Source organism: Streptomyces sp. LHD-70 (genome assembly GCF_031157275.1).
Lineage (GTDB): Bacteria > Actinomycetota > Actinomycetes > Streptomycetales > Streptomycetaceae > Streptomyces.
Genome location: NZ_JAVIFW010000011.1, coordinates 55,868 through 279,878 on the forward strand (window position 1 = coordinate 55,868; position 224,011 = coordinate 279,878).

Annotated in this window: 211 protein-coding genes, 4 pseudogenes and 1 riboswitch (1 of these 216 only partly in view); of the genes and pseudogenes, 98 read left to right on the plus strand and 117 right to left on the minus strand. The window is 71.6% G+C overall.

Annotation, left to right across the window (positions count from 1 at the left end; genetic code table 11):
- Together RCO28_RS22300 and RCO28_RS22305 are read right to left on the minus strand one after the other, a co-directional pair.
- A protein-coding gene (locus RCO28_RS22300) for a lipase family protein (protein WP_308942973.1) crosses the window boundary here: on the minus strand, positions 1-539 show its start. It extends 673 nt beyond the left edge of the window; the window shows 539 of its 1,212 coding nt (coding positions 1-539); the start codon lies at positions 537-539; the stop codon falls past the left edge of the window.
- 126 nt (positions 540-665) lie between these two features.
- Positions 666-1,766 carry a C45 family peptidase gene (locus RCO28_RS22305; protein WP_308942974.1) on the minus strand — a complete coding sequence of 367 codons (1,101 nt, stop codon included), beginning with the start codon at positions 1,764-1,766 and terminating at the stop codon, positions 666-668.
- Positions 1,767-2,015: 249 nt separating this feature from the next.
- Between RCO28_RS22305 and RCO28_RS22310 the strand changes: the two genes are divergently transcribed.
- Positions 2,016-2,411 carry an SMI1/KNR4 family protein gene (locus RCO28_RS22310; protein ID WP_308942975.1) on the plus strand — a complete coding sequence of 132 codons (396 nt, stop codon included), beginning with the start codon at positions 2,016-2,018 and terminating at the stop codon, positions 2,409-2,411.
- 19 nt (positions 2,412-2,430) lie between these two features.
- On the plus strand, positions 2,431-2,583 hold the full coding sequence (locus RCO28_RS22315) for a hypothetical protein (RefSeq protein WP_308942976.1): 153 nt from the start codon (positions 2,431-2,433) through the stop codon (positions 2,581-2,583).
- 14 nt (positions 2,584-2,597) lie between these two features.
- Here the strand turns inward: RCO28_RS22315 and RCO28_RS22320 are convergent, their stop codons facing one another.
- The 7 genes and pseudogenes from RCO28_RS22320 to RCO28_RS22350 all read right to left on the minus strand — a co-directional run.
- Complete coding sequence (locus RCO28_RS22320; RefSeq protein WP_308942977.1) at positions 2,598-3,845, minus strand: hypothetical protein; 1,248 nt, start codon at positions 3,843-3,845, stop codon at positions 2,598-2,600.
- A gap of 85 nt (positions 3,846-3,930) precedes the next feature.
- On the minus strand, positions 3,931-4,227 hold the full coding sequence (locus tag RCO28_RS22325) for a hypothetical protein (protein ID WP_308942978.1): 297 nt from the start codon (positions 4,225-4,227) through the stop codon (positions 3,931-3,933).
- Positions 4,228-4,366: 139 nt separating this feature from the next.
- A complete protein-coding gene (locus RCO28_RS22330) occupies positions 4,367-4,615 on the minus strand; it encodes an SCO4226 family nickel-binding protein (protein ID WP_308942979.1) in 249 nt (82 codons plus the stop codon).
- Between the two features lie 97 nt (positions 4,616-4,712).
- Positions 4,713-5,327: a hypothetical protein gene (locus RCO28_RS22335; protein ID WP_308942980.1), complete on the minus strand. Its 615-nt coding sequence runs from the start codon at positions 5,325-5,327 to the stop codon at positions 4,713-4,715.
- 145 nt (positions 5,328-5,472) lie between these two features.
- Positions 5,473-7,134 (minus strand): amidohydrolase, encoded by a 1,662-nt coding sequence (locus RCO28_RS22340; RefSeq protein ID WP_308942981.1) that lies wholly within the window; start codon positions 7,132-7,134, stop codon positions 5,473-5,475.
- 53 nt (positions 7,135-7,187) lie between these two features.
- Positions 7,188-8,126, minus strand: a complete 939-nt coding sequence (locus RCO28_RS22345; protein WP_308942982.1) for a cytosine permease — start codon at positions 8,124-8,126, stop codon at positions 7,188-7,190.
- Positions 8,127-8,232: 106 nt separating this feature from the next.
- Positions 8,233-8,646, minus strand: a pseudogene (locus RCO28_RS22350) (cytosine permease); the annotation flags it as partial.
- Between the two features lie 156 nt (positions 8,647-8,802).
- Here RCO28_RS22350 and RCO28_RS22355 point away from each other — a divergent pair.
- Entirely contained in the window at positions 8,803-9,405 is a 603-nt protein-coding gene (locus RCO28_RS22355) for a TetR/AcrR family transcriptional regulator (protein WP_308942983.1), read from the plus strand.
- Positions 9,406-9,440: 35 nt separating this feature from the next.
- Here the strand turns inward: RCO28_RS22355 and RCO28_RS22360 are convergent, their stop codons facing one another.
- From RCO28_RS22360 to RCO28_RS22370, 3 genes are read right to left on the minus strand one after another with little or no spacing between them, the layout of a single operon-like run.
- Positions 9,441-10,133: a DUF899 family protein gene (locus RCO28_RS22360; RefSeq protein WP_308942984.1), complete on the minus strand. Its 693-nt coding sequence runs from the start codon at positions 10,131-10,133 to the stop codon at positions 9,441-9,443.
- Positions 10,134-10,162: 29 nt separating this feature from the next.
- Positions 10,163-10,768, minus strand: coding sequence for a S1 RNA-binding domain-containing protein (locus tag RCO28_RS22365; RefSeq protein ID WP_308942985.1), 606 nt, complete (start codon positions 10,766-10,768; stop codon positions 10,163-10,165).
- A gap of 46 nt (positions 10,769-10,814) precedes the next feature.
- A complete protein-coding gene (locus RCO28_RS22370) occupies positions 10,815-11,153 on the minus strand; it encodes a hypothetical protein (protein ID WP_308942986.1) in 339 nt (112 codons plus the stop codon).
- A 289-nt stretch (positions 11,154-11,442) separates the two neighbouring features.
- Here RCO28_RS22370 and RCO28_RS22375 point away from each other — a divergent pair, with 289 nt between their 5' ends.
- The gene (locus RCO28_RS22375) at positions 11,443-12,033 is read left to right on the plus strand and encodes a TetR/AcrR family transcriptional regulator (RefSeq protein WP_308942987.1); all 591 of its coding nucleotides are present in this window, start codon (positions 11,443-11,445) and stop codon (positions 12,031-12,033) included.
- 78 nt (positions 12,034-12,111) lie between these two features.
- On the opposite strand, the gene RCO28_RS39380 is transcribed toward RCO28_RS22375, so the two are convergent.
- Complete coding sequence (locus RCO28_RS39380; RefSeq protein ID WP_374991218.1) at positions 12,112-12,420, minus strand: hypothetical protein; 309 nt, start codon at positions 12,418-12,420, stop codon at positions 12,112-12,114.
- A 415-nt stretch (positions 12,421-12,835) separates the two neighbouring features.
- Between RCO28_RS39380 and RCO28_RS22385 the strand changes: the two genes are divergently transcribed.
- On the plus strand, positions 12,836-14,200 hold the full coding sequence (locus RCO28_RS22385; protein WP_308942988.1) for an FAD-dependent oxidoreductase: 1,365 nt from the start codon (positions 12,836-12,838) through the stop codon (positions 14,198-14,200).
- A 250-nt stretch (positions 14,201-14,450) separates the two neighbouring features.
- A complete protein-coding gene (gene helR / locus RCO28_RS22390) occupies positions 14,451-16,610 on the plus strand; it encodes an RNA polymerase recycling motor ATPase HelR (protein WP_308942989.1) in 2,160 nt (719 codons plus the stop codon).
- On the opposite strand, the gene RCO28_RS22395 is transcribed toward helR, so the two are convergent.
- Positions 16,579-17,208 carry a hypothetical protein gene (locus RCO28_RS22395; RefSeq protein ID WP_308943188.1) on the minus strand — a complete coding sequence of 210 codons (630 nt, stop codon included), beginning with the start codon at positions 17,206-17,208 and terminating at the stop codon, positions 16,579-16,581. The two genes, helR and RCO28_RS22395, sit on opposite strands and share 32 nt — an antisense overlap.
- Before the next feature lie 168 nt (positions 17,209-17,376).
- Between RCO28_RS22395 and RCO28_RS22400 the strand changes: the two genes are divergently transcribed.
- Entirely contained in the window at positions 17,377-17,919 is a 543-nt protein-coding gene (locus tag RCO28_RS22400; protein WP_308942990.1) for an MOSC domain-containing protein, read from the plus strand.
- A 36-nt stretch (positions 17,920-17,955) separates the two neighbouring features.
- Here RCO28_RS22400 and RCO28_RS22405 read toward each other — a convergent pair whose 3' ends face one another.
- From RCO28_RS22405 to RCO28_RS22420, 4 genes are all read right to left on the minus strand, one after another.
- Complete coding sequence (locus RCO28_RS22405) at positions 17,956-18,996, minus strand: NAD(P)-dependent alcohol dehydrogenase (protein WP_308942991.1); 1,041 nt, start codon at positions 18,994-18,996, stop codon at positions 17,956-17,958.
- A gap of 165 nt (positions 18,997-19,161) precedes the next feature.
- Positions 19,162-19,452 carry a hypothetical protein gene (locus tag RCO28_RS22410; protein ID WP_308942992.1) on the minus strand — a complete coding sequence of 97 codons (291 nt, stop codon included), beginning with the start codon at positions 19,450-19,452 and terminating at the stop codon, positions 19,162-19,164.
- 52 nt (positions 19,453-19,504) lie between these two features.
- Positions 19,505-20,116 carry a dihydrofolate reductase family protein gene (locus tag RCO28_RS22415; RefSeq protein ID WP_308943189.1) on the minus strand — a complete coding sequence of 204 codons (612 nt, stop codon included), beginning with the start codon at positions 20,114-20,116 and terminating at the stop codon, positions 19,505-19,507.
- Between the two features lie 119 nt (positions 20,117-20,235).
- Positions 20,236-21,063 carry a metalloregulator ArsR/SmtB family transcription factor gene (locus RCO28_RS22420; RefSeq protein ID WP_308942993.1) on the minus strand — a complete coding sequence of 276 codons (828 nt, stop codon included), beginning with the start codon at positions 21,061-21,063 and terminating at the stop codon, positions 20,236-20,238.
- Between the two features lie 262 nt (positions 21,064-21,325).
- Between RCO28_RS22420 and RCO28_RS22425 the strand changes: the two genes are divergently transcribed.
- The 4 genes from RCO28_RS22425 to RCO28_RS22440 all read left to right on the plus strand — a co-directional run bounded on the left by RCO28_RS22425 (position 21,326) and on the right by RCO28_RS22440 (position 25,768).
- Entirely contained in the window at positions 21,326-22,333 is a 1,008-nt protein-coding gene (locus RCO28_RS22425; RefSeq protein ID WP_308942994.1) for a mechanosensitive ion channel family protein, read from the plus strand.
- 104 nt (positions 22,334-22,437) lie between these two features.
- On the plus strand, positions 22,438-22,758 hold the full coding sequence (locus RCO28_RS22430; protein WP_308942995.1) for a hypothetical protein: 321 nt from the start codon (positions 22,438-22,440) through the stop codon (positions 22,756-22,758).
- Positions 22,759-22,897: 139 nt separating this feature from the next.
- Positions 22,898-24,463, plus strand: a complete 1,566-nt coding sequence (locus RCO28_RS22435; protein ID WP_308942996.1) for a serine/threonine-protein kinase — start codon at positions 22,898-22,900, stop codon at positions 24,461-24,463.
- Positions 24,464-24,634: 171 nt separating this feature from the next.
- Positions 24,635-25,768 carry a substrate-binding domain-containing protein gene (locus RCO28_RS22440; RefSeq protein ID WP_374991219.1) on the plus strand — a complete coding sequence of 378 codons (1,134 nt, stop codon included), beginning with the start codon at positions 24,635-24,637 and terminating at the stop codon, positions 25,766-25,768.
- 32 nt (positions 25,769-25,800) lie between these two features.
- Here RCO28_RS22440 and RCO28_RS22445 read toward each other — a convergent pair whose 3' ends face one another.
- Entirely contained in the window at positions 25,801-27,066 is a 1,266-nt protein-coding gene (locus tag RCO28_RS22445) for an erythromycin esterase family protein (RefSeq protein ID WP_308942998.1), read from the minus strand.
- 69 nt (positions 27,067-27,135) lie between these two features.
- On the opposite strand from RCO28_RS22445, the gene RCO28_RS22450 reads away from it, so the two are divergent.
- Positions 27,136-27,867, plus strand: coding sequence for a TioE family transcriptional regulator (locus RCO28_RS22450; protein WP_308942999.1), 732 nt, complete (start codon positions 27,136-27,138; stop codon positions 27,865-27,867).
- 257 nt (positions 27,868-28,124) lie between these two features.
- Positions 28,125-29,009: a DUF2993 domain-containing protein gene (locus RCO28_RS22455; protein ID WP_308943000.1), complete on the plus strand. Its 885-nt coding sequence runs from the start codon at positions 28,125-28,127 to the stop codon at positions 29,007-29,009.
- Here the strand turns inward: RCO28_RS22455 and RCO28_RS22460 are convergent.
- On the minus strand, positions 29,006-29,605 hold the full coding sequence (locus RCO28_RS22460) for a TetR family transcriptional regulator (protein WP_308943001.1): 600 nt from the start codon (positions 29,603-29,605) through the stop codon (positions 29,006-29,008). The two genes, RCO28_RS22455 and RCO28_RS22460, sit on opposite strands and share 4 nt — an antisense overlap.
- Positions 29,606-29,623: 18 nt before the next feature.
- Positions 29,624-30,205: a sugar O-acetyltransferase gene (locus RCO28_RS22465; RefSeq protein ID WP_308943002.1), complete on the minus strand. Its 582-nt coding sequence runs from the start codon at positions 30,203-30,205 to the stop codon at positions 29,624-29,626.
- Positions 30,206-30,433: 228 nt separating this feature from the next.
- Between RCO28_RS22465 and RCO28_RS22470 the strand changes: the two genes are divergently transcribed.
- The gene (locus RCO28_RS22470; RefSeq protein ID WP_308943003.1) at positions 30,434-31,027 is read left to right on the plus strand and encodes a 3'-5' exonuclease; all 594 of its coding nucleotides are present in this window, start codon (positions 30,434-30,436) and stop codon (positions 31,025-31,027) included.
- Between the two features lie 25 nt (positions 31,028-31,052).
- On the opposite strand, the gene RCO28_RS22475 is transcribed toward RCO28_RS22470, so the two are convergent.
- On the minus strand, positions 31,053-31,511 hold the full coding sequence (locus tag RCO28_RS22475) for an Lrp/AsnC family transcriptional regulator (RefSeq protein ID WP_308943004.1): 459 nt from the start codon (positions 31,509-31,511) through the stop codon (positions 31,053-31,055).
- Positions 31,512-31,573: 62 nt separating this feature from the next.
- Here RCO28_RS22475 and RCO28_RS22480 point away from each other — a divergent pair, with 62 nt between their 5' ends.
- The 4 genes from RCO28_RS22480 to alc all read left to right on the plus strand — a co-directional run bounded on the left by RCO28_RS22480 (position 31,574) and on the right by alc (position 35,767).
- Positions 31,574-32,431 carry an AzlC family ABC transporter permease gene (locus RCO28_RS22480; protein ID WP_308943005.1) on the plus strand — a complete coding sequence of 286 codons (858 nt, stop codon included), beginning with the start codon at positions 31,574-31,576 and terminating at the stop codon, positions 32,429-32,431.
- Positions 32,424-32,753, plus strand: a complete 330-nt coding sequence (locus RCO28_RS22485; protein WP_308943006.1) for an AzlD domain-containing protein — start codon at positions 32,424-32,426, stop codon at positions 32,751-32,753. Before RCO28_RS22480 ends, RCO28_RS22485 begins: the two co-directional genes overlap by 8 nt.
- Before the next feature lie 174 nt (positions 32,754-32,927).
- The gene (locus tag RCO28_RS22490) at positions 32,928-34,451 is read left to right on the plus strand and encodes a hypothetical protein (RefSeq protein WP_308943007.1); all 1,524 of its coding nucleotides are present in this window, start codon (positions 32,928-32,930) and stop codon (positions 34,449-34,451) included.
- A 200-nt stretch (positions 34,452-34,651) separates the two neighbouring features.
- Positions 34,652-35,767, plus strand: a complete 1,116-nt coding sequence (gene alc, locus RCO28_RS22495; RefSeq protein ID WP_308943008.1) for an allantoicase — start codon at positions 34,652-34,654, stop codon at positions 35,765-35,767.
- A gap of 63 nt (positions 35,768-35,830) precedes the next feature.
- Here alc and RCO28_RS22500 read toward each other — a convergent pair whose 3' ends face one another.
- From RCO28_RS22500 to RCO28_RS22510, 3 genes are all read right to left on the minus strand, one after another.
- Positions 35,831-36,685, minus strand: coding sequence for a pectate lyase (locus tag RCO28_RS22500; protein WP_308943009.1), 855 nt, complete (start codon positions 36,683-36,685; stop codon positions 35,831-35,833).
- A gap of 141 nt (positions 36,686-36,826) precedes the next feature.
- Positions 36,827-37,546: a hypothetical protein gene (locus tag RCO28_RS22505; protein ID WP_308943010.1), complete on the minus strand. Its 720-nt coding sequence runs from the start codon at positions 37,544-37,546 to the stop codon at positions 36,827-36,829.
- 59 nt (positions 37,547-37,605) lie between these two features.
- Positions 37,606-38,187: a SigE family RNA polymerase sigma factor gene (locus RCO28_RS22510; RefSeq protein WP_374991220.1), complete on the minus strand. Its 582-nt coding sequence runs from the start codon at positions 38,185-38,187 to the stop codon at positions 37,606-37,608.
- A 355-nt stretch (positions 38,188-38,542) separates the two neighbouring features.
- Between RCO28_RS22510 and RCO28_RS22515 the strand changes: the two genes are divergently transcribed.
- From RCO28_RS22515 to RCO28_RS22530, 4 genes are all read left to right on the plus strand, one after another.
- A complete protein-coding gene (locus tag RCO28_RS22515; RefSeq protein WP_308943011.1) occupies positions 38,543-39,331 on the plus strand; it encodes a thioesterase family protein in 789 nt (262 codons plus the stop codon).
- Between the two features lie 79 nt (positions 39,332-39,410).
- Complete coding sequence (locus tag RCO28_RS22520) at positions 39,411-40,493, plus strand: amidinotransferase (RefSeq protein WP_308943012.1); 1,083 nt, start codon at positions 39,411-39,413, stop codon at positions 40,491-40,493.
- A gap of 268 nt (positions 40,494-40,761) precedes the next feature.
- Entirely contained in the window at positions 40,762-42,258 is a 1,497-nt protein-coding gene (locus RCO28_RS22525) for a VCBS repeat-containing protein (RefSeq protein WP_308943013.1), read from the plus strand.
- A gap of 221 nt (positions 42,259-42,479) precedes the next feature.
- The gene (locus RCO28_RS22530) at positions 42,480-43,700 is read left to right on the plus strand and encodes an LLM class flavin-dependent oxidoreductase (protein WP_308943014.1); all 1,221 of its coding nucleotides are present in this window, start codon (positions 42,480-42,482) and stop codon (positions 43,698-43,700) included.
- Here the strand turns inward: RCO28_RS22530 and RCO28_RS22535 are convergent.
- On the minus strand, positions 43,663-44,832 hold the full coding sequence (locus RCO28_RS22535) for an alkene reductase (protein WP_308943015.1): 1,170 nt from the start codon (positions 44,830-44,832) through the stop codon (positions 43,663-43,665). The two genes, RCO28_RS22530 and RCO28_RS22535, sit on opposite strands and share 38 nt — an antisense overlap.
- Before the next feature lie 61 nt (positions 44,833-44,893).
- Here RCO28_RS22535 and RCO28_RS22540 point away from each other — a divergent pair, with 61 nt between their 5' ends.
- A complete protein-coding gene (locus RCO28_RS22540; protein ID WP_308943191.1) occupies positions 44,894-45,271 on the plus strand; it encodes a MerR family transcriptional regulator in 378 nt (125 codons plus the stop codon).
- Between the two features lie 81 nt (positions 45,272-45,352).
- On the opposite strand, the gene RCO28_RS22545 is transcribed toward RCO28_RS22540, so the two are convergent.
- Complete coding sequence (locus RCO28_RS22545) at positions 45,353-45,829, minus strand: carboxymuconolactone decarboxylase family protein (RefSeq protein WP_308943016.1); 477 nt, start codon at positions 45,827-45,829, stop codon at positions 45,353-45,355.
- A gap of 272 nt (positions 45,830-46,101) precedes the next feature.
- Here RCO28_RS22545 and RCO28_RS22550 point away from each other — a divergent pair, with 272 nt between their 5' ends.
- Positions 46,102-47,070, plus strand: a complete 969-nt coding sequence (locus RCO28_RS22550; RefSeq protein WP_308943017.1) for a zinc-binding dehydrogenase — start codon at positions 46,102-46,104, stop codon at positions 47,068-47,070.
- Between the two features lie 30 nt (positions 47,071-47,100).
- Here RCO28_RS22550 and RCO28_RS22555 read toward each other — a convergent pair whose 3' ends face one another.
- From RCO28_RS22555 to RCO28_RS22580, 6 genes are all read right to left on the minus strand, one after another.
- Positions 47,101-48,528, minus strand: coding sequence for a hypothetical protein (locus RCO28_RS22555; protein WP_308943018.1), 1,428 nt, complete (start codon positions 48,526-48,528; stop codon positions 47,101-47,103).
- A gap of 168 nt (positions 48,529-48,696) precedes the next feature.
- Positions 48,697-49,095 carry a S8 family serine peptidase gene (locus tag RCO28_RS22560; RefSeq protein WP_308943019.1) on the minus strand — a complete coding sequence of 133 codons (399 nt, stop codon included), beginning with the start codon at positions 49,093-49,095 and terminating at the stop codon, positions 48,697-48,699.
- Positions 49,047-49,277, minus strand: coding sequence for a hypothetical protein (locus RCO28_RS22565; protein WP_308943192.1), 231 nt, complete (start codon positions 49,275-49,277; stop codon positions 49,047-49,049). Before RCO28_RS22565 ends, RCO28_RS22560 begins: the two co-directional genes overlap by 49 nt.
- Positions 49,193-49,504 (minus strand): hypothetical protein, encoded by a 312-nt coding sequence (locus RCO28_RS22570; RefSeq protein WP_308943205.1) that lies wholly within the window; start codon positions 49,502-49,504, stop codon positions 49,193-49,195. Before RCO28_RS22570 ends, RCO28_RS22565 begins: the two co-directional genes overlap by 85 nt.
- 152 nt (positions 49,505-49,656) lie before the next feature.
- Entirely contained in the window at positions 49,657-49,857 is a 201-nt protein-coding gene (locus RCO28_RS22575) for a hypothetical protein (RefSeq protein WP_308943020.1), read from the minus strand.
- Positions 49,858-49,966: 109 nt separating this feature from the next.
- Positions 49,967-51,316 (minus strand): hypothetical protein, encoded by a 1,350-nt coding sequence (locus tag RCO28_RS22580; protein WP_308943021.1) that lies wholly within the window; start codon positions 51,314-51,316, stop codon positions 49,967-49,969.
- Between the two features lie 281 nt (positions 51,317-51,597).
- Between RCO28_RS22580 and RCO28_RS22585 the strand changes: the two genes are divergently transcribed.
- Positions 51,598-52,635: a DUF4436 family protein gene (locus RCO28_RS22585; RefSeq protein ID WP_308943022.1), complete on the plus strand. Its 1,038-nt coding sequence runs from the start codon at positions 51,598-51,600 to the stop codon at positions 52,633-52,635.
- A 54-nt stretch (positions 52,636-52,689) separates the two neighbouring features.
- Positions 52,690-53,217, plus strand: coding sequence for a hypothetical protein (locus RCO28_RS22590; protein ID WP_308943023.1), 528 nt, complete (start codon positions 52,690-52,692; stop codon positions 53,215-53,217).
- Positions 53,218-53,377: 160 nt separating this feature from the next.
- Here RCO28_RS22590 and RCO28_RS22595 read toward each other — a convergent pair whose 3' ends face one another.
- The 4 genes from RCO28_RS22595 to RCO28_RS22610 all read right to left on the minus strand — a co-directional run bounded on the left by RCO28_RS22595 (position 53,378) and on the right by RCO28_RS22610 (position 59,406).
- Entirely contained in the window at positions 53,378-54,601 is a 1,224-nt protein-coding gene (locus tag RCO28_RS22595) for a low temperature requirement protein A (RefSeq protein ID WP_374991226.1), read from the minus strand.
- Between the two features lie 127 nt (positions 54,602-54,728).
- Positions 54,729-57,167, minus strand: a complete 2,439-nt coding sequence (locus tag RCO28_RS22600) for a LuxR C-terminal-related transcriptional regulator (protein WP_308943025.1) — start codon at positions 57,165-57,167, stop codon at positions 54,729-54,731.
- Between the two features lie 30 nt (positions 57,168-57,197).
- Positions 57,198-58,835 (minus strand): transposase, encoded by a 1,638-nt coding sequence (locus RCO28_RS22605; protein WP_308943026.1) that lies wholly within the window; start codon positions 58,833-58,835, stop codon positions 57,198-57,200.
- Positions 58,828-59,406, minus strand: a complete 579-nt coding sequence (locus RCO28_RS22610) for an IS607 family transposase (protein ID WP_308943027.1) — start codon at positions 59,404-59,406, stop codon at positions 58,828-58,830. The genes RCO28_RS22605 and RCO28_RS22610 overlap by 8 nt, the downstream gene beginning before the upstream one ends.
- Positions 59,407-59,572: 166 nt before the next feature.
- On the opposite strand from RCO28_RS22610, the gene RCO28_RS22615 reads away from it, so the two are divergent.
- The 4 genes from RCO28_RS22615 (at position 59,573) to RCO28_RS39385 (ending at position 61,861) form a co-directional block, all read left to right on the plus strand.
- Entirely contained in the window at positions 59,573-59,989 is a 417-nt protein-coding gene (locus RCO28_RS22615; RefSeq protein WP_308943028.1) for a carboxymuconolactone decarboxylase family protein, read from the plus strand.
- Positions 59,904-60,842 carry a TetR/AcrR family transcriptional regulator gene (locus RCO28_RS22620; protein ID WP_308943029.1) on the plus strand — a complete coding sequence of 313 codons (939 nt, stop codon included), beginning with the start codon at positions 59,904-59,906 and terminating at the stop codon, positions 60,840-60,842. Before RCO28_RS22615 ends, RCO28_RS22620 begins: the two co-directional genes overlap by 86 nt.
- Before the next feature lie 56 nt (positions 60,843-60,898).
- Entirely contained in the window at positions 60,899-61,522 is a 624-nt protein-coding gene (locus RCO28_RS22625) for a maleylpyruvate isomerase family mycothiol-dependent enzyme (RefSeq protein ID WP_308943030.1), read from the plus strand.
- 213 nt (positions 61,523-61,735) lie between these two features.
- Positions 61,736-61,861: a hypothetical protein gene (locus RCO28_RS39385; protein ID WP_374991221.1), complete on the plus strand. Its 126-nt coding sequence runs from the start codon at positions 61,736-61,738 to the stop codon at positions 61,859-61,861.
- Positions 61,862-61,872: 11 nt separating this feature from the next.
- Here RCO28_RS39385 and RCO28_RS22635 read toward each other — a convergent pair whose 3' ends face one another.
- Together RCO28_RS22635 and RCO28_RS22640 are read right to left on the minus strand one after the other, a co-directional pair.
- Positions 61,873-62,781: a hypothetical protein gene (locus tag RCO28_RS22635; protein WP_308943031.1), complete on the minus strand. Its 909-nt coding sequence runs from the start codon at positions 62,779-62,781 to the stop codon at positions 61,873-61,875.
- Between the two features lie 241 nt (positions 62,782-63,022).
- On the minus strand, positions 63,023-63,832 hold the full coding sequence (locus tag RCO28_RS22640; protein ID WP_308943032.1) for a PepSY domain-containing protein: 810 nt from the start codon (positions 63,830-63,832) through the stop codon (positions 63,023-63,025).
- A gap of 151 nt (positions 63,833-63,983) precedes the next feature.
- Between RCO28_RS22640 and RCO28_RS22645 the strand changes: the two genes are divergently transcribed.
- Positions 63,984-65,003, plus strand: a complete 1,020-nt coding sequence (locus RCO28_RS22645; RefSeq protein ID WP_308943033.1) for a hypothetical protein — start codon at positions 63,984-63,986, stop codon at positions 65,001-65,003.
- 13 nt (positions 65,004-65,016) lie between these two features.
- On the plus strand, positions 65,017-65,550 hold the full coding sequence (locus RCO28_RS22650) for a GNAT family N-acetyltransferase (RefSeq protein ID WP_308943034.1): 534 nt from the start codon (positions 65,017-65,019) through the stop codon (positions 65,548-65,550).
- A gap of 46 nt (positions 65,551-65,596) precedes the next feature.
- Here RCO28_RS22650 and RCO28_RS22655 read toward each other — a convergent pair whose 3' ends face one another.
- Entirely contained in the window at positions 65,597-66,100 is a 504-nt protein-coding gene (locus tag RCO28_RS22655; RefSeq protein WP_308943035.1) for a DinB family protein, read from the minus strand.
- A gap of 95 nt (positions 66,101-66,195) precedes the next feature.
- Positions 66,196-67,005 carry an isocitrate lyase/phosphoenolpyruvate mutase family protein gene (locus RCO28_RS22660; RefSeq protein ID WP_374991222.1) on the minus strand — a complete coding sequence of 270 codons (810 nt, stop codon included), beginning with the start codon at positions 67,003-67,005 and terminating at the stop codon, positions 66,196-66,198.
- 65 nt (positions 67,006-67,070) lie between these two features.
- Between RCO28_RS22660 and RCO28_RS22665 the strand changes: the two genes are divergently transcribed.
- The 5 genes from RCO28_RS22665 to RCO28_RS22685 all read left to right on the plus strand — a co-directional run bounded on the left by RCO28_RS22665 (position 67,071) and on the right by RCO28_RS22685 (position 70,461).
- On the plus strand, positions 67,071-67,760 hold the full coding sequence (locus tag RCO28_RS22665; RefSeq protein WP_308943036.1) for a winged helix-turn-helix domain-containing protein: 690 nt from the start codon (positions 67,071-67,073) through the stop codon (positions 67,758-67,760).
- 112 nt (positions 67,761-67,872) lie between these two features.
- On the plus strand, positions 67,873-68,706 hold the full coding sequence (locus RCO28_RS22670; RefSeq protein WP_308943037.1) for an NAD(P)H-binding protein: 834 nt from the start codon (positions 67,873-67,875) through the stop codon (positions 68,704-68,706).
- A 451-nt stretch (positions 68,707-69,157) separates the two neighbouring features.
- Positions 69,158-69,715: a sigma-70 family RNA polymerase sigma factor gene (locus RCO28_RS22675; RefSeq protein WP_308943038.1), complete on the plus strand. Its 558-nt coding sequence runs from the start codon at positions 69,158-69,160 to the stop codon at positions 69,713-69,715.
- A 13-nt stretch (positions 69,716-69,728) separates the two neighbouring features.
- Positions 69,729-70,100 carry a hypothetical protein gene (locus RCO28_RS22680; protein ID WP_308943039.1) on the plus strand — a complete coding sequence of 124 codons (372 nt, stop codon included), beginning with the start codon at positions 69,729-69,731 and terminating at the stop codon, positions 70,098-70,100.
- Entirely contained in the window at positions 70,084-70,461 is a 378-nt protein-coding gene (locus tag RCO28_RS22685) for an SRPBCC family protein (RefSeq protein WP_308943040.1), read from the plus strand. The genes RCO28_RS22680 and RCO28_RS22685 overlap by 17 nt, the downstream gene beginning before the upstream one ends.
- A gap of 153 nt (positions 70,462-70,614) precedes the next feature.
- Here RCO28_RS22685 and RCO28_RS22690 read toward each other — a convergent pair whose 3' ends face one another.
- Both RCO28_RS22690 and RCO28_RS22695 read right to left on the minus strand, forming a co-directional pair.
- Positions 70,615-71,196 carry a TMEM165/GDT1 family protein gene (locus tag RCO28_RS22690; RefSeq protein ID WP_308943193.1) on the minus strand — a complete coding sequence of 194 codons (582 nt, stop codon included), beginning with the start codon at positions 71,194-71,196 and terminating at the stop codon, positions 70,615-70,617.
- Positions 71,197-71,496: 300 nt separating this feature from the next.
- Positions 71,497-71,967 (minus strand): DUF2000 domain-containing protein, encoded by a 471-nt coding sequence (locus tag RCO28_RS22695; protein ID WP_308943041.1) that lies wholly within the window; start codon positions 71,965-71,967, stop codon positions 71,497-71,499.
- 49 nt (positions 71,968-72,016) lie between these two features.
- Here RCO28_RS22695 and RCO28_RS22700 point away from each other — a divergent pair, with 49 nt between their 5' ends.
- On the plus strand, positions 72,017-72,877 hold the full coding sequence (locus tag RCO28_RS22700) for an AraC family transcriptional regulator (RefSeq protein WP_308943042.1): 861 nt from the start codon (positions 72,017-72,019) through the stop codon (positions 72,875-72,877).
- Here RCO28_RS22700 and RCO28_RS22705 read toward each other — a convergent pair.
- Positions 72,825-73,394 (minus strand): GNAT family N-acetyltransferase, encoded by a 570-nt coding sequence (locus RCO28_RS22705; protein WP_308943043.1) that lies wholly within the window; start codon positions 73,392-73,394, stop codon positions 72,825-72,827. The two genes, RCO28_RS22700 and RCO28_RS22705, sit on opposite strands and share 53 nt — an antisense overlap.
- Before the next feature lie 133 nt (positions 73,395-73,527).
- On the opposite strand from RCO28_RS22705, the pseudogene RCO28_RS22710 reads away from it, so the two are divergent.
- Together RCO28_RS22710 and RCO28_RS22720 are read left to right on the plus strand one after the other, a co-directional pair.
- Positions 73,528-73,713: pseudogene (locus RCO28_RS22710) on the plus strand (trehalase-like domain-containing protein); the annotation flags it as partial.
- Between the two features lie 433 nt (positions 73,714-74,146).
- On the plus strand, positions 74,147-74,722 hold the full coding sequence (locus tag RCO28_RS22720; RefSeq protein ID WP_308943044.1) for a GNAT family N-acetyltransferase: 576 nt from the start codon (positions 74,147-74,149) through the stop codon (positions 74,720-74,722).
- Between the two features lie 29 nt (positions 74,723-74,751).
- Here the strand turns inward: RCO28_RS22720 and RCO28_RS22725 are convergent, their stop codons facing one another.
- On the minus strand, positions 74,752-76,050 hold the full coding sequence (locus RCO28_RS22725; RefSeq protein WP_308943045.1) for an MFS transporter: 1,299 nt from the start codon (positions 76,048-76,050) through the stop codon (positions 74,752-74,754).
- A gap of 105 nt (positions 76,051-76,155) precedes the next feature.
- On the opposite strand from RCO28_RS22725, the gene RCO28_RS22730 reads away from it, so the two are divergent.
- From RCO28_RS22730 to pstS, 3 genes are all read left to right on the plus strand, one after another.
- Entirely contained in the window at positions 76,156-76,515 is a 360-nt protein-coding gene (locus RCO28_RS22730) for a metalloregulator ArsR/SmtB family transcription factor (protein ID WP_282533650.1), read from the plus strand.
- A 61-nt stretch (positions 76,516-76,576) separates the two neighbouring features.
- Positions 76,577-76,906 carry a hypothetical protein gene (locus RCO28_RS22735; RefSeq protein ID WP_308943046.1) on the plus strand — a complete coding sequence of 110 codons (330 nt, stop codon included), beginning with the start codon at positions 76,577-76,579 and terminating at the stop codon, positions 76,904-76,906.
- A 215-nt stretch (positions 76,907-77,121) separates the two neighbouring features.
- On the plus strand, positions 77,122-78,204 hold the full coding sequence (gene pstS / locus RCO28_RS22740; protein WP_308943047.1) for a phosphate ABC transporter substrate-binding protein PstS: 1,083 nt from the start codon (positions 77,122-77,124) through the stop codon (positions 78,202-78,204).
- 77 nt (positions 78,205-78,281) lie between these two features.
- Here the strand turns inward: pstS and RCO28_RS22745 are convergent, their stop codons facing one another.
- From RCO28_RS22745 to RCO28_RS22755, 3 genes are read right to left on the minus strand one after another with little or no spacing between them, the layout of a single operon-like run.
- A complete protein-coding gene (locus RCO28_RS22745; protein ID WP_308943048.1) occupies positions 78,282-78,719 on the minus strand; it encodes an SRPBCC family protein in 438 nt (145 codons plus the stop codon).
- A gap of 57 nt (positions 78,720-78,776) precedes the next feature.
- On the minus strand, positions 78,777-79,313 hold the full coding sequence (locus tag RCO28_RS22750; protein WP_308943049.1) for an SDR family oxidoreductase: 537 nt from the start codon (positions 79,311-79,313) through the stop codon (positions 78,777-78,779).
- Positions 79,310-79,552 (minus strand): SDR family NAD(P)-dependent oxidoreductase, encoded by a 243-nt coding sequence (locus RCO28_RS22755; RefSeq protein ID WP_308943050.1) that lies wholly within the window; start codon positions 79,550-79,552, stop codon positions 79,310-79,312. Before RCO28_RS22755 ends, RCO28_RS22750 begins: the two co-directional genes overlap by 4 nt.
- Before the next feature lie 127 nt (positions 79,553-79,679).
- Here RCO28_RS22755 and RCO28_RS22760 point away from each other — a divergent pair, with 127 nt between their 5' ends.
- Positions 79,680-80,312, plus strand: coding sequence for a TetR family transcriptional regulator (locus RCO28_RS22760; protein WP_308943051.1), 633 nt, complete (start codon positions 79,680-79,682; stop codon positions 80,310-80,312).
- Positions 80,313-80,372: 60 nt separating this feature from the next.
- Here the strand turns inward: RCO28_RS22760 and RCO28_RS22765 are convergent, their stop codons facing one another.
- The 4 genes from RCO28_RS22765 to RCO28_RS22780 form a co-directional block, all read right to left on the minus strand.
- A complete protein-coding gene (locus RCO28_RS22765; protein ID WP_374991227.1) occupies positions 80,373-82,013 on the minus strand; it encodes a glycoside hydrolase family 13 protein in 1,641 nt (546 codons plus the stop codon).
- An 86-nt stretch (positions 82,014-82,099) separates the two neighbouring features.
- A complete protein-coding gene (locus tag RCO28_RS22770) occupies positions 82,100-82,948 on the minus strand; it encodes a carbohydrate ABC transporter permease (RefSeq protein ID WP_308943053.1) in 849 nt (282 codons plus the stop codon).
- Positions 82,945-83,961, minus strand: coding sequence for a sugar ABC transporter permease (locus tag RCO28_RS22775; RefSeq protein WP_308943054.1), 1,017 nt, complete (start codon positions 83,959-83,961; stop codon positions 82,945-82,947). Before RCO28_RS22775 ends, RCO28_RS22770 begins: the two co-directional genes overlap by 4 nt.
- Positions 83,958-85,283, minus strand: a complete 1,326-nt coding sequence (locus RCO28_RS22780) for an extracellular solute-binding protein (protein ID WP_308943055.1) — start codon at positions 85,281-85,283, stop codon at positions 83,958-83,960. Before RCO28_RS22780 ends, RCO28_RS22775 begins: the two co-directional genes overlap by 4 nt.
- A 328-nt stretch (positions 85,284-85,611) precedes the next feature.
- On the opposite strand from RCO28_RS22780, the gene RCO28_RS22785 reads away from it, so the two are divergent.
- The 3 genes from RCO28_RS22785 to RCO28_RS22795 all read left to right on the plus strand — a co-directional run bounded on the left by RCO28_RS22785 (position 85,612) and on the right by RCO28_RS22795 (position 87,647).
- The gene (locus RCO28_RS22785; RefSeq protein ID WP_308943056.1) at positions 85,612-86,643 is read left to right on the plus strand and encodes a LacI family DNA-binding transcriptional regulator; all 1,032 of its coding nucleotides are present in this window, start codon (positions 85,612-85,614) and stop codon (positions 86,641-86,643) included.
- Positions 86,644-86,845: 202 nt separating this feature from the next.
- Entirely contained in the window at positions 86,846-87,205 is a 360-nt protein-coding gene (locus tag RCO28_RS22790; RefSeq protein WP_308943194.1) for a metalloregulator ArsR/SmtB family transcription factor, read from the plus strand.
- 106 nt (positions 87,206-87,311) lie between these two features.
- Positions 87,312-87,647 carry a YnfA family protein gene (locus RCO28_RS22795; protein WP_308943057.1) on the plus strand — a complete coding sequence of 112 codons (336 nt, stop codon included), beginning with the start codon at positions 87,312-87,314 and terminating at the stop codon, positions 87,645-87,647.
- Positions 87,648-87,694: 47 nt separating this feature from the next.
- Here RCO28_RS22795 and RCO28_RS22800 read toward each other — a convergent pair whose 3' ends face one another.
- The 3 genes and pseudogenes from RCO28_RS22800 to RCO28_RS22810 all read right to left on the minus strand — a co-directional run bounded on the left by RCO28_RS22800 (position 87,695) and on the right by RCO28_RS22810 (position 91,974).
- Positions 87,695-90,157: a DUF6333 family protein gene (locus RCO28_RS22800; protein WP_308943058.1), complete on the minus strand. Its 2,463-nt coding sequence runs from the start codon at positions 90,155-90,157 to the stop codon at positions 87,695-87,697.
- 508 nt (positions 90,158-90,665) lie between these two features.
- Positions 90,666-91,316 (minus strand): GntR family transcriptional regulator, encoded by a 651-nt coding sequence (locus tag RCO28_RS22805; protein ID WP_308943059.1) that lies wholly within the window; start codon positions 91,314-91,316, stop codon positions 90,666-90,668.
- 186 nt (positions 91,317-91,502) lie between these two features.
- A pseudogene (locus RCO28_RS22810) lies at positions 91,503-91,974 on the minus strand (Appr-1-p processing protein).
- A gap of 704 nt (positions 91,975-92,678) precedes the next feature.
- Between RCO28_RS22810 and RCO28_RS22815 the strand changes: the two are divergent.
- Complete coding sequence (locus RCO28_RS22815) at positions 92,679-93,254, plus strand: ankyrin repeat domain-containing protein (protein WP_308943195.1); 576 nt, start codon at positions 92,679-92,681, stop codon at positions 93,252-93,254.
- Positions 93,255-93,365: 111 nt separating this feature from the next.
- Here the strand turns inward: RCO28_RS22815 and katG are convergent, their stop codons facing one another.
- Positions 93,366-95,585: a catalase/peroxidase HPI gene (gene katG / locus RCO28_RS22820; RefSeq protein ID WP_308943060.1), complete on the minus strand. Its 2,220-nt coding sequence runs from the start codon at positions 95,583-95,585 to the stop codon at positions 93,366-93,368.
- A 250-nt stretch (positions 95,586-95,835) separates the two neighbouring features.
- On the opposite strand from katG, the gene RCO28_RS22825 reads away from it, so the two are divergent.
- The gene (locus RCO28_RS22825; RefSeq protein ID WP_308943061.1) at positions 95,836-96,252 is read left to right on the plus strand and encodes a transcriptional repressor; all 417 of its coding nucleotides are present in this window, start codon (positions 95,836-95,838) and stop codon (positions 96,250-96,252) included.
- A gap of 189 nt (positions 96,253-96,441) precedes the next feature.
- Here RCO28_RS22825 and cobN read toward each other — a convergent pair whose 3' ends face one another.
- The gene (cobN, locus tag RCO28_RS22830; RefSeq protein WP_308943062.1) at positions 96,442-100,035 is read right to left on the minus strand and encodes a cobaltochelatase subunit CobN; all 3,594 of its coding nucleotides are present in this window, start codon (positions 100,033-100,035) and stop codon (positions 96,442-96,444) included.
- A 94-nt stretch (positions 100,036-100,129) separates the two neighbouring features.
- Positions 100,130-100,276, minus strand: a riboswitch (cobalamin riboswitch).
- Between the two features lie 40 nt (positions 100,277-100,316).
- Here cobN and cobG point away from each other — a divergent pair.
- The 3 genes from cobG to RCO28_RS22845 are packed head-to-tail and all read left to right on the plus strand — an operon-like array spanning position 100,317 to position 103,821.
- Positions 100,317-101,675 carry a precorrin-3B synthase gene (gene cobG / locus RCO28_RS22835; protein ID WP_374991223.1) on the plus strand — a complete coding sequence of 453 codons (1,359 nt, stop codon included), beginning with the start codon at positions 100,317-100,319 and terminating at the stop codon, positions 101,673-101,675.
- Positions 101,672-102,334 carry a precorrin-8X methylmutase gene (locus RCO28_RS22840; RefSeq protein WP_308943063.1) on the plus strand — a complete coding sequence of 221 codons (663 nt, stop codon included), beginning with the start codon at positions 101,672-101,674 and terminating at the stop codon, positions 102,332-102,334. Before cobG ends, RCO28_RS22840 begins: the two co-directional genes overlap by 4 nt.
- Entirely contained in the window at positions 102,331-103,821 is a 1,491-nt protein-coding gene (locus RCO28_RS22845; RefSeq protein WP_308943064.1) for a precorrin-2 C(20)-methyltransferase, read from the plus strand. The genes RCO28_RS22840 and RCO28_RS22845 overlap by 4 nt, the downstream gene beginning before the upstream one ends.
- 85 nt (positions 103,822-103,906) lie before the next feature.
- On the opposite strand, the gene RCO28_RS22850 is transcribed toward RCO28_RS22845, so the two are convergent.
- Positions 103,907-104,650, minus strand: coding sequence for a cobalt-precorrin-6A reductase (locus tag RCO28_RS22850; protein WP_308943065.1), 744 nt, complete (start codon positions 104,648-104,650; stop codon positions 103,907-103,909).
- Between the two features lie 18 nt (positions 104,651-104,668).
- Between RCO28_RS22850 and RCO28_RS22855 the strand changes: the two genes are divergently transcribed.
- Entirely contained in the window at positions 104,669-105,847 is a 1,179-nt protein-coding gene (locus RCO28_RS22855; protein WP_308943066.1) for a cobalt-precorrin-5B (C(1))-methyltransferase, read from the plus strand.
- A gap of 18 nt (positions 105,848-105,865) precedes the next feature.
- Here RCO28_RS22855 and RCO28_RS22860 read toward each other — a convergent pair whose 3' ends face one another.
- From RCO28_RS22860 to RCO28_RS22880, 5 genes are all read right to left on the minus strand, one after another.
- Entirely contained in the window at positions 105,866-106,198 is a 333-nt protein-coding gene (locus RCO28_RS22860) for a glyoxalase superfamily protein (protein WP_308943067.1), read from the minus strand.
- Between the two features lie 26 nt (positions 106,199-106,224).
- On the minus strand, positions 106,225-106,974 hold the full coding sequence (gene cobM, locus RCO28_RS22865) for a precorrin-4 C(11)-methyltransferase (RefSeq protein ID WP_308943068.1): 750 nt from the start codon (positions 106,972-106,974) through the stop codon (positions 106,225-106,227).
- The gene (cbiE, locus tag RCO28_RS22870; RefSeq protein ID WP_308943069.1) at positions 106,971-108,272 is read right to left on the minus strand and encodes a precorrin-6y C5,15-methyltransferase (decarboxylating) subunit CbiE; all 1,302 of its coding nucleotides are present in this window, start codon (positions 108,270-108,272) and stop codon (positions 106,971-106,973) included. The genes cobM and cbiE overlap by 4 nt, the downstream gene beginning before the upstream one ends.
- A gap of 175 nt (positions 108,273-108,447) precedes the next feature.
- Complete coding sequence (locus RCO28_RS22875; protein ID WP_308943070.1) at positions 108,448-109,143, minus strand: hypothetical protein; 696 nt, start codon at positions 109,141-109,143, stop codon at positions 108,448-108,450.
- A complete protein-coding gene (locus RCO28_RS22880) occupies positions 109,140-109,487 on the minus strand; it encodes a helix-turn-helix transcriptional regulator (protein ID WP_282533678.1) in 348 nt (115 codons plus the stop codon). The genes RCO28_RS22875 and RCO28_RS22880 overlap by 4 nt, the downstream gene beginning before the upstream one ends.
- 105 nt (positions 109,488-109,592) lie before the next feature.
- On the opposite strand from RCO28_RS22880, the gene RCO28_RS22885 reads away from it, so the two are divergent.
- Complete coding sequence (locus RCO28_RS22885) at positions 109,593-110,081, plus strand: hypothetical protein (protein ID WP_308943071.1); 489 nt, start codon at positions 109,593-109,595, stop codon at positions 110,079-110,081.
- Positions 110,082-110,309: 228 nt separating this feature from the next.
- On the opposite strand, the gene RCO28_RS22890 is transcribed toward RCO28_RS22885, so the two are convergent.
- The 5 genes from RCO28_RS22890 to RCO28_RS22910 form a co-directional block, all read right to left on the minus strand.
- Entirely contained in the window at positions 110,310-110,957 is a 648-nt protein-coding gene (locus RCO28_RS22890) for an HAD family phosphatase (protein ID WP_308943072.1), read from the minus strand.
- A 34-nt stretch (positions 110,958-110,991) separates the two neighbouring features.
- The gene (locus RCO28_RS22895; protein WP_308943197.1) at positions 110,992-111,747 is read right to left on the minus strand and encodes an SDR family oxidoreductase; all 756 of its coding nucleotides are present in this window, start codon (positions 111,745-111,747) and stop codon (positions 110,992-110,994) included.
- A gap of 129 nt (positions 111,748-111,876) precedes the next feature.
- Positions 111,877-113,094, minus strand: a complete 1,218-nt coding sequence (locus RCO28_RS22900; protein ID WP_308943198.1) for an acetyl-CoA C-acetyltransferase — start codon at positions 113,092-113,094, stop codon at positions 111,877-111,879.
- Between the two features lie 167 nt (positions 113,095-113,261).
- Positions 113,262-114,965, minus strand: coding sequence for an AMP-binding protein (locus RCO28_RS22905; protein ID WP_308943073.1), 1,704 nt, complete (start codon positions 114,963-114,965; stop codon positions 113,262-113,264).
- Between the two features lie 37 nt (positions 114,966-115,002).
- The gene (locus RCO28_RS22910; RefSeq protein WP_308943074.1) at positions 115,003-118,200 is read right to left on the minus strand and encodes a carboxyl transferase domain-containing protein; all 3,198 of its coding nucleotides are present in this window, start codon (positions 118,198-118,200) and stop codon (positions 115,003-115,005) included.
- Between the two features lie 186 nt (positions 118,201-118,386).
- Between RCO28_RS22910 and RCO28_RS22915 the strand changes: the two genes are divergently transcribed.
- Positions 118,387-118,692 (plus strand): WhiB family transcriptional regulator, encoded by a 306-nt coding sequence (locus tag RCO28_RS22915; RefSeq protein ID WP_374991224.1) that lies wholly within the window; start codon positions 118,387-118,389, stop codon positions 118,690-118,692.
- A gap of 40 nt (positions 118,693-118,732) precedes the next feature.
- Here the strand turns inward: RCO28_RS22915 and RCO28_RS22920 are convergent, their stop codons facing one another.
- From RCO28_RS22920 to RCO28_RS22930, 3 genes are all read right to left on the minus strand, one after another.
- Positions 118,733-119,101, minus strand: coding sequence for a VOC family protein (locus RCO28_RS22920; protein WP_308943075.1), 369 nt, complete (start codon positions 119,099-119,101; stop codon positions 118,733-118,735).
- A gap of 156 nt (positions 119,102-119,257) precedes the next feature.
- Positions 119,258-120,199, minus strand: a complete 942-nt coding sequence (locus tag RCO28_RS22925) for a hypothetical protein (RefSeq protein WP_308943076.1) — start codon at positions 120,197-120,199, stop codon at positions 119,258-119,260.
- Positions 120,200-120,231: 32 nt separating this feature from the next.
- Positions 120,232-120,618: a hypothetical protein gene (locus RCO28_RS22930; protein WP_308943077.1), complete on the minus strand. Its 387-nt coding sequence runs from the start codon at positions 120,616-120,618 to the stop codon at positions 120,232-120,234.
- 81 nt (positions 120,619-120,699) lie between these two features.
- On the opposite strand from RCO28_RS22930, the gene RCO28_RS22935 reads away from it, so the two are divergent.
- Positions 120,700-124,857 carry a CHAT domain-containing protein gene (locus tag RCO28_RS22935; protein WP_308943078.1) on the plus strand — a complete coding sequence of 1,386 codons (4,158 nt, stop codon included), beginning with the start codon at positions 120,700-120,702 and terminating at the stop codon, positions 124,855-124,857.
- Positions 124,858-124,882: 25 nt separating this feature from the next.
- Here RCO28_RS22935 and RCO28_RS22940 read toward each other — a convergent pair whose 3' ends face one another.
- The 3 genes from RCO28_RS22940 to RCO28_RS22950 all read right to left on the minus strand — a co-directional run bounded on the left by RCO28_RS22940 (position 124,883) and on the right by RCO28_RS22950 (position 126,906).
- Positions 124,883-125,371, minus strand: a complete 489-nt coding sequence (locus RCO28_RS22940) for a VTT domain-containing protein (RefSeq protein ID WP_308943079.1) — start codon at positions 125,369-125,371, stop codon at positions 124,883-124,885.
- A 466-nt stretch (positions 125,372-125,837) separates the two neighbouring features.
- Positions 125,838-126,332 (minus strand): peptidylprolyl isomerase, encoded by a 495-nt coding sequence (locus tag RCO28_RS22945; RefSeq protein ID WP_308943080.1) that lies wholly within the window; start codon positions 126,330-126,332, stop codon positions 125,838-125,840.
- Positions 126,333-126,417: 85 nt separating this feature from the next.
- Positions 126,418-126,906 carry an HPP family protein gene (locus tag RCO28_RS22950; RefSeq protein ID WP_308943081.1) on the minus strand — a complete coding sequence of 163 codons (489 nt, stop codon included), beginning with the start codon at positions 126,904-126,906 and terminating at the stop codon, positions 126,418-126,420.
- A gap of 393 nt (positions 126,907-127,299) precedes the next feature.
- Between RCO28_RS22950 and RCO28_RS22955 the strand changes: the two genes are divergently transcribed.
- The 7 genes from RCO28_RS22955 (at position 127,300) to RCO28_RS22985 (ending at position 132,813) form a co-directional block, all read left to right on the plus strand.
- A complete protein-coding gene (locus tag RCO28_RS22955; protein WP_308943082.1) occupies positions 127,300-127,842 on the plus strand; it encodes a type 1 glutamine amidotransferase domain-containing protein in 543 nt (180 codons plus the stop codon).
- Positions 127,843-127,955: 113 nt separating this feature from the next.
- Positions 127,956-128,618, plus strand: coding sequence for an endonuclease (locus tag RCO28_RS22960; RefSeq protein ID WP_308943083.1), 663 nt, complete (start codon positions 127,956-127,958; stop codon positions 128,616-128,618).
- A gap of 62 nt (positions 128,619-128,680) precedes the next feature.
- Complete coding sequence (locus RCO28_RS22965; protein ID WP_308943084.1) at positions 128,681-128,839, plus strand: hypothetical protein; 159 nt, start codon at positions 128,681-128,683, stop codon at positions 128,837-128,839.
- A 148-nt stretch (positions 128,840-128,987) separates the two neighbouring features.
- Complete coding sequence (locus RCO28_RS22970) at positions 128,988-129,578, plus strand: sigma-70 family RNA polymerase sigma factor (protein WP_308943085.1); 591 nt, start codon at positions 128,988-128,990, stop codon at positions 129,576-129,578.
- A complete protein-coding gene (locus RCO28_RS22975; protein ID WP_308943086.1) occupies positions 129,575-130,321 on the plus strand; it encodes an anti-sigma factor in 747 nt (248 codons plus the stop codon). Before RCO28_RS22970 ends, RCO28_RS22975 begins: the two co-directional genes overlap by 4 nt.
- 215 nt (positions 130,322-130,536) lie before the next feature.
- The gene (locus RCO28_RS22980) at positions 130,537-132,114 is read left to right on the plus strand and encodes a molybdopterin-dependent oxidoreductase (RefSeq protein WP_308943087.1); all 1,578 of its coding nucleotides are present in this window, start codon (positions 130,537-130,539) and stop codon (positions 132,112-132,114) included.
- 60 nt (positions 132,115-132,174) lie between these two features.
- Positions 132,175-132,813, plus strand: a complete 639-nt coding sequence (locus RCO28_RS22985) for a fasciclin domain-containing protein (protein ID WP_308943088.1) — start codon at positions 132,175-132,177, stop codon at positions 132,811-132,813.
- 287 nt (positions 132,814-133,100) lie between these two features.
- On the opposite strand, the gene RCO28_RS22990 is transcribed toward RCO28_RS22985, so the two are convergent.
- Positions 133,101-134,402: a MalY/PatB family protein gene (locus RCO28_RS22990; RefSeq protein WP_308943089.1), complete on the minus strand. Its 1,302-nt coding sequence runs from the start codon at positions 134,400-134,402 to the stop codon at positions 133,101-133,103.
- Positions 134,403-134,556: 154 nt separating this feature from the next.
- Here RCO28_RS22990 and RCO28_RS22995 point away from each other — a divergent pair, with 154 nt between their 5' ends.
- Positions 134,557-135,768 carry an MFS transporter gene (locus RCO28_RS22995; RefSeq protein ID WP_308943090.1) on the plus strand — a complete coding sequence of 404 codons (1,212 nt, stop codon included), beginning with the start codon at positions 134,557-134,559 and terminating at the stop codon, positions 135,766-135,768.
- Positions 135,769-135,843: 75 nt separating this feature from the next.
- On the opposite strand, the gene RCO28_RS23000 is transcribed toward RCO28_RS22995, so the two are convergent.
- A complete protein-coding gene (locus RCO28_RS23000; RefSeq protein WP_308943091.1) occupies positions 135,844-136,284 on the minus strand; it encodes an SPW repeat protein in 441 nt (146 codons plus the stop codon).
- 192 nt (positions 136,285-136,476) lie between these two features.
- Here RCO28_RS23000 and RCO28_RS23005 point away from each other — a divergent pair, with 192 nt between their 5' ends.
- The 5 genes from RCO28_RS23005 to RCO28_RS23025 all read left to right on the plus strand — a co-directional run bounded on the left by RCO28_RS23005 (position 136,477) and on the right by RCO28_RS23025 (position 143,613).
- Entirely contained in the window at positions 136,477-137,091 is a 615-nt protein-coding gene (locus RCO28_RS23005; RefSeq protein ID WP_308943092.1) for a dihydrofolate reductase family protein, read from the plus strand.
- A 184-nt stretch (positions 137,092-137,275) separates the two neighbouring features.
- Positions 137,276-139,309: a hypothetical protein gene (locus RCO28_RS23010; protein WP_308943093.1), complete on the plus strand. Its 2,034-nt coding sequence runs from the start codon at positions 137,276-137,278 to the stop codon at positions 139,307-139,309.
- A gap of 147 nt (positions 139,310-139,456) precedes the next feature.
- The gene (locus RCO28_RS23015; protein WP_308943094.1) at positions 139,457-141,817 is read left to right on the plus strand and encodes an FHA domain-containing protein; all 2,361 of its coding nucleotides are present in this window, start codon (positions 139,457-139,459) and stop codon (positions 141,815-141,817) included.
- Positions 141,818-141,904: 87 nt separating this feature from the next.
- Positions 141,905-142,513, plus strand: coding sequence for a hypothetical protein (locus RCO28_RS23020; RefSeq protein ID WP_308943095.1), 609 nt, complete (start codon positions 141,905-141,907; stop codon positions 142,511-142,513).
- A gap of 110 nt (positions 142,514-142,623) precedes the next feature.
- Positions 142,624-143,613 (plus strand): serine/threonine-protein kinase, encoded by a 990-nt coding sequence (locus tag RCO28_RS23025; RefSeq protein ID WP_308943200.1) that lies wholly within the window; start codon positions 142,624-142,626, stop codon positions 143,611-143,613.
- Between the two features lie 222 nt (positions 143,614-143,835).
- Here RCO28_RS23025 and RCO28_RS23030 read toward each other — a convergent pair whose 3' ends face one another.
- Positions 143,836-145,125: a streptophobe family protein gene (locus RCO28_RS23030; RefSeq protein ID WP_308943096.1), complete on the minus strand. Its 1,290-nt coding sequence runs from the start codon at positions 145,123-145,125 to the stop codon at positions 143,836-143,838.
- Positions 145,126-145,764: 639 nt separating this feature from the next.
- On the opposite strand from RCO28_RS23030, the gene RCO28_RS23035 reads away from it, so the two are divergent.
- A complete protein-coding gene (locus tag RCO28_RS23035; RefSeq protein WP_308943097.1) occupies positions 145,765-146,691 on the plus strand; it encodes a DUF6777 domain-containing protein in 927 nt (308 codons plus the stop codon).
- Here RCO28_RS23035 and RCO28_RS23040 read toward each other — a convergent pair.
- Entirely contained in the window at positions 146,685-148,127 is a 1,443-nt protein-coding gene (locus RCO28_RS23040; RefSeq protein ID WP_308943098.1) for an MDR family MFS transporter, read from the minus strand. The genes RCO28_RS23035 and RCO28_RS23040 overlap by 7 nt on opposite strands.
- Positions 148,128-148,616: 489 nt before the next feature.
- Between RCO28_RS23040 and RCO28_RS23045 the strand changes: the two genes are divergently transcribed.
- On the plus strand, positions 148,617-149,939 hold the full coding sequence (locus RCO28_RS23045) for a chloride channel protein (protein ID WP_308943099.1): 1,323 nt from the start codon (positions 148,617-148,619) through the stop codon (positions 149,937-149,939).
- A 104-nt stretch (positions 149,940-150,043) separates the two neighbouring features.
- A complete protein-coding gene (locus RCO28_RS23050) occupies positions 150,044-150,532 on the plus strand; it encodes a potassium channel family protein (protein WP_308943201.1) in 489 nt (162 codons plus the stop codon).
- Between the two features lie 7 nt (positions 150,533-150,539).
- Here RCO28_RS23050 and RCO28_RS23055 read toward each other — a convergent pair whose 3' ends face one another.
- The 3 genes from RCO28_RS23055 to RCO28_RS23065 all read right to left on the minus strand — a co-directional run bounded on the left by RCO28_RS23055 (position 150,540) and on the right by RCO28_RS23065 (position 154,878).
- A complete protein-coding gene (locus RCO28_RS23055) occupies positions 150,540-151,241 on the minus strand; it encodes a DUF998 domain-containing protein (protein ID WP_308943100.1) in 702 nt (233 codons plus the stop codon).
- 83 nt (positions 151,242-151,324) lie between these two features.
- Entirely contained in the window at positions 151,325-154,393 is a 3,069-nt protein-coding gene (locus RCO28_RS23060) for a tetratricopeptide repeat protein (RefSeq protein ID WP_308943101.1), read from the minus strand.
- On the minus strand, positions 154,390-154,878 hold the full coding sequence (locus RCO28_RS23065) for a hypothetical protein (RefSeq protein WP_308943102.1): 489 nt from the start codon (positions 154,876-154,878) through the stop codon (positions 154,390-154,392). The genes RCO28_RS23060 and RCO28_RS23065 overlap by 4 nt, the downstream gene beginning before the upstream one ends.
- A 163-nt stretch (positions 154,879-155,041) precedes the next feature.
- On the opposite strand from RCO28_RS23065, the gene RCO28_RS23070 reads away from it, so the two are divergent.
- Positions 155,042-158,281, plus strand: coding sequence for a DEAD/DEAH box helicase (locus RCO28_RS23070; RefSeq protein ID WP_308943103.1), 3,240 nt, complete (start codon positions 155,042-155,044; stop codon positions 158,279-158,281).
- 61 nt (positions 158,282-158,342) lie between these two features.
- Here the strand turns inward: RCO28_RS23070 and RCO28_RS23075 are convergent, their stop codons facing one another.
- Positions 158,343-159,485: a Glu/Leu/Phe/Val dehydrogenase dimerization domain-containing protein gene (locus RCO28_RS23075; protein ID WP_308943104.1), complete on the minus strand. Its 1,143-nt coding sequence runs from the start codon at positions 159,483-159,485 to the stop codon at positions 158,343-158,345.
- Positions 159,486-159,709: 224 nt separating this feature from the next.
- Here RCO28_RS23075 and RCO28_RS23080 point away from each other — a divergent pair, with 224 nt between their 5' ends.
- Positions 159,710-160,618 carry a LysR substrate-binding domain-containing protein gene (locus RCO28_RS23080; protein WP_308943105.1) on the plus strand — a complete coding sequence of 303 codons (909 nt, stop codon included), beginning with the start codon at positions 159,710-159,712 and terminating at the stop codon, positions 160,616-160,618.
- An 87-nt stretch (positions 160,619-160,705) separates the two neighbouring features.
- Here RCO28_RS23080 and RCO28_RS23085 read toward each other — a convergent pair whose 3' ends face one another.
- Together RCO28_RS23085 and RCO28_RS23090 are read right to left on the minus strand one after the other, a co-directional pair.
- Positions 160,706-162,121, minus strand: a complete 1,416-nt coding sequence (locus RCO28_RS23085; RefSeq protein WP_308943202.1) for an amino acid permease — start codon at positions 162,119-162,121, stop codon at positions 160,706-160,708.
- 259 nt (positions 162,122-162,380) lie between these two features.
- Positions 162,381-163,313 carry a LysR family transcriptional regulator gene (locus RCO28_RS23090; RefSeq protein ID WP_308943106.1) on the minus strand — a complete coding sequence of 311 codons (933 nt, stop codon included), beginning with the start codon at positions 163,311-163,313 and terminating at the stop codon, positions 162,381-162,383.
- 266 nt (positions 163,314-163,579) lie between these two features.
- Here RCO28_RS23090 and RCO28_RS23095 point away from each other — a divergent pair, with 266 nt between their 5' ends.
- The 3 genes from RCO28_RS23095 to RCO28_RS23105 all read left to right on the plus strand — a co-directional run bounded on the left by RCO28_RS23095 (position 163,580) and on the right by RCO28_RS23105 (position 167,772).
- Entirely contained in the window at positions 163,580-164,755 is a 1,176-nt protein-coding gene (locus RCO28_RS23095; RefSeq protein WP_308943107.1) for an FAD-binding oxidoreductase, read from the plus strand.
- Positions 164,756-164,818: 63 nt separating this feature from the next.
- Complete coding sequence (locus tag RCO28_RS23100) at positions 164,819-166,219, plus strand: 2-oxoadipate dioxygenase/decarboxylase family protein (protein WP_308943108.1); 1,401 nt, start codon at positions 164,819-164,821, stop codon at positions 166,217-166,219.
- A gap of 20 nt (positions 166,220-166,239) precedes the next feature.
- A complete protein-coding gene (locus RCO28_RS23105) occupies positions 166,240-167,772 on the plus strand; it encodes an aldehyde dehydrogenase family protein (protein WP_308943109.1) in 1,533 nt (510 codons plus the stop codon).
- A 73-nt stretch (positions 167,773-167,845) separates the two neighbouring features.
- Here RCO28_RS23105 and RCO28_RS23110 read toward each other — a convergent pair whose 3' ends face one another.
- The 4 genes from RCO28_RS23110 to RCO28_RS23125 form a co-directional block, all read right to left on the minus strand.
- Positions 167,846-168,718, minus strand: a complete 873-nt coding sequence (locus RCO28_RS23110) for a hypothetical protein (protein ID WP_308943110.1) — start codon at positions 168,716-168,718, stop codon at positions 167,846-167,848.
- Positions 168,718-169,131, minus strand: coding sequence for a hypothetical protein (locus tag RCO28_RS23115; RefSeq protein WP_308943111.1), 414 nt, complete (start codon positions 169,129-169,131; stop codon positions 168,718-168,720). Before RCO28_RS23115 ends, RCO28_RS23110 begins: the two co-directional genes overlap by 1 nt.
- Positions 169,132-169,144: 13 nt before the next feature.
- The gene (locus RCO28_RS23120; protein WP_308943112.1) at positions 169,145-172,045 is read right to left on the minus strand and encodes a CHAT domain-containing protein; all 2,901 of its coding nucleotides are present in this window, start codon (positions 172,043-172,045) and stop codon (positions 169,145-169,147) included.
- A 63-nt stretch (positions 172,046-172,108) separates the two neighbouring features.
- On the minus strand, positions 172,109-172,900 hold the full coding sequence (locus tag RCO28_RS23125; RefSeq protein ID WP_308943113.1) for an acyl-CoA dehydrogenase family protein: 792 nt from the start codon (positions 172,898-172,900) through the stop codon (positions 172,109-172,111).
- Here RCO28_RS23125 and RCO28_RS23130 point away from each other — a divergent pair.
- Positions 172,878-173,708 (plus strand): hypothetical protein, encoded by an 831-nt coding sequence (locus tag RCO28_RS23130; RefSeq protein WP_308943114.1) that lies wholly within the window; start codon positions 172,878-172,880, stop codon positions 173,706-173,708. The two genes, RCO28_RS23125 and RCO28_RS23130, sit on opposite strands and share 23 nt — an antisense overlap.
- A 1,011-nt stretch (positions 173,709-174,719) precedes the next feature.
- Here the strand turns inward: RCO28_RS23130 and RCO28_RS39390 are convergent.
- Both RCO28_RS39390 and RCO28_RS23140 read right to left on the minus strand, forming a co-directional pair.
- Positions 174,720-175,253 carry an RNA polymerase sigma factor gene (locus RCO28_RS39390; RefSeq protein ID WP_374991225.1) on the minus strand — a complete coding sequence of 178 codons (534 nt, stop codon included), beginning with the start codon at positions 175,251-175,253 and terminating at the stop codon, positions 174,720-174,722.
- Positions 175,254-175,576: 323 nt separating this feature from the next.
- Positions 175,577-175,762 carry a hypothetical protein gene (locus tag RCO28_RS23140; protein WP_308943116.1) on the minus strand — a complete coding sequence of 62 codons (186 nt, stop codon included), beginning with the start codon at positions 175,760-175,762 and terminating at the stop codon, positions 175,577-175,579.
- Between the two features lie 515 nt (positions 175,763-176,277).
- On the opposite strand from RCO28_RS23140, the gene RCO28_RS23145 reads away from it, so the two are divergent.
- Entirely contained in the window at positions 176,278-177,879 is a 1,602-nt protein-coding gene (locus tag RCO28_RS23145; RefSeq protein WP_308943117.1) for an ISL3 family transposase, read from the plus strand.
- An 8-nt stretch (positions 177,880-177,887) separates the two neighbouring features.
- Here RCO28_RS23145 and RCO28_RS23150 read toward each other — a convergent pair whose 3' ends face one another.
- Complete coding sequence (locus tag RCO28_RS23150) at positions 177,888-178,355, minus strand: SUKH-3 domain-containing protein (RefSeq protein WP_308943118.1); 468 nt, start codon at positions 178,353-178,355, stop codon at positions 177,888-177,890.
- 259 nt (positions 178,356-178,614) lie between these two features.
- On the opposite strand from RCO28_RS23150, the gene RCO28_RS23155 reads away from it, so the two are divergent.
- Entirely contained in the window at positions 178,615-179,046 is a 432-nt protein-coding gene (locus RCO28_RS23155; RefSeq protein WP_308943119.1) for a transposase, read from the plus strand.
- A 116-nt stretch (positions 179,047-179,162) separates the two neighbouring features.
- Complete coding sequence (locus RCO28_RS23160; protein ID WP_308943120.1) at positions 179,163-180,329, plus strand: transposase; 1,167 nt, start codon at positions 179,163-179,165, stop codon at positions 180,327-180,329.
- A gap of 135 nt (positions 180,330-180,464) precedes the next feature.
- Here RCO28_RS23160 and RCO28_RS23165 read toward each other — a convergent pair whose 3' ends face one another.
- Together RCO28_RS23165 and RCO28_RS23170 are read right to left on the minus strand one after the other, a co-directional pair.
- A complete protein-coding gene (locus RCO28_RS23165; RefSeq protein ID WP_308943121.1) occupies positions 180,465-181,031 on the minus strand; it encodes a hypothetical protein in 567 nt (188 codons plus the stop codon).
- A 155-nt stretch (positions 181,032-181,186) separates the two neighbouring features.
- Positions 181,187-182,326, minus strand: a complete 1,140-nt coding sequence (locus RCO28_RS23170) for a helix-turn-helix domain-containing protein (RefSeq protein WP_308943122.1) — start codon at positions 182,324-182,326, stop codon at positions 181,187-181,189.
- 87 nt (positions 182,327-182,413) lie between these two features.
- Between RCO28_RS23170 and RCO28_RS23175 the strand changes: the two genes are divergently transcribed.
- The 3 genes from RCO28_RS23175 (at position 182,414) to RCO28_RS23185 (ending at position 186,268) form a co-directional block, all read left to right on the plus strand.
- Complete coding sequence (locus RCO28_RS23175) at positions 182,414-183,469, plus strand: ferredoxin reductase (RefSeq protein ID WP_308943123.1); 1,056 nt, start codon at positions 182,414-182,416, stop codon at positions 183,467-183,469.
- A gap of 8 nt (positions 183,470-183,477) precedes the next feature.
- Positions 183,478-184,596 (plus strand): acyl-CoA desaturase, encoded by a 1,119-nt coding sequence (locus RCO28_RS23180; protein ID WP_308943124.1) that lies wholly within the window; start codon positions 183,478-183,480, stop codon positions 184,594-184,596.
- A gap of 499 nt (positions 184,597-185,095) precedes the next feature.
- Complete coding sequence (locus RCO28_RS23185; protein ID WP_308943125.1) at positions 185,096-186,268, plus strand: hypothetical protein; 1,173 nt, start codon at positions 185,096-185,098, stop codon at positions 186,266-186,268.
- Positions 186,269-186,642: 374 nt separating this feature from the next.
- Here RCO28_RS23185 and RCO28_RS23190 read toward each other — a convergent pair whose 3' ends face one another.
- A complete protein-coding gene (locus RCO28_RS23190) occupies positions 186,643-187,443 on the minus strand; it encodes a LacI family DNA-binding transcriptional regulator (protein ID WP_308943126.1) in 801 nt (266 codons plus the stop codon).
- 46 nt (positions 187,444-187,489) lie between these two features.
- Here RCO28_RS23190 and RCO28_RS23195 point away from each other — a divergent pair, with 46 nt between their 5' ends.
- Positions 187,490-188,257 (plus strand): alpha/beta fold hydrolase, encoded by a 768-nt coding sequence (locus tag RCO28_RS23195; protein ID WP_308943127.1) that lies wholly within the window; start codon positions 187,490-187,492, stop codon positions 188,255-188,257.
- Positions 188,258-188,283: 26 nt separating this feature from the next.
- Here RCO28_RS23195 and RCO28_RS23200 read toward each other — a convergent pair whose 3' ends face one another.
- Positions 188,284-188,493, minus strand: coding sequence for a hypothetical protein (locus RCO28_RS23200; protein ID WP_308943128.1), 210 nt, complete (start codon positions 188,491-188,493; stop codon positions 188,284-188,286).
- 866 nt (positions 188,494-189,359) lie between these two features.
- Between RCO28_RS23200 and RCO28_RS23205 the strand changes: the two genes are divergently transcribed.
- The 3 genes from RCO28_RS23205 to RCO28_RS23215 all read left to right on the plus strand — a co-directional run bounded on the left by RCO28_RS23205 (position 189,360) and on the right by RCO28_RS23215 (position 191,470).
- Complete coding sequence (locus RCO28_RS23205) at positions 189,360-190,334, plus strand: ISL3 family transposase (protein WP_308943203.1); 975 nt, start codon at positions 189,360-189,362, stop codon at positions 190,332-190,334.
- A gap of 165 nt (positions 190,335-190,499) precedes the next feature.
- Entirely contained in the window at positions 190,500-191,147 is a 648-nt protein-coding gene (locus tag RCO28_RS23210) for a transposase (RefSeq protein ID WP_308943129.1), read from the plus strand.
- Positions 191,132-191,470 (plus strand): DUF4333 domain-containing protein, encoded by a 339-nt coding sequence (locus RCO28_RS23215; protein ID WP_308943130.1) that lies wholly within the window; start codon positions 191,132-191,134, stop codon positions 191,468-191,470. Before RCO28_RS23210 ends, RCO28_RS23215 begins: the two co-directional genes overlap by 16 nt.
- Positions 191,471-191,701: 231 nt before the next feature.
- On the opposite strand, the gene RCO28_RS23220 is transcribed toward RCO28_RS23215, so the two are convergent.
- The 7 genes from RCO28_RS23220 to RCO28_RS23250 all read right to left on the minus strand — a co-directional run bounded on the left by RCO28_RS23220 (position 191,702) and on the right by RCO28_RS23250 (position 197,524).
- Positions 191,702-192,214: a hypothetical protein gene (locus tag RCO28_RS23220; RefSeq protein WP_308943131.1), complete on the minus strand. Its 513-nt coding sequence runs from the start codon at positions 192,212-192,214 to the stop codon at positions 191,702-191,704.
- A 55-nt stretch (positions 192,215-192,269) separates the two neighbouring features.
- The gene (locus tag RCO28_RS23225; RefSeq protein WP_308943132.1) at positions 192,270-192,767 is read right to left on the minus strand and encodes a hypothetical protein; all 498 of its coding nucleotides are present in this window, start codon (positions 192,765-192,767) and stop codon (positions 192,270-192,272) included.
- A gap of 59 nt (positions 192,768-192,826) precedes the next feature.
- Positions 192,827-194,155 (minus strand): hypothetical protein, encoded by a 1,329-nt coding sequence (locus RCO28_RS23230; RefSeq protein WP_308943133.1) that lies wholly within the window; start codon positions 194,153-194,155, stop codon positions 192,827-192,829.
- A gap of 66 nt (positions 194,156-194,221) precedes the next feature.
- On the minus strand, positions 194,222-194,551 hold the full coding sequence (locus tag RCO28_RS23235; RefSeq protein ID WP_308943134.1) for a hypothetical protein: 330 nt from the start codon (positions 194,549-194,551) through the stop codon (positions 194,222-194,224).
- Positions 194,552-194,783: 232 nt separating this feature from the next.
- On the minus strand, positions 194,784-195,344 hold the full coding sequence (locus RCO28_RS23240) for a hypothetical protein (RefSeq protein WP_308943135.1): 561 nt from the start codon (positions 195,342-195,344) through the stop codon (positions 194,784-194,786).
- A gap of 498 nt (positions 195,345-195,842) precedes the next feature.
- Complete coding sequence (locus tag RCO28_RS23245) at positions 195,843-196,637, minus strand: carbon-nitrogen hydrolase family protein (protein ID WP_308943136.1); 795 nt, start codon at positions 196,635-196,637, stop codon at positions 195,843-195,845.
- A gap of 86 nt (positions 196,638-196,723) precedes the next feature.
- Positions 196,724-197,524 carry an aldolase/citrate lyase family protein gene (locus RCO28_RS23250; protein ID WP_308943137.1) on the minus strand — a complete coding sequence of 267 codons (801 nt, stop codon included), beginning with the start codon at positions 197,522-197,524 and terminating at the stop codon, positions 196,724-196,726.
- A 50-nt stretch (positions 197,525-197,574) separates the two neighbouring features.
- On the opposite strand from RCO28_RS23250, the gene RCO28_RS23255 reads away from it, so the two are divergent.
- Positions 197,575-198,249, plus strand: a complete 675-nt coding sequence (locus RCO28_RS23255; RefSeq protein WP_308943138.1) for a GntR family transcriptional regulator — start codon at positions 197,575-197,577, stop codon at positions 198,247-198,249.
- 59 nt (positions 198,250-198,308) lie between these two features.
- Here RCO28_RS23255 and RCO28_RS23260 read toward each other — a convergent pair whose 3' ends face one another.
- The 5 genes from RCO28_RS23260 to RCO28_RS23280 form a co-directional block, all read right to left on the minus strand.
- Positions 198,309-200,000 (minus strand): ABC transporter ATP-binding protein, encoded by a 1,692-nt coding sequence (locus tag RCO28_RS23260; protein WP_308943139.1) that lies wholly within the window; start codon positions 199,998-200,000, stop codon positions 198,309-198,311.
- On the minus strand, positions 199,997-200,821 hold the full coding sequence (locus tag RCO28_RS23265) for a creatininase family protein (protein WP_308943140.1): 825 nt from the start codon (positions 200,819-200,821) through the stop codon (positions 199,997-199,999). The genes RCO28_RS23260 and RCO28_RS23265 overlap by 4 nt, the downstream gene beginning before the upstream one ends.
- Before the next feature lie 49 nt (positions 200,822-200,870).
- Complete coding sequence (locus RCO28_RS23270) at positions 200,871-201,764, minus strand: ABC transporter permease (protein ID WP_308943141.1); 894 nt, start codon at positions 201,762-201,764, stop codon at positions 200,871-200,873.
- Position 201,765: 1 nt separating this feature from the next.
- Positions 201,766-202,710, minus strand: a complete 945-nt coding sequence (locus RCO28_RS23275; protein ID WP_308943142.1) for an ABC transporter permease — start codon at positions 202,708-202,710, stop codon at positions 201,766-201,768.
- Between the two features lie 61 nt (positions 202,711-202,771).
- Positions 202,772-204,367 carry an ABC transporter substrate-binding protein gene (locus tag RCO28_RS23280; RefSeq protein ID WP_308943143.1) on the minus strand — a complete coding sequence of 532 codons (1,596 nt, stop codon included), beginning with the start codon at positions 204,365-204,367 and terminating at the stop codon, positions 202,772-202,774.
- 200 nt (positions 204,368-204,567) lie between these two features.
- Here RCO28_RS23280 and RCO28_RS23285 point away from each other — a divergent pair, with 200 nt between their 5' ends.
- Positions 204,568-204,768: a hypothetical protein gene (locus RCO28_RS23285; protein ID WP_308943144.1), complete on the plus strand. Its 201-nt coding sequence runs from the start codon at positions 204,568-204,570 to the stop codon at positions 204,766-204,768.
- On the opposite strand, the gene RCO28_RS23290 is transcribed toward RCO28_RS23285, so the two are convergent.
- On the minus strand, positions 204,755-204,991 hold the full coding sequence (locus RCO28_RS23290; protein ID WP_308943145.1) for a recombinase: 237 nt from the start codon (positions 204,989-204,991) through the stop codon (positions 204,755-204,757). The genes RCO28_RS23285 and RCO28_RS23290 overlap by 14 nt on opposite strands.
- A 108-nt stretch (positions 204,992-205,099) precedes the next feature.
- On the opposite strand from RCO28_RS23290, the gene RCO28_RS23295 reads away from it, so the two are divergent.
- On the plus strand, positions 205,100-205,546 hold the full coding sequence (locus RCO28_RS23295; RefSeq protein WP_308943146.1) for a helicase associated domain-containing protein: 447 nt from the start codon (positions 205,100-205,102) through the stop codon (positions 205,544-205,546).
- An 87-nt stretch (positions 205,547-205,633) separates the two neighbouring features.
- Here RCO28_RS23295 and RCO28_RS23300 read toward each other — a convergent pair whose 3' ends face one another.
- From RCO28_RS23300 to RCO28_RS23310, 3 genes are all read right to left on the minus strand, one after another.
- A complete protein-coding gene (locus RCO28_RS23300) occupies positions 205,634-206,485 on the minus strand; it encodes a TIM barrel protein (RefSeq protein WP_308943147.1) in 852 nt (283 codons plus the stop codon).
- Positions 206,486-206,552: 67 nt separating this feature from the next.
- Positions 206,553-207,566 (minus strand): Gfo/Idh/MocA family oxidoreductase, encoded by a 1,014-nt coding sequence (locus RCO28_RS23305; protein WP_308943148.1) that lies wholly within the window; start codon positions 207,564-207,566, stop codon positions 206,553-206,555.
- A gap of 164 nt (positions 207,567-207,730) precedes the next feature.
- On the minus strand, positions 207,731-208,558 hold the full coding sequence (locus RCO28_RS23310) for a sugar phosphate isomerase/epimerase family protein (protein WP_308943149.1): 828 nt from the start codon (positions 208,556-208,558) through the stop codon (positions 207,731-207,733).
- Between the two features lie 230 nt (positions 208,559-208,788).
- Here RCO28_RS23310 and RCO28_RS23315 point away from each other — a divergent pair, with 230 nt between their 5' ends.
- The 3 genes from RCO28_RS23315 to RCO28_RS23325 all read left to right on the plus strand — a co-directional run bounded on the left by RCO28_RS23315 (position 208,789) and on the right by RCO28_RS23325 (position 212,136).
- Positions 208,789-209,970 (plus strand): Gfo/Idh/MocA family oxidoreductase, encoded by a 1,182-nt coding sequence (locus tag RCO28_RS23315; RefSeq protein ID WP_308943150.1) that lies wholly within the window; start codon positions 208,789-208,791, stop codon positions 209,968-209,970.
- A gap of 310 nt (positions 209,971-210,280) precedes the next feature.
- A complete protein-coding gene (locus tag RCO28_RS23320) occupies positions 210,281-211,633 on the plus strand; it encodes an MFS transporter (protein ID WP_308943151.1) in 1,353 nt (450 codons plus the stop codon).
- 269 nt (positions 211,634-211,902) lie between these two features.
- Positions 211,903-212,136 (plus strand): hypothetical protein, encoded by a 234-nt coding sequence (locus RCO28_RS23325; RefSeq protein ID WP_308943152.1) that lies wholly within the window; start codon positions 211,903-211,905, stop codon positions 212,134-212,136.
- 24 nt (positions 212,137-212,160) lie between these two features.
- On the opposite strand, the gene RCO28_RS23330 is transcribed toward RCO28_RS23325, so the two are convergent.
- Positions 212,161-212,763 carry a DUF6461 domain-containing protein gene (locus tag RCO28_RS23330; RefSeq protein ID WP_308943153.1) on the minus strand — a complete coding sequence of 201 codons (603 nt, stop codon included), beginning with the start codon at positions 212,761-212,763 and terminating at the stop codon, positions 212,161-212,163.
- Positions 212,764-213,501: 738 nt separating this feature from the next.
- On the opposite strand from RCO28_RS23330, the gene RCO28_RS23335 reads away from it, so the two are divergent.
- Entirely contained in the window at positions 213,502-214,629 is a 1,128-nt protein-coding gene (locus tag RCO28_RS23335) for an amidohydrolase family protein (RefSeq protein WP_308943154.1), read from the plus strand.
- 76 nt (positions 214,630-214,705) lie between these two features.
- Here the strand turns inward: RCO28_RS23335 and RCO28_RS23340 are convergent, their stop codons facing one another.
- The 3 genes from RCO28_RS23340 to RCO28_RS23350 are packed head-to-tail and all read right to left on the minus strand — an operon-like array spanning position 214,706 to position 218,218.
- Positions 214,706-215,722, minus strand: a complete 1,017-nt coding sequence (locus RCO28_RS23340; protein WP_308943155.1) for a VOC family protein — start codon at positions 215,720-215,722, stop codon at positions 214,706-214,708.
- The gene (locus RCO28_RS23345; protein ID WP_308943156.1) at positions 215,719-216,591 is read right to left on the minus strand and encodes an alpha/beta fold hydrolase; all 873 of its coding nucleotides are present in this window, start codon (positions 216,589-216,591) and stop codon (positions 215,719-215,721) included. Before RCO28_RS23345 ends, RCO28_RS23340 begins: the two co-directional genes overlap by 4 nt.
- A gap of 13 nt (positions 216,592-216,604) precedes the next feature.
- On the minus strand, positions 216,605-218,218 hold the full coding sequence (locus RCO28_RS23350) for a bifunctional 3-(3-hydroxy-phenyl)propionate/3-hydroxycinnamic acid hydroxylase (RefSeq protein WP_308943157.1): 1,614 nt from the start codon (positions 218,216-218,218) through the stop codon (positions 216,605-216,607).
- 147 nt (positions 218,219-218,365) lie between these two features.
- Between RCO28_RS23350 and RCO28_RS23355 the strand changes: the two genes are divergently transcribed.
- Entirely contained in the window at positions 218,366-218,998 is a 633-nt protein-coding gene (locus tag RCO28_RS23355) for a TetR/AcrR family transcriptional regulator (RefSeq protein WP_308943158.1), read from the plus strand.
- Between the two features lie 405 nt (positions 218,999-219,403).
- Positions 219,404-220,429, plus strand: a complete 1,026-nt coding sequence (locus RCO28_RS23360; protein WP_308943204.1) for a transposase — start codon at positions 219,404-219,406, stop codon at positions 220,427-220,429.
- A gap of 293 nt (positions 220,430-220,722) precedes the next feature.
- On the opposite strand, the pseudogene RCO28_RS23365 reads toward RCO28_RS23360, so the two are convergent.
- Both RCO28_RS23365 and RCO28_RS23370 read right to left on the minus strand, forming a co-directional pair.
- Positions 220,723-220,866, minus strand: a pseudogene (locus RCO28_RS23365) (DUF4442 domain-containing protein); the annotation flags it as partial.
- Between the two features lie 550 nt (positions 220,867-221,416).
- The gene (locus RCO28_RS23370; RefSeq protein ID WP_308943159.1) at positions 221,417-222,322 is read right to left on the minus strand and encodes an AsnC family transcriptional regulator; all 906 of its coding nucleotides are present in this window, start codon (positions 222,320-222,322) and stop codon (positions 221,417-221,419) included.
- 189 nt (positions 222,323-222,511) lie between these two features.
- Here RCO28_RS23370 and RCO28_RS23375 point away from each other — a divergent pair, with 189 nt between their 5' ends.
- Complete coding sequence (locus tag RCO28_RS23375) at positions 222,512-223,957, plus strand: MFS transporter (protein WP_308943160.1); 1,446 nt, start codon at positions 222,512-222,514, stop codon at positions 223,955-223,957.
- Positions 223,958-224,011 lie beyond the last annotated feature (54 nt).

Genomic DNA, 224,011 nt, shown 5'->3' on the forward strand with positions numbered 1-224,011 from the left:
GCCGCGCGGGCCGCGTCCAGGACGGCGCTGCCCTGGGCGGCGGCGACCATGTAGGTGTGGTCGCCGGGGGTGCCGAGGCCCTCGTAGTCGGTGACGACGACGGCGTAGCCGCGTACGAGAGCGGCGTTGACCAGGGGCGCCTCGGCCGTGGTGCCGCCGGGGAAGCCCGCGGAGGGGGCGCACTTGTCGCCGATGCCGACCGTGCCGACGGCGTAGGTGATCAGGGGGCGGGGTGTGGTCCTGCCGTCGTCGGGGACGATCACGGTGCCGGAGACGGCGTTGGGCTTGCCATCGGCGGAGGTCGAGCCGTAGGTGATCTTCCAGGCCTTGGTGGGGGTGGGCACGCCCGGGGTGTACTGGAAGGAGGACGGCTCCGAGGTGAGGATCTCGCCCGGGGCGGTCTTCCGGTCGACCGGGCTCGGGGTGGCGTCGGGTGCCTGGGGGGCGCTCTGCGCGGCGGCGGACCCGGGGATTCCGAGTACCGCCACCGCGAGGACGGCACCTGCGGCCAGTGGTCGCCTGCGTAACGCTGACGTCATGCGGCTCTCCCAACTCTCCTGTGGGAATGGGGGGTTGGCAGCACCGTACTGACGCGTCAGTAATACGGCCAGAGGCGTGCAGCAACAGCCGGAGGCGTGCAGCGGCCGCTTCGGTCGCCCGTGCGGCTACGCGGTGAGCCTGCGCCACGGCCGCGTGCCGCTGTCGACGGGGGTGCCGTCGAGGACGCGGGCCGCACGCTCCGCGGGTTCGAGGATGACCGTGGCGAGGCTCGCCCAGCGTTCCCCCTGGGGCAGGGACATGTCCGGGACGCAGGTCAGCGGCGCCTCGCCCGCGCCGGACCGGAGGAGGGCGACGAGCTCGTCGGGGCCGGCCGGCGGGGTGTTCGCGGTCACGCGCTTCCGGATCAGGTCGTGACGCCGGCCGGAATCGGGCTGGTAGAGCCAGGTCTTCTCCTGGGCCGCGGGGGTCGGGGTGAGGAAGTGGTTGGTGCGGACGAGGGTGCCGTGCTCGGGGTCGACGGGGAAGACGCCGTCCGGGCTGAGGTCGAGGAGGACCGCCTCGACCGGGTCGAAGAGGGCGAACGAGCCGGAGGACTTCAGCGGGGCGCTGCGGATGATCTCCAGCGCTTCCCGTACGCTGCCCGCCTCTGCCAGGACGACGGCGGCGAGGACGTGCATGGGGACGCCGCCGATGCCGTCGGCGCGGTGGCCGAGGATGTTGAAGTGCAGGGCGAGTCCCGCGCTGTTGACGCCGATCTTGCCGAGGATGCCGTGCTCGGTGATGCCGACGAAGGCGTGGGCGCCGCCGCGGGATTCGAGGGTGTGCCAGAACGGGTTGAGCTCGACGTGCCAGTCCCAGGTCTGGACGCCGAAGGTGCGCACCTCGCCGGTTTCGGGGTGTTCCAGGCGGCGCACGATCGTCGAGCACTCGCCGGGCGGGACGGTGGTGCTGCGGGCCAGGATCTCCGTACGTGCGTTGAGCGCGGCGATCCGCCAGGTGTCGACCCCGGCGCCGTGGGCGATGCCCTCGATCTCGGCGCGGGCCTGCGGGCGGAACGCCCCGACGGTGTCGAGGGCGCGTTCGGCGTCGTCGCGCACCTTCTGCGGGCTGATGCCGCCCAGCTCGAAGAAGCGGTCGTAGCCCGCGATGCCTCCCGGCAGGGTGTCGCGCAACTGCTCACCGCGGGCGGCGCCACGGGTGAAGGCGTCGGGGGCGTCGACGGCGACGTGGAGGCGGTGGGCGGGGCGGTCGATGGGGCTGGTCACAGGCGTCCTTCGTGGATGTGGTTGTGGATGTGGGTGTGGGTGTGGATGTCGGTGTGGTGCTGGAACTCGCCACTGGTCGCCAACAGTCCTCCCCAGGACGCCGGGCAGCGACAGGGCGTCACTGTTGGCCGCAGGACCAATAACGGCGATCCAATAGTGGGGCGCTGCTCGGCGTCAAGACTCTCCGGGCCATGATCGGCCCCGCGGACCGGTCGGTCGCGCTGCCGGGAGAGGGCGTACGTTCAGCGGATGACCGAATGGGATGCCGACGCGGTCCGGGCTCGGCTGCGCGAAGGGGCGGCACTGGACCCCGGATGTGAGCGGTTCGGGGCGGACACGCATCGGTACGCGCTGTCGGCTGCGCCGGGCGAGGCGGAGGTCCGGGCGTTCGAGGAGGCCCACGGGGTCCGACTCCCGCTGGAATACCGGTCGTTCGTGGTGGACGTGGGCGACGGCCCGGCCGGACCCGGGCACGGGTTGATGCCGTTGGCCCTCGCCCGCCCCGGGGCCGATGACGCGTACGGGTGGGCCGTGGACGACGAGTGGGCGACCGACCGGCTGCCCGGGACGGCTGGCCGCGCCGTTCCCGCTCGACGCACCCCTGCCGGGTGTGCTGGGCGGCCGTGGTGGCGTACCGGTCGATGAACTGGCCCTGGGAACCCTGGTGTTGAGCGAACAGGGCTGCGGGATCTTCGACCGGCTGGTCGTCACGGGTCCGCGTGCGGGTGAGGTGTGGCGGATCGACCCGGACTGGGGTGGCTTCGTACCCCTGGCGACCGGGTTTCGCGCCTGGTACGGGGCGTGGTTGTCGCCCTGACGGCAGGGCTGCCCTCAGGGCGTCGCCGTCCGGTCGGTGGCCGTCGGCGGGGTCGTGTGCAGGAGGTGCATGCGGTGCTCGACGGCGTCCCTCGCCCCGGCTCTGCGGCCGGGTACGTGACAGCGCAACGCGACCAGGAGAGCGCCGAGTTCACGGGCGCGCCGCGGATCGGTGAGCTGTTGCCACTGGTGGTGGGCGCGGTCGACGGCGGCCTCGACCACGGACGCGTCCGGTGCCTCCCCGCGGGCGAGGCGGGCGTCGGCCGCCGCCATCCAGAGTTCGCAGCTGCGGGCCGCGTCGCCGTCGAGCCGGGCCAGCTCGGCGCGGACCTCCAGCCAGTGCACCGCCTGAGCGGAACCCGCGCCGTGTTCGCGCAGCGCATGCCCCTCCCCCAGCGCGGCGAGCGCGGCGGCCTCGCTGTGCCGCCCGGCGTGGGCGGCGGCCAGGATGGCCGCCAGCGGGTCCTCGCCCCCGGTCGCCGACGGCGGTGGTACGGGGGCGGGTCGGGCCGGGACCTGCGGCGCCAATGGCGCGGGGGCTGTTGTGCCGCCGTCAACGGCGAGGAGCAGGGCGTCGGCGAAGTCGCCCTGGGCCACGATCTGTTCGTGGAATTGGCCGAGGGGCGCGCGACTGCCGCTGCGCCAAAGGGCCGTGAGGGCTTTCAGGTACGTGGGCTGGGCGAGGCGGCGCTTCGGCGGCGGCGGGGCGATCCGGCCGAACAGCCGGGTGCCGTGCAGATGGATGCCGTACGGGTGGATGGCCTGCGGGGAGGCGGCCTGCGGGTGGGCGGCCTGCGAGTGGGCGGCCTGCGGGTGGGTGGTGGTGGGGAGTTGCTGCCAGGCCTCGGCGGTCGCGACCAGGTCGAGGACGACCGTGGTGGTGCCGGGGAGGCGCACCCCGAGTTCCGTCTCCAGCCAGTGCCAGGGCAGGGCGGTGTAGCGCAGCGTGGCCGGGGTGGTGCGGGCGAGTGCCAGGTGGAGGCGGTGCTGTTTGCCGTCGAGGTGGAGTTGCCCCGCGATGAGGACGGTGAGCGGGCCGGGTGTCGCGGCGGCGCTGCGGATGCGGGTGAGGACGGTCTGCGGGTCTGCCGGATCGGCGAGTTCGACGACGGTCGCGCTCCGGGTGCCGGTGAGCGTGCTGGGCGGGACGGCGGCGAGGGCGGGCAGGACGCCCGCCGCGTCGACGAGCGCGCCCTTCCCGACGGGCGCCGCCGCGAGCAGCAGCGCGGTGCCCGGTGCGGTGTCCTCCCCTGTGATCGCCACATCAGCACCGTATCCCGTATTTCCGGTGCTAATGCCGGGATTTGGGAGTCCTGGTGAAACAGCTCTCCGCACCGCGCCCGTGCCCTCAGTCCGCCGCGACGTCGACATACAACGTGCCGGTCCACTCGACTTCGTCGTAGTGCGTGACGTCCGGACCGGGCTCGGTGGACGGGCGTTCGGTGAGGTCGAGGGAGATCGCGGTGGGGGTGTCCGTGCTGCGGTCGAGGTAGTCGGCCATGGCGCGGAGGACGACGCTCGCGTCCTCGTGGGCGAACTCGACCCAGAGGCGCGATCCCATACGGGCGCCCAGGCCACCGGCCGTGTGACGGTCGAGTGCGGCGGCGGCCGCCTTGGTCATGGACTGCGGTACGTCGGTCATCATGCCGTCACGCTGTCCAGGTACGTCACCCTTTATCCGTGCCCTCACCGATTCGGAGGATCGGCGCGGCCACCCGGGGTCCACCCCAGGTGGCCGTCAGTGAGGCTACTCAGCCCTGCTCGGGTGGTCGCACCCTCGGTGGTCACACGGTGAGCGGGACCGGGTGGATCTCGTCGGCCTTGTGCCCGGCGCGTTCGTGCACGCGCTGGACCGCGTCGGCCGAGGGGCCCTCGGAAAGGCAGTAGACCGTACCGGAGTTGGGGTCGGCCCAGGCCCTCTGGAAGTGGACGCCCTCTTCCTTCTCTATGGCCAGATCGGCCTGGTGGGCCTCTTTCAGCTGGTCTTTCGTCACGCCCTGCATCCCGTGGTGGACGTCCATGAACTGCGTCATGGATCAGCACCTCCCTTCGACGGCCGCGTCCCGGCACCGGTCGCGCCGGTCCGCCTGGCGCCGTCCCTTCCATCGTCCTCCCCCGCACCGGCGCCCGCTACGTCGCGGCCGGCTCCTGCGGTGGGCGTACGTCGAGGACGACCGCTGTGCCCGCGGTGCTGTTGTCCTCGTGCAGCGTGATCACCTGGCCGGGGCGCAGGTGGCGCCAGCGCGGCGGTACGAGCGGGGCGAGCCGCACCGTGGCCCGGCCGCCGGGCTCCAGGAACGGCACGGACTCGACCCACAGCGCGGCGATGTCGAGGACCGGCTCGCCCTGCGGGGTGCGGTGGCCGATGCGCCACATCGGGCGGAGGACTCCGGCTCCGGGCAGGGGCGTCCGGCGCCGGGACTCTCCTTCGGGTGCGAGCGTGAGGTCGGCCCGTACGATCCCGTGGACCGCCTCGTCCGCGCGCCAGCGGCACCACGCGGCGCTGCGCGGCAGATGCAGCTGACCTGCGGCGGTGGCGAGCTCCTGCCAGAACGACGGCGGCAGCGGCGGTGCGCCGCCGAGCTCCTCGAGGAGGGCGACGGCCACGTCCCACGCGTCGTCGCTCAGGTGCTCCCACACGTCGCTCACCGTGAGGTCGTCCGCTCCGGCCTGCGCCTCAGGGACCAGGAGGGAAGCGCCTTGCAGGATCTCGATCACGTCCACGGGCCGGTGCTGGTTGTCCACGTCCGGATTGTGGCCGAGAGGTCACACCTGCCGCCACGGTCAAGGGTGTTGATGCCGGGGAACGCGACCCCCTCGGGCTCCGTCAAGGCCGCCCCACACCCCCGTAACGCCGCACCCCCGTACCCCCGTAGCGCCGTCCTGGGCCTCAGCGGGTGGACACGAGCTCCCCGCCCACCACCACCGTCTCCGCGACGGTCCCCGGGATGTCCTCCGCGGGTACCCGCAGGATGTCCCGGGAGAGGACCACGAAGTCGGCCGCCTTGCCGACGGTGAGTGAACCCCGTTCGTCCTCAAGGAAGTTGGCGTACGCGGAGCCCATCGTGTAGCCGTGCACGGCCGTCTCCACGTCCACCGTCTCCTCCGCCATCCACGGCTCGCCGCCGGTGAGCGGACGCCGGGTGACCGCCGTGTAGATGCCGGTCATGGGGTCCATCTCCGCCACGTTCCAGTCGCTGGAGAACGCGAGCCGCGCGCCCGCCTCGTACAGGCTGCGCATCGGCCAGGCCTTCCCCCACCGCTCGGGTCCGACGTTCTCCGCCCAGTCCTTGCCGGGCCCGGCCACGTCCGGCGCGCAGTGCCGGGGCTGCATGCAGGCGACCACGCCGAGCTCCGCGAAGCGGGCGGTGTCGGCCGGGTCGAGGCATTCGACGTGCACGATCTGGTGGCGGGCGTCGCGCGGGCCGTTGACCCGGCGGGCGTGCTCGAACGCGTCGAGGGCGACGCGGATGCCCCGGTCGCCGGTGGCGTGCACGAAGCACTGGAAGCCGCGGGCGTCGAGCTTGGTGAGCAGCTCGGCGAACTCCTCGGGCGGGTAGTAGGTGTCCCCGCGGTGGTGGCCGCAGCCCACGTACGGTTCGAGGAGTGCCGCGGTGCGCGGTTCCACCACGTCGTCGATGTAGAGCTTGAGCGGTCCGACCCGCAGCCGGTCGTCCGCGTGCCGCCGGGCCGCCGCGCCGAAGTCGTCCAGATCGGCGTCGCTCGTGCCGCGCGGGTGGAACAGGGCGGCGACGAGGCGCGAGGCGAGCCGTCCCTCGCTGCGGGCGCGCTCGAAGAGGGCCAGGTCGTCGAGGGAGTTCTGCGGCTCGACCACCGTGGTGATGCCGTAGCCGATCGCGTCGTCGAGGGACTTGGCGAGGCGCCGGTACTGCCGCTCGGCGGAGGCCCACGGCACCCCGAGGTCCTGGAGTGCCCGGTGGCCGTCCCGGGACAGGCCCTTGACGGCGAAGTCCTTGACGAGTCCGGTGGGTTCGCCGGTCCCGGGGTCGGTGTGGGCGGTGCCGAAGGGCAGGTCGGTACGGTCGCGGCTGATGCCGAGGCGGTGCAGGGCGGCGGTGTTGAGCCAGGCGGTGTGGACGTCGTAGCTGAGGACGAAGGCGGGGGTGCTGCCGGTGACCGGGTCGAGGTCGGCGGCGGTGGGGAGCCTGCCGCCGCCGAGGGCCGCGTAGTCGAAGGCCTCGCCCTCGATCCACTCCGCGTCCGGGTGGTCCCTGCGCCAGGCCAGGATCCGCTCGTGCACCTCGGCGAGCGTAGCGGCCCCGGCGAGCTGGGCGCTGGCGTCGTCGGAGCCGAGGCGTACGTGGTTGTGGGCGTCGATGAAACCGGGCAGCACAAGCTTGCCTGCCGCGTCCAGTACCCGGGTGCCGGGCCCGGTCCACTCCGCCGCACCCGCGTCGTCGCCGAGCCAGACGATGCGCCCGCCGCTCACGGCCATGGCCTGCGCCTCGGGCAGGTCGGGGTCGACGGTGTGGATACGGGCACCGCGCACGACGAGGTCGGCGGGGGTGGCGGCGGGGTCGTGCGGGGACATGTGCTTTCAACTCCTGCTGAGGTGAGGGGTGTTGGGGTACGGAGGGGGAAGGTTCAGTCGGCGTTCGGCGCCGGGGCCGTGGCCGGGGCGACCGTGCGCGCGGCAAGGGCCCAGTAGACGAGGCCCGCCACCAGGGACGAGGCGAGGCTCAGGTCGGCTCCGCCGAGCGGGGCCACCAGGGGGCCGGTCCACAGCTCCGAGTCACAGGTCAGCGCGGCGAACACGATGCCGGTGAGGAGGGCGGTGACGCCTGCCGGGTGGTAGCCGCCGCGGTACCAGTACGAGCCCGCGCGTCCGGTGTGCAGCGCCGTGGTGTCGTACCGGCAGCGGCGCAGCAGCATGTCGGCGAGGAACACGCCGCCCCAGGGCGCGAACACGATGACGAGGAGGGAGAGGAAGGAGAGCAGCGCGGTGGTGAAGTCCGTGAGGAACAGCGCGTACAGGCAGCCCGCGGCGGTGACGGCGGCGCTGATCACGATGGTCTTCGCACGGCTCCAGGGGATGCCGAGGACTTGCAGGTTCAGGCTGGACGAGTAGAGCGTGATGATCGAGTTGGTGACGCAGCCGCCCAGGACCAGGGCAAGGAACAGCGGCTTGAACCAGCCGGGCAGCAGGCTCTCCGTCCCGGCCACGGCGTCGGTCAGATCGGCCTGGGTGGCCGCGGCCGCGCCCGCCGCGCCGAGCGCCACGGACGAGGTGAAGCCGCCGAGCGCACCGGCCCAGGTGAGCGAGCGCAGCGAGGTGCGGGCGGGCAGGTAGCGGGTGTAGTCGGCGGGCATCGGCAGGTACGAGAACGGCCCGGCGAGGGCGACGACGAAGGCGAGGCTCCACCCGGCGGCGCCGGGCGCGGGCCCGCTCGCCGCGGTGTCGGTGCCGGGCAGCAGCAGGACGAGGAGCGCGGCGAAGCCGATGGCCAGGACGTACGCCATCCAGCGCTCGGCGAACTGCACGGTGGCGTGGCCCCAGAGCGCGACGGCGAAGGTCAGCGCCATGGGTGACGACGAGGGCGAAGGCGCGGGCGGCGGTGCCGGTCCAGCCGAGGTGGGCGCAGAACGCCTCCAGGGCCAGGGCGCCGACCACGGTGTTGACGACCGTGTACCCGATCGAGACGACCCAGTTGAGCAGCCCTGCGGGCCAGTTGCCGCGTACGCCGAAGGCGGCACGGGAGATCACGAGGGTGGCGGTGCCGGTGCGTACGCCGCTGTAGCCCGCGGCGCTGATGGCGAAGAAGGCGAGGCCGCCGACGACGATCACGCCGACGGCCTGCCAGAAGCTGAGGCCGAAGGCGACGGCGAGGGCGCCGTTGATGACGTACGTGAAAGTCAGGTTGGAGCCGAACCAGAGCCAGAACAGGTCCTTGGCGCCGCCGTGGCGCGCGGCCTCGGGGATCGGTTCGATGCCGTGCGTCTCGATCCGGAAGACCTCGTCGGCATGGCCAAGGCCCGTGTCCGGCGCGGAACGGCCGGGGTGGTCCGTACCCGCTTCCGGCGGGGTCGTCGGCAGCTGTGTCATCGGCTGGCCCTCTCCAAACTCCTTGAATGCCGTTCAAATTTTTGGAACAGCATTCAAGATGAGGGGTGGAAGGGCCGAGGTCAAGACCTGGAGCTGCGCAGATAGGGTCTGGAGGCAGAAGGCACGTAGTGCACGTACGGGAGGAAGGACACCGCGGTGACGGTGCGAGCGCGGGAGCGCGGCGGGCGGCCCTCGCGGGAGCGGATCCTGGACGAGGTCATGACGGCGGTGGCCGAACACGGCCTGGCGGAGCTGACGATGGCGTCGCTTGGCCGCCGCCTGGGCATGAGCGGCGGCCACATCCTGTACTACTTCGGCAGCAAGGACCGGATCTTCCTGGAGGCGTTGCGCTGGAGCGAGGGCCGGCTCGCGGACGAGCGGCGCGCGCTGCTCGCCCGCCGGGTCACCGCCGACCGCAAACTCGACCAGTTCCTGGGCCTGTATCTACCGCTCGGCCCGCGCGATCCGCGGTGGACGCTGTGGATCGAGCTGTGGGCGCGCACCCCGGCCGACGAGGCGCTGCGCGAGCCGCAGGACGAACTCGACGCGGGCTGGCAGGACGACCTGGCGGCCCTGCTCGAACGCGGCGTCCGCCAGGGCCGCTTCGCACCGCACGACACGGCGGCCGCGGCCGCCCAACTCCTCGCGCTGCTCGACGGGTTGAGCACGCGCGTGGTGCTCGGCCTGCGCGGCGCCGACCGCGAGAGCGCGCTCGGGCACGCACGGGACGCGGCACGGTCACTCGTGCCGCGCGCCTGACGCCGGGCACCACGGGTGCTCCGCGTACTCCGGGCTCAGTCCTCGGAGCCGTACCAGGCGGCGAACTCCTCGGAGCTGGGCCAGCGGCTGTACGTCGGCGACTGCGGCCAGCCCTCCGGGACGTCCTGCCACTCCTCCTGACGGCCGTACGGGAGCGTGTCGATCAGGGGGAAGGTGTGGCTGAGCTGCTCGACGCCGCGGCTGGTGGTGTGCCAGGTGCGGTAGACGGTGTCGCTGTCACTGTCGCGCAGGAACACGTTGAGCGCGAAGCCCCCGCCGGGAGGCGCGCCCACGTCGGTGCCGAACGGGCTGTTCGCGGTGGAGTACCAGGTCATCCGGTTGCCGACCCGGCGCTTGTACGCGAGGGCCTCGTCGATCGGGCCCTGCGTGACGATCACGAACCTCGCGTCGTAGGCGTCGAGGAACTCCTGCCGGGTGAACTGGGCGGTGAAACCGGTGCACCCCGAGCACTGCCACTTCTCTCCGGGGAACCACATGTGGTTGTAGACGATCAGCTGGGACTTCCCGTCGAAGACGTCGACGAGCCGCACCGGCCCGTGCTCCCCCTCCAGGGTGTAGTCCGGCATCTCGACCATCGGCATACGGCGCCGCTGCGCGGCGATCGCGTCGAGCTCCCGGGTCGCGGCCTTCTCCCGAACCCGCAGGTCGTCGAGGTGCCGCTGCCAGGTCTCGGCATCGACGACTTCGGGCAACGCCTTGCGGCTCATGAATCCTCCAGCTTTCGCGACGTACGGTCTCAACGGGTAGACCGGGGGCGGGGGCGGAACTCATCGGCACTGGTACGGGATGAGGGCATCGAGAGGAACACCCTGCGTCGGCTGTGGTCGATCGCCGCGACGACGACCGACATCCTGTCGCCGGGCCGGAGGTCCTGCGCGGGCGCGACCTCACCGGGACCCCCGTCGACGTCCTGGTACGGCAGCAGCCCGAACACTCCGTCCCCGACCTCGACGAGCACACCGAAGGAGACCACTTTGTCGACCGTCCCGCACAGCGTCTGACCGACCGAGGTACGGAACGCGAAGGCCCGAAAAGGGTCCGGCAGAAGTGCGCGGAGAGACAGTCTGGCCTCGGCGTTGCGCTGGTCGAACTGGAGGAACGCGCAGGTGACGCGCTGCCCGACGGCGACGACGTCGCTGAGCGCTCCGAGGTGCCGCCAGGACAGTTCGGGGACCGTGATGAAGCCGACGCCGGGCAGGGTGGGGTGGCCGGGGGCGTCGTCCAGGGCGACGAACACCCCGTAGCGCTCGATCGCCGCGACCTCGCCGGTGAGGATCTCGCCGTACTGCAGGGACTCCAGGTACGCCCAGAGTTGAGGGCTCTCGGCCCGCCAGTGCACCATCCGGACACCCTGGCACACGGTGCCGCCCCTGAGGGCTTCGGGCGGCCTAGCTGTACCGCGGGTGGATGTGGTCCAGGACCGCGCCCAGGGCGTCGTTGATGTCGTGGAGGTGGGCGGCGACCTCCGGGCGGACGGGGCGGCGGGGGTCCGTGGAGGCGTGGGCGGCCCAGTGTTCGACGATGTGGCCCATGAGGCCGCGGCGGTAGCGGGTGCGCACCATGTGGCCGACGGGCAGGCCGTACGCGTCGACGCCGTCCTTCCAGCAGACCTGGATCACGGTCTGGTGGCGCGGGTCGGCCGGTGCGGGCTCGGACGCCCGGAGAAAGAGGTGGCGGCTCTCCAGCCTCCGCAGGAGGCGTGGGGCGACGTCGTTGAGGTCACTCATGTCGTCCTCCGCTGTCGGCGGAACGGGTCGTCGTCGACGTGTCAGCAACAGCAACCGCTTCCAGAAGTGTGCGGCGCCCCTGGCGGGAAGCCGTAGGCACCGGCCGACAACTGGCCAGTTCGGACACGGCAGTTGACCGGATTCCGTTCCGGACGCCCGTTCCTGCGCGAACCTCTCCGGAAGGGGTCCTCTAGGCTTCGGTTGCGGCGTACACCCTTGCGACGTACACCCTGTTCCGCGCCCTGCCCCGCCCCGCCCCAGCCGTGCCGACCCCGAGGACGCCCCTTCGATGAGCCCCAAGCAGAAGCGTGGACAAGCGACCGCCGAGCAGGTCCTTGACGCCGCACTGCGGATCTACGCCTCGTCGGGCGAGGCCGGCCTCACCGTGGAGGCCATCACCCGTACCAGCGGGGTGAGTTCGGGGAGCCTCTACCACCACTTCGGCAGCATGCACGGCGTCGTCCTCGCGCTCGCGGGGCGCTGGCTCGGGCGGCTGCTCGACGAGCTGGTCACGGCGCTCACGCAAGCCGCCGGGGCGCGTGCGGCCGTCGACGGGGTCGTCCACGCCTACCTCGGCTTCGTCCGCGACCACCCCGACGCCTCGCGGCTGCTGCACTCGGCCACCGTGGACCAGGACCAGATGGCGAACATCGAGACGGTCCGCGACTCCCAGGAGGCCCGCCTCTCGCCGGTCGCCGAGTGGATCGACGCCCGCGTCGCGGCCGGTGAACTGGCCGCGCTGCCCGCCCCGTTGATCGAGGCACTCGTCCTGGGCCCGGTCGTCGCGGTCGCCCGCCGCTGGCTCACGCTCGCGGACGTGGACCTGGACGCGGCCATGGCGTCCCTGCCGGACCGGATCTGGCAGTCCGTCAGGCCGTGACCACCGAGGCCGTCCCGCCCCGGCCTCCGCACCGGCCCCGCACCGGGCGGCCGCCGACGAGGTCCACGTCGAGGCCGATCACCGTGCCCGGAGCCTCCCGCGCGCGTCCCGGAGCAGGCCGGGGGCGAGGCGCCGGTGGATGCCGGACAGCAGGGCCCAGATCACGCGTCCCGGAAGCCGGTCGAAGCGCAGGAGGGTGACCAGGGACAGCGTCCCGTCGGTCACCCGGACGACGAGGTTGCCGGTCAGGAACCAGGAGGCCGCTTCGAGGCGGATCCAGTCGTCACCGCGCGCGCCGATGCGCCAGCCGGCCACGGTGTCCGCCGAGCGTCCCCGGTGGAGCCGCAGCCGCGCGAGCAGCAGCACACCGGCGACGAGTCCGAGCACGGTCGCCGCGAGCCCCTGCCGGAAGGACAGGCCGAAGAGGATGGGAAGGCGCCGAGCACGCAGGTCGCGAAGGTGTTGGCGCCGCCGAAGGCGAGCCGGAACAGGTCGAGGGGGCGGGCGCTGCGGTCCGCGTCGGGTAGGCGCTCGACGCCGATCGTCTCGACCTCGGTGATGCGACGGCCGGAGGCCGGTGCTTCTGAACCCAGTACTGCGTACCCCCGTCGGGCTGTTCCGGTGATGTGCGGCCGACCTGCGGCGACGGGGTACCGTAAGCCGTGGAGCGACCCAAAGTCATACTTGGCGAACCCATAACCCTGCCTTATGAGCTCATAAAGCGGACCCGCCTACCGACTTAGGCTTGCCTTACTTTAGGATTCCCCTTGAGCACCAGCCATCACTCGAAGGGAACCTGAACATGCCGCGCCCTCTGCGGGTAGCCATTGTCGGAGCCGGTCCCGCCGGCATCTACGCCGCCGACGCTCTGCTGAAGTCCGCGGCGGCTGCCGACCCGGGGGTGTCCATCGACCTCTTCGAGCGCATGCCGGCCCCCTTCGGCCTGATCCGCTACGGCGTCGCCCCCGACCATCCCCGGATCAAGGGAATCGTCAACGCCCTGCACCAGGTCCTGGACAAGCCGCAGGTCCGCCTCTTCGGCAACGTCGACTACCCGAACGACATCGACCTCGACGAGCTGCGCAGCTTCTACGACGCGGTGGTCTTCTCCACCGGTGCGATGGCCGACCGCGAACTCCGCATCCCCGGCGTGGAGCTCGACGGCTCCCTCGGCGCCGCGGACTTCGCCTCCTGGTACGACGGCCACCCGGACGTGCCGCGCGACTGGGACCTGTCCGCGGAGAAGGTCGCCGTACTCGGCGTCGGCAACGTGGCCCTCGACATCGCGCGTATCCTCGCCAAGACGGCGGAGGAGCTGCTGCCGACCGAGATACCGCCGAACGTCCACGAGGGGCTGAAGGCCAACCGCGCCAAGGAGATCCACGTCTTCGGCCGCCGCGGCCCGGCGCAGGCGAAGTTCAGCCCGATGGAGCTTCGGGAGCTGGACCACTCGCCGAACATCGAGGTCATCGTCAACCCCGAGGACATCGACTACGACGAGGGCTCGATCGCCGAGCGCCGCAAGAACAAGCAGACCGATATGGTCGCCAAGACCCTGGAGAACTGGGCGATCCGCGACGTCGGCGACCGCCCGCACAAACTCTTCCTGCACTTCTTCGAGTCGCCGCAGGAGATCCTCGGCGAGGACGGCAAGGTCGTCGGCCTGCGCACCGAGCGCACCGAACTGGACGGCACGGGCAACGTCAAGGGCACCGGCCAGACCACCGACTGGGACGTCCAGTCCGTCTACCGCGCCGTCGGCTACCTCTCCGACGAACTGGCCAAGCTCCCCTGGGACGTCACGTCCGGCACCGTCCCCGACGAGGGCGGCCGGGTGATCGAGGACGGCGGCACGCACATGTCGTCCACGTACGTCACCGGCTGGATCCGGCGCGGACCCGTCGGGCTGATCGGCCACACCAAGGGTGACGCCAACGAGACCGTCGCCAACCTCCTGGAGGACCACGCCGAGGGTCGGCTGCAGTCCCCGTCGGAGCCCGCCCCCGAGGCCGTCGCGGCGTTCCTCGGCGAGCGCGGCGTCCGCTACACGACGTGGGACGGCTGGTACAAGCTCGACGCCGCGGAGAAGGCGCTGGGCGAGCCGCAGGGCCGCGAGCGCGTCAAGATCGTGGAGCGCGAGGAGATGCTCGACGCGAGCGGTGCCTGATGCGTGCGCAGTTCGTACGTAATCCGTACGTACGAAGGTGAGTTGAGCCGTGTGCCCCGGCCCGGGAGTCGTTCCCGGGCCGGGGCACACGGCGTTCTCGTGCGTTCTCGTGGGCGAAAAAAGAAGTGGCAAGGGGGCGAACCCACTCCTTGCCACTTTCAACTTATAGCGCAGTGGGGGCCTTGCGGCAAGGCCCCCACCATGCCTCACAATCGCTCCCCTGATGCCACGACCTGCGGAAACGGGAGACATGACTCCACTGACCACCAGCGCCTTCGCCCTCCCGGAGAACCTCGCCGCCAAGGCCGACCCGATCCTGATCGCCGCCGACGAGAAGCACTTCGCGGCCGTCTCGGACGGCCTGGAGCAGTCGGTCGCCGAGCTGTCCGAGCAGCTCGACGCCCAGCTGCGGGCTCCGGGCGGGGTCGGGCGCGAGGCGATGGAGCGGGACCAGCAGGTGCGGCGCCTGACCGGCCGCCTGCGCACCCTGCGCCGCTTCGGTCTCGACCTGTGCCTCGGCCGCATCGTCACCGCCGACGACGCGGAGCCCGTGTACATCGGCCGGCTCGGCCTCACCGACCCCTCGGGGCGCCGACTGCTCGTCGACTGGCGCTCCCCCGCCGCCGAGCCGTTCTTCGCGGCGACACACGCCGGCCCGATGGGCCTGGTCAGCCGCCGCCGGTACCGCTGGTCGGGTGGGCGGATCGGCGACTACTGGGACGAGGTGTTCATCGCCGAGGGCCTTGAGGGGCATGCGGCGCTCGACGACCAGTCGGCGTTCGTGGCGAGCCTGGGCGGCGAGCGGTCGAGCCGGATGCGGGACGTGCTCGCCACCATCCAGTCCGACCAGGACGCCATCATCCGGGCCGGTTCGCGGGGCGCGCTCGTCGTCGACGGCGGGCCCGGCACCGGCAAGACCGTGGTCGCCCTGCACCGCACGGCCCACCTGCTCTACTCCGACCCGCGCCTCGGGCACCGCAAGGGCGGCGTCCTGTTCGTCGGTCCGCACCAGTCGTATCTCGCGTACGTGTCGGACGTGCTGCCCAGCCTCGGCGAGGAGGGGGTGCAGACGTGCACGGTGCGGGATCTCGTCGCGGAGGGCGCGAGCGCGGCGGAGGAGACGGATCCGGAGGTGGCGCGCCTGAAGTCGTCCGCGGACATGGTGCGGGCGGTCGAGACGGCCGTGCGGTTCTACGAGGAGCCGCCGACTGAGCCGATGACCGTCCCGACGCCGTGGGCCGAAGTACGGCTCACCGCCGACGACTGGGCGGAGGCGTTCCGCGCGGCCGGGCCGAGCACCCCGCACAACGAGGCGCGGGACGTGGTCTGGGAGGAGCTGGTGACGATCCTGCTCGAACAGGCCCGTCTCGCCGGGCGCGCCGAGGAGGTGACGGAGGAGCAGTTCGGGCGGGTGCTGCGACAGGACCGGGACCTGGTGCGGGCCCTGTCCGGGGCGTGGCCGCTGCTCGAACCCACCGATCTGGTGGGCGACTTGTGGTCGGTGCCCGCGTATCTGCGGATGTGCGCGCCCTGGCTGGAGCGCGAGGACGTACGGAGGCTGCAGCGGGCGGAGCCGCAGGCGTGGACCGTGTCCGACCTGCCGCTGCTCGACGCGGCCCGGCAGCGGCTCGGCGATCCGGAGGCGTCGCGGCGCAGGCGCCGGCACGAGGCCGCGGTGGCCGCCGAGCGGGAGCGGATGGCGGGGGTCATCGAGAACGTGATCGCGGCCGACGCGGACGGCGAGGGCGCGGTGACGATGCTGCGCGGCAAGGACCTGCAGGACAGCCTGGTCGACGAGAGCGCGCTGCCGGCCGTCGAACCGGACCTGCTCGCCGGGCCGTTCGCCCATGTCGTCGTGGACGAGGCGCAGGAGCTGACCGACGCGGAGTGGCAGATGCTGTTGCTGCGCTGCCCGTCGCAGAGCTTCACGATCGTCGGTGACCGGGCGCAGGCCAGGCGCGGTTTCCCGGAGTCGTGGCAGGAGCGGCTGGAACGGGTCGGCCTCGACCGGATCGAGGTCGCGTCGCTGAGCATCAACTACCGCACGCCGGAAGAGGTGATGACGGCGGCGGAGCCGGCGATCCGGGAGGTGCTGCCGGACGCGAACGTGCCGACGTCGATCCGCAGCAGCGGCATCCCCGTCACGTACGGAGCGGTCGGCGAGCTCGACCCGGTCCTGGACGCCTGGCTGGCGGAGCACGCGGAGGGCGTGGCGTGCGTCATCGGCGACGCGGCCTTCGAGGCGAGGCCGCGGGTGCGGTCGCTGACGCCGGAGCTGTCGAAGGGCCTGGAGTTCGACCTGGTGGTGCTGGTGGATCCGAAGTCGTTCGGTACGGGCGTCGAGGGTGCGGTCGACCGGTATGTGGCGATGACTCGGGCTACTCAGCGGATGGTGATTCTCGGGAGTTAGGGACGGCCAGGGCTCTGGCGAGCGCTTCGGTCAATTCCCCTGCCGCGTCGGGGAGTTGCGTGGCGCACCAGGCGGAGGCCAGGCCGTGGAACGCTTGCAGGTCGTGTTCCGCGGCCGCGAGGAGGCGCCGCAGGTCCGTCACCGGGAGGTCGATACGCGGGCTGTCCGCGGCCTCGGCGTCGACGGTCAGCCGGACGGTGTCGCCGAGCCGTTCGGCCAGCGGGGACGGGTCGTGACCGAAGCCCGCGCTGCCGCCGTCGACCACGAGCTGCCAGTCGCCGCGCTCGTCCATGCCGTTGCAGCATCCCGGCACGAGGGTCACGCCGGTCGCGGTGTCCGTGACGCGCAGCCCGCCGGCGGCGAAGAGCGGGTCCAGGGTGAGCAGTCCGTGCAGGAAGCCGCGGACGGGGTCGGTGGGGCGCGGCGGTTCGTCGGCGGCGGGCTCGATGTCGTTGCAGGCGGCGACGGCCATGACGGCGGTCCCGACCTCGGCGGGGGTGAGCGCTCCGCCGAGCGGCAGGAATCCGTACGGCGGCACTTCGGCCACGGGCCACAGGTCGAAGCCGGTGGGGCCGCGGATCTCCAGGACGGGCTGCATCACGATCACCCCGGCATGATGCGGCACGCGCTCGCGACGGCGCACCCGCATTCCCCTGCGGGACCCTGAGGGGGCTTTCCCCCGCAGAGGTCGGTGGCGGTTCTTCGAGGCGTCCGCCGCGGGGCGTTAGGCTCGTGCCCGCTCACCGGCAACGAGGGGGGACGGACCTTGAACGGCACGGTCACGGCGGTCAGCAGCAATGGGGTCCACTCGTTCACGAAGCCCGACCGGGACAGCATCACGTTGCTCGCCGGGCTCGGCGTGGAGGGTGACGTCCATGCCGGGGTGACGGTGAAGCACCGATCGCGGGTCGCCCAGGACCCGACCCAGCCGAATCTGCGTCAAGTGCACCTGATGCATGAGGAGTTGTTCGCCGAGGTCGGCGCGGAGGGGTTCGAGGTGAGGCCCGGTGCTCTCGGGGAGAACATCACCACGCGCGGCCTCGACCTGCTCGCCCTGCCGGTCGGCACGCTGCTGCGGATCGGCGGCGCGGCGGTCGTGGAGGTGACCGGGCTGCGCAATCCGTGTGTGCAGATCGACGCCTTCCAGCAGGGTTTGCTGAAGCAGGTCGTCGGGCGCGACGAGGCCGGGAACCTGGTCCGCAAGGCCGGGATCATGAGCGTCGTACGTACGGGCGGCACGGTGCGCCCCGGCGACCCGGTCACGGTGGAACTCCCCGCTCAGCCGCACCGGCCGCTCGACCGGGTCTGACGCACCGCGCGGCGGGAGCGAGTCCCCCTTCCCCCCTCAGCCGTGGGGCAGGATCACCGCGCGGCCGTCGACCTTCCCGTGGTGCAGCCGCTCGTACGCTTGAGGCGCTTCGTCCAGGCTGTACTTCTCCACGTGCACCTCGACCGCTCCCGCACGGGCCAGGTCGAGCACCTCGATCAGCTCGGCGCGGGTGCCCCAGTAGGGCGAGCAGACCTTGGCCTCGTACGGCACCACGCCGAAGCCGACCGGGAGGGCGCCGCCGCCCAGGCCGACCAGGGTCACGTCACCCTCGACGGCCACCATCGCGCCCGCGGATGCGACCGTCGGCGGGGCGCCCACGAAGTCCAGGACGACCTCCGCTCCCCTGCCCTCGGTCAGCTCGCGCACCACGGTGGCGGCGGCCGCGTCGGACAGGACCGCCTCGTGTGCGCCGACCTCGCGGGCGAGGGCGAGCTTCTCCTCGGTGACGTCCAGGGCGACGACCCGCGCCGCGGTCATGGCGCGCAGCAGCTGGACGGCGACATGGCCGAGCCCGCCCGTGCCGATGACGACGGCCGTACTGCCCGGCAGCAGCTTGGGCAGCGACAGCTTGATCGCGTGGTACGGGGTGAGCCCCGCGTCGGTCAGGGGCACGGCCTGCACCGGGTCGAGGTCGCCCAGCGGGACGAGATGCCGCGGGCTGTCGACGATCATGTGCTCGGCGATGGCGCCGGGGGCGCCGAGCCCGGGCGGTCTGATGCCGAGCTCGGCGGCCCGCAGGCAGTAGTTCTCCTTGCCCTGGGCGCACATGTGGCAGCTGCCGCAGCCCCAGGGGCCGTAGACCGCGACCGCGTCGCCGACCTGGAAGCCGGTGGCACCCGCGCCGAGTGCCTCGACCGTGCCGACGCCCTCGTGGCCGAGGGTCAGGGGCAGTGGGAAGGGCAGTTGCCCGGCGGACCAGCTCATCACGGCGATGTCGGAGTGGCAGACACCGGCCGCGGTGACCTTCAGCAGAACCTCGCCGGGCCCCGGCTCCGGATCGGCGACGGTGACGACCTCGGGGGCGGCGCCCACGGCGCGGTACTGCAGTGCCTTCATGACGCGTTCCTTCCGGCGGCCGGTTCCTAGGAGGGGGCGGGCAGAGGGGAGGGGCCGGGGCGGGCAGAGGGGACGGGCCAGGGCGGCGGGTTGCGCGCACCGGCCCTGTTCATGATGTTGCACCGCGACACCTGCCGCATGGCGAGGCGATGACCGCTCCTCGGCTCAGGGGGTGTCGGGGGTGTCCCCGGACCAGTCCCAGTGGGCGGGGTCGCCGGGGCGCGGGTCGTAGAGCGCCCGGCCGGCGGCGCCGAACCGTCCGAGTTCCGTTTCGAGCGCGACGCCGGTCGTGGCCTCCTGGGGCGTCAGGCCCGTGACGTCCAGAAGCAGGCCGTCGAGCGGGCCGCCGACCAACTGGGCGTAGGTCCGGCCGGGTTGGGGGCCTCTGCGCGGGTCGTCGTGGTCCTGGCCGTAGATGCGGCCGCGGAGCAGCTCCTCTTCCTTGTCCATGTCCATGCGTCCCAGCCTTGCAGCCACCACTGACAACGCGGCCCGTTCCGGCGGCTGGTTACCGTACGCGGTCGTAGACCATGGCCAACTCGCCCAGCTCACCGGTCTCCTGGTGCGCGAGCTTCCACTGCGTGGCGGGCAGGCCGTCGTCGAACAGGCGCTGCCCGCCTCCGGCGATCTCCGGGAAGATCATGAGGTAGAGCCGGTCGATCAGGTCTGCCTCGAGGAGCGGCTTGATCAGGCTCGGGCAGCTGTTGACGAGGATGTCGCCCTCGCCGCTCGCCTTGAGCTCGGCGACGACGTCGGCGGCCGGGGCGTTCACCACGCGGGCGCGCTCCCAGGGTGCTTCGCTCAGGGTGGTCGAGAAGACCACCTTCTCCGTGTCGACCAGCCACTTCGCGTAGCCGCGATCCCGCGGGTCGGCGTGCTCGTCGGCGGCGACCGCGGGCCAGTACCCGAGGAAGCCCTCGGCGTTGACGCGGCCGAGCAGTGCCGTCGTCGCGCCCTCCCAGATGCGGGTGAGCTGGCCCCGGGCGACTTCGCTGGTCACGTACGGGGCGAACATGCTGAAGTCGCCGGGCCCGGCGGGTCCGTGGTAGCGCCCGTCGAGGGAGAGGCTGAGGTTGGCGGTCACGCGGCGGCCGGTGCGCTCGGTCGTTTGCTCGGTCATTTCGTGCTCGGTCATTTCGTGCTCAGTCATCTCGTGCTCGGTCATCCCGTGCTCCTCGTGTCGGTGCTGCGTGCGAGCGTGATCAGGGTCAGGGTCAGGATCAGGGGCCGGTCGTGTCGTCAGTGCTCTGCGCCCTCGGCGGACAGAGCGGCTCCGAGCTTGTCGAGGCTCTGGCCGAAGCCGAGTTCGATGCCGGCGACGAAGTCCGCGGAGTCGACCGCGCTGTCGGTGATGCGGTAGCGGACGTCCAGGTCGGTGCCGGTGGCCGTGCGCCTGAGGGCGAAGTCGACGTGGGCGGTGAACGCGGTGCCGCCGTCGGGCAGGCGCGGGGAGAGCCGGTAGGTGAGGCCCTCGCCGGGGCGGGCCTCTTCGACGACGCCTTCTCCGCGTCCGGCGACCGCATCGGTGCCCGCCGCGTCCTCGACGTCGCGGTACTCCAGGACGATCCGCCCGCCTTGCCGCGCCTCGAAGACCAGCTCGGACACCTTCAGGTCGTCCGGGGTCCACCAGCGGCGGAGCAGGGCGGGCTCGGTCAGATGGCGCCAGACCTGCTCGGGGCCCCCTGCCAGCGGGCGGTGGAAGTCGAAGGTCCGGCCGTCCGCCCAGCCCTGCCGGTCGGCCGCGCCGCGTTCCGCGTCGACGCTGCGCCCGTGGCGCTCGTACGTTTCGTACGCGCCTCCGTCCTGGTCCACGGTGTCCGCGAGGCGGGTCAGTGCGGTGACCAACTCCCGGAGCGGGGCGGAGCGGAGGGTGTAGATGCGGCGCTGGCCGGTGCGCTCCGCCGTGACGAGGCCGGCCCGCTCCAGGGTCTGGAGGTGCTTGGTCGTCTGGGGTTGCCGTGCCTCGGCGAGCTGGGCGAGGACCCCGACGGAGCGGGGCCGCTCGGCCAGCAGGCTCACGAGCCGCCAGCGGACGGGGTCGGCCAGGGCGGAGAGGAGTGCGTCCATGACTATGAGTATTCTCGCACACGAATATTCCTGTCAAGGAATATTCGTGCTCACAAAATATTCGAGATTCCTCGACAGCGCTCCGCACCGGCACAGCCAAGCCCGCACCCCGGCCGCCGCCGCCCCGCCGGGCTCCTCATCCGTTCACCCCGCCTGTACGCGCTCTCCACACTTTTTGACCTCGGCGGAGCCCGGTAAATAGGTTCGGCCTCCTGGCGCCGGGCCCCTGGTGCCGCAGCCATCGATCGAACGGAGCCCTTCCGTGTCATCCGTCGACGCGACCGCGTCGTACCTCCTGAGCAGCCAAGACAACCCGGCCCTCGCCGCCCCGGCATGGCTGCAGGACAACCTCGGCACCCTGGTGGGTGTTCCGCTGCGCATCCTCCTGATCGTGCTGGGGGCGATGCTGGTACGTGTGCTCGCCAAGCGGGCCATCACTCGCGTCGTCGAGCGCGTGCTCCAGAACGGGGGCGACGAGCCCCGCCGGTCCACGCGCGGCCCCGCCGTGCTGCAGCGGGACACGAGCCGCGCGGACGAGCGCCGCGAGCAGCGGGCCCGCACGATCGGCTCGGTGCTCAGCAGCATCGTGACCATCGTGATCGCCGTGATGGGCCTGGCCATGGTCCTGGACCAGATCGGCATCGCGCTCGGCCCGCTCCTCGCCAGCGCGGGCGTGGTCGGTCTGGCGATCGGCTTCGGTGCGCAGAGCCTCGTCGCGGACTACCTCGCGGGCATGCTGATCATGGTCGAGGACCAGTACGGCGTGGGCGACTCGGTCGACCTGGGCGAGGCCGTCGGCGAGGTCGAGCACGTCGGGCTTCGCCTCACGCAGGTCCGCGACCTCAACGGCGGTCTGTGGCACATCCGCAACGGCGAGATCATGCGCGTCCGCAACGACAGCCAGGAGTGGGCCCGCGCGGTCCTCGACGTGTCCGTGGCCTACGACTCCAACCTGGAGACGGTCTTCGACGTCCTGGAGGAGACCGGGCTCGCCCTGCGGAAGAACCCGGACTTCAAGGACGTCCTGCTCGAGGACCCGTCGGTCTGGGGTGTGCAGTCGCTCAGCCCCGACGGCGTCGTCGTCCGCCTCGTCGTGAAGACCGCCCCGCTCAAGCAGTGGGCCATCACGCGCGAGCTGCGCCGCCGCGTCAAGGACGCCCTGGACGACGCCGGCATCGAGATGCCCTTCCCGCAGCGCACGGTCTGGGTACGCGGCGGCGAGAACGCCGACGCCGAGGGCGACCGCCCCTCCATCCCCGCCGGCCGCTGACCCCGCATTCCCTCCTCCCCGGTTCCCCCGCCCGCGCACGTCGCCGGGCGGGGGAATCTGCTTCGGGGGCCGGGTTGTTGGGGGGGGTGTTCGGGGGCCGGGAGTTGACCGAGGGCAACGTCCTCTTCCTGCACCGGAGTTGGACGGGACGCGGCATCTACGAGGCGACCTTCGCGCCCGCGCCCGACGGCGGCCGGCGGATCGTCGCCGCCGTGGTCGAGGGCGACCGGGCACACTACAAGCCGACGAGTGACGCCTACGACCGCCTGATGCTGGAACTCGTCGTCAGCGCAGTCATCCTGGGCGAACCCGCCGCTGAACTCCGAGCGCAGTTGCGCGAGTCGACCCTCGCGAAGTCCCCTCGCCCGGACGGCGACCGCGCGGCGGCCGCCCAGGAGCACAGCGCGCTGGGGCAGCAGCCCTGAGGCAGGCAAGGACCCGGCTCAGGCAGGACTCGTTCGCGTCGGCGCCGAGAATCAGCGGCCCCGCGCGGATCGCGTACGGCGGGTTCGGTAGCGTTCCTGCGTTCGGTGTGGGTGTACGGGGGCGAGGTACGGCAGGTCCATGAACGAGTCCGGCGCGCAGTTGGCGCGTGTGCAGGCGCTCACCCCGGACGATCCGGAGCGGGTCGGCGGCTTTTCGCTGCGGGGTCGGATCGGCAGTGGCGGGATGGGCCAGGTGTATCTCGCGTACACGCCGGGCGGCCGGGCGGTGGCCGTGAAGGTCGTACGGCAGGAGCTCAGCGAGGACGAGGGGTTCCGGCGGCGGTTCCGGCGGGAGGTGCGGGCGGCGGAGCGGGTGGACGGGCTGTTCACCGCGGCCGTCCTGGACAGTGACACGGAGGCGGCCCGGCCCTGGCTGGCGACCGCGTACGTGCCGGGTCCCTCGCTCGCCGAGGCCGTCGCACGGTTCGGTGCGCTGCCCGTGGACTCGGTGCTGCTGCTCGTCGCGGGTGTCGCCGAGGCGCTGCAGTCCGTGCACCGGGCGGGCCTCGTGCACCGGGACCTCAAGCCGTCCAACGTGCTGCTTGCCGCCGACGGGCCGCGCGTCATCGACTTCGGCATCGCCCGCGCCACCGAGGCCACGCTCCTGACCGCCGGTGGGTACGTGGTCGGCACGCCCGCGTACATGGCGCCCGAACAGGCCCTGGGCGGGCGTGACGTGGGACCGGCCACCGATGTGTTCGCGCTCGGACAGCTCGCGGTGTTCGCGGCGACGGGCACACCGGCGTTCGGCGACGGCAGCGCGCAGGCCCTGCTCTACCGCGTGGTGCACGAACCGCCCGAGCTGTCCGGCGTCCCGGCGCCGCTGTACGACCTCGTGGCCCGCTGCCTCGCCAAGGACCCGGCCGACAGGCCCGCGCTCGCGGAGGTCATGGCGGCCTGCGGTACGGCGGTCGAGGCGCGGGGTCTGCGCCGGCCCGAGCAGTGGCTGCCGCCCGCCCTCGCCGAGGCGTTCCCGGTCGCGGCTCCCGGGCCGGAGGGGACCCCGGTGGCGGTCGCGGGGTTCGATGAGGTGTCCACCACGCCTGCCAAGCCGTCCGGTGACCGACCCGCCCGGCGCCGCAGGCCGCTGCTCCTCGCGGCAGGCTGCGCGGCGCTGGTGCTCGCGGCCGGGGCGGGGTACGCGCTGGCGCCGGACGACGGGCGGCGGACCAACGCCGTGGACAACAGCCCTGCCACGGACGGCGACCCGGCGACCGCCCCGCCCGGCCCCGCCGAGCAGACCGAGCAACCCCGCCCCCGGCCGGAGCCCTCCGAGCCCACGGTCCAGGGCACCGTACGACTCCCCCACGGCTGGCATCTCCACCTGGACGGCGAGCCTCTGGAGCCGGTCCGTTCCGGCGCCTGGAACAAGGACGAGATCGACTTCCGCTACCACTCCGAGCGGCTGCGTACCCGCGACGGCAATCGCCTCGCGCTGCTCCCGGCCGATCGCAAGGGTTCCCTCGAGGTGTGCCGGAAGCAGGCGGCGTACACGAAGAACATCGACCTGGCCGACGCCGGAACGGGCCGCCAGATCTGCCTCTTCACGCAGGACGGCCACGCGGCACTCGTCACGATGCGCGCCCCGGCGCCCGCCGAGCAGGCCACGTTCGCCGTCTCCGTCTGGCGGAACGCCGTGAAGTGACCGTGGGGCCGGGCGGCCGCGTGCCCCTGTGCCGTGGACGCCGCTTCACCCGGCGAACGCCGGAACCCGGTTCGGTTGCGTTGTGGCTTCACCTCTTGACTCGGGTGGGGTGACCGAGTTGGCTGCCCTCCATTCGGCCGTAATGTCGCGGCCATCTCAGGGAGGCACCCCATGAACACGCGCATGCGATGCGCAGCCGCAACCTGCATCGCATCCGTCCAGCTGGTCACTCTCACAGCGTGCGGCGGCATGCTGCCCGGGAGCGAGAGCACCAGCAGCCCGGAAGCGACGAAGGGCGACGACGTGACGATCGGCCTGCTGCTCCCGGAGAAGGACACGGCCCGGTACGAGAAGTTCGACCGGCCCATCATCGAGCAGCAGGTCGAGGAGCTCACGAACGGCCAGGGCCGCCTCGTGTACGCGAACGCCGATCAGGACCCGAAGCGGCAGAGCCGGCAGATGCGCTCGATGATCGCCGACAGGGTGGACACGATCGTCGTGGACCCGGTCGACGCCCACGCCATCGCCCCTTCCGTACGGGCCGCCAAGAAGACGGGCGTCAACGTCATCGCGTACGACCGCCTCGCGGAGGGGCCGATCGACGCGTACATCGGCTTCGACAACCAGCTGGTCGGCGAGGTCCAGGGCAAGTCGATCCTGGACGCGCTCGGGGACGACGCGACGAAGAAGAGCAAGATCGTGATGATCAACGGCTCGCCGACCGACCCGAACAGCGCGCAGCTGGAGGCCGGTGCGACCAGCCGCCTCAAGCTCACGGTGACGATCGCCAAGTCGTACGACACGGCGGGCTGGAAGCCTTCGAACGCCAAGGAGCACATGGAGCGGGCGATCGCCGAGCTCGGTGCCGAGAACATCGCGGCGGTCTACTCGGCCAACGACGGCATGGCCGGTGGCATCATCGAAGCCCTGAAGGACTCCGGCGTCGGCACGCTGCCGCCGGTCACCGGCCAGGATGCCGAACTCGCCGCCGTCCGGCGGATCCTGACAGGTGATCAGTACATGAGTGTGTACAAGCCCTATACGGAGGAGGCCGCGACGGCCGCCGAGATGGCGGTGCGGATCTCGCAGGGGCGCGACATCGAGTTCGAGGCGATGACGGCCGACCGCGTGGACAGCCCGACCGCCAAGGACATCCGGGCGCACACAGTGGTGGTGGAGCCGCTGACCCGCAAGAACATCAAGAGCACGGTCATCAAGGACGGCATCTTCAAGGTGTCGGACATCTGCACGGCGAAGTACGCGGCGGCGTGCGCGGAGGCCGGGTTGACGAAGGGGACCGACTGAGGGACGACGCCCCCCAACGGGGGAGACGGGCCCTACCGCTGCGGTACGTCCTTGACGAAGACGACGCCGTCGATGCTCTCCAAGTGGGCCGGGTCCAGCGGGGCGTAGCCGAACCACGGGGAGACCCGGGGGTGGGGGCGCTGGTCGCCGAGGGCGGTGGCGAGGCGGGCGGTGTCCAGGAGGCACTGCTCCAGCGGGAGGCCTTCCCGGTCCGGGGGGCGGTGCTCCTCCGGGAGGGCGTACAGGAGTCCTTCGAGGGTGTCCGGCGGCGGGGCGTCCACTCCCTGGTGCCGGATGGTGCCGAGCGCCGTGGCCAGGAAGGCGTACTCCTCGCCGAGGCGTGCGCTGACCAGCGCACCGGCGCTCCACCACTCCACGAGCGGCTGATCCCACATGCGCATCGAGCTCTTCTCGCGCTGGAGATGGGAGTTCTGCGCGTGGACGAGCACCGTTCCGCGCTCGGCCAGGGCGAGGAGGTTGCCGGCCATCATGTGGTCCCGTACGCCGATGAGACGGGACATGCGGATCGGTGAGGTGTCGGCCATCCAGTGGTGGTAGCGCAGGAGGCCGGTCGCGGTGCGCGCGTGCAGGTGTGCCCGGTCCTGGTCGTCCGGGGTGGAGGTGGCGAGCAGGTGCGGGGCGTTCGCTTCGAGGAGGGTGGTCAAGTCGTCGGCGTACAGGCGTAGTTGGCGGGCCTCGGGCGACTGGCCCACGGAGCGTGCCGGGTCCCTCATCGCCGCGGGCTCGGTCCAGCGGTCGTCGGTGCCGAGCAGGTCGTCGAGGGTCTCCGCCGTGCAGGGCAGGAGGTTGGCGGGCAGGTGGGCCGCGAGGTGGCCGTGCAGGGCCAGGAGCGCCTGGCGGGGGCTCTCGGCGTGGGTGATCTCCAGCGGGCCGTCGAAGCCGGCGAAGCGGAGGCGGTCGGAGGCGGGGCGGCCGTCGCGGTCGGCCTGGACGTTGTACGCGCGCATCCAGCGCACGAGTGCGCGGTTGGCGGCCGACGCGCCCCAGCCGTGGCTGAAGCCGTGCGCCATGACCTCGTCGAGGGTGCCGGTTCCGGAGGTGACGTACGCGTCCACGGCCAGGCCCCGCAGGCAGTCGCTCTCCAGCGCGATCGTCCGGTAGCCCGCCTGCTCGACGAGCTGCCGGAACAGGTCGTTGCGCAGGTCGAGCAGCGAGTCCTCGCCGTGGGTGGGCTCGCCGAGGCCGAGGACGCGGGGCCGGGTGGGGAGCAGGTTCAGGACGGCGGCGGCGTCGAGGGCATGGGTTGCTTCGGTGATTTCCTGGATGTCGGTGGCCATGCCTTCAACGCTATCGTTGAACCTCCGGTGGAAACTTTTGCTGAGTGTGATGGAGGATCGGGCGGGTTCATGGCGGACAACCCTCAAACCCGGGTGCGGCTGCGGCCGGTGGATCTGGCGCGCGAGCACGGTCTGTCCACGCAGGCGGTGCGCAACTACGAGGAGTCCGGCATCCTCCCGCCCGCCGACCGCACCGCGTCCGGGTACCGCACGTACACCCCCGTGCACGCGAGTGCCCTGCGCGCTTTCCTCGCGCTGGCCCCCGGCCATGGTCACCCCACGGCCGCTTCGATCATGCGGGCCGTGAACGAGGGCGCCGACGAGGAGGCGTACCGACTGATCGACGAGAGTCACGCCCAACTCCTCGACGACCGGCGGACGTTGAGGGCGGTGGAGCACGCGCTGCGCGACCTCGAAGCCATGCGGCCGAGCGGCGACGGCGGCACTCCCCCGTCCGGCGACACCTTCATCGGCCCGCTGGCACACCGCCTTGGCATCCGTCCCGCGACGCTCCGCAAGTGGGAGCGCGCCGGACTGGTCAGCCCGCGCCGCGATCCGCGCACGGGGTATCGCGTGTACGACGAGGCCGACGTACGGGACGCCCGCCTCGCCCACCAACTCCGGCGCGGCGGCCACCTGTTGGAGCAGATCGCCCCGCTGATCGCCCAGGTGCGCGCGGCCGGCGGACTCGAGCCGTTGGAGGGCGCCCTGTCGGACTGGCACGGCCGTCTGTCCGCCCGCGGCCGGGCCATGCTGACGGGCGCCGCCGAGCTGGACACGTACCTGCGGGAACGCGGTTGAGGCCCGCGCGGGCGCGTTTGAACGCGAACGCCGCGCTGTGATCGCATGAGCCGGTGATTGCGAACGGACAAGGACAGCCCGAGGACGACGCCACCACCCGGATACCGGGGGCCCGGACCTCCCGGGAGAGCGCCGGTACGGACGGGGACGCCGGTACCGGGGAGGCGAAACGGGCGGCTGCGGACGGCAGTTCGGCGTCGGCCGCCACGGATCGCGTGAAGCGTCGGCGCAGGCTGCGCAGGATCCGGAAGACTGTGGTGTCACTGGTCGTTCTGCTCGCGTTCCTCGCGCTCGGGGACCGCTGGGCCGTGCTCTACGCGGAGAATCTCGCGGCGCAGGAGGTGCGGAACGCCCTGAAGTTGCGGGCCGAGCCCGAGGTGCACATCGACAGCTTCCCGTTCGTCGCGCAGGTGGCGACGGGCGGCCTGGACCGTGTCGAGGTCAACGTTCCCGATGTGGCCGCCGGTCCGGTCTCCGTGGCGCAGGTGAAGGTGGGCGTGGACGACATCCGGCTCGTCGGCAGCCTGCCCGGCTCGGTGAAGGGCGCCGTGCTCGGCCGGGTGCGCGGCGAGGTGTTCCTGGCGTTCGACGACCTGAACCGTGAAGTGGGCGCGTCCCAGGTGAAGTTGACGCCCGGTCGGCAGCAGAACGTGGTGTTCGCGCGCGGCGACATGCCGGTGGCCGGGAAGCAGGTCAAGGTGCGGGCACGTGCCGAGGTGCGGCGCACCGGCGACCGCGGCGTGACGATGAAGGTCGCCGACGCCCGTCTCGTCGTACCGGGCCTGCTGACGTACACCCCCGGCAAGGGCGGCGGTCTGCGGCTTGCGGCACCCGCGGCGGGCAAGGTGGACGAGGGTGCGCTGCGGGAGGCGACGGGCCGGCCGACGCGCGCCGACCAGCTCCTCAAGGGCCGGGCCCTGGACGCTCTCGTCGAGCATCCCTCGCTCCTGGAGCCCACGGGCATCGACCCGGCACTGGTCGCGGGGCTGCGGAAGGTGCGGGAGCCGAAGGTCGCGGAGGCGATGGAGTTCGACGCGCGGCTGCCGGACGACCTGCCGGTCGACCTTCGGCTGCGGGAGCTGTCGGTGGCCGAGGACGGTGTGGTGGCGAAGCTGTCCGGCCGGGACGTGTTGGTGGGTTAGCGGCCGGAGGCGGAGGCGGGGCCGGTCGTGGGGGGCGCGACGGTCGTGGGGGGCGTGACCGTCGTGATGCGCCGGATCGCCTGACGCGTCAGGGCGCGGTCGTGCGGGGCCGGGTCGAGGGCGCGGTGCAGGGTCAACCCCTCGATGAGCGCGTCGAGTTGGCGTGCGGTCTCCGGGTCGAAGTGCTGTTCCAGGCGTTGCCGGCTGCGGCGCATCCAGGACTGGGTGAGTTTGCGGTACTCGGGGCGGCGGGCGGCCAGGGTGTAGAGCTCCTGGGTGAGGACCAGGTCGCGGCGGGGCCCTTCGGACAGCGTGTGGACGAGGTCCGTGACGGCTTCGCAGGCCTCCTCCGCCGTGGTGGCGCGGCCGAGGTGCTCCTCGAAGACGGTCACGAAGTGGTCCGCGAAGCCGGTGAAGGCCTCGCGCAGCAGTTCGTCGATGCCGGAGAAGTGGTACGTCATCGAGCCGAGGGGCACCCCGGCGCGGGTGGCGATCTTGCGGTGGGAGACGCCCGCGACGCCTTCCTCGGCGATGTGGTCGAGGGCGGCGGCGAGGATGCGTGCGCGCCGCTGCGGGTCCGCGTGTCCGGTGGCCATGATGTGCTCCCGAGTTCCTCAGATACTGCGGATCGGACGGGCCGGGTTGCCCACGGCGACGACACCGGCGGGGATGTCCTTGGTGACCACCGCTCCGGCGCCGATGACGCTGTTGTCGCCGATGGTCACGCCGGGGCAGACGATGACTCCGCCGCCGAGCCAGACGTTGTCCCCGATGGTGATGGGCTGCGCCGCCTCCAGCTTGTCCCGCCTCGGTTCGGGCTCCACCGGGTGGGTGGGCGTGAGGAGTTGGACGTTCGGGCCGATCAGGCAGTCGTCGCCGATGGTGATCGCGGCGACGTCGAGGGCGGTCAGGTGGTAGTTGACGAAGGTGCGCGCGCCGATGGTGATGTTGCTGCCGAGGTCGACGTACAGCGGTGGCCGCAGGTCCACGTCCTCGCCCACCTCGGCGAGCAGCTCTTCGAGTACGGACCTGGCCTTGGGCGGGTCCTCCAGGTAGTGCTCCTGGTACTGGGCGGTGAGGCGCATCGCGCGCTGCACGCGGCGGCCGATCTCCGGGTCGTCGGCGATGTAGAGGTCGCCCGCGAGCATCCGCTCCAGGTTGGTCCGCGGGTCGTCGGCAAAGTGGTCCGTCGGCATGGGGACGACCGTACACCTTGGAAGGTACGACCGTACGCTCGCGTGGGGGCCCAAGTGCCGTCCTTCCCACCGGTTGCCTTGCGCGTACGGGCTCGGGCATTGACCGGAAGTGGACGGCAGGTGCCGGTGGGCCGTGCTTCCCTGGAACGGACGGTGTCCACGGGCGCCGATCCGGCGTCGGCCCCGGAGAATGCGTTCCGAGCCCTCCCACCAAGGAGCACGGAGACTGTGACGACATTCGTTCTGTTCGACCTGGAGTTCACGTCCTGGCCCGGCGCGCTGGAGCGGGACTGGGCGGAGCCCGGTCAGTTGCGGGAGATCGTGCAGATCGGGGCGCTGCGGCTGGACGAGCAGTACGCCGTGGTCGAGGAGTTCGAGACACTCGTCCGCCCGGTGACGAACCCTCGGCTCTCGCCCTACTTCACCGAACTCACGGGAATCCAGCAGGAGCAGGTGGACCTCGAAGGGGTCGCGCCGGCCCGGGCGTTGGGCGACTTCCTGGGGTTCTGCCAGGACCAGTCCGTGCTCTCGTACGGCAACGACATGGTCGTACTCGGCGAGAACGTCGGCTGGGTCCGGGCCCGCGGAGAAGAGCTGAAGCGCAGCTGGCTCGCGGCGCGATTCCTCAACGTACGGCCGTGGTTGAACCATGTCGCACCCCCGACGGCGACGGCGAACGTGGGCCGCCTGTGGCAGGTGCTCGGCCTGCCCAAGCCCGGCTCGGGCCAGGAGCATTCGGCCCTCTTCGACTGCTACTCGCTCGCGGCGGCCCTCAGGCATCTGCGTTCGGTCGGGGCGACTCTGCCGGACGGGTTTCTGTAGGGTCCAGGCTTGTGCGGCGAGGGGTTTACGGGCCGCCCTTGATCCGCTTCATGGTGAGGTGGGAGACCACCCGCAGTACGCACGCCTGAGCGCTCAACTTGTCGGTGAGGAAGACCTCGTAGGCCGCGTGGTCGGCGACGGCGACGCGGATGAAGTAGTCGGGGCGGCCGAACATCCGGCGGAACTCCACGACCTCCTCGAAGGACGTCACCGTCTCCTCGAACTCCAGGAACGTCCTGCGGTCGTTCGCGCTGACCTCGACGTCGATGAGCACGTCCAGGCCGCGGCCGAGCGCTGCGGGGTCGATGACGGCCCGGTATCCGGAGATCGCGCCGCTCTCCTCCAGGCGCTTCACACGGCGAAGGCAGGGCGGCGGAGTCAGCCCGACCCGCTTCGCCAGTTCGACATTGGTCAGACGCCCGTCCTGGCTGAGGTGAAACAAAATTTCGCTGTCGATCTCATCGATAGGAACTTCATTGCTCATGCAGAGATCATACGGCCATTATCAGCAACCAAATTAGGCGGAATCTTTCCTAAAATTGCGGCATGCCCATACGTACACCGGTCGTCGGCGAACCCGCCCGGCCCGTCGACCGTCAGCTGGTCGCCGAGCCGTCGACGGCCTCTGCAGCACCGCTGATACCCGCGCCCCGAACGACCGCGCCCGCTGCCCCTGCCCCCGTCCCGGCCCCGGCCGCGCCGCCCGCCGCGCTCGCGGCGCTCAAGGACTCGGCCACCGTGGGCCTGGCCCTCGTGCCGCTCGGGCTCGCCTTCGGCGTGCTCATCGCCCAGGCCGACCTGGACTGGTGGTGGGCGACCGCGTTCACCGCGTTCATCTACGCCGGGTCGTTCGAGTTCCTGCTCATCGGCCTGGTCACGGCCGTCGCGCCGTTGGCGACCGTGGCGCTGACCGCCTTCCTGGTCAACATCCGACATGTCTTCTATGCGCTGTCCTTCCCGCTGCACCGCGTCAACGGCCGGGCGGCGAAGGCGTACAGCACGTTCGCCCTCACCGACGAGGCGTTCGCGCTCGCCACCAGCGAGCGGGCCCGCTCCTGGTCGGGGCGGCGCACGGTGTTCCTGCAGCTGTACATGCACCTGTACTGGGTCGGCGGAGCCACCCTCGGCGGGCTGCTCGGCTCCCTCGTGCCCGAGGGGCTCACGGGGCTCGACTTCGCGCTCACCGCCCTGTTCACCGTCCTCGCCCTCGACGCGATCCGGGACCGGCTCGACGACCTGCCCACGCCCGCGCTCGCCCTGCTCAGCGCGGTGGCCGCCCGTGTCCTCCTGCCCTCCCAGATGATGCTCGCCGCCTGCTCGCTGTTCGCCGTCGCGCTGATGGCACGGCACTTCATGACCCGGCGTTCCGCCGGCCGCGCCCAGGGGACGGAGCGTCATGCCTGAGACGCCCTATCTGCTGGCCGCCGTCGCGGTCTCCGCCGTCATCACGTGGGGCCTGCGCGCCCTGCCGTTCGCCGCCCTCGCGCCACTGCGCGCGAGCAGCACCGTGCAGTACCTGAGTACGCGCATGCCGGCGGGGATCATGGTGATCCTGCTCGTGTACTGCCTGCGCGATCTGCCCGTGACCGAGACGCGGGTCCTCGCGCCGCTGATCGCCCTGGCGGTCACCGTCGGGCTGCATCTGTGGCGGCGCAACGCGCTCCTGAGCATCCTCGGCGGCACCGCCGTGCATGTGGTCCTGGCCAGCGTGGTCTTCGCGCACTGAGCTTTGCCGGTCTGCCGCCTTGCCGCCCTGGCGCCCTGGCGCCCTGTCGCCCTGTCGCCCTGTCGCCCTGTCGCCCTGCCGTCGAACGCCGTCCGCTTCGGCTGAACTACCTGTTCCGGTAAAGGGAGTTCGGCGGCGGGCGGCGTTGTCAGTGGTGGCGCCTAGTGTGGCCGCATGACCAGTGAGACGCATGCGGACGGGACCGGCGAGGCCCTGGATCCGGAGGAGTTGCTGCAGCGGTGGACGCGCGGCCTGCCGTACGAACTGCTGCTCCTGGACAAGGTGCTGCTGCCGCACGGGGAGTGGTTCGACTTCAGGCCCACCTCCCTGGGCACCCTGGAGGGAGAGCTGCTGAAGCGCTCGGCCTCCTGGTCCGCGGAGGACCGGGCCGAGTGGACGGACGCCGCCGCGGCGTACGTGGGTGAGGTGCTGCTCGGCGTCGCGGGCGGGGCCTGGGGGTGGAACACCCGGCCTGTGGACGGCGCACCGGGGCAGCCGGTGGTGTGCCCTGACGCCGAGTTGGGGCTCTCGCCCGTCGCGCCGAAGCTGCTGATCGCGCATGCGCTGCGGGTCGGTTCGGGCCGGGCGTTCGGCGAGGAGGTGGCCCGGCTGCGGGAGGCGGTCGGCGCGCTGGCGGAGCAGGTTCCGGGCTGGGCCCCGGTCAAGGCGCATACGCCGCAGGTCGATCCGGTCGCCCCGATCGCCGAGGACCCGTTCCTCAGGCGTTGGACAGCCGAGCGGCGCGAAGCCCTGCCGAAGTGGGCGGAGAAGGCGTTCAGCGGGGAGTGGCGGTGGAACTTCCACCCCCACACCCTCGACTGGCTGGAGAACGTCATACGTCAACGCTTCGCCACCGTCGAGGAGTTCGACGCGGCGCGGGACGACCCGTTCGTGCAGGGCGCCTGCTGGTATCTGGGCGAGGTGATCCGCCGCAACAAGGGCGCGATGTGGCAGTACGTCCCGCTGGACGAGTCCGCCGAACCGGGCACGCCGGGGTCACGGGAGCATCCCTGGACCGGGGTCCCGTTCGTGGACCAGCCCGGCAAACGGCTGCCTGGCGCGGCCCATCCGCTGGGCTGCCTGCGTGAGCTGCTCGAGGCCGAACCCGGGCGTCCGGCCGAGCCGTTGAGGGACGTCCTGTTCTGGTTCAGACCGCCGACGTACGCGTATGTGGGTGCGGTCCTTGCGGACATCGGCATGGTGTCGGCGGAGCGCGTCGCCGAGGTGCTCGACGAGATCTCCGAGTGGGCGCACGAACCACTGCACGAGCCGTCCTGGGTGCCCAGCGCCATGATGGCGTTCGGGGTGGGAGTGCAGGCGCACGGCGACGACGTCGACGACCTGGAGGAGAGCTACACGCACATCCTGGAGGAGGCCACCGCGCTCACCGCCGGGGCCGTCACGATCACGGACGTCCGGCTGGTCCGGGACGGCGAGGACTACGAGTCGTTGGAGTTCCGGCGCAACGGCGTCCTGGTCCGTGAGGCCGTCGAGCACCAGTCGGACGAGTATCTCGACCACGTGTCCGTCCCGAACATCGTCGGCCACGCGGACCCGGCCCCGGAGGTCGACGGGCGCAGATTCCGCGAGGTCGATTTCGTACGCCTGCGGAACGCGAACTACGAGACTTACCTGGTGTTCGCGACGGACGAGCAGGCGGAGGAGCTTGAGAAGGTGCTGGGGGTGGAGCTGCACTGAGGCCCGGGAGCGGGCGAGGGGCGGTGCGGGCGAAGGGCGGTGCGGGCGAGGGCAGGCCCGAGGTGCCGTCCGGGCGGCGCACCATTCACTTCTGCTGAATGTACTGTTCGTAAACTTTCGATGGACCTACCTGCTCGCGTTCTGTGACAGTCGAATCACCGCGACCGCGACCAGCGCGCGCACCGCACGGAAGGCAGGCCATGACCCTCGACCCGTCCCGCAAGAACGACGCGAACCCGTACGGCGGAGGCGACCCGTACGCCGACTTCCGCGGCGGGGACTTCGGCTTCACGCAGCTGCCCGACCTCGCCGACCGGCGGCTCGGCGGCGGAGTGATCGCCGCCAACGACGAGTTCTTCGCGCAGCGCGAGAACCTGCTGCTGCCGCACCGCGCCGTGTTCGACCCGGAGGCCTTCGGCCACAAGGGCAAGGTCATGGACGGCTGGGAGACCCGGCGCCGCCGCGGCGCGGGCGCCGACACCCCGCACCCGGAGGCGGACGAGCACGACTGGGCGGTGATCCGGCTCGGCGTTCCCGGCATCGTCCGCGGGATCATCGTCGACACCGCGCACTTCCGCGGCAACTACCCGCAGCAGATCAGCATCGAGGGCGCCTGCGCCCGGCCGGACGCCAGTCCGGAGGAGCTGCTGTCCGACGCGGTGAAGTGGGAGGAGATCGTGCCCCGCACGGCGGTGCGCGGTCACGCGGCCAACGGCTTCGAGGTCACGGTGGAGCGCCGCTTCACGCACCTGCGCCTCAACCAGCACCCCGACGGCGGCATCGCCCGCCTCCGGGTGCACGGCGAGGTCGTGCCCGACCCCACCTGGCTGGCGCTCCTGGGCAGCTTCGACCTGGCGTGCGTGGTCAACGGCGGTACGGTCACCGACGCCTCGGACGCGTTCTACTCCTCCCCCGGCAACACGATCCTGCCGGGCACGTCCCGCAAGATGGACGACGGCTGGGAGACCCGGCGCCGCCGCGACAAGGGCAACGACTGGATCGAGTACCGCCTTCCGGCGCAGGGCGAGATCCGCGCCGTCGAGGTCGACACGGCCTATCTGAAGGGCAACTCGGCGGGCTGGATCAGCCTGTCCGTGCGGGACGGCGACAGCGGCGAGTGGACCGAGATCGTCCCGCGCACGCGGTTGCAGCCCGACACCCTGCACCGGCTGCCGCTGGCCGCGCCGGCCACGGCCACCGAGGTGCGCCTGGACGTGTACCCCGACGGCGGCATCTCCCGGCTGCGCCTGCACGGCAGCCTGACCGAGCAGGGCGGCGCCGAACTGACCCGCCGCTTCGCCGAACTCACGCGCTGAGCAGCAGTCACCTCGTGTCGTCTCTCCTTGCCTCGCCGCGCGGCGAGGCAAGGAGAGGCCCGCTCACTGGTACGAGATGTCCTGGTCCGTGAAGAGGCAGAACTTTCCGTCGGGGCCGCTGCCGGTCTCGTCGGGCTCGTCGCCCGAGTCGTTGCCGGTGTAGCGGGCGCAGGTGTCGATCTTCCGGTCGTCGTCGCCGTGGATGCGGATGGTGCGCAGCGTCGCCGTGTCGCCGTAGTTGGTGTTGATGCCGACGATCGACTTTCCCGGCGCCGTGATGTCCACATCGTCGACAACGATGGTCCGTTTGTGCTGCTCGGAGCAGTTGCCGCAGGAGCGGACCAGCTTGCCGAAGTCGGATACCTGGAAGCCGCTGACGGTCAGGGTGCCGGTGCCGTTGAACTGGAACACCTTGTCGTGGGCCTTGCGGGCACCGCCGCCCACGACCGCGTACCGCGCCGACTCCGAGGTGCCCTTGAAGGTGGCCGCGTCCTCGCCGACGTCCTCCCACCAGACGTTCTCCAGGGTGCAACTGCCCATGCAGTGAATGCCGTCGGCGGCCGGGGCGCCCAGGACGACGTTCTTCAGGACGGCGCCGTCCGCCAGCTTGAAGACCGGGTCCTGGCCCTCTCCCTGGTCACCCCCGCCGAGGTCACCCTCGCCGTAGAAGCGCTTGAACCCGCCGTCGTACTCCCCCGAGACCTCGATCGTCTCGGCGACCGCCCGCTCGCCGGACGGATCCGGCCAGGCCGGGGCCGCGCCCGCGGGCGAGAGCATCACGTTGGTGACGACCGCGGCCGCCGTCAGGCCGATGGCGGCGGACAGCGCGCCCACGGCACGGCGCCGGGTCAGCCGCCGCTTGCGCCCCTTGCGGAGTTCGGCTCGCTGCTCGGTGAGGTGTCTCGTCTGTCGACTCATCGCGTCGGAATCCTTACGTGGGGGGGGGTGAGACCTTGCGTACATCGGTCGTCACCGCCCGGCGAAAGGTTGCCGCGCGCGGGCGACTTCTTTCAGCGGATTGGCAGTTGTGGGGAGGAGGAGGGACGGCGGGGGCGGGGGTCACGCGAAGTCGCCCTTCCACACGTGCTGTTCGGCCTTGCCGTCTGCCCTGCCGTCGGCCCCGTCGTCGGCCCCATCGTGCGTCTCGGCGCGGATCGCATAGGTGTCACCGTGTGCGTCGCGCCCACCTTCCGCATGGTCGTACTGTGCGGCGAAAACATGCGCGCCGACGGGGACCGTACGCCCCTCCTTGAGCGTCCAGCGGTAGAGCAGGCCTCCGCCCTCGGTCTTCCGTACCGTCACCGTGAAGTCCTCGGCCGGGAGAGTCCGCCAACTGCCCGTGTCCCTCGGCGCGTCTCGGGCGTCAAGGCGCACCTCGACGGTCAGGGCGGTGAGGGGCCGGCGCACCTTGACCGTGACATTGCTCTGACTCCAGTACGCGGAACTGCCCGGGTCGATCGAACCGTCCGCCCACACCGGCTCCCCCGCAGCTGCCCGGTCCGGCGCGGGGTCCGTCGCCACGGTCCGCTGCGGCGGCTCATCGGTACGGACGGCGCCCGCCACCCCGTAACCGCCCGCGGCGAGCACCGCGGCGACGGCGACGGTCGCCCCGGCCACGCGCAGCCACTGCGGCGCCGGGCGGCGCGGGCCGGGGGACGACGCGTCCCCCGGCGCCGACATCCCGCGGTCGACGCGGGCGCGCATCCGCTCACGGTCCGGGGTGTGCGTCCGAGCCGCCTCGCGCAGGCGCTCGCGCACCTCCCGCTCCCCCGCGTCCATCCCCGCATGCCCCTTCACTCGCCCCTGCGCCCCCTGCGCCCCGCGCCGTTCCGCGCTTCTCATCGGTCACCGCCTGTACCGGCCGCGGTCATCCGCACGCGTTCCAGGGCCTGTTGAGGTCCGAGCAGCCGCTGCAGTTCGGCCATGCCCTTGGACGTCTGGCTCTTCACCGTACCCACCGAGACACCCAGGGTGCGGGCGGTCTCCCGCTCCGAGAGGTCGAATGCGTGCCGCAGGACGACGCAGGCGCGTTTGCGGAACGGCAGCCTGCGCAGGGCCTCTCGTACGTCGACGACGGCCGGTACGTCGGGGTCGTCACGGGCGTCGGTGCCGCCGGACGGCCAGAACAGAGTGATGCGGCGGCGTTCGCGTACGGCGCTGCGGATGCGGCTGCGCGCCATGTTGGCCAGCACCCCGCGGGCGTACGCGGCGGGGTGCTCGGCGGCACGCACCCGGTCCCAGCGGCGCCAGAGTGCGAGGAGGGCGTCGGCGGCGAGGTCGTCGGCGCCGTCCGCGTCTCCGGTGAGCAGGTGGGCGAGCCGGGCGAGGGCGGCGTAGTGCTGCTCGAAGAAGGCGTGGAACTCCTCGGCCCGCTCGCCACCCCTGGCCTCGTCCATGCCCGTCGCCCGCCCCTTCCGCATGGCCCACCTCATCGCCGACCTCATCGCCGACCGCATCGATCTGCTCACGCCTAAACGCCTCAAAGCCCCAACGCCTCAATGGCTCAATGGCTCAACTGCGGCCCGACATTGGCACGTTCGACATTTCGTACGCCGTCTTCGATGACGAACGCGAAACGCTAAGGGGCTGTCGCGTACCGGTCAACCCGGCGCCGGAGAGGCCTCGGCACGGAGGCACCCCCGACCGGGGCTGGCGCGGAGACCCGTGTATGCAGCACTCTTTCGGCAGCAGCACCTCTGGGCTCCTGCGGCTCACCGGCCCGGTCCACGTGCGGCAGCGCGCCCGAACGTCCGCCAGCACGAGAAGGATCACCCGTTGAACACCGGCAGCTACTTCGAGCCCATCGACGAGTACCGCTACAAGCCCACCACGCACGCGAGCGGTGCCTGGGACGTGAACGAGCAGCACTTCAGCCCGCTCGGCGGACTGATCGTGCACGCCATGGACCGGCACCTCGCGGAGCGGGAGGGGCCGCGCGACGGGCTCGCGCTGTCCCGGATCAGCTTCGACATCCTGGGCCGGCTCGCCCTGGACGAGACCGAGATCCGCGTGGAGACGCTGCGGCCCGGCCGCACCATCGAGCTCATCGAGGCCGTGGCGCTGATCGCCGGCCGACCCGTGGTCCGGGCGCGGGCCTGGCGGCTCGCCGCCTCCGACACGGCCTCCGTCGCCGGGGGCGCGGCCGACCGCCTCACACCGCCCGGGGAGGTCGAGCCCTGGGCGATGAAGTCCGTGTGGCCCGGCGGCTACATCGCGTCCATCGACGTGCGCCCGCTCGCTCCCCCGCAGCCCGGCCGCACGACCGCGTGGATCGCGACGCCGCTCGACCTCGTCGCAGGCCAGGCGAGCAGTGCGCTGGCCTCGTACGTGGCCCTGGTCGACACGGCCAACGGCATCGCCGTACGGCAGTCGCCCACCGAGTGGATGTTCCCGAACGTCGACCTGACGCTGCACCTGCACCGGCAGCCGGTCGGCGGGTGGACGGGCCTCGACACCACGGTCACGTTCGGGCCGACGGGCCAGGGCGTCACCAGCACCGTCCTGCACGACGTCGAGGGGGCCGTCGGCCACGCGCAGCAGATCCTCACCGTCCGCCCGATGTGACCGAGCCTGCATGAGCGGTCCGCTCCGCTCGCCTATTCTCAAATAGGACCATGTCAGGGAACAGGCGCAGGGAGCAGATATGACGTCCTCCCCCGTGAACTCCCACAATGAATGGGACCCGTTGGAGGAAGTGATCGTCGGGCGGCTCGAAGGTGCGGCGATTCCGTCCAGCCACCCGGTGGTGACCTGCAATATTCCGCCCTGGGCCGCGCGCTTCCAGCGGCTGGCCGCCGGTATGCGGTATCCGCGGATGATGGTGGAGCGCGCGCAGGAGGAACTCGACGGATTCATCGCGCTCCTCGAATCTCTCGGTGTCACCGTGCGGCGGCCGGAGGCGATCGACCACCGCCGCCGGTTCGGCACTCCGGACTGGTCGTCGCGCGGATTCTGCAACACCTGTCCGCGCGACAGCCTGCTCGTGATCGGCGACGAGATCATCGAGACGCCGATGGCCTGGCCGTGCCGCCATTTCGAGACCCACAGTTATCGCCCGCTGCTCAAGGAGTACTTCCAGGGCGGTGCGCGCTGGACGTCGGCGCCGCGGCCGCAGCTCACCGACGCGTTGTTCGTGCCGGGATTCCGCACGCCGAAGGCGGGCGAGGCGATGCGGTACATCCTCACCGAATTCGAGCCGGTCTTCGACGCCGCGGACTTCGTGCGGGCCGGGCGCGATCTGTTCGTCACGCGGAGCAATGTCACCAACGCCATGGGAATCGAATGGCTGCGCCGCCACCTCGGTCCGGGATTCCGTATCCACGAGATCGAGAGCAGTTGCCGCGCACCGATGCACATCGACACGAGCTTCCTCGTCCTCGCTCCGGGAAAGGCCCTGATCAATCCGGAGTACGTGAACCCCGACCGGCTGCCCGCGGTTCTCGACTCCTGGGACATTCTCGTGGCCCCGGAGCCGGAGCCGATCGAGGGGAAACTCCTCAAACTCACGTCGCTGTGCGGAAAATGGCTCAGCCTGAATGTCCTGATGATCGACGAGAAACGCGTCATCGCCGACCGGCATCACACCGGCATGCTGCGCGCGCTGGAGAAGTGGGGATTCGAGCCGATCCCCTGCGACCTGCTGCATTACGCGCCGTTCGGCGGTTCCTTCCACTGCGCCACACTCGACGTCAGAAGGCGCGGCACGCTCCAGTCGTACTGCGAGTGAGCCGCGCGCCCGAGCCCGTACCCCCGAACGACAGCGGCTGCTGCGGCAGATCCGCGGACAAGCTGGACGCGGGACGTCATCGCCGAACTGGAACACCTCGCCGACGAACTCGCCCGTGCGCCAGGGGAGTTACCGGACCCCTCGGCAGCGGCCCGGAAACAGAAGCCGCCGCGCAGGCGGCCTGCGGGCGCGGCAAGGGCCAACGTACCGCGCCCACCAGCGCGTACAGGCTTGAGCAGCCGTACTCCGGGATGTGAGGGTGACCCGCATGACCTCTCGTACGCATGCTCGTTCCGTCTCGCGGGCCGCCCTGTCGGCGGCCGCGGTAGGTGCCGTGTCTCTGCTGCTCGTGCCGCTCGCCGGTTGCGGTGGGGCGGCGGGCGACGAGCCTGCGGCGGGCGGTGGGAAGCCCGCGGCGAAGGAGCCCGCCGTGCCGGGCGAGAGCCGCACGCCGGCCGCGGGCAAGGGCACGAAGGACCCCGACGACGTGAACGGGGACGGCCACCGCGACCTCCTCGTGCCGGTGTTGGCGGGTACGAAGGAACAGCCGGGCGCGGACCAGCGGGTGGCCGTGGTGTACGGCTCGGCGAAGGGCCTCGACCCGGCGACGCGCACCGTCTACGGGCGGAGCGACCTGGGCCTTCCGGCGCCCAATCCGGTGGCGCCCGGCGGCCGGGACTCGTTGCACGCCAGCGAGCTGCTCACGGCCGACCTGGACGGGGACGGGTTCCCGGACCTCGTGTCGTCCGTCGTGGGTGAGACCGCCTCGGACGGTCAGGTCTCCGCGTCCCGCAGGGTCCCACGCGTGACCTGGGGCGGTCCGAGCGGCCCGAAGGGCGGGGCGACGGAGATACGTCTGCCGCAGGGCATGACGGACCTCGGCGCGGAGCGCCTGGTGCGCGGCGACTTCGACGGGGACGGGCACCACGACCTCGCGGGGCTGGCGCGGAGCACGGGGACGCGCCTGGTGGTCCTGTACGGCCCGTTCACGGGTGCCGGTGCCCCGGCACGGACCGACACCGGCTTTCCGCCCGCCGACGGCACGCTGATCGCCGACGCCATCGACCCGTCCGGCGAGCCGCGCGCGACGTCTCTGCTCGTGCAGGCCGCGAACGACGGCGAGCAGTCGCAGAACACCCTGTACCGGGCCCGCGAGGGCGGCGGCCTGGAGACGCGCGGCCAGAAGTTGCGCGTCGGCAGCGCGCACGCCTTCGGCGACTTCGACGGCGACGGCGTACGGGATGTGGCGATCGGCGACGACGGTGGCCGCAACAACGAGCCCGGCTACGAGACGGAGGCTCCGGACGTCACCGGTTCGCTGGCGGTGTACCCGGGCAAAGGCGGCGCGCCCGTCACGCACCGGCTGCCGAAGGTGCCGAAGAGCGGGGGCACGGACTACGGCCCCGGCGGGTTCGTGGCGGCGGACCCGGACGGTGACGGGCGCGACGGCATCCTCGTCGCCACGTACGAGGGCGCCACGCTGATCGAAGGCGACCGGCGTACGCCCGTACTGCGCGAGGGCCCGGCCGTGAGCGGCGGCGAGAAGACGCCCGCGAAGTGGCGGCACGCGCGTCCGGCGGGCGCCGGGGACTTCGACGGCGACGGCAAGGACGAGCTGGTGCTGCACTGGGGCGCGGGCACGTTGTTCGCGCTGTACGGCGAGGACTCGACGCACTGGTGGATCACCGAGGGCGCGACAGTGAAGGACCAGTCGTCGTTCAGCACGGTGGGGCTCGCCGGGAGTGCGGAAAGGAAGGCTCGCTGACGGGTCATCAGCCCGACATCAGCCGGACATCAGCCCGACATCAGCCCCTGACCTGACACTTCGTCACTTCCTGCCCTGGTCAGGGGTTTTGGGCTCGCGAGAGCGGGCCGCCCGGGCACCCGGAAGACTTTGATCCAGATTCGCCGTAGTGCTGGCTCCTTCGCGTTCTCTGGTGCATCCTGCGCGCACCCAGACCTGCGTACGCATCACGGAGGCTCCTCATGGAGTTCGGCATCTTCCTGAACGGTTTCATCCCCGGTCCCGCCGCGCACGACCGGTCCTCCGAACACCTCGCCCTGAAGCGGGAGTTGGACCTCGCGATCAAGGCCGACCGGCACAACTGGAAGTACGCCTGGTTCGGCGAGCACCACTCGCTCACCGAGTACAGCCATATGTCGGCGCCCGAGGTTCTGATGGGCTACGTCGCCGGGAAGACCGAGCGCATCCACCTCGGCACCGGGATCAACAGCCTCTCCCCGCGCAAGGAGCACCCCGTCCGGTACGCGGAGCGGGCCGCGATGCTGGACCACATCACCGAGGGCCGCTTCGAGTGGGGCACCGGGCGGGGCGCGGGCAGCCACGAGGTGGCGTCGTTCAACATCATGGACACCGCCACGACCAAGGCCGAGTGGGACGAGGTCGCGCCGGAGATCGTGCGCATGTGGGAGCAGTACGACTACTCGTTCCACGGCGAGCACTTCACGGTGCCGACCCCGCACAACATCCTGCCGAAGCCGTACGGGCACTCGCACCCGCCGATCTGGATGGCGTGCGGCAACCCGCCGTCGTTCGCGAAGGCCGGCTCGCTCGGGATCGGCGCGATCGCCTTCAACTTCGAGCCGATCTTCGAGCTGAAGGGGCGGATCGACGCGTACAAGGAGGCGGCGGCCGACCCGGTCGAGATCCTGGGCGACTACCAGAACAACAACGTGATGATGACCAACACCGTCATCTGCCTGAACGACCGCAAGCGGGCCCGTGAGATCGCCATGAACGCGGGGCTCGGCTATCTGGTGACGCTGGTCAACCTGTACCACGACACGATGCCGAAGTCCCTGGACGCCATCACCTGGCCGCAAGCCCCCATCGCGCTCAGCCAGTTGGGCGGCGAGGAGATCCTCGACGAGGTCATCAAGGCGGGCCTGATGCTGTGCGGTACGCCCGAGGAGGTGTGCGAGCAGGTCGCCGCGTACCAGACCGTCGGCTGCGACCAGGTGGTGTTCGGGCTCACGGGCGGGATGACGTTCGAGGAGCACCTGGAGATGCTGGAGGTCTTCGGCGACAAGGTCATCCCCGAGTTCGACACCGACCCCGAGCACTCGACGGCCGTGTACCGGAGGAACGCACAGGGCCCCAAGTACCCCTCGCACAACGGTCCCGTCCCGGCGGACCTGAAGCACAGCGTCATCCCTGAGAGCGCGATCCTGCCGTTGCAGCAGTGAGCGCCGGGTAGTCCGTGTAGCCGGTCGGGCCCCCGGTGTACATGAGGTACTTGTCGCGTACGGGGTTCAGGGGTGCGCCGGTGCGGATGCGGGCGACGAGGTCGGGGTTGGCGAGGAAGGCCCGGCCGAGGGCGACCAGGTCGGCGCCCTCGGCGAGGAGGCGCTCCCCGGCCGCCCGGCCCCCGTCGGCGGGGAGTTCGGCGGGCAGGGCGGGGTTGGCGATGAGGGTGCCGGGCCAGGCGGCGCGCAGGCGGGCGTAGAGCGGCTGGTCGGGGTCGGCGAAGACGAGGTGCAGATAGGCGAGGTCCTTCCCGGCGTTGGCCTCGATCAGCGCCGGGTAGAGCAGCTCGGTGTCCGTCTCCGCGATGCCGTTGACGGTGTTGCCGGGTGAGATGCGCAGGCCGGTGCGCTCGGGACCGATGGCGTCCGCCACGGCGTCCAGGACCTCGGTGGTGAAGCGGATGCGGTTCTCGACGCTGCCGCCGTAGGCGTCGGTGCGCCGGTTGGTGTTGCCGGCGAGGAACTGGTGCAGCAGATACCCGTTGGCGCTGTGCACCTCGACCCCGGCGAAGCCCGCGTCGACGGCACGGCGGGCCGCGGCGGCGAAGCCGGCCACGGTGCGGCGGATGTCGGCGAGGTCCATCTCCCTTGGTACGACGGCCTGTTGGCGCCCCGTCGGGGTGTGGATCGTCTCGGGCAGCGGCACCGCCGAGGGGGCCATGGGCACGTACCCGCTGGTGTCGGGGTGGCCGACGCGGCCGCCGTGCTGGAGCTGCAGGAACATCGGGCCGCCGCCCGCCGCGTCCACGGCCTTGACGACCTGGCGCCAGCCCTCGGTGTGCCGGTCGGTGTGGAGGGCCGTGATGTTGGGGTACGTCTGGCCTTCGGCGTGGGGAGTGGACGCCTCGGCGATGATCAGTCCGGCGGTGGCACGCTGCGCGTAGTACTCGGCCATCAGCGGCGTCGCGGTGCCGTCGTGCTCGGCGCGGTTGCGGGTCAGGGGCGCCATCACGAGATGGTTGGCGAGCCGGTGGGCGCCGAGGCGGGCGGGCGCGAGGAGGGGGCTCGGGGCGGTGGTCTTTTTGGGGCTGGCCTCGGGGGTGGTCTCGGGGGTGGTCTCTGTGTGCGTCATGCAGGTACCGTAGAACCTGACATCAATGTGAGGTTCAAGGCTTCGGAGTGTGAGCTGCGTCATGCGCATCGGTGAGCTGGCCCGCCGGACGGGAGTGAGCGAGCGCTCCCTTCGCTACTACGAGCAGGAGGGCCTCCTGTCGGCCGAGCGCACCCCCGGCGGGCACCGCGCGTACGCCGAGGCGGCGGTGGACCGGGTCCGGCGGATCCAGGAGTTGTACGCGGCGGGGCTGTGCAGCGCGAAGATCGTGCAGTTGCTGCCCTGCATGCGGGACAGCGACGGCGGCCCTTCCGAGACCGCGGACGCCGGTCTCGTCAGGGAGTTGACGGTGGAGCGGGAGCGGATCGACCGGATGATCGAGGAACTGCGGCGGTCCCGGTCACTGCTCGACTCCGTGATCGAGGCGGCGTCGCATCCGCTGCCCGAGGCGGTCAAGTGAGGTTGGGGCGCCGGTGAGCGTTGCCCCCGGCCCCCCGGAACCCCCACCCTCCGGAACCCCCGCCCCTCCAGAAGCCGTAGCTCAGCCGAACTGGCCCGGCTCGTAGCCCCCCGCAGGGTTCCGCGCGATCACGTTGACGCGGTTGTAGGCGTTGATGAGTGCGATCAGGGCGACCAGGGCGGCGAGCTGTTCCTCGTCGTAGTGCTTGGCGGCCCGGGACCAGGCCTCGTCCGTGACGCCGCTCGCGCCGTCGGCGATGCGGGTGCCCTGTTCCGTGACCTCCAGGGCGGCGCGCTCGGGCTCGGTGAAGACGGTGGCGTCACGCCAGGCCGCGACGAGGTTGAGGCGCAGCTGGGTCTCGCCGGCGGCCGCGGCGTCCTTGGAGTGCATGTCGGTGCAGAAGCCGCAGCCGTTGATCTGGCTGGCCCTGAGCTTCACCAGGTTCTGCGTCGCGACCGGCAGGCCCGATTCGTCGATCGCCTTGTTCGCCGAGTTGAGATGCCGGAACACCTTGGGACCGACGGTGCCGCTGAAGAGCGGAAGACGCGCTTCTTCCATGATGAACTCCCGTGCTGTGGTGGGCGGGGCCTGTCAGCCACCCCTTTGACCCTCAAGACGGATCGGCCGGGCCCGGATGTGACATCGGCGCCAGACCATGCCCGAGACGACGGTATAGCGCTGTGGGACGTACGGCCCGTCGAAGAGCGGGACGCCCGAGCCGAGACCTCGGGCCGATGGCGGCCCCTTGACCTCAACCCTGCTTCAACTTCTAGGTTTCCCGCACGTCCCCGATGAAGGCGGACGCAACCGGCGACAGAGGTGTGATCACGATGCGTGCGATTCAGGTGCGGGAGTTCGGTGGTCCGGACGTGCTGCTGACGGCCGAGCTTCCCGATGCGGTGGCCGGGCCGGGGCAGGTCGTCGTGCGGCCCGCCGCGGTGGACGTCATCTACCTCGACACCCTGCTGCGCGGCGGCTGGGGCGGTGAGCTCTTCCCGATCGAGCCGCCTTACGTGCCGGGTGGCGGCGGTGCGGGGACCGTGCTGTCGGTGGGCGAGGGCGTGGATCCCGGCCTGGTGGGGCGGCAGTTCGTCGCCCGGGCGTCCGGTGCGTACGCCGAGCGGTTCGTCGCGTCCGCGGACGACCTCGTGGAGGTGCCCGACGGGGTGGCGGCCACCGATGCCGCGGCCCTCGTCCACGACGGGGTGACCGCCCTGCCCCTCGCCCGCACCGGGAAGATCGCGCCCGGCGAGTGGGTTCTGGTCGCGGCCGCCGCCGGGGGCGCGGGCTCCCTGCTCGTGCAGCTCGCGCGGGACGCGGGCGCGCACGTGGTGGCCGCCGCGCGCGGCGAACGCAAACTCGCCCTCGCTCGCGAGCTGGGCGCGGACGTGGTGCTCGACTACTCCGAGGACGGCTGGCAGCAACGAGCCCGCGAGGCCACCGGAGGGGCAGGCGTCGACCTGGCCTTCGACGGTGCGGGCGGCGCGCTCGGCCCGGCGGTGTTCGAGGCGGTCGCGGACGGCGGCAGGTTCCTCACGTACGGCGCCGCGGGCGGCGGTCTCACCGAGATCGACCCGGCGACGGCCGCGGCGCGCGACGTGACGGTGGTCCACACCCTGGAGGCCGGGCCGCCCGCCCGGTCCGTCGTACGCGAACTCCTCGGCGAGGCACTGCGGTTGACTGCGCGGGGGCGGATCCGCCCGGCCGTCGGGGCGACGTTCCCGCTGGAGCGCGCCGCGGACGCGCACCGGTCGCTCGAAGGGCGGGCGACGGTGGGCAAGTCGCTGCTCCTGCCCTGAACCCCCTCACGAACGGCCTCAGGAACGGCCTCAGGGGGCGATCCCCACCCCGTCGATCCGGCTCCACGCCCGCTCCTGCGCGGCCGTCATCGCGGGCCAGTCGTGGCCGCCCGGTCGCGGCCGGACGCGGGAGGCGTACGGGGCGGGCCGGAACGCCGGGTCGTAGAAGCAGCCGGTGCCGTACGTGGCGTCGAAGGCGGGGCAGGCGGCGGCCACGGAGCGGGGCGTGGGCTTGTGGCCGGTACGGGCCCAACGGTCCAGTGCGGCAAGGGAGTTGGCGTACTCGGAGGTGCTCAGGCCGCTGTGCTCGCTCTCCTTCGTGAAGGTCTGCACGAGATGCTCGTCCCGGCCCGCGCCCGCCAGCGTGGCCCGGTAGGCCGCCTCGTGCTCGACGAACGCCGTCGGGTCGTCGATCGCGTGCAGGGTGAGGACCGGCACCGACACCTTCCCGGTGAGGTCGCTGTCGTACGAGAGGTCGCGGCGCGCGGAGGGGTCGGCGGAGAAGCGTTCCACGCCCGCGTTGAGGGCCTTGTCGTCGTGCGAACCCTCGTACCGCACACCGCGGTTGGAGAACGGGTTCCGGCCGTCGAGGCGGGTGTGCACGATGTCGCGGAACGTGAACGTGGCGAAGCGCAGATGCGACTCCAGGGTGCGTTCGGGGATGCCGGTGACGGCGAGGATGTCGTCGAGGTTGCGCTGCTGCAGGGCGGTGCGGTCGGCGGGGTCCGAGGTGTGGCCCGTGCACTCCTGGAGGCGGGCGCGCAGTCCGGCGGAGGTCATCGTGGAGTCGGCGCGCAGGCCCTGCCACAGCGGGTACCGCGGTTCGCTCGGGCGGGGGTGGTTGCGGCAGTAGTACTGGTAGACGGCGCGCAGGTCGACCCGGTAGTCGTAGCCGCGCGAGCCGCCGCCGAGCACGCCGTTGGTGAGCAGCACTCCGTCGTACGGGCGCCCGTCCCGCGTCTCGGCGGCCTTCGCGGCGACGTTGCCGCCCCACGACTGGCCGTGCAGATAGGTCCGCTCGGGCGTGCCGAACACGTCGAGGAAGGCGCGGCGGGCGTGCTCGGTGTCCGCCACGGCCATGCGGGTGCCGTAGCCGCCGCGCCGGTAGGACGAGCCGACCCAGGCGTAGCCCTCGTCGACCATGACCGCCCAGCGGCTGAGGTCCTCGACGCTGCGCGCCGGGTCGGAGGCGTCACCGAGGTCAGGGCCGCCGTGTGCGTGCACGACCAGCGAGCCGTTCCAGTCCTGCGGGACCGCCATCGCGTAGTGGGCGCCGTTCGCGTCCTGGCCGGTCCGGCATTCGGTGCCGGCGGGGAGTCCGTCGGGGCAGGCGGCCTGCCGGGACGGTTCGGGGCGGGCGTGGGCCACGGGTGCGTTGCCGAGCGTGCCGAGAACGGCGGTCGCGAGGACGGCGGCCAGGACGGCTGGGCGGCGCCGGTGGGGGTGGTGTCGGTTCACGGGTACGGCTCCTGCGGTTCGGCTCGGGCGGCGCGAAGTCGCGTCGCGAGCCGGGATGTTAGGAACCGTCGGAGGGCTGGGCCAGAGCTTCGGGTGTTGCGTTCATAGTGTTCGGGGCCTCGGCGACCGGCGCCGGGCGCGGGCCCGCACGAGGTCGGGCCCGCCGCGCTACTTCTTCGCCTGCACCGCCGCCTCCGCGTCCACGATGCCGAGGCCGAGCTTGGCGTCCGCGTCCGGGTTCTTCGCGGTGGAGCGGATGGCCCGCATGATCTGGTCCGGGTCGCGGTCCTGCGCGTGCAGCACCGCGGCCACGGCGGCGACGTACGGGGAGGCCATCGAGGTGCCGTCGAGCTCGCCGGAGCCGGAGTCGTTCTTCAGGGTCTCCCGGGTCCTGTACGTCGGGAGGGTCGACAGGATGCCGACGCCGGGGGCCGAAACGGCGTTCTGCGCACCGCAGTTGGAGAACTCGGCGGGCCGGCCGTTCTGGTCGCTGGCGCCGACGACCAGGACCGGCGTGGTCACCTTGTACGGCTGGGTGTTCGCCCCGTCGATGCCCGCGGCGGCCACGACGACGGCGCCCCGTCGGCGCCGAGCACGCTCACGCTCACGCTCACGCTCACGCTCACGCTCACGCTCACGCTCACGCTCACGCTCACGCTCACGCTCACCGGCATGATCTTCGCACCCGGCGCCCCGCCCGCGACGCCGACGCCGACGCCGACGCCGTTGTCAGTGTGCGCCGCAGCGATCCCGGCGACGTGAGTGCCGTGGCCGTTGCGGTCCAGGGGGAGACGCCCCCTGGAGGCTCGTCGTCGCCGTCGACGAAGTCGTGTCCGTGGACCAACCGGCCCTTGAGGTCGGGGTGTTCGAGGTCGGCGCCGGAGTCGACCACGGCGATCACCGTGTCGTCGCCCTTCGCCGTCCCCCAGGCGCCCGGCAGCTCCAGCGTGTCCAGGGCCCACTGCTGTCCGCGCATGGGGTCCGGCTCGCTGTCGTCGCCGCAGCCGGTGGCGAGCGCTCCGACGAGCAGCAGCGTCGCCAGTCCCGCCGTCGTCGTACGCCTCGGAACTCACCTCCGCTGTCCGGGTTCCGTCTGCTGTGCCACGCCTTCCTCCGCGGGAACCTCCGTCACTTGTCCCCCGGCACCACAGCGGCTGCGCCGTCCGGGCGGCGGGCCGGAACGGGGCCGGTGGCCGGGGCCTTCGGGCGGGCTTCCGGGGCGCGTAACTCACTGGTCGGCCGGCCCTGGCAGCGATCAGCGGAAGGCCCGGCGGGAGCGGGCTCCGGCGGGGCGGGGATCAGGCGGCTGAACGCGAAGGGGTCGTTCATGGGCGGACTTCCTCTCGTATGCCGGGCGGGCCCACCGGGGCGGGCCGAACTCCATGGCATACGAACACAAGTCGGGGGCGCTCGCATGTGGGGCGGTGCGGGCGGGCTGCTACCCGAGCGAGCGCTCCCGTTCGAGCAGGGCCCGTACGGACGGGTGCCGGGCCAGGGGTTCGAGGTTGCCGCGCATCGTGCGTACGGCGGTGACGACGCTGTGCGAGCGCAGCCCGCCGCCCGCCTCCAGGAACTGGTGGCCCACCTCGCAGGCCTCGCCGATCCGGCCGCTGCGCAGCAGGAGTTCGGTGCGGCGGGCCAGGGTGAGGGCGAGGCCGCGGCGGTCGTGGGCGGGGCGTTCCCGGGTGGAGCGGTGCAGGGCCCGCGCGGCGGCGCGCAGATCGCCCAGCTCCCGGTGCACCTCGGCCTTCTGGAAGGACAGCGCGCCGGACGGGTAGTCCCCGAACGGGTCGCCGACGCCGGCTCTGCGCCCGTGGTCCTCGGCTCGGCCCAACACGGCGAGCGCGGCATCCCGGTCGCCGAGTGCGGCCTGCGTGACCGCCAACTGCGCGAGGGCGAACGCCCGTACGGCGTCGCCGACGTGTGCGGGCAGGGCGTCCACGGCGGCCTGGGCGTACTGCCGGGCGGTGCGCCGGTGTTCCAGGTGGAGCGCTTGGGCGGCCATCGCGCGCAGGGTGATGGCCCACGCGGCCCCGTCCTGGACCTCGTGGGCCAGGTCGAGGGCGAGGTGGAGGTAGCGCTGGGCGATGCCGTGGCAGCCCATGTCGCTGTGCATGCGAGCCAGGATGAACACCAAGTACGCGCTCTGGGTGCCGAGTTGGCGGTGGGTGCGTTCGTCGCCGGGGGCGTGCAGCCAGGTCGTGGCCGTGTCGGCGAGGTAGTGCGCGAGGGCGGGGCGGGCGTGGCCGCCGCCGTGCACGTCCATGGCCGCCGCGAAGTGCCGTACGGCCCCGCGCAGCAGGTCGACCTCGGCCCCGCCGACCCGCGCCAACTCCCGCCGCCCCGCGCCCTTTCGGCCCGTATCACCGGCTTCGGACCAGTGCGGTGGGGCGCCGAGCGCGCGGTAGGGCTCGCCCGCGAGTGCGGTCCGCTCGACGGGGTCGGCGTCGCGCCCGGTGAGCGAGCCGAGGGCGCGGACGGCGGAGCCGGGAGCCGCGCGCGGTCCGGCCCTGTCTGCCGGTTCGGCGCCCGCCGCGGACCGCGCGAAGCCGACGGCGACCGGTGTCATGACGCGGCCGAGCCGCCGCGAGAAGGTCTCCGCGACGAGGTGCGGCACGGGCGGCCTGGGCTGCGTACCGGAGAGCCAGTGGGCCACCGAGGTGCGGTCGTAGCGCAGGACGAGGCCTATCTCGGCCCCGACGGCGTTCACCGCGCGAGCGCACTGCTCATTGCTCCAGGCGGCTTCGGCGAGGAGGGCGCGCAACCGCGAGTTGGGTCGTCTCTCCACTGTTCACGGCTCTTTCCACGGTTCTTTCCAGGGCTCTGCCACGGCTCTTCCACGGTTTATCCGGCGTCCGCTGGATCCCCTGTTCAATGCCACCAGGTTCAATGCCGCCAGGTTCTATGCCGCCAGCATGCCCACGGGCGTTCCCGGCCAGACGGACGCTTCAGGCCATTTCGGCCCCGGTGCGGTTCCGGTGCGGTTCCGGTGCCGTCCCGGTCCCGGTTCCGTCTCCCGTACGGGGTCGTCGCCTGGCGCGGCCCGCCTCGCCGGTCGAGGATCGGCTCATGCCCGGTCCGTCCGCCCTCCGCCGACTGCTGATCGGCGTGGCCGCGCTGCTCGGCCTCTTCGGCCTCGGCATCGGCCTGTACGTGGACGAGCGCCAGACGCGGCAGAGGGTGGTGACCGCGGGTGCGCAGGACGCCCGCGACCGGATCGACGTGAACGCCGCCGTGCAGGCCGTCGACCCCGAGATGCGGCGCGCGACGGTGCAGTTGAAGGTCTTCCCGAAGGGCAGGTACGCCGACAAGTTCGGCTACGCCGCCGAGGACATCACGCTGCACACCAACGCCCCCGGCCAGGAGCGGCTGACGTTCCGGCAGCAGAGCGTGAACTGGGTGAAGGTCATCGACGTGGCGCTGTTCGAGGGCACGCCGTCGGACTATCCCTTCGACCGGTACGCCACCCGCATCGCGCTCTCCGCCGACTCCGGCGGGAAACGGGTGCCCGTGGCGCTGCTGTTCCAGGACCAGAACGCGCACTTCAGCTTCGAGCCGCGCGCCACCGGCGGGGACGGTGCGTGGGCGGCCTTCGACGGCACGGCCGGCCGGTCCCGGAGCACGTTCATCCTGGCCTGGTTCATGATCGGCTCGATGTGGGCGGTCGGCCTCTCCGTGGCGGTGGCGTGCTGGCTGGTGGTCGGTCAGCGGCGCGGCCTGCAGTGGGGCGCGCTCGGCTGGGCGGCCGCGAGCCTGTTCGCCCTGGTCGGCCTGCGCGACGCGGCCCCGGGCTCGCCACCCAACGGCTGCCTGCTCGACTACGCGGCGTTCTACTGGGCCGAGGCCCTGATCGCGCTCAGCCTGGTCCGCCTGGTCGCCCACGGCATCCGCCTCGAACACCACACGGGCGGCCCGGTCGCACTCGCGCCGACCGCTCCCCCGCCCCGGCACGGAGGCAGGGGGAGCCGGGCACGCGGGCGGGCGGCGGGCGGGCGCGTACGGGCGCGGGGGTCCGGGAGCATGCGGGCATCCGGGAGCATGCGGGCGTCCGGGAGCATGCGGGCGTCCGGGAGGGTGCGGCGGCGGGGAGTGCGGGGGCAAGCTTGAAGGGGACACGGGGGACACTCCTCGAGCCACGACAGGAAAGTCCAGGTTGAGCCCATGGGCCTCTTCGACCGGCTGACCGGCACCCGCCGCCCCGCAGCGGGCGTCACCCCGCTCCCGGCCGACGACGTACGGGCCGCCCTGCTCGCCCTCAACGGTCCGGAGGTGCCGTACGTCATCCATGGCGGCGCACCCGGCCAGGACCTGCCGGAACGGGCCGACCTCGTCGCGGAGTGGCGTATCTCCGACCCCGCCTGGTACGCGTTCTTCGCCCGCACGCACGTCAGCCGGACCTTTCAGGTGTGCCTGCGCCTGGTCACGGAGAAGCACGAGGTGCGCGCCGTCGACCGGCAGTGGGAGGTGACCTGGGCCGGCGGCACCCCCACGCTCTCCCTGTCCGCCGAGGCCACCCGGGGCCAGGTGCGGACGACCTCGCATCGCTGGACGTTCGGCGGGGGCGTGCACGGGTCCGGTACGGAGGTGACGTCACGCCGTTTCGACAGCGCGGCGCTCAAGGACCCGCTCCGTGAGGCCGTGCTCTCGGCGGGATGGACCTGGCGCGGCGTGGTGTCGGGGCGGCTCTGAACTCCCTTGGAGGGAGCGGCTCTTCGTGCCTGGAACTCCCTTGCGGGGGCGAGGCTCTTCGTACCTGGAGGGAGACACCCCTAGAGGGAGACAGCCCTGGAGGGAGACAGCCCTGGAGGGAGACAGCCCTGGAGGGAGACAGCCCTGGAGGGAGACGCCCCTACTCCGCCTTGCCAAGGCCCGCCAGCATGGCCCGCTGGTGCCGGTGCCCGATCGTCTCGAAGCCGATGACCGTGACGAACGGGGCGAGCATCACCACCACCAGGCAGACCGACAGCGCGACCCCGGCCACCGACAGGAGCACCGCCGCGGCGAGCACCAGCACGGTCAGGGCGATGAGGAGCGCGTGGAAGGGGTCGGTGGTGGAGAGCAGGAAGGTGTGCAGCAGGTAGACCATCAGGATGTAGAGGCCGACGGGGACGGCGAGGGAGAGGACCACCGCGGGCTCGCCGAGCTTCGAGTGGTGCTCCAGCTGCAGCCCCGCCACGTGCAGGCCCGCCCCGGCGCCCGCGATGCCGATGAACAGCGGGATGTGCCCGTATCCGAAGAGGTATCCGCGGCCTCGGCGGTGGATCAGGATGTCGCCGAAGGGGGTCGTGAAGTAGACCCACCACATGGCGAAGGTGAGGCCGACGCCCGCGACGACGACGGCGACGGCGTCCACGCCCCAGTGCTTGCCGTCCGGGCCGCCGAGCAGGTCGCCGGAGGAGGCGACGGTGCCGACGACGCCTTCGCCGAGGGTGATGATGGCGAACAGGGCGTACCGCTCGGCGATGTGGTGCGGGTGCCAGGGGGTGCCGCCCGCCCTGCCCTGGCTGAGGACGGGCAGGAGCAGCTCCAGGGCGCCGAGCAGGATGAACGCGACGAAGGCGAGGCCGAGCGGGAGTCCGGTGGCGAAGGCGAGCGCGATCCAGCCGATCTGCGCGATCACGGTCCAGCGGATGTTGGCGTGGCCGACGTGCCGGAACTCCGGTGACTCACGGGCCGCGCGCCACCACTGCGAGACCATCGCGACGCGCATGATCACGTACCCGATGACGATGCCCCGCAGTTCGAGGTGGTCGCCCTCCTCGATGGCGTGGAAGAACGCGGGCAGGCCGAGCGCGAACACGACGACGCCCATCATCTGGACCATCGTCAGGACCCGGTCGAGCCAGTCGTCGGTGCCGAACGCGGAGGCGAACCAGGTGAAGCTGATCCAGGCGACGCTGATGGCGAACATCGCCATGACGAACGCCGTGATCGCCTGCACCGCGTGGTCCTCGGCGAGCATCTCGGCGAAGTGGTGCGCGGCGGTGCCGATGGCGACGACGAAGGTCAGGTCGAAGAGCAGTTCAAGCGGGGTGGCGGCGCGGTGGTGCTCGGCGGGGTCGCGACCGGTCATGCGGATGCGGCGGTGTGCCACGCGGCGGCGCCCACCGCCGTCCGCATCCGCGGCGCTGTCATCGGGGGTGCCCATGTCCAGCATCGTTGCCGGATGTCCAGGGGGCTTCAACTCGAGAATTCCCGGGTCACGGCGGGGTTCGCCGCCCCTGCGCGTGCGCGAGGGCCGTGATCTGGGTCCGGGAGGCGTACGCGAGCTTGCCCAGGATGTGTTCCAGGTGCGAGTCGACCGTGCGCTTGGAGATGACGAGGCGCTCGGCGATCCGGCGGTTGGAGAGGCCCTCCGCGACGAGCAGGGCGATCTCGCGCTCGCGTGCGGTGAGCGCCTCCCAGTTGTTCGCCGTGGGCGCGCGCCGGGCCGCGGGGAGCGCGGGCCTGGCCGGTCCGACGGCCTGGGCGGCGGCCTCGTGCAGGGGCAGGGCGGCGCCCTCGTCGAGGAGGAGCCGGTGGCGTCGCGGGCCGAGTCGGCGTTCGGCCTGCGCCCAGGCCGCCTGGTGCGCCTCGTGCATGCTCCGGATGCCGAGGCGGGGCTCGTGGAACTTCTCCCACAGCTTCGCCGCGGCGCCGAGGCAGCGGGCGGCCTGCGCGTACCGCCTCTCGGCGGCGGCCACCCACGCGAGCGTGTCCAGGGAGAAGGCGAGCACCTGCGTGTGGTTGATCTCCAGGCAGAGCACGGCCGCTGTGCTGAGGGTCCGCTTGGCCTCGTCGAAGCGGCCGAGGCCCCACTGGGAGCAGCCCTTCTGCCAGTGCAGCCAGCCCTGCACCCAGCGCTCCCCGCGGTCCATGAGGGCGATCGCCTCGTCGTGCAGGGCGAGGCTCTTCTCCGGCTGCGCGGCGACGGTGTACGCGCCGCACAGGGTCGCCAACGCCCAGCCCTCCAGGGCACGTTCACCCTGGGCGGCGAACAGGGTACGGGCCTCGGTGACGTGCTTGAGCGCGCGTTCGGCGTCGCCGGTGAGGGTGGCGTACAGGCCGCGGTTCTTGGCGACGTAGCCGAGGGCGAGCCGGTCGTCGTACTTCTCGGCGAGGCCCGCCGCCTCGTCGGACAGGTCGAGGCCCTGCCGGTGGTGGCCGGTCATGAGGGTGAGGTCGCCGAGTGCGCAGAGGCCGCGCATGCGGACGGGGCTGGGCTCGGGGCAGAGCGGGAGGAGCCGGCCGAGCCAGTAGTGGCCCTCCACGATCCGGCCCATGCCGAGCCACAGCCCCCACAGGGCGGTCGCCATCTCCAGGCCGGCCGGGGCCTCCTGCGGGTTGGCGCAGCAGAACTCCAGGGCGCTGCGCAGGCTGGGCCGCTCCCGCCACATCGCGCGCATCCGCGGCACCTGCCCGCCGGTGAGCCAGCGGCGGCCGAACTCCCTTGCCAGGGCGAGGTGGTGGTCGCGGTGCCGGGCGGCGTACGGGTACTCCTCGCCGGCGGCCTGGAGGCGTTCGAGGCCGTACTCGCGGAGGGTGTCGAGCATCCGGTAGCGGGCCCGGCCGCAGGTGCCGTCCGGGGCGTCGGCGTGGTCCGGCTCGGCGCGGTCCGGCTCGGCCGCCTCGTCGTCGGATTCGACGCGCAGCACGATCGCCTTGTCGACGAGGCCGATGAGGCAGTCCAGGACGTCGTCCTCGGACAGGCCGGACCCCGCGCAGATCTCGTCGGCCGCGCTCAGCTCGAACTCCCCGGCGAAGACGGACAGGCGCCGCCAGAGGATCTGTTCCCGCTCTGAGCAGAGCTCGTGGCTCCAGTCGGTGGCGGTGCGCAGGGTCTGGTGCCGGGGCAGCGCGGCGCGGCTGCCGCCGGTCAGGAGGCTGAAGCGGTTGTCGAGTCGGCGCAGGATCTGTTCGAGGGGCAGGGCCCGTACGCGGACGGCGGCGAGTTCGATGGCGAGCGGGATGCCGTCGAGGCGGTGGCAGAGGCGGGCGATCTGGGTGCGGTTGGCGTCGGTGAGGCGGAAGCCGCCGGACACGGCCGCCGCCCGCTCGACGAACAGTTCCATGGCGTCGGTGGCGGGGCCGCAGGGCGGGCGCGCGTCGGCCCGTTCGTCGTCGGGGTCGGGGGCGTCGAGCGGGGCGATCTGCAGCAGCCGCTCGCCGGGCGCGTCGAGGGGCCGTCGGCTGGTGGCGAGAATCCGCACGCCGGGGCAGGACTGGAGCACCGCACGGCTGAACCGGGCGCAGGCGTCGGCCAGATGCTCGCAGGTGTCGAGGACGATGAGGAGCGGCTTGTCGGCGAAGTAGGAGATGAGCGTGCGGAGTTGGGAGGCGTCCGCCTCGTCCGCCTCGTCCGCCGCGGCGCTCTGCTCGGGCAGGTCGACGACGGCGGCCACCGCGTTGGGCAGCAGCTCGGGGTCGCGCAGGCCGGAGAGCTCCACGAAGTACACACCGGCCGGGAAGGATTCGCGCACCTGCCGGGCCACGCGCAGCCCGATCCGGGTCTTGCCGACGCCGCCCACGCCCATCAGCGTGACGAGCCGCTCCTGCCCCAATGCCTCGGCGACCTCGGTCAGTTCGGCCGCGCGGCCGACCAGGCGCGTGAGTTCGACCGGGAGGCCGCCGGTGAGGGCGGTGCGTGCACTGTCGGCCATCGTTCCCCTTGCGCCTGTTGCGTACCGTTCCTAGTCAGTGAGCAGGAGTGAGTCTTGGACCCATTCCTGGTCGCTGCGGACATCCCGAACGGTTTTGGATGTCCTGGTCTCCCGTGTTCGCTCCGCGTTCGGCGACACGGATCGTGTCCGTGGTCCGGGAGTGCGGGGGCGGGTTTCCTCGCGCCCTCGGATGCCGCGATCGGCCTGGACGTTCCGATGCTCGCGGCGATCACTCTGGTCGTCGTGGGGCGGTGTTGTCCGTCGCCGAATCGGGTGGCCGAGGGCGCGCCTGCCCATGGCCACCGAAGCGGCGTCATGGCGAGTCATGTTGCGAGTCTTGCTGGTCAGGGGCTTGCGCCAGTGCTCATCGCCCCACATGGAGGTGTAGGCCGGATCGACGGCGACGATCGCGATGCCGTGCTCGGCGGCCATCGAGACGATTCGGGCCTTGAGCTTGCCGGTCGGCATGCCGGAGATGAGCTGCCGGAACCGCTTCTTGCGGCCGTGCTTCTCCCTCGTCTTCTCGGCGGCGAAGTCCAGGTTCTCGATGCCGATCGCCTTTGCCCCGGCCTGGTTCGTCCAGTGCAGCAACTGGGTCAGGGCGTGCCGGACTTGGGCGTCTCGGTGGTCGGCCGACCCGGACAGGTCGTAGTAGAAGCGGCGTGGGTCGCTGATCGGGTTGCCGTGCTGGTCAAGGCGGTAGGCGGCGAAGTGGTCAGCGTTGGTGTCGACGCCGACCATGCCCTCAGCCCGGGCGGCGGCCAGCGGGATGGTCTGCACTACGGGCCTGGTCCACGACGCGGTGAGGTACCAGCGTCCCCGGGCCACGTCGAGGTGGATGCGGTAGGCGACGGCCCGATGAGCGTCGATCCGGTCGCGCCACTCATCTCCCCGGTGCTTGAAGGCGACCTTAGAGGCGAGGACGTACCGGCCGTGCTGGGCGTTCGCCCGGTGGGCGAGCGGGGCGGGCAGCTTGATGCTGACCTCGCCCTGGGGCGTGACGCGGATCGTCTCGTTACCGAACCTCTTCCCCGATTCGCCGTCAGCAGCGAGGAACCAGCGCGCGGCCTCCCACCGCTGGCGCCACTGCTGCTCGGTGAGCTGAGCGGCGGCGAGGTTGTGGCGGTTCTTGAGCAGTCGCCGACCGCCGCGCACCACGCGTACGCGGCCGGAAGTCCAGTCGTCGCGGGCCACCTCCAGGCGGTGTTCCAGCGTCGCGAGGCGGCGGGACTTGTGGAACCACTCGCCCTTGCTGCGGTATCCGCCCGGCGCCCGCTTGCTGCCTTTCTCCCCGATCGGCAAGGAGAGCCGGTGCCGCAGCGTGCGGATACCGGCTTCGAGGTTCTGGATGTGCGCCATGAGACAGCGCCTGGCCAAGCCGTATTGATCGTGGGTGGCTTTCGTGATCGCACCCGCGATACGCGACGAGGACTGCTCGGTCAGCTCCCGCTTACGGGCGGCCCAGGCGTCGTGGTCGTGGTCGTGCCCGGCCTGGCAGCGGGCCTTGAGGTCCAGACAGGCCAGGCGGCCCTGGTGTTCGCCGACCAGGCGCAACACCTTCTCGTCTTCGGGGGTGAGGCGCCCCAGGCGGTCGCGTATCGCCACACCGGACGGGCCGAGGGCTACAAACGGGGTATCGATGGTGCGGAGCTGCTTCTTGTCAGCCACCGGCCGCCGCCGCTTCAAGGGCCTTCTTGGCGCGGTTCTTCGCCGAGCGGCGCCCGTACAGGCGGGCGCAGAACGAGGTCAGTACCTCCATCATGTCGCGTACCAGGTCGTCCTCGACGTCGCCGTCATCCAGCACCACCAGGCGCCGACCGGACGCGGACAGGGCGGCTTCGACCAGCTCAACGTTCACGCGGCCGAGACGGTCCTTGTGCTCCACCACCACGGTGGTCACCGCCGGGTCGCCCAGCAGTCGGCGGGCCTTGGTGCGGCAGCCGTTCATGCCCGAGGCGATCTCGGACTCGATCCGCACGACCCGGTGCCCGGCCTTTGCAGCCCAGTCGGCCAACCGCGCTGTCTGACGGGCAAGGTCGTCCTTCTGGTCATGCGAGGAGACACGGGCGTACAGGCCCACGCCTTCGACCGCTGCCGTCGAGGAGTTCGCCTCGACGTTCACCAGGATCGTGCGCGGCCCCACTCGCTCAGCCGGCACCGGCAACGTGCCCTCACGGAACCAGCGATAGGCGGTGTGCGGGTGCACACCATTCGCGATCGCCCACTCCTTGAGGTTCATACACCGATCGTAACACCCACTCAGAGGCTTTAATGCGTACTAGAGTTGACTCAACCTTGAGAAGTTCCTGACCCCTACCGAATGCGCTGCTCAGTTTAAGTAAGTTTCGATCAGGCGGAGTTCGCGCGTCCTCGATGGAGATGAATCCAGCACGGGAACCGACGCGATGACGGGCTCACGACCGGGCCCGGCCGCCCGGATTCGGCCCGGTGGGCGACGTGAAGTGGGCCTGCGGATCTGGGTGTTCAGCCAGATCGCCGGGCGGGTCGCGGGGACCCGGGCGCCCGCGCTGTTCCTCACGCTCGGCAGGAACCGGCCGCTGTTCCGCGGCTGGCTGCGCTTCGCCGCCCGCCTCATGCCGCGCGGCACCCTGCCCCGCCGCGACACGGAGCTGATCATCCTGCGCGTGGCCCATCTGTGCGGCTGCGCCTACGAGTTCACGCATCACGAACGCCTCGGCCGGCGGGTTCGGCGTCGGGCGGAACGACGTACGACGGGTGACCGAAGGCCCGGACGCGAGCGGCTGGTCCGCGCGGGAGCGGGCGCTCCTTGCCGCCGTCGACCTGCTGCACGCGGACCGTGACCTGGACGACGAAGCGTGGGCCCGGCTCCGTACCCACCTCGACGAACCGGCCGCCGTGGAGTTCCTGCTCCTCGTCGGGCACTACGAGATGCTCGCCACCGCCCTCATTACACTGCGCCTTGAGCCGGACCCGGAGCGCGGAGGCGGAGGCAGACGTGGCGCACGCATCGACCGATCCCCCGCCGTCCCGCCCGCGCCCCGCCCTCTACCGAGCGGCCAGCACCACCTGGCTCGTGAGCAGGTGGTGGCCTCGCAGCGGGTGCGGATGCTGATGGCGATGGCCGAGGCGATGCAGGAGAAGGGGTACGTCGGCACACCGGTCGCGGAGATCATCCGCAGGGCCGGGGTGTCGCGGGAGACGTTCTACCAGCAGTTCCGCTCGAAGCAGGACTGTTTCATCCAGTCCCTGGACGCGGCGGCGGAGCTGTTGGTGCAGCTGATGGAGAGGCGGCGGGACGACACCCCCGATGCCGATGCCGATGCCGATTCCGCCAGTGCCAGTGCCAGTGCCAGTGCTGACGCCGACGCCGAACCGGTCGAAGCCTTCCGCACCCTCCTGCACATCTACCTCCGCACCCTCGCCAAACACCCCGCCCTGGCCCGGCTGTTCCTGGTGGAGATCTACGCGGTCGGCCCCGAGGCCATCGAGCGGCGCAACGCGATCCAGGGCCGCTTCCGCGACGCCATCGCCGACATCTTCGGCGCCCACTCGACGGAGCAGCGCTTCGCCTGCGAGGCCCTGGTCGCCGCCATCGCCCAGCTCGTGGACGTCCGCCTGGTCGCCGACGACCTCGACGGACTGCGCGCCCTGGAAGACCCGCTGGTCACCCTGGCGGCACGCATGCTCGCCTGAACGCCCTGACCGATGCGACCGATGCTACGAGCAAGCCGACGGGACACGTACCGCACATGACCGACCTCTGGCACCTGATCCACACCGAGCGCGCCGCACTCGCCGACGACCTCACCGGCCTGAGCGAAGAGCGGTGGGCGACGCCTTCGCTGTGCACCGGCCTCACGGTCCGCGAGGTGCTCGCCCACCTCACGGCCGCGGCCCGGCTGGGCGCGGTGCGCTGGCTGGCGGGCGTGATCCGCTGCCGGTTCGACTTCGACCGGCAAGTGGCCATGCGCCTCGCCGAACAGCTCGGGGCCGACCCGGCCGAGACGTTGGCCCGCTTCCGCGCGTCCGTGCCGAGCAGAACCAAGCCTCCGCTGCCGCTGCGGGCGATGCTGGGCGAGACGGTGGTCCACGGCGAGGACATCCGCCGTCCCCTGGGCATCCGGCGCACGTACCCGGTCGACGTGCTCACGCGTCTCGCCACGTACTACGCGTCCACGGACCAGGTCGTCCTCGCCAAGGGCCGGATCGGCGCCCTGCGCCTCGAGGCGAGCGACGGCCCGTTCACGGCCGGGGCGGGCGCGCTCGTGACCGGCCCGACCCTGGCCCTGATCATGGCGATGACGGGCCGTGGCGCGTACTGCGACGAACTGCGGGGCGAGGGCGCGGAGTTGCTGCGGGAGCGGTGCGCATGAGCCGGGCGTACGGGCGGCACACCGGCACGCCACTCACACCCGACTGAACCTTGCGCCCCGGGCCCACCGCGGCCGAGCTGAGCTGGAGCGCGCGCAGGCCCAGCTCGAACGCGAGCGGCTCGACCGATCGCGACCGTGGCCGCGCGCCGACGAACTCTGCCGCTTCGCCACGCTCTTCGGCGACCCCAGCTCGTCCGCAGCGCGCTCGGCAACATGCTGAGCAATACCGCCGACGAGCTCCGGGCGGTCGTGGGCCGGTTCCTGCACCGCGACAACCGCGCGGTCATCAGGTACGAGCCGTATGAGCCGTATGAGCCGTATGAGCCCAACGCGGAGTAGCGGCAGGCTGCTCAGCCGAGGTCGACGGGCGCCTGGTCCGGCTGCTGATCGGGAACCGGGACAGGCGGCGTCGTGTGGTCGTCAGGGACCGGGACAGGCGGTGTCGTGTCCTCGTCCGGGACCGGGGCGGGCGTGGGGTCCTCGTCCGGGACCGGGGTGGGCGGATTCGTGTCCTCGTCCGGGATCGGGGCGGGCGTGGGGTCCTCGTCCGGGACCGGGGCGGGCGGATTCGTGTCCTCATCCGGGACCGGGTCCGGGTCCGGGGCGGGAGTCGGGTCCGTGCGTACGGAACTGATGACGCCCGTATCGGTCAACTCCACGCGGATGCCGTTGTTCTCGGCCGAGTCGGTGAAGCCGTCGGCGTCCAGAAGACCGATCTGGAGGTCACCGCCGATCTCGGCCTGCCAGTGGTGTGCGGAGAGCTTGTAGATCTTCGCGGGGCTGCCGTCCACCAGAGTGTCGATGCGGACCAGCTCACGCTTGTTCACCGGCTTCGGCTTCGGCGTGGGCGTGGGCTTGGGCTTGGGCTTCGGCGCGGGCTTCGCGCGGTCGACCCAGGAGCTGACCATTCCGCCCGAAGTGAGCTTGACGTGCAGCCCGTTGAGGTTCGCCGACGCCGCCCTGCCCTTCGCCGTCAGCGTGCCGAACTTCTTGCCGTGGAACAGGACATCGGCCTGGTAGGAGCCCTTGCCGAGCTTGTACACCTTCGCGGTGTGGCCCTTCGAGGCGAGCTTCACGGTCTTCACGTAGACGCGCTTCTTCTTGCCGTGAGCCGCGTGGCCGTGCGCGGTGTTCTCGACGGAGACCGGCGCGGGCTGAGCGGTCGCGGCGACCGCTCCGGAGGCGGCGCCCAGGGATATGGCGGCGGCCGCGGTGGTGGCGATGATGCTGACGCGCAGGGCGCGGGGAGTCGTACGCATGGCGAAGAGGGCCCTTCCGGGTCTCGGTTCCAGAGAGTGCGCCGCCGTTCGTGGCGACATCCATGAAGGTACGCAGCCCATGTCAAAGCCATGCGTAAGGAATGTAACGGGACATAAGCGTGCACATTGCGAACTCGGCAGTAAAGGAGAGGAAGGTGAGGAAGGAGAGAAGAGAACGGCACGACGGGGCCCCGGCGCCGATGTCGACGCCGGGACCCGGGGCTGCGCGCGGTCCGTGGACTCAGTCGCGGTCCACTTCCTCCTTCAGCACCTTCTTGTTGGTCGCGTCGATGTCGTACGAGGTCTTGTTCCAGCTCTTCGGGTCGATCACGTCGACGGACCAGATGGTCGCGCCCTGGTCGGTGTCGTCGAGTTCGACGGAGCTGACCGTGCCCTTCGTCCTGCCGGTGGCGACGGCGGCCGCGTCCTCCGGCGTGATCTTGGCCTTGCCGAGGAGGTCGGCGAGCTGCCGCTTGTCGTCGGCGCCCTCATCGGTGTCGGCCCGCGGCTGGTCGGCCTTGCCGGAGACGGCGTCGACGCGCACCGTGGACACGCTGCCGTCCGCCTTGGCGACCTCCGCGTCCCACCACGGGGCGCCATTGGGGCCGCCCTGGAGCTCGATCGCCACCGGCTTGGAGTCCGGCACGGCGTCCACGGCGGTCGTGAGCGCCTTGTCGTAGGTCACCTTGACCTTGGGCACGAGGGCCTTCCGCTCGGCCTGGTCGTCAGTGAGGGTGCTGCCGGGGCTCGGCGACGCCGTGCCGGTCGGCGAAGCGGTCTCGCTCGGCGAGGCGGTACCGGTCGGTGAGGCGGTACCGGTCGGCGAAGCGGTCTCGCTCGGCGACGCCGTGCCGGTCGGTGACTCGGTCTGGGCAGCGGCCGCCGCGGCAGCTGCGGCCTTGGACGTCTTCTCGCCTCCCGCGCCGCTGTCGCTGCCGCAGCCGGTCAGCAGGCCGCCCGCCGCGGCGACCGCACAGAGAAGGCCGACAGTGCGCAGCCTGTGCGGCGCACGCATGCGTTCAGTAAGGGTGTAGCTACTTTCAGTTGCCATGGGGTCAAGGTAGCCAGCGGTACGGAAGCTCGCATTCCGGATTCCGCCTCGGGACGGCCCTGGTCCCGCACCCCGGAAACCCCGCGTGACCTGCGACGGAAACCCGCTACCATGCGGCGGGCTCGGCAGGATCGGACGACGGGGGAACGCCGTGAGCGCGTACGGAGGAAGTGGCCACGGCACGTGGCCGGGAGGATCGCAGGGGCCGTACCAGGGCCCTCAACAGCCCGGCCCCCACCCCGGACAGCACCCCAGCCCCCACCCCGGACCGCACCCCGCACCCCATCCCGTACCGCAGCAGGCGCCTCCGCCCGGTTGGGGTCAGCAGCCCGGCTGGGGTCCTCCGCCCGGCCCGGGTCAGCAGCCGCCGTACCCGTACGGCCGTCCGCCCCTGCCCGGGCCGCACCTGCCCTCGCCCCCGCCCACGCGCGGGCAGCGCTTCTGGCGCTGTGTCCGCAATCCGCTGTACGCCGCGCAGCGGGTGTTCCGCCCCTCGCGCGCCGACCGCGTCGAGGACCGCACCGTCGGCCGTCTGCAGCTCTGGCGCACGGCTCTCGGGCTCGGCATCTGGCTGTGGATGTCGATCGGTTACGGCATGCTCGACGGCGCCGCGGAGGCCGAGAAGACCCTCACCGACCGCGGCAACCAGAGCTGGCACAGCGCGCTGGTGCTGATCTGCACGTTCTGCGTGGTGTTCGGCGCGTTCGTGGCTGCGGCGCGCGGGCGGCTGCGGCGACTGTATCTACGGCGCGCACTGCGGTCGGCGGGGGCGATCGTGGCCCTGGTGGCGTCCATGGCGACGTTTCCGCTGGCCATCGCGCCGGACGCGGAGGGCTTCCGCGACCTGGTCGGCCTGCCCGGCAAGATCGTCATCGGTCTCGCCTGCCTGTGGTCGCTCGGCTTCGCGCTGTACGGGGTCGGCCTGTCGCTGGTGCATGTGTTCCGCACGGCCGACATCCACGAGTTCATGCCGCCCGTGCTCGCCACGCTGCTCGTCTGGGAGATGGCCCTGCTCGACCTCGTGAACGGCGCGTACGCCGACGTCCCCGGCCCGGTCCGCACCCTGTTCATCCTCGGCGCGCCCCTGACCGTGACCACCCTGTCCTGCTGGGAGGCCTACCGCCTCCGCCACCACCACGGCCTGAGCCTGCGCGCCGCGCTGCGCCCCTGAAAGAGGAGCCCTGATGTCCACCGGCCTCCGCCTGGAGCAGATCACCGAGTCCAACCTCGACGCGGCGCTCAGCATTCAAGTGCGCCCGGATCAGACGCACTTGGTCGCCCCGGTCGTGAAGTCCCTCGCCGAGGCGTACGTACACCCCGAGATCGCGTGGCCGCGGCTCATCGTCGACGGGGGCAGGCCCGTCGGCTTCCTGATGGCGTTCTTCGACGCCGACTTCGCGGCGGGCGGGTCCTCCGGTGACGGTGACCACGCAGCAGCGGACCTCCCTCGCCCCGAGTTGCGCCCCGGTCTGCGCCCCGATCTGCGCTCCGGACTGTGGCGGCTGAACATCTCGGCGGCCGAACAGGGCCGTGGATACGGCAGTTTCGCGGTCCGGTGCGTCTCCGACGAGATCCGCAGGCGCGGCGGCGACCGGCTGACCGTGACCTGGCATCCCGGCGAGGACGGTCCCGAGAAGTTCTACCTGAAGCTGGGTTTCCGGCGGACCGGCGAGTTCAGCGGGGGGCAGGTGGTGGGCGAGCGCGCGCTGTCGGCGTAGCGCAGGGCCTCGCGGCCTCGCCCCCCACGGGCGCGGCGCGGGCGGGTCAGTCGCCGGTGGTGCCGTCCGTCAGCTCGCGCAGGATGTCGAGGTGGCCGTTGTGCCGTGAGGTCTCCTCGATGAGGTGCATCAGGATCCAGCCGAGGGTCACGTGCGTGCCGCCCCGTACCGGGTTCTTCGCGAGGTCCCGCAGGTCGTGCGCGGCGACCAGCTCACGGAAGCGGGCGCTCTGCTCCTCGTACTCCTCGACGAGCCGCGCGAGGGGGAGTTCGGCGCCGATGCGCATCTCCCGGTCGGGGTCGTCGTCGGTCCAGGGACCGCGGTTCTCCGCGCCGAGGAAGACCACGTCCAGCCACCAGTGCTCCACCCACCGCAGATGGCTGAGCACCCCTCCGGGCGTCATCAACGGCGATCCGGGCAGCGGCGCGTTCCCGGACTCCTCGTCGGAGAGTCCGGCGCACTTCGCGACGGCGGTGGCGCGGGCGTAGTCGAGGAAGGTGCTCAGCATGGTGCGCTCGTCCCAGGCGGACGGCATATCGGTACGTGACATGCCCGGATGATGGCATGGACGCCTGGGATGCGAACCTCAATTACGGTCGGGGGAAAGGGACTTGGATGCGATGCCTCGGGCCGTCGTCCTCCCACTCACCCCCGGCCCAGCTCCTGGACCTCGCCGTACGACATGACCCGGGTGTCGACCGGCGGGCCGCCGTCCCGTACCGCTCGCGCCGTGTCCAGGGCCGCCGTGAGGGCGGTGCGGTAGAGCAGCGAGCCGAGGCTGACGCGGCGGACGCCGAGTGCGGCGAGTTCGGGGAGCGTGGGGCCGGTGGGGGTGGCGAGGACGTTCAGCGGGGTGCGCAGGACGGCCGTCAGGGCGGCGATGGCGCCGGGGGCGGAGAGGCCGGGCGCGAACACCCCGTCGGCGCCCGCCTGTTCGTAGCGGGCGAGGCGGGACGCGGTGGCGGCGTGGTCGCGGTTCAGCCAGTGGGTGTCGGTGCGGGCGTTCACGAACAGGTCCGGTACGGCCTGCTTGACCGCCGCGATCTTCGCCGCGTGCAGCCCGGCCGGGGCGAGCGTGCCGTCGGGGCGGCCGTCCTCCAGGTTGATGCCGACGGCACCCGCGTCCGCCAACTTCCGTGCATAGGCGGCCACTTGAGCGGGATCGTCGCTGAATCCGCCCTCCGCGTCGACGCTGAGGAGCACGCCTCCTGGGCTTTCGCCGATTCTGCGGGCGAGCGCCAGCGTCGCTTCGGCGGTCGCCGCCGCGCCGTCCGGCACACCGAGGCCCGCGGCCACCCCCAGGCTGGTGGTGCCGACGGCCTCGAACCCGGCCGCCGCGAGCCCCGCCGCCGAGGCGTGGTCCCAGGCGTTCGGCAGCAGCAGCGGCTCGTTCCCGTGGTGCAGCCGGGCGAAACGGTCCCGGGCCGTAGCGGTCTCATCCCTCTCGTACGTCATGGTCCTGACGCTAGGTCCGCAACAGTTCGGCGGGGGCCGAACCGTCGTTGCGGGACCATGGCGGTATGTCGTCCCTCGCCGATACCGCCCGGCTCCTCGCCGACCCCACCCGGGCCGCCTTCTGCCAGGCCCTGCTCGACGACCGCGCCTGGACCGCGGGCGAGCTCGCGCGCCACGCCGGCGTGCGGCCGTCCACGGCGAGCGAGCAGCTCTCGCGGCTCGTCAAGGGCGGGCTGCTCGCCGAGGAGCGCCAGGGCCGCCACCGGTACGTGCGGCTCGCGAGCCCCGAGGCCGCCGCGCTGATCGAGGCCCTCGCCTCGTACGCCCCGGACACCCCGCGTCCGCGCAACCTGCGCCAGTCGGTGCGCCTCAGCGCCGAGGCCAGGGCCCGGACCTGCTACGACCACCTCGCCGGGCAGTTGGGCGTGGCTCTGGCCGACGCGGTGATCGCCCGGAACCTGGTCGCCGACGACGCCGGACTCGCCGTCACACCCGAGGGCCGCGCCTGGCTGGCCGAGGCTCTGCACTACGAGCACCCCCAGGGCAGCCGCCGCCCCCTGGTCCGCAGCTGCCTCGACTGGACGGAGCGCCGCCCCCACCTGGCGGGCGCACTGGGCGCCGCGTTGTGCGCGGCCGCGCTCGATCGGTCCTGGGTACGGCGGGTGGGCTCGGGCCGGGCGGTACGGGTCACTCAGGCGGGGCGCGAGGCGTTCGCGGAGCTGCTCGGGGTCGTGGTCGAGCCGGTCGCTCCTTGACCTCAAGTGCCCTTCAGTTCGCTGCTTGACCTCAAGTGCCCTTCAGTTTCTAGCGTTGCGTCGAGTCGACCACCGGACGCCGTCGATCGCCTGACAAAGAAGGGACCCACACATGCTGCTCGTGACAGGAGCCACCGGGAACATCGGCCGGGCGCTGCTCGGGGAGATGCACGCACGAGAGCTCGGGCCGGTGCGCGGGCTCACGCGGGACGCCGCGCGGGCCGCGTTTCCCGCCGGAGTGGAAGCCGTCGAGGGGGACCTGGCGGATCCGGAGTCGTTGAAGCGCGCGCTGAACGGGGTGCGTTCACTGTTCCTCCCGTCCGGACTCGGGCCGGACGCCGAGATCCTCGCGGCGGCGCGCCTGGCCGGTGTGGAGCACGTGGTGCTCGTCTCGTCCATCACCGCCCTGACCCATCCGCACCTGGGTCCGGCCCGTGAGAACCTGCGGGTCGAGCGGCTGGTCAAGGGCAGCGGCCTGGCCTGGACGATCCTGCGGCCGACCCAGTTCGCCTCGAACTCCCTGATGTGGGCGGAGGCGGTCCGCGCCGGTGAGACGGTCCGCGCGCCGTACGCGGACACCGGGCTGCCGACGATCCACCCCGCGGACATCGCGTCCGTGGCGCGCGTGGCGCTGACCGAGCCCGGCCACCGGGGCCGGACGTACGCCCTGACCGGGCCGGAGCCGGTGACCGCCCGCCGGCAGGTCGAGGCCGTCGCGGCGGCCGTCGGACGGGAGGTGCCGTTCGCCGAGATCAGCCGGCAGGAGGCGTACGCGCAGATGGTGGCGGTCTTCGGGGACGAGGCGGCGGACGCGGTGCTCGACGTCACGGGCGGCGACGTGAACGGCGAACTCCTCGCGGTGCGCGACACGGTGGCCCGGATCACCGGGGCCCCCGCCAGGCCGTTCCGGCAGTGGGCGGCGGAGAACGCGGGGCTGTTCCGATGAACCCGAAGCTCTGCCGCTGAACCCGAAGCACTTCCGCTGAAGCCCGGGGTTCAACGCATTCAACGGATCACCGCCCCGACCGACGCTCCGTCCGCGATCTTCCGGGGCACCATCCGAGTGACCCATTCGAAGCGGTCCGCCGAGATCCCCCCGGCCACCGCGACGACCCCGGCGCCTGACCGTCTCCCCTCCCCGGGCGGCGCCGGGGTCTCCCCCTCGTACGCCAACTCCGCCCTCCCGCACGCCAGTTGACCCGCGAGGAGACCGGCCCTGAATGCTCCCACCCGGCGCGCACTCCTGCGCCTGGCGCTCGCCGCCGCCACCGCCCGAGCCGTGATGACCGTATGCGGACCCGCCGCGCGGCCCCGCACCCAACCCTCCTGCCTCGCCGACGCGTTGACCACTCCCCGCACACGGCCCTACGCGGAATAGCCCCCGCTCCCGTGCGCGGATGTCACGCTTTTCCCGCCCCACGTGTCCTCATGCCGACCGCCGACCGCCGAGTGCCGCACCCCGAAGACCGCACCCGCAGGAGAGCTATCTGCGCTGGAGCGCCGTCGACCAGGACGCTGTCGACCACCCGCGCCCCTACCTCGTACGCACCCTCACCCGGCAGGCCCTCAATCACCTGCGTGCGGTGAAGGCGCGGCGCGAGGAGTACGTGGGGGCGTGGCTGCCGGAGCCGATCCGTACGGCGCCGGAGGTGAGCGAGGACGTGATCCTCGCCGAGTCCGTGTCGATGGCGATGGCGATGGCGATGGCGATGGCGATGATGCTGGTCCTGGAGACGCTCGGGCCGACCGAGCGCGTGGTGTTCGTGCTGCACGACGTGTTCGGCTACACGCACGGCGAGATCGGCGAGTCGATCGGCAAGGCCGAGCCCACCGTGCGGCAGATCGCGCACCGCGCGCGCCGCCACGTACAGGCGCGGCGGCGGCGCTTCGAGCCCGACACGGCGACCGGCGGGCAGGTCGTCGAGCGGTTCCTGCGGGCCGGCGGCGACCGGTGAAGTGCAGGCGCTGATGGACCTGTTGGCGCCCGACGTGGTGGCGATCGCCGACGGCGGGGGCAGGGTGGTCGCGGCCCGCCGCCCCGTCCTCGGCCGTGCGGAGGTCGCCCGTTTCGTCCTCGGCGTGCACCGTACGAGCGTGGCGCCGGGAGCGGTCGATATCCGGCCCGCGCTCTACAACGGCATGCCCGCGGCGTGCTTCGGCACCGTGGACGGGGTCGACTGGCTGGTCGCGTTCCAGATCCACGCCGGCCGGGTCACCGGCCTGTACGCCATGCGCAACCCGGACAAGCTGCGGCGCGCGCACCCGCTCGCCCCTGGTCCTCCGCTGCCGCCTGACCCGGCACGGCGAGTCCGCCCCGTACGGTGTGGGCGCGGTGCGTGACCATCTGTGGCTGATCGGCCGGTTCCGGGAGCGCATCACGCGGTACGAGGCGCCGTACGTCACGGAGTACGTGGTGGAGCGGAGCCTGCCGCCGTCCCGGCACGAGTTGGGGCGGATGACGTGCACGGAGGCCGAGGGCGGCACACTCGTGCGCTGGAGGACACGTGCCGAGATTCCCGTGCCGCTGGTCGGCGGACTGCTCACACGGCGCCTCGCCCGGCCGGTGATCACCCGGACGTTCGGCGCGATCCTCGCCGCGGCGGACGCGGCGCTCCGCACCGACCCCCACGGCCTCTCCGCGGCCCCTGCCGTCTCCGACCGGAACCCGTGCCCGACTCCGGCCTCCGACCGGAACCCGTAATCCGACTCCGGCTGCGCGAGCCCGGCCGACCGCGACGACCGCGACGACCGCGACGACCGCGACGACCGCGACGACCGCGACGACCGATCGTCGCGGGCCCCCGGACCGCGGAGGTCCAGGGGCCCGTACGTACAACGTGGGCGGCGTGGGCGCTCAGCCGGTGAACGCCTCCACCAGGGTCCAGATGGCGAGGCCCGCCATGCAGACCGCGCCGATGCGCTGCACGGTCTTCAGCGGGACGCGCTGGGCGATGAACTTGCCGACGAGCAGGGCCAGGGCCGAGACGGACATCAGCGCGGCGGCGGAGCCGATGGCCGTGGGGAGCCAGCCGTTGGTGGCGGCGAGGTTGGCGGTGGTGATCTGGGTCAGGTCGCCCCACTCGCTGATGAAGACCGCCATGAAGGCCGTGGTGTAGACGGGCCAGAAGCCGGTGACGGTGCGGGCCGCGCCGTCCTCGTCCTCGTCGTCGCCGGTGCGCAGCAGTACGAACGCGCCGAAGGCGAACAGGGCCGCCGAGACGAGTTTGACCACCATGGTCGGCAGCAGGCCGAGGAGGCTTCCGGCGCCCACGGCGATGGCGACGTGCACGACGAACGCGGTGGACGTGCCGAACCACACGTACAGGGGCCGCATGCGGGTGCCCATGGCGAGTGACGCGAACATGGTCTTGTCGGGGAGTTCGGCGAGGAAGATCAGCCCGAAGGCGGTGAGGATCGCCAGGGGGTCGAGAGTCATCTCTGGCACGGGTGCTTTCTGCTGGGGCCGGGCCGAAGGACTCGTACGACACCCGGGCGGGCGACGGGGAGAACCCTTTCGGCCCGGCACGACGGATCCGCCCGCACGGTGGTGCGGGCAGGGTCATGCCTGGCCGAAGGTCTCGTCCGCCCCCGCACTCGGTGCGGGCGGCCCGGTGGCCGGGGCGTCCTCGGACGTCCAGTGTGTCGACCAGCGGTTCTCGGGACTACTCCCCTTCGCGAACACCCATGCTACACAGCCGCTGCGGGAGTCCTCCTGGGGCCCCGGCGTCCGTGCAGGTCAGGGGTGCATTCGGGCGCCCTTGAGGACTTTGTCGACCGCGTTCTTCGGCCCGTACACGGCGATCCCCACCAGGTCGAGGTCCTCCTTCGGCACGGCCCGGACGGCGGCGCGGTTGTCCCGGTCGTTGCCGGTGGCGAAGAGGTCGGACGTGAAGACGGACCGGGGCAGCGAGCGGGACAGGGCGCGGCCGTGCGCGGCGGTCAGCGTCTCCTTCCCGCCCTCGAAGACCAGGACGGGCTGGCGGAACATCGGCAGGTACGGGGTGCCGTCGGCGTCGGCGTAGGGCTCGCCGATCACCTCGGGCGCCTCGGTGCCGAGCCCGCTGACGAGGAAGGCGGTCACGTTGAGCCGCTGCCAGGACTCCAGGTCGTCGCGAAGCAGCACGGCGATCTTGGAGTCGAAGCGGACGGGGGCGGTGTCGGCGGAAGCGGGCTCGGGGGCGATTGCGGGAGTGTGCTCGGTCGTCATGGTCCAATCCTGCCGACCTGGCCCTTCGGGCATCTTGTACGTTCTTTGCATGGAGGCCGGTTCGAGCGGGGACGCGGCGGCGCCGGGGCAGCGGGTGGCGGCGTGGCGCCCGCGGGTGCCCGGGGTCGTGGAGGTCTTCCACGCGCGGTTCCTGGAGCACGCGTACCCGATGCATGTGCACGACGTGTGGACCCTGCTGATCGTCGACGACGGCGCGGTCCGCTACGACCTGGACCGGCGCGAGCACGGCACCCCGCACGACCGCGTGACGCTGCTGCCCCCGCACGTTCCGCACAACGGCTCGCCCGCGACCGTGCACGGCTTCCGCAAACGCGTCCTCTACCTGGATCTGCCCGCCCTGGACGACAGCCTGATCGGTGCCGCGGTCGACGGGCCCGATCTGGCCGATCCGCTGCTGCGGCGGCGGGTGGGGCAGGTGCACACGGCGCTCGCGTACCGGGGTGACGAGCTGGAGGCGGAGAGCCGGCTCGCCCTGATCGGGGAGCGGCTACGCGCGCACCTGCGTCCCCGGCTCGCCGACCGGCCGCCGCAGGGCGACCCCGGAGTCGCCGCTGAGCTGCGCGAACTCCTCGACGCGCGGGTGCCCAAGGGGCTGAGCCTGGACGAGGCCGCGGGTCTGCTGCATGCCCATCCGGCGCATCTGGTGCGGGCGTTCACCGCGGCGTACGGCATCGCCCCGCACCAGTACCTGACGTCCCGCAGACTCGACCGGGCCAGGCGGCTGCTGCTCGACGGCCTGCGCCCGGCGGAGGTGGCGGCCGAGGCGGGGTTCTACGACCAGTCGCATCTGAACCGGCACTTCAAGCGCCTCACGGGCACGACCCCGGGCAGCTACGTCAGGAGCGCCCCCGCGACCGCTCTCCGTCCCGGAGCCACTCCTCCCGCCTGAGCCGGTGGACGACGCTGCGCCGCCAGGGGCCTTCGGGGACGGTCGGGTCGTCGAAGTCCTCCGCCGGGTCGTGCGTCATGCCGAGGCGACGCATCACGGCCTGCGAGCGGACGTTGCCGACGGTGGTCACGGCGAGGATCTCCGGCAGGTCGAGCCCGTCGAAGCCGAACTCCACGACGGCGCGGGCCGCTTCGGTCGCGTACCCGTGCCCCCAGGCCGGCCGGGCGAGCCGCCAGCCGGCCTCGATGCCGCCGAACGGCATCCCGTCCTCGACCGGGTCGAGCCCCGCGAACCCCACGAACGTGCCCGTCTCCACCACTTCGACCGCCCACCAGCCCCAGCCGCGCTCGTCGAGGTCGGCCTGGAAGTGTGCCGCCGAGGCGGCGCTGCGCTCGGGCGTCTGGACGTCCGGGAAGTGCTCGCGTACCACCGGGTCGGCGTTCAGAGCGGCCCACGGCGCGAGGTCGGACTCCCGCCAACTGCGCAGCAGGAGACGGTCGGTGCGGATGTCTGGCATGGGGTGGACGGTAGCCGGGGGCGGTCGGGGAAGCGAGCGGATTCGGGGGTGTACGGGGCCGTGGGCGGGGGCATCCGGGGGCGGCCTCCGTACGCTGGAAGGGCGGCGAAGCGCATCACGGCGTATCCCGATCATGAGCAAGCACATCGAGGACTACGCCCTTATCGGCGACCTGGAAACGGCCGCGATGCTCGGCAGGGAGGGATCCGTCGACTGGCTGTGTCTGCCGCGCTTCGACTCCCCCGCCTGTTGCGCGGCGCTGCTCGGCGCCCGCGAGCACGGCTTCTGGCGCATCGCGCCGGTCGGGCGCCAGCCGAGCCTCTGCCCGGCCTGGGTGATGACGGGGCGGCGCCGGACCGGGTCGTCGACGGGCAGCGGCCGGTAGACGATGCCGGAGGGGGAACCGGTGAGCGTGAGGGCCGCCATGCCGAACCCCAGAGCGGACCAGCCCAGGCGCCGCGCCGCCGACTATGGCCGCTCCGCGAGGGCCGCCATGCCGAACCCCAGAGCGGACCAGCCCAGGCGCCGCGCCGCCGACCGTGGTCGCTACGGCCGGCTCAGCCGGGACCGGGTCTCGCCTCGGCGCTGGAGGTGGTCGACCGCGACGGCCTCTCCGGCCTGAGCCTGCGCAAGCCCGGCGCGGGGCGGCCCCGGGGAACTGGCCGAAGGGCTCGACGCCTTGCTCTCCCGGTTCCGCTGAGCCCCGCCCCGCTCCCCCGGCGGACGCGCCCGAACCGTGGCATCGTGGCGCCATGACCACCCTGACCGTCCGCCCTGCCTCCGTCTTCGCGGACGTAGGCGCCCTGGTCGGGCCCAAGTCGCCGCAGTCCACCGTGTGTTGGTGCCTCAGCTACCGCATCCCGTCGAAGCTCAACAACGAGCTGCGCGGCCCCGCTCGCGGTGAGTACGTGGCCGAGCTGTGCCGCGCCGAGACCGCGCCCGGGGTGCTCGCGTACGACGGGGACGAGCCGGTCGGCTGGGCGGCGGTGGCACCGCGCGCGGACACGGCGTTCGCGCACAGCCGCAAGATCCCGCACGTCGACGATCTGCCGGTGTGGTCGCTGTGGTGCATCCGCGTCCGCCCCGGCCACCGCAAGCAGGGCATCTCGCACGCCCTGATCGCCGGCGCCGTCGACTTCGCCCGCGCCCACGGCGCCCCGGCGATCGAGGCGTACCCCCTGGACAACGGCGACGCGAAGGTCGACCTGACGATGGCCTACCCGGGCCTCCGCAAGAACTTCGAACGCGCGGGCTTCACCCATGCCGCGGACACGACGTCCGTACTCGCGGGACACCCTCGGGTGATCATGCGGCTCGATCTCCGGTGAGGCCGGGGGCCTGGCATGTCCCCCGCTCCTCAAGCGCCGGAGAGGTGATGACTGTGCCCGGAGCCGGTCGACTCGGACAAGTGCGGGTGGTGGGGCGGTAGTTCGGGGTGGCGGTGGGTGAGTCGGGTGGCGTCCCGGGTCGGCCAGAGCAAGGTGGCCGTGAGCGCGCCCGCGAGGGCCAGCGCGCCGAGCGTCCACGCGGCGGCCGCCGGGCCCGCGGCCGCCGCGAGCCCGCCCGCCAAGGGATACGTGAGCAGCCAGCACGCGTGGCTCAGCGAGAACTGCGCCGCGAACGCCGCCGGCAGGTCGGCGGGTGCGGCCGAGCGGCGCAGCAGCCGCCCCGTCGGGGTCAGCAGCGCCGAACTGGCCGCACCGAACGCGCACCAGGCGCCGAGCAGCGCGGGCCAGGACGGCCCCGCGAGCGTGGCGAGCCCGTACGCGGTGAAGACGGCCGGCAGGGCGAACGCGGCGGGCAGCATCACCGTACGGTCGCCGACCCGGTCCAGGAGGCGCGGCAGCAGCAGGGCGGCAAGCATCGACCCGGCCCCGTACGCGGCGAGCGCCATCGACACCGCGCCGGCGGAGCGGCCCAGGTCGTGGCGGACCAGGACCACCGTGTTGACGATGACCATGGCACCGGCGGCCGCCACCGCCAGGTCGAGGGCGAGCAGCGCCCGCAGTCGGGGCGTGGCCCAGAACAGCCGGATGCCGAACGCGGCCCGTCCGGCGGCCCCGCGCGCACCGCTGCCCCGCGCGGAAGGCTTGGGCAGGACGCAGGAGACGACCAGGGCGCCGGAGGCGAGAAAGCCCGAAGTGGTGCCCGCGAACAGCCAGTTGTACGAGACGAGCGACAGCAGGCCCGCCGCCAGGGCTGGGCTGAACAGGCTCTCCAGGTCGTACGCGAGCCGGGACATCGACAGCGCGCGCGTGTAGTCCCGCTCGTCCGGCAGGACGGTGGGCAGCACGGCCTGGAAGGTCGGCGTGAACGCGGCGGAGGCGGCCTGGAGCAGCAGGATCAGGACGTAGACCTGCCAGACCTGCGTGACGAACGGCAGCGCGAGGGCGACCGCGGCGCGGGTCAGGTCGGCGGCGACGAGCAGGGTGCGCCGGGGCAGGCGGTGTGCGACCGCGTCGACCAGCGGCGCGACCGTCACGTACGCCACCATCTTGATCGCGAGGGCGGTGCCGAGGACCGCCGAGGCATCCTGCCCCGCGATGTCGTACGCGAGCAGCCCGAGCGCCACCGTGGCGAGTCCCGTGCCCACGAGCGCCACGACCTGCGCGGCGAAGAGGCGGCGGTAGGTGCGGTGGCGCAGCAGTTCCAGCACGGGAGTCCTCCAGTCCTGCGGGCGACGCGACACCCTCCACCCTAGCCATATGTGCGCAACTGCGCACGTATGCATATGACAGCGGGAGAGGTCTACGATGAACCCATGCCGGGACGCGAACAGACCCCACTTGCAAGCCGTGCGCACGAACGCGCGCCGGGGCCCGAACAGTTGCGGACCGCCTCGTCGGTCTTCGCGCTCCTCGCCGACCCGACCCGGCTGCATCTGCTGTGGCTCCTGGCGCAGGGCGAGCGGGACGTCACCGAGCTGACCACCGCCAGCGGCGCCGCCCGCACCGCCGTCAGCCAGCACCTCGCCAAGCTCCGCCTCGCGGGACTCGTCCACGCCCGCAAGGAGGGCAGGCGCGCGGTCTACGCCCTCACCGACGGCCACCTGCGCCGCCTGGTCGTCGAGGCCCTGAGCCACGCGGACCACCAGGTCACCGGGGAGCCCTGGCACGCCTGACCGCCGCCCTCCCGCGCCGTTCCCGGGCGGGCCCCAACTCCCCCGCGTACGTTGGCTGTCCATGAGCACCCACCTCGAGGCCGCGGCGGAGGCGGGGGTCGCCGGTCAGGTGGAGCTGCGCGAGGCCGATGGGGGCGCGGTGCTGCGGGAGTTACCGGACGGCTGCCTGGACGCGCTGTTCCTGGACTCGGAGCGGACCGAGTACGCGGGCTGGTGGCCGCACCCCCGGCGGGTGCTGCGCCCCGGCGGACTGCTGATCGTCGACAACGTCCTCTCGCACCCGGACGAGGTGGCGGAGTTCCTCGCGCTCGTCGAGGCCGACGCAGAGTTCACCTCGACGACGGCCGCGGTCGGCAAGGGCCTGCATCTCGCCGTACGCGCGACCGCGTGAACAAAAGCTCCGAACAGTGGGCTCGGTGGGCTCGGTGGGCGGCACCCGTCATTGAGGTCTACGTAACCCTGCGTTTGCCTGGATGCCGCCCTGCCGCTCCCCTGGTCCGCGATCATCCGTGATCGTTCGCAGGATCTGAGAGGAACAAGAGGACACAGGTGCAGCGCCGTCGCAGGGTACGCAGCAGCTCCAAGGCCGTTTCGAGCACGAGTGCCGTGGTGGTGGGCGGTCTGCTCCTCGCGGGCTGCGGGCTCACCGGTTCGTCCGAGGACACCGGGCAACGGCCGGCGGCGAAACCCGCCTCGGTGGTCGAGCTGGACTGCGCGGAGCGCGGGCAGGTCGCGGGCGCGGGGTCCAGCGCGCAGCAGAACGCGATGACGTACTGGATGAAGGAGTACCAACGGGCCTGCCCGGGCGTGGAGATCGCCTACAACCCGCTGGGCTCCGGGGCCGGCGTCGCGCAGTTCCTGCGCGGGGCCACCGCCTTCGGCGGCTCGGACAGCGCCCTCAGCGAGAAGGAGGTGCGGGTCTCCGAGCACACCTGCGTGGACGGGCGGGCCGTCAACCTGCCGATGGCCGGCGGGCCCGTCGCGATCGGCTTCAACCTGCCGGGCGTGGACGAGCTGGTGCTCGACGCCCCGACGCTCGCGGAGCTCTTCGACGGGCGCATCACCAGCTGGGACGACCCGCGGGTCAAGGCGCTCAACCCGGATGTCGACCTGCCCGCCACGCCGGTCCACCCGGTGCACCGCTCGGACGACTCGGGCACCACGCAGAACTTCCAGTCGTATCTGTCCGAGGCCGCCGGGGACTCCTGGCCGTACCCGGCGAAGAAGAACTGGCTGGGGCACGGCGGCAGTTCGGCCTCCGGGTCGAAGGGCGTGGCCACGGCAGTCACGTCGACCACCGGCGCGATCGGCTACCTCGATCTGTCCGTGGCCGTCCAGCGGCACGTCGACACGGTCAGCGTCGACACCGGCGCCTCGCGTCCCGTGGGCCCGACCCCCGAGAGCGCGTCGAAGGGCATCGCCGAGGCGCGGACCGTCGGCCGGGGCAAGGACCTGTCCCTGGAGTTCGACTACGGTACGTCGGCCGAAGGCGCGTACCCGATCGTCCTCGTCACGTACGAGATCGTCTGCGACCGGGGCAACATGCCCGACTCCCTGCCCGCCCTCAAGTCCTTCCTCACGTACACGGCGAGCACGGAGGGCCAGCAGGTGCTGCCGCGTCTGCACTACGCGCCGCTGCCGAAGGAGCTGGCGTCCGAGGTGCGGGACGTCATCCGGACGCTCGACTAGGACGTCTCTCCGGGCCCAGCTCCGGACCCAGCCGGGCCCAGCTTCGGACCCAGCTCCGGGACCCAGGGGCGCTCTTCCTAGGCGGGCAGGGTGAAGCGTTCTTTGAGGGCGTTCAGGCCGGCTGCGTAGAGGGTGTCGCCGAAGTGCTTCTCGATCTCGGGGACGAGTGCGTCGGTGGCCTCGTAGGTCGCGGCCCAGCGGATCTCGGCGCCCGTGTCGTTCGGGTGCACGGAGAGCGTGGAGACGTAGTCGGAGACGGGGACGGCGGATTCCTGGATGGCGTAGCGGAACATCCGGCGCGAGTCGTCCTTCTCCAGGAGCCGTTCCCGGATGACCACTTGGCCGTTGACGGCGAACGCCTGTATCGCCCCGGGCGTCTCGGGATCGGCGCCGTCCTCGATCACCGACGGCGGCAGCAGGGGGTGCCAGTCGGCGAGGCCGCCGAACCTGCCGATGACCTGCCAGACGTCATCGGGGTCGGCGGTGACGACGACGGTGCGGGTGAGCGTGTGCATGGATGGCCCTCCGGTGGCCGCGGGTTGTCTCTGGTCGGCCGCTTCCCTCTCGGCGGGTCACCAGGTGCCGTCGCCGCGCAGTACGGCGTCGGCGCCGCCGTCGATGAAGACGACCTGGCCGGTGACCAGTTCGTTCTCGGGTGAGGTGAGCCAGCTCAGAAGGGGGGCGATCTGGGCCGGCCGGGCGTGGCCGTGGAGCGGCATGGGGACGGCCCCGTCCACGATCTTGCGCAGATCGGGGCTGGCCAGCATGGGTTCGGTCATGGGGGTGACGACCGTTCCGGGGGCGATGGCGTTGAGGGGGATGCCGGCGCCCGCCCAGTCGGCGGTCACGGCGGTGCGGCGTATCCATCGGGCGATGGCGGCCTTGGTCGAGCCGTAGATCGCATAGCCCTCGCCCCGGTCGACCGCTGCCCGGGCGGCGGCCAGCGCCGCTTCCTCGTCACCGGCGAGGGCCGCGTCGGCGATGGCCGAGTCGTGGGGATGGACGGAGGCGACCGAGGCGATGACGACGGCGCGCGGGTCCGTACCGGCTGCCAGCAGGGAACGCAGCCCTTCCAAGGTGGCGACCGCGCCGAAGTAGTTGACGCTCACGCGCGCGGTTCGAAACCGGCGAGGCCGGCGCCCGCGATCACGGCGTCGAGCCGCCCACCGCTCAACTCGCCTGCGCGCTGGACGAGATGGGCCCGGCCTTCGGGGGTGGCGAGGTCCGTGACGATGTCGGCGTCCCCCAGGTCGGCGCCGATGACCGTGTGCCCCTGCGCCTTGAGCCGGGTCGCGGTGGCCTTGCCGATGCCGGAGGCGGCTCCGGTGATGAGGTACGTGCGGGACATGGTCGGCTCCTTCGCTGACGCTGTGCGTTCACCGGTCGCCGATCAACATACGCTTTTTTGGCATGGCGTGCCACAAATTCTGTCTGTGACAATGAGGGCCGAGTCGAAGCACGGCAAGGAGCACACCATGGCGGCAGCGCGGGGCCGTCCGTCCCTGACGGAACAGCGGCGCCTTCAGACTCGGCTGGAGATCGCGGAGGCCGCGGCGACCCTGTTCGCGGACCGCGGTTACGACACGACGACGGTCGAGGACATCGCCTCGGCCGCGGGCATCTCCCTGCGCACCTTCTACCGCTACTGCCCGGCGAAGGAGGACACCCTCGCCCCCCTCTTCGCCTCCAGCGTCGGCCAACTCGTGGACGTCCTCGCGGCACATCCGGCCGAAGAGCCGCTCAGTGCCGCCATCGAGGCGTCCTTCGGGACCGCGACGGCCGAGCGGCGCCTGGAAGACGCCGCCCGCGCCCGTCGACTGGTCCGTGTCCTGGGGACCGTCCCCGTCCTCAAGATGCGTTGGCTCGCCGCGGGGCGGGAGATGCAGGAACGGCTCGCACCGGCACTGGCGTCGCGCACGGGCGCCCCTGCCGACAGTCTCGAAGTGCGTCTGCTGACCACCGCGGTGCTGGATGCGTTCACGGTCACCATGGAGCACTGGGCCTGGCAGGAGGAGCCCGAGGAACTCCTCGATCTGATCCGCCGCGCGCTGACGTTTCTGCGGCTCGACGAACTCCGGGCGAACCCCGAGCCGCCCGTCGACGGGTAGTCAGCACGCGGCGGGGACCTTCGGGCCCGTCCGCAGGGCCTGAACTCGGCGGCGGTGGTGTCAGGCCCCGGGAGCCCGCAGCCACACCGTGGTGTTCGGGGCCAGATGGCCGTCCGCCGGAGTCTCACCCGAGCTCAGCAGCACCTCGCCCGCGGGCAGCTGCACCGGCACGGACGACAGGTTGGTGACGGACTGCCAGCCGGAGGAACGGCCGAAGTGCAGTACGTCGTCCGGGGACGAGATCCAGGTGAGGGACTCGTCGCCCTGCACCTTGCGGCGCAGCCTCAGCGCCTCGCGGTACAGCTCCAGGGTCGAGCCCTCCACCCCGTCCTGCGCCTGCGCCGACAGCGCCGCGAAGACCGGCGGCTGCGGCAGCCAGGAGCCTCCCGGCCCGAAGCCGTACGAACCCTCCGCGTCCGAGGTCCACGGCAGCGGCACCCGGCAGCCGTCCCGGCCCTTGCGGCGGCGCCCGGTCTGCTCCCACACCGGGTCCTGGAGGTCGGCGTGCGCGAGGTCGGCCACTTCCGGCAGGCCCAACTCCTCGCCCTGGTAGAGGTACGAGGAGCCGGGCAGCGCCAGCATCAGGAGCGTCGCCGCCCTGGCCCGGCGCAGCCCGAGCCCGGCGTCGACGGCCGGTTCCCTGCCGTCGGACAGGAGCCAGGCCTGCACATCGGAGCCCTCGGGCAGGGCGAGCCGGGACGTGTGGCGTACGACGTCGTGGTTGGAGAGCACCCAGGTCGCGGAGGCGCCCGCCGCCCGAGCGGTCGCGAGGGAGGCGGTGATCACCTCGCGCAGCCGGGGGCCCGACCAACCGGTCTCCAGATACTCGAAGTTGAAGGCCTGGCCGAGCTCGTCCGGCCTCGCGTAGTGGACCCGGCGGGAGTTCTTCACCCAGGCCTCGGCGACCGCGATACGGGGCGGGTCGTACGCGTCGAACACGGTGCGCCAGTCGCGGTAGATCTCGTGGACGGCGTCGCGGTCGTAGAACGGGTGGGTGCCGTCCGGCAGGTCGTCGTGCAGGCCCCGGTACTGCTCGCCGAGGTCGCGGAGCGGCTCGGAGAGGTCCTTGGCGAGGCCGTGGGCGACGTCGATGCGGAAGCCGTCCACGCCCCGGTCGGACCAGAAGCGCAGCGTGCTGCGGAAGTCCTCGCGGACCTCCTCGTTGTCCCAGTTGAAGTCGGGCTGCTCGGGCGTGAACAGATGGAGGTACCACTGGCCGTCGGGGACGCGCTTCCAGGCGTTGCCGCCGAAGTTGGCCTCCCAGTCGGTGGGCGGGAGTTCGCCTTGCTCGCCCCGGCCGTCGCGGAAGACGTACCGGTCGCGGGCGGCCGAGCCCGGCGCGGAGTTCAGCGCCTCCTGGAACCAGACGTGCTGGTCGGACGAGTGGTTGGGGACGATGTCGACGATGACCTTGATGCCGAGACCGTGCGCCTCGGCGACCATCGCGTCGAAGTCGTCGAGGGTGCCGAGCCGCGGGTCGACGTCCCGGAAGTCGGCGACGTCATAGCCGCCGTCCTTCAGCTCGGACGGGTAGAAGGGGCTCAGCCACACCGCGTCGACGCCGAGCGTGGCGAGGTGGTCGAGGCGGCGGGTGAGGCCGGGGAGGTCGCCGATGCCGTCTCCGTCGGCGTCGGCGTAACTGCGCGGATAGACCTGGTAGATGACGGCCTGCCGCCACCAGTCGGGGTCCTGCGAGGACATGTCCAGGGGGGTGCGCTCGGTCACAGTGCTCCTTCAAAGGGGTAGTTTCGTACGGGAGTTGGTGTGTTCTGCGGGCCGTGGCGTTGTTAGCCCTTCACGGCGCCGTCGGTCAGCCCGGAGAGGACCGAGCGGCGGAAGATCAGGACGAGCAGGGCGAGGGGCACGGTGGCGGCCATCGCGCCGGCGAAGATCGTGCCGAAGGGGATCTCGTACAGGCCGCTGAAGAGCGCGATGCCGACGGGCACGGTGCGGTAGGTGTCCTCCGCGTTGAAGGTGAGCGCCATCAGGAACTCCGTCCACGTCGCGGTGAACGTGAACACCCCAGCCGTGAAGAGCGCGGGCCTGGCCTGCGGCAGGATCACCGAGAGGAGGGTCCGGGTCGGGGACGCGCCGTCGACGGTCGCGGACTCCTCCAGTTCGTACGGGATGTCGAGCAGCGAGTTCCGCAGGATCCAGACGGCGAACGGCAGATGGAACGCGACGTACGGGATGATCAGGCCCCAGTAGCCGTTCAGCAGGCCGAGTTGGCGTTCCACCAGGTACAGCGGGGTGACCACGGCGATCGTCGGGAACACCGAGATGACCAGGAGCGCCACCATGATCGGCCCGCGTCCGCGCAGCGGCAGCCGGCCGAGCGCGTACCCGGCGAACAGGGCCAGGGCGAGCACGATCGCGGTCGAACTGACGCTGACGACCGTGCTGTTGAGCAGATAGCGGCCGAATCCGGCGGAGCCGAGCGCGTTGCCGTAGTTGGCGAGGGTGGGGTTGTCGGGGAAGAGGGTGGGCGGGACCGATCCTGCCTCGACGGGGCTCTTGAACGAGGTGAGCGCCATCCAGATCAGCGGCAGCGAGGTGGCCGCGGCCAGGACGAGGGCGCCGATGTTCACGACGTTCAGATAGCGCCGTACGCCGGTGCGCTGACGGTAGCGGCTCATGCCGCACCTCCTTCTCCGGCCGTGTCGACCTGCGAGCGGAAGACCCGCAGGAACAGCAGGCAGCCGAGGACGACGAGGAGCCCGGTGCTGGTGGCGATGGCCGCGCCGAGGCCGATGTTGAGGTCCTGGAACAGCGAGCGGTAGCCGAGGATCGCCAGGGACTGCGTGGCCGTCCCCGGACCGCCCTGGGTGAGGACGAACGGCAGGTCGAAGATGCCGAAGGCCTGCAGCACCCGGAAGAGGACTGCGACGGCCACGACGGGCCGCAGCGCGGGCAGCACGATCCGCCGGAACGTCGTCCAGGAGCCCGCGCCGTCCATCTCGGCCGCCTCGTACTGCTCGCGCGGGATGCGGACGAGACCGGCGAGGACGATCACCGCGACGAACGGGGTGGTCTTCCAGATGTCCGCGGCGGCCATGCCCGTGATGGCCGGTACCGGCGTGCCGAGGATCACCGGCGGCTCGGCGAGGACCAGGCCGAACAGCCAGGTCACGGCGCCGTACGTGGCGTCGTACAGATAGTCCCAGAGCTGCGCGGAGACCACCGTGATCAGCGACCAGGGGATGAGGAGCAGCGCGAGCAGCCAGCCGCGCCCGGCCTCCAGACGCTCCAGGAGTACGGCGACGGCGATGCCGAGCGCGATCTCCACGGCGACCGTCACCAAAGTGTAGCCGACAGTGAAGAGCAGCGCCTCACGCCAGGCCGAACTCGCCAGCATCGTCGTGTAGTTGGCGGTGGTCCAGTCGGTGACCTGCGTGCCGGCGTGGGTGAGGCGGACCTTGGTGAAGCTCATCACCACGGAGTAGACGACCGGGAAGATCGTCACGGCCGCCACGACGAGCAGGGCGGGGGTGGTGTAGATCCAGCCGGTGCGGGCCTGGCGTGTGCGGATGCTGCCGCCGTCGGGTCGGGAGCCCGCTGCGCGCCTTCCGGGTCCTCTGCGCTCCCGGGTCGTCGTGTGCGCGCTGTCCTTGGGGTTCGTCTCCGTGACGAGGTCCGGTGCCGCGCTCACAGCGCCTCGCCCTTCAGCGCTGCCCGCAGGTCACGGCGGGCCGAGGCCAGTGCCGTACGCACCGAACTGCCGCCGCTGATCACCTGGTTGGCCCGGGTGTAGACGGCCTTGCTGACCGCCGGGTAGTGCGGCGAGTGCACGGGCCGGGCGACGAGTCGCACCCGGTGCGCCTCGGAGAACGCGGGGTTGTCGGAATCACGCACATGGCGGCTCTGCAACGCCTCGTCCAGCGGCGGCAGTACGGCGGCTTCGCGGGCGAGCACCATCTGGCCCCCTTCGTCGGAGAGGAACCGGGCGAACGCGACGGCCGCGCCCAGATTGCGGGAGTGCGGATTGACGTAGTTGCACCAGCCGCCGAGACAGCCCTGGCCGCCCCGCTCGCCCTCGAACCCGGGCCGCACGACGCAGCCGATCTTCCCGGCGACGGCGGAGGACTCGGGGTTGTTGGCGACGCCCCAGGCGTAACTCCAGTTGCGCAGAAAGACGGAGCGGCCGCTGGTGAACGCGTCGAGGCTGTCCTGCTCGATGAACGTCGTGACGGACTTGGGCGTGATGCCCCGCGCCACGAGATCGCGCAGATACGTCAGCGCGCGCTCCCCTGCCGGACCGTCGAACGTGATGCCCTTGCCGTCCTCGGTGAGGATGCTGCCGCCCGCGTCGGCCACCAACTCCGTGATGTTGCAGGTCAGTCCCTCGTACACGGAGCCCTGCCAGACGAAGCCGTAGTCGGCGTCACCCGCGCGCTGCACCTTGGCGGCGCTGTCGGCCAGCTCCTCCCAGTGCCGTGGCACCGGGAGGCCGTGCTTGCGCAGCAGGTCCTTGCGGTAGAAGAGGTACGGCTGGTCCTGGTAGAGCGGGAAGGCGTACACCTCGCCCTCGTAGCTGAGGGCCTCCACGTGCGGGCCGGGATAGCGCCGCCAGTAGTCCTCGCCGACGAGTGAACGCAGCGGCAGCGCCATCGAGTTGTACGCGAACTGCGCCGGCCAGACCGAGTCGCCCATGAACACGTCGGGCGAGGGACTCCCGCTGGCGATCTGCGTGGCGAGGGCCGCGCGGGCGGTGTCGGTCTGCGCGGGGGCACCGATCATGCGGACGGTGATGTGCGGGTACTTCTTGTTGAACTCCCTGACCAGAAGCGGTCGGAGGTCCCCGCCGTCCTTGCGGGCCACGCGTGCGGCCCACCATCGGACAGTGGCCGGACCCTTCGGTACGACCGCTGCCGCGGCGAGGTCGGGTCCGGTGTCGGCGGTGGCTGCGCAGCCGGTGAGGGAGGCTGCGGCCGCACCCGCCGCTCCGGCTGCCAGAAGTGTTCTGCGGCTCATCGTCATACGGGAGGGGCTCCAGACGGCTCCGGTCCACGGGGCATGGGTCCACGAATCCACGGGATGGCTGCGTGCTGTGGGCGTTGGAGGTGTGGCGGCGGTCGACCGTTTCCGTCGGCCGCCGTCGTGACAACGCTTGCAAACTAGGAAGTCGCTGGGGACGCTGTCAACGGATCGTGCACGGAAAGAATCTCTACGCCGGCTCCACAGCACCCTTGTGGTGAGCGGACGTTGATGCAACGCGCGCGATTGCGCCGCTGACCCTCACCAGTGACAGCGCTGTCTTAGGGGGAAGTCAAAACCAGAACCCTTGTGCTACGTTGCCGCCATGCCGCCAGCCCAGCGCCACCCCACGATGGCCGACGTGGCCGAGCGCGCCGGGGTCTCCGTCTCCACCGTCTCGCGGACTCTGCGCGGGCTCTCCACGGTCTCCCCCGACGCCAAGCGCCGGGTCGAGCACGCCGCCCGCGAGCTGTCGTTCGTGATCTCCCGGCAGGCGTCCAGCCTCGTCACCGGCAAGACCGGCTCGGTGGCCGTCCTCGCCCCCACCCTCAACTCCTGGTTCACCGGCTCGGTCCTCGCCGGGGTCGGCCCCGTGCTGCGCGCGGCCGGCCTGGACCTCCTCGTCTACAGCGCCTCCGACCTGGCCGAACGTGCCGAGTTCTTCGAGCGGTTGCCGGCCCGGCGCAACGCCGACGCGCTCCTCGTCGTGTCGTTCGACCTGACTCCTGAGGAGAGCGCGCGCCTGGACGGCCTGGGCGTGCCCGTCGTGTACGTGAGCCAGCGGGCCTCGGGCAGGCCCAGCGTGTACGTCGACGACGTCGCGGGGGCACGCGCGGGCGTACGGCATCTGGTCAACCTGGGCCATCGACGCATCGCCTTCCTGCGCTCGCGTCGCGGGGCCGCCGGCTTCACGTTCAGCTCGCGCCGCCGCATCGACGGCTACCGGGAGGCACTCACGGAGGCGGGCGTCGAACCGTCCGACGAGCTGGTCGTGGACGTGTCCGCCCCCGGACGCCGCGGCACCGAGGAGGCGATCGGCACCCTCCTCGGCCTCCGCGAGCCGCCCACGGCACTGTTCGCCGAGGTCGACCAGATCGCCATCGAGGCCATCGGCATCCTCAGATCGGCCCACATCGCCGTGCCGGACCGCGTCTCGGTGCTCGGCTTCGACGACCACGACATGGCCCAGTGGATGGACCTGTCGACGGTCGCCCAGCCCGCCCTTGAACTCGGCCGCGCGGCAGGCGAGTTGGCCCGCTCCCTCATCGACGACCCCTCGGCCGACCCGGCCTCGCACCGAGAACTCCCGACGCGACTGATCCCGCGGGCGAGCACGGGGCCGGTACCGGAGGGGTAACGGAGCCAGTACCGGAGGGGTAGGGGACACGGCGCCGGGAGCACCCCCGAACCCGTGATTCGACGTATGCCAAAATAGCGGCATGTCGAATGCTGAGGCCGTCCTCTCCGAGATCCCCGCGGGCGCCCATACGGAGGCTCCCGCGCAGGCGTACGTGGAGGCCCCCGTACAGGCAGCCGTGGAGGCACCCGTACAGGCACCCGTGAAGGCACCCGTGAAGGCACCTGTGGAGGTCATCGCCGCCGCTCCCTGCTGTCCTCCCCTCACCGAGCGTCCGTTCTCCGCCGCGGAGGCCGAACGGGCGGCGCCCCTGTTCAAGGCCCTCGGCGATCCCGTACGACTGCGGCTCTTCTCCCTGGTGGCCTCACACCCCGGTGGCGAGGCCTGTGTCTGCGACATCTCGGACGTCGGCGTCTCGCAGCCGACCGTCTCGCACCACTTGAAGAAGCTGAAGCAGGCCGGCCTGCTGACCTCCGAGCGCCGGGGCACCTGGGTCTACTACCAGGTCGAGCCGTCCGTGCTCGCCTCGATGGGGCACCTCCTCACGCCTGCCTCTGTCTGAGTCGGCCGCTGCTCGCCGCTGCTTCCGGTTCCTGTCTCGCCTCGACCCCTTCCGATCTCGCCTCCCTCTTCCGATCTCGCCTCCCCTTCCGAAGGATCGTCCCGCCGTGCTCGTCGCCCGCTCCGTCGCCCTCTTCGTCGTCGCCGCCCTGTTCGAGATCGGTGGTGCCTGGCTCGTGTGGCAGGGCATCCGTGAGCACAAGGGCTGGATCTGGATCGGTGCGGGGGTGATCGCCCTCGGCCTCTACGGCGTGGTCGCCACCCTCCAGTCCGACGACAACTTCGGCCGCATCCTTGCCGCGTACGGAGGGATCTTCGTCGCCGGGTCCATCGCCTGGGGCGTGATCGCCGACGGCTACCGGCCCGACCGCTTCGACGTCATCGGCGCTCTGATCTGCCTGGCCGGGATGGCCGTGATCATGTACGCCCCGCGGAGCCACTGAGGCCGGGCCGCCGCTCCCTCCAACCTCAGCTCAACCTCGGCCGGTCCTCAGCTGCAGAACCACACCTCCTCCAGGTCGAATGCCGCGCTCTCCGTGCGCCGGACATGGAACACCGACATCTGCCGCCCTGCCTGCCAGGCGGGGCGTTCGCCGCCCAGGGCGAGCACCCCGAGCGCCGGCCAGTCGCGCTCACTCGGCTCGTCGTCCAGGTCGAAGTCCGCTTCCGCCGCCGACTCCCGGTCCACACCGATCGCCCGCAGCAGGGCTTCGGGGTCGCCGGTGATGGTCCAGTCGTCGTCGCAGTCCCAGCCGCCGGCGATCACCTCCTCGCCGCCGGGGAGGAGCACCACGTCCTCGAGGTAGCTGTTGCCGTAGTCCATCTCCACGGAGCCGACGATCCGCGCCTCGGGGTGCCGGGCCCGCTGCCGGCGTATCTCCGTGTACAGGGCCTCCGTCAACAGGTCACTGCCCAGTGCCGGCTCGACGATATGGACGACGTTGCCCCAGCAGCCGACCGCGACCCGGTCGAGGTCGGCCCGGACCTCGTACATCGGCACATCCGCGGCCGGGACACAGGGCAACTCCTCTACGACCTCCGCGACCGTGCCCAACGCCTCCACGAACTGCCGGGCCCGCACCGGGTCGTGGGGAGTCACTCCCCCATCGCTCTGGTCGTCGGCGGATTCCGTGCCGGCGCCCTGCTTCTGCTCCTGCTCCTGCTCCTGTTCCTGCTCCGGGAACGGCGGGAAGAGCAGCGTCAGCGTGGCGCCGCTGCTCCACTTGGGCCGCACCTCGTCGGTGGGCTTCGGGCCGTCGTCCTCCTCTCCCGCCGTTCCGGATCCCCGCTTCCTGTAACCGTCGAGGACATCGCTGAGGCGCTCGTCCGGATCGTTGCGGGCGATCAGGCCGCGGAGGTGGCCCACCGGTTGGCAGACATATCCCTGGTCGCCGTCCAGATCGTCGAGGTCCTCGAGATCGTCGAGATCGACATCGTTCTCGTCGTAGTCGTCCCCCTCCGCGTCCTCGATGTCGTCCTCGAAGTCGTCCTCGCCCCTGGGCCGTTCGAGCACCGTGGGCTCGTCGTACGGGTTGTCCTCCTCCGGTTCCGGACGCAGGGACCAGCGGGCGTCGCGGTGGATGACCTGGACCTCGCCGAGGTACCAGCCCGCGCCCTGGACGAAGGGCTCGTGCTGTGCGGCCGTGATCTCCTCGTAGGTGGGGAAGCGTTCGCGGACCAGGGCGCCGAGGCGGTCCAGGCTCTCCGGTGAGAAGTCCCAGGCCTCGACTCCCCCACCGGCGATCTCGGCCCAGGCGGGGAAGGCTTCGCGCCGCTCGGCGAGGTACGCGTGCAGGCGCGGGTTGTCGTGCCAGTCCACGTCCTTGAGGTCCGGGTCCGCCTCCAGCTCCCGCAGTTCATCGGCGAGTTGCCGACGCTGTTCGTCGGTGAGGGGCGACGGCAGGTGTTCCGGCGCCACGAGGGGCCACAGGATCTGGGGCCAGGGTTCGCCGGAGGACTTCAGCCGGCCGACGCGCCGGTGCTCCTTGCCGGGGTCGGGGAACTTGTCGACCACGTCGCGCAGGGGCTCGCCGCGCAGGGCGGCACGGATCATCTCGGCGGGATGCTCGGCCCATCCTGCGTAGCGCATCGGCTGGGCCACGAAGATGGAGTCAGTCCAGTACGAGTCCTGCGCGTACCAAGTACCGGACGGCGCTTCGGGGTTGGTCTTGCGGAACTGCCAGCTGGCCTCCTTGTTGCGGACTACGTACTCCCCCACGTACCACGCGGCGACGATCCAGAAGGAGCGCTCCGCCACCCGGTCGTACTCCTCGACCGTGCCGAGGCGGTCACGCAGCAGCTCCTCCAGGGCGTCCAGGGAGGCGGGTGAGAAGTCCCAGCGCTCGCGGCCGCCGCCTGCCTTCTCCGCCCACCAGCCGAGGTAGTCGTGGAAGCGTTCGCTCGGCCACTGCTTCCAGTAGTAGCCGAATGCCTCCAACTCGTGGAACCGCACCCAGGGCGTGGGGACCCGGTCGGGCTTCCAGCCGGGGTTGGCCTTCTTGTGCTCCACCACGGCCTTGCGCAGGCGCAGGGCGACCGTCGCGAAAATGTTCTCCGTCTTCTCGTAGACCGCCTGCCCGACCAGGAGGATCGGCACGATCGGATCGAGGCCGAGCACGGGGTCCGGCTGGACGGCGGGCATGCCGACGGCGCCCGCTTCCTCGTCCCACACCCAGCGGCCGCCGCCCTCCTCGAGCAGGGCCTCGCCGAGGTAGCCCGCGAGGCACTCCATGTACAACGCCTGCGCGTGCGTACCGTCGTCGGTGCCGTAGACCGAGGCCAGGTCCTCCTCGAGCAGTCTGAGCGAGTCGATCGAGTAGTCGTGCTCCCAGCCTTCGTCGGTGAACTGGTCCACGAGCAGGTCCATTCGCTCGTGCAGCGTCTCGATCCAGAGGTACAAGGTGTGGGCGGGCGAGCCCTCTTGAGCTTCCAGGCCCGCGAGATAGGCGTCCATGGATCCGAACGTAGGGCATCGCACTGACAATCGCCCGACGGACCGTCGATCACCCCAACTCGTCGGGGCTCACCGCGACTTACCCTTCAGGAGCTCTCCGAATCTCCCTCCGCGGCCGGGAACTTTCGCACGGATCACGTGCGTTCACACATCACCAGCAGGACAACCAGCCGCAGATATCGAAGCCGCCGCGTGCGGACCCGTCAGGTCAGTCAGACCCGCGTGTCCTCGCGCCCGCTGTAGCGCAGAAGCTCAGCAGTGCGCTGGGCAGCGCCCGTGAGGTCGCGGCAGTGCTCACCACCACCGAAGTCGACGAGTCCGACCCGGCGTTCAGCCTGCCGACCAAACTGATCGGCCCGACGTACTCGGCGCACAGCGCGGCCGACGCCGCGGCCGAGTACCGGTGGACCATCGCCCGGGACGGGTCGGGCCGCCAGACCGGGCTCCAGGCGGTCGTCGCCAGTGGCCTTGCCCTTGCCGCTACTCGGCGGATGAGAGGGCGGCGTGCTCAGTCCTTCGCGGCCCTCAGGTGCGCCGCCGCCGCGCTGCGGCCCGTCTCCAGGTGCTTCATCACCAGCTCTTCGACGCGCGGCACGTCCCGGGACGCGATCGCCTCGTACAGCTCCTCGTGCTCCTGCGCCACGGCGAGCAGGTCGTCGTGCCTGCTGAGCAGCCAGCGCATCCGGCTGCGCAGGGTCCGCTCCAACTCGCTGAGCAGCTCGTTCGCCGCCAGCCATGTCACCGTCTCGTGGAAGTCGGCCGCGGCGCGGCGGGCGCGTACGGCGTCGCCCCGGCGCGCGGCCTCCAGCTCGGCGTCGACGTCGGCGCGGAGCCGATCGAGACCGGCGCGGGTGCTGCGCTGGGCGGCGAGCCGGAACGTGAGCGTCTCCAGGGCGGACCGAACCTCGTCCAGGTCCGAGATGTCGGTGGGGCTGAACTCCCGCACGACCGCCCAGGTGCGCGGGCGAGGAGTGACGAGACCCTCGTTCACGAGCACCTTGAGGGCATCGCGGACGGGCAGCCGGCTCACCCCGAGCTCGGCCGCAAGTTCACGCTCGACGAGCTTGCTGCCGGGTCGGCGTACACCGTCGAGAATGTCGTCCCGGAGCTGACGCGTGACCCGATCCGACTCGGGCTCGAAGCTTTCACTACCTGCCATGCGGCACATTCTCTCATCAGGTCCGGACCTCACGAGTTTGGTATACCACCGGAATCCCGCCGAAATTTCGCTGCCAGTTCCGTAGGAACCTCCGTATGGCGGGCGGAGCAGGGTCACGCGGCGGACCGGCAGCGGCGGGTCAACGTGGGTCGGGAGATCCGCAGCTCTTCGGCGTCTCGGCCTCGGCTACCCGTCGTGGTCGTACACGGTCACCGATATCCCCCGCGCAACGAGACGTTCCATGATCAGCGGTTCGATCCGGGACCACTTCCCGCCCGCGAGGCCGCAGCCGATCCTCGGCAAGTGGACCGATGCGCCGAGTTCCAGGGCCTTGTCGGCGACGAGTCCCAGCGCCGCGTCGATGGCCTCGTACCGCACGGGCACGCCCTTGCTTCCGGTGCGGATGCCGCGCTGGCCGACCATGTTCGCCACCCACACGTACGTCTCGACCTGGATGAACTGGGCAGCGCCCAGGCCGAATTCGTTGCCCGCGCGCTCGCGGTGCCAGCGTCTGTAGGCCGCCCGGCCAGCGGCGGGACACGGCCAGCACGAAGCCCTTGCCCCAGCCGCCCAGGTCGTTGCAGACATGTGCGATCAGCTTGACGCCCTTGCCGTGCGGCGCGGTGGCGTCCCCCCGTACGTATGCGATCCCCGTCATGCGCTCCACCGTAAGGCGCACCACTGACAACGCACCGGCAGTGCCGGGGCGGCGGCGACCGCGCTCCATCAGCGCACGGCGGTGCCCTCGGCGTTGGCGTACGCGCTGTTCTTCACTGCCGCTTCCGTGGTGCGGGCCGCCACCATGTCGACCCCGATGCTCCTGGAGCCGCTCGCCGCCCGCGCCCGGCGTACTCCTCTTCGACGAGCGGCTGGCCCTCGCCGCCGCCGCGGGAACAGCCCTGCTGCTCACCGGAATCCTGGTCCTCGCGCGGGCCGAGCGGGACGGCGGGAGCCCTGGCCCCGGGGCGGGGCCGCGCATCAACCGATCGGATGACCCACGGGTCGTCCCAACGCCCGGTGATCTCCAGCCGGTTCAGCGACGGCCGGTCCCGGATGCGGAACGAGCATGGACGGTACGGACCCACGCACCCCGCCCGCGTACCCTCGCGCCCCCGCCCCCGTACCCGTACCCGAAAGAGATGCGCCATGGCCTCCGCACGACGTACCACCCTCCTGTTCGCCGCGCTCGCCGGCGCCGCCGTGCTCGCGACCGCGTGCAGCGCGGAGCGCGAGTCGGACGCGGCCGAGCGGCCCGCGAAGTCGTCCAGCGCCTCCAGGCCCGCCTCCCCCGAGGCCAAACCCGAGGCCTCCTCGCCCGCCGCCGAGAAGACGCCCGCGAAGGACCCCGCCGCGAGCCGCGACCTGCTGGCAGCGGCGCGTTCCGGGGACGCCGATGCCGTACGCGAGGCCATCGACCGGGGCGCCGACCTGGAGACGCGCGACGACAGCCGCCGCACTCCCCTGCTCCTCGCCGCCACCGGCGACCACGTCGAGGCCGCCGAGATCCTCGTCGAGGCCGGGGTCGACCCGGACGCGCTCGACCACCAGCACGACACCCCGTGGCTGGTCACCGGCGTGACGGGCAGCGCCGAGATGGCCCGCGTCCTGGCGAAGGCCGACCCGGACTACGGCATCCTCAACCGGTACGGCGGCACCTCGCTGATCCCGGCCGGCGAACGCGGTCATGTCGACTACATCCGCGAGGTCACCACCAACCCGGACATAGATGTGGACGTCGACCACATCAACAACCTCGGCTGGACCGCCCTGCTCGAAGCCGTGATCCTCGGCAACGGCGGCGAGGCGCACCAGGAGTCCGTGCGGCTCCTCCTGGACGCGGGCGCCGACCCCTCCATCGAGGACAAGTCCGGCAGGACGGCCCTGGAGCACGCCGAGGAGAAGGGCCAGAACGAAATCGCCCGGCTGCTGAGGGCGTGAGCGGCGCACATACAGACGGTGGCCCGCCCGGCTCAACGCCGGGCGGGCCACCGCCACTTCGTCAGGTCACGACCCCGTAAGGGGCCTCAGCGACCTCGGTGCCGAGAAACCTCAGACCAGATCGAACCGGTCCAGCTCCATGACCTTCGTCCAGGCCGCGGCGAAGTCCTTGACGAACTTCTGCTTCGCGTCGTCGCTCGCGTACACCTCGGCGACGGCGCGCAGCTCGGAGTTGGAGCCGAAGACGAGGTCGGCGCGGGTGCCGGTCCACTTGACGGCGCCGGAGGCGTCGCGGGCCTCGAACTGGTCCTGGGCCTCGGACGTGGACTTCCAGGTGGTGTCCAGGTCGAGCAGGTTGACGAAGAAGTCGTTCGTCAGCGTGCCCGGGTTGTCCGTGAGGACACCGTGCTTGGAGCCGGCGTTGGCGCCCAGGACGCGCAGGCCGCCGACGAGGACGGTCAGCTCGGGGGCGCTCAGGGTGAGCAGGTTGCCCTTGTCGAGCAGCAGGTACTCGGCGGGGAGGCGGTTGCCCTTGCCGACGAAGTTGCGGAAGCCGTCGGCGGACGGCTCGAGCGCGGCGAACGACTCGACGTCCGTCTGCTCCTGCGCGGCGTCCACACGGCCCGGCGTGAAGCCGACCTCGACCTGGACGCCGCCGTCCTTGGCGGCCTGCTCGACGGCCGCCGTGCCCGCGAGCACGATCAGGTCGGCGAGCGAGACCTTCTTGCCGCCGGTGGCCGAGGAGTTGAAGGACTCCTGGATGCCCTCGAGGGTGCGCAGGACGTGCGCGAGGTCGTCCGGGTTGTTGACCTCCCAGCTGCGCTGCGGCTCCAGGCGGATACGGGCGCCGTTGGCGCCGCCGCGCTTGTCGCTGCCGCGGAACGAGGAGGCCGAGGCCCAGGCGGCCGAGACCAGCTGGGAGACGGTCAGGTCCGAGCCGAGGATCTGCTCCTTGAGGGAGGCGATGTCCGCGGCGTCGATCAGCGCACCCTCGCGGGCGGGCAGCGGGTCCTGCCAGAGCAGCTCCTCGGAGGGGACCTCCGGGCCGAGGTAGCGGACGACCGGGCCCATGTCACGGTGCGTCAGCTTGTACCAGGCGCGGGCGAAGGCGTCCGCGAACTCCTCCGGGTTCTCGTAGAACCGGCGCGAGATGGGCTCGTAGATCGGGTCGAGGCGCAGCGACAGGTCGGTCGTGAGCATCGTGGGCAGGTGCTTCTTCGACTCGTCGTACGCGTCCGGGATGATCGCCTCGGCGTTCTTCGCCACCCACTGGTTGGCGCCGGCCGGGCTCTGCGTCAGCTCGTACTCGTACTCGAAGAGGTTCTTGAAGAAGCCGTTGCCCCACTGGGTCGGCGTGGTGGTCCAGGTGACCTCCAGGCCGGAGGTGATCGCGTCCTTGCCGACGCCGGTGTTGTACGAGCTCTTCCAGCCGAGGCCGAGCTGCTCCATCGGCGCGGCCTCGGGGTCCTCGGCGACGCTGTCGGCCGGGCCGGCGCCGTGGGTCTTGCCGAAGGTGTGGCCACCGGCGATGAGGGCGACGGTCTCCTCGTCGTTCATCGCCATGCGGCGGAAGGTCTCACGGATGTCGCGGGCCGCGGCGATCGGGTCCGGGTTGCCGTTGGGGCCCTCCGGGTTGACGTAGATGAGGCCCATCTGGACGGCGCCGAGCGGGTTCTCCAGCTCGCGGTCGCCGCTGTAGCGCTTGTCGCCGAGCCACTCGGTCTCGGGGCCCCAGTACACGTCCTCCTCGGGCTCCCACACGTCCTCGCGGCCGCCGGCGAAGCCGAAGGTCTTGAAGCCCATGGTCTCCAGGGCGACGTTGCCGGTGAGGACCATGAGGTCGGCCCAGGAGATGTTCTTGCCGTACTTCTTCTTGACGGGCCACAGCAGGCGGCGGGCCTTGTCGAGGCTGGCGTTGTCCGGCCAGCTGTTGAGCGGGGCGAAGCGCTGCTGACCGGCGCCCGCGCCGCCGCGGCCGTCGCTGATGCGGTACGTGCCGGCGCTGTGCCAGGCCATGCGGATCATCAGGGGGCCGTAGTTGCCGAAGTCGGCGGGCCACCAGTCCTGGGAGGTGGTGAGCACCTCCGCGATGTCCCGCTTGACCGCCGGGAGGTCGAGGGAGTTGAACGCCTCGGTGTAGTCGAACTCCTCGCCCAGCGGGTTGGCCACCGCCGGGTTCTTGGCGAGGATCTTCAGGTTCAGCCGGTCCGGCCACCACTGGCGGTTGCCCCCGCCCTGTGTCGGGTGCGGCGCGCGCCCGTGCGCGACGGGGCAGCCACCCGCCTCCTCCGCCTTCGGGTCTGTGACGATCGCGTCGTGGTTCTCAGTCATGGGAATCCCTCTGCACTGTGACTATGCGGATCACGCTTATGGAACTGGGCGGCGGTGGGATGGGACGGGGCCAGGGGCGCAGCCCCCGAACTCTCCTGTCCCCTCCCTTGGCTGTCGCTGGTGTCGATCCTACGATGGACGAAGTCCAAGTCAATACGACAGACAGACCCGTACGCATTCCCGTATAGGTTCCGGGTACGCGTTCATGCGGTGTTCGACGCACGCATACGCACAGTTAGGTGGGGTGGGGATGAGTGACCTGCTGGGACGGCTTCGCGGGAGGGGCTGGAGAATGACCGCGCAGCGCCGTGTGGTGGCCGAAGTACTGGACGGCGAGCATGTGCATCTGACCGCCGACGAGGTGCTCGCACGGGCGACGGACCGGCTGCCGGAGATCTCGCGGGCGACGGTCTACAACACGCTCGGTGAGCTGGTGTCACTGGGCGAAGTGATCGAGGTGGCGACGGACGGGCGCGCGAAGCGGTACGACCCGAACGCGCACCAGCCGCATCAGCACCTGGTGTGCTCGGGCTGCGGCGCGATCCGGGACGTGCACCCCGGCGGCGATCCGCTGTCCGACCTGCCGGTCTCGGAGCGGTTCGGTTTCTCGGTCTCCGACGCCGAGGTCACGTACCGGGGGCTGTGCCCAGGGTGCGCGAAGGCCTGAGCGGCCCGGCCGGGCGCCGTCACCGCCCGGCAGCGACTTCTCGGACGAGCTGGTGTTCTCCCCCCTCCCCGCCCCGCCCCTTCCCGCAGCGTCGGATATGCGGCTGATGCCGCGTGGCCTCGCCGGGCGGGCCTCCTCAAGCGCCGGAGGGGCTGAAAGATCAGCCCCGTCCGGCACGGCGTGCAGGGCTCAGTCCTCGCCGCCCTCCAAGTCGCCCTCCGTCTCCAGGTACGCCTGGCGCAGGGCCTCGATGACCGCCGGGTCCGGCTTTTCCCACATGCCTCGGGACTCGGCTTCCAACAGCCGCTCCGCGATGCCGTGCAGGGCCCAGGGGTTGGCCTCCTGGAGGAACTCGCGGTTGACCGGGTCGAGGACGTACGTCTCGGTGAGCTTGTCGTACATCCAGTCGGCGATCACGCCGGTCGTGGCGTCGTAGCCGAAGAGGTAGTCGACCGTCGCCGCCAGCTCGAACGCGCCCTTGTAGCCGTGGCGGCGCATCGCCTCGATCCACTTGGGGTTGACGACGCGGGCGCGGAAGACGCGTGAGGTCTCCTCGACGAGCGTGCGGGTGCGGACCGTCTCGGGGCGGGTCGAGTCGCCGATGTACGCCTCGGGGGCCGTGCCGCGCAGGGCGCGGACCGTGGCGACCATGCCGCCGTGGTACTGGAAGTAGTCGTCGGAGTCGGCGATGTCGTGCTCGCGGGTGTCCGTGTTCTTCGCGGCGACGGCGATGCGCTTGTACGCCGTCTCCATCTGCTCGCGCGCCGGGCAGCCGTCCAGCTCACGGCCGTACGCGTAGCCGCCCCAGACCGAGTAGACCTCGGCGAGGTCGGCGTCGGTGCGCCAGTCGCGGGAGTCGATCAGCTGGAGGATGCCCGCGCCGTACGTGCCGGGGCGTGAGCCGAAGATGCGGGTGGTGGCGCGGCGTTCGTCGCCGTGTTCGGCCAGGTCCGCCTGGACGTGGGCGCGTACGTGGTTGACGGAGGCCGGTTCGTCCAGGGACGCGGCGAGACGTACGGCGTCGTCAAGCAGGCCGATCGTGTGCGGGAACGCGTCCCGGAAGAAGCCGGAGATGCGCAGCGTCACGTCGATGCGAGGGCGGCCCAACTCCTCGGCGGGGACGGGCTCCAGGCCGGTCACGCGGCGGGACGCGTCGTCCCAGACGGGGCGGACGCCGAGCAGGGCCAGTGCCTCCGCCACGTCGTCGCCCGCGGTGCGCATCGCGCTCGTGCCCCAGAGGGAGAGGCCGACGGAGACGGGGTACTCGCCGTGGTCGTCCTTGTAGCGCTGAATCAGCGAGTCCGCGAGGGCCTGGCCCGTCTCCCACGCGAGGCGGGACGGGACGGCCTTCGGGTCGACCGAGTAGAAGTTGCGGCCCGTCGGCAGGACGTTGACGAGGCCGCGCAGCGGCGAGCCGGACGGGCCCGCCGGGACGAAGCCGCCGTTCAGGGCGTGCAGGGCGTGGTCGAGCTCGGCGGTGGTGGCGGCGAGGCGCGGGACGACCTCGCGGGCGGCGAACTCCAGGATGGCGGCGACCTGTTCACCCTGGTCCGTGGGCACCGCGGCCAGGTCCCAGTCGGCGTCGTCCATGGCCTGCACGAGCGCGCGGGCCTTGTCCTCGGCCTCGTCGGCGGTGGTGCGGGTGGCGGCGGACTCGTCGAGGCCGAGGGCTTCGCGCAGGCCGGGCAGGGCCGTCGTACCGCCCCAGATCTGGCGGGCGCGGAGGATGGCGAGGACGAGGTTGACGCGGTCGGCGCCGGCGGGCGGGTTGCCGAGGACGTGCAGCCCGTCGCGGATCTGGGCGTCCTTGACCTCGCAGAGCCAGCCGTCGACGTGCAGCAGGAAGTCGTCGAAGCCGTCGTCGTCGGGGCGGTCCTGCAGCCCCAGGTCGTGGTCGAGCTTGGCGGCCTGGATGAGGGTCCAGATCTGGGCGCGGATGGCGGGCAGCTTGGCCGGGTCCATCGAGCTGATCTGGGCGTACTCGTCGAGGAGTTGCTCCAGGCGCGCGATGTCGCCGTAGGAGTCGGCGCGGGCCATCGGCGGGACGAGGTGGTCGATGAGGGTGGCGTGCACGCGGCGCTTGGCCTGGGTGCCCTCGCCCGGGTCGTTGACCAGGAACGGGTAGATGAGCGGGATGTCGCCGAGGGCGGCGTCGGGGCCGCAGGCGGCGGAGAGACCGGCGTTCTTGCCGGGCAGCCACTCCAGGTTGCCGTGCTTGCCGAGGTGGATCATCGCGTCCGCGCCGAAACCGCCGTCGTCGGCCGAGGCGGCGATCCAGCGGTACGCGGCGAGGTAGTGGTGCGACGGCGGCAGGTCCGGGTCGTGGTAGATGGCGATGGGGTTCTCGCCGAAGCCGCGCGGGGGCTGGATGAGGATGAGGAGATGGGCGAAGCGGAGGGCGGCGAGCACGATGTCGCCGTCCGGGTTGCTGCTGCGGTCGACGAACATCTCGCCGGGCGCCGGGCCCCAGTGCTCCTCGACCGCCGTGCGCAGATCCTCGGGCAGCGTCGCGTACCAGCGGCGGTAGTCGGCGGCCGGGATGCGGACGGGGTTGCGGGCCAGCTGCTCCTCGGTGAGCCAGTCCTGGTCGTGGCCGCCGGCCTCGATGAGCGCGCGGATCAGCTCGTCGCCGTCGCCGGAGACGAGTCCCGGGATCTCGGCGTCGCCGAAGTCGTATCCCTCCTCGCGCAGGCGGCGCAGCAGGGCGACGGCGCTCGCGGGGGTGTCGAGGCCGACCGCGTTGCCGATGCGGGAGTGCTTCGTCGGGTACGCGGAGAGGACGAGGGCGAGGCGCTTCTCGGCGGCCGGGATGTGCCGAAGTCGCGCGTGGCGTACGGCGATTCCGGCGACGCGGGCGGCGCGCTCGGCGTCGGGGACGTAGGCGGGCAGGCCGTCGGCGTCGATCTCCTTGAAGGAGAACGGGACGGTGATGAGGCGGCCGTCGAACTCGGGCACGGCGATCTGGCTGGCGGCGTCGAGCGGCGAGACGCCCTCGTCGTTCTCCTCCCAGGCGGCGCGCGAACCGGTCAGGCAGAGGGCCTGGAGGATCGGTACGTCGAGCTGGGTGAGGGCGCCCGCGTCCCAGGACTCGTCGTCCCCGCCCGCGGAGGCCTCGGCGGGCTTGGTGCCGCCGGCGGCGAGGACGGTGGTGACGATGGCGTCCACCGACCGCAGCTCGTCGACGAGTTCGGGCTCGGGGGCGCGGAGCGAGGCCACGTACAGCGGCTTGGGGCGGCCGCCGGCCTCCTCGATGGCGTCGCAGAGGGCGCCGACGAAGGCGGTGTTGCCGCTCATGTGGTGGGCGCGGTAGTAGAGCACGGCGACGGCCGGACCCTCGATGTCCTCGCGCGCGGTGCGGTCGAGCGGGCCCCAGGTCGGCGCGGCGGCGGGCGACTCGAAGCCGTGGCCGGTGAGCAGGACCGTGTCGGAAAGGAAGCGCGCGAGCTGCTCCAGGTTGGCCGGACCGCCGTGCGCGAGGTACGCGTGCGCCTCGGCGGCGATGCCGACCGGCACCGTGGAGGCGGCCATCAGCTGGGCGTCCGGGGCCTGTTCACCGCTGAGGACGACGACGGGGCGGCCGTCGGCGAGGAGCAGGTCGAGCCCGTCCTGCCAGGCGCGGATGCCGCCGAGGAGGCGGACGACGACGAGGCCGACGCCGTCGAGGAGCGCGGGCAGCTCGTCGAGGGAGAGCCGCGAGGGGTTGGCGAAGCGGTACGGGACCGGTCCGTCGGCCGCACGGGCGCTCAGCAGGTCGGTGTCGGAGGTCGACAGGAGCAGGATCATGCGCGTGAGGCCTTCCTCGGGGTCCGCGCCCCGGGTGGTGTCAGGAGTGGGGTCTCCCTGCTCGCAGGCGGCGGCCCCGGGGCGGACCCGGGGAGAAACCTGAAGCGGGGAAAGGGAGTTCCTGGCTCACCCGTCCCCTTCGGTACGGGTTCACAGTGGCGGGACCGCGCCGGATTCGCACCGGGCTTCCTCCCCCTGTCGCCGTGGTGGCGACGGCGGACCCGAAGATCCACCGAGAGCATAGTAAGGGTCCGCTCAAAAGGGCGGGGCGTTCCGCCTTCATGACGATAGGTATGCTCGCCGCCATGCCCTCGCCAGCCCCCCGTCCATCGCCCCAGGCCACAGCGGTCTCACGGGACCGCGGTGACGCCTGCCCGGGGTCGCTCAGGCTGCACGCCGCGGACGACGGGGCACTGGCCCGCATCCGGATCCCCGGCGGTGTGCTCGACGTCCGCCAGGCCGACGCGCTTGCCGCCGCCGCCCGTGAGCTGGGCGACGGCGAGCTGCATCTGACCTCGCGCGGAAACGTCCAGCTGCGCGGCCTTCGCGATGGCTGCGGAGGTGAACTCGCCGGTGTCCTGGACGCGGTGGGGCTGCTGCCCTCCGCCGCGCACGAGCGGGTCAGGAACGTCGTCGCCTCTCCCCTGTCGGGCCTGGACGGCACCGGCTTCGCCGACGTACGGCCGTGGTTGACGGGGCTGGACGCGGCGCTGTGCGCGAGTGACGCGGCGCGCGCCCTGTCGGGACGTTTCCTGTTCGCGCTCGACGACGGCCGCGGTGATGTGGCCGGTCTCGACGCCGATGTGACGGTACGGGCTGTCGCCGGTGGCACCGCGCTGCTCTCCCTCGGCTCGTCCACCGAGGCGGTCGAGGTCTCCGGGCCCGATGTGTCCCGGTCCGCGCTGATCGCCGCCGAGATGTTTCTCACGTCGGCCGAGGAGAGCGCGGGGAGCACCGGGAGCACGACGGCGCGGGCCTGGCGGGTGGACGAACTGGGCGTATCGGTCGAGAAGTTGACGCGTACGCTCGCGAAGGCGCTGGCTCCGGCGCGGATCGGCTGCGCGATACGGGCGCGTGAAGTCGCCGTCACCGATGGACCGCCGCCCGGAGTATCCGGTGACGCCCTGTCCGTCCACATTCCTCTCGGTCGTCTCTCCGCCCGCCAGTGGGACGCGTTGACGCGGACCGCCGCGCGGCACGGCGGGGAGCTGCGGCTGACTCCCTGGCGCGGAGCGGTGGTTCCGGCGCCGGGCCTCGACGCCTCCGCCGCCTCGTACGCGCTCGCGCAGCTCGCCGCCACCGGGCTCGTCACCTCGCCCGACTCCCCCTGGCTGCGCGTCGGCGCCTGCATCGGCCGGCCCGGCTGCGCCAAGTCGCACGCCGATGTGCGGGCGGACGCGGCCCGCGCGCTCGACGCGGTCGGTGGCGCGCACCTCCCCCTGTACTGGTCCGGCTGCGAGCGCCGTTGCGGGCATCCACGGACCGAGCGGATCGACGTCGTCGCCTCCCCCGGGGGCGGCTACCGGCTGAGCACCTCCGCACCACACGCCACACCCGCACCCGCACCCGCACCCGTCCCTCTGGACGACCCCTCCCACCTCGCCACCGCCCTGGTGGCGCTCACCGATCGAACCGCATGACGACCGAGAGCAGCGAGAAGAACACCGTGACCACCACCTACGACTACGAGAAGGACGGGGCGTCCATCTACCGCCAGTCCTTCGCCACGATCCGATCGGAGGCCGACCTCGCGGGCCTGCCCGCCGACGTCAGCCAGGTCGCGGTCCGGATGATCCACGCCTGCGGAATGACCGACCTCGTACGGGACCTCTCGTACACGCCCGACGCGGTGGCCCGGGCCCGGGCGGCGCTGCGTGCCGGGGCGCCGATCTTCACCGATGTGCAGATGGTCGCCAGCGGTGTGACCCGCAAGCGGCTGCCCGCCGACAACGACGTGCTGTGCACGCTCTCCGACCCGGCCGTCCCCGAGCTGGCCGCGAAGCTGGGCACCACGCGCAGCGCCGCCGCCCTGGAACTGTGGCGGGACCGTCTGGAGGGCTCCGTCGTCGCTGTCGGCAACGCGCCGACCGCGCTGTTCCGGCTTCTGGAGATGATCGAGGAGGGCGCCCCGAAGCCCGCCGCGATCATCGGTGTGCCGGTCGGCTTCATCGGCGCGGCCGAGTCCAAGGACGCGCTCGCCGAGTTCCCGGGCGTGGAGCACCTGGTGGTGCGCGGCCGTCGTGGCGGCAGCGCCATCGCCGCCGCCGCCCTCAACGCGATCGCGAGCGAGGAAGAATGAGCGGCAAGCTGTACGGCGTGGGGCTCGGCCCCGGCGACCCGTCCCTGATGACCGTCCGCGCCGTCGAGATCATCGGCGAGGCCGACGTGATCGCGTACCACAGCGCACGGCACGGCCGGTCCATCGCGCGGTCCATCGCGGAGAAGCACCTGCGCGCCGACCACATCGAGGAGCGCCTGGTCTACCCCGTCACGACGGAGACCACGGACCACCCCGGCGGCTACAAGGGCGCCATGGAGGACTTCTACGCGGAGGCCTCCGAGCGGCTCGCCGTCCACCTCGAAGCGGGCCGCACGGTCGCCGTCCTCGCCGAGGGCGACCCGATGTTCTACGGCTCGTACATGCACATGCACAAGCGCCTCGCCGACCGCTTCGACACCGAGGTGATCCCCGGTGTCACGTCGGTGTCCGCCGCCGCGGCCCGGCTCGGCACCCCGCTCGCCGAGGGCGAGGAGGTGCTGACGATCCTGCCGGGCACGCTGCCCGAGGAGGAGCTGACGGCGCGGCTCGCCGCGACGGACGTCGCGGTCGTGATGAAGCTGGGCCGTACGTTCCCCAAGGTCCGCCGGGCGATGGAGAGTTCGGGCCGCCTGGAGGCCGCGCGGTACGTGGAGCGGGCCACGATGCCCGGTCAGCGCCTCGCGCGGCTCGCGGAGGTCGACGCGGAGTCGGTGCCGTACTTCTCGGTGGCGGTGCTGCCGAGCGAGGTCGACGTGCAGCGGCCGGTGCGGGAGGTGGGCGAGGTCGTGGTGGTCGGCACCGGGCCCGCCGGGCCGCTGTGGCTGACACCGGAGTCGCGGGGCGCGCTCGCCGCCGCAGACGACCTGGTCGGCTACACCACCTACCTGGACCGGGTGCCGGTCCGGCCCGGTCAGCTGCGGCACGGTTCGGACAACAAGGTCGAGTCCGAGCGCGCGGAGTTCGCCCTCGACCTGGCCCGCAAGGGGCGTCGGGTCGCGGTGGTGTCGGGCGGTGACCCGGGCGTCTTCGCGATGGCCACGGCCGTCCTGGAGGTCGCCTCGCAGGACGCGTACGCGGACGTGCCGGTCCGGGTCCTTCCGGGCGTGACCGCCGCCAACGCGGCCGCGGCACGCGCGGGTGCGCCCCTCGGCCACGACTACGCGACCATCTCCCTCTCGGACCGGCTCAAGCCGTGGGAGGTCATCGCCGAACGGCTGCGCGCGGCCGCTGCCGCGGATCTGGTCCTCGCGCTCTACAACCCCGGTTCGCGCAGCCGTACTTGGCAGGTCGGCAAGGCGCGGGAGCTGCTGCTCGATCATCGGGCTCCGGACACTCCGGTGGTCGTGGCACGGGATGTGGGCGGTGCGGGCGAGCGGGTCCGGATCGTGCGGCTGGCCGACCTGGACCCGTCCGAGGTCGACATGCGGACGCTGCTGCTTGTGGGGTCGTCCCAGACGCGGGTCGTTCGTCGGGGGGACGGTGAGCAGGTGGTGTGGACGCCGCGGAGGTATCCCGAGGGAGTCTGATTTCTCCCCGCCCGAAAGGGGCGCGGGGAAGTGCGCGACCAGCCACAACGGCGCCGCAGGCTTTCGGGAAGGGGCGGGGAGGGGATCAACTCATGTGGCCGAGCCACTCCACCGCCTCCTCCGGTGACGCAACCTCCCGCACCCCCTCCGGCACCGGCGGCCGCCGCACGACCACCACCGGAATACCCGCCTCACGGGCAGCCGTGAGTTTGGGTGAAGTCGCCTCGCCCCCGCTGTCCTTCGTGACGACCACATCGATCCCGTACCGCCGCAGCACCCCCCGCTCCCCCTCCAGCGTGAACGGCCCCCGCTCGAGCAGCAGCTCGCTACGGGCGGGCCGCGGGCCCGAGGGCGCGTCCACGGACCGTACGAGGAACCACAGCTCGTCCAGAGCAGCGTCCGCGAAGGCGGCGAGGCCCATGCGTCCCGTGGTGAGGAAGATCCGCTCGCCGAGGCCGGGCAGCAGGGCCGCCGCGGCCTCCAGGGACGCGGCGTCGTGCCAGTGGTCGCCGTCGACGGGGACCCAGCCGGGACGGCGCAGCGCGAGCAGGGGAACATGGGCGGTGGCGGCGGCCCGCGCCGCGTGGAAACTGATCGTTCCGGCGAAGGGGTGGGTGGCGTCGATGAGCGCGTCGACACGGTGCTCCCGCAGCCAGGCGGTCAGCCCTTCGGTCCCGCCGAAGCCGCCGATGCGGACCTCGCCCGGCGGCAGCCGGGGGCTCGCGACGCGGCCGGCGAGGGAGCTGGTCACCGTCAGGCCGGGTGTGCCGTGGAGCAGCTCGGCGAGTCGGCGGGCCTCCGTGGTTCCGCCGAGTATCAGTACGTGCATGGAAGTTCGGGTCCGATCATGAGCGGTGACGTGCAGGGCGTCGACGATACGTCCGGTGGTGCGGAGAGCGGTGCGCGGGGCGGCGGTGCGGCCAAGGGCGGGCGCGGCGCCCAGCTCGCGCACACCGGGCTTCGGTCCGGCTGGACGACCGGTGCCTGTGCGACGGCGGCCACGACCGCCGCGTACACGGCGCTGCTGGCCGGGGACTTCCCCGACCCGGTGACGATCACGCTGCCGAAGGGCCAGACCCCGTCCTTCGCGCTCGCCGCCGAGGAGTTGACGGACGCGTACGCGATGGCGGGGATCGTCAAGGACGCCGGGGACGACCCGGACGTGACGCACGGCGCGCTGGTGCGGGCGACGGTGCGGCTGCTGCCCGCCGGGTCCGGGGTGGTGTTCCGGGCGGGGCCCGGGGTGGGGACGATCACGCTGGCGGGGCTGCCGCTGCCGGTGGGCGAGCCCGCGATCAACCCGGTGCCGAGGCAGCTGATGCGTGAGCATGTCGCCGAGGTCGCGGCCCGGCACGGCGGCAGCGGCGATGTGGAGATCACCGTCTCGGTGGACGACGGCGAGGAGATCGCCCGTTCCACGTGGAACCCGCGGCTCGGCATCCTCGGCGGCCTGTCGATCCTCGGTACGACGGGGGTCGTGGTGCCGTACTCGTGCTCGGCGTGGATCGACTCGATCCGGCGCGGTGTGGATGTGGCGCGGGCGGCGGGCCGTACGCATGTGGCGGGGTGCACGGGGTCGACGTCGGAGAGGACCGTCCTCGGCGAGTACGCGCTGCCCGAGGACGCGCTGCTCGACATGGGCGACTTCGCGGGCGCCGTGCTCAAGTACATCCGCCGCCATCCCGTGGACCGGCTGACCGTCTGCGGCGGCTTCGCGAAGCTGTCCAAGCTGGCCGCCGGGCACCTCGACCTGCACTCGGCGCGCTCTCAGGTCGACAAGGGCTTCCTCGCCGAACTCGCCCGCGCGGGCGGCGCGGACGAGGCGCTCGCCGCGCAGATCGCCGAGGCGAACACGGGCCTCGCGGCCCTGCAGTTGTGCGAAGCGGCCGGGGTGCCGCTCGGCGATCTGGTGGCCACGACGGCGCGGGACGAGGCGCTGGCGGTGCTGCGCGGGGCGCCGGTCGCGGTCGACGTGATCTGCATCGACCGGGCCGGGACCGTGGTGGGGCGCAGCACGGTGGCCTGAACGGCGGCGGCGGGTGGCTCAGTCGCCCGCCGTGCCGACACGGATCCGGTTGCCGTCCGGGTCGGACAGCTCCAACTCCCGTCCCCAGGGCGCCTGTTCGGGCCGTACGCCGAACTCCGCGGCCACGGCGTCGAGGTCGCGTACGCGCAGATACACGAGGGTGTCCGGCCGGGCGTCGCCCTCGTGCTCGGACAGATACAGCCGTACGGGACCCCGCGCGACCTCCGTGAAGACCGGGAAGCCCGACTCGAAGCGGTGCTCCCACTGCTGCCGGAAGCCGAGCCTCGCGTACCAGTCGACGGCTCGTGCCGCGTCCGCGACCCGGAGGATCGGGATGATCTCTTCGTCCATGGCCCGGAGGGTACGCGGAGCGGCGGTCAGCAGACGTGCCGGTCGCGTTCCGCCGAGTACAGGTGGCTGTCCTGGAACTGCTCGGCGCCGAGGGTGCGGCCGACGATGATCACGGCGGTGCGCTGGATGCCCGCGTCCTTGACCTGGGCGGCGATCTCGTCGAGCCGGCCGCGCAGGACGACTTCGTCGGGGCGGGACGCGTACGCGACGACGGCGGTGGGGCAGTCGGCGCCGTAGTGCGGGAGGAGTTCGTCGACGACGCGGTCCACGAGCCCGGCGGCCAGGTGCAGCACGATCAGCGCGCCGCTGCGGCCGAGCGTGGCCAGGTCCTCGCCGTCCGGCATGGCGGTGGCGCGCTGCGCGACGCGGGTCAGGATGACGGTCTGGCCGACGGTCGGGACGGTCAACTCCCGCTTCAGGGACGCCGCGGCGGCAGCGAAGGCGGGCACGCCCGGCACGACCTCGTACGGCACTCCGGCCGCGTCGAGGCGCCGCATCTGCTCGGCGACCGCGCTGAACACGGACGGGTCGCCGGAGTGCAGCCGCGCCACGTCAAGGCCCTGCTCGTGGGCGCGGACCAGCTCGGCGGTGATCTCGTCGAGGGTGAGCTGCGCGGTGTCGACGAGGCGGGCGTCGGGCGGGCACTCGGCGAGGAGTTCGCGCGGGACGAGGCTGCCCGCGTACAGACAGACCTGGCAGGCGGCGAGCGTGCGGGCGCCGCGCACCGTGATCAGGTCGGCGGCGCCGGGGCCGGCTCCGATGAAGTGGACGGTCATCGTGTCGCTCCTGCGGGGTCGTCGTCCGACGCGGGGCCGGCGTACTCGGGATCGCTTGCGGAAGTCTTCTGTACGGCCCACTGGGTGACCGGCATCGCCTGCCGCCAGCCGGTGAAGCCGCCGACCGGCACGGCGTGGGCGACGGCCAGCTTCACCAGCTCGCCGCCGAGGCGCCGGTGGGCGGCGCCGAGCTGCGCCTCCGATTCGAGGGTGACGGTGTTGGCGACGAGCCGCCCGCCGACGGGCAGCGCGTCCCAGCAGACCTCAAGGAGTCCGGGCGCGGTGAGGCCGCCTCCGATGAACACGGCGTCGGGCCGCGGGAGTTCGGTGAGGGCGGCGGGCGCGGCGCCGCTGACGACACGCAGGGCGGGGACGCCGAGGCGGTCGGCGTTGCGGGCGATGCGCTCGGCCCGCACGGGGTCGCGTTCGACGGTGACGGCGCGGCAGGAGGGGTGCGTGCGCATCCACTCGACGGCGATGGAACCGGAGCCTCCGCCGACGTCCCACAGGAGTTCGCCGGGCGCGGGCGCGAGGGCGGCGAGCGTGGCGGCCCGTACGTGGCGCTTGGTGAGCTGGCCGTCGTGCTCGTACGCGGCGTCCGGGAGTCCGGGCACGGCTCCGATCCGGAGTGCGCCCGGGGCGCGGCGGCAGTCGACGGCGACGATGTTGAGCGGGTCGCAGAGGCGGTCGGCGGGCCAGTCGTCGGCGGACAGCGCGTCGCCGGTGTCCTCCCGTGGGCCGCCGAGCTGTTCGAGGACGCGCATCCGGCTGGGCCCGAAGCCGCGGTCGCGAAGGAGTGCGGCGATCTCGCCGGGGGTGGCGGCGCCCGCGCTCAGCACGAGCAGCCGACGGCCGTCGTGCAGGGCGGCGGCGACCCGGGCGACGGGCCGGCCCACGACCGTCACGACCTCCACGTCCTCCTGCGGCCAGCCGAGCCGGGCGCAGGCGTACGCGACGGACGAGGGGTGCGGCAGGACCCGCAGCGCGTCCGCGCCGAGCTCTTCGGTGAGGGCGCGCCCGATGCCGTAGAACATCGGATCCCCGCTGGCCAGTACGGCGATCCGGCGGCCCGCGTGCGCGGCGAGCAGTCCGGGGACGGCGGGGCGCAACGGCGAGGGCCAGGCGAGGTGTTCGCCGGTGCACTGCGCGGGCAGCAGGTCGAGCTGGCGGGGCCCGCCGACGATCACCTCGGCGTCCCGCAGGGCCGCGCGGGCGGCGTCCGTGATCCCGTCCCAGCCGTCGGCGCCGATCCCGACGACGGTGACGGCGGGGGTCGGTCGTGGTGGTACGGGCGTCACGGCGGGCGGTACCTCGGGGTTCGGGGGTCGGGGGGGGCGGGGTGTCGGGGGGTCGGAGGTCAGGGTTCGGCCAGGGCCGACAGGGGCGCACTTTACTGGGGGCGGACCTGCGGTTCTGTGGCCGGGGGGCCGTTTGCTCCTCCCCGCCCCGCCCCTCGCCGGACGGGCTGAAAACTCAGCCCCACACCCGCGCACACTCCCGACAAGCCCGAGCCGCCCCCGCAATCTTGGCGTGGAAGACAAGGACGACACCCCCCGCGGCGGCGCACAGCGGCCAGTTGCTTGCCAGGACGGACGCGGCGACGAGCGTCAACCCGCTGACGGCCAGCGCCGCAGCCGCAGCCGTGCCCGACCACGCCACGGTCAGCGGGAGCCGCCGCGGCATGGGCAGCCGCCGCGCGAGCGCGCCGGTGGCGACGAGGGCGGCCGCGGCCAGGAGAGCGGTGACGGCCGCGACTCCGCCCAGATGCGCGATCAGCACGCGGGCCGCTCCGGGCGCGGACGCACCTCCGGCGCCGGGCCACCACCGCAGCAGGTACCAGCACATGAGCAGCAGCGGTGCGACGAGCATGACCGTACGGGCGGTGAACCGGGCCTGGGCGACGGTGAGTTCACGCTGGAAGTCCGGTGCGAGTTCGGCGACGGCGCCGAACTCCCGGACGGCCTGCCGCGCGGCGCGTACGTCGGCGGCCCGGCCGGTTTCCGACGCGTCGGACAGGTCCCGCGCGGCGTCGATCAGCCCCTCGCGGAACTCCGCCAGCATGCGGGACTTGGCGCGCGCGGGGCCGTGCAGGGCCGCGGCCAGGTCCGCGACGTGCGCCTCGATGGGGTTCTCGGCGGGGGCGGCCGCACCTTCGGCCGTCGCCGTCACGTCGCGGGCTTCGGGCCGGGGGCGGACGCCGGGTCCAGCACGGAGCCGATGGCGGTCGTGAACTCCTTCCACACCGACCGCTCCTCCGCGAGGCTGCGGCGGCCGGCGTCGGTGAGTTCGTAGCAGCGTCTGCGCCGCTCGCCCTCCGACTCCCAGACGCTGCGCAGCAGTCCGAGCCGCTCCAGCTTGTTCAGGGCCGGGTAGATGGTGCCCTTGCGCAGCTCCAGGACGCCGTTGCTGCGTTCCTGGACGGCGGTGATCACCGCGTACCCGTGCAGCGGGCCGGATTCGAGGACGGACAGTAGGAGTCCGTCGAGATGCCCGCGTACCGCACTCGCCTTCATGGTTAGGCAGCCTACCCAAGTGAGGTGCGGACGTGCTACTGATAGATCGACAGCCAATCCATTGGCGGCCTACCCATCGACCCGCCACCCGAGGAGGGCACTCCGGTGACCAAGTTCCTGCTTTCCGTGCACGTGCTGGCCGCGATCCTGGCGGTCGGGCCGATCACGGTCGCGGCGTCGATGTTTCCGCGCTACGTCCGCCCCGCGAAGGCCACGGAAGGCCCGGCCGCCGCCGAGGAGACCCCGGAGGAGGAGGCGCGCACGGCGGCGCTGCTCCATCGGATCTGCCGGGCGTACGCACTCGTCGGCGTCGTGGTGCCGGTCTTCGGCTTCGCGACCGGGGCACAGCTCGGCGTGCTCACCGATCCGTGGCTGCTCATCTCGATCGTCCTGACCGCCGCGGCGGCGGCGCTCCTGCTGGTCGCGATCCTGCCGGGCCAGGAGCGCCTACTCCCCGTGACTGGCACGCCGACCGCCGAGGCGCGGCGGGCGGGCGCGGCACGGCTCGCGATGCTCACGGGGATCTTCAACGTGCTGTGGGCGACGGTCACGGTGCTGATGATCGTGCGCCCGGGCTCGACCACAGGGGCCTGAACGCCCGCACTACAGGGGCCTGAACGCCTGCCAGGCGCTCGGTCCTCCCAGTGGCCGGGGCTGATTGATCAGCCCGTCCGGCGATTGAGGACGAGCGCGGAGCGCGATACGGGGTCCGGGGCGGAGCCCCGACAGCGGGGGCCCGGGGACACCCCTGAACCGGCGCCCACACCGAGTACGGCGAGGACCGGCTCCCCACCGCCCGGTCCTCGCCGACCCCTGCCGGGACTACGTCAGCTCCGGCACCAGCTCCCCCAGGGCCGCGCGCGTCGCCGCCGGGTCCGTGTGCAGGACCGCACGCATGCCCACGGCGCGGGCGCCGAGGACGTTGGGCTCGGCGTCGTCCACGAACACCACGCGTTCGGCCGGGAGTCGGAGGCGGTCGAGGGTGAGCTCGAAGATCTCGGCGTGCGGCTTGCGCAGGCCGACCTCCTCCGAGATGACGATCGGGTCGAACAGCGCGTCGAGCCGCTCGCGCGGGTAGATGTTGCCCCAGCTGTTGGACAACAGGCCGACGCGCAGGCCGAGTCGGCGCAGCTCGTCCGCGAGGCCGAACATCGCCTCGTCCTCACGCATCTCCGCGAAGAGCCGGTCGAGCACGCCGACCGGGTCGACGGGGCCGCCGTCCAGGGTGGTGAGCTCGGCGGCGAGCAGCGTGTCGAACTCCGCCGTGCTCAACTCCCCCGTCTCCAGGCGGTGGATCGGCGTGCCGTCCGGGGCGTCGCGGGAGAGCCAGGCCTTGAGGGTGCGGGAGAACGAGGCCGGGTCGATGCCGTCGCGGTCCAGCCAGGCGGCGATCGACTCCCGTACCGGGCCGGTGAGGACGCCGCCGAAGTCGAACACGACGGCGTCGACGCGGCGCCGGCCGCCGGTCATCGCCCGACCTCCGGGGCCGTGCCGCCGCACGCCATCAGGCACCTCCGGTGAGGGTCACTCCGCCGTCGACCACGAGGAGTTGACCCGTCATCCAGGCCGCGTCGGCGGAGAGCAGGAAGGCGACGACGCTGCCGATGTCCTCCGGTACGCCGAGCCGCTTCAGCGGGTACGCCGCCGCGACCTCCTCCTCCCGGCCGTCGTAGAGCGCGGTGGCGAACTTGGTCTTCACCACGGCCGGGGCGACCGCGTTGACGCGGATGTCGGGGCCCAGCTCGACCGCCAGCTCCTCGGTGATGTGGGTGAGCATCGCCTTGGAGGCGCCGTAGAAGCCGATGCCGGGTGCGGGGCGGATGCCCGCCACCGACGAGACGTTGACGACCGAGCCGCCGTGGTCCTTCATCCAGGCGCCGTGCACCTGCTGCACCCAGGAGAGCGCGGCGAGGCAGTTGACCTCGACGATCTTGCGGGCGGCGGCCAGGTCGAGGTCGATCATCGGCCCGTGCACCGGGTTGATGCCGGTGTTGTTGACCAGGAGGTCGGCGCTGCCGAAGGTGTCGATGGCGCGCTTGACCACCTCGGCCTGGTGGCCGGTGTCGTCGGCGTGGCCCGCGACCCCGAGGGCGTGCTCGGGCCCGCCGAGGCTCGCGACCGCCTCGTCGAGCGCCTCCTGCTTGCGGGCGGTGACGACGACCTTCGCGCCCTCGGCCACCAGCCGCTCGGCGATGGCGAGGCCGATGCCCCGGCTGGCTCCGGTGACGATGGCCGTACGTCCTGCGAAACGCGTGCTCATGGGGTCCTTGCTCGTGGGGTCGGTGGTGGACTGCGTACTGGTGCCGTGCGTACTCATGCCGTTCGCACTCGTGCCGTTCGTACTCGTGCCGTTCGTACTCGTGCCGTTCGTACTCATGGTGTGGGTCCCTCAGCTCAGCCGCTCGATGACCATGGCCATGCCCTGGCCGCCGCCCACGCACATGGTCTCCAGACCGAACTGCTTGTCGTGCCACTGCAGCGAGTTGATCAGCGTGCTGGTGATGCGCGCGCCGGTCATGCCGAAGGGGTGGCCGACGGCGATCGCCCCGCCGTTGACGTTGAGCCGGTCCTCGTCGATGCCCAACTCCCGTGCGGACGGGATGACTTGGGCGGCGAAGGCCTCGTTGATCTCGACCAGGTCGATGTCGCCGATGCCGAGCCCGGCGCGCTTCAGGGCCTGGCGGCTGGCCTCGACCGGCCCGAGGCCCATGATCTCGGGCGAGAGTCCGGAGACTCCGGTGGAGACGATCCGCGCGAGCGGGGTCAGGCCGAGCTCGCGGGCCTTCGTGTCGGACATGACCACCAGGGCCGCGGCACCGTCGTTGAGCGGGCAGCAGTTGCCGGCGGTCACGGTGCCGTCGGGCCGGAACACCGGCTTCAGGGCGGAGACGGCCTCCAGGGTCACGCCCGCGCGCGGACCGTCGTCCGCGCTGACCACGGTGCCGTCGGGAAGCGTCACCGGCGTGATGTCGCGGGTCCAGAAGCCGTCCGCGAGGGCCCGCTCGGCGCGGTTCTGGCTGCGCACACCGAAGGCGTCCTGGTCGGCCCGGGTCACGCCCATGAACTGGGCGACGTTCTCGGCGGTCTGCCCCATCGTGATGTACGCGTCGGGCAGGGCGCCGAAGCTCCGCGGGTCGGCCCACGTCTGACCGCCCGCGGTGAACTTCTCCGTCCGGGTCTGCGCCTCACCGAACAGCGGGTTCTGCGTGTCCGGAAGGCCGTCCGCGTTGCCCTTGCCGTACCGGCTGACGGTCTCCACGCCGACGGAGAGGAACACATCGCCCTCGCCCGCCTTGATCGCGTGCAGCGCCATGCGGGTGCTCTGCAGGCTGGACGAGCAGTAGCGGTTGACGGTGGTGCCGGGCACCCGGTCCATCCCGGCGAGCACGGCGACGATGCGGCCCATGTTGAAGCCGGACTCGCCGCCGGGCTGGCCGCAGCCGAGGACGAGGTCGTCGATCTCGGCCGGGTCGAGCGCGGGCACCTGGGCGAGCGCGGCCCGCACCATCTGGACGGCCAGGTCGTCGGGGCGCATGTCCTTGAGTGAGCCCTTGAACGCCCGGCCGATGGGCGAGCGGGCGGTGGCGACGATCACGGCTTCCGGCATCATGACCCCTTCAGAAGCTTGCCATACTAAGCAGTTGCTTAGAGATACGGTCTCACCTTCGCGCAGCGGACGGGCGGCGTCAACGGTCGGCGCCGCCCTGTAAGCCGCGTCACACGCTTCGGCCCGCGCCAAGGCCGCGGCACACGCTTCAAGCCGCGTCACACGCCTCAGCCCGCGTCGACGATCTCCTGGGCCCGCTCGACCAGTTCGACCTTGCGGATCTTCCCGGTGGTCGTCATCGGGAACTCACCGACGACCCCCACCTTCGGCACCTTGTACGCGGCCATCGCCGAGCGCGCCCACTCCTCCAGGCCCGCGGCGGTGAGCGTCGCGCCCGGTTCGAGGCTCACGAAGGCGACCGGCACCTGCCCCTTCTCCGGGTGCCGGCCCGGCACGACGGCCGCCGTGCGGACGCCCGGGTGCCGGGTCAGGAGCAGCTCGACCTCGGCCGGGAACACACTCATGCCCTTGACCTTGATCATGTCCTTGTCGCGGCCCAGATAGCGCAGACAGCCGTCGTCGCCGATCCGCCCGTTGTCGCCGGTGTGCAGCCAGCCGTCCCGCAGTTGCGCGGCCGTCGCCTCGGGGTTGCGCCAGTACCCGGTCATCACGGAGGGGCTGCGGACGACGATCTCGCCCACCTCGCCGAGCGGCAGCGGCTCGCCGGTCTCGAACGACACCACCGCGATGTCGGTGCCGGGCACGGGCACCCCGCAGAAGACGGGCTCGGCGAGCAGGTCCCGGTCGTCCTGCGCGAGTCCGTAGGGCGTGGCGTCGAAGGTGTGCGTCTCGGTCATTCCGTACGCGCCTTCGCGGAGCACCGAGTGCGCCCCGGCCGCGGACTGCCAGCGGTGGCGGACCTCGGGGCTGAGTTTCCGTACGAAGGAGACGGCCATCGGGTCGTTCAGGGCGGAGAGGTCCGCGGCGGGGAACTCGGGCCGCTCCATCAGCTCCAGGTAGTTCTCGACCGTGCCGACCATGGTGGTGACGCGGTGCCGGGCCAGCAGGTCGAGGGCGGCGGCCGGGTCCCAGCGGGGCATGAGGACCGAGGTGCCGCCGAGGACGAGGGGGCTGAGGATGCCGAGGTTCTCGCCCGCGATCCAGAAGACCGGGATGTAGCAGAGCGCGATGAAGTCGCCGTCGGCGCCGCGGCCCATGGCGCTCGCGCTGGACGCGGTGGTGTAGAGCATGTGCCGCTGGGTGTGCTCGCAGCCCTTGGGCAGCCCGGTGGTGCCGCCGGTGTAGTTGAGCGCCGCGAGGGCGTCCAGGTCCGTGGGGTGTGCGGGCGCGGGGGCGTGTGCGGTGGCCGCGGACCAGGCGGTGAGGCCGGGGGTGCCTGCGGGCAGGAGGGGTTCGGTGCCGGTGGCGGCCATCTCGTCCGGTCCGGTCACGAGGATCTCGCGTACGGGGACGCGGTCGAGCACCGTGTCGAGGGGCGGAAGGAGCCGGTCGAGGGTGATCACGACCTCGGCGCCGCTGTCGGCCAGCTCGTGCGCCAACTCGGCAGCCTGGAACATCGGGTTGACCGGCACGTGCACCGCGCCGAGCCGCAGGATCGCCATCATCGCGACGAGGAACTGCGGGGTGTTCGGCAGCAGGACGGCCACCCGGTCGCCGGGCCGTACGCCGGTCTCGCTGAGCCAGCCCGCCACGGCGCCGATGAGCGCGTCGAGCTCCGCGTACGTCGTGGTGCGGCCCTCGAAGACGATCGCGGGGCGGTCCGGCACCGTACGGGCCCAGTGGGTGACGTGCTCGGGGATGCCGGTCTCGCCGAGCGGGTAGTGCACGGTCGCCGGGATACCGGGCGGGCGGGACGCGTCCTGCCGGGTGCGCAGGTCACGCAGGTACTGCTCCAGCTTCTCGCTGTTCACGGCTTGCTCCTCCACAGTCACAGTGACGTGCGTACGCTCACCAGGTGTCCACGAACGACCGGCGGCCGGGCGGTAGTTGACCGGTTGCGGACGGCAGGGTTCCGACGATCCAGGCCCTGGTGTCCGCCGGGTCGATGACGTCGTCCAGCTCGAAGACCGTGGCCGCGTTGACCGCCTTGCCGCGGTCGTAGTGCTCGGCGACCAGTTCGTCGAAGGCGCGCTGCCGGGCGGCCGGGTCCTCGATCGCCTCCAGCTCCCGCCGGTAGCCGAGCCGCACCGCGCCCTCCAGGCCCATCGGGCCGACCTCGCCGGTGGGCCAGGCGACCGTGGCGGCCGGGATGCGGAAGCCGCCGCCGACCATGGCCATCGCGCCGAGCCCGTACGCCTTGCGGAGGACCACCGCCACGACGGGCACCCGCAGGTTGGCGCCGACGACGAAGAGCCGGCTGAAGTGCCGTACGGTCGCGGTGTGTTCGGCGTCCGGGCCGACCATGAAGCCGGGCGTGTCGCACAGGGACACCACCGGCAGTCCGTGCGCGTCGCAGAGCTGCAGGAACCGGGCGAGCTTGTCGGCCGATGCCGAGTCGATGGCGCCGCCGAGGTGCGTGGGGTCGTTGGCGATCAGGCCCATCGGGCGGCCCTCGACCCGGACCAGGGCCGTGACGACGCTGCGGCCGAACGCGGGGCGCAGTTCGAGCACCGAGTCCTCGTCGGCGATCCCGCGCACGGCCGCCCGCACGTCGTAGACCCGCACCCGGTTCTCCGGGACGACGTGCCGCAGCGCGCGCTGGTCGGCGTGCGTCCAATGCGCCGCCGGGCCCTGGAAGTACGAGAGGTAGCGGCGGGCCACGTCGACGGCCTCGGCCTCGTCGTGCACCAGGACGTCGACGACGCCGTTCGGCACCTGCACGGACATCGGGCCGACCTCCTCGGGCCGGTAGCGCCCGAGGCCGCCGCCCTCGATCATCGCGGGGCCGCCCATGCCGACGTTGGCGTCCTCGGTCGCGATGATGACGTCGCAGCAGCCGAGCAGCGCGGCGTTGCCCGCGAAGCAGCGGCCGGAGGCGATGCCGACGGTGGGGACGCTGCCGCTGAGCCGGCCCATGGTCGCGAACGTGGGGACGTCCAGGCCCGAGGCCGTGTTGCTGTCCGTGTCCCCCGGCCGGCCGCCGCCGCCCTCGGCGAAGAGCACCACAGGAATCCGCTGCCGCTCGGCGAGTTCGAGCAGCCGGTCGGTCTTGTGGTGGTTGACGTATCCCTGCGTCCCGGCGAGGACCGTGTAGTCGTACGCGAGGACCGCGCAGCGGGCGCCGTCGACCGTGCCGATCCCGGTGACCATGCCGTCGGCGGGGGTGTGCGCGATCAGGTCGTCGAGGGAGCGGCGACGGCGCTGGGCGGCCACGGCGAGGGAGCCGTACTCGACGAACGAGCCCGCGTCGCACAGGTCGTCGACGTTCTCGCGGGCGGTGCGGTGCCCGGTGCCGTGGCGGCGGGCGACCGCCTCGGGGCGGTTGGCGTCGAGGGTGACGGCGTGCCTCCGCTCGATCTCCGCGAGGTCCTGGCGGATCGCGTCGAGGTGCCACTCCTCTGCCACGGCGGCCTGTTCGCTCTGCGTGGAGTCCGGGTCGAGGCGAAGCAGCAGCCCCGACTCGGCCACCGTGTCGCCGACGGCTGCCCGCACCTCGCGCACGGTGCCCGCGACGGACGCGGTCACGACGTGCTCCATCTTCATGGACTCCAGGACCACCAACGGCGTTCCCGCGTCGACGTGTCGACCTTCCCGTACGGGGACGGAGACGACGGTGGCGACGAAGTCGGCGCGCACCTCGGTGAGGTCGCCCTCCGGGGACGCGGGTTCCTCCGGTGGCAGCAGGGCGCCCAGGTGGTCGTCCACGAAGCGGGTGGTGGCCTCGCCGGTGCGGAACGCCGGGTGGTTCAGGATCGCGCGCAGCGCGGGGATGTTGGTGCCGGGGCCCTCGACGCGGAACTCGGCGAGCGTCGCGTCCGTCCGCTCGGCCGCCTGGTCGAGCCCGCCACGGGGCACGGAGACGATCACCTTCGCGAGCAGCGAGTCGTACCGGCCGTCGGCGACGAGTCCCGCGTGCCCGTGCGTGTCGACGCGTACGCCGGGTCCCGTCGGCACCTCGAAGACCTCGATCCGGCCGGAGGTGGCCCGCGCGGTGCCGTCCCGCCGCAGGGTCTCCAGGTTGACGCGTGCCTGCACGGCCACCCCGCGCGGGTCCGGGATGTCGGCCTGGGTGAGGCACAGGTCGTCCAGGGTGCGGCCGAGGGCGACCTCCAACTGGGCGGAGACCAGGTCGACTCCGGTGATCTCCTCGGTCACCGTGTGCTCGACCTGGACCCTCGGGTTGGCCTCCATGAAGAACCAGCGGCCGGGGTCACGGGAGTCGACGAGGAACTCGAAGGTGCCGAGGCCCCGGTAGCCGACCGCCGCGGCTATCCGGCAGGCCGCGGCGAGCAGCGGAGCGCGCTCCTCCAGACCGAGCGTCGTGCACGGCGCCACCTCGAGAAGCTTCTGGTGGCGCCGCTGGATCGTGCACTCCCGGTCCCACAGATGGCTGACCGCACCGCTGCCGTCGCCGAGCACCTGCACCTCGATGTGCCGGGCCGACTCGAGCAGCTCCTCGACGTACAACGCCCCGTCCCCGAAGGCTCGTTCGGCCTCGGAGCGGCACCGCTCGAACGCCTCCGCCAGCTCCTCGGGACGCCGTACGACGCGCATGCCGCGACCGCCACCGCCCGAGGCCGCCTTGACCATCACGGCCGCGCCGGGCCCGAGTCCGTCCAGGAACGCGGCCGCCTCGGCGAGCGTGGTGCCTGCCGGGGTGGCCCGGAGCACCGGCACGTCCTGCGCCTCGGCGAGCGCCCGCGCCCGCGCCTTGTCGCCGAACTCGGCGAGGACCTCGGGAGAGGGGCCGACGAAGGTGAGCCCGGCCTTGCGGCAGAGCCGGGCGAACTCGGCGTTCTCGCTGAGGAATCCGTAGCCCGGGTGGACCAGGCCGCAGTCGGCGCGCCGGGCGACGGCGACCAGCTGCTCGGCGTCCAGGTAGCCGTCGGCGCCGGTCAACTCGTGCGCCTCGTCGGCCAGACGTACGTGCAGCGCGTCCCGGTCGCCCGGTGTGTGCACCGCGACCGGCCGCAGCCCCGAGGCGCGTGCGGCGCGGACGACTCGGACGGCGATCTCGCCTCGGTTGGCGATCAGAACACTGGTCACGATGCGGGTCTCCAGGTGAGGTCCGGGCCAGGCGGGCGGCCCGCACGGCCCCCGCTGCCCCCTGCCGCCCTCGGGACACATGACCACCGCACATACCGCCCAGTCGGTACGCATGCTGCCTTCCCTTGTCGAACAGCGTCAAGGGGTGTGCAGAGGGTCGACCTCACTTGATGTCGACCTCACCCGATGTCGTCGTCGGCCTCGACGGCGCGGAGGTTCGCGTCGGGGGCGGCCTTCACGTCCAGCCGGCCGAGGCTGGGCGCGCCGGTGTTGGTGACGGCCTGCGCGCACGAGGATCCGGAGGTGTTCTTCCCGGACGGGGCCGCCGGGTCCGCCGTTCGGGATCTGATCGTGGCGAAGAGCGTGTGCCGGCGCTGTCCGGTGCGGATGGAGTGTCTCGACCGGGCGCTCGACACCGGTCAGCGCACGGGCGTGTGGGGCGGCACCGCCGAGGAGGAGCGCAAGCGGCTGCGGCGTACGGTCCGAAGGTGATGTGCCCCGGGAGGTGATGGGCCCCATAGGTGACGCATCGTCAGTCGTCCGGGTGGCTGACGATGTTGAGGATGTTGCCGTCCGGTGCGCGGACGAAGAAGCGCCGCAGGCCCCACGGCTCCTCGGTCAGTGGGTGCACGATCTCGAGGCCGAGCCGCCTCGCCTCGTCGTAGGCCTCGTCGATGGCCGCGCCGACCTTGACCGAGACGACGGGGTTGCGGGGCGCGGTGGCGTCGCGGGTGAGGAGCTGGATCTCGGCGCGGCCGTCGGGTGAGCGGTAGCGGGCGACCCAGCCGAGGTTGAATTCCTCGACGCTCAGGCCGAGATAGCCGGTGTAGAAGCCGCGGGCCGCGGCGATGTCGGGGACGGCCAGGTCCGCGGTGATGCCGGTGACGGTGAGGTGGTCCATCGTTCCTCCGGGAAGGCGGTACGTGCGGTCGGCGGCACCCCGGTCCGGGGGCGTCGTGCCGCTCGTAGCCTGCCAGCGGGGAAGGGGGGAACCGCGGAGGCCGGTGCGGTTCGGGGGGGGCGGGTCCACGCGGACGTACGTGGTGCCGGGAGTTCCTCATTCGGCCTTTCTGAACAGCTCCGACAGGCCGTCGCCGGTCTCCGGGCCGAGCCGTCCCGTGGACTCGGGCGCCAACAGGCCGACACGCACTGCCAGTTCACGCCCGTGCACGTCGACGGCCGCCTCGATCAGCTCGGCCAGCGCGTCCAGGGCGGTGTGCGCGCGGGTGCGGGCGACGGCCGCGCAGCCCACGGCGACCAGCGCGGCGGGCCACCACCAGCAGGCGAGCAGGGCGTACGCCACCGCCCAGGCGGCGAGGCGGGCGGCGGCGGAGAAGGAGTCGCCGACGGACTGGAGCTGTCGTACGGCCGGTTCGGGGAGGGTCAGCCACAGGCGGGGCCAGAGCGCGGCGAGGTCCACGCCGTACGCGTCCGCGACCCGGTCGGCGGTGGTCTGCATGCGGTCGCCGTACCAGGTGGGGCGGGCCGGGCTGCGGAGCGCGACGCGGTCGCGGTGCTCGATGCGGGTCTGGAGGCGGGCGAGGGCGCGGGCGGAGGGCGAGTCGGGGTGCGGCGACTCGTCCGGGGCGCCGGGGTCGGTGTGCGCGACGGTCTGGCGCAGTGCCTGGTCCACCTTCGCGTCCCGCGCCACCCAGCGGCGTCGGCGGCGCTCGGTGAGGGCGCGGGTGAGCGGACCGCGGGGGTGGCGGAGCCAGTGTCGCTCGATGGCGCTGCCGAGGAACTGTGCGGCGAGCGAGGCCGCGGCCGCCGCGAGCAGGGCGAGGGCCACCAACAGGGCGGCGGTGCCCGGGCGTTCGAGCGCGGGGCGGGCCGCGAGGTCGTCAAGGGTGGTGCGCAGCAGGTCGAGGTCCCGCCAGTGGCGGTGGCCCAGGGTCGCGCCGAGGGCGGTGGCGGCGAGGAAGAGCGCGCCGGGCAGGACGAGGAGGTTCAGCCAGCGCTCGGTGAGCTTGCTGCCCAGGGTGGTGAGGAGCGGATTCATGGGTTCGCGGCGCTTTCCGGGAGCGGCGCCGGTCAGCGCAGACGGGTCTTGAGCATGCGCGTGCCGTGGACGGCGCAGGGCGGCGCGGGCAGCAGGTCGCGGGCTCTCTCCACGCGCGTGCAGCGGTCCGGCGCCGGGCAGACGGCCACCTTGATGTGCGGCACGACGCCCGGTGCGCGCGTGCCGCGTGAGCCGTACACGAGCCCGCCCGCGTCCCCGGCCCGGCGCAGCTCCCGGTCCAGTACGTCGAAGCAGGCCTCAAGGGCCGCGGGGTCGGCGCCCGAGCGGAGCAGGTCCGTGGCGCGCCGGGCCGCGGCCTCGACCTCGGGCAGCCGCCGCACCTCGTCCGTGGAGCCGAGGAGTGCGCACAGCGCCGCGGTCCTGGGGTCGGGTCGGGGGCGGTCGGCCGGTGCGGTCATGGCTCAAGTGTGCCGTAGCGACAGGCCTGTTGAGGGGTTTCCTGACATCCTTGGGCCGCCTGCGAGAGGAGAGAAGGCGACGTGAGGGACGATCGGGATCCGGACGCGGAAAACCGTCCGGTGCGAGGGGTGGGCGGCGAGCGTGACCGGCTCGTACAGGCCGTACGGGACCGTGTCCTGCGGTCCTGGACCGAGGACGGGCGGGTGCGGGCGGAAGCCGTGTCGGGGGGCGCGGCCGACGCCGAGCTGCGCGCGCTGCTGCGGGTCGCCGACTCCCGGACCGACCTGGAGGCCCGGCACGCGGCGGGCTGGCTGTGCGCCGCCCGCGCGGCCGCCGACGCCGGGGGCCACGGCACCGTCCACGGCAGCATGGCCGGAACGCTGCTCTTCCCGGTGTGGGTCGCCGACCCGTCCCTGGTGCCCGAGCCGTTGGCGGCGTACTTCGCGAGCCTGGACCCCGCCGTACGCCCCGACCCGGCGAACGCGGACGGCCCCGCCGAGTGGGCGGCGCAGTGCGCCGCCCTGGCACTGGTCGCGGAGGGGCGGCACGACGCGCCTCAAGACCACGCCACCGAAAGCGTGCGCCGACTCCACGAGTTGGCCGCGGTGTTCGCGCGTATGGGCTTCCCGCCCGAGATCGCACGCGCCACGGCGGTCGGCTGCGGCAGCCTCGCGGTCCTCGCCACACCGGAGTACGAGCCGACGCACGCGCACCGCAGTGCCGCCCTGACCCGCGCCCTCCAACTCGCCGGTCAGGACTGGCCGTTCGGGGAGTTGACCCCCACGGCCGGGGCCGCCGGTGAACCGGCGGGTCCCGACCTGTTGGGGCTCGCCCGACGCGCCCTGCGGACCCTTCCCGCCGACTCCCCCGAGCGGCTGCGCGCCCTGCACGCCCTGGGCGACCGGCTGCACGAGCGCTACCTGAAGTCGTACGACCCGGAGGACCTGGCCGAGGCGGTCGGCCTGGCGCGTGACGTACTGGCCCAACTCCCCGCCGACAGCCCGCTGATGCCGCGCTGTCTCCGCTCCCTGGGGCGCGCGCTGCTGCTGTGGCTGCAGCGGGAGGGCGCGACGCCCGCGGCGTGCGACGAGCTGGTCGACGTGTGCCGCCTCGCCGTGCCCGGCAACCCCGACGGGCCCGCCCTCACCGGCCACACACTGGGGTCGGCGCTCCTGCTGCGGGCGCAGTACAGCGGCCTGCCCGCGGACCTGGACGAGGCCGTCGCCGTACTCGGCGAGGCACTTCGGGCGGCCACGGACCCGCAGGAGGAGGGCCTGCTGCGGAGCGCTCTCGGCAATGCGCTGCGCGCCCGGCATGTGATGACCGGCGACCCGGGCGACCTCGACAAGGCACTCGCCCTCACCTCCGAGCCCGTGGACGCCGCCGAGCCGACGGAGCCTTCCGCTCCCGCGGACGCCCCCGAACCGACCGGCACTTCGCCCTCCGCCGCCCCCGAACCGACCCGCACCTCGCCCTCCGCCGCCCCCGCGGAACCCCAACCCCCGTACCTGGAGCGCGCGATGGCGCTCTACTCCCGTCACCTGCACAACCCGCAGGCGGACGGGTCCGAGCTGGACGAGGCCCTGCGGCAGGTGCGCGCGGCCCTCGTGCTGATGCCCGAGGAGCACCCGGACCGGCCCCTGGCCCTCAACGACCTCGGCCTGGTGCTGCGGGCGGCGTACGAACGCTCCGGCGGCGCCGACGAGTTGAACGAGGCGGTACGCGCGCACCGGGAGGCGGTGACGCTGACCCCCGAGGGCCACGCCCTGCTCGGGCTGCGGCTGCTCAACCTCGGCGCCGCGCTGAGCCTGCGCCACCAGCTGACCGAGGACGGCGAGGACCTGCGGGAGGCCCAGGAGTGCCGGCGCCGGGCCGCCGCGCTGCCCGGCCTCGGCCCCAGGCACCGGGCGGCGCTGACGAGTTCGCTCGGCATCAGCCTGTCGACCGGGCACGAGCGTGCCGCCGATCCCGGCGCCCAACTCGACGAAGCCGTGGGCCACTTGAGGCAGGCGGTGGCCCTGACACCGGACGGCGACCCGATGCTCCCGGCACGGCGGCTGAATCTCGCCATCGCCCTGCTCGCCCGTATCGGCCTGACGCTGCGGATCGACGAGGCCCGCGAGGCGCGTGAGCTGGCCGACCTGGCGATCGCCGCGCTGCCCCCGCACTCGCCCGTACTGCCGGGTGCGCTGACCGTGGCCGCCGGGGCGCGGCTCGTGAGCCCGCGGGCACTGGTGTCGTCGGGGGCGCGGGACGAGGCGGTGGCCCTGTTCCGGCGGTCGGTGGAGCTGACGCCGCCCGGCCATCCGCAGCGCACGCTGCGTCTGACCAACCTCGGCAGCGCGCTGCAGCAGCGCCCGCTCGTGCCGGGCCGCCGTCGGCGGCGCCGGGCGCGCCTTGCCGAGGCCGCCGAGGCGTTCGAGGCGGCGGCCCTCGAAGCGCAGGGCAACCCGTGGCTGCGCCTCGACGCGGCGCGCTCCTTGGCTGAGGCACGGGTCGAACTCGGCGACTGGGAACGGGCGTTGGACGGCTACGTCATGGCGGTCGACCTGCTGCAGTCCGTCGCGCCCCGCCATCTGGTCCGTGACGACCAGGAGTTCCGGCTGAGCCGGACGGTGGGGCTGGGTGCGGCGGCTGCGGCCTGCGCGGTGCGGTGCGGGCGGCCGGGGCTCGCGGTCGGGCTGCTCGAACAGGCCAGGGGCGTGATCCTCTCCCATGCCTTCGACGCCGACAGCGACCTCACCCGGCTCCGGGAGAAGGCCCCGGACCTGGCCGAACGGTTCACGGCGCTGCGCGACGCGCTGGACGCGGCCACGCTCGGCGGGAACCAGGGCCTGCTCGCCGAGGACGCGGACCCTCAGGCCGAGGCCGCCCGCGCCCCGGCCTTCCCCGCTGCCCCGGCCTTCCCCGCTGACCCAGCCTCCCCCGCTGACCCGTCCTCCCCCGTCGCCCCGTCCTCTCCTGCTGCTCCGGACGCCCCGGACGCACGCGACCCGCAGGACGCTCAGGCCGACCGGCGTCAGCAGCTCGCCGCCGAGTGGCAGGAGCTCACGCGGCGGATCCGCGCCGAGCACCCCGACCTCGGCCTGCTGCGCCCGGTCCGTGCGTGGGACGAGCAGGAGCTGCGCGCCATCGCCGAGCCGGGTCCGGTGGTCCTGGTCAATGTCTCCTCGTACGGCAGTCACGCCCTGGTCGTCACCGCGCGGGGCGTGGACGCCGTGCCGCTCCCCCGCCTCGACCCCGGCTCTGTCGCCCACCAACTCAGGGCGTTCCAGGACGCGTTGCTGCGGATCGAGGCGCCGGACACCTCGCGGGACCAGTCGCTGCGGGCGCAGCGTGCCGTCCACGGCACGCTCGGCTGGCTGTGGGAGGCGGTGACCGGGCCGGTGCTCGACCGTCTGGGGCCGGCCGCGGGCGGGCGCGTGTGGTGGTCGCCGGGTGGGGTGCTCGGCACCCTGCCGCTGCATGCCGCCGCCCCGGCGGAGGGCGGGCCCGGTGCGCTCGACCGGGTCGTGTCCTCGTACACGCCGACGCTGCGCGCGTTGCACCACGCCCGCGCGCGGGCCGCGCGCGCGGCGGGCCGGGTAGCGGAAAGGCGGGGAGCGGACGGCCGAGGCGCGGACAGCCGAGGCGCGGACAGCCGGGCCCTGGTCGTGGCCGTCGGGGCGGCCGGCGGGCTCGCCCCGTTGCCGGCGGCGCGGCGCGAGGCGGCGGAGGTGGCGGGGATGCTGCCCGGCGCCGAGGTGCTCGCGGACGGCTCGGCGACCCGGCAGGCGGTGCTCGCGGCTCTGCCCCACTCCGCGTACGCCCACTTCGCCTGCCACGCGCTCGGTGACCTGGTCAGGCCGTCGGGCAGCCGCCTCGTCCTGCACGACCACGCGGAGCGTCCGCTCACGGTCCGGGACCTCGCCCGGCTGCGGCTGCCGTCGGTCCGGCTCGCCTATCTGTCGGCCTGTGACACGCTGCGCACCAGCCCCGAGCTCGCCGACGAGGCCGTGCACATCGTCGGGGCTCTGCAGATCGCGGGCTTCCCGCACGTGATCGGCTCGCTGTGGCACGTGGACGACACGATCGGCGCGGGCCTCGCGCGGAGCGTGTACGAGGCGCTGGCCACGGGTGACGGCGGGCTCGACGTCGACCGGGCGGCAACGGCTCTGCACGCGGCGGTGCGCGCGCTGCGGGACACGTATCCGCGTACGCCGAGTCTGTGGGCCTGCCAGGTGCATGCGGGGCCGTGAGTCCGGGCTCCCGGGGGGGCTGCCCTCAGGACTCGTCGGCCGTCGCGTCCTCGGAGACCGTCTCCGCGCTGCGGCGCCTACGCCGGTGCACCACCAGCGCGCCCACCGCGAGCAGCAGCGCCGCGACGGCACCCGCACCGAGCGCCGTGTGCTCGGCGAACATCCTGCCCACCATCTCCAGGATGCCGATCCCGGCCGTCGCGTACAGCAGGGCCCAGCAGGCGCCGCCGATGAACAGGGCGGGGAGGTAGCGGGTGAGCGGCATGCGCATGCTGCCGGCGAGGAAGTTGGCGGCGGTCTGGAAGCCGACGGTCAGGAAGGAGACCGCGACGACCGGGGCGCCCCACCGCTGGATGGCGCTCTCGACGCGCTGGAACTTGGACTGGGAGATCCGCTCGCCGAACCTGCTGCGCCGGGCGCCCGCACCGGCGAGCCAGCCGACGGCGAAGGTCCCGCCGGCCCGGAGCAGGACGATGACGTACAGGCCGGCGGCCGTGAGCAGGACCTTATCCACGACGCCCCGCCCCCGAACGGCCCCGCCGCTCCTGGGCGCGTGCTCGCCCGGTCACGGAACGCCCGGTAACGGAACGCCCGGTAACGGATCGCCCGGTCACCGGTCCACCGGCTCCCGCCGCGGCCGAGCCGCCTCGCGCACGGGCCTGCTGTCCATTCCTCACCTGCATCCGCCTCTGCCGGTTCCGCGCGCCCGCGTGCCGGGTCGGCGCCGGTTCCCCCGAGCCCTGCGCAGGGTACCGCCGCGCGCCGGGCCTGCCGTACGGCCCCTCACCAGGGCTGTCCGACACTGCCAGGTTAAGCGAACACCCGTACGCTCCGTCGGCCGGTCGGCGATTCCGGCCCGCACCGGACCGGGGAGGTGGGGGAAGGTCGGCGCCGAACGCACGAGCACCCGGTGAACGGGTCACCGGGTGCTCGGAGTTCAGTGGTGCGCCGCGGGCGCGGCCACCGACGGGGGGCCGGGATCAGGCGTCGACGACACCGGACTTGGCGATGCGGACGTCCGCGCTGGGGGCACCGCTGCGCGAGCCCTTGCCCTCGATGGTCTTGACGATGTCCATGCCCTCGACGACCTCGCCGAAGACGACGTGCTTGCCGTCCAGCCAGTCGGTGACGATCGTCGTGATGAAGAACTGCGAACCGTTGGTGTTCGGCCCGGCGTTGGCCATGGAGAGCAGGCCCGGCTTGGTGTGCTTCAGCTGGAAGTTCTCGTCGGCGAACTTCTCGCCGTAGATGCTCTTGCCGCCGGTGCCGTTGCCGGCGGTGAAGTCGCCGCCCTGCAGCATGAACGCGGGGATGACCCGGTGGAAGCCGGAGCCCTCGTAGCCGAAGCCGTGCTCGCCGGTGGCCAGCTCACGGAAGTTCCTGGCGGTCTTGGGGACCACGTCGTCGTACAGCTTGAAGACGATCCGCCCGGCGGGCTCGTTGTCGATGGTGATGTCGAAGAACACGTTACTCATGCCCGTATCCTCACATCTTCCTGGCCGGATGGTGAAACGCTCCGGCACGCGCCCCGTCCGTACGGACCGATCGGAGGCGTACGCGTCACCAGCTGACCGGATACCGGACCGGGTGGGCGCCTATCCGTCCGGGCAGCAGTCCGATGGCGACGAGGAGACAGGCGCCGAGCGCGAGGAGCGGCAGGAACGGGACCGGGTGCGGGGCCTGCAGCACGACGATCACCGCGGTGGCCGTCGCCGGTGAGTGGGACAGGTGGGTCAGCATCATCGCCCCGAGCGAGAGGCCCGCCGCCACGGCCGCCGCCCACGCGCTGCTCCCGGCCACCGCGATGGTCGCGAAGCCGATCACGGCGGACATCAGGTGCCCGCCGACGAGGTTGCGCGGCTGGGCGAGGGGCAGTCCGGGGGCACCGTGCACGAGGGCCGCGCTGGCCGCCAACGGCGGGATCAGCAGCGGCTGGTGGAGCACCACGCCCACCGTCACGAGCAGCATGAGCGCACCGATCGCGAAGACGGTGACCCGCAGCAGATGCGGGAGGCTCGGCCTGGGTGCGGCGGACGGCGGGGAGGTCATGCGTGCTCCGGGGGCGGGACTGTGCGGGACGCGCAGATCCTAAACAGATTGTTTAACGCGCAGCACGAAGCGTCCCCATGGCGAGACACGGTCGCCGCTGGTGAGACGTGGTCTCAGGCCTCGGACGGATCCTGCGGACGGATTCAGCGGACGGATTCAGCGGACGGATTCTTGCGGGTCGATCTCGTCGGGGGAGGCGATGCCCCGCTGCCTCCACGTGCCTGCCTCTGCCGGATGTCCGGGGAGGCGCATGTGTCGGGGCCGGGTGCCCGGGTACTCGGAGCGCCCGTTCCGGGCGGCGGTGCGCTGCCGTGCGCCTTCGTGAGCCGGGCGATCCGTCCGTCCGCCGGTCCGGCGGACTGGGTGGGAGGCCCGAGAGGAGATCGAGCAGTCATGCGTATCGCGTTTCTGGCGGCGCCTGAGGGCGTCGAGCAGATCGAACTCACCAAGCCCTGGAGGGCGGTGTCCGAAGCCGACGGCACCCCCGTCCTCGTCTCCACCGAGCAGGGCCGGATCCAGGCCTTCCGCCATCTCGCCAAGGCGGACACGTTCCCGGTGGACGAGGTGGTCGGCGAGACCTCCGCCGGCGCCTTCGACGGCCTCGTCCTGCCGGGCGGCCTGGCCAACCCGGACGCGCTGCGCCGGGACGGCCGGGCCGTCTCCTTCGTACGGGACTTCTTCGACCTGGGCCTGCCGGTCGCGGCGATCTGCCACGCGCCGTGGATGCTGGTCGAGGCCGACGTCGTCTCCGGCCGAGTCCTCACCTCCTTCCCGAGCCTGCGCACCGACATCCGCAACGCGGGCGGCACGTGGGTCGACGAGGAGGTCCGGATCTGCGACCACGGATCGAACGCCCTGGTCACCAGCCGGAGACCGGACGACTTGGAGGCGTTCGACGCGGCACTCCTGGAGGTGTTCAGCCGACAGAGCGTCTGACCTGTTCCCCGTCCTCCGGGTTCTCCGTACTCCGGGTTCTCCGTACTCCGGAGATGAAACGGGCGGCCTGGGCACCCGTCCCCCGTGAGCCACTGGAGGGAGTGGCGGTCATCATGAGCGACGACAAGAGCCGGAAAGTGTTGCGGGAACTGCTCCGCGAACACGGGCAGACGTATGCGGCCGAGGCCGGCATTCGCCTGCGGGACACACCCCAGCCGCTCTACCGCACCCTCGTACTCGCGCACCTCCTGAGCGCCCGTATCCGCGCCTCGGTCGCGGTCGCGACATCGAAGGCGTTGTACGACGCGGGCCTGCGCGACGCGAAACGGATGACGGAATCCACCTGGCAGCAGCGCGTCGACGCCCTCGGGCGCGGTGGTTACCGTCGCTACGACGAACGCACGGCGACCCAACTGGGCGACGGCGGCCGTCTTCTGCTCGACCGCTGGGGCGGGGACCTGCGGGCAATGCGGGCAGAGGCGGACGGTGACGCGGACGCCTTGCGGGGATTCCTGCGGGAGTTGCCGGGCGTCGGTCCGGTGGGTGCGGACATCTTCCTCCGTGAAGTCCAGGACGTATGGCCGGAGTTCGGGCCGATCGTGGACGCGAAGGCGCTGCAGGGTGCCGAGCGGCTCGGGCTGCCGAAGGGAGTTGCCGATCTCCGGCGGCTGGCGAAGCGGGAAGGCGCGACGCCCGCCGAGCTGGCCTCGGCCCTGGTGCGTGCCGCTCTCGACCGGGAGATCGTCGAGGAGTGCAGGGACCGCGCCGCCGCCTGACGCCGCTTGCGCGAACCGCTCCCCCGGTCAGGCCGCGGGCCTGCCCGTCGGGACAGCAGCGGATGTGTGGCACGCGCGGCGGCGAGGTCGCGGGGCGGCTGCCGCTCGCGGTCGGGGGCGTGATGTCGACGGCGTCGGCGCGTCAGGTCGCGGAGGCCTCGCGGCACGTACGCGACGAACCGGGCGACTGGGCGCCGCAGGTGCTGGGCTGCTGCCGCTGACGGCCCGGGCCACGAGTTCGTGGTGATCGGACCAATCCTTGGTCGGCGGTGTTCCGAATCATCCGTGCAACGGTGAAACGTTGGCCGTCCCGCACCGGGGCGGCCACAATACGAGGGAGGCCGGACACGTGGTGGACGAGGGCGTCGTATGAGGCAGCCGGAAGAAGTCCCGTCGGCCTCGCGCGGGCGCGCGGGGCCGGAGTTGGACGCGCTGCTCACGGAAGTGGCGCGCGGGGATCAGGAGTCCTTCGCCGGCCTCTACGACCGCGTGAGCGGTCCGGTCCTCGGACTGGTCCGCAGCCTGCTGCGTGATCCGGCGCAGTCGGAGGAAGTCATGCAGGAGGTCCTCGTCGAGGTCTGGCGGACGGCGGCCCGCTTCCGCCCGGACCGGGGCAGCGCCATGAACTGGGTGCTGACCCTCGCGCACCGGCGGGCGGTGGACCGGATCCGCTCCGTGCAGGCCCGCGTCGAACGAGAGCACAAGGCCGCGCTGCTCGACCGGGTCCCGGCCTACGACGAGGTGACCGAGCAGGTCGAGACGCGCCTCGAACAGCAGCGTGTCCGACGGTGCCTGGGTGCGCTCACCAAGCTGCAGCGGGAGGCCGTGACCCTCGCCTACTACCGGGGCCTGACCTCTCGCGAGGCCGCCGAACTTCTGACCCTGCCGCTCGGTACGGTCAAGACCCGTCTGCGGGACGGCCTGATCCGGCTGCGTGACTGCCTGGGGGTGAGCGTATGACCGCCGCCGATCTGCACACCGCGACCGGCGCGTACGTGCTGCACGCGCTGGAGCCGGCCGAACGTGCCGCGTTCGAGCGGCACTTGGCCGTCTGCGAGGCCTGTCAGCAGGAGGTGCGGGAGCTGTCGGAGACCGCCGCGCGGCTCGGTCTCGCCGTGGCCGCGGCTCCCCCGGCCGCCCTCAAGGACGAGGTACTGCGCCGGATCACGACCGTCCGGCAGGAGCCCCCGCAGGTACCCGTTCGCGGCGGGTCGCGGTCGTGGACGCGTCCGCTGCCACGGCTCGCTCTCGCCGCCTGTCTGGCCGTCGCCGCGGCGTTCGGCGGGGTCGCGGTGTGGCAGCACCAGTCGGCGGAGGACGCCAGAGAGCAGGCGCGGGAGGCGCGGCAGCAGGCCGCGGACCTGACCGCGGTGCTCGCGGCGCCGGACGCCGAGAGCGCCACCGCGAAGCTCGGCGACGGCGCCACCGGCACGGTCGTGGTCTCCCGCGGGCAGGACCGCGCGGCCTTCCTCGCCGCCGGCCTGCCGGACCTCCCGGGGGGCAAGGTGTACCAACTCTGGTTCGACGACGGCGGAGAGATGCGCTCCGCGGGACTCGTGCGGACCGGCACGGACGACCGGAGCGCGACGCTGATGGACGGCCCTGTCGGGAAGGCCTCCGGCATGGGCATCACCGTCGAGCCCGCGGGCGGCTCGCCCCGGCCCACCACCTCGCCCCTGGGCCTGATGCCCCTGCCCGCCTAGGACGCCCAGGACGCCTGCAGTTGTACGACAACCCGGTACTGCTTGACCACGCGGTACGGCGCGACAGACCCGGTGCTGCACGCACCGGGTCTGTCGCGCAACGGGTGCTCCTCGGCTCGCGAACCGCTGCCCGTCCGTGGCCGTAAGAGTTCACGAGAACCAACTCGATCGGGTGACAGACCAATCCCTGGGGTCGTCCGCCTCGAATCAGGGGTGTGAGCACACGACGAGGCAGGGCAATCAGCGCCGCACGCGGCCTACTCACCGGTCTGGTGAGCGGCTACGCGGCCCTCGCGGTGGCGGAGCTCGTCTCCGTGGCCGTCCGGCCGGAGGCGAGTCCGCTGACCTCGGTGGGCGGCGCGGTCATCGACCGCACCCCGACTGCTGTCAAGGACTGGGCGATCCGCCAGTTCGGCACCGCCGACAAGCTGGTGCTGCAGCTCGGCATCCTGGCGGTGCTCGCGCTGTTCGCCGCGTTCCTCGGCGTACTGGCGCTGCGGTACCGCCGTGGCGCCTCGCTCGGGGTGCTGGTCCTCGGTGTCGTCGGGGCCGTGGCGGCGACGGGTCGGCCGGACTCGGTGTCCGTGCTCGACGCGGTGCCGTCCCTGTGCGGGGCGGTCGTGGGTGCCGGAGTCCTGTACATCCTCTCCGGGCCTCTCGGCTCCCCGGCGTCCACGCACGACGAGGGTGCCGGTGCGGGCGGCCCGGGTCGCCGGGGCTTTCTGCTCGCGGCGGCCGGGGTCACGGCGGCCGCCACGGGCCTCGGCTTCCTGGGGCGCCGCCTCAACGCCTCCTCGGCCGCGGGCGCCGAGGCGTCCAGGGCGGCCCTGCGCCTTCCCCGCCCGGCCTCACCGGCACCGCCACTCCCCCGCGGCGTGGACCTCAAGCTGCCCGGCCTGACTCCGTTCACGACGCCCAAGGGGCGCTTCTACCGCGTCGACACCGCACTGGTGGTGCCGCGCGTGGACGCCGACAGCTGGCGGCTGCGTATCCACGGCAAGGGCGTGACCACCCCGCTCGACCTCGACTTCCGCGACCTCGTCGGCCGAGACCTGATCGAACGGGACATCACGCTGACCTGCGTCTCCAACGAGGTCGGCGGCCCTTACGTCAGCTCCGCCCGCTGGCTCGGCGTACGGCTGGACGAGCTGCTCGCGGAGGCCGGGGTGAAGCCGCCGTCCCGCGGTGGGCGGGCGGACCAGCTCGTGGCGCGCTCGGTCGACGGCATGACGCTCGGCACCCCGGTGGAGACGGTCATGGACGGCCGGGACGCCATGCTCGCCGTCGGGATGAACGGCGAACCCCTGCCGTTCAAGCACGGCTTCCCCGTCCGCATGCTCGTGCCCGGCCTGTTCGGATACGTCTCCGCCTGCAAGTGGATCCAGGACATCGAGCTGACCACCTTCGACGCCTACGACACGTACTGGGTGAAGCGGGACTGGGCGCGTGAGGCGCCGATCAAGACGCAGTCCCGGATCGACACGCCTCGGCCCTTCGCGCGCCTGAAGCCCGGTCAGGTCGTCGTCGCGGGGATCGCGTGGGCCCAGCACAAGGGGATCGAGCGGGTCGAGGTGCGGGTCGACGACGGCCCCTGGGAGCAGGCGGACCTGGCGGCCGCAGGGCCGCTCGACACCTGGCGCCAGTGGAGCTGGCGCTGGCCCGCCACGCGCGGGGGTCACACCTTGCAGGTCCGCGCCACCGACCGGACCGGCTACACGCAGACCGACCGGCGCACCGGCACCGTCCCCGACGGCGCGACCGGACGGCACTCGGTGGTGGTCGACGTGAACTGACGCGCCGGTACCTCCCGTTCCGCACACCTACGAAGCCCAAGTTCCGACCGAGGAGACACCATGAGCACCACACTCCGTATGCGCCGCATCGCCCTCGCGGCCGCCGGCGCGCTGGCCCTGCCGCTGGCCCTGTCCGCCTGCTCCGACGGCGGCGACACCAGCGACCGGGCCGCCGGCACCGCGAAGCCCGAGCAGGAGACGACGAGCGCGGCGCCGGCCGGCGACGAGCCGTTCGGCCCCGCCTGTGCCACGGTCCCGAAGGACGGCGCGGGGAGCTTCTCCGGCATGGCCAAGGCCCCCGTCGCCACCGCCGCTTCGAACAACCCGGCGCTGTCCACGCTGGTCAGCGCCGTGAAGAAGGCCGGACTGGTCGACACGCTCAACAGCTCGAAGAACATCACGGTGTTCGCGCCCACCAACGACGCGTTCGCCAAGATCCCGAAGGCCGACCTGGACAAGGTCCTCAACGACAAGGAGCAGCTCACCAAGATCCTGACGTACCACGTGGTGGGCAAGAAGCTCACGCCGCAGCAGCTGGAGAAGGGCTCCTTCGACACGCTGGCGAAGAGCAAGCTGACGACGTCCGGTTCGGGTGAGTCGTTCAAGGTCAACGACTCCGCGAACGTCGTCTGCGGCAATGTGGCGACCGCCAACGCGACCGTCTACATCGTCGACTCGGTCCTCATGCCCAAGATGTGACCCGAGCGGCCCGACGGGCTTCGGCCCCCTCCCTCGAAGTGGGAGGGGGCCGAGGTCTAGGGCCCGTCTCCCCGATCTTCGCGGGTCCACGACGCCTGGCACGCTCCCCCAGCCTCCGGCCGGGGGGACCCCCACTCGCCGCACGCCCGAATCGCCCAAGTACGTCCAGCACGAGGGCGATCCAGGCGCACGCCGAGAGCACGCTCCCCCAAGCTCTCGGCTCCGCTCGAGCAGGGGGGACCCCCATGACGCCGCTGCCTGATCCGCGAAGATCGGGGAGACGGGCCCTAGCGCTTGTGGCGGGCGACCGCGGTGCCCATGCGGGTGATCGCCTCCGTGAGGACGCCCTGTGACGTCGCGAAGTTCAGGCGTACGTGGCCCGCTCCGCCCGTGCCGAAGATGTGGCCGGAGGAGAGCGCCACCCTGGCGTGGTCCAGGAAGAACTTGGCGGGTCCCGCCAGGTCCGTGACGATCGCGAGGTCGGCGGCCGTCTCCTCCGGCGCCGGGCCGGTGGCGTCCACTTCCGGTGCGAGGCCGAGAGCGCGGCAGTCGAGCCAGGCCAGGTACGTGCCCTCCGGCCAGGCGTAGCCGACGCCCGGCAGCTGTTCGGCGACGAGGCGGCCGAGGTGGGACCGGTTCGCGTCGAGGCCCGCGAGGAGGGCGTCGAGCCACTCGTCGCCGTGGCGGTAGGCCGCGGTGTGGGCGATGACGCCGAGGTAGCTGGCGCCGTGGTGGACCTCTTCGGGCATCCGGCGCAGATCGGCGGCGGACTCGGGCCCGGCGAGGGCGAGCGCGGCCTTGATGCCGGCGAGGTTCCAGCCCTTGGTCGCCGACATGAGCGAGAAGGCGTCCTCGGCGCCGGGCAGGCTCAGGTAGGGCGTGAACGCGGCGCCCGGCAGGACGAGCGGGGCGTGGATCTCGTCGGCGACGACCCGGACCCCGTACCGCCGAGCCGTCTCGGCGACGGCCGCGAGCTCCTCGTACGTATGCACCGTGCCGGTCGGATTGTGGGGGTTGCTGAGGAGATACGCGATCCCGCCCCGGCCGCTCTGTTCCCTGAGGCGCCGGAACGTCTCCTCCAGGGTGGCCGTGTCGATGCGGAGGTCGGGGCCGAGCGGTGCCTCGACGATGCGGCGGTCGTCGTGCGTGATGAAGGCGTAGAACGGCGCGTAGACCGGGGAGTTGACGACGACGGGGTCGCCGGGGTCGGTGATCAGGCGCAGCACCTGGACCGCGCCCATCATCACGTCGGGGATCATCGCCGTACGGTCGACCGCCACGCCGTCCCACTTCCAGCGGCGCGCGGCGAAGCCGGCGAGGGACTCGGCGAACTCGGTTCCGGCGGGGTATCCGGTGTCCCCGGCGGCGATGGCCTCGTACAGCGCGTCGGCGACCGGCCGGGCGAGGGGGACGTCCATCTCCGCGACCCACAGCGGCAGGACGTCCTGCGGATGGGCCCGCCACTTCATGCTGCGGCGCCGGCGCAGTTCGTCGAGGGAGAGCGCCTCCAGGGGGTTCTCGCCGGCCCTCGCCGGCTCGGCCGCGGCGCCTGTCGCATCGTGCCCACCGTTGCTTGTCATCTTCAGCATTGGACTGCCGGCGGGACGGCCGCGCAAGGGGCGGGCGATCGGCGCGTACACCCGTCGCCCCGGCGGAGCACCTGCGCTGCTCATGTCGGATGATGGGCCCTGAGCGCGTCTGCAGCGGCCGCGACGACACCACACACGACGACCGAGGGGGACCGTGAACGCCGTCGCGCAACGCGCCATGATCGCCGCCGTACAAGTGCTCGGGCTCGCCGTCTGGTTCTCCATGTCGGCCGTGGTGCCGAGTCTGCGGACCGAGTGGGGGCTCGGCTCCACGGGCGCCGTGTGGCTGACCGCCTCCGTCCAGCTCGGGTTCGTGACCGGCGCGCTCACGTCCGCCGCGCTGACCCTCGCCGACCGGTTCCCGCCGCAGCGGCTCCTCGCGATCGGCTCGGCGGCGGCTGCCGCGTGCACCGTGCTGCTCGCGGTCACGGTCGACCAGCCGGCCGCCGCGTTCCCGCTGCGCTTCCTCACCGGCATGTGTCTGGCCGGGGTGTATCCGGTGGGCATGAAGCTGATGGCCTCGTGGTCCGGACGGGCCGAACGCGGCCGGAACATGGGCGTGCTGATCGGCGCTCTCACCCTCGGCTCGACGCTCCCCCACCTCATCGCGGGCCTCGGAAGTCTGCCCTGGCGAGGCGTGCTGCTGACCGCGGCGGCCGCCGGAGCGCTCGCGTCCCTCGTCGCGTTCGCCTTCCTCCGCGTCGGCCCGCAAGCCGCCCCGGCCGCGCCCGCGGGCAACCCGCGCTACGCCCTGACCATGTTCACCGAGCGCCGCCCCCGGCTGGCCAACCTCGGCCATTTCGGGCACATGTGGGAGCTGTACGCGCTGTGGACCTGGATCCCGGCCTACCTCTCCGCGACGGCCGGGGCGGGACGGCTGCCGGGGTCGGTGGGGACGACGGTGTTCCTGACCATGGGGATCGGCGGAGTGGTCGGGTGTCTGCTCGGCGGCTGGGGCGCGGACCGGTTCGGCCGGCCGTCCGCCGCCATGGCCGCCCTGGTCGCGAGCGGGCTCTGCTGTCTGCTGTCGCCGCTGCTCGTGGACGCCTCGCCCGTGCTCCTCTTCGCGTTCTGCGCGGTGTGGGGTGCCGCTGTGATCGCCGACTCCGGGGTGTTCTCCACGTCCCTCAGCGAGGCCGTCGACCCGCGCTATGTCGGCACCGCCCTCACCGCCCAGACGGCCATCGGGTTCGCCCTCACCGTCGTCAGCATCCAGCTCACCCCGCTCCTGGCCGATGCCTTCGGCTGGCGGTACGCGCTCCTGCTCCTGGCTCCGGGGCCGTTGGCCGGCGCCGTCGCCATGCGGGCGCTCAAGGCCGCCGAGCCGCTGCGGTTCGGGGGCGCGGTGGGCGAGCAGCGGGCATGAGGGGGCCGGTCCGCTCGTACGGACCGGCCCGGCTTCCTTTCCGGTGGTTCTGCCACGGCTCGGGGCCGTCCTTCGCTACTGCTTGGGGACGCTCTTCGATGCCGTACCGGCGCACAGCAGCCCGAGGACCACGGCCAGCGCACCGATGATGATGTTGTTCAGGACGACACCCGCGTCCGGGCTCTCGCCGACGATCCACGGCGCGATGATCATCCAGGCGCCCATCGCGCAGAAGGCCCAGCTCAGGCCGTACATGCGGTCCGGTGCCCGGGTGAACCCGAGGGCCAGCAGGCCGATGGCGATGCCGACGATCAGGTTGTGGGCGACCAGCGCGGGCTGGCTGGTCGTGTAGTGGAGTATCCAGGGGGACACGGCGCAGTACAGGCCGAGCAGGAACACCGGTCCGTCCACGAGCGCCACGTCGCGACCACCGAGCATGCGGTCGTAGCGATCCCGCATTTCGGGGACATCCGGGTGCGCAGATATGTCACCTCTGGTGGGCTGCACATGGGCCATGGCTCGTCTCCTTTGACTCACAGGCCGAACCGCGTCTGACGCGGTGTGCGGTGTGCGCCGCCTAGGGACATTCTGCTCTTATATTTCCTTTATGTGTAGAGGTCGCCGGGTATGGCCTGAAGTGCATGGCCTGAAGCGCTCTGGCCACCCGGGATTGCGACGAGAGACCGAAACGAAGAGAGCGGTGGCGTGATGAAGCTGGTCGTGCAGGAGTTCCTGACCCTTGACGGCGTCTCCCAGGGGCCGGGATCGCCGACCGAGGACACCAGCGGCGGCTTCACCCGCGGAGGGTGGTTCGTCCCGTACCTGGACGAGCGGTTCGAGCAGCTCGCCGCCGAGTGGCTCGGCGGCGCGGACGCGCTGCTCTTCGGCCGCCGTACGTACGAGAACTTCGCGCGGGACTGGCCCGCGCTGGCCGGCCGGCACCCCCTCGCCGACACCATGAACGGCCTGCAGAAATATGTGGCCTCGCACCACCTCACCGAGGCGGACTGGGACCCGACGACGATCCTCACCGGCGACGTCCCGGCCCACGTCGCCCGACTGAAGCAGCAGCCCGGAGGGGAACTCCAGGTGCACGGCAGCGCCGAGCTCGCCCAGTCGTTGCTGGCCGCCGGTCTGGTCGACGAGTTGAGGCTCGCGATCGCCCCGGTCGTGGTGGGCCAAGGGCGGCGGCTGCTCCCCGAGGGCGGCGCACCGGCGGGCCTCCGGCTCGACCGCCAGGAGACGACGCCGGGCGGGCTCTCCGTCCACGTCTTCTCGTGCACGGGTCTGCCGGAGTACGGGACGTTCGAGGCCGGGGCGTAGGGCGTCGGCGGTCGACGGTGCCGAGGGGAGGGGGCCGCTCCGCACCCGTCGGCCGCGTTGTCAGTGCCCCGCACTAGAGTTCCCATGACACACGGACCAGGGGACGAGGGGGACGACGACCGTGCGGAGCCGAGGAGTTGGGGCGGGCAGCACCCGGGGGGCGGGGGGCCTGTTCGTGCTGGTGATGGCCCTGGCTCTGGCGCTGGTGCTCGTACCGGCCGGGGGCGCGGCCGCGGCGCAGCCCGCATCCAAGTCCCCGCGAGGCGCGGCGGATCGGAGCGGTCTCGAGGCCCGCGCGGCGTACTTCGCCGATCAGTTGCGTGCCTCACCGATCTACATCACGGACTCGGCCCCGCGCCTCATGCCCCGCTCCGCTTGGCCCGCCTTCCAGGAGCAGGCGCAGCGGACCGGCGTGCCGACGTACGTGCTGGTGCTGCCGTTCTCGGCGGCCGAGGACGGGGACGAACTCCTCCCCGCGGTCCGGGAGAAGCTCGGCCGCAAGGGGCTCTACGTCCTCCTGGACGCCGACGGCGGAGGGAGTTGGCTCGACGTCTCCGTGGAGTCGTACGGCGTGCGCGGGCTGCCCGTCCAGGAGTCCCTCGACTCCGCCGACTCCTCGCTGCCGTCGGACGCCACGGCCCTCGACTTCTTCACGGCTTTCGTCGACGGGCTCCTCAACGACGGTGACGGCGGCGGTGGATCGCCGAGCTCCCTCTACACCTCGCCCGAAGGGCGCGCCACGCAGTCCACGACCACGGGCGTGCTGACCGGGCTTGCCCCGGTCGTCGTCCTGCTCATCGGCGTTCCGCTCGCCCGGCGCCGCGGCTCCCGCCGCCGGCTGATCGTCCCGGCCGCCCTCGCCGCCGTGCTCGCCGTGGGCGTGCCGCTGGGCGCGCAGGGGCTCATGCCCGAGACCAGCTCCACCGGCGACCCCGACCCCACCGGACGGGACATGGAGCTGCGCGCCGAGCGGTTCGCGGCCGGGCTGCGCCAGCACTCCGTGTACCAGGACGCGGAGCTGCCCCCGCCCCTCACGCCCACCCAACTGCGGTCGGTGGAGCGGAGGTTGGGCTCCCTGGACGTTCCCGTGTACGTGGCGGTCCTGCCGATGGACCGGGTCGACGAGTCGGAGGGCGACGCCGAGCGGTTCGCCGAGCGGCTGCAGCGTGCGCTCGGCAAGGACGGCGTCTACGTCACCGCGTCCGTCGGCACGTTCGGCGACATCTACCTCGACGTCGTGAACTACGGCGCGAGACTGGACGAGTTCGAGCTGTCCGAGCTCGACAGTTCGGTGACGATCGGCCCGGAGGACGTGGACGCGGACCCGCAGCTCCACACCCGTCTGCTCAGGCTCGCCCAGCACATCGAGCAGACGCCCACGGGCCCGCCCGGCGAGCCGTACGCGTTCGCCGAGCCGCCGACGGACCCGGTCGCGGAGGACGCGCTGCCCCCGCTGCTCACCGACCCCACCGGTCCGATCGGGCTTTCCGGCCTCTTCCTGGCCGGGGTCGCCGGTGGCGCCGGGGTTCCCGCGGCGGTGGCCGGGGTGGTGTGGCTCGTGCGTCGGGCGCGGCGCGGGGACGGGCGGCCGGAGCCCTCGCAGCCGGGTGCCCGCAACCGGTCCCGCGCCACGCCCTCCCTGGACGTCACGACCGACGACTCGCGCCCCAGTACGGACGGGCTGCGCACCACGACGGACCGCGAACTCGGCTCTCTGCGCGCGGACTTGGCCGAGTCCGGGGCGCTCGACGGCAGCGAGGCGCAGGCCCGGGCCCAGGACTGCCTGGACGCGGCGACTCTGCTGCTCGGCAGGGGCGCGGGCGCCGTCGAACTGGCCACGGGGCTCGCGCTGATACGTGCGGGGCGCGCGGCACTCGACGCGGCCCGGGCCGACGCCCGCTCCGTACCCGACACAACGCTGTGCACCCTCAACCCGCTGCACGGTCCGGCGTCGATGACGGCCCGCCTCTCCCCCACGCCCGGCGCGCGTGCCCGGCTGCACCCGGTGTGCGGCGCGTGCGGGTCGACGCTGGGGAAGGTGGCGTCGGCCCAGCGTGGTGCGGCGGTGGACCGACTGCGCCTGACCCTGCCGGGCAACGGCCGCCGCACCGCGTACTCCGCCCTGCCAGGTCCCCTGGGAGAGGCGGGCGCGAACGGCGACGTCGAGGTGACGGGGCTGATCGGTGCGGTGCGCGAGGGGGTTGGGGCGGTCCGCTGACTTCCGGGGCCGAGCCACCGTCCGGCACTTCCCGAGGCCAAGCACCCTCCGGCACCTCCCGAGGCCGACCGCCCTCCGGCGCCGGACAGGCACCGGACAGGCCCGTCGGGACAGGCGCCCTCAGGGACACGGCCGTAAAATCCAGATATGGGAGAGCGGCTGGATGCTGCTACGGCGCCTGAGCTCGTCGTCGAGTCCGAGGGGCACACCCAGGTGCTGAGTCCGCTCCGGACGTATCACGTGGGGCGGGACCCCGCGAGCGAGCTGGTCCTGGAGGACGCCAGGGTCTCCTGGCACCACGCGGTGCTGCGGACCTCGGCGGGGCACTGGGTGGTGGAGGACGAGCACAGCACCAACGGCACGTTCACGGACGGGCACCGGGTGCACCAGTCGGACGTGGGGCCGGGGACCGTGATCAGGTTCGGCAGTCCGGCCGACGGGCCGTGCGCGGTGCTCACCGACGCACCCCGACCGGCGGCAGAGCCGGCCCGGGCCCGCCCCTCCGCCCTCACCGTCGTCTCGCAGCCCGGTGCGACCAGCACCTTCCGGCGGCCGAGCACCGTGCGGCCGCTGCCCCCGGCGCGCACCACACGGATCGGCCGGGCGCCCGACAACGACCTGATCGTCCAGGACCTGCTCGTCTCGCGCCGGCACGCGGAGCTGCGGGCGGGGCCGGAGGGGTACGAGATCGTCGACGTCGGCAGTCACAACGGCACGTATCTCAACGGCCAGCCGGTGAGCCGCGCCCCGGTGGCCTCCGGGGACGTCATCGGCGTCGGGCACTCCGCGTTCGTGCTGGTGGGCGACGAGCTGCAGGAGTTCATCGACACCGGTGAGGTGTCGCTCGACGTACAGGACCTGGCGGTGCGGGTCGACAACGGGCGGAAGACGCTGCTCGGCGACGTGTCGTTCCCCGTGGGTGAGAAGACCATGCTCGCGGTGGTCGGGCCGAGCGGCGCGGGCAAGTCCACGCTGCTCAACGCGTTGACCGGCCTCAGGCCCGCCGACGAGGGCACGGTCCTGTACGACGGCCGTGACCTGTACCGGGACTACGCCGAGCTGCGGCACCGCATCGGGCTCGTACCGCAGGACGACATCCTGCACTCCCAGCTGACCGTGCGCCGGGCGCTGCGCTACGCCGCCCAGCTGCGCTTCCCGGAGGACACCGCGAAGGCCGAGCGGGAGGCCCGGGTCGACGAGGTCATCCGCGAACTGGGCCTGGAACAGCGGGTGGACCAGCCGATCCACTCCCTCTCCGGCGGCCAGCGCAAGCGCGTGAGCGTGGCCCTCGAACTGCTCACGAAGCCCTCGCTGCTCTTCCTCGACGAGCCGACCTCCGGGCTCGACCCGGGCATGGACCGCTCGGTGATGCACATGCTGCGCGGGCTCGCCGACGACGGCCGTACGGTCATCGTCGTCACGCACAGCGTGCTCAGCCTGGATGTCTGCGACCGGCTGCTCGTGCTCGCGCCCGGCGGGACGATCGCGTACTACGGGCCGCCCGAGGAGGCCCTGGCGTACTTCGGCTTCGCCGAGTGGCCGGAGGCGTTCGAGAGCTTCGAGAACGAGCGGGACCGGGACTGGGCGGGGCAGTTCCGCGGTTCGACGCAGCACGAGCGCTTTGTCGCGGCGGAGTCCCGACAGCCCCGCCGCGCACCCGAGTCGCCCCACGGCCCGGTGACCGCGCCCAAGGCGCAGAGCTGGGGCGCGCAGCTGGGCACGCTGGTCCGGCGGTACGCGGCGAACCTGAGCGCCGACCGGACCTTCCTGGTGATCATGGTCGCGCTGCCGTTCGTGATGGGAGCGATGGCGCGGGCCCTGGCCGGCGGCGAGCTCACGCAGGACTCGGCGCTCAACACGCTGTTGATCCTGAACATCGGCGCGGTCCTCACGGGCGCGGCCAACGCTGTACGCGAGCTGGTCAAGGAGCGGGTGATCCATCAGCGGGAGAGAGCCGTCGGCCTGTCGCGCTCGGCGTACGTGATGTCCAAGGTGCTGGTGCTCGGCGCGATCACGGTGGTGCAGGCCGTGGTCCTGACGATGGTCGCGCTGGTCGGGGTGGACCTCAACGCGCCGGGAGGCAAAGGGGTGTTGCTGCCACCGCTGGTGGAAATCACCCTGGCCGTCGCACTGTTGGCGTTCACCGCGATGATGCTCGGCCTGCTCGTGTCCGCGCTGGTGCGGAAGGAGGAGGTCACGATGCCGCTGCTCGTCCTCCTCGCGATCGTGCAGGTCGTGTTCTGCGGTGCGCTGCTGAAACTTCAGGGTGTGCCCGGGCTCGAGCAGTTGGCATGGCTGGTGCCGTCGAGGTGGGCGCTCGGCGCCATGGCGGGAACCGTCGATCTGCACCGGATCGTGCCGACGGATGTCACCGCCGATCCGCTGTTCCGGCACGAGGCGTCGGTCTGGCTGCTCGACATGGGGATGATGGTCGTGCTCTCCCTCGTCCTCGCCTTCCTCGTCGCCAAGCTGCTGCGGCGGCGTGAGCCCGAGATCATGCGCAAGTAGTCCGTCCCGTACGGACCGGCCGAGCTGTGACCCAACGGCCGTTGCGTACGGACCGGCCGTCCCGTCCGGAGCGCCGAGGAGCCGCCTGTGACCGTCCCCGAGTTCCTCCCCAGCCATGTCGTCCCGCCGGACGGGATGCCGACCTGGTCGGCGCCGGACGCCGCCCGGCCGACGGTGCCGCTCGACCCGCTGCTGCCCGTCCAGGTCGTGGAGCGGCGCGGCGACTGGGCGCGTGCCCTGTGCTCCAACGGCTGGTCGGCCTGGGTGGACGGGCGGCTCCTGCTGCCGGTTCCGCAGGGTCCACCGGCCGCGGGGCAGCCGACCTCCAGGACCGCGGACCCCCGGCCGCTGCTGAGCGCGGTCGAGGAGGACCTGGGCCGCTACCGGCAGTTGACCGAGGAGCTGTGCGCGGGGCGGCTCGACGGCGAGTCCTTCGCGGAGCAGACCCGGGGCGTGCGGGTGGGGGTGGTCGTGGACGGCAACGCGGTCTGGCTGTACGACGCGCGGCACGAACGGTGGTGCTACTGCGACGGCACGTCCCTGGAGACGTACGCGGTGGGACACCCGCCCGCGGGAGGCAGCGGTGAGCACGACGAGGAGCGGGCCGGGGGGCCTCGCGGAGAACACGACCAGCAGCCGGTCCGGGAGCCGCGCGGGGAGCCTGACGTGCGGCCGAATGGGGAGGCCGGGACGTGAACCCCGATGAGGAGCCGCCGCCGCATCGGCCGCCCGAACCCGGACCCGAACCCGGACCCGGATCCGGACCGGAACGTGCGACCGACGGCGACGCCGCCGCCGGCACCGGGATGCGCGGGCGCACCATCGCCGGGTACCGGCTCGAGGACGAGATCGGCCGCGGCGGCATGGCCGTGGTCTACCGGGCCCTCGACCTGCGGCTCGGGCGTACCGTCGCGGTGAAGCTCCTCGCGCCCGAGCTGGCCCGGAACGACACGTTCAGGAAGCGCTTCGCGCACGAGTCACGCGTGGCGGCGTCGCTCGACCATCCGCACATCGTTCCGGTCTTCGAGGCGGGCGAGGCGGAAGGGGTCCTTTTCATCGCGATGCGGCACGTCAAGGGCCAGGACCTGCGGGTGCTGCTCGACCACGAGGGCCGGCTGCCGCTGGACACCGCGTGCCGGATCGCCCTCCAGGTGGCCTCCGCCCTGGACGCCGCCCATGCGCACGATCTGGTGCACCGGGACGTCAAGCCGGGCAACATCCTCGTCACCGACGGCACCGACAGCGACCACCCCGAGCATGTGTATCTGACCGACTTCGGGCTGACGAAGAAGTCCCTGTCGCTCACGGGGTTCACCACTGTCGGGCAGTTCGTGGGCACCCTGGACTATGTGGCGCCCGAGCAGATCTCCGGGCGCCCGGTGGACGGCCGCTGCGATGTGTACAGCCTGGGCTGTGTGGTCTTCGAGATGCTGACGGATGCACCGCCCTTCCGGCGCGACGAGGACATGGCGCTGCTCTGGGCCCACCAGTACGACCCGGCCCCGCCCCTCACCGACCTGCGGCCCGACCTCCCGCACGGCGTCGACGCGGTCCTCGCCCGCGCCCTGGCCAAGGTCCCCGACGACCGCTACGACACCTGCCTCGCCTTCATCACGGCGCTCCGCGCGGCCGGGCGGACGACGACACCGCAGACGGAACCACCGGCGACCCCACACGGGAACGTGCCGACCCGCGTGGTCACCCCCGCGGCCCCGCCGCCCGACCTCCCCTACCCGACCGCTCCGCCACCACCTCCGAGCTGGGCCACGCCGGTGTTTCCTGGACGTCGCGACTAGCTCGGGCCGCCGCGCGCGGCCAACCGTGGCCGAGTCGGACGCGGCCGGCCGAGTCGGATGCGGCTGGCCGGGTCGGATGCGGCTGGCCGGGTCGGGCGCCGCTGGCCGAGGCGGGGCGCCACTGACCGAGGCGGACGCCGCTGGCCGAGGCGGGCGCCCCTGACCGAGGCGGACGCCGCTGGCCGAGGCGGGCGCCCCTGCGTACAACTGCTACCGCCACCGCTACCGCTGACGGGGCCCGGGCCCTGCTCCAGGTCCGGGCTCCTTCCCCGTCCGGGCGTCCCGGACGTCTCCGGGGTGGCGGAACCGCCGGGCCAGCAGGCTGGCGAGAAAGCCGGTCGCCAGGCCCCAGACCGCGCCCGCCGCCACCAGGCGGAGGAGGTCGGCCGTGAGGGACACCTCGCCGCCCAGGCCACCGCCGAGGTCGCCGATGCCCATTACGGAGAGGCCGAAGCGGGCGGAGATTCCGGTGAGGAGGCCGACGACGAGGAGGGTGAGGGCGAGGGCTGCGGCCAGTTCCAGTGCGTGCCGCCAGGCCGGGAGCCGGGCCGGGGACCGTACCGCCGCGGTGAAGGCCGCGGCGAGCAGCACCACGGCCGCCACCGCCACGAGGAGCCAGGCGCGCCCGTCGTACTCCGCCATCGTGTGCAGGTCCAGGGTCCGCCGACCCTCGCGGGTGCGCAGCACCTCGTCGAGGAGGCGCGGCATGGGGAGTCCGATGGGCCGGTCGACGTGCCCCTCCCAGGCGCCGCCGGTGCCGGTGCCGAGGGCCATCCAGACCAGGTTGGGCAGCCCGAGCAGCAGCACCGCGAGGGTCTCGGCCGGGTGGCCGCGCGTGAGGAGCACGATCACGCCGACGACGAGGCCGATCACCGCGTACGCGAGGAGCACCAGCAGCATCGCGAAGGCGGGCGGCCGTACCGAACGCTGGAAGTGCAGCAGCGGGGAGGGCAGTGGTGCCTTGCGGGACACGATGAACGCGAGGGCGAGGACGGCGAGCACCCAGACGAGTCCGACGCCGAGCGTCGCGGGCACGTCGGCGCGCAATCCGACGGTGGGACTTGCGCCGAGCTCCGCTCCGATGTCCTCGGGGCTGTCGTCGTCGCCGGTCGGGATCCGGAAGTCCTGGCGCGCGACGAGGGCGAGGACGAGCAGGAGGACCAGCCAGCACCCGGCCGTGCGGGCGACGCGGTCGAGCAGTTCGCGTGGTGTGGCCACCGCCCGGTGGCGCAGCGGCAGCAGGAAGACCGCGGCCAGGACCAGGGCTCCGGTGAGTGTCACCGACAGCGGAGTGACGTCGATCGCGGCGTCCGCCTGCGCGAGGTCACCGGTGTTGCCGGAGAGTTCGACGGAGCCGCCGGCGGCGATGACGACCACGGCTGCGACGACCCGGGGGAAGGCGCCGCCGGGCAGATCCGCCGCGCCCGCCGCCCACAGTCCGAGCGCGGCGACCACGATCATGGCCACGATGCCCGCGCCCGCCGCGGCGAGCGCTTCTCGTGTCCGGCTCACGCTGCCTCCTCGCTCCGGCCCCCTCCCTCACCCTTCGACCAGCCGCCTTCACCACGGTACGTACGGGGGCGTCGCCCCGCTTGCGGGCGGAGGTCGGGACCGGCACAAAATGGCATGAGGCATGAATAGTCGGGCAGCGTTCCCCGTTCGGATCGCCGGACGGTGACCCCCGTACGCGGAACAGGCCGAACGGCACGCCTACGTGGCGCGAGGCGCCCGACCCACGTGGAACCAGGTGACCCCGTGACATCGCAGCCCCCGCCCGACAGCAGCCCGACCGGCCCGCCGTCGGGTCCCCTCTCCGGGCCGTCCTCGGGATCCTCGTCGGGTCCGGCCGCGGAGCCGCCCGCCGGTGCGCCCTCCGGTCCCGCGCACGAGCCGACGCAGGTGAGCTCCACTCCGTGGTCGGGCGGCGGGCCCGAAGACGGCTCCGGAGGGTCCGGAGGGTCCGGAGGATCTGGTGGGTCCGGAGAATCTGGAGGGTCCGGAGGTTCCGGAGGCGGAGAGTCCGGTGGGGGTGACGGCAGTGGGGGTGACGGCGGTGGGGGTGACGGCGGTGGCGCGAGTGACCGGGGCGGCGGTGCGGGTGAGGGCAAGCCCTGGTGGCGGCGTGCGCCCCGGGTCGCGCTGGTCACCGGCGTGATCGTCGCGGCCGTGGCGCTGGTCGTCCTCCTCACGCGTCCGGACGGCGGGGGCGGTGGCGGTGGGACCGCCTCGGGGGAGATCTTCCTCGAGCCGGCCGCCTCGCAGGGCGAGGCACCCTTCACCGATTCGACGGCCAGGGGCGCGGCCAAGTCCGCCTCGCCGACCGCGACGCCCACGGAGACCGAGGACACGGGCGGCAGAGCGAGCATCTCGGGTTCCACGCCGGGCCTTTATGGCGGCAGCCGCTCCACGGCGAGCTGCGACGTCGAGCAGCAGATCGGGTTCCTGCAGAAGGAGACGGCCAAGGCCCGCGCGTTCGCGGACGTGGAGGGCGTCGAGGCGAACGAACTCCCCGCCTATCTGCGGTCGTTGACGCCCGTGCAGCTGCGGGCGGACACCCGGGTCACCAACCACGGCTTCAAGGACGGCAAGGCCACCGGCTATCAGGCGGTGCTGCAGTCGGGCACGGCCGTCCTGGTCGACGACCGTGGGGTGCCGCGGGTGCGCTGCGCCTGCGGCAATCCGCTGCTGCCGCCGGTGGCCGTCAAGACGACGCCGAAGGAGACGGGCGAGCGCTGGCCCGCGTACCAGCCGTCGAAGGTGGTGGTCGTGCAGGAGTCGACCACGGTGGTGAACGTCTTCCTGCTCATCGACCCGGAGTCGGGCGACTGGTTCAAGCGGGACAAGGGCGACGGGAACGGCGACACGGACACGCCGACCACTCCGCCGACCGGCGAGTCCCCGTCGCCCGGCACGTCCGCCCCCTCCCCGCCGAGCGACGAGTCGCCGGACGCGTCCGTGCCCCCGAGCAGCCCGGAGCCCGAGGCGCCGAGCCCGTCCCCGTCCCCGGAAGAGCCCGAGACTGAGAGCCCTCCCGAGGACACAGCGCCGGGCACGACGCCCGCACCGCCCGGCTACTGACCCTCGGTGGCCTCGTGCGTGCCCCGGTTCGGCAGCTTCACCGCGACGACGACGGTCACCGCGGCGAGCGCGGCCACCACGGCGAAGGCCAGCTTCATCCCGCTCACCTGGGCGGCCGCGGGCGCTGTGCCGTCCGCGACGAGTTGGCTCGTACGGGAGGACATCACCGTCACCACGAGGGCCGTGCCGAACGCCGCGGCGACCTGCTGCAGCGTGCCGAGGATGGAGCTGCCGTGGGAGTACAGGTGCGAGGGCAGTCCGCCCATGCCGAGCGTGAAGCACGGCGTGAACGTCGCCGCCAGGCTGACCATCAGCAGGGCGTGCAGGCCGAGGATCACCCCGTACGGCATCGTCGCCGAGACCTGGGTCAGCGCGCCGAGGGCGAGCACCATGCCGATGGAGCCGGGCACGATGAGCGGCCGGCTGCCGAAGCGGTCGAAGGCCTTGCCGATGGTCGGGCCGAGCAGGCCCATGACGAGTCCGCCGGGCATGACGAGCAGTCCGGTCTCCAACGGGCTGAGCCCGCGCAGGTTCTGCAGGTAGAGCGGCAGCAGGATCATCGCGCCGAGCATCGCGAGGAAGCCGATGGACAGCAGGACCAGGGACAGCGTGAACGTGCGGTGTCCGAGGGTGCGCAGGTCGAGGAGCGGGGTACCGGTGCGCTGGAGTCTGAGCTGGCGGAACACGAAGAGCGCGATGGCCGCGGCCCCGACGGCGACGACGGCGATGCCCGCCGTGACCTTGCCGTGGCCCTCGCCGAACATGCTCAGTCCGTACACGAGTCCGCCGAAGCCGAGCGCGGCGACGCCGACGCTCAGCCAGTCGATGGGGCTGACCTTCGGCTCGTCGATGTTCTCCAACTTGCGCAGGCCGAGGAAGGTCACCAGCGCGGCGATCGGCAGGACGACCACAAAGAGCAGCCGCCAGGAGCCGACCTGCAGGATCAGCCCGGAGACGGCGGGGCCGAGCGCGGGGGCCACGGACATGGCCAGGGTGACGTTGCCCATCACCCGGCCGCGGTCACCCTCGGGCACCACGATCATCATCGTGGTCATCAGGAGCGGCATCATCACGGCCGTGCCCGCGGCCTGCACGATCCGGCCGAGGAGCAGCACCTCGAAGGAGGGTGCGACGGCCGACAGGGCGGTGCCCGCGAGGAACACGCCCATGGCTATCGCGTACGCCTGACGGGTCGTGACCCGTTGCAGGAACCAGCCGGTGACCGGGATCACGGCGGCCATGGAGAGCATGAACGCGGTGGACACCCACTGCGCGGACTGCTCGGTGATGTGCAACGAGTCCATCAGCCGCGGGATCGCGTTGATCATGATGGTCTCGTTGAGGATCACCACGAACGTGGCCAGGACGAGCAGCCGCACCACGGTCGGTGTGCCACCCGCCTTCACGGCCGGTTGTTCCTGGATCACGGTTGACATGGCAGCACCTCGCCGGGCTTCTGGTCGCAGTCGCCTGACAGCTGAGGCCGCCGACATGGACTTGGACTTGGACAGGAATGCGGACAGGGAAAATGACACCGGTGGAGACCGGTGGACCTGGAAAAAGTCATCGGTCCGCACATTCTTCCGTATCGGCTCCGCGATCTCCTCCGAATTTCCGGCGCCCCCGCTCGGCGACGCGGGGGCGGTGACGCCGTCCCGAGTGCCACCCGAACGGCCACGTGCGGATGGCGGCACGGCGGTGCCCGGCCGAGGCTCGGAGGTCCAGGTGCCCAAGTGCCGAGCCCCGGCCGACGCCCGGCCCCTCGGACGGGCGTCCCGGAGGGGAGCGGTATGAACGGCGCCAACGGCTCGGGCGGTGCGGGGGGTACGGGCGCTACGGGCGCTACGGGCGCTACGGGCGCTACGAGGGGCACGGTCGGCGAGCAGGCGGCGTCGGGGACCGCCCCAGGCCCGCAGGACGACGACATGAAGCTGCGGACCACACTGCTCAGCCGGGGGTATCTGCGGCTCCTGCTGCTGTGCGCGCTGCTCGGCGTGCCCGTCGCTCTCGCCTGTTTCGCCTTCCTGACCTCGCAGCACGCCCTGCAGCACGCCGTGTGGGAGCACCTGCCCGAAGCGCTGGGGTATGAACGCGCGCCCTGGTGGTGGCCGTTGCCCACGCTGCTGCTCGCCGGGCTGATCCTCGCGCCCGTCGTGACGCGGATGAGGGGGCGCGGCGGTCACGTGCCGGTGCACGGCCTGGGCGGTCCGCCGCTCGGGCCCGACGCGCTGCCGAGTGTGGTCCTGGCCGCGCTCGCCACCCTTCCGCTCGGCGTGGTCCTCGGCCCCGAGGCGCCGCTCATGGCGATCGGCGGCGGACTCGCGCTGCTCGGACTGCGCGCCTTCCAGAGGTCGGCCGAACCCGACGCCCAGGGCCGCATGCTGCTCGCCACGGCGGGCTCGACGGCGGCGATCTCCAGCATCTTCGGCGGGCCGGTCGTCGCGGCCATTCTGGTCGTCGAGGGGGCGGGCATCGGTGGGGCCCGGCTCGTCGCGCTGCTGCTGCCATGTCTGATCGCCAGCGCCACCGGGGCGCTCGTGTTCACCGGTTTCGGGAGCTGGACGGGCCTGTCCATCGGTGCCCTGTCGCTGCCCGAGGTGCCGCCGGACGTCACGCCGGACGCGGGTGACTTCCTGTGGGGCGTGCCCGCCGCCGTGCTGATCGCCGCGGTCGTGGCGTCGCTGCGGGGCCTCGGCCGCCGGACGGAGCGGTGGACCGCCGAGCACACGGCCGTACGGACCGTCGTGTGCGGGGTCGCCGCGGGTGCCCTGCTCACCGCGTACGCGCTGGTCACCGGACGGTCGCCGGAGGAGGCCGCGCTGTCCGGGCAGGCGATGCTCGGCGAACTCGCGGCGGCGCCGCACGACTTGTCGGTGGTGGCGCTGCTGGCGCTCGCCCTCTTCAAGGGCCTCGCCTGGAGCGTCTGCCTGGGCAGCATGCGCGGCGGACCGATCTTTCCGGCCGTCCTGATCGGGGCGGTCCTCGGCATCGCCTGCTCCGGGCTTCCCGGCCTCGGTACGACGCCCGGCCTCGCGCTCGGCATGGCCACCGCCACCGCCGTCGTGACGGGCCTGCCGCTGACCAGTTCGGTCCTGACGGTGCTGCTGCTCGGCAGTGACGCGCACAACCAGATGCCGCTGATCGTGATCGCGGCCGTCGCCGGTGTCATCACCGGGCACCTGCTGCGCGGCCGCCCTGCCCCCGCGGAGCCGACGGCCCGGTCCACGGCCGGGCAGGCCCGCGGATGACCGGCCGGGCATCGGGCGGCGACCGTCTCCGCGCCCGCCTCGCCCACCGCATCCGTACGGACGGACGGTGGCCCGGGGCCGCGGCGGTCGCGGCGGTGGTGGTCATGACGACCGCCTATTTCCAGCTCCCCCTGGACCGCCTCGGCCCCCAACGCCCCGTCCTCAGCTGGACGTTGCTCACCGTGGCCCTGGCGATCGTCGCGCTGCTGCTGCTCCGTCAGACGAGTGACGTCCTGACCAACCGGCCCGGCTCCCGCCCCCTCATCGTCATCCCGCTGCTGATGTGCCTGTCCGTCCTCGTCTTCGCGGGCTGCTCCTACGTACTGGCCGCGCAGCCCGGCGAGTTCAGCGGTCTCGGCACCCGCGTGGACGCGCTGTACTTCACGCTCGTCACCCTGGCCACCATCGGCTACGGCGACATCACCGCCACGGGCCAGTCCGCCCGCGTCGTGACGATCCTGCAGATCCTCTACACCTTCGTCTTCCTCACGGCCGCAGCCCTCGGCCGCCGCGTCCGGGGCACGGTCGTACGCCGTCACCGGCGTCCCGAGGCGGGCAGTGGGGCGGCACCGGGGCGCGGCGGCGAGGACTAGCCGCGATTCACGACCGGTCCGTCCGGTACGTGTCGTCCATCTCACCTGTCTCGCCCAGCTCGCCTGTCCCGCCCATCTCGTCCAGCTCGTCCATCTCGCCCATCTCGCCCATCTCGTCCCTACGTAGGGCCGCCCGGCCCCTGCAGGACGCGACCACGACGAAGGGCCAGGCTGTCTGAGCGGTGGTCAGGACGCGTTCCGCGACACCGGCGGCACCACCCTGGCGATGCAGTTCGATCAGGAACCACGCCGCGCCCGCCCCCATCAGCAGACATACGGCGAGGGACAGCGCGAGCCGCAGTCCCCACGGGGCGGCTCCGTCGCGGTCGGACGCCAGGACCGGCCACAGCGCCATGAGCGCGAAGCCGACGGCGGCGACCCAGCCGTGCACCTCCGATCCCCCGCTCTCCGGCACCGGGGAGAGGCCCATCCCGATCACCGCCACACCGCCGCAGGCCAGCGCCGCCCTCCCGGCGAGCGCGGCCGGGCGCAGTCCCCAGGCGGTGACGAGGTGGCAGGTGCCGAGGACGAACAGCACTCCGGTCAGCACCCATCGCCCGGACGCCCCGTCGGCCGCCATGACGCTGATGGTCTCGGTGACCGGGTCGTAGCCGGGGCCGTGCAGTTGCGCCGCGATCGACCAGCCGCCGACCAGCAGGAAGGGCGCGCATGCGGACGAGAGCACGGCCCACCAAGGTACGAACCTCATTAGGTCACCATAAGTACCCAAACCGTCCACCAAGTACCCAAACCGTCCATCGTCGGCCACGGTTCCATGGCGGGCTGCGCGGATCAGTCCACGACGATCCCGGGATAGCAGTGCTCGTGGTGCCAGTCCGGGGCCACCGGGTAGCCGCAGTGGCAGAGTTCGGGCCTGGCCGACTCGCCCCGGGCGCGGCGGGTCAGGGCGACGATCAGGGGCTGGCGGTCCAGCCAGGACGTGGCGTCGTCGCGGTCGGTCAGGCCGAGGGCTTCCGGGGCCACGTCGAGCCCGTCGGTGAGCAGCACGATGAGCTGGTCGGCCTGGCTGCGGATGAAGCGCAGGACGTTTCCGCAGTACGACACGGGCATCTCGTCCAGGCGGTGGCGGCGGTCCTTGATGTCCTGCCAGACCTCGTCCTGGTTCAGGAGGTTCATCCAGTGGTCCTCCGAGGTCCAGCGTGCCTTCGGGGCGACGGGGTCCGCGCTGCTCGCGGACCACGCCAACTCCTGGACTTCCTCGGCCTGTTCGAGTGCACGGCCGTACTGAGGGTCCCGTTCCGCCAGGCGTCGGTAGAGCGTCACGGAGGCGTCCGCGTCCCGGCGTGCCGCGGTGAGGTCGCCCGCGGTGCCGAGGCGGGCCTCGGCCGACTGGCGCAGGGCCTTCGCGTGGTCGTCCTCGTACCGCATCGGGTCGGCCGCGGCGAGCCGTGCGGTGATCTCGGCGGCTTCTTCGGCGAGGGCGAGGGCCTCCCGCCAGCGTTGCTGCCGCCCGAGGTACGTGGCGAGGCCGGACGCGAGTTCGGCGAGGACGGGTTCGTGCGCCGCCGGGGCCGCCGTGGCGAGCCGGCGGGCGATGGTGAGCGCCTCCTGAAGTGCGGCCAGGGCCTCGTCCCTGCGGCGCGACGCCCACAGCAGGAGGGACAGGTTGCCCAGGCACTGGGCGAGGCCGGACTCGTCGAGGACGAATGCGCGGGCGAGCAGCGACCCGGCGGGCGGTCCGGCGGCGAGGCCGCGGCGGGCGAACTCGATGGCGCGTGCCTGGGCTGCCACGGCGTCCGGGAGGCGGCGCAGTTGCCAGGAGAAGGTCCCGAGGTTGTTCAGGGCGAGGGCGAGCCCGGTCTCGTACCGGCCCGGCTGAGTCGCCGTCAGGCGCCAGAAGATCCCGGCCGCCCGCTCCGTGGGGGCCGTGGCCCGGTCCGGGTAACCGGCCGCGGCAAGGCCCCGGCCCACCTGGGCGAGGGCCAGGGCGAAGCCGGGTTCGTGGGTGGCCGGGTCCGCCGCGGCGAGGTCCTGGAAGAGCGCGGCCGCCTCTTCGGCGGCGTGCAGGGCGCGGTCGGGGGCGTCGGCGTCGTAGGCGTGCTGGGTCAGGTGCAGGAGCCCGGTCGCCAGGTCCGCCGCCCGGGAGGGGGCAGTCGCGGAGGTACCGGCGGCGGCCTGCCGGAAGCAGCGGACCGCCTCCTCGTCCGCGGCCAGTGCCTCCCGCGCCCGGCCCGCGCGGCCGAGCCGGAAGCCGAGGCTCTGGTGGAGGCGGCCGCGCTCGGCGGGGTCGGCCGTCGCGGGCAGGCGTTCGGCGACGAGGCGGGCGGTGAACGTCGCGATGCCGGCGTCCAGGTCGAGCTGTCCGAACTCCGGGAAGCAGGCCTCCACGGCGGCGAGTACGGAGGCCGGCAGGTCCGTCTCGGCGAGCGCGGTGAGCGCGGCGCTGCCCGCGGCGACGGCCACCGACGGGTCCTGCCGCAGGATCTGCTCCAGGTGCCCGGCGACATGCGGCCAGCGTCCCGGTGCCGCCGCGGCGGCGAGGAAGGTCAGGCCGCGTGTCACCGACGGCGGGAGCGCGCCGTCCGGGCCGCGGGTGCTGAGCGTGCGCGCGGTCGGGGCGGCCCAGGGGGTGGCCGGGTAGCCGGTCACGCGGTGTCCGTCGAGGCTGAGGGCGAGGAAGTCCTCGGCGAGCCGGTCGGGGTAGAGCGGTTCGAGGACGGCACCCGGCTCCGCCGGCGGGTAGCAGGCGCCGTGGTCGGTGAGGAGCCGCAGCGGCCGCTCCAGGCCCAGCCCGGCGAGCAGGGCGCCGCCCTCCTCGGGCGCCAGGGCCCCGGTGAGGGCGGCGGTGAACACGACGCGGTCCATGTCGCTCGGCGGTGTGCCGAAGTCCAGGCCCTCCAGGCGGTTCTCCCACAGCCGGGTCCAGTGCCGCCGCTCCCGGTTCAGGAGGTACGCGGAGAGGCCCGCCAGGTCGTGCGGGGCCTGCTCGCCGCGGACGTGCGCGTCGACGGCGACCAGGGCGGCCATGTGCACCGCGAGGACCAGTCCGAACTCCGGGCGTTCCAGGTCCTTCGGGGGTGCGATCACGGCCGGGTCGGGGACTCCGTACCGGGCCGCGAAGCAGTTCCGGGCCGCCGCGAACATGGCCGGGCGCGCCCGCGGGTCCCCGCCCGAGGTGCCCAGCGGGCGCAGCTCCTGGTCGCGGGTACCCGCCATCACGTCTTCCAGCGTGGAGCGCACGGCGGGCCAGGCGGTGGCCGAGCGGGCGAGCAGCAGCAGCCGGGTGGGCAGGGCGCCGGCGAGGAGCCGGTTGCTGAACAGCCAGGCGAGGTGCGAGACCGGCCAGCGGTCCGCGTAGTCGACGACGAGGAGGAGGCCGCGGGCGCCGTCGGGCCGCAGGTCCGCGCCGCTCTCCGGTGCGGAGGCCAGGACGGTGCCCGGTCCGTGCGTGGCCGTGACGACCTTCCAGCCCGCGGCGGCGCTCTCGGCGGCGAACTCGTCGGCGAGGCGGCTCTTTCCGTGTCCGCCGGGGCCGTGCAGCCAGGTCGCCGACAGCCGTGGACCGGGGCCGTCCCGCCAGGCGGTGAGCTCGGTGCGCTCCCGCTCGCGGCCGGTGAAGTCGACCAGGCGGTAACGGGCGTTGAGCATCCGGCTGGGCTGGTCGAGCAGCCAGGCGCCGTCCGGCGCGGGCGCCGTGCCGGGGTGCTCGCCGAGCAGGTAGACGGGCCCGCGGTCCGGGAAGACGTGCAGGTCGGCGCCGACCACGCCGTACCCGAAGCCGCTCTCCACGCGGATCGTCTGCTGGACCCGCGGGTCGGCGGCGGCTCCGCCCGGTGGTGCTGCACCGCCGCCCGGAGCCGTCCGACGGACCGGTCGGGCGTCGTCGTCAGCCGCTGTCACCGAGCGGCCCTGCCGTTGCCGTCACCCCCGAACTGCCCCTCCTCCTCGGGTGGTTGGGCGGGCCGACCCGGCACGGGCCCGGCGCCGTGGTGGTGGTTGACGATGTTCCCGCCCTGCACGACGAAGGCGTTCGCGTTGTCCCGTACGACGACGTCCTGCACCCACTTCGGCTCGCTGCTCCCGGCGGGACGGACCTCGTCGATCAGGGTGCGCAGCTCCTCGGCCGCCTCCGGGTCACGGCGCAGCAGCTCGCGCAGTTGGAGCTGCCACATCGGGAGGAGCGTCTGCCGCACCTCGTCGCCGTCGTCGGCCTCCGCCACGAGCCGTGCGTTGCTGTCGAGTTGGCCCTCGATGGCCAGCTGCCCCTCCTCGCCGCCGCGGCGGCGGAACAACTCTGCCACGCGGGTGCGGACGAGCATCCACGAGTCGGTGGCCATGGCTCCGACGACGGCCGCGCCGCCGGCCACCACGAGTTGGTCGAGCACCGTTCCTCCCCCTGCGGGCCCCGTTGAATTCGCGAGCGCCGCGCGCCCCGACCCGCACCGACGACCGTAGAACATCCCACTGACATCCGGGTGTTGAGCTCGGCAGTTCACCGCGTGTGAGTGCACACTCGCTCCGCGGTGGCCCCTGTGTCAGAGTTGCGTCATGCACACGGCTGGTGGGGGAAAGCACGAGGAAGCGGCCGCGTCGGGGGTGTCCGTGCCGGACCTGGTCCACGCGCGGTGGGGAGTCCGGCTGGCGGGACCGCTGACGGCCCGTTTCGAGGAACCCGGCTGGAGCTACGAGGAGAAGGTCCCGCGCGGCTGCCCCGCCTGCGACGGCCCACTGCACTCCCTGCGCAGGCCGTACGAGTCCCAGGGGCGCGTGTACCGCTACGTGGCCGTGGTCTGCCCGCGCTGCCCCGCCGCGTACGCGCTCGCCGACCTCGGTGTGAAGACGTACGACAAACTCATGGGCCGCGGCGGCCGGGCTCCGGCCGCGCAGCCCGCGTCCGACGACGCCTGGCACAAGCTGCTCGGCCCGTGCCCCACCGAGCCGGGCGTGACCATCACCCCGCTCCGCGCCTCCCCCGGCGCCTCGCTGCGCCCCCTGTCCGGGCCCGTGCGCGTCATCGCCTCCAACACCCCGTCCCCTGGACCGAGTTGGCCCGCAGATCTGCCGCTGCCCGCCGAGCCCGAGCGGCGGCTCCTCTACTGGTGCAAGGTGACCGATCCGCAGTGGCGGCCGGTCTTCGAGGCGATCGACGCGGCCGAGGACATGCGCGTGATCATGCCGGACGGGCCCGAGTTCGACGCCCTGCGCGCGTTCCTGACCGGTGAGGGCGTTCCGTATCGCAGTGCGCGGCACTGGCAGGAGGCCGAAGTCGTCGGCACGGTCGGCGATTTGGGCGACCGTACGGACCTGGTCGCGCGGCCGGTGCGGAGCGGGGCGCTGCCCGCCGCGCCTGTCGCGGGGCCCGGTGCGCATGCGGCGCGGGATGCGTTCGCGCAGCAGTGGGACGCGCTGGAGGAGTTACCGGAGGACGCCGACGACGCGTACGTGCCGGTGGCCGGCCTGGTGCCGCCGGGCTGGACGCCGTTTCTGAAGTACCCGACGTTCAACCCGGCGCAGGCCGACGCCGTCCCGGCGATCCTCGGGGACGACGGGAACGTCCTGGTCGTGGCGCCGACCGGGGCGGGCAAGACCCCGGTCGGCATGGTCGCCGCGCTCAAGGCCAACGCGCAGGGCCGCAAGGCCGCCTGGCTGGTGCCGCAGCGCTCCCTGACCGACGAGCTGGACCGCGAACTGGACCTGTGGCGCGAGAACGGCCTGAGCGTGGTGCGGCTCACCGGTGAGTACGCGGTCGACGCCGAGCTGATCCGCAAGGCGGACATCTGGGTGGCCACGACCGAGAAGTTCGAGGCCATCTGCCGTACCGGTTCGCTGCGCGACGCCCTCGCCGACGTCGGCTGCCTCGTCGTGGACGAGGTGCATCTGCTCGGCGATCCGGGGCGCGGACCCGTCCTGGAGGCGTTGCTGGCCCGGGTCGGCGAGGACACCGGGCAGGTCCGTATCGTCGGCCTGTCCGCGACGGTCGCCAACGCCGACGAGGTCGCCGACTGGCTCGGCGCCCGCCTCGTGCGCACCGCGTGGCGGCCCACCCGGCTCGTCTGGCAGATACCCGTGCCCGCCGCGTCCACCAACAGCGACCGGGGCGCCCGCGCCACGGCCCGCACCCGTGCCGCCGTACGCCAGGTCCGCACCGTCGTCCAGGAGGGCGGCAGCGCCCTGGTGTTCTGCGGCAGCAAGCGCGGCGTACGGATGACCGCGCTCGCCCTCGCCGAGGACCGCGGGGCCCGCGTGAAGGGCCTCGACAAGGACGACCCGGAGGCCGTCGAACGGGTCTGCACAGCGGCGGGCGTCCGCCTCCACTACCGGGACTGGCCCTACAAACGCGAGGCCGAGAAGGCGTTCCGCAACCGCGAGGCGAACGTCCTCGTGGCGACCTCCACGGTGGCGGCCGGGGTCAATCTGCCCGCCCGTGTCGTGGTCGTACGGGACACCGAGATCGGGATGGACCGGGTCGAAGTGTCCATGGTCCAGCAGATGTTCGGGCGGGCGGGCCGCGTCGGCGCCGGTGAGCGGGAGGGCTGGGCCTATCTCCTCACCGACGGCACCGACCGGCCCGAGTGGCAGGCCCGGCTCGCCGCCGGTTACACCGTGCGCTCGCGTATCCGGGAACGCCTGCCCGACCATCTGCTCGCCGAAGCGGTGCAGGGACGGGTCCGTACGCTCCGTGGGGCCGAGGACTGGTGGACCCGCACGCTCTCCCACCACCAGGGCAACGAGAGCTTCGACCCGCTGTACGACGCGGTCGAGTTCCTCACCGAGGCCCGCTATCTGCGCCGCAGCCCGGGCCCCGAGGGCGACGACACGCTCGTGGCGACCGAACTCGGCACGCTCACCAGCCGCTTCATGCTCGCCACCGACATCGCCGACGAGCTCTCCGACGCGCTGCGCGCCGCCCCCGTACCCCAGGACCCGGAATCCGCCGAGCAGTTGCTCACTCAGCTGCTCGCCACACATCTGCCGGAGCTCGAACAGGCGCAGTTCACCGACCGGGCCCGCGCGGCGCTGCTGCGGGTGCTGCGCAACGGCGGCCACCTCGATCCGCCGGACCCGGAGGCGGGCGGCTCCCCGGGGCGGCCGGCCGACGAGCCGGTCGTGCCCGGGGACCTGGCGCGGGCGGCGCTGCTCCTGGTCGCGCACAGCCCCAAGGTGTTCCGCACCCGCTCCCCGTACGTCCTCGGCATTCCCGCCGAGAGCCTCACCGGGATCTACGAGATGGCGCAGCGCTATCTGGCCTGGCTCGGCGCGCAGGGGCCGCTGGGCACCGTCCATCCCTGGGCCGCCGTCGTCGCCGCCGACCTGGCCGCCCGGATCCGCTGGCGGGGGCTCGGCGCGGACCGTGGCGCCGGGCGGCTGCTGTGGATCTGCGAGCAGATGGCCACCGCACCGCTCGCCGCCCGGCTCGTGCCCCAGCTGTGGCGTGCGGCCCGCAGACGCGGCATCGGCGCCCCGGACTGGCCGGGCACCACCCCGCCCCACGGCTGCGCCCTGCCCGCCCAGCGCTACCGCCAACTCCTCGCGGAGCGCACGACGGGCACGCTGCTGACCCCGGGCCCGGACGGCGTTCTGGTACGGGGCTGCCCGCGCGGCGCGACCGTACGCCTGTGGGACGGCACGTCCGTGGAGGCCCACCCGGCCGAGGACAACCCGGTCGAACTCCCCTACCCTCGGCCGGAGTTCACCGACCCGGAACCCGGCCGGCGCGGGGCGGTCGTCTTCACGCGGGGGGACCGGCTGGCGTCGGGGTGGCTGGTGGCTTACAACGGGGTGGGGTGAGGGGGTTCTGCTACGCGGTGGGGTGAGGGGTTCCGCTACGGGGTGGGGTGACCGGGTTCCGCTACGGCATCCGCCCCTTGCTCCGCATGGCCGTGCGGACGCGTTCCTCGGCGAGGCGGCGGCCTGCTGTGTGAGGGGTCGTGCCCTGGCGGCCCGCCTCTTCGAGGACCGTGACGGCGTTGCCGCGCAGGCGGCTTGAGATCGTCTCGAAGATCGCGGGTGTCTCCGGGCGGAAGCCCGAGTAGCGCGCGTCCATCGCGAAGGCGGCGGCGACGACACCGCCTGCGTTGGCCACGAAGTCCGGAAGGACCGTGATGCCGCGTGCGTCGAGGATCTCCTGGGCCCGGGCGGAGGTGGGCAGGTTGGCTCCCTCCACGACCAGTCGGGCCTTGACGCGGTGGGCGGTGTCGTCGTCGATGACGTCCTGGAGGGCGGCGGGGACGAGGATGTCGCAGTCGACGGTGAGTTCCCGGCCGGCGGCCAGGGCCGTCCCCTCGGCGTGCCTTCCGACGAAGGCGTCACCGTGCTCCTCCCTGGCGGCGAGGAGCGACGGGACGTCCAGGCCGCTCGGGTCGTGCAGCGCGCCGTGCGAGGTGGAGACGGCGACGACGGTGGCGCCGAGTGCGGCGAACCGCGCTGCCGCCGCCGCGCCCACGGCGCCGAAGCCCTGGAGGGCCACCCGGGCGCCGGTGAGCGGCAGGGAGAGGGCCTGGGCGGCGGCGTCGGCCGCTTCGGCGACTCCGTAACCGGTGACGCCGAGCTTGTCGTAGGCGACGCCGCCGAGGTGTTCCGGGGTGCCGACGGCGGCGCCGCGGTCGCCCAACTCGTCCTGGATGATGGCCGCGTCGCTCTCGGTGAGTCCCATGTCGAGGCCCATGACGTACTCGCGGGGCACCTCGTTGGAGAGGGCGCGGGCGAAGGCGCGCAGGATCGCCTCCTTGTCGCGGGCGGCGGGGTCGGCGACGATGCCGGCCTTGGCGCCGCCGTAGAAGAGGTCGACGCCCGCCCACTTCCAGGTCATGACCCGGGCGAGGCGGGCGATCTCCTCGACCGTCACGGTGGGGCTCATGCGGGTGCCGCCCTTGCCGATGCCCCGGGCCGTGTTGTCGATGACGAGGACGCCCTTCATTCCGGTGCGCCGGTGGGAGACGACGACGATCTTCTCGGGGCCCCAGTCGTCGACCAGGGAGAGGGCGTCGGTCATGGCTCGTGACTTCCTTTGCTTCAGGGGTAGTTGGGGGTGTGGGGCGGCGGCGCGTGAGGCGCCGGGGGCCGGTCACCTCACGATCTCCGGGCGCGGACCCGCACCACAAGGGCAAGGAGCACGAGGGAATTCACGGCGCAGCCCAAGCTCTGCTTGCCCTCGCCGCGTGCCTGTGCTCTGCTTCTCTCTCTTCCGCTTCTCCGCGCCGAGGGAGTCGAGTCACCGTGTTGAAGCCGCTGCATCTGCTGACGCTGCGGGCCGTCGTCAGCAGCGGATCGTTCGCCCTCGCGGCCCGCGAGCTCGGTTACACCGCCTCCGCGATCTCGCAGCAGATCTCGGCCCTGGAGAAGGAGAGCGGCCTCGTCCTGTTCGAGCGGGAGGCGCACGGGATCCGCCCGACCTCGGCGGCCCACCGTCTCGTCGACCTGAGCACCCGGGCGCTCGCCGCGCTCGACGATCTGACGTACCAGGTCGAGGAGCTCGCGAGCGGCGCCACCGGCCGGCTCCGGCTCGGCGCGTTCCCGACGGCCGGTGTCCGCCTCGTACCGTCCGCGTTGTCGGCGCTGAGCGACACCCACCCGCGGGCGCGGATCGAGCTGCAGGAGGGCGAGCCGGAGGAGCTGGTCGGCGCGCTCGGCAGCGGTGACCTCGATGTCGCCCTCGTGTACGAGTACGGGCTGAGCCCCTGCCACTGGCCCGAAGGCCTCGCGCGCCATCCGCTCCTGCGCGAGGACCTGATCCTGCTGCGGGCGCAGGGCAGCGCGCTGAGCCCGCAGCTCGCCCAGCTGTCCGGGGCCCGGTGGATCACGAGCCGGGAGGACACGGCCGGGGCGCGGTCCCTCGCCCGGCTGTGCGCCGCCGCGGGCTTCGACGCGACGGTCGCCTTCCGCAGCAACAACTACGACGTCGTACGGGAGTTGGTGTCCGCCCGCCTCGGTGTGGCCGTCGTGCCGGCGCTCGGGCACGTGCCGAGCGCCGCCATCGAGGCCACCCGCCTGACGCAGCGCTCCGCGCACCGCCGGGTGATGGCGCTGCACCGCGCCGAGAACAGCAACCCGCTCCTGGCCACGATGCTCGTCGCGCTGCGGCAGGCGGTCCCGGTCGACGTCCCGTATCTGCATCCGGCCGACTGATCTGAGCCTCTGATCCGCCACCGACCCGCCACCGACCCGCCACTGACCAGCCTCTGACCCGCCTCTGACCTGCCTCTGGCCTGCCGGTCAGCGCGCGGGTACCGCTGCGGCGTCGGGCTCGTCCTCCGGCTCGTCGGAGTCGGACATCGCGTCGAGCGCGTCGAGGTCCACGGAGTCGCCCGGCATGACCTTGCGGGTGCGGCGGTAGCCGTAGACGGCGTAGATGAGCAGGCCCACGGCCAGCCAGGCGCCGAGGCGCGCCCAGGTCTCCCACCGCAGGAACGACATCAGCCAGACCGAGAAGACCATGCCGAGGATCGGCACGAAGGGCATGCCCGGGCAGCGGAAGCCGCGCTTCAGGTGCGGCTTGCGGTAGCGCAGGATCAGCACGGCCGCGGAGACCACCACGAAGGCAAGCAGGACGCCGATGTTGGTGAGTTCGGCGACCGCGTGGATGGGCAGGAGCCCCGCGAGGACGGCGGAGACGATCCCGATCAGCCACGTCGCGCGGTGCGGCACCTTCCGCTTGGGGTGGATGGCGCCGAACCAGGTCGGCATCAGCCCGTCGCGGCTCAGCGCGTACCAGAGCCGGGAGGCGCCCATCATGAACGAGAAGGTCACGGTGACGATGCCGATGACCGCGCCGAGGGCGATGACGTTGGCGAGCCCGTTCAGTCCGACGCTGGCGAAGGCGCTGGAGATGCCGCTGTCGGGGTCGAGTTCGGAGTAGTGCTGGATGCCGGTGAGGACGATGCACGCGAGGACGTAGAGCACCATCGAGATGGCGAGGGACAGCATCATCGCCTTGGGCAGCTTGTTCCGTGCCTCCACCGACTCCTCGGCCGCCGTGCTCAGGGCGTCGTAGCCGAACACCGCGAAGAAGACGGTGGCGGCGCCGGTGAAGGCCCCGCCGAGTCCGAACGGCGCGAAGGGCGTGAGGTTCTCGGTGTTCAGCTTGGTGAAGCCGACCACGATCACCACCAGGACGATGGCGATCTTCACGACGGTCAGGACCGTCTCCACCCGCGCCGAGGTGCGGGTACCGCGGGTCAGCAGCCAGGCCACGCCCAGGCAGATCACCACCGCGAGCAGGTCGATCTTGTGCCCGGTGCCGGTGCCGGGCGCGCCGAGCGCCCAGGTGGGCAGGTGGAGGCCGACCGCGTCGAGCAGGAAGCCCAGGTAGCCGGACATGCCGATGGCGACGACGGCGACGATCGCCGTGTACTCCAGGAGCAGGTCCCAGCCCACGATCCAGCCGACGATCTCACCGAGGACGGCGGCGGTGTACGTGTACGAGGAACCGGCCTTCGGCACCATCCCGGCGAACTCGGCGTAGGCGAAGGCCGCGCACAGCGACGCGGCGCCGGCCACCAGGAACGAGATCAGTACGGCGGGCCCCGCGGTGTCCCGGGCGACGGCCGCGGCCAGGGAGAAGATCCCGGCGCCGATGATGGCGCCGATGCCGATCATCGTGAGCTGGGTGAGGCCGAGCGTGCGCACCATGCGCTCGCCCGCGGGCTGTTCGGAGGGAAGTGTGCGCCGGAAGACTCCCTGGGGGCCTCTGCCCAGGAGGGCGGGCAGTCGGGTTCGGCGGGTGGGCTGGGGGGACATCGATCGCTCCCTGTCAGGCAACGGCGGCACGACGGGCCGCCGTCGTGGCGTGGGTCACCACTGGCCTGAACCCTCACGCACGATCCGTCGTCGGCAACAGAGAGGAAAGACCGACAAGTTGCGGTGCTCAGGGCAAGCGGAGCTGTTGCCCCTACCGGGCCGCTCGTCGTGTCCCCGCCTCTCCCCGGTGCGTCTTCGCCACCGCCTGAAGGACCTCGACCAGGGCGGCGACGGTGGGCCGGTGCTGAGCCGACGTGCGAAAGACGACGACGATGTGCCGCTCGATCGTCTCCCTCAACTCCACCACGTCGCAGCGGGACGAGCGCAGCCGCAGCATCAGCTCCGTCACCATGCTCACGCCGACCCCCGCCTCGACCAGCGCGAGAGTCGCCGCGGTGTCCGTCACCTCGTGCTGCACCTCGGGTTCGACGCCCGCCCGTCGGCAGGCGGCGCGCACGGCACGGCCGTAGAAGCTGTCCGCCGCCGGCAGGATCCAGCCGAGGTCCTGGGTGTCGGCGAGGGAGATCCGCTTGCGTCCGGCCATCGACCCGGCGGGCACCGCGAGGGCGAACCGCTCCCGGTACAGCCGCAGCACGCGCAGCGCGGGGTCCCGGCGGATGGGCGCGTCCGGGTAGTCGAGGCCGAGGGCGAGGTCCACGGCGCCGGAGGTGACGGCGTCGTAGAGCTCGTCCACGTCCATGTCGCGGCTGCGCACGAGGAGGGCCGGGTGGGTGGCGCGGGCCGCGCGCAGGACCGGCGGCAGGATCTCGGCGGCGGCCGTGGTGAACAGGCCGACCCTGAGGGTTCCGGCGACCTCGTTGCGGGTGCGTTCGAGCGCTTCGACGGCCTCGGCCTCCGTGGCGAGGATCCGCTCGGCGTGGAGCGCCAGGGTCCGGCCGGCGTCGGTCAACTCCACGCGGCGGCCGACCCGTTGGAGCAGCTCCATGCCGGTGGCCTTCTCCAGGGCGGCGATCTGCTGGGAGACCCCGCCGGGCGTGTACCCCAGGGCCTCGGCCACCGCGGTGACGGTGCCGCGCCGGGTCAGCTCCACCAGGGAACGCAGCTGTGCGCTCGTCCAATCCATATAGCAATCCTAATAGATCAGCACCATGAACTGTTCATGGACGTCAACGGTCGGGTTGCTGCACGATGACGCACAGACAGCTGATCGGCATGGACACCTGATCGGCAACGACACCTGATCGGCAACGGCACAGCAGCACGGCACGCGCGCAGCACGGCACCCGCAGCACCGCTCACGCTCTGACAGCCCCAGCCACGCCCGCCCCGAACGGACCCCCTGCGGATCCGTCTCGGCCCGGCGTCGGCTCCAGAGAAGGGTTCGGCCACTTGACCTCTTCATCCGCCTTCCGCTCCGTTCCGTCCACCGCCGACGTCGTCGTCATCGGCGGGGGCGTGATGGGCACCAGTACCGCCTTCCACCTGGCCGAGGCCGGGGTGCGGAACATCGTCGTCGTCGAACAGGGCGAGCTCGGCTGCGGCAGCTCGGGCAAACCGATCGGCGGCGTACGGGCGCACTTCTCCGATCCGCTCAACATCGAGCTCGGCAAGCGGAGTCTGCGCGCCTTCCGGGACTTCCCGGACCGCCCGGGCGCGGACATCCGGCTCGACGACGTCGGCTATCTGTTCCTGCTCACCAGCGAACAGCAGGCCGCGGAGTTCGAGTCGAGCGTCCGGGTGCAGAACGCGCTCGACGTGCCCAGCCGCATGATCGACGGCCGCGAGGCCCAGCGCCTGTGCCCCTATGTCCGTCCGGAGGGGCTGGTGGCGGCGGTGCACTCCCCCACCGACGGGCACGCCCGCCCCGGTCTGGTCGTCCACGGGTACGCCCGCGCCGCGGCCCGCGCCGGTGTCACGTTCGCGACGCACACCACCGTCACCGGCCTGGACACCGGCGGCGACCGGATCACCACCGTGCACACCGACCACGGCCCGATCTCCTGCGCCACCGTCGTCTGCACGGCGGGCGCCTGGTCGCAGCGGATCGGCGAGCTGGCCGGGGTCCACCTGCCCGTACGGCCCGTACGACGCCAACTCGCCTTCACCGCACCGCTCGACCCGCCCGCCCCACGCATCCCGTTCACCATCGACTTCTCGTCGTCGGCGTACTTCCACAACAGCGACGACGGGCTCCTGTTCGGCCTCGCCGACCCCCGCCAGGCCGACGGCTTCGACACCACCTGGAGCCCGGAGTGGCTGGAGCTGTTCCGCGAGGTCGCGCGGGACCGGGCGCCCGCCCTCGCGGGCATGGAGACGGTGGACGGCTGGGCGGGCCTGTACGAGGTCACGCCGGACCACAACGCGCTGATCGGCCGCTCCCGCGACGTACCCAACTTCCTGTACGCCACCGGGTTCTCCGGGCATGGATTCCTCCAGGCCCCCGCGGTCGGCGAGATCCTCCGCGATCTGCATCTGGAACGCACCCCGTGCGTCGACATCACCCCGCTCCACGCCGACCGCTTCACCAACGGCGCCGAGATCCGACCGGAGGCGCATGTGGTCTGAACTGCCGTACCCGCACGCCCACTTGGGACCCCACGTACGTACCGACCGAAAGGCAATCCCGCGATGATCAGCCAGTGGCAGTTGCGCGCCGCCTTCGCCGCGCGGCTCTCCGAGATGTACGGGCGGGAGGTGCCCGCCTACACCACCCTGGTGGACGTCTCGCGCGAAGTGAACGAGGACGTCCTGCGCGAGCAGGGCGCCGACGCCGAACGGCTCGGCTCCATCAGCCGGGTGACCGCGGAGCGGCACGGCGCGATCCGCGTCGGCACCCCGCAGGAGATGCGGCAGGTGGCCCGGGTCTTCGGCGCCCTCGGCATGCACCCGGTCGGCTTCTACGACCTGCGGGAGGCGGCGGCCAGCGCGGTGCCGGTCGTCTCCACCGCCTTCCGTCCCGTCGACGGCGCGGAGTTGGCGCGCAATCCGTTCCGCGTCTTCACGTCGATGCTCACCCCCGCCGACCCGCGGTTCTTCGACGACGAGCTGCGCGGCCGCCTGGAGACCTTCCTCGCCGGCCGGGAGCTGTTCCCGCCGGAGCTGCTCGCCCTCGCCGACCGGGCCGAGGCGGAGCGGGAACTCCCGGACGACGACGCCGAGCGGTTCCTCCAACTCGCCGTGCGGAGCTTCGAGTTGTCGACCGAGCCGATCGACCGGGGGTGGTACGAGACCCTGGAGCGGGTCTCGGCCGTCGCCGCGGACATCGGCGGCGTCCGCAGCACGCACATCAACCATCTGACGCCGCGCGTCCTGGACATCGACGAGCTGTACCGGCGGATGACCGCACGCGGCATCGAGATGATCGACACCATCCAGGGTCCGCCGCTCTGGGACGGCCCCGACCTGCTGCTGCGCCAGACGTCGTTCCGCGCCCTCGCCGAACCGCGAGCGCTGCGCACGCCGGACGGCCGCGTGGAGAAGGGCGCCCTGCGCGTGCGCTTCGGCGAGGTCGAGGCGCGCGGCATCGCCCTGACCCGCGAGGGCCGCGCGCTCTACGACCGGCTGCTCACCCTCGTCGACGCGGAGGCGGCGGCCGACCCGGCGGCGGACCGGGGCGAGCTGGCCCGCGCCCTGTGGTCGACCCACGTGCCGTCCACCGAACAGGAGCTGGCGGCACGGGAGTTGGCGTACTTCACGTACCACGCGAACCCCGCACGGCAGCGGGACGGCAGCGAGCCGCCCAACGGCCTGCGTGAGCTGGTGGCGCAGGGCTGGCTGCGGGCCGAACCCATCGTCTACGAGGACTTCCTGCCCCGGTCGGCGGCCGGGATCTTCCAGTCCAACCTCACCGGCGAGGGCTCCCGCAACAACGACCTCTCGGGCGCCGCGCACGACAGCGCCTGGCTCTCCGGCGCGATCGGCCGCGAGGTCCTCGACCCCTACGCCCTCTACGAGCGACAGCAGCACGAGTCCCTCACCAGAGCCACCCGCGCACTGAACCTGACCGACACGCCCTTCCTTCTCACCTGATCCCCGAGGGAGCACGCACGATGACGCACACCACCACCCTTCCCACCACCGACGACCTGCGCGTACGGGCCCGTTCCGCACTGGAGCGGGTCGGCGTGCAGGTCGTCGAGGGGAGCGACTTCCAGGCCCGTACGCCGATCACCGGCGAGGACCTCTTCGGGCTGGCCGCGGCGACCTCGGCCGACACCGAGGCGGCCGTCGCGGCCGCGCGGGAGGCGTTCCTCACCTGGCGTACGACTCCGGCACCGCGTCGGGGTGAACTGGTGCGCCGCCTGGGCGAGTTGCTGCGCGCACACCAGAGCGACCTGGCCGACCTCATCACCGTCGAGGCGGGCAAGATCCGCTCCGAGGCGCTCGGCGAGGTCCAGGAGATGATCGACATCTGCGACTTCGCCGTGGGCCTGTCCCGTCAGCTCTACGGCCGCACCATCGCCTCCGAGCGGCCCGGCCACCGGCTCGCCGAGACCTGGCACCCGCTGGGCGTCGTCGGCGTGATCTCGGCGTTCAACTTCCCTGCCGCCGTGTGGTCCTGGAACACCGCCGTAGCCCTGGCCTGCGGCGACACCGTGGTCTGGAAGCCGTCCGAGCTCACCCCGCTGATCTCGCTCGCCTGCGACCGGCTCCTCGCCCGCGCCGCCGACGACGTGGGCGCCCCGCGCGACGTGCACCGGCTGCTGCTCGGGGACCGGGCCGTCGGCGAGCAGCTGGTCGACGATCCGCGCGTCGCCCTGGTCAGCGCCACCGGCTCGACCCGGATGGGCCGCGAGGTCGGCCCCCGCGTCGCCGCCCGCTTCGGCCGTACGCTCCTGGAACTCGGCGGCAACAACGCCGCGATCGTCGCGCCGTCGGCCGACCTCGACCTCGCGGTCCAGGGCATCGTGTTCGCCGCCGCGGGGACGGCGGGCCAGCGCTGTACGACGCTGCGCCGGCTCATCGTCCACCGCGACATCGCCGACACGCTCGTGTCCCGCCTGACCGCCGCGTACGCCAAGCTGCCCATCGGCGACCCCTTCGACGCGTCCACGCTGGTCGGCCCGCTCGTCTCGGCCCGCGCGCTCGACGGCATGCAGGACGCCCTGACCCGCGCGCAGGCCGAGGGCGGCAAGCTCCTCGCGGGCGGCAACCGACGCCTGGCCGCCACGGCACCACAGGCCGCGTACGTGGAACCGGCCATCGTCCGGGTCGACGAACAGAGCGCTGTCGTAAGGGAGGAGACGTTCGCGCCGATCCTGTACGTCCTGACGTACGACACCCTCGAAGAGGCGATCGCGCTGCACAACGACGTGCCGCAGGGCCTGTCGTCCAGCATCTTCACCCGCGACCAGCAGGAGGCCGAGCTGTTCCTCTCCGCCGAGGGCTCGGACTGCGGGATCGCCAACGTCAACATCGGCACGTCCGGCGCGGAGATCGGCGGTGCCTTCGGTGGCGAGAAGGAGACCGGCGGCGGGCGCGAGTCCGGCTCCGACTCGTGGCGGGCTTACATGCGCCCGGCCACGAACACGGTGAACTACTCCAGCAGGCTCGCGCTGGCGCAGAACGTCAGCTTCCTCTGAGGCCTGGTTCTCGCGGGGCTGTCGGTGGGTCTCCCGTCTCCGTGGCGGGGGTCCCACCGACGCTCGCGAGGTGTCACTCGGGGCGCGCGTCGCCGTCGTCGTCGGCCGTGCGGGGCAGGTAGGCGCCCTTCGCCAGGATGCGGTCGATCTGCCGTCCCTCGGCTGCGGTCACGCGCTGGTGCGGCAGCGGAACGCCCACGATGTGTGCCAGGCGCCGGAGTTGGAGGTCCACGGCGGCTTCGCAGGTGCGGCAGAAGTCGTCCGCGCCGCGCCGCCCCTGCACCCAGCCGAGGGCGATCAGGGCGAGGGCGACGGGTGCGGCCGGCCACCAGAAGAGGGCGAGCGCGAGGTAGGGCAGGGCCCAGGTGACGCGGACGGTGGCGGCGGCGTAGTCGTCCCAGGCGGCGGTGACGAGCGTCGGCATGCGCGGGTCGTTCAGCTGCCACAGGCGCGGCCACACCCTGGCGAGCGAGACGCCGTACTGGGCGGCGACCCTCTCGTCCACGAGGGCGAAGCGGTCACCGATCCAGGTGGCCCGGCTCGGCAGATAGCGTTCCGGCACCGCGTAGCCACCGTGCCGGGCCGCGTCGAGTGCGGCTCGGCGGCGACGTCGGATGCCGGGGCGCATGACGCGGCACAGGGTGGTCGAGCGGCCCAGCCAGAGTCGGTGCACGGCGAGGCTCAACTCGCGTACGAGGAGCGCCGCCAGGGCGACTCCGGCGAGGAGCAGGCAGCCGACGGCGACGCCCTTGGTGGTCGTGGCCAGGGCGCGGAGCGTGTCGAGGCGACGTGCCAGGAGGTCGAGGTCGAGTGCGTGGGCGGCGCCGTAGGGGGACATCGCCCAGGTGACGAGCGCGGTCGCGGCGAACGGCACACCGGGCAGGATCAGGAAGGCGAACCAGCGATCGGCGATGCGTCTGCCGAGGTCGGAGAGGATGCCGTCCATCAGCCACCGTCCAGGGGAAGCATGGTCGACCCGTCGATGTGGCAGCGCGGTTCGGAGGCGTCGGCGTCGCGTCCCCGGGCGGGGCAGCGGCCGTGCGGGCACCGGAACCGTTCGACGACGGGCCGCTCCCGCCAGGAGCCGTCCGCCGGGGGCCCCGAGGAACGCAGGCCCTCGCGCCGCAGGTCGAGGGCGCGCAGCGCTTCGGCGGCGGGCTTGCCCGCGCGGACCTCGGCGACCTCACGGTCGAGCGCGGCCCGCCAGGCGTACCGGTCGGCCTTCTCCCGGAGTTCCGGCAGGTTGGCGCAGAGCCAGGCGAGGGCTGCCTGTTCCTCGTCGGCGGGCGTCCGGTCGTCGGTGGCGCGGTGCGTGTCGCCGGGCTGTCGGCTCCAGGGCCAGGGCAGGCGGATGGGCATGGGTATCGCTCCTCTACGGTCCGATGTGCAGCAGGGAGGACCAGACGTCCACGTGGCGCGGGGCGTCCCGGCGCAGGGTCTGTGCCGCGTTGTGCACGGCCCGGGCGGTGTGCGTGCTGTCGGGCGCACCGTGCGCGGTCAGCGTGCGGTACACCTCCCGCGCGGCGAGGAGGGCCTTGCCGCTGTCGACCTCCCAGAGGGTTCCGACGACGTGGATGTACGACTGCAGGTGGAGCAGGGCCGCCAGGTGGATGGCCTCGTCGTAGGCGCGCGGGTCCGGGGCCGCGGTGCTGCACGCCGACAGGTAGCAGAACTCGGCGTCGGTCAGCCGGAGGTCGGCCAGCTGGTCGAGGGAGACCACGCCGTCGGCGACGGCGAGCCCCGAGGCGTCGGCGTGGCAGGCGAAGTGCACCCAGTGGGCGTCGCGCAGCCGCGCGAGCACGTCGGCGACGTGTGCGGGGTCGAGGGGCACCGCGTCGGGGAAGTACCGCAGGAACTCCTCGGCCTCGTACCGCACTTCGGGCAGGCCGGGCCGTCCGGGGGCCTGGGGTGCCGCTACGACGAGCCTGCCGCGGGCGGCGACGGTCCGCTCGGTGGACCGGAGCAGCGCACCGATGGTGGGCGTGTAGGAGGAGACGACCTCGTCGAGGAGGGCGGGGCCGCCGGGGCGGGCGTGATGCCCGGCGGCGTGGATCGGCAGGGCCGCCAACGGGCCGGTGGGGCACCACCAGACCCGCCGGTCGGCGCCCAGGTGCGGCGTGAGGGCCGCGAGCACCGGCACGGCGAGGTCGTCCCACAGGCGTGGCGCGATCACGTTGAGCAGGGCCTGGTGGCGGCCGTCCGGGTCGGCGGACTGTGTTGCCCAGTCGACGAGTTCGGCGTGGTCGAGCCGGTCGAGCGGTACGAGAACGGGCTCGTGGTCGGGCAGCAGGATGATCGCGTCGCAGCGCTGCGGGCCGGCGTTGACGACGACGACCGGGCCGTGGTCGGCGGCTCGGGTCAGATCGCGGTAGCCGCGGCGCTCCGACTTCTCAAGGCGGGCGGAGAGTTCGTCCCATTCGCGGCCGAGGCGGATGCGCCGCTCCACGTCGGCGCCCGCCTGGTCGCCGCGTCCCGTCCCGTCGTCGGGCACGTCGAGCTCGGCGCGGATCTCGGCGAGGCGGCGCTCCAGGGCGGCGTCGGCGGTCCGTGCGGCCTCGACTCCCCCGCGCAGGCGGGCGAGTTGGCCCCACATGACGGCGCGACCGCGCTCCAGGATCTCGACCGCGTACGCCACCCGGCCGTCGGCGATCGCCGCCGCCGCGGCCGCCGTCGACACCCCCGACCAGCGGCTGAGCAGCCACCGCTGGTCGTCGCGGCGCAGCCCGATCCAGGCCATCTGCGGCAGGAGTTCGACCGCCGCCCCGTATCCCTCGACCGACAGCGGCCCTCCGGCGCCGAGTTCACCGAGGCGGACGGCGGCGCCGAGACGGGTCTGCAGCGGGGACGCGGCATCGCCGACGGCCTCCCGCAGGCACTGGACCGCGGCGTCCCGTTCACCGGATACGTCCAGAGCCTGGGCCTGCACCGTCAGGCAGACGGCGTGCTGGGGGTGGCCGGGGCCGCGCTCGGCCACCAAACGTGCCGCCAACTCCCGAGCCTCGTCGCGGTCTTGGGGGTCGCCGTCGCGGTCGTACCGTTCGAGCAGCGCCAGGACCGCGCCGGGGGTGGGGGCTCCGCTGCGGCCTTCGCGGACGGCCGCGGCCAGCGCCGCCGGGTCGGCCGTGGCGCGGTAGCGGATGAGCTCGAGATCGATGAGGCGGCTTCGCGCGCGGGCCGGGTGGCGGGCGGACACGCGACGGGCGAGGGCGAGCGCCTGGTCGAGGTCGGGGCGCTCCCCGCGTAACTCATAGCGGTCCTTGAGCGCCCAGGCCAGTGTCAGGTGGACCAGGGGCCAGTTGGTGGCCGTACCCCAGAACCAGGGGCGTGGTCTGGCGGCGAGCGGGGCCAGGACGGTGACGGCCCGGTCCAGGTTGACGACGGCCCCGGTCCACTCGTAGCGGAGGATGAACGCCCGGGCCACGTTCACGGCCGCCGCGGGCCGGGCGAGGCCGGAAAGGACCCGGTCCATCAGGTGCCGCGGCGGGGCCCCGAGTGCCGCCGGGCCGTCCCTGAGCAGGTCGTCGAGCTCGGCGTCGCTCCCCCGGTCCGCAAGCAGGCCGATGTGCGCCTCCATCCGCACCAGCGCGGCCAGGGAGTCGAGGTCGCGGGCGGCGGTGTGCAACCGGAACCGTTCGGCATCCCGAGCCACCGCACGCAGCGCCTCCTCCCGCCCGCCGGTATGGGAGGAAGCGCCCAGGGCCCGGAACAGTCTGCGCAGCAGCGTGATCGTCCCGAATCCTCGAACACTGAGCCACGGCACGTACACGAGCAGCACCACCGCGAGCAGCGATCCGAAGGAGACGGCAACAAAGAGCCCGGTCGTCCGGTCGTCGAAGAGTGCCTCGACCACCTCGGCCTTGAGCAGGTAGGGCCCCAGGAGGACGGGCACCCACATGCCGAGCGCGAGCAGCAGGCTGCCCGGCCTCCGCAGACACTCGCGCCACGCGTGCCCCACCAACCGGCGGTGTACGAGCGTCCAGTTGACGGCAAGGACGAGGAACGCGAGGCAGCCGGTGCCGATGAGCGGAATCACGTAGGGCATCAGCGGAGAGTCGGGCGTGTAGCGGTGCAGCAGGCCCGTGTCGAGGTCGCGCCACGCGCCGAGGCCCGGATGATAGAGCGCGTTGAGTTCGGCGTCGTACGTGACATGGTCGTGCGGCCCGAAACGGAACAGCCGGTGCTGCACCACCCGGTGTCCCCACACCCCGCCCACGGCTGCGGCGAGCACAGCCAGGGCGCCCACGGCGATCCGCCGTCGTATCCCCCTCGACACCGGACCGATGATACGGCGTGGGCGGCTGTCAGGAGCAGGGTTGGCCGACCAGGGCGGCCGACGCTACAACCCCAGATCCCGCGCCACGATCTCCTTCATGATCTCCGTCGTGCCGCCGTAGATCGTGGTAATGCGTGAGTCGAGGTAGTCGTGGGCGATGCGGTATTCGAGCATGTAGCCGTAGGCGCCGTGCAGTTGGAGGCAGCGGCCCACGATGTCCACGTACTGTTCCGTGGCCCAGAACTTCGCCGCCGCCGCGTCGGCCGCGCTCAACTCGCCGCGGGAGTGCCGGGCCAGCAGGTCGTCGAGGTAGCTGCGGCCCACGCGTGCCGTGGTGACCATGTCGGCCAGTTGGAAGCGGGTGTTCTGGAAGGAGCCGACCGTCCGGCCGAACGCCTTGCGCTCCTTGACGTACTCCACGGTCCGTTCCAGTACGGCCTCGATGGACGCCACGGCGTTGGCCGCGATCGAGATGCGCTCCTGGGGAAGGTTGCGCATCAGCGCCTGGAAGCCGGAGCCCTCCTCGCCGAGCAGGTTGGCGGCCGGTACGCGGACGTCCTGGAAGAACAACTCGCTGGTGTCCTGGGCGTGCAGGCCGATCTTCTCCAGGTTCCGGCCGCGCGAGAAGCCCGGCCGGTCGGCCTCGACGACGATCAGGCTGAGCCCGCCGTGGCGGTCCGGGCCGGTGCGTACGGCGGTGACGATCAGGTCGGCGTTCTGGCCGTTGGAGATGAAGACCTTGCTGCCGTTGATGACGTACGAGTCGCCGTCGCGGCGGGCGGTGGTGGTGATGCCGGCCAGGTCGCTGCCGGTGCCGGTCGGCCAGGATGTGGTGACGATCGTGCTGCGCGGCACGCTGGACGACGGCACCGGCGCCACCCTTGGCATACGCCGGCCTGAGACGCTGAACAACCCCGGCCAGACCATGGTCGCGCATGGCAGGGGCGTGTCACTGATCGTCGGCTACGCGCCGCCGGTGGAGAACGCTTTCGGGCTGGCCGCGGTCGGCATCCTCAACGCGGTCGCGGCCGTGCACCGCATCCGGCGGCATGCGTTCGAGGCACTGGAGCTCGACCGAGCTGCGGTAGTCGAGACGACGGACGATGCCCGCACCCTGGTCGCGCAGCTCTCGCGCCGGCTCAGCAATCTCCAGCTCGACCTCAGCTTCAGCGTCGATGCGTACGCCGACACGATCCTCATCCCGGAGATGCTGGTCGAGAGCTTCCACTCATCGCTGCGCGACGTCTCGGCGCTGGCGGACGCGCTGGCCAACACGTCTCGCATCGTCGAGCGCGTGGACGCCGTGCTCGCGACGCGCCGCGTGGACCTGGAGACGGCATCCCAACAGTACGCCGAGGGCCGCGACCGGGTGTTAGCCGCGGTGATCGCCGCCGGCTCGGTCCTCGCGCTCCCGCCCGCGCTGCTGCTCGCATTTTTCGGCGTCAACAGCAGCGACGTGGACCCGCGCCGGTCGATCCTGGACATCCACCACTACGGTGTCGCTTACGCGATTGCCTGGTTGCCGTTCCTGCTGCTGATCGCGGTCGGTCTGGTCGCACGCCGCCGCGTATCGCTGAGTCTGTCCACCCCAGACGCCGTCAATCCCGACCGGCGCCGAACCCGGCGTTCCTGGCTCAGACGATCGCGGCGACAACCTCGGTGACGCCGAGCTTTGCGAAGACCGCGGAGACGTAGCTGCTGTTGACGCCGAACAACGCGGATGCCCCGCAGCAGGTGCTGGACAACGGGCAGGCATAGCAGTGCCCGCAGTTGTCTCGGAACAGGACCTCCGCCTGCTACTCCTAGTCCCGGGCCGGCTCCAGCCCAGATGAGGGCGTGGTCGACGCACTCGGGATCGAAGCAGTAGGTCCAGGGGCAGAAGCGGTTGCGGCGGTTGGGGTACCGGGGTGCTGCAGGGGCGAAGTCCTCGCCGGAGGGGACGGGGCCGACTGTCTTCTCGTAGGCGTTGAGGACGTAGTGGATGCCCTGTGTGAGGACGGCGTCCGGGGTCTGTCCGGCCGCGTAGAAGTCGGCGGTGGCCGGGTCGTACCACTCCGTGTGCAGGCGACGGGCCATGTTCCCGAGGGGGAGCACCACACCGAGGAGAGCACCGGTGGTGTCCCAGAGCTCGTACCCGACCCAGGGGGCCGTACCGTCCCAGGCATCACCGACCCACCGCCAGCCAGCGACCTGCCGGGGCAGTCATACGGACCAGGAGAACAACAACCTCCTCGGCGGCCCAGACGCCACGGGAAACAGTGAACGCGTTGGCGGTGTGCCGTACGGGCGAGACACCATCCCTCGACGAACTCCCCGGTCCGGCCCACCCGTTCGTCCACCACCGCCGCCCACGCCAGCCTCTTGGAATGCAGAGCGTTCCCCGCACACCTCGGGAAACAACACCCCTTCCACGAACTGATCACCGGCGTAGAAGCCGCGCTTGATCTCCGCGCGCACCGGCCGGGAACCCTGGCCCGACACACCGCGTATCTCCACCAGCGGACCGCCGGGCGGATCGGGAGCCTCATCCGCCAAGCCGCGCAGACGTCACCCGGGAAGGCGGCGCCACTCCAGACACGACCTGTGTGCCTGGGGCGTCGCACTCACCGGTCGTGCAGCGAGCACCTGCCCGTAGCGTCCGCCAGTGGGGGACCTAACGGACCGCAGGGGAACGTCACCTGTCGGCCATCACCCGCCGCCTGGCGGTGGGCTCTGGAGAAGGCTTTGGCGTCTGCCTCCAATTCCGGACAAGGCCCTTGCGGATCGGGCCGGCAGGACGGATGAGGGGGGCAGCGAGCCTCCGAGCTTTGTTGAGGCGACGCCATCCCGTGATGCAAAGGGGGCCGATCGCGCAAAGCATCGCGAGCCATAGGGCCTTGGCAAGCACGCTCATCGACAGCCAGTCGGTCCAGGACCCTTCCAGGGGTGGCGCAGGGGTGCCCGGTTGACCCACAGGCGTCACGTAGCGCCACCAGCTCGCGACGGTCGCGCACAACAGGGTCAGCCCGACGACCGTGAGCGCGGCCAGGCTCATGCGCAGAACGCGAACGGCTCGAGATGTGTGCACCGCGACCGTTCCCGGCTTCCTCCCGGTCAACTCGGCAACTTCGGACTGCGTGTGGCCGAGTGCCTTCGTCGCCCACACCACCTGACGCTGCTGTGCGGGCAGGGCGGCAAGGGCACGCTCGACGGCGCAGCGGTTGGCCACCAGGGCGCCGACATCGGTAGTGCGCTCACTCTCGAGCCGGAGCGAATCCGGTGCTGCCCGATCGGCTATGACCTGGTCGTGGCGGGCGCGGCGGCTGGCGATCGCGGCGACTTCGTTATCGAGGACGGTCCGCAGATAGGCGCTCGGGTGCCGGATGCCCCCGCGCGCCAGGGCCTTGGCGAAGACGGTCTGGACGATGTCGTCCTCCGAGGCTACGGACGGCGGGATCTCGTACGCGCGCAGGAGGTTTCGGGCCCGGATGGTCAGGCCGCGGTGGTAGCGGCGGTAGAGGTCCTCACCGGACGCGGTCGACTCCTGCTCCGTCATCGCCTCTCTCCCTCCTGCGCCGGACCGTCAGGCTTTACGCCGGGCGACTTGGACATGCGCCGCGCGCGGATGATCTCGACGCGGGCCTGGGCCCGGTTGCGTACCGCCACACTGTCCAACCATGCCTTGATCCCAGGGGCCACGGCGACCAGGAACGCAAATGCGGAACCGGCGAGCTCCATGCTCAACCTCCTTATCTCGTCCGGCCCTTGAGCGCTTCGGTGGTGCGCGGTGGCCGTTCATAGATAGAGAGTCAGCGGGGCGGGATTCTCTTTACATCCCTCTTGCAGACTCTTTCGGGAGCGTCGTACGCGAGGCACGGAACGGGCGCGGTCCGGGGCCGTTCCGCGCCAGGTGCCCAGCATCGGAGGCTGCCTGAGTCCCCGCCGTCCCCCGCCGCTCGTCCTCCTCCTCTTGCCCGATGGACAGGTGATCCGGGCACGGCTCCACGCCCGCATAGAGAGCGAGCGCGGGTGGCGCTACCCCGCCGACGCCGCCCAGCGCGGTCAACGCCCACCTCGACGAAACGGTCTGCTGAGTGCCCGCAGACCTTGGGGCGCCCGGTGTCCGAACTTCGGTTCTGGCTCGCTTTCCGTGAAGCGCGCACGTTGAGTGACGACTGACGCTCGGATCGGCTTTCGGGAACTTGCCTGAAAATGACCAGTGCCGATCTTGGTGTGGCCGACAGTGCGGCGTCGTGGAAGAGACGTTGCTCAGGCTGGAGGAGCTGTTGTTCCCGTCCATCGCGGACGTGGCGGTGCTGTCGGTGGACGTGAACGACGAGGCGATAAACATCGGGGCCCGAAGTACGGCGGCTGGGGCAGCGTGTCCTGACTGTGGGAGCCGATCGAGCCGAATACACAGCTCCTACCTCCGGTTTCCCGCCGACGTACCCAGTGCGGGACGGCGGGTGGTTCTCCGCCTTCGGGTCCGCAGGTTCTTCTGCCCGGACGCTTCATGCGGCCGGCGGACGTTCGTCGAGCAGATGTCAGGGCTGACCCGGCGGCACTGCAGGTGGACCGAGCGGTTGCGTTCGACGCTTGCCGCGGTCGGTCTCGCCCTCGCTGGCCGGGCCGGCGCTCGGATGGCGCGGGCCTTCGGGGTGTCCGTCAGCCGCAGCGCGGTGTTGCGGTTGCTCGACGCGTTGCCTGACCCGGAGACGCCGGCCCCGCGGGTGGTCGGCGTCGATGAGTACGCCATGCGCAAGGGCCGCGTCTACGGGACGGTTTTGGTCGATGTCGAGACCCGACGGCCGGTTGATCTGTTGCCCGACCGGGAGGCGTCCACCCTGGCCAAGTGGCTGGCGAAGCGCCCAGGAATCGAGGTCGTCTGCCGAGATCGAGCTCCGTTCTTCGCGGAAGGTGCCACAGCCGGGGCGCCTCAGGCGGTCCAGGTTGCCGACCGGTGGCATCTTTGGCACAACCTCGGCGAGGCCGCTGAACGGTGCGTCGCCGATCACCGAGCTTGCCTACGAGGCACGGCGCCCGAGCCACCCAGCCCGGTTGAGGAGCCCGATGCCCGCACGGACAGCTCTGGCTCGCCCTGGCCCACCGGCCACCGGTTCGCCGACCGGACTCGGGCCAACCATGCGGCCGTCCACGCGCTGCTCGCCGCCGGCCACAGCCGCCGCGCGATCCAACGCCAACTCGGCATGACGTACCGCACCGTCAAGCTCCTCGCCGACGCCACCGCGCCCGAGGATCTCTTCCGCGGCCAGTGGCAGGGGCGCCCTTCCGTACTCGATGAGTACAAGCCCTACTTGGACGATCGTTGGAACCAAGGCTCCTCCAACGCCTGGAAGGCGTGGGAGGAGATCGTGCCGCTCGGCTACAAGGGCAGCTACCAGCGAGTTCGTGCCTACTTCCGCGCCAAGCGTCTCTCGACAGATCCGGTCACTGCACCGCCGCCTTCCCCTCGCACGGTCGCCGGCTGGATCCTCCGCCACCCCGACACCCTCACCGAGGCGGAACAGCTCCGCCTCAAGCCCGTCCTGGTCCACTGCCCTGAACTGGATGCACTCACCGGACATGTCCGGTCCTTCGCCGAGATCCTCACCGAGCGGCAAGGCCAGCGGCTACCCGAGTGGCTCGACGCCGTCCGCAACGACAACCTGCCCGGCCTCCACACCCTCGCCGCCGGTATCGACCGCGACCGCGACGCTGCCATCGCCGGCCTCACCCTGCCCTGGAACTCAGGGATCGTAGAAGGGCACGTCAACCGGATCAAGATGCTCAAACGGCAGATGTTCGGCCAAGCCGGATTCCCGCTCCTCCGCAAGCGAGTACTGCTCTACGGGTGACCGACGCGTCAGGACTGCTGTACCACTGGCTCGTACCCCTCATCGATTCGGCGAGGAGCCACGCCGAGAACCAAGCTCTCCATGGCCTGAGGCATCGGTCCGAAGCTGGCAACCCGGGTCTCGACGAGATAGATCACACCCACTTCATCGATGCCCAGAAAGAACCGGCCGTGGTCCAGCTCGCCGAGCGGGTACAGATGGCGCCCGATCGCTTCGCCCCACTCCGTGAAGCGGTCATCTTCGCCCCAGGCCAGCTCGGGATCCAGCTCGAACGGCGTGCGCGCGCAGCTGATCCCTGGCCCGCTGACGTTCACAGTCAAACCGCCGAACTCTTGCAGTAAGGCTTCCGCAGCGTCGTGCATGACGAGGCCGACTGCTTCGAACATGGATCGCCAGCGAGCCGTGTCCACCTTCCGTCCAGGCGTCCATCCCGACGCCTCCAACACCTCATCTACCTCTGGCGACCAGCTACTCATCTGGGGCCCCGACTCCTCAACGCTGGGTGAGCAGTGATCATCTCAGCGGCCGACGTCACTGAACAGCGTGTGTCCGCTTCACGGAAAGAGGGTGCTATTGGTGATCTTCGCTCGGTGGGGTGAAACCACTGCGGCATGCTGTTCGTGCTGGCGGTCGGTGTGCTGCTGTTGTCGAGCGGGGTAGTTCTGCCGGTCGGAGGGGGCCGGGATGGCAAGGGGGTGTGGTTCGGGTCGGGTGGTTCCGCCGCTGACTGTGAAGATGGCCCGGGCGAGCAATCCGCGGGGCACGGCAGCGATGTGGATGCGTGACCGGCTGGACGAGTTGTTCGTGGACGAGGACTTTGCTGTCTGGTATCCGGCGGACGGGCGCCCGGGTCTGTCGCCGGCCCGGCTCGCGCTGGTGTCAGTGTTGCAGTACACGGAGAATCTGACCGATCGGCAGGCGGCGGAGGCCGTCCGGTGCCGCATGGACTGGAAGTACTGCCTGGGCCTGGAGTTGGACGATGCGGGTTTCGACTTCTCGGTGCTGAGCGAGTTCCGTGACCGGCTGGCTGAAGGGGACCGCGCAGACCGGCTGCTGGCTGTGATGGTTGAACGTCTTGCGGCCGCGGGCCTGGTCAACCGCCGCGGCAGGGTCCGCACTGACTCGACTCACGTGCTGGCGGCAGTCCGTCGGCTGAAATCGGGGTGAACTGGTCGCCGAGACCCTGCGGGTGGCTTTGGAAGAGCTCGTGGTGCACGGCGAGGAAGGGCTGGCCGCACTCGTCACCGGGGACTGGGGTGACCGCTATGGCCGCCCGGTCCGCTATGACCGGCTTCCTCGGGGGAGGTGATGCCCTGATCGCCTACGTCCTGCGGGTCGGCGAGGACGGCATGCACATCCTGCGAGCTGTCCATGACGCCGACGCCCCACCCGGACTGCGGGTTCTGCCCGCCGTTGAGGTCCTGCGGCAGGTCTGGGTCCAGCAGTACTGGATCGACGAGGACGGCCGACTGCGGTGGCGGGGACCGAAATCCAGTCGGGACCGGGCAAGCCGCAGGACGACCGAACGGCGCAACACGAGAAAGGCATCGGCGGACGGCCGGCCCGATCCCGCCTCGGCACGAGTGCCGTGGTCAGGCATGGAGATTGTCACTGCGCACGATTCCGAGGCCCGCTACAGCCAGAAGGTCACCGCCGCCGGGCAGCGGGACTGGATCGGCTACCGCGACCACCAGACCGAGACCTGCGACGAGACCGGTCCCAACGTGATCGTCCAGGTGACCACCCGGCCGGCGCCCGAGCAGGACATCGATGCCCTCGACCGCATCCACCAGGGCCTGAGTGCGCAGGGATTCCAGCCTGCTGAACATGTCGTCGACAGCGGATACATCTCGCCCGACAGCATTCACCACGCCGCCCAGCAATGGGACATCCCGCTCTTCGGGCCAGTCCGTGATGACCCACAGGCCGGCAAACGGCCCGGCTTCGCCAAGAAGGACTTCCACATCGACTGGCAAGCCCGCACACTGACCTGCCCGAACGGCGTGACGAGTCCGCCATGGAAACCCACACTCGGCGACGGCCACCCCCGGCTCTCCGTCCTCTTCCCACGCAAAGCCTGCCGCGAATGCGCGGACCGGCTCAAATGCACCGGCAATGCCGAGGGCAAGGGCCGCCACGTCTTCCTGATGCCGCAGCCTCTTCAGGAGATTCAGACGATGGCCAGAGCAGACCAGACGACAGTCGCGTGGCGTCGCCGATATGCGATTCGTGCCGGCTGCGAGGCCACGGTCTCGGAAACCGTTCATGCCCACGGCCTGCGGAACTGCCGCTACCGCGGCATGGCCAGAACCCATGTCCAACACGTACTGACCGCTGCCGGAACGAACATCATCCGGCTCAATGAGTACCTGTCACCGGGCCTCACACCACCCCGAAGCCCCCGGCCCAGAAGCCGCTTCCAAACCCTCTGCCGCAGCCTGCCCACCTGAAGATGTCGGCGTACGCCCGAACACGTGGCCAGTGAGGTACAGCGATACGTCCCCACCCTGTAGGTGGTCGTGCGCAGGTCGGGGAGCCGGGGCTGCCCGACCGCTCCACTACTCGCCCCCGAGGAGTCGTCGCCCTCAGCGGACCGTTGCGCCCAGGTAGTCGAGGGCTGCACGGGCGAATCCCGGTGCGGTACGCGGGCATTGCCAGCGGGCGAGGATCTCCGGCCCGGAGAGATTCGCGGGCTCGGTCTCCTCGTCCTCAAGTTCATCCAGGTAGTACGTGGAGAGCAGGTCCTCGGGAAGCAGGCCGTCGAGGACCTCCTCCACCGGGGAGCTCAGCAGCAGGTCCTCGGGAAGGTACTCGAGCACATCGTCCACCTCGACGTCGTGCGGATGCCAGGCGTGCTCGCACGACTGGCCTTCGTCACGGCGCGCGGCCCGGCGTAGTACGGCGACGACCTCGTCCTCGACTCCCGGGCCGGGGTTGCCGAATGCCACATAGGGGGCGACATGCAGCAGGCCCAAGGTCCAGAACAGCACAAGATCGCCCTGCGGCCCCGATCCCGACACCGCGCCCGCTGCCGATGCCGTTTCGTCTAGCCGGCGGGCGCAGTCCCGTACCGTCTCGTCCTGGTCCCCGGCGGGGTAGCCCTGTCGGAGCGATTCCCAACCACCGAGCAGGTCCTCCCAGTTGTCGGGCACAGGTACACCGCCGCCCGAGCCCGTACGACGATGACGGCCAGGACATGCCCGCCATCGAGGACCAGGCCGCCGCGACCGAGCCGCCCCCGCGCCTTGCTGTGACCGCCGCCTCCTGGGCCGCTCGCGGACGCGGTCGGGGGCGGTCGAAGTGCGCGTCAGCCGGCCCGAAGGCCGAGCGCCAGCGTCAGTTCAAGGACCCGGTGTGGCGATGCGAGATCCGGGAACAGCTCCCGCACCTGCGACATCCGGTACCGGACTGTCTGGGGATGGACGAACAGCGCCGCCGCCACCTCGTCCCGTCTGCCCTGGTGCAGCAGCCACTCCCGCAACGTCTCCTCAAGGCGCCGTGCGGTCGCGGCAGGCAAGGTCCGCAGCGGTGCGAGGGCTCGGGCCCGCAGGTCTGCGAACGCGTCCGCGTCGGCGCTCAGCACCAGCTCGGGCAGGTGGTCCTCGGTGTCGCGGATGTCAGAGGAGAGGGAGCGCGCGCGTACGGTTCGTGCGTACGAGGCGGATGCACGGGTCCATGGCCGGGCCGGGCCGACCACGGCGGTGCGGTCGGTCAGCTGCCGCAAGAGATGTGATCGGTCGGCGTCGGGGACGAGCAGCACACCGGTGGCGTCCGGCAGATCGTCGAGGACGAGGGTGCTCGGGTCGAGCGTGCGGTAGGCAGGCCAGGCCTGGGTGGCGGGCAGCAGGACCGCGGTCAGCGAAACCGGAGGCTGCCACCCCGCCCGTTGGGCAGAGGCAAGGAGCACCTCCGGGCTCGCGCCGGCGAGGAGGTCGCGGGCCAGCTGTTCCAGGTGGCGCTCGTGGGCCCTGCCCCGGGCGGCGAGTTCGTCGGCGTGGCCCGCGGCGCTCGCGGCGGAGAGCTCGTCGATGTAGGCGAAGGTCAGCTCGGCGAACTTGGCGACCTCGGCGGCGGGCAGACCTGCGGGTACGGCACCCGCTGCCAGGCATCGCCAGGCCACGCGGGCGCCGACGCGGTAGGCGCTGAGCAGGGCGTCCATCGAACGGCCGTCGCGCACCTCGCCGCGGCCCAGCTCGTAGGCTGCGTCGCCGGCGTCGCCGCCGGTGGCGTTCCCGCTCGCGAGGTCCAGGTAGTGCCCCAGAGCGGTGCGGACGGCTCGACGGATGGTGCCGCCCATGCGGCCCGAAAGGGCGTTGGCGTAGGGAGGGACCTCGTCGATGATCGCCTGGACGACCTCGTCGGCGGTGGTCTTCAATGCGGCCCGAAGCGCGGTGACCGTCGTCTCATCCAGGGCCAGTTCGCTGGCCCTCCGTGTTACATGGCTCACGTTCTTGTTCCTTGCGAACAATCTTGCCGATCAGATTCACGTCCTACGGTCAGGACTTTACGCCTTGAGGCGCAGCAAGCTGGGGCCATGACGAGTGCAGCCCTAAGCAGCAGGGCGTGGAAACTGCTGGAGATGGTCACGACGCCGCTGCTGCCGTCGGACTACCTCGACCTGGTCAGCCCGCTGCGTGCGGGCGCTGACCTGCGTGGGCGCATCGAGGCCGTGCACCCCGAGACGGGTGACGCCGCGACTGTCGTGATCAGGCCGGGACGGGGCTGGCGCGGTCACACGGCCGGTCAGTATGTGCGGATCGGGGTCGACGTCGACGGGGTGCGCCTGTGGCGTGCCTACTCCATCACCTCGCCGACGAACCGGCAGGACGGCCGCGTCACGATCACCGTGAAGGCGATCCCGGACGGCAAGGTCAGCAACCACCTGGTCCGCAGGGCGGAACCAGGCACGCTGATCCAGCTCGACCAGCCGACCGGTGACTTCGTGCTGCCGCAGGCCAAGCCCGCCAAGGTGCTCTACCTGACGGCCGGCAGCGGCATCACGCCCGTGATGGGCATGCTGCGCGACACCGAGTTCGACGACGCCGCCATGGTCCACTGCGCGCCGCGGCCGCAAGACGTGATCTTCCGCGACGAACTGCACGACCTGGTCGCGGACAAGAAGCTGCGGCTCACCGAGGTACACACCGACACAGACGGCATGCTCGACATCGCCCGTCTCGACGAACTCGTGCCCGACTGGGCCGAGCGCGAGACCTGGGCCTGCGGGCCCGCGGGCCTGCTCGACGCCGCCGAAGCGCACTGGACCGAGCACGGCGTACACGAGCGCCTGCACACCGAACGCTTCCGCCCCAGCATCGTCGTCGCCGGCGACGGCGGCGAGGTCACGTTCAGTGCCACCGGCAAGAGCGTCGACGCGGACGGCGCCACGCCGTTGCTGGACGTCGGCGAGGAGGCCGGCGTGCTCATGCCCTCCGGGTGCCGCATGGGCATCTGCTTCGGCTGCGTCACGCCGCTCAAGGCGGGTGCCGTCCGCGACCTGCGCACCGGCGAGATCACCGAGGCCGATCCGGGCGTCCTCATCCAGACCTGTGTGTCCGCCGCGGCGGGCCCCTGCGACATCGAACGGTAGGAAGCACTTTGACCGCCATCGACCCCACCGCCCACCTGACCGCGGAGCAGATCGAGGAGCTCGGCCGCGAGCTGGACGCGATCCGCGACGAGGTGCTCGCCGACCGCGGCGAGAAGGACGCCGCGTACATCCGTAAGGTCATCTCGGCGCAGCGCAAGCTCGAGCTGGTCAGCAGGGGTGTGCTGCTGTTCTCGTTCTTCCCGCCCGCGTGGCTGCTCGGCACCGCCGGGCTGTCCGTGGCGAAGATCATGGACAACATGGAGATCGGCCACAACATCCTGCACGGCCAGTGGGACTGGATGCGGGACCCGAAGATCCACTCCACCACCTGGGAATGGGATCACGTCTCGCCGGCCGACCAGTGGAAGCACTCGCACAACGAGCTGCACCACACGTACACCAACGTGATCGGCAAGGACAACGACCTCGGCTACGGCATCATGCGCGTCGACGAGGACCAGAAGTGGCACCCCTTCCATCTCGGCCAGCCGCTGTGGAACTTCATCAACGCCTGCTTCTTCGAGTACGGCATCGCAGCGTACGACCTGGAGCTCGGCAAGAACCTGCACAAGCGCCGCCGTAAGAACCCCGAGTTCCGCGCGCGGGCCAAGGCCGTGGGCCGCAAGATCCGCAAGCAGGTGCTCAAGGACTACGTGATCCACCCGCTGCTTTCGGGCCCGTCGTTCCTCACCACGCTCGCCGCCACGTTCACCGCGAACCTGGTACGCAACCTCTGGACCCACTCGGTGATCATGTGCGGGCACTTCCCCGAGGGCGTGCAGGTCTTCGAGCGCCGGTCGATCAACGGCGAGACGCGCGGCCAGTGGTACCTGCGCCAGATGATGGGCTCGGCGAACATCAGCGGCAGCAAGGCCATGCACTTCATGACCGGCAACCTGTCGCACCAGATCGAGCACCACCTGTTCCCGGACCTGCCGAGCAACCGGTACGCCGAAGTCGCGGTGAAGGTGCGCGCGCTGTTCGAAAAGTACGAGCTGGAGTACGTCACCGGGCCGCTGCCCAAGCAGGTGTTCTCCGCCTGGCGCAAGGTCTTCCGGCTCTCGCTGCCGAACAAGAAGCCCAAGATCAAGACGCCGGACCGCGAGCAGGAGCTCGTCGCGGCCTGATTCCCGGTATTGGTTCAGATCTTTCGGCCGTACCGGCGGCACCGCCGGGTTCGGTGACATCCGTTGCGGACAGTGGGGCCGCGACATCGCACCGTACGACACGGGACCCAGGCAGCCCGGTGTCGTCGTGGGTAATGCCGAGGCCGCGGTTGCTGTACAGCGCGCGATCAGTGAACACGCCACGGGAACCGACCGCTATGAACTCGAGATGGCCGTGAAGAAAGCCGTCCGACACCCAGCGCCGCCGGCCGCGGCCACCTGAGGGCTGTCTGCACGGCCTCGTCGCGCACCAGGCACCGTGATTCTCTGCAGAGAATCGCGTGCCGCTGCCGCCCGTGACCGGCCGGCGCCGAGCGCTCGTGCGCTCGGGGTGCTGTTGGTCGTCGGCGTGCTCGGGCTCGTCACCAGCCTGCCGCGTAGTGTTCGGCCACAGGAGCCGAGCTGAGCGAGCCGGATGACTCGCACCGGCCATCGGTGAGTCCGGCGGGAGGGTGAGCGGGTGCACGACGGCGAGGCCGAGCGGCCCGATGCGGTCCGCTGGGAGCCGGTGCCCCCAGCCGCGGTGGCGGCCGCCGAGCGCCTGACACATCGCGTCGACGTACTCGCGCGCCAGGTCGTCGATGTCTACGCGACTGCGGTACTTCCCGATCCCAGCAAGCATCCCGAGGAGCTGGATCTCGAGGTCGCCGCGGCCGCCAGGCACTTCCTGCGAGGGTTCGCCCTGGCTCTCGCCGAACGCCGGGCCCCGTCAGCGCGGGAACTCGAACTTTTCCGTGAGAACGCCGCACGCCGAGCCGAAGAGGGCATGGATCTGCGGACCGTCCTGTGGGGACAACAGGTCCTGGCGCGTACCGCCTGGCAGGCGCTTGTGCAGGAACTGGAGACGTCGGCGCCAGCCACACTGGAAACGGTGGGCGACCGGCTGTTCCGGTACTGGTTCGCCTTGGTGGACGCAGCGACGACGGGTTATCTGGAAGGCCGCCACCCGGAGCAGGAACCACGCACCCGCGAGGTGACCGCGGCGCTGCTCGCCGGCCGGCCCGCCCAGTCGCTGGCGGACATCCATGGCATCCGCCTCACCAAGGCGCACGTCGTCCTCGCGTTGCGGTTCGCCGACCACCCGCAGGAACTGCTCGGCGGCGAGACTGATCGCCTCGCCGCGGGCACCCGGAAACTTCGCCGTGTGCTGCTCAGGCTCGCCCGTCAACTCGGCGAACCTCCGCTGGCCCGGCTGGATCCCAGCGGCGGCGTCGTCCTCATCCCCCGCGCCGCGCCGGATGCGGGCATGCCGCCGGACCTCTCTGACAGGGTCGCCGAACTGTGTGCTGCCGCCGGGGCCGGGGCCGCACACAGCCACACCAGAGCCGTTCCACGCGACCCCCGCCCGGTGACCATGTCTCCCAATTTTCGTTACCAGGCGGGCCGGATTTCGTCGGTTCCCCACCCACCAGGTGAAGTCTCCAGCCCACGGGGCCGCTCCGCTTCTCTCACACCGGGGGCGGCCCCTCTCCTCATCGGGCACCACGAGCTTCCCCGCCGGCGTCACCCCACCCGCCTGGATCGACGTCTACGCCCAACTCCCCCTCGACCTCCTGCAGCACATCGGCCCGTACGCGTGCGCGCCATCGGCTACGACCAGGACAAGCGAGAGCAGGGCGACTCCCTCGCCTAGGTCGCCTCAACACCGGAAACCCTCACGGCCTGCCTGCCCGCGTACCAGCCCGAGCGGGCCCGGATCGTCGCCATCGGACGGCAGGACTGCGAGCACGCCGAAGCCCACCTCCACATGGACCGTGATCGCTTCAGGGAACCGCCCCCACTCGATCAAGCGAGGAACCGGCACGACAGTTCGACCTGCCTCACCCGCTTTACCACGCGATCACCGCGCGACCGGTGCCCCAGTCATCCAGCGAACGCAAAGCCCCCTGCGTAGGAGCCGCCTGGCTGACAGGCCGCTCAGAATCCCGGTCGAGAGGCGCCAGGGAAGGAGAGCAGCCCTCCCAGGATGGTCGCGCATCGCGGGAGCCCGGAACTCTTGATCGCCGATCAGCTTGAAGGAGGTGCCGTTGATTCACGGAGGATCATGCGGCCTTCCACTCGGATCCGGGACGGCTCCGCAGAGCTGTCGCCGTTGATCCTGGACAACAGCACCTGTGCGGTGATCATGCCGATCTCGTGCATGGGGTGGGCGAAGGCGGTGACCGGTGGCCGGCAGATCTCGAACCAGTCGGTGTTGCCGAACGCGACCAAGGACAACTGGCCGGGGATATCGAGGCCCAGGCGGTTGGCTTCGTGCAGCACCCCGAGCGCGAGGTCGCCGCTGGAGGCGAACACCGCGGTCAGGGCCGGGTCCAGGCCCATCAGGCGCCGCAACGCTTCAGCTCCCCACATCGGCGTGTGCTCGCGTGCCATGACGTAGCAGTCGGGCAGCCCGTTCTCTCCCAGTGCGGCGCGAGCTGCGGCGACGCGTTCGCGGGCGTTGCTGAACTGCAGGTCGCCTGCGATGACGGCGATGCGTTCGTGCCCCAGTGACCTCAGGTGGTTGATCAGGTTCGCTGATCCGTCGTCCTCGGCGCACTGGACGCTGTCCACTCGGGACCGACCGGAAGCGCGCATCATCTCCACCACCGGCACGTCGAAAGCTTCCCGTGCCTTCGGGCGGGCGGAAGGGACCAGCACGATCCCGTCCGCCTGCGAACCGCTCCGGGGTCGTCGGCCGCTCGTTCGCCCCGAACGACATCCGGTCGAGCCTTCCCGACCGACTGCACTCAGATGTCGTTGGTGGGACGCGACGTGCAGCGCGTGGCATGCTGCTCGTCGCTCCACGGTGGCACCGGCAGGTGTCACTCTCGCCTCTGTCCCCGATCAGTTCCTGCCTAGGTGAGCACCACAGATGAACGAAAAAGTGAGATTCCCCAGCGTCGTCGGCCCCGAACTGGCCGGGGTGATCGACCTGCCGGAGGGCGAGGTGCGGGGCTGGGGCCTCTTCGCGCATGGCTTCACCCTCGGCAAGGACTCGCCGGCCGCCTCTCGTGTCAGCAAGCAGCTGGCCCGCGAAGGCATCGGCACGCTGCGCTTCGACAACCTCGGCATCGGCGACTCCGACGGCGACTGGGGAGACGGGTCCTTCACCGTCAAGGTCCAGGACACCATCCGCGCCGCAGCCTTCATGGCCGAGCGCGGAACCCCCGTGGACCTGCTGGTGGGGCACTCCTGGGGAGGCGCCGCTGCCCTCGCCGCCGCCCGCGAGATCCCCGGCCTGCGCGCGCTGGCCACGATCGCCGCGCCCGTCGACCCCAGCCACGTCGAGCGGCAGTACGACTCGGTCCTGGACCGCGTGCTCAGCGACGGCTCTCACCAGTGGTTCGTCGGCGGGCGCACCCTCGTCCTCAAGCGCGCCTTCGTCGAGGACGTCCGCAAAGCACACCTGCGCGACCGGATCGGTGAGCTGAACCTTCCGCTCCTCGTCGCGCACTCCCCCACCGACTCCACCGTTGACATCGACAACGCCGCAGAAATCTTCCAGGAGGCCCGGCATCCGCGCAGCTTCATCTCACTCGAAGGGGCGGACCACCTGCTGACCGCGCGGGGGCAGGCGCAGCGGGCCGCGCACATCATCAGCGCCTGGGCCGACCAGTACCTCGACGAGCCACGGCCATGAGCAACTGCAGTAGTGCCATCCTGTGTTCAGTCAGTCGCAATGCAGGTGTCGTCGCCGTTCGCGGCCCGGACGAGTGAGACGGACGCAGCCTGCAGAGCGACGGCCTTGATGGGGTCGGGCAGGCAGTCGAAGGCCTGCTCGTCCTCTGGGTAGTTGCTGTAGATGGAGGCGAGCAGCCCTTCCATGGTGTCGTGCAGATCGGTATCCGGATTCTTGACGATGAGCTGGCCGAACATGCGCGGGAAGGTCGTGCGCCTGACACTGGCTCCCCCACGAGGCCGGCGAGGTGCTCCTTCGCCTTCTTGGTGGCGAACATGTCGACGTCCTTGTGTGTGCGCACCTGCAGGTACACGCGGGTCCGGTCCGGCGAGATGTTGTTGGCCTGCAGGTGCGCGGTGATCGTGCCGATCGTCAGGTGCTGGTGTTCCAGTGCGTCGGTGAGCGGGTACAGCACGATCCGTGCCCACTCCGCGTAGGTGTCCGGCTGGTAGGCGTGCCCGAGCACCTCGTTGAAGTACTGGTTGATCTCGTTGACGTGGTGGCGCACCAGCAGCGGAAGTTCCGAGGGAACAGGAGCGTTGGCGTGCAGCGCGTTCGGCGCGAAGTACTCGTCCTCGACACGGTCACGGTGTTCGAGACGTCTCGCCGGATGTCGTCGAGGTGGGCTTCGTAAGTACCGCCCTGGACTCGGCGGCGGGCCCCGGCCTGGTGCTTGTCGCGGTGGTTGGGGTTCAACAGTCTCGTCCCTTCAACGCGTGCGCGCTCGGCCCCGTGACCCGGTGCGCGCTGCGTGAGGTACGAGCTTTCACCGGTGTGCTGCGCTGCTGCCAAGCCACTTCCGGCCCTGAGGTCCTCCGGTCACGGGCCGAAGGAGAAGGCGGCCGAGGCCGACGCAGACGGCCCGTATGTGGAACAAGCGCCGGCGCCTGAAGGTCACGATGTTGGATCTCGCCCTTGGCTTCTCAAGCTGTTGCGCTCGGACCTGTCAACGGTCATTTCGAACTGGCTCTTCGGCACTTTCTGTGAAGCGGTTGGGGTAGCCCTCCTGGGTGGGGATCATGCCTGTGGCCTGCTGAAAGTCCTGTTTCCGTACCTATCCGATGTGACCATCGATGAGTTGGTCAGGAGCGGCAGTTCCGTACGCTTCACCGCGAGATGCACGGTGCCAACGGCGAGGTGTCCCGGGTGCGGGATGTCTGCGAGGCGGATCCACAGCCGGTACATGCGAAGACCTGCGGACACGGCGGTCGGCGGGCAGCCCACGGTGATCAACCTGCAGGTCCGTCGCTTCCTCTGCGACAACAGCGACTGCGGGAAGCAGACGTTCGCCGAACAGGTCGAGGGCCTCACCTTCCGCTACGGACGACGCACCGTGCACTTCCAACGGGCCCTGGAGCAAGTGGCATTGATACTCGGCGGGGCAGCTGGTGAACGCCTTGCGACAAGGTTGGCCATGCCGGTCAGCGGCTCCACACTCCTGCGGCTGATCGGGCGCCTGGAGCTGCCGGCGGTCCCCGCGGTCGAGGTCCTCGGCATCGACGAGTTCGCCTTCCGGCGCGGCCGAAAGTTCGGCACGATCCTCATCGACATGCGCTCGCGTCGCCCCGTGGATGTGTTGCCCGACCACACGGCGGACACGTTCGCCGCGTGGCTCCAGAACCGTGATCATGTCCGCACCATCTGCCGGGACCGTGGCGGGTCGTTCGCCGAAGGTGCCCAACGGGCCCTGCCCGGGGTCCCGCAGGTAGCCGACAGATGGCACGTCCTGCACAACCTGGCCACCGCCGTCGAGAAGGCGATCCGCCGTCATCGTCCCTGCCTCCAGCCACCTGGACCCCTGCCCGATCCGGACCCTGGTGCCGAGCGCGAACGGCCCGTGGTCACGCGCTCCGAGGAGAACACCCAAGCCCGGTGGCAACAGATCCACCCCCTGTACGCGAGGGGCATGAAGATCGACACGATCAGTCAGATCACCGGCTACGACCGCACCACCGTGCGCCGTTACGCGCGCGCTGCCTCCCCGGAAGAACTCATCCGGCCCCGACCGCGTCGCCGCACCAACCTGGACGCGCACTAGCCTTACCTGCTCGCTCGCTGGACTGAAGGATGCGACAACGCGCAGATCCTGCGCGACGAGATCGCCGCTCGCGGCTACACCGGCTCCCGCAAGACCGTCCGTCGCTTCCTCAACTCCCTCGGCGACAGCACGAAGCCGTCGTCCACGTCGACACCTCCGCTGCCCGTGGCGGATGTGGTGCGCTGGATCATCGGACAGCCGGAGAACCAGAGCGAGACCGCCCGGCAACACCTCAAGGACCTCTGCGACCGCTGCGAGTACATCGCTGCCACGAACCGTCTCGCTCGCAGCTTCACCACGATCCTGCGAGGCCGCGACGGCCACCGCCTCGTCGACTGGCTCGAGGAAGTCGAGCAGAGTGAACTCAAGGAACTGCACGTCTTCGCGAACGGCGTGCGCAAGGACCTCGCAGCCGTCGCCGCCGGCCTGACCGTCCCCTGGAACTCCGGCCCCGTCGAAGGACACGTCAACCGGATCAAGATGCTCAAACGTCAGCACTACGGACGTGCCGGATCGACCTCCTCAAGCGCCGCATCCTGCTCGCCAGTTGATCGGCTTCACGGAAAGTGCCGAAGAGCCACGATCAAGAGGCCGTTGACAAACTCGCCGTCAGACCACGGAAGAACACCGGCCCGATCAGTCGGCTCTACGTCAAAGGCGTGGGCACCCAGAAAGACCGCCAAGCATCTCCTGACGACGAACCGTCAAGGAAGTCCTGAGACCTCACGCCGACACCACTGGCTGGTAGATTCCCGCGTGTCAAGGGCGTGTCATGAACACTCGACCAAGGGAGCGCAGTGCAGCAGGCGGTAAAGGGCCGGATAGCGGCTAGGGCAGCGGTGGGGGTGCTGGCGATGATGCTCTGTGCGGGCTGCTCGTTCAGCGTCGGTAGCTCGCCCGAGACGGTGAGCAAGGAAGAGGTTGCAGAGAAGGCCTCAAAGGCCCTGGCTAAGCAGGTCGGCCGGGAGCCCGACGACGTCACCTGCGACGAGGCCCTGAAAGCCGAGGTCAGTGAGACTGTGCGCTGCACACTGACAGCGGACGGCCAGGCGTACGGCTTGACGGTCACTGCGAAGTCCGTCACCGACGGCAGGGTCGACATGGACTTTAAGGTCGACGACTCTCCCAAGAGCTGAGCCCTCATGCAGTTGCCGATCCTCAGATCACAGCCTGCGGATCGGCAGTCGTCCACCCAGCATGGGCCATTGTCCGGGGTGTGAAGGTCCCATGGGGAAGAGTTTCCTGGGCCGGCGCCGAGAGGTCGGTGAGGACGGCGGGACGGAGTCCAAGAAGTAGGTCAGGCGGCTTGCCCTGTGACGGAGTGGCAGCGTTTGTGGGAAAGGCCTTGTCGGCGCAATTGTCGTGCGTCACAGCTTGCCGGTGATGACTCCGCGCCAGGTCCATCCCGCGCCCAGGACGGTGTCCTGCAGGGGGTTCTTCAGGTCGGAGCTGTCGAAGTGGAACGTCTCGGTGGCTCCGGTGTTGCCGTCTTCGCCGCCGCCCAGCGTCCAGCGCTTGGAGACCGTCCGTACCTGGCCGCGTTGGACCTCAGCCGAGATGGCGAGGCTGGGCGTGTTTCCGACCCACGTGACCTCGTATTGCTGATCGAGGGAACGCACTTCGTTGTTCTCCGGAACCAGACGCATGCGTACCTGGAACACTCGACTCACTTGGGTGCGGACGAAGAAGGTCTGCCAAGCCGGATCCAGGATGCGCCACTCGGCCACCAGATCTGCGCCCTCCTCGCGGCCGTCCCTGATGACGTATGGGGCGTCAGGCTGGTTGAGGCCCAGCAGGGCCGCATGCACCTCGGCCGCGGATCGCGCGGCGGTGCCGTCGGCGGGGCGCTTGGTTCCGGTGAGTTTGTCGAAGAGTCCCATGAGATCAACCTACGGGGAGTGGGTTTGTCGGTGTGAGGTGCCGCCGGGGGCGTGCTTAGGAGGCTGCGCCTGTGTCCGGACGGACCGTGCGCACAAAGTCCTGGAAGTCGTCCAGGACTTCGTGGTGCTGGGCCGCGGTGGATGTCAGGACCAGGCGGATCACCGCTCGCTTTCCCGGATCGGCGACATCCAGCAGGGACAGGTACACCTGGGACTGGACGAGGTCGCGAGACACCCCACCGACGACGGCTGCGACGGCCAGTGTCTGGGTGAGTCCCGGTGCGTCCGCAGAGCCGATCTCGCGGCTTGAGGTGACGTTGACCGTCGCGTCGGCCTGACGCAGGCGTTCCACGGACTCGTGGGCGATCTCGGGCAACGTCGCCGCGTCGGGACGGTACTCACCGTCGATCGTGATGTTCGCGGTGAAGCCCGCGTCCGGTTGCGGGTAGAGCGCGATGAACGCCGCGCCTGGTGCACCGACTTCGTCCGGTGGTGCGGCGTGCCAGCTTTCCGGCAGTCCGAACTCGATCGGCACGGGCAGGGTCGTGGCCATTTCGGGCCCTCCTTACTGTGGCGGTGTGCCTACGTCAGTAGGCCTGCGGGGAGCGTGAGTCAGAACAGGCTGCCGACCCCGTCACCGACCCAGTCAGCCGCATCACCAACGGCATTGGCCGCATCGCTCGCAGTATCGGCGATCTTCCCCGGATCAACGGTGACCTCGAAGCCCAGCTCGCCGCCGAGCAGGACGGCAGCACCTGCCTTGGCGCCGATGTGCCACTTGCCATCCTCGCCCTTGCCAAGCGTTGCCTCGGCCTCGGCGCCGATTCCGGCCCAACCCTCGACCGTTCCGCCCGCCCCGATGCCGCCGAGGTCCGCGCCACCCGCAGCGGCTGCCTTCGCCCCGGCGAACGCTTCCGCGCCCGCGTGCAGCCCGTCGAGGCCGGCCCCGGCGCTGACACCGGCCTCGGCACCAGCCTTGGCCTCCGCCCGTCCGTACACCCCGACGGGGCCGGCGTCGGCGGTGCCCTTGGCCGAGGCTTCGGCGCCCGCGAACGCAGTCGCCTCGCCCTTGATGCCTTCATTGGTGATGCCGCCGGCCGCGGAGGTCTTGGCGCCCGCATAGGCTTCAGCCTCGCCGGCGAGCTTCATCGGGCCGTTGGTGAGCGAGCCCTCCGCGCTCGCGCGGCCGAGGTCGGCGTGCGCTTCAGCTTCGGCCAGCTTGCCGCTCGCGGCGTTCGGTCCGGTGGTCGAGGCGTCGGCACCGGGCCCGGATGCTTCGCCCTCGCCTTCGGCAACCCACCCCTCGGGCTTCCTACCGGCGCCCTTCTTCTTCAACTCCGCCGCACGGGTTGCGTCGGCGTCGGTGAGGGAGGTGACGACCTTGGAGTTGAAGTCGCTTCTGCTCTTGCCGAGATCACGGCGCAGGGCCCAGCAGGCAGTCTCGTCGGCCTCGGCGGCGCGCTTCAGAACGCGTTCCATGCGGCGGGCGAATGCCTCGCAGATCTCATGCTGTTCGCGGATGGCGGCCTGGCCATCCGGGTCGTGGCGGGCGCCGGTGTCCTGGGAGAGGTCGTTGCGCGGAGTGACGGTGCCGGTGGCGCTGACCTGGAGATCCTGTTCCTTGGCTTCGACGTCGGCAAGGCGGTGGAGATCGTCCTTGGCCTTCTTGAGCTCGGTGTGCAGTGATGTGAGAACGCCTGCGATTCCTTTGGCTTCCTTGTGGGCGTTCTCGTACTGCTGTTGGGCGGCGCGCACGTCGTTGTCGGCCTTGGCCGCCGTCAGGATCGGCTGGGTCCAGTCGGCCTGTCTGAAGGGGCGGGCCACTTGATCGCCGTAGGCGGTGTGCAGCCCTTTCAGCTTGGTGGCGGATTCTTCCCAACGGTCAGCGGCTGCTTTGAGGTTGCTGAGGTTGAGGTGGTACAGCTGCTCATACTTCGGCATGGAGTGGCGATTCCCCCGTGGCGTCGTGCGTCGAACTGGCTCTCTAGCGGCGGTGAAGGGCCTGCTCTAGCCGAAGTCGCTCCGCAAGGAATCCATGTTGTGTGTGTTCGCCACTTCAGTGCGCTGGTACAGCATTCCCGATCTGGCGCACTGGCCGGCGAGGCTGTTGCAGTCGGCCACGAGCGCGGAGACTTGAGCCGACCAGATCTCCGCCAGGCCGGTGAGCGCCTTGTCCAGCCCACCGTCCCAGTTGTCGGTGCCGAAGTCCCGGGATGCCGAGCGTGTCTCGTCCACCGGATGAGCGCCGGCGCTTCGCGTCTGTCCTGCGATCTCGCCCGCGCCGGTGCCTGCACGGCTGAGCGCTGCCGGATCCTTGATGTCCGTCCCGGCTGACACGCCATCTCCTCATCTCGTTTTTACGACCCGCTTGGAGCCGGAGGTGTCGGATTTTTGACACGCCCACGTCGACGTTGAGTCTAGCTCCTGGCCATTCACCGGAGTTGAGTGAGCTCCCTACTCGTACGGACTTCCGCCCCTGAAGCTGCCCCGCTCGGAGGGGTACGGGTGTGCCGGTCGAGGTGGCCGCGGCGCGTTCCCCGGGCGTGAGGGTGGGCCGTTCGACGGACCGTCAGCCGCCGATCAACGTGCCCGGCGGGATCTCCGTGTTCCTCGCCTTGTCGCCCAGCTGGTCGTCGTACTGGCCCTGACGCCAGACCAGCAGCTTGAACTGCTCCGGAGTGAGCACGCCCCGCCACGGGGTGCCGCCCGGGCAGAACACGCCCTCGCAGCCGTAGCAGTAGTGGGCCGGGCTCCACAGGGGGTCGGCGACCGCATGGGCGGCCTCCAGGATCTTCCGCTCCCGGCCGTCCTTGCGGATGACCTTGATGGTGAAGACGATTCCGAGGACCGCGATCGCGCCGCCGATCGTGAACACCAGGAGCTGCTTCTGCACGCCGAGCCACGCGAGGAGAAACGTGACGCCGGCGCCGGCCGACAGACTCAAGATCACACCCTCGATGAAGTGCGAGCAGCCGTCGTGGCTGATTGCCGGACCTCTCGCCAGCCGATTCTCCAGGTCCTTCTTCATCGAGCCCTTGCCGGACCACGCCTTCCCGACCGTACGCACCTCGTTCCCGCCACAGCGCGGGCACTGCGGAACGACCTGCTGAGTTATACCTTCCGATGCCATGAACGGGACGTTAGTACGGCGCCGGTGAGACCCGACGAACACCCCCGTCGCCTCTACTTCCGCTCCACTTCCCGCAGTTGCTCAAGCTTCACCCCCTCAGCCGCCTCCGCACGACGGGCCGCCGTTTCCGCCACCACACCAGCTGACCGACGTACCGTCGGAGAAGAACGCCGGGGTCGTGTACGACGAGCTGTTGGCCCGCGTGCGGGCCGCGGTTTCCATGTGCGTACGGAACGCCCGGTCCGGGATGACTCGGGAGCCGTCCCGAGCGACCAACCGTACGAGGCGAACTGGCAGGTCTGAGCCTGGAATTGACGTCGTGCCAGGCTTCCGGCGCGGGTCAGTCGCGAAGCGGTCAGCATCTTGCACACCGCGCCGGTGCCGGGGAGGTGATGGAGTGCCGGTGACGGCGGGCGGGAGAGCGCGGACGGGTGAGGCGCTGGTGGATGGACGGGAGGGCGGCCCGGGTCAGCGAACCGGCCCCGGGCCGCGGGCAATTCAGCCGATGGACACCGTGAAGCGGCGGTTCTCCAGGCTGGGGTTCGTCACGCGGACGTCCCGTAGGCGTGCGGCGTCGAGGACGGCGGACGCGACGCCGGGGATTTCACCAGCCGACGCCACGGGGTGCCCCATCGGGTCGACGATGACACTGTGGCCCGCGCTGATCGGGCCGGTCTGGCCGGCGCCGAGTACGTACACGGTGTTCTCGATCGCCCGGGCGCGCAGCAGCGTGGTCCAGTGGTCCTCCTTGGCCGGGCCGACGACCCAGGCGGCAGGCACGATCAGGGCATCGGCACCGGCATCGACGAGGAAGCGGGCCATCTCGGGGAAGCGGAGGTCGTAGCAGGTCATGACCCCGAAGGTGAGGTCGTGGAGGGTGAAGGTGAGCGCCTTGGCGGGCTGGGGCTCGATCCGGTCGGACTCCCGGTAACCGAAGGCGTCGTAGAGGTGGACCTTGCGGTAGACGCCGAGTCGCTCGCCAGTGCTGTCCACGGCGATCACGGTGTTGCGGGCCCTGTCGGAACCCTCGGTGGGCGTCTCGGTCATGCCCGCGACGACGGCGATGCTGTGTTCCTTGGCGATTGCCGCGATGGCCGAGGCGAACGGCCCGTCGATCGGCTCCGTCCGGTCTACGATCCGGGCGGCCCGGTCGGGGTTGGCGTACATCGCGTTCTCGGGGAGCACGACGAGGTCCGAACCCTGGGACGCGGCCGTGGCGATCAGGCCGGATGCCCGGTCCAGGTTGGCGGCCTTGTCGGTGTCGGCAGCGAACTGGGCGACGGTGGCGAGCATGGTGGTGTCTTCCCTTCCGGGGCGTGGGGCGGATCCGGTGGCGTGCGGCACAGCTGAACCAGTCGTGCGCGGCACGGCGATGGCGGTCAGGTGCGGTCCGGCTGAACCGGTCTTGTGCGGTGCGGGTGTTGAGCGGTCCGGGCTAGTTCGTCGGCCTCGACCCGCGCGGCGTCGAAGCCGGCCAGCAGGGCGCCGTGCTGCATGGTCAGTACGAGCTGGTCGGCGCCGTGTTCGATCGCGAACGCCTTCTCCTCGCGTGACCAGGCCGGCAGCACCCAGGGCTTGCCGGCGGCCCGGGCCGCGTCCGCGACGGCGGCGAGGTCGGCGAAGTCCCTTTCGCCACGGGTGTACGCACCCCGGTCCCGGCGCATCGACAGGTCGCTGGGTCCGACGAAGACGCCGTTGACCACTGGCAGGGCCAGGATCTCCTTGATCTCCTCGATCGCCCCGGCGTCCTCGATCATCGGGTAGACCCGGGTCTCGCGGTCCTGGCGGGCGATCCAGTCGTCGTCGAATCCGCCGTAGCCCGCGGTCCGGCCGCCGGCGAAGCTGCGGTCGCCTAGCGGCGGGAACTTGCCGTACGCGCACACGGCCTCTGCGTGCGCGGCGCTCTCGACGTGCGGGACGACGACGGCCGTGGCCCCGAAGTCGAGCGCCTGCTGGATGGGTCCACGCTCCGGCCCGAGGACCTTGGCCAGGACTTCGAGGTCCAGTGCGCGGAGGAACGGGACGAAGCGCTCCAGATCCGCGAGGTCGAAGGCGCCGTGCTCGATGTCGAGCACCACGGCCCCGTAGCCGGTGGCCGCCACGATCTCGGCTGCGGCGAAACTGGGGTCGGACAGCCAGGCGGCGTAGGAGCGTGGGGAGTTGGTGGTACGCGAGGGCATGAGACTCCTAGGGTGTATACACTGCGTATACATACGAGGAAGGTGGGAGTGTGTCAGCCGAAGAAGGCCGCATGGTGACGGCGCGTGAACGGGCTTACGAGTGGGTCAAGGAAGGCATCCTCCTCGGGCGTTACCCCGAGGGGTCGTTCGTGGAGGAGAAGGTCCTCTCCGAGGAGGCGGGGGTGTCGCGGACGCCGGTGCGCGAAGCGCTGCACCGGCTGGCCGCCGAGGGGTTCCTCGACATGCTCCCGAGGCGCGGCGCGCAGGTCCGGCGCGTCACCGTCGGAGAGATGATCGAGACCTACGAGATGCGGCAGGTTCTCGAGATCCACGGTTTCAGCGCCCTGTGTGGGAAGCGCCTCACGATTCCGCCGGAACAGGCCGAACTGGTCGCGGAAATGGAGGACCCGGAGCGGCTGAAACGGTGCCGGGCCGGTGACCGCGAGGCGATTGCCGAGCACGCAAAGCTCGACTTCCGCTTCCACTTCGGCTTCGTACGGGCGACCGGCAACACCGTTCTGACCGATCTGTTCCGCAGCCTCCAACCGCGGCACCAGCGGATCGGGGTGTCGGCGGTGACCATCCGGCCCGAGCGGCTGCCCATCATCACCCACGAGCACAACAGCCTGCTCAACGCCCTGAGCGCACACGACTTCGAGCGCGCCGCCGGGACGCTGCGCACCCACCTCAACCCCGACGACACCGTCGTATCGCACCTGAGGTGACGTCCGACCGCCTCCCGTCCGAGGCGGCGACCGGACTGTCCTGAACCCCGCCGTCGGCATCAGGCCGCCATCTCGCGCCACAGCCGACGGCGTTCTGCCTGCTGGACCGGGTCCGGCACCGGAGCGGCCGCGACCAGGCGCCGGGTGTAGTCCGTAGTGGGGCCGGTGAGCACCTCGCCTGCCGGTCCGCGCTCCACCACCTCGCCGTTGCGGAGTACAGCCACCTCGTGGGCGAGCAGTTCGACCACACCGAGGTCGTGGCTGATGAACAGGCAGGCGAAGCCGAGACGGTCCTGCAGGTCCCGAAACAGCCGCAGCACGGTGGCCTGGACCGACACGTCGAGCGCCGAGGTCGGCTCGTCCGCGATGAGCAGCTCCGGTTCCAGTGCCAGGGCGCGGGCGATGCCGATGCGCTGGCGCTGGCCGCCGGACAGCTCGTGTGGAAAGCGCTCGACCCAGCTCGGCGACAGTTCGACCTGCTCGAGGAGCTCCGTCACCCGGGCGCGGGCGCCGGCCTGGTCCGTGGTGCGGTTGACCAACATCGGTGCCGCGATCGAGTCCCCGATCGACAGCCGTGGGTTGAGCGAGGCCCCGGGGTCCTGGAAGACCATCGAGTACGTCGGCCGGAAGGCCCGCAGCCGGCGGCCGGAGAGGCGGGTGACGTCCGTACCGCACACGTCGATGGACCCGCCGGTCGCCCGGGACAGGCCCACCACGGCCCGGCCGATGGTGGACTTGCCCGAACCAGACTCTCCGACAAGCCCCAGGACCTTCCCCCGGTCGATGGAGAAGCTCACGCCTCGTACGGCCTTGAAACCCTTGCGCCCGAGCCGGCCCGGGTACTCGACCTCGAGCTCCGTCACCCGCAGGGTCGTGGCGCCCGTCGGCTTCTCCTGCTCAGGGACGGGCGGCTCTGTGCCCGGGACCGGAGGCCTGGGCACGGCGGCGAGCAGCCGGCGGGTGTAGTCGTGCTGCGGTGCCGAGAACAGCCGGGCGACGGGGGCCTCTTCGACCACCGCGCCCTGCTTCATCACGACCACCCGGTCGGCCAGATCGGCGACCACGCCCATGTCGTGGGTGATGATCAGCACTGCGGAGCCGAGGTCCTTCTGCAGGCCGCGCAACAGATCCAGGATCTCCGCCTGCACCGTGACGTCGAGTGCCGTCGTCGGCTCGTCGGCGATGATCACCTCGGGCGAACCGGAGACCGCCATGGCGATCATCGCCCGCTGCCGCTGACCGCCGGAGAGCTGGTGCGGATAACTGTCGACCCGGCGCTCGGGGTCCGGTATGCCGACCTTCACCAGGAGCTCGATCGCGCGGGTGCGGGCCTCGGCGGCGGACACCTCCTCGTGGCACCGGACGGCCTCGGCGATCTGCCGGCCGATGGTGTAGACGGGGTTCAGCGCGGTCATCGGCTCCTGGAAGATCATCGAGATGCGCTTGCCGCGGATGTCTCGCAGCGCCTCGTGATCGAGGCCGAGCAGCTCGGTATCGTGCAGGCGGATGCTGCCGCGATGCCGTGCGTTCCCGCCGATCAGGCCCAGTACGGACATCGAGCTCACCGATTTGCCGGACCCGGATTCGCCGACCAGCGCGACGACTTCGCCCCTGCCGACGGTGAAGCTCACCTCCTCGACGGCCGGGACCCAGTGGCCCCCGATGCGGAAGTCCACGGACAGTCTGTCGACCGTGAGCACGGGGGCGCGTGGGGCGGCCCCTGCGCCCGATTCCGCCGCTGCGCCGGTCACTTCGCCTCCGCGGGCTCGGCGGTACGGGTGTTCCGGTCGTACTCCGCCAAGTACGCGGCGCAGAAGCCGAGTACGCGCTCGATCCAGAGCTTGCCGGTCTCGGCGCTGCCCAGGCTCACGTCGCCTGTGCAGCCCGTGGGGCTGACCTCGGAGAAGTCCCAGAAGACGGTGCCGGGCACGTCGTAGCCGGGAACGGCGGCCTCCAGGTAGCTGGTCGGGATCCAGCCGTCGGCGGAGTGCAGGCCGCCGGGCCGCGCGAGGTCGCTCTGCACCTGCTCGGGGAACATCGCCAGCATTGCGGAGTGCTCCGGCTCCGCTCCGTGCCCGTACGCCGTGGCCGGGTCCTCGTACGCGTCGCGCATCAGGGCGTAGCCGAGCTGCCAGGGATACAGGTGCCCGACGAGAAGCCCCAAGTCCCGGCGGGCGTCCAGGCTCGCGCCGGTCACGGGGCCGACGTTGCCGCCGTTGTTGTCGACGATGACGATGCGGCGGAAGCCGGAGGCCACGAGGGCCTCGATGATCTCGTACGTGACGTTGCGCAGCGTCGTCTGGCTGAGGGAGAGGTTGCCGGGGTAGCCCCGAAAAGTGCCGGAGTGGCCGTAGTTGAGGGCCGGGGCGACCCAGTAGCCGTACTCGCGGGCCAGCCGGTCGGCGACCCATTCGGCGACGATCGAGTCCTCGTGGACGGGCAGGTGCGGACCGTGCTGTTCGATGGCTCCGATGGGCAGCAGGACGACCGGGTCCTGCTCCGCCAGCTGCCGGACCTGGGTCCAGGAGAGCTCGCCGAGTCGGTGGGTGGTGGGCAGGGGGACAGCAGCCATGGCGTTCCTTTCGCGGCGGTACGGGATTCCCGGCGGTTCGGGCACCGGATCAGGAGCCGGCGGCACCACGTCGGCGCGGGTCGAGCAGATCGCGCAGCCCGTCGCCGAAGACGTTCATCGCCAGGACGACGAGGATGATGAGGATCGACGGATAGACCAGGAGCGTGGGTTGGACCTCGAGGAAGTCGCGTCCGGCGCCGACCATGGTGCCGAGCGAGGGCAGTGGCGGCTGGGCGCCGAGGCCGAGGAAGCTCAGGCCGGCCTCCATCTGGATGGCGAAGCTCACCGAGAGGCTGAGCTGCACGATCACGGGCGCGGCCACGTTCGGCAGGATCGTGCGGAGCAGGATGGTGACACGCCGCGTGCCCATGATCTCGGAGGCCTCGACGTACTCCACGTTCTTGATGGCCAGGACCTGGCTGTAGACGATCCTGGTGAACCGCGGGATGTACAGCACGCCGATGACCATCACGACATTGGTCAGCGCTGGCCCCATCGCGGCCACCACGGCGATGGCGAGGACGATCGGCGGGAAGCTGAGCAGGATGTCGATGCCGCGCATGATGACGCCGGACGCGAGGCGGCCGCCGTAGCCGGCCACGAGGCCGAGCACCGTGCCGAGCACTCCAGCGATGACGACAGCCGACAGAGCCACGGCGAGTGACGTCCGCAGGCCGATCAGCAGCCGGGAGAGCACATCCCGCCCATAGTCGTCGATGCCCAGCAGCCCGCCCTGGGTGAGCGGCCTGCCGACGATGTCGCGGTAGTCGTGCGGGGCGATCAGCGGCGCCAACAGCGCGGCCAGGACGATCGCCAGCAGGAATCCGCCCGCGACGGACGTGCGGCGGTTGGCCACGAGGCGCCGCAGGAAGTGCTTCCCGCCGGCCCGGACCGGCTCCGCGGTCCCGCGCTCCGGCGGCGAGGTGAGTGCGACGGTCGACATGTCAGGCCTCCTCCACCCGGGGGTCGAGAACTCGTACAACCAGGTCACCGATGAGGTTGACGAGGATGACGACGGTGGCGACAGCGAGGACGACCGCCTGGATGACGGGGTAGTCCCGCTGCCCGACCGCGCTCATCAGCAGCGAGCTCACCCCGGGCCAGCCGAAGATCGTCTCCACCAGGACGGTGCTGCCGATCAGGGTGGTCAGCTCGACGGTGGCCGCGGAGGCCACCGGCAGCAGCGCGGTACGCAGCGCGTGGTCCTTGATCACCCGCCGCTCGGCAAGTCCCTTGGAACGGGCGGTGCGTACGTAGTCGGCGGTGAGCGTCTCCAGCATCGCCGACCGTGTCATCCGCATGATCACGGCGCATGAGGCGGCGGTGAGGGTGACCACCGGAAGGATGAGGATCTGCAGGTGGGCGACGGGGTCTTCCCACGGTGTGGTGAAGCGTTGCGGCGGCAGTATGGGGACGAGGAACGCGAAGACCATCAGGAGCAGCGTTCCGACCACGAACACGGGCAGCGAGATTCCGAAGATCGATCCGCCGACCAGGAAGTGGTCGGCGGGACGGTCGGCCCGGGTGGCGGCGATCCGGCCGAGCAGTATGCCGAGCACGAGGGCGATCGTCAGGGATACCAGGACCAGTTCGAGGGAGTTGCCAAGACGGGACGGCAGGTCCTGCATCACTGGCCGGCTGCTGAGCAGCGAGGTGCCGAGGTCGCCCTGGAACAGGCGTCCCCAGAAGCCCAAGTACTGCTGCAGGAACGGCTCGTTGAGGTGCATCGCCTCGCGCGTCTGGGCGACCTGTTCGTCGGTAGCCGCCTCGCCGAGCGCGGCCCGTGCCGGGTCGCCCGGGATGAGCCGTACGAGGAAGAACACGATGCTGCCGACGGCGAAGAGCTGCAGCGCCGCCTGCGCGAAGCGGGTGACGAGGAAGCGTTTCACGGCGCCTCCCCAATGTCCCCGGCGGCCGCCGTACCCGCGGCGGCCCGGCGTATGCGCGCCCTCATATGGTCTTCTCCATCCAGGTGCGGCGGAGGGCCACCCCGGTCCAGGAACCCTTCGGCGGGTGCTGGTAGCCCTTGACGTAGTCGTGGTGCGCCTCGCCCTGCCGGCGGCGGACGGTCCAGGTCAACGGCAGGAGTTCCAGGGCCCGTTGCTCCACATCGCGGTAGATCTCGTCACGCAGAGAACGGTCGCGGGTGCGGCGGCCCTCCGCGAGGAGGCGGTCCGTCCGCTCATCCTTGAAGTCGGTGTTGACGGCGAAGGTTCCACTGCTGGCGAGGAAGTCGCCGAGCGAGGAAGGGTCGCCGAACTTCGGTGCCGTGCCCCAGGAATGCACGGGGAACGTCTTGGCGGTGACGCTGGCCCGGAAGGTCAGCCACTCCTGCTGGGTGAGCTGTACGTCGAGTCCCGCCGCGCGCATGCCCGGCAGCATCGCCTGCGCCGGACGGGCGATCACCGAGTAGGTGCTGGTGGTGACGACCGGCAGCCGCAGGCCCTCCTGACCGGCCCGCTTGAGCAGGAACCTGGCCTGCTCCGGGTCGTACGACAATACGTTGTCCAGCTTCCGGGAGTACCCCGCGAAGGCGTCCGGCATCAGCGCTCCGTCGATCGACTCCCCCTGCCCGAGCAGGGCCGTCTCCAGCACGGAAGGACGGTTGATGGACAGGGCGACGGCCTTGCGGACACGGACGTCGTCGAACGGCGGCTGGCTGGTCACGAATCCGACGAAGCCGAATCCGAAGGTCCGGTCCGAGGCGAACCGCAGCCGCGGATTCTCGCTGATGACGCCCACATGCGTCGCGGGCACGTAGTCGATCATGTCCACGGTGGCGGTACGCAGCGCCGTCACGCGGGCGTAGTCGTCGCTCATCGGCTGAAACACGATGCCGTTGAGGTACGGGAGTTCAGGGTCGAAGTAGTCGTCGAAGCGAGCGAAGGTGGTGCTCACCCCGGGCACCCGCTCGACGAACCGGAACGGTCCCGTGCCCATGACCTGGATCTTGGGATCGGCGCCGGACTCGATCCACCGCCGGGAGACCACGTTCGCGGTGGGCCCGGCGAGGACGAAGGGGATCGTCGAGTCGGGGTGCTTGAGCCGGAAGACCACTGTGGTCGCGTCGGTGGCCCTCACCTCTTCAACCAGGTCGAGGAGCGGGCCCGAGCTGGCGGCGGTCTTCTCGTCCATCATCCGGCGGAACGAGAACACCACGTCGTCGGCGGTCAGCCGTGAGCCGTCGTGGAACCGCACGCCCGTCCGCAGCTTGACCTTGTACGTCGTGGTGTCCGCCCAGCCGAACTCGGCGGCGAGATCGCCCACGATGGCTCCGTCCCCGTCGTACTGGAGCAGGCCGTTGTAGGTGAGTTGGCGCAGGAAGTCGGAAGCAGAGCCGGTGGAAACGTGCGGGTCGAGGTTGGCCGGGTCCGTCGACAGGCCGAAGTGCAGAATCCCGCCCCGGCTCGGCTGCCCGCTCGGGCCGGTTCGGACGGCCTCCATCGACTCCGGCAGGGTCACAGGGCTTCCGCATCCAGCCAGTGCCGTACTGCCCAGTGCGCCCGCGCTCGCGGCGAGCAGGTGTCGTCTGCTGATTGGTGCCATGACATCTCCACGCGTCGGGGCCGGCGTTGAGTGCAAGTGCACAAACGGTGTGGATCCACCGTGCATGGAGCAGGTATACATGGGGTCCACACCGAGGTCAACGGTCCTGCAGGGATGCCTATTTGGGCGGCCGCTGCTATGCCAACGCTGTCTGACCAGGTGGGCGACCGGGCTCCCCCGACTTCGCTGACCGGTTCCGGATGGCGGCGGGTCTCGTCGTCTCGGGGGTGACGCACGCGTTCTTCGATCGCCGGTGGCCGGTCCGCTGGCTGTTGGAGCACATCGGATCGAAGGGCTTCGCGGAGCTGAAGGCCGCGGGGATGAACGGTATGCATTTGACCGATCAAGCCCTGCATCAGACCGCGCTTCTCGTCTCCGCTCTCCTGATCACCCTTCTGTGAGCTGGGGATTCTGATGAGGGACTGTGGGAAGCCCGAGCGAGACAGGTCCGGTTCGCTCGAAGCGGCGGGCCTGTTCTCGCTTGCTTCGCAGGAAGGTGAGGGTGAGGTCGAGGCCGTCGATCTCTCCTCGCCAGTCCTCGGCGACGGCGCGTTCGCGGCGGGCGAGGAGGTCCTCCTCCAGTTCGTCCAGGCGGGGCAGCATCTTCGGGTTGATGCTCGGCATCGGGCAGCGGATGCAGGCGTGTTCGTGCTGGCAGGGAGTTCCGTAGGGGCGTCCGCAGGAGCCGAGTTCGACCCTGCACTTTCCGTCTCGGTCGGCTGCCTGGAAGCCTTGCGGGCACACGACTCCGACACGATCGAGGCCCTCGCCGACTCCCGCCCCCGCAGCGGCAGTTGGGCAGGCGATGGCGTCGAGGACGGGGCGGCCGTCGAGAGTGAGGACGCATTCGGGGCTGACGCCGATGGCCTGGGCGGCGACGAGATGGGCGGCCGGGTCAGTGCGGGGGCGCGGGAGCTGCTGAAGTTTTCCTCGCCGCGGGATCCTGTTCAGCTGGCGCGGTTTGTACGGTTGCGGGTGCTGGAGCCCGAGGGCGAGTACTGGCGGCGTGGGATCGAGGCCTGCGCCCGGTATGTGAAAGAGACCGGCGCGGAGCAGTTGCGGGTGTCGTACGACTACGTCACCCCCGAGGGCTGGTCGCCTGCAGGGTTTCCGCTCGGGACGTGGCTCGCCGACCCGGAGGGGAACGAGTTCTGCGTCCTTGCGGGCCGCCGCCCCTGACCGGAGGCTCGCACACCGCGCCAGACCTACTCCCGGTCGCCTATCGGTTTCGCGGGCTCGAGGGGCTGGCCTCAGCGGCCGGGCCGGTCAGAACAGGTGCTCGTACCCCAGTGCCACGAGGTTGTCGCGGGAGGTCTTCAGGCAGTCGTACGGGTCGCGGCCGTACTGCTGGTCCTGCTCGATGAGCAGGTACTCGGCGCCGGAGACCAGCGACTGGTCGAGGATCTCGGTCCACTCGAGGTTGCCCTCGCCGACCTCGCCGAACTCCACCACCCCGGTGAACGCCTGCATGAACGCGGCAAGGTCCCCGTTCTGCAGCGCCTCGAACGCGGCCGGGTCCATTTCGCCGATACGGTAGTCCTTGAGGTGCACGAGGTCCACCAGGCCCGCGTACTTCTCCAACGTGCGGACGGGGTCCTTGCCGCCACGCTGCACCCAGTGCACGTCGATCTCCAGGCGCATCGTGGGCGCCTCGGCGCGGATGATGTCGAGCAGGGTGCTGCCCCCGCGCTTCGCGAACTCGACGTGGTGGTTGTGGTAATAGAGCGTGATGTCCTCGTCGGCGAGGCGGGCGGAGGCCTCCTCTGCCTGGCGGCAGAAGTCCAGCAGCGCCTCGTGCGAGGCCATCGCGGAGAACGGCATCATGCCGATGCGCAGCCGGGAGGAGCCCAGTGTCTTGGTGTCTTTGACGATCTTGCCGAAGTCCTCCAGGAGGGAGTCGTTCGGCCCGCCGCCCAGGCCGGCGGACAAGGCGCCGAAGTCGGTGCCGAGTTCGTCCTTGGCCCGGCGCATCTCCGCCACGTTCTCCGGGGTCATGGCGATCTGTGAGACCTCGACGGCGGAGAAGCCGGACTTCTGAAGGCGCCGGAGCACCTCGTACGGCCCCGTCTCCTCGACCTTGTTCTTCAGCATCATCATCTGGACGCCGATCTTGGGCATGGCTACTCCTTCGTCCTGGGGCGTTTCGGCCGGCCGCCGAGAGGGCCGGAGGGCTGGTCGTGCGGTGTCAGCCGACGGCGGTCAGCCGGTCCTCGCCGAGGTCGCTCTGGGCGTAGACGTCCTTGAGGATGCGGAGGGACTTCGTGGCCTCGCGCGGACTGATCCAGAACGGCTCGTCCTCGCCCAGCCGTGCGTAGAAGTCCCGGATGAGTGCCTCGTGGGAGACGCCCCAGTAGGTGCGCCCGTTCGACGGCGCCCGGCGCTCCTTCACCGTCTCCACGCGGCCGTCGGCGTGCGTGATGGTGAGGTCGCCGCGGATCGAGAGGGTCCCCCGCTCGGCGGTGATGTCGATCGTGACGGGAGCGTGGACCACGTTGGTGAGCGAGCCGAAGACGACGCTGCGGGCTCCGCCGTCGTGGGTCAGGAGCAGTTCGGCGGTGTCTTCGACTTCGATGACGTCGCCGTAAAGGCGTGTGGAGGCGCGGCCGTTGACGTCGACGACGTCGCCGACGAGCCACTGCACCAGGTCGAGGGTGTGGATGGCCTGGTTGATGAGCAGCCCACCGCCGGCGGTCTCCCACCGCCCGCGCCACGGTTTGGCGCGGTAGTAGTCCGCGGTGCGGGCCCACATCACCGTGGCGGTGGCGCCGAGCACGGCGCCCACCTCGCCGGAGTCGAGCAGCTCGCGGGCGGCCTGCGAGGTGGCGTTGTACCGGTTCTGGAAGCACACGCCGATGCGGGTGTCGCTGCGCTCGGCCGCCTCGACGAGCCGCTCGGCCTCCTCGTGGGTGTGCGCGAGTGGCTTCTCGATGAGCACGTGCACGCCGGCGTCGAGGAGGTCCAGCGCCACGGGCACGTGCTGGTGGTGCGGGGTGCAGACGTGGGCGACGTCGGGGCGCATCTCCGCGAGGAGGGCGCAGTGGTCGGCGAAACCAGGGACGCCGTACCGCTCGACGGCGGCCGCGAGGGCTTCGGGGTCGGTGTCGCACACGGCGACCAGCTCGATCTCCTCCACCGCCTCGATGGCCTCGAGGTGGATGGTCGAGACGTCTCCGCATCCGATGACTGCTGCTGTGGTCAATGTGCTTCCTTACCCGATGAGGCGGCGAGGTGACGGGCGGCCCAGGCGTAGGCGAGCGGGTGTGCCTCGTACACGGAGATGGACGCCGGCCGGCTCGATGTCGACGTTCAAGTCGTCGTCAACGGCCCGCCGCGGCCGGGTGGTTCGGGATGTCGTCGTGAGGCTCACCGGTACTCGATGCCCTCGGACTTCAGGATGTCGGTGAATGCCTGCCACGCCTCGGTGAACAGGTCGGGGCCGGAGAAGCCGCCGAGGCTGTGCGCCTGGGACAGGTGTGGCTCGAGGGAGAAGAAGCCGTCGAAGCCGTCCTCGCGCAGCGCGCGGACGGTCTCCACGAGCTCGCCGTCACCACGGCCGGCGGCGACGACTTCGCCGTCGGCAAGGTGGGCGTCCTTGATTTGGACGTACTCGAGGTGGGGCCGGAGGCCGGCGTAGCCCTCGGTGAAGGGCCGCACGCCTACCTGGACGAAGTTGGCGGCGTCCCACGCGGCGCGCAGGTTCGGCGACCCCACGGACTCCAGGATGTCGACGCAGCGGCGCGGGATGTCGCCGTAGATCTCTTTTTCGTTCTCGTGCAGGAGGATCACATCAGCCTCTTCTGCTACGTCGGCCAGGGCGCGCATGCGGCGCAGCACCTCGTCGCGGTGGTCGTCCGGGTTGTCGCCGGGGCGGATGAAGAAGGAGAAGATCCGGATGTACGGGGCGCCGAAGTGGTGGGCGACATCGACGGCGTGGCGGGCTCGGTCGAGGTGAGCCTCGAAGTCCTCGTCGACGACGATCTTCCCGATCGGGGACCCGATGCTCGAGACCTTCAGGCCGTGGGCGTCGAGGATCTTCTTCGCCCGGGAGAGCTGGTCGGCGTCCAGGTCGAGCACATTGGTGCCCCAGGCGCTACGGAACTCGAGGTAGGACATGCCGAGCTTCTTGAGGAGGGCTGCCTGCTCCTCGAGGTCGGCGGAGATCTCGTCAGAGAATCCCGAGAGTGTCCACATGCTGGGGTGCTCCTAACTGAGCCTGGTCAAAGGGTCGCTCAGCCACCATGGACGAAGTCCGCGGGCCGGCCCACGTGTTGCCGTTTATTGCCACGCCTGGAGAGCGGCGCCATGCGGAAACATGTGGCAACTCGTGGCTGCCCTCGGTGTGGACCCGCAGAGTGAACCGCAACTGTGCCGCACGACGGGCCTGTTCCCGGGTGCGCCCGCTATACGAAGGAGAACCTCCCATGTCCAGGAAGGTCAGGCTCGGGATCATCGGGTTCGGGACCCAGGGATCCATGTACGCCAAGTTCATCAAGAACGGCATGGTCCCCAACATGGAGATCGGCGGCATCGTCGATATCCACCCCGAGAAGCGGGATGCCGCCGCCAAGGAATTCAACGCGCCGGTGCACGAGGACTATCAGTCCCTGCTGGCCGGCGGCGACGTGGACGCCGTCGTGACGACGGTGCCGCACTACCTGCACCCGGAGATAGGGATCGCCGCCCTGAAGGCAGGCATTCATGCGCTGGTGGAGAAGCCGGCCGGGGTCTACACCAAACAGGTCAGGGAGCTCAACGAGTTCGCCGGCCGGCACCCCGAGCTGACGTTCGGGATCATGTTCAACCAGCGCAACAACCCGCTCTACCAGCGGATCAAGCAGATCGTGGACGCCGGCGAGATCGGCAGGATCCGCCGGACGAATTGGATCATCACCACCTGGTGGCGCCCGCAGGGCTACTACGAGCAGTCCGCGTGGCGGGCCACCTGGGGCGGCGAGGGTGGCGGCGTCCTGGTGAACCAGGCCCCGCACCAGCTCGACCTGTGGCAGTGGATCTGCGGCACCCCGAAGTCGGTCTACTCCAAGGTGGCGTACGGCTTCCGCCGGGACATCGCCGTGGAGGACGAGGTCACTGCCGTGGTCGACTTCGGCGATGGCGCCACCGGCACCTTCGTCACCGCCGTCCACGACCTCGTGGGGACGGACCGGCTGGAGATATTGGGCGACCAGGGCAAGATCGTCGTCGACGGCTCCAAGTCCGCCACCGTCACCCGCCTGGTGAAGGACGAGCGTGAGCTCTCGGACGCCATGGGCATGGACGACGTGCGCAAGCTCTTCATGGGCGAGATGGACCCGACCGCGTACTACACGCAGGAGGTCATCGAGTTCGACTCTGCCTGGGGCACGCAGCACTCGGGCGTGCTGGAGAACTTCGCGGCGAACATCCTGGACGGCACCCCGCTGCTGGCGCCGGGCAGCGACGGCATCAACGGCGTGCGGCTGGCCAACGCGATCCACCTGTCCAGCTGGCTCGGCGAGGAGGTTCCGCTCGACTTCGAGGAGGACCTCTACCTGACCGAGCTCAACAAGCGCATCCGCTCCGAAGGCAAGTTCCCCGAGCGTGCGGCGGCGACCACCGCCGGCTGACGTTCCCCGCCAACGCCCCGGCGTCGCCCCTCGCGGGCGGCGCCGGCAACGCCCTGCCGCACTGGCAACAAGTGCGAACAACAAGTGTGTTGCCGGGAACATCGCGACGGCCGTGGGCGAAAGTCCTGTCGGCGGCAACTACTGGCAACCGCTTGCCACGCAGCATGACGCCTGTCACACATTGGTTGCACCCCAGGCACACATTGGTTGCACCCCAGGCTGGACTGATGGGGCAGCAGCACCCGCCGGCATGTTTTCCTGCGTCCCCCACCGGCGGCCGCACAACGAAGAGCGGCGAAAGGAAAACCCAATGAGCGTGCACCACCCAGGCGATTCCGCCTCCGGCGCGACGAGCACCGGCAACGCCACCGTGGCACCCGACGCCGGCAGCCCCGCGCCGGCCAAAGGCCGTGGCAAGGCAGTCGGGTCGCTCGCAGTGGCGGGCGCGGTCGACAACTCCGAGAACAGCCTGATCAACACCTTCTTCCCGCTGATCCGCGACGCCTTCGGGCTGAGCCTCGGCGCCCTGGGCGTCATGGCGAGCATCTCCCGCTTCGCCCGCATGATCGCCGGCCCGGCATGGGCCATGGCCGCCGACCGGTTCGGCCGCAAAAAGGTGCTGTTCATCGTCACCGGACTCTGGGGGCTGTGGACAGCGTCGGCCGGTCTCGCGCAGAGCTACACGATGCTGCTGATCCTCTACGGAATCGGCGTCGTCGGCACCGTCGCCTCGGAGCCCATCATCAATGGCCTCCTCGGCGACCTCTTTGACGACAAGCAGCGTGGCCGTGCCTTCGGCACCGTCCGCGGCCTCGGCGCGCTCATCGGCATGGGCCTCGGCCCCGCCATCGCCCTCTTCGCCAAGGACCCCGACGGGTGGCGGTACGGCATGTTCGCCATGGGCGGCCTGAGCGTGCTGTCCGGCTTCCTCATTCTGCTCTTCGTCAAGGAGCCGGAGCGCCGCACCGCCATATCCGACGACCCGGATGTGGGCCGGTTCCGCATCTCCGACGCCGTCAAGCTGTTCAAGATCCCCACGATCGCACTGCTCGCGGGCATGCTCCCGCTCGTCACCAGCCTCGTGCTGTTCACGTTCTTCGTCACCTTCATGGTGGACGAGCGCGGCTGGGAGGTCCCCTCCGCCGCGCTGCTGTTCTCCGTGTTCACCGGTGGCATGGCGATTTCCTCGCTCCTCGGCGGGTTCCTCGGCGACTGGTTCTTCAAGCGCTTCGGCCCCAAGGGCCGCGTCATGCTCATGCAGATCTACCTGGTCGCGACCGCCGCGATGTCCGTCGTGGCAATGCAGATCGACTGGGGCAAGGGCGTCGCCGTCTACGTCGTGATGTTCCTCTTCGGCCTGATCGCGCTGATCGGCTTCTCCGCCTGCGTGCTGCCGATGGTCTCCACCGTCGCGCCCAAGCAGCTCTCCTCCACGGCCTTCGCCGTGCTGTTCTCACTGATCCAGGGCGGGCTGTCCGCACTGATGACGCTGGCGATGGGCTTCCTCGGCGAGGCGCTCGGCCTGACCAAGGTGATGCTCTACCTGGTGACCGTGCCCTACCTGCTGAACGCGGTGTACTGGTTCGTCTTCTACAAGACCTACCCCAAGGACTTCGCCAAGCAGGAAGAGCGCACGGCCGCCGTCGAGGCGGGCACCTTCTGACCTGCCGGCGGAGCAGAGTACGACGCCGCAGACCTGCGGCGCGGGTTGCCGGGGGCGGAACATACCGGGTCGTCCGGAATGTTCCGCCCCCCTCCCACCGGGTGCCGCGGGTCTCAGAGGGGCTTACTTGCCAGAGCCGCCCATCTGGCCGCGGATGAGGTGCCGTTGGCTGACGAGGAAGACTTCCTGCTGCTGCGTGAACTGACCGTATACGACGCCTACTCGGGCATGATCCTGCCGCTGCTCGCCGACGCCATGGGCATCTTCTGATGAAGCAGGCGTTCGAGCAGATCCCGGTCGAAGTCGAGGAGGCCGCCAAGATCGACGGGGCGAACGTGCTGCGCACCTGGGCGAGCGTCGTACTGCCCATGGTCCGCCCGGCCCTTGGCCTGAAGCGGGCTGACCACGCTCGCCCCGGCATCCCGCGCGGCCCGCCGTTCCTTCAGCATGGAGGTCCCCTAAGTGCCCGGTACTCCGGGCATGAAGGCAGGGCCTCTTGGTAGATCACCCAACCTAACGAAGCCCTACTAGTCCTCCGGCAGGAAGGCGGTAAGCAGCGGGCCGTCCAGCACATCCGGCGACGGCAGGCCGCCGAGCCGTTCGTGGATCAGCCCCAGCAGGTTCTCCTTGGTCCGGTCCGGCTCGTACTCCTCGTACCAGTCCGCGAGTTGCTGCATCGGCTCCGCGAAGTCCTGGTGCGGCCCCGGGCCGTTCCGCGTGTGATCGGGCGCGTGCGGTTCGAAGGTGCTGAGCTCCACGCCGTCGCAGGCGTGGCCGAACCACACCATGCCGTCGGCGGTAGCGGTGAGCGTGACGGTCTCGGTCCCGGCGGAGAGCCGCCCGAGCACCGGGTCGGACCCGCCCGTGGTGCCGATGTACTCGACGGAGAAGCCCAGGCCCTCACTCTGTCCGAACCGGACGACCGTGCCCCGGAGTTCGCCGGTTGGGTCGACCTGCTTGAGGTCGTCCAGGGGCAGCCGTCGGGCCGACGCAGGATCGATGCCGTACGCCCGCATCACCTGCTCGGCGCTCCGCTCCCGGGTCAGCGTCAGGCAGTACCCGAGATCGCTGAACTCCCGCAGCCACGCGAGGACTTCCGTGCCACGGCCGCCCCTGAACTCCACCGTCATACCGTCTCTCCTCCCCCGCTGATCCTGGACCGACCGTGACCGAAATGCCCTAACGGTCACGAAGCGTCACAGACACGGGGCAGAGCTGCCGGGCGTCGGCGCCACAGGCACACAAAGCACCTGACAGCCAAGCCCACGGCTCGCATCTGGGTGAGGGCGGGCAGCGCACCGGCCCCCGGCCCCACCCGAGGCATGAGGAACGAGCCCCGAGACAGCCCGAACCACCCATATGAAGCGCGAAATCTGCGAAACGTCAGCGAGAGAGCGAAACCCCCAGGCCACAAGCGCCTCGGGCAGGCCGCCCATGACGATCAACACCGAACCAACCACACCCGGGACCGCCCGTGCCCTGGCCCCGAACTCAATCAACCTGCACACCACCAGGACAGCCCGACCCCAACCCCGCAACCCCACCACCCAGCCACACCACCCCAACACCCAACAACACCCAACAACACCAACCCACGACATCAGGATCCGCCCCGGACAGGCCCTGCGGTTTGAATCTTGGCGTGTCCGACTCATTGACCTAGGTACTCGCGGCTTTTACCGTAGCGACCACTACAGGACTCTGTAGTGGTCGCTCCATGAACGGGTGTGCCCGCCGGGATGCAGCCCCGTCGGTTCGGCGCGGCTGCGGGATACCGGCGCGGCCCCGTTGCCGTTTCACGTCTCCGTCCCGCTTCTTTCTGCGAGGTGTGCGCAATGACCGGTTCCGGAACCCAAGACGCTCAAGGCATGAGGCGAAGGGGGGTCCTCAAAGCCGTACTGCCGCTAGCGGTCACCGCCACGGCGCTCGAAGGGGCGCCGGCGGCCGCGGTGCCCGGGGCCGGCCCGGCGAAGGCGAGCCCGGCGCGGGGCCGGGACCGCATCGACGTGCACTGTCACCTGATCCCGGACTTCTACCGGAAGTCGCTCACCGCGCACGGCATCACCGAGATCGGCGGGGTGCCAGTGCCGGCCTGGAGCCCGGCCCTCGCGGTCGACTTCATGAACCGCTACGGCATCGAGACGCAGGTGGTGTCCGTCTCCGAGCCCGGTGTCACCTATCTGGACTCCCCCGCGGACCGGCTGGACATGGCCCGGCGCCTGAACACGTACATGAGCCGCGACCTCGTGCACGGTTCCGCCTACCGCAAGGGGCGCTTCGGCGGATTCGCCGTCCTGCCGCTGGGCCACACGGTGACCGCCAAGGACGTGAGCGACGCGACGGCGGAAGCGAAGCGTGCGGTGCGCGAACTGCGGCTGGACGGTGTGGGACTGTTCAGCAGCTACGGCGGAACCTATCTCGGCGATCCTGTCTTCGAGCCGCTGCTGCGCACGCTCAACGAGCTGGGAGTCATGGTGTTCATCCACCCGGTGACCCCGCAGGCCTATCCCGACCTCGGACTCCCGCCGTTCCTCTACGAGTTCACGTTCGACACCACCAGGGCGCTGGTCAACATGCTCTACAAGGGTGTGTACACGCGGCATCCGCGCATCCGCTGGCTCGCCGCCCACGCGGGCGGCACGCTGCCCTACATCTCGTACCGCACCAGCTTGCTGACCCTGACGCCCGCGATCGCCCAGCAGTTCGGGGCCTCCGGCGCCGCCGACAGCAGCCCGCACTTCCGCGGCCTCTTCTACGACACGGCCCTGTCGCCCGCACCCCAGGCGATGAAGTCCGTGCAGGAGCTGGCCGGCTCCGAGCACATTCTGTTCGCCACGGACTGGCCGTTCACCAGTGCGCTGTTTCCCGGGGCCGGTGATCCCGCGCCCCAGCTGGACGAGACGTTCGATGCCCGTGAGCGGTTGGCCGTCGAGAGAGGCAACGCGCTGGCCCAGTTCCCGGCGCTGGCCGCGCGGATCGGGGCCCGTCAGGGGTAGCGCCGATCCGGGTACGGCAGTTGGTCCGGCGGGCCGCAACCGCGCAGCGGTCGTGGCCCGCCGGACCAACGTGATGTCAGGCTTCGGGTATGGCGTTGCCGCTCAGTGCGGCGACCGTGTCCTCGGTGCGGGCCAGGGAACGGGCACCGGCACGGAACTGGTCGAGCTTGTCGACGATGGTCTGGCCGACCGGGAGGTGACCCCAGATGCTGATGCCCTGGTGCGTGGTGGGCTCCCAGGTGCCTTCGTCGATGACGATCGGGTTCCAGCCCACCTCCCATTCGAAGCCCGAGGGAGTGCGCGCGTAGTAGGACAGTTCCTTGTCGTTGGTGTGCTGTCCGACGGACAGGGCCATGTGGAAGCCGAGTTCGTGCACGCGCTGGTAGCTCTGGGCGACGTCGTCGAGGGTGGCGGCCTGGATGTTGAGGTGCTGCACGCGGGTGCGGATCGGGTCGATGGGCAGGCCGCGGACGGCGGCCACCGCGATGGAGTGGTGGCGTTCGTTGACCCGCAGGAAGCGGATCTTGAGCTTGGCGCCGCTGACGGTCTCGTCGATGTAGTCGGTCAGCCGGGCGTCGAAGACGGTGTTGAAGTAGCCGCGGATCTGGGCCGGTTTGGTCGAGGTCAGGGCGACGTGGCCCATGCCGGAGTCACCGGTGACGAACCCCGAGGCGAGCATCCGCAGCGGCTGGTCCGCCTGGACGGGAGTCGTGTAGATCTCCTGCGTGATGCCCTTGGGGCCGGGGAATCGCAGCAGGCGTTCGACACCGCGCAGGGCAGCCTCCTCCTGCGAGCCGCGGGTCACGGGAACGCCGTGGGCGCGTATGCGGGCCTCGATCTGCTCGAACGAGGCGTGGTCGTCGATGTGCCAGCCGAGGGCGACCACGTCCTCGGCAGGGCCCTTGCGCAGCAGGAAGCGGCACTCCTGGTCGTCGAGACGGAAGCGCATCAGGTCGCTGGAGAGGTCGTCGTGGTGCATGCCGATGGCGTCGGTGCCGAAGCGGCGCCAGTCGGCGAAGCGGTTGGTCTCGATGACGAAGTAGCCGAGGTGGACAGCGCCGAAGACGGAAGGCGCGGTGGTCTGGGGATTCATCGGCGGCCTGCCAGGAAGTCGGCGCACACCCGGTTGAACAGTTCGGCGCGTTCGAACTGGACCCAGTGGCCTGTGTTGGCCACCACGTAGAGGTCGCAGTCGGGCATGCGCTCGGCGAGCATGCGGCCGCCGGACGGCCGGTTGACCTTGTCCTGAGCACCCCACAGCACGAGGGTGGGCACGGGCAGCCGGGCCAGGCGGCGGTCCCGGGTGAAGTCCATCTTGATCAGTGTGCGCAGCGCGTTCGGTCCGGAGGGGCGGCGCAGCGGCGGAGATGCCACCACTTCCGGGTCGATGCTCGCCTCGTACCGTTCGTCGATGGCGGCGTCCGGCACCTCGGCGGCGTTGAAGACGAGGTAGTGGCGGATGAACTTCTCCAGCTTGAGCCGGGACGGCCCATCTCCGCCGTAGTAGTTCAGCAGGCTGTTCAGGCCGGGGGTGGGCAGGGACCGGGTGGTGCCGATGCCGCCGGGGCCCATGAGGAGCATGCGCTCGACCCGGTCGGGCGTGTCCAGGGCCAGGCGGAGCGCGGCCGACCCGCCGTAGGAGTTGCCCACCAAGTGCGCCTTTTCGAGGCCGAGTTGGTCGAGCAGGCCGCGAATGCCATCGGCGAGATGACCGAAGGGGTCTGCGCGGTCGATCCCCTTGGTGCTGCGTCCGTAGCCGGGCAGGTCGGGCACGATGACCCGGTGGTTGCGGGCCAACGCGCCGATGTTGCGCTGGTAGTTGGAGACGCCGGAGGCGCCGGGACCGCCGCCGTGCAGCAGGAGCACGGGCGGGCCTTCCCCGGTCTCGGCGGCGAAGATCTTCCTGCCGCCGATGTCGTACGTCGTCTCCTGCATCTCGGGCAGGCCGGTGGTGGTCGTCATGGTGTCGGTGTCCTCACGGGGTGGTGGGGGCGGACGGGCGGGCAGTGGCGCGGGGGGTGAAGCCCTGGGGCGGCGGTGCGAGCGGGCCGGTCGTGGCGGCCGCGTAGACGTAGGCGTCGGGGCGCAGCGCGAGCGTGGCCGCGCGGTGCTCGCGCATCCAGGCGAGCAGGACGCCGTCGGTGTCGACGAGGGTGCCCCCGGCCGGGCGGCTACCGGCCGGGGTGACAGTCAGGGAGGGCACGTTGAGGCGGTCCCAGGCGGGTTGCGGCGTGGCCGTGCGGGCGTGCAGCAGCAGCCACCGGCCGGCGAGTGCGTCGTCCAGACGTGTGCGGGTGCCGTCCGGCCCGGTGACCCACGGCTGGGGGACTTGGCAGCCGGTGGCCTTGGTGCGCGGGCGGGCCTGGAGGCCGGCGTCGTAGCGGGCGACGGGGATCCATTTGGAGTCCTGCAGCCGGTCACCCAGGCCCGGTATGCGGTTCAGCGCGCGCACCGCGTGGTCGCGGGACCGGGCGATGGCCGCCCGGCGTTCGGTGATCATGCGGCCGACGAAGACCGCCCGTCTGGTCACTTCCTTGACGTGCGGTTTGCGTTCGGCCTCGTAACTGTCGAGGACGCTGTGGGGCAGTTCGCCGCGGAGTACGGCGTCCAGCTTCCAGCACAGGTTGGCCACGTCCCGCACGCCGGCGGCCATGCCTTGGCCGATCCAGGGCGGCATCGCGTGCGCGGCGTCACCGGAGAGGAAGACGCGGCCGACCCGGAAGCGGGAGGCGAAGCGGACGTGGTGGCTGTAGACGGTGGCCCGCAGGACGTCCACCTGGTCGCGGCCGATCCCGTAGCGGGCGACCAGGTCGTACACGGCGTCATCGGTGGTGAGGTGCTTCTCGTCGTCGCCGGGCAGGACCGGGAACTCCCAGCGGTGGTGGCCGAGCGGGGTCGGGCAGTCGACCGCGGGGCGGGCCGGGTCGCACCGGAAGCGCAGCCGATCGTGTCCCGGCCAGGGCTTGAGCATCTTGGTGTCGATGACGACCCAACGGTCCTCGTACGTCCGGCCTTCATACCCGATGTTCAACTGGGCGCGGGTGAGGCTGGATCCGCCGTCGGCCGCGATCACATACGCGGCGCGCAGCCGGCGCACCGAATCGTCGTCGACGCCCGCCACGGTCAGCTCCACGCCGCCGTCGTCCTGGCGCACTCGCAGGCACTCGTGCCGCAACAGCACGTCGACATCGGGATAGCGGTCGACGCCTTCGCGCAGGACCTGCTCGAGGGCCGGCTGATAGATGAACGACTGCGGTGGGTGGCCGTGCCCGCGCCGGGGCGGCTGGGCGGTGAGGAACGCCCGGTTGCGGGCGTCGACGAAGTCCACGGGCCGACCCTCTGTCAGCATGTCCTGCTTCAGCCGTTCCGCAAGGCCCGCGCGCTGCCAGATCCGCAGCACTTCTTCGTCGGTGGAGATGGCCCGTGCGCGGGAGTAGACCTCGGCGTCGCGCTCCACCACGACGACCTTCCGACCCAGGGCACCCAGCAGATTGGCCGCGGTCTCTCCCGTCGGCCCGTACCCGATGATCGCCACGTCGTAGGCGCACGGGTTCGTGTCCTGCCCCGCGTCGTCGCTGATCCGGCTCACTCGGCCACCTCACTGTCGTCCCGCAGCCCGCATGAGCACACACAGGCTTGCTGTAGCGATCATTCTAATTGGAATGAATGCTACAGTAAGAAGGTGGCGCGGTACGGTCAAGGGGCCGGCGCAGGGCAGGCAGGAAAGGCGGACGCGATGACCAGGCACCAGGAGCCCCGCAGAAAGCGGGCGAACGGCGTGGAGTCGCGCCAGCGCATCCTTGACGCCACCGTGGAGATCGCCGGCGAGCGCGGCTACGAGGGCACGTCCATCGCGGCAGTCAGCTCCAAGTGCGGGCTGCCCGCCAGCTCGATCTACTGGCATTTCAAGGACAAGGACGACCTGATCGCGGCGGTCATCGAGCGCAGCTTCGAAGCCTGGCTCCTCGCCGTCCAGCTGCCCGGCGAGGAGGCCGGGAGCCCGCGCGAGCGGGTGACCGCCATGGCGGCGGGCATCGCCAAGTCCCTTGTCGAGGCACCCGACTTCCTCCGCCTCGGCCTGATGCTCGCCCTGGAGCGCCGTCCGGCCGAGCCGCGCGGCCGGACCGTCTTCCTCCAGGTCCGTGAAACCGCACGGGCCAAGGTCATCGAGGTGATCGAGGAGCTCAAGCCCGGCCTGGACGCGGACGAGGTGCAGGCACTCGCCACCTACGCGGTCGCGGGCGCGGACGGCCTCTTCGTGCAGCGCGAGATCCTCGGGGACGCCCTCGACCTGGTGGCCATGTTCGAACTACACGCACGCCTGCTGTTCGACGCGGCCGAAGACATGGCGGCCCGCAAGCAGCGCTGAGCCAAGACCCGACTGCGACCAAGGACCAGGTCGACCCGGAGGCAGGCCGCCCTTCGCCGGTCGCCCCGGCCGGGCCGCCACGCCGGACAGAGCCCCTCGCGCGCTCGGCGATCTCCGGCGGCACGGCAGGCCCGTTCGGATACGCGCGCCGGGCGCGGCCGGGCCGCCGCCAAGCGCCCGGATCCGGCCCACTGGACCCCCGGGACAGGCCGGCGAGCCGACAGGGGGCGTCGACTCGAAGACGCACGGCGCGGGCCGCGACCGGGGGCGCCACGGCAGTATCGCGGCACCGACCGCGCTCCGGCCCGGCATGAGCCGAACACGCCCACCCCGCCCGCCCCGGAAAGCCCTCCCTCCTGCTCTGCGGGGCACTGCGAGCCGGCGCCCTTCACCCACCGGGAGGACCTGCGGGACCGCCTCAGCGCCACCGCCGGCGAACGGGTAGCGCCGTTCGTCAAGGGCACCAACATGGGCCCGTACGAGGCGGCGAAGCACATCCCCGGGGTGTCCGGGCATGAGCTGTCGTACGTGGCGAACCGGCACTTTTCCATCGCGCTGCTGAACGAGGCCGTCTCTGACCTGGTCAACGCGCACGCCCGCCTCGACATCTCCCAGGCGTGGGGCGACGGCACCGCCGTGGCGGCGGACGGCACCCATATGGACACCTACCTCAACAACCTGCTCGCCGAGACCTCGGTGCGGTACGGCAAGGCGGGCGGGATCGCCTACCACCACATCTCCGACACCTACATCGCGCTGTTCACGCACTTCATCCCGTGCGGGGTGTGGGAGGCCGTCTACATCATCGAGGGCCTTCTCAAGAACACTTCCGAGGTCAAGCCGGCCACCGTGCACGCCGATACCCAAGGCCAGAGCGTGCCCGTTTTCGCCCTGGCGCACCTGCTGGGCTTCGATCTGATGCCCAGGATCAGGAACTGGAAGGGCCTGACCTTCTACCGCTCGTCCAAGCAGAGCGAGTACGTCCACATCGACTCCCTGTTCGGGGAGGCGGGCAAGAACGTCATCGACTGGGATCTGATCGAGTCCCAGTTCCGGCACCTGATGCGGGTCGCCGTGTCCGTGCGCGAGGGCGCCATCTCCTCCTCGACCCTGCTGAAGCGGCTGCGGTCGGGCTCGCACAAGAACTCCACCTACACCGCGTTCCGCGAGGTCGGCCGCGTGATCCGAACGGTGCAACTGCTGCGCTACCTCTCCGATCCAGCGCTTCGCCGGCGGGTGACCGCGGCGACGAACAAGGTCGAGTCGTTCAACCGGTTCTCCCAGTGGGTCGGTTTCGGCAACCAGGGCGTCCTCGCCGACCACGACCCCATCGAGCAGGAGAAGGCGATGAAATTCAACGCCCTGGTCACGAACGCGGTCATCTTCCACAACGCCCTGGACATCGCGGAGATCGTCCGTCAGCTCCTGTAGGAGGGCTGGGAGATCGACCCGGAGGACCTGGCCCGCATCTCGCCGTACCTGACCCAGCACATCAGGCGGTTCGGCGAGTACTCCACCCACGAACTCCGCATCCAGCCCGAGGCGTACGACCCGAAACTCGACGTCGACTTCACCCAGCTCCGCGACCAGAACCTGCGCGCCGAGGGCTTCGGCACGGCTGCCTGACCGGCACTTCTGCGAAGGACCCAGTCATGCCCGCTGAGCAGTACGGGCGCTGGACCAGCGCCGACACCCTGGTTGCCAAGGCCCACGCCTGAGTGGGGCTATTCGGCGATCCTGGTCACGCGGATCAGGGTCTGCTGGCCGTTCGCAACGAGCTTCCGGGCACCGTCGGCCTGGACGCTGTAGACCTCCAGCTGGCAGACGGTCAGGGTGCGTCCGGGCTTGAGGACACTTCCGATCGCTTCGGCCCTGTTCTCCCGAAGCTGCCGTGAAGTGACAAGTAGCTCTGCGTGAAGCTCAGGCCCTCGGTGCTATGCGCCGGTGAGGGCCGCAGGGTTGGGTCAGTTCACAAGGCCGCTCGCACCGCGATGCTGAGGGGGGTCACCGGGCGGGCGAGGAGATCGGTGAGGTTCGCCGAGTCACCGTCGAGCAGGCCGGCGGCGACATCGTTCTCCAGGCGCGCGAGGAAACCGGCCGTGTTCTCGTCGGTGCCGCCTTGGAGGAAGAGCTGAGAACTGATTGAGGGAGTGACCTCGCGGCTGCGCGGACCTGTAACGGCCCGCCGCTTCCCAGGGGTTACACCGTCTCAACCAACCATCGTGCTTCGGTGGTCGGGCTGAGGTGGCATGTCTCGAACGGCCACCCTCACAGAAGGATGTCGGCCGTTGAGTTCCGGACCTTTGACGCGTCTCTTGCTCATCGCCCTGGCAACTGTCCTGTCTCTGCTAGTCGCAGTCATCGCTGGTGTGCCGCGGATGTGCGGTGGCGGTCGGCCGCCGCCCGGTGTCCCGCCGATCAGCGGGTGCGTTTGAGTACCCGGCTCATCGGCACGATGTCGATGTCCTGGACGCCGTAGTTGCTGAGGTGTTCGTCGACGAAGGCGAGGAGGGTGCCGCCGTCCGGCAGTACGACGTGCGCGACGAGCGAACACTCCCCGCTGGTCGCGGCGGTGAAGCGAATGCCGGGATGTGTCCGCAGAGCGGCGCCGAGTTCACCGATGCGGCCGGGGCTCATGCGGATCCACAGCATGGCGTCGGCGGCGGTGCCCCAGGCCGCCGGGTGGATGTCGGCCTCGAAATAGAGGACGCCGTCCTCGAGGAGCCGGCGGCGCCGACGGGACGCCGTGCTCGGATCGACATTGAGGTTCCGCGCCAGCTCGGAGGTCTCCATCCGGCCGTCGCGCTCGAGCAGTTCGAGGAGCCGACGGTCGGTGAGGTCGAGGTCGCGCGGCGGTGAGACGACAGCGCTCGAGGTCTCGCCCCAGACCTGCAGCAGCTCGTGGACGCGGACGCGCCGCAGACGGGGATCATGCACCAGCCGCTGGAGCGCCTCGTCGGCCTGCGCCGCAGGGGTCACAGAACCGCACATGAGCTCGGTCGCGTCGCGAGAGAGCCGTACCCAGCGGGTGTGCTCCTGCTCAGCCATCAGCCTTGCGAGGGCGGCGACCCTGCCCGGGGCGCCCTCCGCACGTACGAGCTGCGCCAAGCGGCCACCGAACCCCGGCAGGGTCCGCCCCATGACGCGGACGACCCTCGTGGCCTGGAGGCGAGCCAGACGGCGGGCGACCGTCCGGGCGCTCACCCCGAGCTGCTCGGCGAAGCTTGCGATGCTGCCCGCCGGATCGCGGTCGAGGACAGTGAGGAGCCGTCGGTCCAGTGGGTCGAGCACGACACCCGGGGCATCCGCCGTTGTGTCCGGCACAGCACCTCCCAAGACGATGCCGAATCCATGCAGATCTTGACGAGGAACACTTGTCTCCGCGGCTCAGGACCCCAAAATATGCCGCATACATGCATCACGCAACCGATCTCGGTGGCGCCCTGCTGAAGTGACCGCAGCAGGGGCCGCTCGCGTGCTCCTGAAGTTGACGCAATTCCACAGGAGAGCCCGATGTCTGTCCCTGACCTCACACGTACGCGTGATCCTGAGATGCCGCGATCGTCCGACACCCGCCTCATCGCGGTCGCAGCCTTCTGCTGCCTCGTCGTGGCGTTGCAGCAGACGCTTGTCGTGCCCGCGGTTCCGCAGTTCCCGAGGCTCCTGGACACCAGCACCGGGCTGACATCCTGGCTGGTGACCGCCACCCTGCTGACCGGCGCGGTCACCACCGCAATCTTCGGACGCCTCTCCGACCTGTTCAGCAAGCGTCGCATCATGATCATTGCGATGACGTTCGTCCTCGCGGGCTCGGTCCTCGCCCCGCTCGGAGGGATCGAGACGCTGATCGCGGGCCGCGCCATGCAGGGCGTGGGCACCGCACTCGTACCGGTCGCGATGGCTCAGATGAAGGACATCCTGCCCGGGCGACGGGTCGGTGGAGCACTCGCGGTGCTGAGCTCGACACTGGGTGTGGGCGGGTCGATCGGCATCCCGCTGGGTGGCGTGATGCTCTCGGCGCTCGGCTGGGAGTCGATGTTCTGGCTGTCGGCGGCCCTCTCCGTCGCGTCCATCGCGCTCATCGCCGTCGTCCTCCCGCGCAGCCGCCCGAGCGACGACAGTGGTTCCTTCGACCTCACGGGCGCGATCCTGCTGTCAGTGGCCCTGCCCGCGCTGCTGATCGGCCTGTCGCAGGGCAGCACCTGGGGCTGGGGGAGCGCCACAACGCTCACCACGTTCGCCGTCGGGATCGTCGTCACCCTCGGCTGGGGCTTCCTCGAGCTGCGACGGACCTCGCCCATCGTGGACCTGCGCACCTCCGCCTCACGCCCGCTGCTGTTCACCAACCTGGCCTCGCTGGTGCTGGGCATCCTGATGTTCACGAACCTGTTGCTGACCACGCTGCGGCTGCAGGGTTCCGAGGCAGAGGACGGATTCTCGTGGAGCGCGAGCTCGGCGGGATTGGCCATGATCCCGACCGCCTTGGTGATGTTCGCCGTCGCCCCTCTCAGCGCCGGGATCGCCCAGCGTTTCGGTCCGCGCAGCGTTCTCACCATCGGAGCGGCCGTCACAGCCGTCGGCTACAGCCTGGGCCTCGTTGCCTCCTTGAACGCGCCGCTGGCGATCGTGTGGACCACGGTCATCAGCGCCGGTGTCGGCATCGGCTACGCGGCACTGCCCATGCTTGTCGTCCGCTACGCCCCCGACCGGGAGATCGGATCCGCGAACGGGGTCAACGCACTCCTGCGCGCGATCGGCACCGCGATCGCCAGCGCCCTCGTCGCCGCGCTCACCGCGGCCATGGCACCCTCCGGAGGCGCCCGCGGCGGATCGTCGGCCGAGGCACTCACCACGATCGGATCCATCGGCTTCGCCCTCGGCGCGGCCACCATCGTCCTCGCCACGCTCGCCCGCGCCTCGAACGAGGCGCCGTCGAAGGCCCTGCCCGAACGGGCGTGACGACGAGCTGGCCCGCCCGGCCCGATACCTCCCCCTTCCCCTCCTATCCCCGAC

What these genes read in the sequence shown, in the direction of transcription:
- RCO28_RS22310 (WP_308942975.1), top strand. Translation starts at nt 2,016, where the DNA reads ATGACCGAATGGGATGCCGACGCGGTCCGGGCTCGGCTGCGCGAAGGG.
- RCO28_RS22325 (WP_308942978.1), bottom strand. Translation starts at nt 4,227, where the DNA reads ATGATGACCGACGTACCGCAGTCCATGACCAAGGCGGCCGCCGCCGCA.
- RCO28_RS22330 (WP_308942979.1), bottom strand. Translation starts at nt 4,615, where the DNA reads ATGACGCAGTTCATGGACGTCCACCACGGGATGCAGGGCGTGACGAAA.
- RCO28_RS22340 (WP_308942981.1), bottom strand. Translation starts at nt 7,134, where the DNA reads ATGTCCCCGCACGACCCCGCCGCCACCCCCGCCGACCTCGTCGTGCGC.
- RCO28_RS22345 (WP_308942982.1), bottom strand. Translation starts at nt 8,126, where the DNA reads ATGGCGCTGACCTTCGCCGTCGCGCTCTGGGGCCACGCCACCGTGCAG.
- RCO28_RS22360 (WP_308942984.1), bottom strand. Translation starts at nt 10,133, where the DNA reads ATGAGCCGCAAGGCGTTGCCCGAAGTCGTCGATGCCGAGACCTGGCAG.
- RCO28_RS22365 (WP_308942985.1), bottom strand. Translation starts at nt 10,768, where the DNA reads ATGGTGCACTGGCGGGCCGAGAGCCCTCAACTCTGGGCGTACCTGGAG.
- RCO28_RS22370 (WP_308942986.1), bottom strand. Translation starts at nt 11,153, where the DNA reads ATGAGTGACCTCAACGACGTCGCCCCACGCCTCCTGCGGAGGCTGGAG.
- RCO28_RS22375 (WP_308942987.1), top strand. Translation starts at nt 11,443, where the DNA reads ATGAGCCCCAAGCAGAAGCGTGGACAAGCGACCGCCGAGCAGGTCCTT.
- RCO28_RS22385 (WP_308942988.1), top strand. Translation starts at nt 12,836, where the DNA reads ATGCCGCGCCCTCTGCGGGTAGCCATTGTCGGAGCCGGTCCCGCCGGC.
- helR (WP_308942989.1), top strand. Translation starts at nt 14,451, where the DNA reads ATGACTCCACTGACCACCAGCGCCTTCGCCCTCCCGGAGAACCTCGCC.
- RCO28_RS22395 (WP_308943188.1), bottom strand. Translation starts at nt 17,208, where the DNA reads ATGCAGCCCGTCCTGGAGATCCGCGGCCCCACCGGCTTCGACCTGTGG.
- RCO28_RS22405 (WP_308942991.1), bottom strand. Translation starts at nt 18,996, where the DNA reads ATGAAGGCACTGCAGTACCGCGCCGTGGGCGCCGCCCCCGAGGTCGTC.
- RCO28_RS22410 (WP_308942992.1), bottom strand. Translation starts at nt 19,452, where the DNA reads ATGGACATGGACAAGGAAGAGGAGCTGCTCCGCGGCCGCATCTACGGC.
- RCO28_RS22415 (WP_308943189.1), bottom strand. Translation starts at nt 20,116, where the DNA reads ATGACCGAGCAAACGACCGAGCGCACCGGCCGCCGCGTGACCGCCAAC.
- RCO28_RS22420 (WP_308942993.1), bottom strand. Translation starts at nt 21,063, where the DNA reads ATGGACGCACTCCTCTCCGCCCTGGCCGACCCCGTCCGCTGGCGGCTC.
- RCO28_RS22435 (WP_308942996.1), top strand. Translation starts at nt 22,898, where the DNA reads ATGAACGAGTCCGGCGCGCAGTTGGCGCGTGTGCAGGCGCTCACCCCG.
- RCO28_RS22440 (WP_374991219.1), top strand. Translation starts at nt 24,635, where the DNA reads ATGAACACGCGCATGCGATGCGCAGCCGCAACCTGCATCGCATCCGTC.
- RCO28_RS22445 (WP_308942998.1), bottom strand. Translation starts at nt 27,066, where the DNA reads ATGGCCACCGACATCCAGGAAATCACCGAAGCAACCCATGCCCTCGAC.
- RCO28_RS22450 (WP_308942999.1), top strand. Translation starts at nt 27,136, where the DNA reads ATGGCGGACAACCCTCAAACCCGGGTGCGGCTGCGGCCGGTGGATCTG.
- RCO28_RS22460 (WP_308943001.1), bottom strand. Translation starts at nt 29,605, where the DNA reads ATGGCCACCGGACACGCGGACCCGCAGCGGCGCGCACGCATCCTCGCC.
- RCO28_RS22465 (WP_308943002.1), bottom strand. Translation starts at nt 30,205, where the DNA reads ATGCCGACGGACCACTTTGCCGACGACCCGCGGACCAACCTGGAGCGG.
- RCO28_RS22475 (WP_308943004.1), bottom strand. Translation starts at nt 31,511, where the DNA reads ATGAGCAATGAAGTTCCTATCGATGAGATCGACAGCGAAATTTTGTTT.
- RCO28_RS22480 (WP_308943005.1), top strand. Translation starts at nt 31,574, where the DNA reads ATGCCCATACGTACACCGGTCGTCGGCGAACCCGCCCGGCCCGTCGAC.
- RCO28_RS22485 (WP_308943006.1), top strand. Translation starts at nt 32,424, where the DNA reads ATGCCTGAGACGCCCTATCTGCTGGCCGCCGTCGCGGTCTCCGCCGTC.
- RCO28_RS22490 (WP_308943007.1), top strand. Translation starts at nt 32,928, where the DNA reads ATGACCAGTGAGACGCATGCGGACGGGACCGGCGAGGCCCTGGATCCG.
- alc (WP_308943008.1), top strand. Translation starts at nt 34,652, where the DNA reads ATGACCCTCGACCCGTCCCGCAAGAACGACGCGAACCCGTACGGCGGA.
- RCO28_RS22500 (WP_308943009.1), bottom strand. Translation starts at nt 36,685, where the DNA reads ATGAGTCGACAGACGAGACACCTCACCGAGCAGCGAGCCGAACTCCGC.
- RCO28_RS22505 (WP_308943010.1), bottom strand. Translation starts at nt 37,546, where the DNA reads ATGGACGCGGGGGAGCGGGAGGTGCGCGAGCGCCTGCGCGAGGCGGCT.
- RCO28_RS22510 (WP_374991220.1), bottom strand. Translation starts at nt 38,187, where the DNA reads ATGCGGAAGGGGCGGGCGACGGGCATGGACGAGGCCAGGGGTGGCGAG.
- RCO28_RS22520 (WP_308943012.1), top strand. Translation starts at nt 39,411, where the DNA reads ATGACGTCCTCCCCCGTGAACTCCCACAATGAATGGGACCCGTTGGAG.
- RCO28_RS22525 (WP_308943013.1), top strand. Translation starts at nt 40,762, where the DNA reads ATGACCTCTCGTACGCATGCTCGTTCCGTCTCGCGGGCCGCCCTGTCG.
- RCO28_RS22530 (WP_308943014.1), top strand. Translation starts at nt 42,480, where the DNA reads ATGGAGTTCGGCATCTTCCTGAACGGTTTCATCCCCGGTCCCGCCGCG.
- RCO28_RS22535 (WP_308943015.1), bottom strand. Translation starts at nt 44,832, where the DNA reads ATGACGCACACAGAGACCACCCCCGAGACCACCCCCGAGGCCAGCCCC.
- RCO28_RS22540 (WP_308943191.1), top strand. Translation starts at nt 44,894, where the DNA reads ATGCGCATCGGTGAGCTGGCCCGCCGGACGGGAGTGAGCGAGCGCTCC.
- RCO28_RS22545 (WP_308943016.1), bottom strand. Translation starts at nt 45,829, where the DNA reads ATGGAAGAAGCGCGTCTTCCGCTCTTCAGCGGCACCGTCGGTCCCAAG.
- RCO28_RS22550 (WP_308943017.1), top strand. Translation starts at nt 46,102, where the DNA reads ATGCGTGCGATTCAGGTGCGGGAGTTCGGTGGTCCGGACGTGCTGCTG.
- RCO28_RS22570 (WP_308943205.1), bottom strand. Translation starts at nt 49,504, where the DNA reads ATGCGCGGACAGCAGTGGGCCCTGGACACGCTGGAGCTGCCGGGCGCC.
- RCO28_RS22575 (WP_308943020.1), bottom strand. Translation starts at nt 49,857, where the DNA reads ATGAACGACCCCTTCGCGTTCAGCCGCCTGATCCCCGCCCCGCCGGAG.
- RCO28_RS22585 (WP_308943022.1), top strand. Translation starts at nt 51,598, where the DNA reads ATGCCCGGTCCGTCCGCCCTCCGCCGACTGCTGATCGGCGTGGCCGCG.
- RCO28_RS22590 (WP_308943023.1), top strand. Translation starts at nt 52,690, where the DNA reads ATGGGCCTCTTCGACCGGCTGACCGGCACCCGCCGCCCCGCAGCGGGC.
- RCO28_RS22595 (WP_374991226.1), bottom strand. Translation starts at nt 54,601, where the DNA reads ATGACCGGTCGCGACCCCGCCGAGCACCACCGCGCCGCCACCCCGCTT.
- RCO28_RS22600 (WP_308943025.1), bottom strand. Translation starts at nt 57,167, where the DNA reads ATGGCCGACAGTGCACGCACCGCCCTCACCGGCGGCCTCCCGGTCGAA.
- RCO28_RS22610 (WP_308943027.1), bottom strand. Translation starts at nt 59,406, where the DNA reads ATGAACCTCAAGGAGTGGGCGATCGCGAATGGTGTGCACCCGCACACC.
- RCO28_RS22615 (WP_308943028.1), top strand. Translation starts at nt 59,573, where the DNA reads ATGACGGGCTCACGACCGGGCCCGGCCGCCCGGATTCGGCCCGGTGGG.
- RCO28_RS22625 (WP_308943030.1), top strand. Translation starts at nt 60,899, where the DNA reads ATGACCGACCTCTGGCACCTGATCCACACCGAGCGCGCCGCACTCGCC.
- RCO28_RS39385 (WP_374991221.1), top strand. Translation starts at nt 61,736, where the DNA reads ATGCTGAGCAATACCGCCGACGAGCTCCGGGCGGTCGTGGGCCGGTTC.
- RCO28_RS22635 (WP_308943031.1), bottom strand. Translation starts at nt 62,781, where the DNA reads ATGCGTACGACTCCCCGCGCCCTGCGCGTCAGCATCATCGCCACCACC.
- RCO28_RS22640 (WP_308943032.1), bottom strand. Translation starts at nt 63,832, where the DNA reads ATGGCAACTGAAAGTAGCTACACCCTTACTGAACGCATGCGTGCGCCG.
- RCO28_RS22650 (WP_308943034.1), top strand. Translation starts at nt 65,017, where the DNA reads ATGTCCACCGGCCTCCGCCTGGAGCAGATCACCGAGTCCAACCTCGAC.
- RCO28_RS22655 (WP_308943035.1), bottom strand. Translation starts at nt 66,100, where the DNA reads ATGTCACGTACCGATATGCCGTCCGCCTGGGACGAGCGCACCATGCTG.
- RCO28_RS22660 (WP_374991222.1), bottom strand. Translation starts at nt 67,005, where the DNA reads ATGACGTACGAGAGGGATGAGACCGCTACGGCCCGGGACCGTTTCGCC.
- RCO28_RS22665 (WP_308943036.1), top strand. Translation starts at nt 67,071, where the DNA reads ATGTCGTCCCTCGCCGATACCGCCCGGCTCCTCGCCGACCCCACCCGG.
- RCO28_RS22670 (WP_308943037.1), top strand. Translation starts at nt 67,873, where the DNA reads ATGCTGCTCGTGACAGGAGCCACCGGGAACATCGGCCGGGCGCTGCTC.
- RCO28_RS22675 (WP_308943038.1), top strand. Translation starts at nt 69,158, where the DNA reads ATGTCACGCTTTTCCCGCCCCACGTGTCCTCATGCCGACCGCCGACCG.
- RCO28_RS22680 (WP_308943039.1), top strand. Translation starts at nt 69,729, where the DNA reads ATGGACCTGTTGGCGCCCGACGTGGTGGCGATCGCCGACGGCGGGGGC.
- RCO28_RS22690 (WP_308943193.1), bottom strand. Translation starts at nt 71,196, where the DNA reads ATGACTCTCGACCCCCTGGCGATCCTCACCGCCTTCGGGCTGATCTTC.
- RCO28_RS22695 (WP_308943041.1), bottom strand. Translation starts at nt 71,967, where the DNA reads ATGACGACCGAGCACACTCCCGCAATCGCCCCCGAGCCCGCTTCCGCC.
- RCO28_RS22700 (WP_308943042.1), top strand. Translation starts at nt 72,017, where the DNA reads ATGGAGGCCGGTTCGAGCGGGGACGCGGCGGCGCCGGGGCAGCGGGTG.
- RCO28_RS22705 (WP_308943043.1), bottom strand. Translation starts at nt 73,394, where the DNA reads ATGCCAGACATCCGCACCGACCGTCTCCTGCTGCGCAGTTGGCGGGAG.
- RCO28_RS22720 (WP_308943044.1), top strand. Translation starts at nt 74,147, where the DNA reads ATGACCACCCTGACCGTCCGCCCTGCCTCCGTCTTCGCGGACGTAGGC.
- RCO28_RS22730 (WP_282533650.1), top strand. Translation starts at nt 76,156, where the DNA reads ATGCCGGGACGCGAACAGACCCCACTTGCAAGCCGTGCGCACGAACGC.
- RCO28_RS22735 (WP_308943046.1), top strand. Translation starts at nt 76,577, where the DNA reads ATGAGCACCCACCTCGAGGCCGCGGCGGAGGCGGGGGTCGCCGGTCAG.
- RCO28_RS22745 (WP_308943048.1), bottom strand. Translation starts at nt 78,719, where the DNA reads ATGCACACGCTCACCCGCACCGTCGTCGTCACCGCCGACCCCGATGAC.
- RCO28_RS22755 (WP_308943050.1), bottom strand. Translation starts at nt 79,552, where the DNA reads ATGTCCCGCACGTACCTCATCACCGGAGCCGCCTCCGGCATCGGCAAG.
- RCO28_RS22760 (WP_308943051.1), top strand. Translation starts at nt 79,680, where the DNA reads ATGGCGGCAGCGCGGGGCCGTCCGTCCCTGACGGAACAGCGGCGCCTT.
- RCO28_RS22765 (WP_374991227.1), bottom strand. Translation starts at nt 82,013, where the DNA reads ATGTCCTCGCAGGACCCCGACTGGTGGCGGCAGGCCGTCATCTACCAG.
- RCO28_RS22770 (WP_308943053.1), bottom strand. Translation starts at nt 82,948, where the DNA reads ATGAGCCGCTACCGTCAGCGCACCGGCGTACGGCGCTATCTGAACGTC.
- RCO28_RS22780 (WP_308943055.1), bottom strand. Translation starts at nt 85,283, where the DNA reads ATGAGCCGCAGAACACTTCTGGCAGCCGGAGCGGCGGGTGCGGCCGCA.
- RCO28_RS22785 (WP_308943056.1), top strand. Translation starts at nt 85,612, where the DNA reads ATGCCGCCAGCCCAGCGCCACCCCACGATGGCCGACGTGGCCGAGCGC.
- RCO28_RS22800 (WP_308943058.1), bottom strand. Translation starts at nt 90,157, where the DNA reads ATGGACGCCTATCTCGCGGGCCTGGAAGCTCAAGAGGGCTCGCCCGCC.
- RCO28_RS22805 (WP_308943059.1), bottom strand. Translation starts at nt 91,316, where the DNA reads ATGGCAGGTAGTGAAAGCTTCGAGCCCGAGTCGGATCGGGTCACGCGT.
- katG (WP_308943060.1), bottom strand. Translation starts at nt 95,585, where the DNA reads ATGACTGAGAACCACGACGCGATCGTCACAGACCCGAAGGCGGAGGAG.
- RCO28_RS22825 (WP_308943061.1), top strand. Translation starts at nt 95,836, where the DNA reads ATGAGTGACCTGCTGGGACGGCTTCGCGGGAGGGGCTGGAGAATGACC.
- cobN (WP_308943062.1), bottom strand. Translation starts at nt 100,035, where the DNA reads ATGATCCTGCTCCTGTCGACCTCCGACACCGACCTGCTGAGCGCCCGT.
- cobG (WP_374991223.1), top strand. Translation starts at nt 100,317, where the DNA reads ATGACGATAGGTATGCTCGCCGCCATGCCCTCGCCAGCCCCCCGTCCA.
- RCO28_RS22840 (WP_308943063.1), top strand. Translation starts at nt 101,672, where the DNA reads ATGACGACCGAGAGCAGCGAGAAGAACACCGTGACCACCACCTACGAC.
- RCO28_RS22845 (WP_308943064.1), top strand. Translation starts at nt 102,331, where the DNA reads ATGAGCGGCAAGCTGTACGGCGTGGGGCTCGGCCCCGGCGACCCGTCC.
- RCO28_RS22850 (WP_308943065.1), bottom strand. Translation starts at nt 104,650, where the DNA reads ATGCACGTACTGATACTCGGCGGAACCACGGAGGCCCGCCGACTCGCC.
- RCO28_RS22855 (WP_308943066.1), top strand. Translation starts at nt 104,669, where the DNA reads ATGAGCGGTGACGTGCAGGGCGTCGACGATACGTCCGGTGGTGCGGAG.
- RCO28_RS22860 (WP_308943067.1), bottom strand. Translation starts at nt 106,198, where the DNA reads ATGGACGAAGAGATCATCCCGATCCTCCGGGTCGCGGACGCGGCACGA.
- cobM (WP_308943068.1), bottom strand. Translation starts at nt 106,974, where the DNA reads ATGACCGTCCACTTCATCGGAGCCGGCCCCGGCGCCGCCGACCTGATC.
- RCO28_RS22880 (WP_282533678.1), bottom strand. Translation starts at nt 109,487, where the DNA reads ATGAAGGCGAGTGCGGTACGCGGGCATCTCGACGGACTCCTACTGTCC.
- RCO28_RS22890 (WP_308943072.1), bottom strand. Translation starts at nt 110,957, where the DNA reads ATGACCGGCGGCCGGCGCCGCGTCGACGCCGTCGTGTTCGACTTCGGC.
- RCO28_RS22895 (WP_308943197.1), bottom strand. Translation starts at nt 111,747, where the DNA reads ATGAGCACGCGTTTCGCAGGACGTACGGCCATCGTCACCGGAGCCAGC.
- RCO28_RS22900 (WP_308943198.1), bottom strand. Translation starts at nt 113,094, where the DNA reads ATGCCGGAAGCCGTGATCGTCGCCACCGCCCGCTCGCCCATCGGCCGG.
- RCO28_RS22915 (WP_374991224.1), top strand. Translation starts at nt 118,387, where the DNA reads ATGTCGTCGTCGGCCTCGACGGCGCGGAGGTTCGCGTCGGGGGCGGCC.
- RCO28_RS22920 (WP_308943075.1), bottom strand. Translation starts at nt 119,101, where the DNA reads ATGGACCACCTCACCGTCACCGGCATCACCGCGGACCTGGCCGTCCCC.
- RCO28_RS22925 (WP_308943076.1), bottom strand. Translation starts at nt 120,199, where the DNA reads ATGAATCCGCTCCTCACCACCCTGGGCAGCAAGCTCACCGAGCGCTGG.
- RCO28_RS22930 (WP_308943077.1), bottom strand. Translation starts at nt 120,618, where the DNA reads ATGACCGCACCGGCCGACCGCCCCCGACCCGACCCCAGGACCGCGGCG.
- RCO28_RS22945 (WP_308943080.1), bottom strand. Translation starts at nt 126,332, where the DNA reads ATGAGTAACGTGTTCTTCGACATCACCATCGACAACGAGCCCGCCGGG.
- RCO28_RS22950 (WP_308943081.1), bottom strand. Translation starts at nt 126,906, where the DNA reads ATGACCTCCCCGCCGTCCGCCGCACCCAGGCCGAGCCTCCCGCATCTG.
- RCO28_RS22955 (WP_308943082.1), top strand. Translation starts at nt 127,300, where the DNA reads ATGCGTATCGCGTTTCTGGCGGCGCCTGAGGGCGTCGAGCAGATCGAA.
- RCO28_RS22960 (WP_308943083.1), top strand. Translation starts at nt 127,956, where the DNA reads ATGAGCGACGACAAGAGCCGGAAAGTGTTGCGGGAACTGCTCCGCGAA.
- RCO28_RS22965 (WP_308943084.1), top strand. Translation starts at nt 128,681, where the DNA reads ATGTGTGGCACGCGCGGCGGCGAGGTCGCGGGGCGGCTGCCGCTCGCG.
- RCO28_RS22970 (WP_308943085.1), top strand. Translation starts at nt 128,988, where the DNA reads ATGAGGCAGCCGGAAGAAGTCCCGTCGGCCTCGCGCGGGCGCGCGGGG.
- RCO28_RS22975 (WP_308943086.1), top strand. Translation starts at nt 129,575, where the DNA reads ATGACCGCCGCCGATCTGCACACCGCGACCGGCGCGTACGTGCTGCAC.
- RCO28_RS22985 (WP_308943088.1), top strand. Translation starts at nt 132,175, where the DNA reads ATGAGCACCACACTCCGTATGCGCCGCATCGCCCTCGCGGCCGCCGGC.
- RCO28_RS22990 (WP_308943089.1), bottom strand. Translation starts at nt 134,402, where the DNA reads ATGCTGAAGATGACAAGCAACGGTGGGCACGATGCGACAGGCGCCGCG.
- RCO28_RS23000 (WP_308943091.1), bottom strand. Translation starts at nt 136,284, where the DNA reads ATGGCCCATGTGCAGCCCACCAGAGGTGACATATCTGCGCACCCGGAT.
- RCO28_RS23005 (WP_308943092.1), top strand. Translation starts at nt 136,477, where the DNA reads ATGAAGCTGGTCGTGCAGGAGTTCCTGACCCTTGACGGCGTCTCCCAG.
- RCO28_RS23010 (WP_308943093.1), top strand. Translation starts at nt 137,276, where the DNA reads ATGGCCCTGGCTCTGGCGCTGGTGCTCGTACCGGCCGGGGGCGCGGCC.
- RCO28_RS23015 (WP_308943094.1), top strand. Translation starts at nt 139,457, where the DNA reads ATGGGAGAGCGGCTGGATGCTGCTACGGCGCCTGAGCTCGTCGTCGAG.
- RCO28_RS23025 (WP_308943200.1), top strand. Translation starts at nt 142,624, where the DNA reads ATGCGCGGGCGCACCATCGCCGGGTACCGGCTCGAGGACGAGATCGGC.
- RCO28_RS23040 (WP_308943098.1), bottom strand. Translation starts at nt 148,127, where the DNA reads ATGTCAACCGTGATCCAGGAACAACCGGCCGTGAAGGCGGGTGGCACA.
- RCO28_RS23045 (WP_308943099.1), top strand. Translation starts at nt 148,617, where the DNA reads ATGAAGCTGCGGACCACACTGCTCAGCCGGGGGTATCTGCGGCTCCTG.
- RCO28_RS23050 (WP_308943201.1), top strand. Translation starts at nt 150,044, where the DNA reads ATGACGACCGCCTATTTCCAGCTCCCCCTGGACCGCCTCGGCCCCCAA.
- RCO28_RS23055 (WP_308943100.1), bottom strand. Translation starts at nt 151,241, where the DNA reads ATGAGGTTCGTACCTTGGTGGGCCGTGCTCTCGTCCGCATGCGCGCCC.
- RCO28_RS23070 (WP_308943103.1), top strand. Translation starts at nt 155,042, where the DNA reads ATGCACACGGCTGGTGGGGGAAAGCACGAGGAAGCGGCCGCGTCGGGG.
- RCO28_RS23075 (WP_308943104.1), bottom strand. Translation starts at nt 159,485, where the DNA reads ATGACCGACGCCCTCTCCCTGGTCGACGACTGGGGCCCCGAGAAGATC.
- RCO28_RS23085 (WP_308943202.1), bottom strand. Translation starts at nt 162,121, where the DNA reads ATGGTGCGCACGCTCGGCCTCACCCAGCTCACGATGATCGGCATCGGC.
- RCO28_RS23090 (WP_308943106.1), bottom strand. Translation starts at nt 163,313, where the DNA reads ATGGATTGGACGAGCGCACAGCTGCGTTCCCTGGTGGAGCTGACCCGG.
- RCO28_RS23100 (WP_308943108.1), top strand. Translation starts at nt 164,819, where the DNA reads ATGATCAGCCAGTGGCAGTTGCGCGCCGCCTTCGCCGCGCGGCTCTCC.
- RCO28_RS23105 (WP_308943109.1), top strand. Translation starts at nt 166,240, where the DNA reads ATGACGCACACCACCACCCTTCCCACCACCGACGACCTGCGCGTACGG.
- RCO28_RS23110 (WP_308943110.1), bottom strand. Translation starts at nt 168,718, where the DNA reads ATGGACGGCATCCTCTCCGACCTCGGCAGACGCATCGCCGATCGCTGG.
- RCO28_RS23115 (WP_308943111.1), bottom strand. Translation starts at nt 169,131, where the DNA reads ATGCCCATCCGCCTGCCCTGGCCCTGGAGCCGACAGCCCGGCGACACG.
- RCO28_RS23140 (WP_308943116.1), bottom strand. Translation starts at nt 175,762, where the DNA reads ATGGAGCTCGCCGGTTCCGCATTTGCGTTCCTGGTCGCCGTGGCCCCT.
- RCO28_RS23150 (WP_308943118.1), bottom strand. Translation starts at nt 178,355, where the DNA reads ATGAGTAGCTGGTCGCCAGAGGTAGATGAGGTGTTGGAGGCGTCGGGA.
- RCO28_RS23155 (WP_308943119.1), top strand. Translation starts at nt 178,615, where the DNA reads ATGGCCCGGGCGAGCAATCCGCGGGGCACGGCAGCGATGTGGATGCGT.
- RCO28_RS23160 (WP_308943120.1), top strand. Translation starts at nt 179,163, where the DNA reads ATGACCGGCTTCCTCGGGGGAGGTGATGCCCTGATCGCCTACGTCCTG.
- RCO28_RS23175 (WP_308943123.1), top strand. Translation starts at nt 182,414, where the DNA reads ATGACGAGTGCAGCCCTAAGCAGCAGGGCGTGGAAACTGCTGGAGATG.
- RCO28_RS23195 (WP_308943127.1), top strand. Translation starts at nt 187,490, where the DNA reads ATGAACGAAAAAGTGAGATTCCCCAGCGTCGTCGGCCCCGAACTGGCC.
- RCO28_RS23200 (WP_308943128.1), bottom strand. Translation starts at nt 188,493, where the DNA reads ATGTTCGGCCAGCTCATCGTCAAGAATCCGGATACCGATCTGCACGAC.
- RCO28_RS23220 (WP_308943131.1), bottom strand. Translation starts at nt 192,214, where the DNA reads ATGGGACTCTTCGACAAACTCACCGGAACCAAGCGCCCCGCCGACGGC.
- RCO28_RS23225 (WP_308943132.1), bottom strand. Translation starts at nt 192,767, where the DNA reads ATGGCCACGACCCTGCCCGTGCCGATCGAGTTCGGACTGCCGGAAAGC.
- RCO28_RS23230 (WP_308943133.1), bottom strand. Translation starts at nt 194,155, where the DNA reads ATGCCGAAGTATGAGCAGCTGTACCACCTCAACCTCAGCAACCTCAAA.
- RCO28_RS23240 (WP_308943135.1), bottom strand. Translation starts at nt 195,344, where the DNA reads ATGGCATCGGAAGGTATAACTCAGCAGGTCGTTCCGCAGTGCCCGCGC.
- RCO28_RS23245 (WP_308943136.1), bottom strand. Translation starts at nt 196,637, where the DNA reads ATGCTCGCCACCGTCGCCCAGTTCGCTGCCGACACCGACAAGGCCGCC.
- RCO28_RS23250 (WP_308943137.1), bottom strand. Translation starts at nt 197,524, where the DNA reads ATGCCCTCGCGTACCACCAACTCCCCACGCTCCTACGCCGCCTGGCTG.
- RCO28_RS23265 (WP_308943140.1), bottom strand. Translation starts at nt 200,821, where the DNA reads ATGGCTGCTGTCCCCCTGCCCACCACCCACCGACTCGGCGAGCTCTCC.
- RCO28_RS23270 (WP_308943141.1), bottom strand. Translation starts at nt 201,764, where the DNA reads ATGTCGACCGTCGCACTCACCTCGCCGCCGGAGCGCGGGACCGCGGAG.
- RCO28_RS23280 (WP_308943143.1), bottom strand. Translation starts at nt 204,367, where the DNA reads ATGGCACCAATCAGCAGACGACACCTGCTCGCCGCGAGCGCGGGCGCA.
- RCO28_RS23285 (WP_308943144.1), top strand. Translation starts at nt 204,568, where the DNA reads ATGGCGGCGGGTCTCGTCGTCTCGGGGGTGACGCACGCGTTCTTCGAT.
- RCO28_RS23290 (WP_308943145.1), bottom strand. Translation starts at nt 204,991, where the DNA reads ATGCCGAGCATCAACCCGAAGATGCTGCCCCGCCTGGACGAACTGGAG.
- RCO28_RS23300 (WP_308943147.1), bottom strand. Translation starts at nt 206,485, where the DNA reads ATGCCCAAGATCGGCGTCCAGATGATGATGCTGAAGAACAAGGTCGAG.
- RCO28_RS23310 (WP_308943149.1), bottom strand. Translation starts at nt 208,558, where the DNA reads ATGTGGACACTCTCGGGATTCTCTGACGAGATCTCCGCCGACCTCGAG.
- RCO28_RS23315 (WP_308943150.1), top strand. Translation starts at nt 208,789, where the DNA reads ATGTCCAGGAAGGTCAGGCTCGGGATCATCGGGTTCGGGACCCAGGGA.
- RCO28_RS23320 (WP_308943151.1), top strand. Translation starts at nt 210,281, where the DNA reads ATGAGCGTGCACCACCCAGGCGATTCCGCCTCCGGCGCGACGAGCACC.
- RCO28_RS23325 (WP_308943152.1), top strand. Translation starts at nt 211,903, where the DNA reads ATGAAGCAGGCGTTCGAGCAGATCCCGGTCGAAGTCGAGGAGGCCGCC.
- RCO28_RS23330 (WP_308943153.1), bottom strand. Translation starts at nt 212,763, where the DNA reads ATGACGGTGGAGTTCAGGGGCGGCCGTGGCACGGAAGTCCTCGCGTGG.
- RCO28_RS23335 (WP_308943154.1), top strand. Translation starts at nt 213,502, where the DNA reads ATGAGGCGAAGGGGGGTCCTCAAAGCCGTACTGCCGCTAGCGGTCACC.
- RCO28_RS23340 (WP_308943155.1), bottom strand. Translation starts at nt 215,722, where the DNA reads ATGAATCCCCAGACCACCGCGCCTTCCGTCTTCGGCGCTGTCCACCTC.
- RCO28_RS23345 (WP_308943156.1), bottom strand. Translation starts at nt 216,591, where the DNA reads ATGACGACCACCACCGGCCTGCCCGAGATGCAGGAGACGACGTACGAC.
- RCO28_RS23355 (WP_308943158.1), top strand. Translation starts at nt 218,366, where the DNA reads ATGACCAGGCACCAGGAGCCCCGCAGAAAGCGGGCGAACGGCGTGGAG.
- RCO28_RS23375 (WP_308943160.1), top strand. Translation starts at nt 222,512, where the DNA reads ATGTCTGTCCCTGACCTCACACGTACGCGTGATCCTGAGATGCCGCGA.